The following is a 209,599-nucleotide window of genomic DNA, read 5'->3' as shown; positions in this document are numbered from 1 at the left end:
GCGGGTGTAGCTCAGTTGGTTAGAGTGCCGGCCTGTCACGCCGGAGGTCGCGGGTTCGAGCCCCGTCACTCGCGCCACTTACGAAACTTGATAAAGCCCCCTTGCGGGTTTTTTTTCATGTCTGCTAAAAATTTCCACGTTTATGAAATTCTTGCCCGGCTGGGCAGGCGGGCAGCGGCCGGTGCGGCGGTTGGCCGCGGTGTATGGTTTTGGGGAGGCCTTTTCCTGTGGGGTTTCCGCACTAGGTGCCCATTAACAGGATATGCGGGTTGCGGTGCTGCCGCAGGGGTGACGGGCCTTTCCGGAGCTGTTTATGCTTTCTGGCTTGCGCAAGCCATTGCGCCTTCTGCTTTCGGCACTTGCGTTGGTCATGCGCGTGAGCTAAGCGTGCGCTCGCATGTTGGTAAAATCGGGGCGTTTGACAGGCTCGAGTCGTACTCCTATGAGTGGGGCACGTGCCGGAAGCACCGGATCTCCTCCCGATCCGGCCCGCCAAGTGCAAGGACGCGAAAGACATGGAAGATCTGTTGCGGGACTATCTCCCGATTGCCGTCTTCATCGGTATTGCGCTGGTCATTGGCCTGGCGCTGCTGGTGTCGCCGTTTTTGCTGGCCTATTCCAAGCCGGATCCTGAAAAACTGTCGGCCTACGAGTGCGGATTCAACGCCTTTGACGATGCGCGCATGAAGTTTGATGTGCGCTTCTATCTGGTGTCGATCCTGTTCATCATCTTTGATCTGGAAGTGGCTTTCCTCTTCCCCTGGGCCGTTGTGTTCGGGGATCTGGGCTGGCTCGGCTTCTGGTCGATGATGACCTTCCTCGGTGTGCTGACCATCGGCTTTATTTATGAGTGGAAGAAGGGGGCTCTGGAATGGGACTGACCACGTCTTCGGGCACGCTGGTCGCACCCGCTCCGAAGGGTGTGATCGATCCGGCCACCGGCAAGCCCGTCGGGGCTTCCGATGCCTTCTTCATGCAGGTCAATGACGAGCTGGCCGACAAGGGCTTTCTGGTCACCTCGACCGAGAGCCTCATTCAGTGGGCCCGTACCGGGTCTCTGATGTGGATGACTTTCGGCCTGGCCTGCTGCGCCGTGGAAATGATGCAGATGTCGATGCCGCGTTATGACGCGGAGCGGTTCGGCTTTGCACCGCGTGCCAGCCCGCGCCAGTCGGACGTGATGATCGTTGCCGGCACGCTGACCAACAAGATGGCGCCTGCGCTTCGCAAGGTCTACGACCAGATGCCGGAGCCGCGCTATGTCATCTCCATGGGCTCCTGTGCCAATGGTGGCGGCTATTATCACTATTCCTATTCGGTGGTGCGCGGTTGCGACCGTATCGTTCCGGTTGACATTTATGTTCCGGGCTGCCCGCCGACGGCAGAGGCGCTGCTTTACGGCGTGCTGATGCTGCAGAAAAAGATCCGCCGTACAGGCACGATCGAACGCTAAGGCCGTCCGGGCGCAAGGCCCGGGCAGCACTTTGTAGAATGCAAGGGCGCGGGTTGAGGGATCCGCGCCGTCAGGTCCGGAAGGGTCGGGAACAAAACGATGGACGAGACGCTGAAGGAACTCGGCGAGCATATCGGGCTGGCGCTGAAGGACCGGTTGTTGTCGTGGCAGGTTGCCTATGGTGAGCTGACGCTGACCGTTCCGGCCCAGGACATTATCGATGTGGTGCGTTTCCTGCGCGATGACGCGAGCTGCAAGTTCGTCAATCTGACGGACATTTGCGGTGTGGATTATCCCTTCCGCGACAAGCGCTTCGACGTTGTCTACCACTTCCTGTCCCCGGTGCAGAACCAGCGCATCCGCGTGAAGGTGGCGACCGACGAGGATACGCCGGTTCCGTCGCTGACGCCCGTGTTCCCCGGTGCCGAGTGGTTCGAGCGTGAAGCCTACGACATGTATGGCATCCTGTTCTCCGGCCACCCGGATCTGCGCCGCATCCTCACGGACTACGGTTTTGACGGCCATCCGCTGCGCAAGGACTTCCCTGTAACCGGTTACGTGGAAGTGCGTTATGACGACGACAAGAAGCGCGTCGTCTATGAGCCGGTCCGGCTGACACAGGAATTCCGCAACTTCGACTTTCTCTCGCCCTGGGAGGGCACGGACTACGTGCTTCCCGGCGATGAGAAGGCAACGACGAATTAAGGGCGGGCGGCATGGCTGAGGCTCAGGTTCGCAATTTCAATATCAACTTCGGTCCGCAGCATCCGGCGGCGCACGGCGTGTTGCGCCTTGTGCTGGAACTGGACGGCGAAGTGGTGACGCGCGTTGATCCGCATATCGGACTGCTGCACCGCGGCACCGAGAAGCTGATCGAGCAGAAGACCTATCTGCAGGCAGTTCCCTATTTCGACCGCCTCGACTACGTGGCGCCGATGAACCAGGAGCATGCCTTTGCCCTGGCGGTGGAGCGTCTGCTTGGCATCACCGTGCCGATGCGCGGGCAGCTGATCCGTGTGCTCTACTCGGAAATCGGCCGCATCCTGTCGCATCTGCTCAACGTGACGACGCAGGCCATGGACGTTGGCGCACTGACGCCGCCGCTCTGGGGCTTCGAGCCGCGTGAAGAGCTGATGGTGTTCTATGAGCGGGCCTGCGGCGCGCGCATGCACGCTGCCTTCGTCCGGCCGGGCGGAATCCATCAGGATCTGCCGCGCCAGTTGCTCGATGATATCTGGGATTTCTGCGATCCGTTCCTGCAGACGCTGGACGATATTGAAGGTCTTCTCACCGACAACCGCATCTTCAAGCAGCGTAACGTCGATATCGGCGTTGTGACGCTGGAAGAGGCCTGGGCCTGGGGCTTCTCGGGTGTCATGGTGCGCGGTTCGGGCGCCGCCTGGGATCTGCGCAAGTCGCAGCCCTATGAGTGCTACGGCGACCTCGATTTCGACATTCCGATCGGCAAGAACGGCGATTGCTACGACCGCTATCTCATCCGCATGGAAGAGATGCGCCAGTCGATCCGCATCATGAAGCAGTGCCTTGAGCGGCTGACCAAGGAGACCGGTCCGGTCTCGTCTACCGATGGCAAGATCGTGCCGCCGAAGCGCGGCGAGATGAAGCGGTCGATGGAAGCGCTCATCCACCACTTCAAGCTCTACACGGAAGGCTACCACGTGCCGGCTGGCGAAGTTTACGCCGCCGTGGAAGCGCCGAAGGGTGAGTTTGGCGTCTACCTCGTGGCGGATGGCACCAACAAGCCGTACCGCTGCAAGATCAAGGCGCCGGGTTACAGCCATCTCCAGGCGATGGATTTCCTCTGCCGCGGGCATCAGCTTGCCGATATTTCCGCAGTGCTCGGCTCGCTCGATATCGTGTTCGGGGAGGTCGACCGCTAGGGCATGGACCTGACCGGAGCCCCGATCGGCGTGGACAAGGCCAGCGGCGCCATTTCGGATGCGACGCTGGTGGAGCACGCAGGTCTGGTGCTGACGCGGATGGCAGCCAAGGCGCTGCGGCCGCTGGACGATCTGGGGTTCTCGCATGCGGCGCGGCTGATCCGCTGCCTGCTGCCAAGCCGCCGCAAGGTGGCTGTCAGGTTCACGCAGGACATGACGTTCTGCTTTCCCTATGGCGACGGCTATTGGGGGCTTCTGCTGGATCCTCGCGATACCTACGAGGAAGAGGTAGAGGCGGTGCTGCTGGCGGTGAAGGATTGTGATTACACCTTCATCGATTGTGGTGCCAATTACGGGTACTGGTCACTAAAAGTGGCCAGTGAGCGGTTTGGCCGGCACAAGGCGGCCGCAATCGAGCTGGATCCCGCCAGTTTCGCCCTGCTTGAGGCGAATGTGGCGGCGAACGGCAACAAGGTCACCTGCCTCAACCGGGCGGTGGCCGGACGGGATGACGATGTGCTCCGTTTCTACGGAGCAAAGCATGAGGCGCGATCCGTTGTGCCTCAGGCCGGTGTGGAGCCGAAGGGCGAAGTTCTTTCGGTCACTCTGGACCGCCTCGTGGACGATGGACACATTCCGCAGGATGGGCCGCTGGTCCTGAAGCTGGATGTGGAGGGCGTTGAGATCGAGGCGCTGCGCGGTGGTGTGGCGCTTCTGATGCGCGATGTCCTTGTGATCTACGAGGAGCATGGAAGCGACCGCAGCCATGCCGTTTCGCGCTACCTGCGCGAGGAATGCGGAATGCGGTTGTTCGGTCATGCCGGACGCGACTTTTTTGAACTCGGCCCGCTCGGTGAGCTGGACCGTATCAAGACCAACCGGCGCAGAGGTTACGACTTCTTCGCCACACGCAGCCGCTTCTGGCTCGACCGTCTCGAAACCCTCGCAAGAGGGTAGGGGACGGCGGGCAGGACCGGAGTGGCAGCGGCCCACAGGGCACGGAACGGGGAAAAGGACCATGGCGGTTCGCAGACTTGCCGCTGAACAACCTGAAAGCTTTGCTTTCACAGCGGAAAATCTCGCTTGGGCGAAGAAGGTGATCGACCGTTACCCGGCTGGCCGTCAGGCCTCGGCCGTGATCCCGCTTTTGTGGCGCGCACAGGAACAGAACGAAGGCTGGGTGAGCGAGCCGGCGATCCGCTACATCGCGGAAATGCTCGGTATGCCGCACATCCGCGTGCTGGAAGTGGCGACGTTCTACACCATGTTCCAGCTGCAGCCGGTGGGCAAGAAGGCGCACATCCAGGTGTGCGGCACCACGCCCTGCCAGCTGCGCGGCGCGGAAGATCTGATCCGCGTGTGCAAATCGAAGATCGCTGCTCATGCCCACGAGCTGTCCACGGACGGCAATTTCTCCTGGGAAGAGGTCGAGTGCCTTGGTGCCTGCGTCAACGCGCCCATGGTGCAGATCTTCAAGGACACCTACGAGGATCTGACGCCCGAGAGCCTTGAAAAGCTCATCGACGACATTTCCGCTGGCCGCGAAGTGACGCCGGGTCCGCAGATCGACCGCCGTTTCGGCGCTCCGGAAGGCGGCCCGACGTCGCTGACCGACATTGCCGATGACACGCAGGGCGTTCTGCCTGTTCCGCATGTGGTGGATGGGGCGGAGAAGGCCTCGCATGCCTTCGCTGGTCCTTCGATCAACGGCGGCGGCAAGGATTTCAACGGCGTGCCGGATTCGGCTGAAGTATCAGTTGCACGTGTGAAGGCCGAAGTGGCCGCCCGCAAGGCTGCTGAAGCCGCAGCCAAGAACGAGGGGTGAGAGAGGCAAGATGCTGAAGGATCAGGATCGGATCTTCACCAATATCTACGGCTTGCACGACTGGGGCCTTGAGGGCGCCCGCAAGCGTGGCCATTGGGACAACACCAAGGGGCTGATCGAAAAGGGCCGCGACTGGATCATCGAAGAGATGAAGAGTTCGGGTCTGCGCGGGCGCGGTGGCGCCGGCTTCCCGACCGGTCTCAAGTGGTCCTTCATGCCCAAGGCCAGCGACGGCCGCCCGTCTTATCTGGTGGTCAATGCGGACGAGTCCGAGCCGGGCACCTGCAAGGACCGTGAGATCCTGCGCCATGACCCGCATACGCTGGTCGAGGGTTGCCTCGTTGCCGGTTTCGCCATGGGCGCCATCGCCGCCTACATCTATGTGCGCGGCGAGTTCATCCGTGAACGCGAGCGCCTGCAGGCTGCCATCGACCAGGCCTATGAGGCCGGGCTGATCGGCAAGAACAACAAGAACGGCTACGATTTCGACATCTACGTCCATCACGGCGCAGGTGCCTATATCTGCGGTGAAGAGACCGCGCTGCTCGAAAGCCTTGAAGGCAAGAAGGGCCAGCCGCGCCTGAAACCGCCGTTCCCGGCGAACGTCGGCCTCTATGGCTGCCCGACCACCGTGAACAATGTGGAATCGATCGCCGTATCGCCGACGATCCTGCGCCGCGGTGCTTCCTGGTTCTCCGGTCTCGGCAAGCCGAACAATGCAGGCACGAAGCTGTTCTGCGTCTCCGGCCACGTCAACCGTCCCTGCACGGTCGAGGAGGAGCTGGGCATTCCGTTCAGCGAACTCATCGAGAAGCACTGCGGCGGCATTCGCGGCGGCTGGGACAATCTGCTGGCGGTGATCCCGGGCGGCTCGTCCGTTCCCTGCCTCACCGGCGAGCAGATCAAGGACACGGCCATGGACTTCGACACCCTGCGCGGCCTCGGCTCCGGCCTCGGCACGGCGGCGGTGATCGTCATGGACAAGTCCACCGACATCATCAAGGCGATTGCGCGCCTGAGCTACTTCTACAAGCACGAGAGCTGCGGCCAGTGCACGCCGTGCCGCGAAGGCACCGGCTGGATGTGGCGCGTCATGGAGCGCATGGTCAAGGGCCAGTCCTCGCGTGAGGAAATCGACATGCTGTTCAACGTCACCAAGCAGGTGGAAGGTCACACGATCTGCGCCCTTGGCGATGCGGCTGCATGGCCGATCCAGGGCCTGATCAAGAACTTCAGGCCCGTGATCGAGGCCCGCATTGACGACTACGTGGCCAAGACCAAGGCTCCCAAGGCCTTGGCTGCGGCAGAGTAACCGGGAACGGAATTCGGAGACAGGCGATGACAAAGCTGATCATCGACGGCAAGGAAGTTGACGTCCCGGCGGATTACACGCTGCTGCAGGCCTGCGAGGAAGCAGGCGCGGAAGTGCCGCGTTTCTGCTACCATGACCGGCTGTCGATTGCCGGCAACTGCCGCATGTGCCTTGTGGAAGTGAAGGGCGGGCCCCCGAAGCCGACCGCCTCCTGCGCCATGGGCGTGCGTGACCTGCGGCCCGGCCCGAACGGCGAGCCGCCGGTGGTGCTGACCAAGAGCCCGATGGTCAAGAAGGCCCGCGAGGGGGTGATGGAGTTCCTGCTCATCAACCACCCGCTGGACTGCCCGATCTGTGACCAGGGCGGCGAGTGCGACCTGCAAGACCAGGCCATGGCCTATGGTGTGGACAGCTCGCGCTTTGCCGAAAACAAGCGCGCAGTCGAGAACAAGCACCTCGGCCCGCTGGTCAAGACCATCATGACCCGCTGCATTCACTGCACGCGCTGTGTCCGGTTCACCACGGAAGTGTGCGGCGTTGCCGACATGGGCCTCATTGGCCGCGGCGAGGATGCAGAGATCACCACCTATCTGGAAGCCGCGCTGTCCTCCGAAATGCAGGGCAACGTTGCTGACCTGTGCCCGGTCGGCGCGCTGACGCACAAGCCCTACGAGTTCAATGCCCGTCCCTGGGAACTGGTGAAGACGGAGAGCATCGACGTCATGGACGCGCTCGGCTCTGCCATCCGCGTCGACACCCGTGGCCGCGAAGTGATGCGCATCATGCCGCGCCTCAATGACGAGGTGAACGAGGAGTGGCTCTCGGACAAGTCCCGTTACATCTGGGACGGCCTGAAGACGCAGCGGCTCGACCGGCCCTACGCCCGCAAGGACGGCAAGCTGGTTCCGGTGAGCTGGAGCGAAGCCTTCCAGATCATCGCGGACAAGGTGAAGGCCACCACTGCTGACAAGATTGGCGCGCTCGCCGGCCAGCTGTCCAGCGTGGAAGAGCTGTTTGCGCTGAAGAGCCTGATGGACAGCCTCGGTGTGAAGAACATCGACAGCCGCTTCCCTGGCTCGCCGCTGCATCCCAAGCATGGCCGCGCCAGCTATCTGTTCAATGCCACGGTGGCCGGGATCGACGAGGCCGATGCCATCGTTTTGATCGGCACCAACCCGCGCCTCGAAGCTCCGGTGCTCAATGCCCGGTTGCGCAAGCGCTGGGTCAAGGGCAATGTCGAGATTTCCGTGATCGGCCAGAACGCCGATCTCACCTATCCGGTTACCTACAAGGGTGCAGGTCCCGACACGCTGGCATCGCTCATCGACGATGCGTCCTTCCTCGCTGGCGCGAAGAAGCCGCTCATCATCGTGGGTCAGGGCGCGCTCAACCGTCCGGACGGAGCTGCGGTTCTGTCGCTGGCGGCCAAGCTCGCCCAGTCGCGCGGCGCGGTCCGGGAAGACTGGAACGGCTTCAGCGTTCTGCACACGGAAGCCGCTCAGGTTGGCGCGCTCGACATCGGCTTCGTGCCGGGTGAGGGCGGTCTGTCAACCGGCCAGATCCTGGCCGAGAACAGCCTCGACGTGCTGTTCCTGCTGGGCGTCGACGAGATCGAGATCCCGGCTGGTGCCTTCGTGGTCTATCAGGGCACCCATGGTGACAAGGGCGCACACCGCGCCGACGTCATCCTGCCGGGCGCAGCCTACACCGAGAAGTCCGGCCTTTACGTGAACCTTGAAGGCCGCGTCCAGCTGGGCGACCGTGCCGGCTTCCCTCCGGGTGAAGCGCGTGAAGACTGGGCCATCCTGCGTGCCCTGTCTGCTGTTCTCGGCAAGGCTCTGCCGTTCGACAGCCTGGCGCAGCTGCGCGCCAAGCTCTTCGAGGCATTCCCGCACATGGCGGCCATCGACACCATCGCAGCCGGTAACCCGGCTGACGTGGAGGCTCTGGCCGGCCTTGGCGGCAAGACCAACTCCGTCGCCTTCACCAATGTGATCAGCGACTTCTATCTGACGAACCCGATCGCCCGCGCGTCGAAGGTCATGGCGGAATGTTCCGCACTGGCCAAGTCGCGCCTGGCGGCGGCTGCGGAATAAGGGGCAGGGGACAACGATGTCGGAGTTTATGACGACCTACGGCTGGCCGTTCCTCTGGATGGCGTTCCAGAGCGTGCTGCTGATGGTGGTGCTCCTCGTGATCATCGCCTACATCCTCTATGCCGACCGCAAGATCTGGGCTGCCGTGCAGATCCGCCGTGGCCCGAACGTGGTCGGCCCCTGGGGGCTTTTCCAGTCCTTTGCCGACCTTCTGAAGTTCGTGCTGAAGGAGCCGGTCATTCCGTCGGGCTCCAACAAGGGCCTGTTCCTGCTGGCGCCGCTCCTCACCGTGCTTCTGGCGCTCAGCGCCTGGGCGGTGGTGCCGGTGGCCGATGGCTGGGTGATTGCCGACATCAACGTGGGCATTCTCTACATCTTCGCCATCTCGTCGCTGGGGGTTTACGGCGTCATCATCGGTGGCTGGGCGTCCAACTCGAAGTACCCCTTCCTGTCGGCCCTGCGCTCTGCGGCTCAGATGGTGTCCTATGAAGTCTCCATCGGCCTCGTGATCGTCACCGTCCTGCTTTGTGCCGGTTCGCTGAACCTGACCGAGATCGTCAACTCCCAGAAGACGGGTCTGGCGACCGCGGTCGGTCTGCCCTGGCTGTCGATCCTGAACTGGTACTGGCTGCCGCTTCTGCCGATGTTCGTGGTGTTCTTCATTTCGGCCCTGGCCGAAACGAACCGCCCGCCCTTCGATCTGGCGGAAGCTGAATCGGAACTCGTCGCCGGTTTCATGGTGGAATATGGCTCCACCCCGTACATGATGTTCATGCTCGGCGAGTATGTGTCGATTGCGCTGATGTGCGCGATGATGACCATCCTGTTCATGGGCGGCTGGCTCCCGCCGGTGGATGCGGTTCCCTTCACCTGGGTGCCGGGCATCGTCTGGTTCCTGCTGAAGTCGCTGCTCGTCTTCTTCATGTTCGCCATGGTGAAGGCAATGGTCCCGCGCTACCGCTACGACCAGCTGATGCGTCTGGGCTGGAAGATCTTCCTGCCGCTGTCGCTGATCATGGTTGTGGTCGTCGCCGGCGTTCTGCAGGTGATGGGCTGGGCCCCGTAAGGCCATGGATATTTCCGTCGCCGGGTTGATTGGCGCAGCCATAGGGTTGTACATCGGCTGGCTCGACTACGGCATCCTGAACGGGCTGCTGTCGGCGATGGTCGAAAAGAACAAGCGCAAGGGCGGCGGATGGGCCGTGCGGTTCGAGCCAGTCCTGCGCAAACTGGTTTTCATCCTTCCGGTCACCCTCTTTCCGGTGATCGGGTATCTGGCCGCGTTTCAGCTTGTAGGCTGAGCGGCAGGAAGGCAAAGAGGCTCTGGCGATGGGACTTGATCAGGCCATAAAGTCGCTGTTCTTGAAGGAGTTCGTATCGGCGTTCTTTCTCGCCATGCGGTATTTCTTCAAGCCGAAGCCGACTGTGAACTACCCCTTCGAGAAGGGGCCGGTGAGCCCGCGTTTCCGCGGCGAGCACGCCCTGCGGCGCTATCCCAACGGGGAAGAGCGCTGCATCGCCTGCAAGCTGTGTGAAGCCATCTGCCCGGCGCAGGCAATTACCATCGAAGCCGGCCCGCGCCGCAATGATGGCACCCGCCGCACCACCCGTTATGACATTGACATGGTCAAGTGCATTTACTGCGGCTTCTGCCAGGAAGCCTGCCCGGTGGACGCCATCGTCGAGGGCCCGAACTTCGAGTTCGCCACCGAGACGCGTGAAGAGCTCTACTACTCCAAGGAAAAGCTGCTCGCGAACGGCGACCGTTGGGAGCGGGAAATCGCCCGTAACATTGCAATGGATGCGCCCTACCGCTGAGGCGGCAGGCACAAGAAACAAGACCCCTGGCCGGCGCATGAGGCGGGCAGGGGATGCGCGGAACCGGCCGGCCGGCGGGGGACGCAAGAATGAGCCAAAGGCAAGAGCCCGAGACAGGCAGGTCCTGACATGATCCTGAAAGCCCTTTTCTTCTATCTGTTTGCCGGAGTGACCGTGGCATCTGCCTTCATGGTCATCTCGTCGCGCAATCCGGTGCACTCGGTGCTGTTCCTCATTCTGGCCTTCGTCAATTCGGCTGGTCTGTTCATCCTTCTGGGGGCCGAGTATCTCGCCATGCTGCTGATCGTCGTCTACGTCGGCGCGGTGGCGGTGCTGTTCCTCTTCGTTGTGATGATGCTGGACGTCGACTTCGTCGAGCTGCGGCAGGGCTTCCTCCAGTACATGCCGGTGGGTGCGCTGGTCGGGCTGATCCTGCTGGTTGAGCTGCTGATGGGCGTTGGCGCCTGGGTGATTGCACCGGAGCTGCTGGGCCATGGCTCGCAGCCGATCCCGGCGCTGGATCAAGTGTCCAACATCGAGGCCATCGGCCAGGTGCTCTACACCAAGTACATATTCTTCTTCCAGGTTGCCGGGCTTGTGCTGCTGGTGGCGATGATCGGGGCCATCGTCCTGACGCTGCGTCACCGTGAGGGCATCAAGCGCCAGAGCGTTCCGGCTCAGGTTGCGCGCAACAAGGCCTCGGCCATCGAGATCCGCAAGGTCGAGCCGGGCAAGGGCATTTGACGCGGGAAACCGCAGTATTAAACCCGGGCAGGGGCATCTGATGCTGTCCTGCCCGGATCGGGGTAAACGAGGGAGCACTGCGAGGCGCCCATGGAAATCGGTCTGTCGCACTATCTGTCGGTCGCGGCCATCCTGTTCACGATCGGGATCTTCGGGATCTTCCTGAACAGGAAAAACGTGATTGTCATCCTGATGTCGGTGGAGCTGCTGCTCCTCGCCGTCAACATCAACTTTGTCGCCTTCTCCACACATCTGGGCGACCTCATGGGCCAGATTTTCACCATGCTGGTTCTGACCGTGGCGGCCGCCGAGGCTGCCATCGGCCTCGCCATTCTGGTCGTGTTCCACCGCAACCGCGGCTCCATTGCCGTGGAAGACATCAATGCGATGAAGGGGTAACGGACGGATGTTGTATTCAGCGATCGTCTTCCTGCCCCTGATTGGCTTCCTGATTGCCGGTCTCTTCGGGCGTGTGATCGGGCATACGGCCAGCGAGTACATCACCAGCGGTCTGGTGATCATCTCGGCCGTGCTGTCCTGGGTTGCCTTCTTCACCATCGGCTATGGCGAAACGGCGCTTGTCGAGGTCGAGGTCCTGCGCTGGATTTCTTCCGGCGCGCTCAATGTCGCCTGGTCGCTGCGCATCGACACGCTCACCGTGGTGATGCTGGTGGTGGTGAACACGGTGTCGGCTCTCGTGCATGTCTATTCCATCGGCTACATGCACCACGACCCGCACCGCTCGCGCTTCTTTGCCTATCTGTCGCTCTTCACCTTCGCCATGCTGTCGCTGGTGACGTCGAACAACCTGCTGCAGATGTTCTTCGGCTGGGAAGGCGTGGGCGTGGCGTCCTACCTGCTCATCGGCTTCTGGTACAAGAAGCCGTCGGCCAATGCGGCGGCCATGAAGGCCTTCGTCGTCAACCGCGTCGGTGACTTCGGCTTTGCTCTCGGCATCTTTGGCGTCTTCATGATGTTCGGCACCATCAACCTGCCGGAAATTTTCGCCAATGCGCAGGCTGTCGCCGGCGGCCACGGGGCAGAGGGCGCTGACCACGGTGCGGCCGTGCTGAACTTCCTCGGCCATCCGCTCGATGCCCATACGGCTATGACGGTTGTCTGCCTGCTGCTGTTCATGGGCGCCATGGGCAAGTCGGCGCAGTTCCTGCTGCACACCTGGCTGCCGGACGCGATGGAAGGCCCGACCCCGGTGTCGGCTCTCATTCACGCCGCCACGATGGTGACCGCGGGCGTCTTCATGGTTGCCCGCCTGTCGCCCCTGTTCGAGCTGTCCCATACGGCGCTGACGGTTGTCACTTTCTTTGGTGCCACAACCGCCTTCTTCGCGGCAACGGTCGGTCTCGTGCAGAATGACATCAAGCGAGTGATTGCCTACTCGACCTGTTCGCAGCTCGGCTACATGTTCGTGGCGCTCGGCGTCGGAGCCTATTCGATTGCCGTGTTCCACCTGTTCACGCATGCCTTCTTCAAGGCGCTCCTGTTCCTCTGCGCCGGTTCGGTCATCCATGCCGTGTCGGACGAGCAGGACATGCGGAAGATGGGCGGCCTGCGCAAGCACATCCCGTTCACCTACTGGACCATGTTCATCGGCACGCTCGCCCTCACGGGTGTCGGCATTCCGCTCACGCACATTGGTCTTGCCGGCTTCCTGTCCAAGGATCTGGTGATCGAAGCCGCTTATGCCGCTTCGTCGGGTGAGCATGCCAATGCCTTCGCGCTCTACGGCTTCTGGATGACGGTTGTGGCCGCTGGCCTGACCTCCTTCTACTCCTGGCGCCTGACCTTCATGACCTTCCACGGCAAGCCGCGTGCTCCGGTGGATGTGATGAAGCACGTCCACGAGTCGCCGATGGTGATGCTGGCTCCGCTCTTCATCCTGTCCATCGGTGCTGTTCTGGCGGGCATGGTGTTCTACAGCCAGTTCGCTGGTGAAGCTTACGACGCCTTCTGGAAGGGCGCGCTGTTTACCGGCGCCGAGAACCACATCCTGCACGCCATCCATGACGTGCCGAAGTGGGTCAAGGTTTCGCCCTTCGTCATGATGGTGCTTGGCCTCACGGGCGCCTGGTACTTCTACATCCGCTCGCCCGAGACGCCCAAGCGCCTGGCTGCCGAGCATGAGGGGCTCTACAAGTTCCTGCTGAACAAGTGGTACTTCGACGAGCTCTACAATTTCATCTTCGTGCGTCCGGCCATGTGGATCGGCCGCCAGCTCTGGAAGAAGGGTGATGGCAAGATCATCGATGGCTACGGTCCCGATGGCGTTGCCGCCCGCGTTCAGAATGTCACCTCCTGGGTCGTGCGCCTGCAGACCGGGTATCTCTACCACTATGCTTTTGCGATGCTGATCGGTGTGGCGGCGCTCGTCACCTGGTCGATGTTCACCGGCGTTTCGACCGGCGGGGGAGCGCACTGATGATCGATTGGCCGATCCTGACACTGACCACATTCCTGCCGCTGGCAGGTGTGCTGGCCATTCTCCTGGTGCCGGGAGATGATGACGGGGCAAAGCGCAACATCCGCATGGTTGCGCTGGTCACCACCATCTTCACCTTCATCCTGTCGCTGTTCATCTGGGGCGCCTTCGACTATGCCAACCCGGGCTTCCAGCTTGTCGAAAGCTCGGAATGGCTGGGCGGCAACATCGGCTACCGCATGGGCGTCGATGGCATCTCGATGCTCTTTGTCATCCTGACGACGTTCCTCATGCCCTTCTGCATCCTCGCCTCCTGGGAGAGCGTTCAGAAGCGCGTGAAGGAGTACATGATCGCGTTCCTCATTCTGGAAACGATGATGATCGGCGTGTTCTGCGCGCTGGATCTCGTGCTCTTCTACGTCTTCTTCGAGGCGAGCCTGCTGCCGATGTTCCTCATCATCGGCGTGTGGGGGGGCAAGCGCCGTGTCTATGCGAGCTACAAGTTCTTCCTCTACACGCTCCTCGGCTCCGTGCTGATGCTGGTGGCCATCATGTCCATGTACTGGACGGCCGGCACCACCGACATTGCAGCCCTGATGCGCCATCCCTTCGCGGAGAATGCGCAGACATGGCTATGGCTTGCCTTCTTCGCCAGCTTCGCGGTGAAGATGCCGATGTGGCCGGTGCACACCTGGCTGCCGGACGCCCACGTGGAAGCGCCGACGGCCGGTTCCGTGATCCTGGCGGGCGTGCTGCTGAAGATGGGCGGCTACGGTTTCCTGCGCTTCTCGCTGCCGATGTTCCCGCTGGCGAGCGAAATGTTCGCGCCGCTTGTGTTCACCCTCTCCGTCGTCGCCATCATCTACACCTCGCTGGTGGCGCTGGCGCAGGAAGACATCAAGAAGCTGATCGCCTATTCGTCCGTCGCCCACATGGGCTACGTCACCATGGGCATCTTCGCGATGAACATGCAGGGCCTGCAGGGCGCGATCTTCCAGATGCTGTCGCATGGTATCGTCTCCGGCGCGCTCTTCCTCTGCGTCGGCGTGATCTATGACCGGATGCACACCCGCGAGATTTCGGCCTATGGCGGCCTCGTCAACCGGATGCCGGTCTATGCGGTGATCTTCCTGATCCTGACCATGGCCAACGTCGGCCTGCCGGGCACCAGCGGTTTCGTCGGTGAAATCCTGACGCTGATGGGGGCCTTCGAAGCCAACACCTGGGTTGCCTTCTTCGCGACCACCGGCGTGATCCTCTCGGCCGCCTATGCCCTCTACCTCTACCGCCGCGTCGTCTTCGGCGCGCTGGACAAGGAGAGCCTGAAGTCGATCCTCGATCTCGACCTTCGCGAGAAGGTGCTTCTGGTGCCGCTCGTCGTTCTGACCATCTTCTTCGGCTTCTATCCGTCGCCGATACTGGATGTGACGACGGCTTCGGTCGAGGCCCTGATCACCAATTACAACGCAGCCATTGAGGCGGCTGGTCCGGCGCAGCAGGCACATGTTCCCGCTGCTGCCCATGCCAGCCACTGATCCCGACTGGACGAAAGACGCGCGCAATGTCTGAAACCACTCAATTGCCCGACCTTCTGCCCGTACTGCCGGAGATCTTCCTCTCTGCGGGTGCCCTCGTGCTGCTGATGATTGGCGCCTTTGGCGGCAAGAAGATCAGCTTCCTCGTCAATGGTATGGCCATGGGCCTCGTCGCGGCGGCAGCGCTCTTCGTGCTGCCCTACGGGGCACAGCTCGGGACGACCTTCCACGGTGCCTTCATTCTGGACGGCTTTGCCTTCTACATGAAGCAGCTGGTGCTGATCGGCTCGTTCTTCGCCATCGCCATGTCATGGGCCTATGCAAAGAGCCAGTCCTTTGACCGGTTCGAGTATCCGGTGCTTATCCTGCTGGCCACCGTCGGCATGATGCTGATGCTCTCGGCCAATGACATGATCGCCCTCTACCTCGGCCTCGAACTGCAGAGCCTTGCGCTCTACGTGGTCGCCGCGATTAACCGGGACTCCGTGCGCTCCACGGAAGCTGGCCTCAAGTACTTCGTGCTGGGTGCCCTGTCCTCGGGCATGCTGCTTTACGGCATCTCGCTGGTCTATGGCTTCACCGGCCATGTCGGCTTCCCGGAGATTGCAGCCGTGCTGACGAAGGAGGGGGCGTCCATCGGTCTCGTCTTCGGCCTCGTCTTCATGCTTGCAGGTCTTGCCTTCAAGATTTCAGCCGTGCCGTTCCACATGTGGACGCCTGATGTCTATGAAGGCGCGCCGACGCCGGTGACCGCCTTCTTTGCGGCTGCCCCGAAGGTTGCGGCCATGGGCCTTCTGGTTCGCGTCGTCATCGACGTGTTCCAGCCGGTTGCCCATGACTGGCAGCAGGTTGTGGTCTTTGTCTCCATCGCTTCCATGGTGCTGGGTGCCTTTGCTGCTATCGGCCAGACCAACATCAAGCGCCTGATGGCTTATTCTTCCATCGGCCACATGGGCTATGCGCTCGTTGGCCTTGCTTCCGGCACGGAGCAGGGTGTGATGGGTGTCATCGTCTACATGACCGCCTATCTGGTCATGACCCTCGGCGCCTTCGCATGCATCCTTTCCATGCGCCGCAAGTCGGGCATGGTGGAAGAGATCAGCGAGCTGTCCGGTCTGTGGAAGTCCAACCTGCCGATGGCCATCCTGCTGGCCTGCATCATGTGGTCGCTGGCCGGCCTGCCGCCCTTCATCGGGTTCTTCGCCAAGTGGTACGTGTTCTCGGCCGCTGTCGAGGCGGGGCTCTATCCGCTGGCAATCATCGGTGTCGTCGCTTCGGTGGTGGGTGCCTACTACTACCTGCGGATCATCAAGGTGATGTTCTTTGATGAGCCGGCCGAGAAGTTCGAGCCGATGCCGGTGGAACTGCGGGTCGTGCTGGGTCTGTCCAGCATCGGCGTGCTGTTCTTCTTCGCCGGTGCGTCCAACTTCATTCCGATCGCCACGGCGGCGGCCAAGAGCCTGTTCTGAGCCTTATGAGCGGGACATTGCAAGAATTTGGCCCGGTGCCTTGCGCACCGGGCTTCCGTTTTGAAAGGCACTCCGCGCTGGAGTCGACCAACACCCGTGCCATGGAACTGGGCCGGGCAGGTGAGACGGGCGGCCTGTGGGTGCTGGCAGATGTGCAGACCGGGGGACGCGGCCGGCGCGGCCGGGCCTGGGTGTCGCCAAAGGGCAACCTCTTTGCCTCGGTGCTGCTGATCGATCCGGGCCCGCGTGACCGGCTGGGCGAGCTGCCCATGGTGGCCGCCGTTGCGCTGGCCGAGGCGGTGGACCGGGCGGTCGGCTCCATCGGCCTTGCACGGCTGAAGTGGCCGAACGACCTTCTGGTGGATGGCGGCAAGCTGTCCGGTATCCTGCTGGAGGCGCAGGCACTGAGCGGCGGCCGCACCGGGGTCGTCTGCGGCTTCGGCGTCAACGTGGCCGCCCATCCGCAGATCGAGGCTTATGCCACGACGGATCTGACCGCGCTTGGCTTCCGCGTTTCGGCGCAAGTGATGTTCGAGCGGCTTGCGGAACAGTTCGCCCTCTGGCTCGGCCACTGGCAGCGCGATGGTTTTGATCCAGTGCGGGACGCCTGGATGAAGCGGGCGTTGCGGCTGGGCGAGAAGATTGCCGTGCGCATGGGGGAAGAGCTGATAGAAGGCCGATTTGCCGAAATCGATACGCGCGGGCAGATGGTGCTGGTGCTTGACAACGGCAGCAAGAAGACAATTTCGGCCGGAGATGTTTTCTTCGGAACCAATGGTTGACCGCACCGCTGAGACGGGCGGACATGAACATGCAAGGAGCACACCGTATGGCGGATGCCAACGAAATCGTCTTCCTGCCGCTTGGCGGCGTTGGCGAAATCGGAATGAACCTGGGCCTCTATGGCTATGGCCCGGACGGCGACCGTACGTGGCTGATCGTGGATTGCGGCGTCACTTTTGCAGGCCCCGACCTGCCGGGCATCGATTTGGTGCTGCCGGACATCCGCTTTCTGGAAAGCGAACGCAACCGCATTGCCGGCATGGTGATCACCCATGCGCATGAAGATCACTACGGCGGCATCATGCACCTGTGGCCCTATCTGCGGGTACCGGTCTATGCCACTGCCTTCACCGCTGGTCTGCTGGAAGCAAAGATCGAGAGCGAGCCGGGTGCCGAAGAGGTTCCTGTCACGCTTGTGAAGCAGGGCGACCGGCTGAAGATCGGCGCCTTCGATGTCGAGTTCATCGCCATGTCCCACTCCATCCCAGAGCCCTGCGCCCTGGCGCTGCGCTTTCCGGAGGGCATGGTGGTCCATACGGGCGACTGGAAGATCGACCGCACGCCCGGCATCGGCAAGCCGATCGACCTTGACCGGTTGGCCGAGCTTGGCCGGGAAGGGGTGACAGCCCTCGTGTGCGACAGCACCAACGCCTACCGGGAAGGCTTCAGCCCCTCCGAGGGTGATGTGGCCGGTGAACTGACCAAGATCATGAAGCGGGCGAAGCATCGCGTCGCCGTGACCACCTTCTCGTCCAACGTCGCCCGCATTCGCGCCATTGCGGAAGCCGCTGCCGCTTCGGACCGCAACCTTGTCGTCGTCGGCCGCTCCATGCGCCGGGTGATCGAGGTTGCCGGGGAGCTTGGTTATCTCGATGATCTGCCGCCGTTCCTTGACGAGGACAGTTACGGCTTCCTGCCGCGCGAGAAGACGGTGCTGCTTTGCACCGGCTCGCAGGGCGAAGTCCGCGCCGCCCTGGCCCGTATCGCTGCGGGCGAGCACCGCAACATTGCCCTTTCGAAGGGCGATGTGGTGATCTTCTCCGCCCGTACCATTCCGGGCAATGAGAAGGAAGTGGGCGCCATCGTCAACAATCTGGCCAAGTCCGGCGTCGAGATCGTGACGGACCGGGACGGGCTCGTGCATGTGTCTGGCCATCCCCGGCAGGGGGAACTGGCTGAGCTTTACAAGCTGCTTCAGCCAAAGGTGGTGGTTCCCGTCCACGGCGAACCGTTCCATCTTGCAGCTCATGGCGAGTTTGCCCGCTCGCAGAAGATCAAGTCGGTGGTCGTGGCCGGAAACGGCGACATCATCCGCCTGGCGCCGGGGCGTGCCGAGGTCATTGACGAGGCACCTTTCGGCATCACGGTGGTGGATGGCAGGATCATGGGCGACCCGGAGGAGACCGGCGTGAAGGAGCGGCGCAAGCTGGCCTTTGCCGGGGCTCTGGTGGTGTCTCTGGTGATCAACAAGACCGGCGATCTTATGGATGATCCCGCCGTTGCGCTTTTCGGCATCCCGGAAGTGGATGATGAAGGCGACGAGATGGAGGAGATCGTCATCAAGGCCGTGCATGGTGCTTTCGGCAGCATTCCGAAGGCCCGCCGCAAGGACCCTGATCTGGTGAGCGAGGCGGTACGCCGTTCCGTGCGCTCCAGCGTCAACGACGTATGGGGCAAGAAGACGCTCTGCAAGGTGCTTGTCTCCCGGGTATGATGGCCCGGTACGGCCCCTTGGGAGAGGGGCCGCAGGCACGCGCTGGCGCGTGGCGGGCCATGTGACAACAGGCCCGCCGGGCGAAGGAGGAAAGATGATCGGACGACTGAACCACGTGGCCATTGCCGTCAGCGACATTGACGCGGCCGCCGCCGTCTACCGCGACACGCTGGGGGCTGATGTCTCCGCCAAGGTGCCGCAGCCGGACCATGGGGTGTCGACGGTTTTCATCAACCTGCCCAACACCAAGATCGAGCTGCTGGAGCCGCTCGGCGAAAACTCTCCCATCCTGAAGTTCCTTGAGAAGAACCCATCCGGCGGCATTCATCATGTCTGCTACGAGGTGGATGACATTCTGGCCGCGCGTGACCAGCTTCTGGCCAGAGGTGCGCGCGTGCTCGGCGATGGCGAGCCGAAGATCGGCGCCCATGGCAAACCGGTGCTGTTCCTCCACCCGAAGGATTTTCTCGGCACCCTGACCGAACTCGAACAAGCCTGAAGGATCTGCAATGTCGATTGCCTACGGCCTGGCTGTCTATTTCATGATGTGGTGGATCCTCCTCTTCGCCGCGCTGCCCTTCGGTGTGCGCACGCAGGAGGAGGAGGGCAAGGTCGTCCCCGGCTCGGTGGAAAGCGCCCCGGCGCGCCACCGTATGTGGCGGGTGGCCATGTGGAACACGGTGGTGACGACCATTGTCTTCGCCGGCTTTATCTGGCTGCGCCAGTCCGGCCTCACGCTGGACGACATTCCGCTGCCGGGGCCGCGGTGAGGACGCTTGTCATGCCGGGATGCGAAATCTGACGCAGCGTCTGGAATCCCTTGGAATGGAGTCCTGAACTTCTTGTGAAGCAGGATGATATCCCGCTTGAAGTGGCTGCCGCTAAGTCAATTATGCGGTGCGGCTATGCGTCGTGTGGTTGGAGTGGGAGCAGGCTGAACCGCCTGGTTCTGTCTTGTTTGGTCCGGAAGACTATTCCTGCCTCGTCGATCGAGATGGCGGCGGATATAGTGTACCGACTCTTCCGTATTCGTCATGCCATGACGGAGCGGGGTTTTGTTTGGCTGTGTGCGGGGTCCCTGCTCGAGAAGTTGCAGGTGTTTGGCGTCTTCTGTTTGTGCCGGGCTTTGCGATGATCAGTCATGACGCCGTGCGAGTTTTTGTATGCGGGAGCAAAAAAGCCGCAGCTGCTCACATCCAGAAACCCCGCCAAAATCCGGACGAAAAAAAAGCAGGACTTGCGTCCTGCCTCTTTAAGTTCCGCGTCTAAACTCCCCCGTTTTACACCAGTGCTCTTTTAAGCTTCTGGTGCCGGCTGCGAACCCGAAGGTGCGCCTGGGGGATCTTCCTCCCAAGACTCAGACCGCGATGCCTCTTTTCAGTGGCTCCGAACGTTGAAATTCAACGTCCTGTTCTTATGAAAGTGGAAACTAGCGCATCGACACAAACTTGTCACTATTTTGAGCGCATAAGCACAAACTTTTTGCATGCCGCTTTCTGATGCGGTTTGCCGGCTTCGGAAAATGGCTGCCGTCAGGCCGCCGGAGTGCGGGAAACGGCGGATAACCGCGCATTTGGTGGCAAGGGGCTTGAGTTTTTGCCGCACCTGCGGTTTCTCTCAGGCCGTCCCGCATATGGGCCCGGCTTGCGGGCCAAGCAAGACCAGAGAGAGACCATGCGCCTGTCCCGCTTTTTTCTGCCGATCCTGAAGGAAACCCCCAAGGAAGCGGAAATCGTTTCGCACCGCCTGATGTTGCGCGCCGGCATGATCCGCCAGCAGTCCGCAGGCATCTATTCCTGGCTGCCACTTGGTTTCCGCGTGCTGCGCAAGATTGAGAAGATCGTCGAGGAAGAGCAGAATCGCGCTGGCGCCATCCAGCTCCTGATGCCGACGATCCAGTCGGCCGACCTGTGGCGCGAAAGCGGCCGCTATGACGCCTATGGCAAGGAGATGCTGCGCATCGAGGACCGCCACGAGCGTGAAATGCTGTTCGGCCCGACCAACGAGGAGATGATCACCGACATCTTCCGCGGCTATGTGCGCTCCTACAAGGATCTGCCGCTGAACCTCTACCACATCCAGTGGAAGTTCCGCGACGAAGTGCGCCCGCGCTTCGGCATCATGCGCGGCCGTGAGTTCCTGATGAAGGATGCCTATTCCTTCGACATCGACAAGGAATCTGCGCGCCACGCCTATAACCGCATGTTCGTGGCCTATCTGCGCACCTTCGCCCGCATGGGCCTGAAAGCCATTCCGATGCGTGCTGACACCGGTCCGATCGGCGGCGACATGAGCCACGAGTTCATCATCCTGGCATCGACAGGTGAAAGCGCTGTGTTCTGCGACAAGAGCCTGCTGGACATGCCCGCTCCCGCCGCCGATACCGACTTTGCCTCTGATCTCACGCCGCTGGTCGACCAGTGGACGACGCCTTATGCGGCAACGGAAGAGATGCATGACGAAGCAGCCTTTGGCGCGCTGCCTGCTGATGCGCAGGTGTCCGCCCGAGGCATCGAAGTGGGTCACATCTTCTATTTCGGCACCAAGTATTCCGAAGCCATGGGCGCAAAAGTCATGACCAAGGAAGGCACGGAAGTGCCGGTGCACATGGGCTCCTACGGTGTCGGTGTGTCGCGCCTGATGGGTGCGCTGATCGAGGCGAGCCACGACGAGGAAGGCATCATCTGGCCTGCTTCCGTCGCGCCGTTCCATGTGGGTCTTGTCAACCTGAAGCCGGGCGACGCGGACACGGATGCAGCCTGTGAGGCACTCTACCAGCGTCTTGAAAATGCCGGGATCGAAGTCCTGTATGATGATGTTGACACCCGCGCCGGTGCCAAGTTCGCCACCATGGATCTGATCGGTCTGCCGTTCCAGCTCATCGCTGGGCCGCGCGGCCTCAAGGATGGTGTCATCGAGGTGAAGGAGCGGGCCACGGGAGCCCGCGAAACACTGACAATCGACGCGGCCTTCAACAAGGTCCGGGAAGCACTGGCTGTCTGAGCCAGCTTTCCGGCTCCCGCATCTGGGGGATAAGGGACCGGGCGCACAGGATTTCCTCCGCCCGGTCTTGTACTATCCGCAGTGACCACCGATCTGCCGCTTGTGGCCTTAGGGCCAGCGGCTCCGGACGCAAGGCAGAGCATGAGCGGACCCAAGGACGTTTCCGGCAAGGGCAAGAACACCAAGGCAGCGCAGGATTCCCGTGCGCCGGGCAAGGCCTTTGCTCCTTTCGAGTGGATGCTGGCCGGGCGCTATCTGCGCTCGCGGCGGCGTGATTCCTTCATTTCCGTCATCGCCGGCTTTTCCTTTGCCGGAATCACCCTTGGCGTTGCCACGCTGGTGATCGTCATGGCCGTGATGAACGGCTTCCGCTCCGAGCTTCTGTCCAAGATCCTTGGTATCAATGGCCACATGCTGGTGCAGCCCATCGATCAGCCGCTGACGGATTTCGATGCCGTCGCTTCACGTCTGCAGGGGGTGGAGGGCGTGGTTGCGGCCGTGCCTTTCGTGGAAGGCCAGGCGCTGGTCACCGGGCCCGCCAACAGCCTCGGCGCGCTGGTGCGCGGCCTTTATGAGCAGGACCTGAAGCGCCTGCCGCTGGTTGCCAGCAACATTCGCATGGGTACGCTGGAGGGCTTTGACACGGGCGGCGGCGTTGCGATCGGCACACGGCTCGCAGCGCAGCTGGGCCTCACCATCGGCGATACGCTGTCCATCATTTCCCCTCGCGGTACGGTCACACCCATGGGCGTGACGCCGCGGCGCAAGTCCTACCCGATCACGGCGATCTTCGAGATCGGCATGTCGGAGTATGACAGCACCATCGTCTTCATGCCGCTGAAGGAGGCGCAGAGCTACTTCAACATGGATGACAAGGCGACGGGTGTTGAAGTCTATGTGACCGATCCAGACAGCGTCGGCTCCATGCGTGCAGCCGTCGAGGACGGGGCAGGGAGGCCTGCCTTCGTCACCGACTGGCGCCAGCGCAACATCACCTTCTTCTCGGCGCTGGAGGTGGAGCGGAACGTGATGTTCCTGATCCTGACGCTGATTGTCGTCGTGGCCGCGCTCAACATCATTTCCGGCCTCACCATGCTGGTGAAGGACAAGGGCAAGGATATTGCCATCCTGCGCACCATGGGCGCGACGCGCGGCTCGATCCTGCGCATCTTCGTCATCACGGGGGCCAGCATCGGCGTGGTCGGCACCGTCTCCGGCTTCCTGCTGGGTCTGCTCGTATGCCTCAACATCGAGAGCATCCGGCAGGGGATTTCCTGGCTGACCCAGACCCAGCTGTTTGATCCGACGCTCTATTTCCTGTCGAAGATGCCGGCAGAAATGGATACGGGCGAGACCATCATGATCCTCATCATGGCGCTGGTGCTGTCGCTGCTGGCAACGCTTTATCCCGCCTGGCGGGCAGCGCGGCTCGACCCTGTGGAGGCGCTGCGTTACGAATGAGCAGCACGACCGGCACTGCCTCCGCACCCTCCGCAAGTCCAGCCAAGAGCCCGCCCATGTCCGTTCCGGCGCTCCGCCTTTCCGGTGTCTCCCGTGTGTTCCACGAAGCCGACCGCAAGCTTGAAATCCTGAAAGGGGCCGACCTGACGCTGGACGGTGGCCAGATGGTTGCGCTTGTCGCCCCCTCCGGCACCGGTAAGTCCACATTGCTGCATCTGGCCGGGCTGCTGGAGCGCCCCGATGAGGGCGAGGTCTATGTGGGCGGCAAGGCCTGCAGCGCCATGAGCGACGATGAGCGCACGGCGATCCGGCGCAATGACATTGGCTTCGTCTACCAGTTCCACCATCTCCTGCCCGAATTTACGGCGCTGGAGAACGTGATGATGCCGCAGATGATCCGCACGCTGCCGAAGAAGGTCGCAGCGGAGCGGGCGGCGCAGCTGCTCGACTACATGCGCCTTGGCGAGCGCGGCAGCCATCACCCCTCGGAGCTTTCCGGTGGTGAGCAGCAGCGTGTCGCTATCGCCCGTGCGGTTGCCAATGCGCCGCGCCTGCTGCTGCTGGACGAGCCGACCGGCAATCTCGACCCGGAAACGGCGGCCTATGTGTTCGATGCGCTCTATGCGCTGGTCCGTGCCTCCGGCGTGGCCGCTCTCTTCGCCACCCACAACATGGAGCTGGCCGGGCGCATGGACCGGGTGATCACCCTGCGCGACGGCAAGGTGGTAGATTTCTGACGCCTTCCTCCGGGGCAGTTCATGCGCTGACCGCTGTTCCGGGGTGCTGTCAACAGGCTTTGCCGGAAGCCGTGCCGGAGACTTTCGTTCACAGTCTGTTCACTATGGCTGATGCTTTTCGCCCGCTCCTTCCGGAGCGGGCTTTTTTGGTCTTGAAAGGTGAACGAGAAGAGAACAAAATGGATACATATTGAGCTTCCAGCTCAGATGACTTGATCCAAGAGGAGGTATCCATGACCTTTTTCGCAAGAGACGTCGCAGCCTTCGGTTCGCTGGTCATTTTTGTTGCCACTATCGCCGTCTGGGGCGAGGTTCTGTTCGCGGTGCACTGATCCTGCCATCTGATGCTGGCTGATGCAGCTCCGGCATTGAGCCGGAGAGAAAGGTATGGCCGCGGCCGTCTGCGGTCATCCAAAGAAAACAGGCGCTGCCATGGTGCATTTGCCGCTTCCTGCAGCCCGCAGGTCTCGACAGGGCTAGGGCGGAGCGTCCATGGTAGGGGATACAGTTTCAAGGGCTGGCGCTTGTGGGTGCCGGCTGCCGGCGGGCCGGTTTCCGGCCGCCTGAAAGTGAAGTCCCATGTCTGCAAATCCCGGTTACGTTCACCTGCGCGTTCATTCGGCCCTGTCGCTGCTGGAAGGCGCGCTGCCGATCAAGAAGCTGCTCGACCTTGCCAAGGCCGACGCGCAGCCTGCTCTGGCGATCACCGACACGGGCAACCTGTTCGGTGCGCAGGAGTTCGCCGGCAAGGCCTGGGGTTCGGGCATTCAGCCCATCATCGGCTGTCAGCTCTCCGTCGCCTTTGATGAGGACGGCGGGGATGACCGCCGGAGCGATCCGGCGCTGTTTGATGTCGTTCTGCTTGCCATGAGCGAGCGCGGCTACGGCAACCTGATGGAGCTGACGAGCCGCGCCTTCCTCGACACGCCCACCGGGCAGCTGCCGCATGTGCCGCAGGCCTATCTCGAATCGCATGCGGAAGGGATCATTCTCCTGACCGGCGGCGCGAGAGGCCCCATCGGCAAGGCGCTGCTGACCGGCAACCGCACGCTGGCGCAGGCGCGGCTTTCCCGGCTGGCAAAATGCTTCGACGGCCGCTGCTATGTCGAGCTGCAGCGCCATGGCATGGCGGACGAGCGGCGCACGGAGGCCGGTTTCATCGATCTGGCCTATGACATGGGCCTGCCGCTGGTCGCCACCAACGAGGCCTTCTTCCCCAAGCGCGAGGACTATGAGGCCCATGACGCGCTGATTGCCATTTCCGAAGGCCGGGTGATTTCCGACGAGGACCGCCGCCGCCTGACGCCGGAGCACTATTTCAAGTCCCGCCAGGAAATGATCGAGCTTTTTGCGGATATTCCGGAAGCCGTTGAGAACACCGTCGAGATTGCACTGCGCTGCCATTACCGGCCGCTGAAGCGCAATCCTATCCTGCCGCGCTTCGCAGGCGCTGACGCGGATCCGGAAGAAGCCGAGCAGGCTGAGTCGGCCGAGCTGAAGCGCCAGTCCCGTGAAGGCCTTGCCGAGCGCCTGCGCGTCCACGGCCTTGCCGATGGGCTGACGGAAAAGGACTACTGGGACCGGCTCGAATTCGAGCTGTCGATCATCGAGCGGATGAAGTTCCCCGGCTACTTCCTCATCGTGGCCGACTTCATCAAATGGGCCAAGGCGCATGACATTCCGGTGGGGCCGGGCCGTGGTTCGGGCGCAGGCTCGCTTGTCGCCTGGGCGCTAACCATCACCGACCTCGACCCCATGCGCTTCTCGCTGCTGTTCGAGCGCTTCCTCAACCCGGAACGTGTGTCGATGCCAGACTTCGACATCGACTTCTGCCAGAACCGGCGTGAAGAAGTGATCCGCTATGTGCAGGAGAAATATGGCCGCAGCCAGGTGGCGCAGATCATCACCTTCGGATCGTTGCAGGCCCGGGCCGTACTGCGTGACGTGGGCCGCGTGCTGCAGATGCCCTATGGCCAGGTGGACAGGCTCTGCAAGCTGGTGCCTGCCAACCCGGCGAACCCTGTAACGCTGGCGCAGGCCATCGCTGAGGAGCCGCGCCTGCGTGAGGCGGCGCGCGAGGAAGAGGTGGTCGAGCGCCTTCTGGAGATGGCGCAGAAGCTGGAAGGGCTGTACCGCCATGCCTCCACCCACGCCGCCGGTGTGGTGATTGGCGACCGCCCGCTGGAACAGCTTGTACCGCTCTACCGCGATCCGCGCTCCGACATGCCGGTGGCGCAGTTCAACATGAAGATGGTGGAAGAGGCCGGACTGGTGAAGTTCGACTTCCTCGGCCTCAAGACCCTGACCGTCATCGATACGGCGGTGAAGCTGATTGCGCGCAAGGGCGTCCAGATCAAGATCGAGGAAGTGCCGCTGGATGACGAGAAGACCTACCGTCTTCTGGCAGCCGGTGAGACAGTGGGCGTGTTCCAGCTGGAAAGCCAGGGCATGCGCCGCGCCATTGCAGGCATGAAGCCGGACCGGTTCGAGGACATCATTGCGCTGGTGGCCCTCTACCGCCCGGGCCCGATGGAGAACATCCCGGTCTATAACTCGGTCAAGCATGGCGAGCTGGAGCCAGATTACCTGCATCCGCTGCTGGAACCGATCCTGAAAGAGACGAACGGCATCATCGTCTATCAGGAGCAGGTGATGCAGATCGCGCAGGTGCTCTCCGGCTACTCGCTCGGAGAAGCTGACCTTCTGCGCCGCGCCATGGGCAAGAAGATCGCCGCCGAGATGGAGGTGCAGCGCGCCCGTTTCGTTGATGGAGCGGTTGAGCGCGGCGTCGACAAGGATCAGGCCGGCACGATCTTCGACCTCGTGGCCAAGTTCGCCAACTACGGCTTCAACAAGTCGCATGCTGCCGCCTATGCGCTCGTCTCCTATCATACGGCCTGGCTCAAGGCGAACCACCCGGTGGAGTTCATGGCCGCGTCCATGACGCTTGACCTGGGCAACACGGACAAGCTGGGTGACTTCCGCCAGGAAGCCCGGCGGATGCGGATCGAAGTGATGCCACCTTCGATCAACCGGTCCATGGTGCATTTCGACGTGGATGAGGGCCGTATCGTCTATGCCATGGGCGCCATCAAGGGCGTGGGCGAGCAGGCGGTGCAGCATATCGTCGATGTGCGCGGGGATAAGCCATTCCGCAGTCTTGGCGATTTCGCCAGCCGGATCTCGCCGAAGTTCCTTAACAAGAGAACGCTGGAAAGCCTTGTCAATGCAGGTGCATTTGACTGTATCGAGCCGAACCGTGCCCGCGTGTTCGAGGGGCTGGACCGCATCATGGGACTGGCGCAGCGCACCGAATCCAACGCAACACTCGGCCAGAACGACATGTTTGGTGGGGCAGGGGCGGAGGAGGAGTTACAGCTGCCGGAGGTGAGCGGCTGGCTTCCGGCCGAGCGGCTGCAGCGCGAACATGCGGCCATCGGCTTTTATCTGTCGTCTCACCCGCTCGATGAATATGCCCCGCTGCTGGAGCGCATGCGGGTGCAAATGTGGGCGCAATTCTCCGAGGCCGTGAAGCGCGGTGCGTCGGCGGGGCGCCTTGCCGGAACCGTGATCTCCAAGCAGGAGCGCAAGACCAAGTCCGGCAACCGCATGGGCATCGTGCGCTTCTCCGATCCCACCGGCCAGTTCGAGGCGCTGCTCTTTTCCGAGAAGCTCGCCCAGTTCCGCGACGTGCTGGAAGTTGGCAAGTCCATGGTGGTGCTGGTCAACGCTGACATGCGTGACGACGAGCCGTCGATCCGCATCGAGCAGGTGGACCCGGTGGAGGTGATGGCAGCCCGCGTGCAGAAGAGCCTGCGCGTCTTCCTGCGCGACCCGCGCCCGCTCAAGAGCCTGTCACGCCATCTTGGCGTCAAGGGCGAGGGGGAGGTGAACGTGGTCGTGCTGCTGGACGAGGGCAAGCGCGAGGTGGAAGTCCGTCTTCCGGGCCGCTACCGTCTGTCGCCGGAAATCGCCGGTGCGCTGAAGGCCGTGCCGGGCGTCACGGACGTGCAACTCGCCTGATCTGCCGCTGCCAAAAGGGCGGGCGAGGCTGTGAAAACCTGTCATTTGCGCTTGTCATGGCGCGGATGCGCGCATATAAGGCGCCCATTCCACACACGGGGGAAGGCTTTGGCTTGTCCATTTGCCGTTCCGGTGTCTGCTTCGGCCTCAGGCTGAGGCGCCACGCTCCCCGTGGAGGTTCAACCGGAAAAATATGGAGTTCAGGGCCATGGCATTGCCCGATTTTACCATGCGTCAGCTGCTTGAAGCTGGTGTGCACTTTGGTCACCAGAAGCACCGCTGGAACCCGCGCATGGCGCCGTATATCTTCGGCGTTCGCAACGACATCCACATCATGGATCTCGGCCAGACCGTTCCGCTGCTGCACCAGGCTCTCAAGGCTGTCAGCGACACCGTCGCCAAGGGTGGCCGCGTGCTGATCGTTGGCACCAAGCGTCAGGCTCAGGAAGCTGTTGCTGAATCTGCCCGCAACTGCGCTCAGTACTTCGTCAACGCCCGCTGGCTCGGCGGCATGCTGACCAACTGGAAGACCATTTCCGGTTCGATCCAGCGCCTGCGCAAGCTCGAAGAGACCCTGTCCACGGACACCTCGGGCCTGACCAAGAAGGAAAAGCTGTTCATGGACCGCGAGCGCGAGAAGCTCGAGCGGAACCTGGGCGGCATCAAGGACATGGGTGGCCTTCCGGATCTGATCTTCGTGATCGATACCAACCGTGAAGCCATCGCCATCCAGGAAGCCCGCCGTCTGGGCATCCCGGTCGCCGCGATCCTCGACTCGAACTGCTCGCCGGAAGGCATCACCTATCCGGTTCCGGGCAACGACGACGCCGGCCGTGCGATTGCGCTTTACTGCGATCTTATCGCCCGCGCTGCCCTCGACGGCATCTCCCGCGCTCAGGGTGGCATGGGTATCGACGTTGGTGCGTCCGAAGCTGCTCCGGTCGAGCCGGCTCTGGATGCTGAAGAATCGGCTGAAGCCTGATTCTGTTGCAGGTGCGGCGCCCGGCGCCGCACCTGTTCTGACCCTGGCAGCGGCCTGAAGGCTGCGCCGTTTCAAGGTCAGGCGCGGCATAGCCGCTGACGGTGGCCCCTCTTGCGGGAACCGTCATAAAGGCGCGGTTGCCTATGGGCTAAACCGTGCGAAGCTTTAACTCCGATTCACGAGGCTACCATGAGCATTACCGCAGGAATGGTGAAGGATCTGCGCGAGAAGACAGGCGCAGGCATGATGGACTGCAAGGCTGCTCTGACCGAAACCAACGGTGACATGGAAGCAGCGATCGACTGGCTGCGTGCCAAGGGTCTCGCCAAGGCAGCCAAGAAGGCTGGCCGCGTGGCTGCTGAAGGCCTGGTTGGCGTTGCATCCAAGGGCACGACCGCTGCCGTCATCGAGCTGAACTCCGAAACCGACTTCGTGGCCCGTAACGACGGCTTCCAGGCTCTGGTGCGTGACGTTGCTTCCGTGGCCCTGTCCGCTGGCGGCGATGTTGAGGCGATTTCCGCTGCCGGCTACCCGGGTTCCGACAAGTCCGTTGACGCTTCCATCAAGGATGCCATCGCCACCATTGGCGAGAACATGACCCTGCGCCGCGCAGCCGTCCTGTCCGTCAACGACGGCGTTGTCTCCACCTATGTCCACAGCGCCATCTCCGATGGCCTCGGCAAGATTGGCGTGCTCGTCGCGCTTGAATCCGCTGGTGACAAGGACAAGCTGAACGCTCTGGGCCGCCAGATCGCCATGCACATTGCCGCCACCAGCCCGCTGTCGCTGAACGTCGACCAGCTGGACCCGGCCGTTGTGGAGCGTGAGCGCGCCGTGTTCATCGAGCAGGCTCGTGAATCCGGCAAGCCGGACAACATCATCGAGAAGATGGTCGAAGGCCGCATCCGCAAGTTCTACGAGGAAGTCACCCTCGTGAAGCAGGCTTTCGTCATCGACCCGGACAAGACCGTCGAGCAGGCTGTTGAAGCCCTCGGCAAGGAACTCGGCACCGCAGTCACGCTTTCCGGCTTCGTCCGCTTCGCTCTCGGCGAGGGGATCGAGAAGGAAGAGACGGACTTCGCGGCAGAGGTCGCCGCGGCGGCCGGCCACTAAGCCCAGAGGGCGCCGGATCAAACCGGCGCCTTTTTTTTGACAGCCCTTTTTTCGCGATCATTGAACCGGAAGGTATGCCATGACCAAACCCCTGCGCTGGCGCCGTGTGCTTCTGAAACTCTCGGGCGAGGCCCTGATGGGCAGCCAGTCCTTCGGCATCGATCCGGCCGTGGTCGAGCGGATTGCGCTTGAGATTGCCAGTGCGGTGAAGCTTGGTGCGCAGGTGGGTGTAGTGATCGGCGGCGGCAACATCTTCCGTGGCGTCGCTGTGGCCGCCAAGGGCGGAAACCGCGTCACCGGCGACCACATGGGCATGCTCGCAACGATCATGAACAGCCTGACGGTGGCCGACGCCCTGCGCCGCCACAACATCCCGGCCCGCGTGCTTTCGGCCGTGCCGGTGCCGTCCATCTGCGAGACCTTCACCCAGCGCGGTGCCGAGCGCTACATGGAAGACGGCGATGTAATCGTCTTTGCTGGCGGTACGGGCAACCCGTTCTTCACCACCGATTCCGGCGCGGCCCTGCGTGCTGCCGAAATGAAATGCGATGCCTTCCTGAAGGGCACGCAGGTGAACGGCATCTATTCGGAAGATCCGAAGATCAATCCGGATGCCGAGCGCTACACCGAACTGTCCTATGAGGACGTGATCACCCGCAACCTCAAGGTCATGGACACGACGGCCATTGCGCTGGCCCGTGACAACAAGATCCCCGTGATCGTCTTCTCGATCCATACCCCCGGCGCTCTGGTGAGCGTTCTGGAAGAGCGCGGCCTCTATACGGTCGTCAGCTGATTTTCCGAAGGGCGGGGCGCTTTTCCGGCCTTCCCGGCCTCAGCAAAAGCAGAGTGGCGGAATGCGGCTTGCGCATCCGCCTCTCTCCTGCTTATTCAGGGGTTCTGCCTGAGTTTTTCTTGTCTTTCGACGAGACTGTGCCATGTTTGCGCCGCGCCGCCAAAGCGTGAGCCAACGAACAACAAAGCGAGGAAGTTATGCCGGTTGAAGGTGTCGATCTCAAAGATCTCGAGCGTCGTATGCAGGGCGCACTTGGTGTTCTGAAGACCGAACTTGCGGGCCTTCGCACCGGCCGTGCCTCCTCCAGCATGCTGGATGCGATCGTTGTCAACGCCTATGGCCAGTCCATGCCGATCAACCAGGTTGGCACCGTGTCCGTGCCGGAGCCGCGCATGGTCGCGATCCAGGTCTGGGACAAGGGCATGGTCAGCGCCGTCGAGAAGGCGATTCGCGAGTCGAGCCTTGGCCTCAACCCGGTGATCGATGGCCAGCTGCTGCGTTTGCCCATTCCGGAGCTGAACGCCGAGCGCCGTCAGGAGCTGATCAAGGTGGCGCATAAATATGCCGAGGCCGCCAAGGTTGCTATCCGTCACGTGCGCCGTGATGGCATGGACATGATCAAGAAACTGGAGAAGGACGGCGGCATCAGCCAGGATGACGCTCGCGTTGCTTCCGATGACGTGCAGAAGCTGACCGACGCCCAGATTGCTGAGGCTGACAGCATGCTGGAAAAGAAGCAGCAGGAAATCTCCCAGGTCTGAGGATCTGAAAGGGGGACGGGCCAGGCCTGCCCCCGCCAGCTGGCAGCGCGCCCCGGGGGACTTGATGAGCAGCCGACCTGAAACTGGCTCCAGCGTGACGGACGCTGCCACTGGTAGCGCCGTGACCCCGCGCCACGTCGCCATCATCATGGATGGCAATGGCCGCTGGGCTCAGGCGCGTGGTCTTCCCCGCACCGAGGGCCACCGCCATGGGCTGGAAGCTCTGCGCAAGATCATCCGGCATGCGTCTTCCCGCGGCGTCGATTTCATCACGCTCTACAGTTTCTCGTCCGAAAACTGGCGCCGTCCGCCCACCGAGGTCAGCTTTCTCATGTCGCTGCTGCGCCGTTTCGTGCAGCGCGATCTGAGCGAACTGCACAAGGCCAATTGCCGTGTGCGGATCATTGGCGAGAGGGAGGGGCTGGATCCCGGCATCCGCAGCCTTCTGGAGGAAAGCGAGCGGGTGACGGCCGCCAACACCGGCATGACCGTGGTCATCGCCTTCAATTACGGCTCGCGCGATGAAATCACCCGCGCGGTGCGCAAGCTCACGCAGCAATATATTGCGCAGGGTCGCGACCCTTCCGCCATTTCGGATGCAGAGATTTCGGCAAATCTTGATACCGCCGGTATCCCCGACCCGGATCTCATCATCCGGACCAGTGGCGAACTGCGCCTGTCCAACTTCCTGATGTGGCAGGCGGCCTACTCCGAATTCTACTTCACGCCGGTTCTGTGGCCTGATTTCGGTCCGCAAGAATTTGATGCTGCGCTTGCCTCTTTCTGTGAGCGTGAGCGGCGTTTCGGCGGTGTCACCGCAACGGGTTCCTGATCATGTCCGGGGGCGCAAACGGCAACAGCGGGACCGGCGGTCCGGCCGGGCCAATGGCGGACCTGAAGCTGCGCTTCATTTCCGCGCTGATTCTGGGGCCGCTCGTGCTCCTCATTGCCTGGCGGGGCGGTGAGGCATTCGTCGCGCTGGCGCTGCTTGGCTGCGCGCTGTTCCTGAAAGAATGGCTGGCGATTGTCGGAGCGCAGGCTGCCGGTCTGCCTGCTCTGGCGGGCTTTGCAACGCTTCTGGCGGTGGCAGGGCTGATCTATGCAGGGTTCGAACCCTGGGCTCTTGCCGCGCTCGCAGCTGGTGCAGGGCTCAGCATTTTGTCTGCCCGTGGCGGGAAGACAGGCTTCTGGGCCGCGGAAGGCATCCTCTACTCCAGCCTTGCCCTCGGTGCTCTGATGCTGCTGCGCCGGGGCAGTGACGGTGAGCTGCACATCTTTTTCCTGCTCGCAGTCGTCTGGGTGACAGACGTTGCCGCCTATTTCACAGGGCGCAAGCTGGGTGGGCCGAAGCTCTGGCCCCGCGTTTCGCCGAAGAAGACCTGGTCGGGTGCCATCGGCGGCCTGATTTTCGGCGCGCTTGGCGGTCTTGGTGTCGTTTCGGTTCTGGGACAGGGCGGCACGTTCGCCTGGTTTGTCTTTGGTCTCGCCGTTTCGGCGGTTTCACAGGGCGGCGACCTTCTGGAATCGGCAATCAAGCGGCGCTTTGGTGTCAAGGATTCCGGACGTCTCATTCCCGGTCACGGCGGCATCATGGACCGGATTGACGGGCTGGTGGCTGCTGCGATCTTTGCGGTTCTGTTCGGGCTTCTCTTCGGCGGCAGTCTTGCCGATCCGATGTCCGGCATCGGTTTTCAGTAAGTTCAAGGGCCTGGGTGGTTGGCTGTGGTGAGTGAGGCAGAGCAGGGCGGCGGCGTGGCCGGTCTTGAGACAATGCTTGCAGGGCGCAGTGCTCCATTGCGGCTGGTCATCCTCGGAGCAACCGGTTCCATTGGCCGCAACACGCTCGACCTGGTGCAGCGCTATCCGCAGCATTTCGAAGTGGCAGCGCTTGTGGCTGGTCAGGACGCGGCCGGGCTTGCTGCTCTGGCGCGTGAGACAAAGGCAGGTTTTGCCGCGCTCGCCGATGCCTCGAAGGGCGGCGAACTGGCTGCGCATCTGCAGGGGAGCGGGATTGCCTGCGGCGCAGGTGATGCTGCGGTCTTGGAGGCTGCGCTTCAGCCTGCGGATATGGTGATGGCAGCCATTGTCGGCGCAGCCGGCCTGCGGCCAACCTTTGCCGCACTTGAGGCCGGGCGCACCATCGCACTTGCCAACAAGGAATGCCTCGTCTGCGCAGGGGACCTGTTCATGGCCGCCGCAAGCCGGGCCGGGGCAACGGTGCTGCCGGTTGATTCGGAGCACAATGCCATCTTCCAGGTGCTGGAAAGCCGCAATCTGGCGGAAGTGGAAAAGATCATCCTGACCGCCTCGGGTGGCCCGTTCCGCACGCTGTCTCTCTCTGAAATGGCGCATGTTTCGCCTCAACAGGCGTTGAAACATCCCAACTGGAGCATGGGCAGCCGCATCACCATCGACAGCGCCACCTTGATGAACAAGGGGCTGGAGGTGATCGAGGCCTCGCATCTCTTCCCGCTGCGCCACGATCAGATTGAGGTTCTGGTGCATCCGCAATCGGCCATCCATGGCATGGTGCAATACACGGATGGCTCGCTGCTGGCGCAGCTCGGGCCGGCCGACATGCGTACGCCCATCGCTCATTGCCTTGCGTATCCCGCCCGCATGCCGGTGCCGGGGGCACGGCTCGACCTTGCAAAGCTCGGCTCGCTGACCTTTGAAGCTCCGGATATCAAACGGTTTCCGGCGCTCGGCCTCGCACTGGATGCCATGCGGGCAGGGGGCTGCGCACCGGCTGCACTGAATGCTGCCGATGAAGTTGCGGTTGCCGCATTCCTGTCCGGGCAGATCGGCTTTACGGGTATTGCCGGTCTTGTGGGGGCGGTGCTCGACAGACTTGCAGCCGGGCATGATCTGGCTCCGGCTGCAGACATCGATTCCATCCTGGCGCTTGATATGCAGGCGCGGGCCATGGCTCACGAATTGCTGAACCGCTTTGCATTGACCTGACCGCCGCCAGGAGGGAGGTTTTCCCCGCCGCATTTGGCGCTTGCGACTAATTTCCGCCATACATCTGGCATCACCTTGGCCGGATGGATATGTTCCGGGCAGGAATGGGGCGTTCATATCCGCCCCTCCACCCGCGTGTTGCGCAAGTTCAGGATAGGTGAATGGATCTTCTCGCAGCCCTGTCGTCCCAGCCGGTGCTCACCCTGCCAGCCTTCCTGTTCGTGCTGACGGTTGTCGTTTTCTTCCATGAGCTTGGCCATTTTGCCGTGGCCCGCTGGTGCGGTGTGAATGTGGAGGCCTTCTCCATCGGCTTTGGCCGTGAGCTGATCGGGTTCAATGACCGCAAAGGCACCCGCTGGAAGCTCTGCCTCATTCCGCTCGGTGGCTATGTGAAGTTCTCCGGTGATGAGAACGCAGCGAGCGTGCCGGATCATGAAAAGGTTGCGGCCATGAGCGAGGCGCAGCGGGCCGGGGCCTTCGCGGCCAAGCCCGTCTGGCAGCGCGCGGCCGTGGTTGCTGCTGGCCCGGTCGCCAATTTCATCCTCGCCATCGTCATTTTTGCCTTCATTTTCGGCGCTTTTGGCCGTGTCGTTTCGACGCCTCTGGTCGGAGAAGTCCAGCCGGAGAGTGCCGCTGCCGAGGCCGGGCTTCAGCCGGGGGACCTGATTACTGCGGTCAATGGTACTCCCATCGAGACCTTTGCCGAGTTGCAGCGTATCGTCAGTGTCAGCGCCGGTGTGGCGCTGCGGCTGGAGATCGAGCGGCAGGGGCAATTGACGGACCTGACAGTGACGCCGCAGCTGCGGGAGCTGAGGGACGATTTCGGCAACGTCCAGCGCATTGGGCTTCTGGGTGTGTCACGGACTGTGCAGGAAGGTGACAGAATCCAGAAAACCTACGGTCCAGTCGAAGCTGTGAAAGAGGGTGTTAACGAAACATGGTTCGTTATGGTGCGGACCGTGGAGTACATCGGAAAGGTGATCCGGGGGCATGAGCCCGCAGATCAGCTCGGTGGCCCGATCCGTATCGCGGAAGTGGCCGGTCAGGTGGCGACGCTCGGGTTCATCCCGCTGCTTCAGCTGGCTGCCGTGCTTTCGGTCAGCATTGGCCTGCTCAATCTGATGCCGGTGCCGATGCTGGATGGGGGACATCTGGTATACTATGCTGCAGAAGCCGTCAGAGGGCGGCCTCTCAGTGAAAAAGCGCAGGAATTCGGCTTCCGTATCGGGCTCACCCTGGTGCTGATGCTCATGGTTTTTGCGACCTGGAATGATCTGTCGCGTCTTGTCAGCCGCTGGCTGCCTGCGTGACATGCCCGCAACGCATTCAAATGAAATCTGTTTCGTGTGAATCGTGCGGTTGCGTATTCGGCAAAAGGATGTAAAACCAAGGCCGGATGCTGAGAATCTGATTATGATCCTTCGGGGTCAGTTTTGTGAAAAAGGCATAGCTCGAATATGCAGCGACTGCGGAAAATCTCCCGCGCCGTGATTTTGTCGGCGCCGCTCCTTGTCACCGGCGGGGTGCTGCCTGACCCGTTCGGGTCGTTTGTATCCACTGCGGAGGCAGCCGTTGCGGGTTCCATCGTCGTGCGTGGCAACACGCGCATCGAGGCCGAAACCGTCGCGAGCTACATGACCATCAAGCGGGGGCAGCAGTATTCTGCGGCCGATATCGACGAATCGCTCAAGGCGCTGTTTGCGACGGGGCTGTTTGAAGATGTGCGCATCACGCAGCAGGGCGGCACTGTGGTCGTCACTGTTGTCGAAAATCCGGTCATTTCGCGGGTGTCTTTCGAGGGTAACAAGCGCCTGAGCGCCGAAACCCTCAAGGGCGTCGTTCGCACCACCGAGCGCTCCATGCTGAGCCGCAGCAGGGTGCAGAGCGATGTTCAGAACATCCTGGAGGCTTACCGCCGCTCCGGCCGCTACCGCGCTTCGGTTGATCCCAAGACCATTGACCGTGGCAATGGCCGCGTTGATCTGGTGTTCGAGATCAACGAAGGTGAAAAGACCGGTGTCGAGCGCATCAGCTTCGTTGGAAACACGAACTTCAGTGACCGCCGTCTGCGCGATGTGATCCGCACCCGCGAGAGCGGTCTTCTGAGCTGGCTGCGCAGCTCCGACACTTATGATCCGGACCGTCTGGCTGCTGACCAGGAACTGCTGCGTCAGTACTACTATCAGCACGGCTACGCCGACTTCCGCATCATCTCGGCCAGTGCCGATCTTGATCGTGAGCAGAACGTCTTCTTCGTCACCTTTACGGTTGATGAGGGAGAGAAGTACGAAATCGGCAACGTTGAGGTCCAGAGCTCTCTGTCGTCCATCGATCCCGAGAGCCTGAAGTCCTACGTTCGTACAGAGAGCGGCGACACCTACAACTCCAAGCGGGTTGAGCAGTCGCTGGAAGATCTGACGCTTCAGGTTTCCAAGGAAGGCTATGCCTTTGCCGAGGTGCGTCCGCGCGCCCTGCGCAACTATGAAACCAAGACGATCGATCTGGTCTATAACATTGAGGAAGGCCCGCGCGCTTATGTCGAGCGGATCAACATCCGTGGTAACGACCGGACGCGTGAATATGTCATCCGCCGTGAGTTCGATCTGGCTGAGGGCGATGCCTTCAATCGCGTCCTCATGGACAAGGCTGAGCGCCGTCTGAAGAATCTTGGGTTCTTCAAGGAAGTTCGCATCACCACCGAGCGTGGCAGCTCACCTGACCGCGTTGTCATCAACGTGGATGTGGAAGAGCAGGCGACGGGTGAAGTGTCGTTCGGTATCGGTTACTCGACCACGGACGGCGTGATCGGTGATATTTCCATCAGCGAAAAGAACTTCCTGGGCCGTGGCCAGTATGTGAAGCTCGGCGTTGGTGGTGGTGAGAGCACCCAGTCCTACGAGTTCGCTTTCCAGGAGCCCTTCTTCCTGGGCCGCCGCATTGCGCTGGATCTGGAAGCCTACCGCCGGGTGTCTGATTCCAACGACTACCGCAGCTATGACGAAGAGATCACTGGTGGTGGTTTCGGGTTCACTCTGCCGCTGCGTGAAGACGAGCTGTCTCTGAAGCTGTTCTACAACATCTATGAGACCAAGATTAAGGATCCGAAGAACCTCGCTACCAATCTGGCGACCTGTTCTCAGAACGCTAATCTGTCTCCGGCTGTCTGTGATTCTCTGGGTACCTACCTGACGTCGCTGGCTGGTTACGCTCTGGTCTACAACACGCTCGACAACAACCTGAATCCGTCGAATGGCCTTTACGGCAAGTTCCAGCAGGAATTCGCCGGTATCGGTGGCGATACTCAGTTCATGCGCTCGACTGTTGAGGGCCGCGCTTACCGGGAGATCTTCCCGGATGCAGGTATCGTCGGCAACGTCACGCTGCGTGCCGGCCATATCCAGGGCTTTGGCAGCAAGCGTCTGCGTATCTCTGACCAGTTCATGATGGGTGGCGAGCTGGTTCGCGGCTTTGAAAGCCAGGGTATCGGTCCGCGCGACGCCAAGACCGGTGATGCTCTCGGTGGCCGCTTCTATGTGGCTGGTACCGTTGAAGCGACTTTCCCGTTCCCGGTCATTCCCGAAGAATTCGGTCTGAGCGGTGCAGTCTTCGCCGATGCCGGTTCCCTCTGGGATGCCGACGACAAGCTGATCAAGGCTGTGGGCACCAACGGTGTGAACAGCAACAGCTTCAAGGTGCGTGCTTCGGTGGGTGCGGGCATCCGCTGGCAGTCGCCCTTCGGTCCGCTGCGCATGGACTTTGCCGTACCGGTGGTCAAGGAAGATGGCGACAAGACCCAGGTGTTCCGTCTCGGCGGCGGCACCCGGTTCTAAGCCGGAGAAGCTGGAATTCAACGGCCGCCGCATCAAACGGCGGCCGTTTTCTTTTGTAATGCAAAATGTTGCGGGAGACAGTTCATGTCCGATCCCATCTTCTTCCCGCCGATGGCCGAGCTGCCGCTTGAGCAGATCGTGGCCTTGTCCGGTGGCGAGCTTCAGCGCGGTGATCCCGCGTTTGTCATACGCAAGGTGGCACCGCTTGAAGACGCTGGCCCCGGTTCACTCGTCTTTTTCGATAACGTGAAATATCTCGACAAGCTTGGAACGACACAGGCCAGTGCCTGCATTGTCGCACCGAAGCATGTGGCCAAGGTTCCCGAGGGCATTGCCGTCATCGTCTGCAAGGATCCCTACAGGGCCTGGGCGCTTGTGCTGGCCGGTCTGTTCCCGGCGGCGATGAAGCCTGAGCCTTTCTACGGCGAGAAGCGAGTTTCGGAGCGGGCAACCGTGCATCCGGCCGCCGTCATTGAAGATGGCGCTGTCATCGAGCCGGGCGCGGTGATCGGAGAGGGCGCTGAAATTGGTGCCGGCTCCCATATCGGCCCCAATGCCGTCATTGGCTGCAATGTGCGGGTCGGCCGGGATTGCCGCATCGGTGCCAACGCCGTTCTGCAGCACGCCCTGCTTGGCAACCGGGTCATTCTCCATCCTGGCGTCTGCGTTGGGCAGGATGGTTTCGGCTATGCCATGGGGCTGGGCGGGCATCTGAAGGTTCCCCAGATCGGCCGCGTCATCATTCAGGATGATGTGGAGATCGGCGCCAACACCACCATCGACCGCGGCGCCAACCGCGATACCGTCATTGGTGAAGGGACGAAGATCGACAATCAGGTGCAGGTTGGCCACAACGTGGTGATTGGCCGCCATTGCGTGATTGTTTCGCAAGTTGGCCTGTCTGGCAGCTCCACGCTGGCAGATTATGTGGCAATCGGCGGGCAGGCTGGTGTTGCCGGGCATGTCGAAGTCGGGATGGGGGCACAGATCGCGGCCGTGAGTGCGGTCAATGATTCCGTGCCTGCCGGCGGCCGCTATGGCGGTGTGCCTGCCAAGCCGGTGAAACAGTGGTTCCGTGAGGTCACGGCGCTGAAAAAACTGGCAGAACGCGGATCTGATGCCTGACAGCCGCTTTATACTGCGATAAACAGCAGAAAATTACAGTTTCCCCGCAAGAGGGCGATGGATATGGAAGAACAGAAGACGACGCTCAACACTGCCGACATCATGCGTGTCATGGAGCTCTTGCCGCACCGCTATCCGTTCCTGATGATCGACAGGATCATCGAGATGAACGGTGACGAGTCCTGCATCGGCATCAAGAATGTCACGATCAACGAGCCCCACTTCCAGGGGCATTTTCCGGCTCATCCGGTGATGCCGGGTGTTCTGCTGATCGAGGCCATGGCGCAGACGGCCGGCGCTCTGTGCGTCAACTCCCTGAGCACAGACGACACGCCGCAGCTTGTCTATCTGATGACCGTCGACAAGGCCAAGTTCCGCAAGCCGGTGATGCCGGGCGACCAGGTCGAATTCCATGTGAAGAAGATCCGTAACCGGCTCAACATCTGGAAATTTGAGGCGATTGCCAAGGTGGATGGCGCTAAGGTCGCTGAAGCTGAAATCAGCGCCATGATCGTAGACGCCTGAGGAAATCATGTCCCACATTCATCCCTCCGCAATCATTGAAGACGGTGCGTCTCTCGGTGACGGGGTTCGTATCGGGCCTTTCTGCCACGTGGGCAAGGATGTGGTGCTGGGCGATGGTGTTGAGCTGAAGTCGCATGTGACCGTTGCCGGTACCACCAGGATCGGCGCGCGCACGGTCATCTTCCCCTTTGCGTCCATCGGCCATCAGGCTCAGGATCTCAAGTTCAAGGGCGAACACGCTACGCTGAGCGTGGGCGAGGATTGCATCATCCGGGAAGGTGTGACGATGAACGCCGGAACGGAAGGGGGCGGTTCTTCCACCACCATAGGCAACCGCTGCGCCTTCCTTGCAAACTCTCACGTCGGCCATGACAGCCATCTGGGTGATGGTGTCGTTCTGTCCAACAATGTGATGATTGCCGGTCACGTCGAAGTGGGCAGTCACGTCATTTTTGGCGGCGGATCGGCGGTCATTCAGTTCACCCGCATTGGCGATCACGCCTTTGTCGGCGGGCTTGCGGGTCTTGAGAATGATCTCATTCCCTATGGCATGGTCACCGGCAACCGGGCGCGGCTTGGCGGTCTCAATCTCGTCGGCCTCAAGCGGCGCAACTTCCCGCGCGAGCAGATCCATGCCCTGCGCGCAGCCTACCGCGAGCTGTTCGAGAGCGAGGAAGGCACGCTGCGTGACCGCGCGCAGAAGATCGCTGACAGTGTGACGGACCAGCCGCTGGTGAAGCAGGTGACGGATTTCATCCTCGTCGAGGGTGAGCGCCGGTTCTGCACGCCGCGTAGTCCCGCGGGCGACGCCTGACATGACCTCCGCCAGCGATGCCGCAGAGAACGGGGCTCCGAAGGGTTGCCTTGGCATCATCGCAGGCGGTGGCCGTCTGCCAGGTCTGATCCTGGCGGACCTCAAGGCGCGGGGCGAACCGGTGCATCTGGTCGCCATCAAGGGCGAGGCTGAGCCCGAACTGGCTGCAAGCGCGGATATCGAGCTCGGCTGGGGGCAGATCGGACAGCTGTTCAAGAGCCTCAAACAGGCGCAATGCGACCGGGTGCTGCTGATTGGCGGTATCACGAAGCGGCCGGATTTTACCTCCGTCATGGGGGATCTGGGCACCATGCGCCGCCTGCCTGCCATACTGAAGGCGATGATTGGCGGTGATGACAGCCTGCTGACACGTGTTATCGGCATTTTCGAAGCTGAAGGCCTCAAGGCCGTTGGCGTGCGCGATGTTGCGCCTGCTCTTCTGGCGCGGGAAGGCCTGCTGGCGGGCAAGGGGCCTGACGGCGACGCTCAGGCCGACATGGCACTGGCCTACAAGGCGGTGCAAAGGCTCGGGGAGCTGGATATCGGGCAGGCCGCTGTCGCCATCGGCGGGCGTGTGATTGCGCTGGAAGGGGCTGAAGGCACCGATGCCATGCTGGCGCGCTGTGCGGAACTGCGGCGCATTGGCCGGGTGAAGACCAAGGGCGCGGCGGGCGTTCTGGTAAAGGCGGCAAAGCCCGGACAGGATCTGCGCGTGGATCTTCCCACCATTGGCCCGCGCACGGTGGAGCTTGCCAAGGCAGCTGGTCTTGCGGGCATCGCGGTGGAAGCAGGCTATGCGCTGGTGGCTGACGAGGCTGAAACGGCTGCTGCGGCCAAAGCTGGCGGCTTGTTTGTTTTCGGCCTGACACGAGACGGGAGCGATGCAGCATGAGCACTGAGGTGATGGCCGGCAATCCGGTGCGTCCGCTGAAGGTGTTTCTGGTGTCTGGTGAGGAATCGGGCGATTCTCTTGGCGCCAATCTCATGGGCTCGCTGAAGCTGCTGCATGATGGCCCTATTGTCTTTGAAGGCGTCGGCGGGGAGCGGATGGCGCGTCAGGGGCTGGAGAGCATCTTTCCGCTGTCCGACATTGCGGTCATGGGCCTGACGGCGGTGCTGAAACGTTTGCCCACCATCGTGCGGCGTGTCTATCAGGCCGTCGACGCCGCGATCGCCGCCAATCCGGATGTGCTGATCATCATCGACAGTCCGGATTTCACCCATAATGTCGCCAAGCGGGTGCGCAAGCGCGCGCCGCATATTCCCATTGTCGATTATGTGTCGCCCTCCGTCTGGGCCTGGCGTCCGGGCCGGGCGAAGAAGATGAGCGTCTATGTGGACCGTCTTCTGGCGCTGCTGCCGTTTGAACCGGCGGCGCACAAGCGTCTTGGGGGACCGCCTACCTTCTATGTCGGTCATCCGCTGATCGAAAAGGCGGCTCTGCTGCGTCCGGCTGCAGGTGAGCGCAAGCCGGTGGGTGAGGGCGCGCCTGTGCTGCTGCTGCTTCCGGGCAGCCGCCGCAGCGAGGTGGATGCCCTGCTGGATGATTTCGGACAGATCCTGTTGCAGCTTGCCCCGCTTCATCCGGGGCTGGAGGTGCTGCTGCCGGCGGTGCCGCATCTGGCGGACCGTATCACGGAGCGGGTTGCCGGCTGGCCACTGCCGCCGCAGATCATCCGGGGCGAGGCGGAGAAGTTTGCGGCTTTCCGGCGTGCGCATGCTGCGCTGGCAGCCTCCGGCACCGTTTCGCTGGAGCTGGCAGCTTCCGGCGTGCCCATGGCGATCTGCTACCGGCTCGACTGGTTCTACCGGCGCCTGAAACAGCTGCACAAGATCATGCCGATTGCCAGCGTCTCTTCCATGGTGCTCCCCAACATCATTCTGGAACGCAACGTGGTGCCGGAGTTCCTTGATGAGGAAGTGAACCCGGAAAGCCTTGTTCCGGTGATATCAAGGCTGTTGACTGATACGCCCGAGAGGCGCACGCAGGTGGATGCTTTCACTGCGCTCGACAGCATGATGCGCCTGCCGGATGGCCGCTCCCAGAGTGAGGCTGCCGCGCGGATCGTGCTGGATCTCCTCAAGCAGTAATCCCGCCTTTTCCCAGTCTGCATGCACATAGCAAAAAGGGCGCCGTCTGGCGCCCTTTCCGTGTCTGTCAGATCGGAAGATCTCAGTTGCGGTCGCCCAGCGGCACGTAGTCGCGCTGCGGTGCACCGGTGTAGAGCTGGCGCGGACGGCCGATGCGCTGCGACGGATCTTCGATCATTTCGTTCCACTGCGCGATCCAGCCCACGGTACGGGCGAGGGCGAAGAGCACGGTGAACATGGTGGTCGGGAAGCCGAGCGCACGCAGTGTGATGCCCGAGTAGAAGTCGACGTTCGGATAGAGCTTCTTCTCGATGAAGTACGGATCGTTGAGGGCGATCTTTTCCAGCTCCAGGGCAACCTGCATCAGCGGGTCATCTGCATGGCCGGTGGCCTCGAGGACCTCGTACATGGTCTTCTGCATGATCTTGGCGCGCGGGTCGTAGTTCTTGTAGACCCGGTGGCCGAAGCCCATCAGACGGAACGGATCGTTCTTGTCCTTGGCGCGCTCGATATATTCGGGGATGCGGTCAACCGTGCCGATTTCCATCAGCATGTTGAGCGCAGCCTCGTTGGCGCCGCCGTGTGCCGGGCCCCAGAGGCAGGCGATGCCGGCCGCGATGCAGGCGAACGGGTTGGCGCCCGACGAACCGGCAAGTCGCACGGTCGAGGTCGAGGCGTTCTGCTCGTGGTCGGCGTGCAGGATGAAGATGCGGTCCATGGCGCGGGACAGGACCGGATTGACCTTGTACTCCTCGCAGGGCACGGCAAAGCACATGCGCAGGAAGTTGGAGGCGTAGTCGAGGTCGTTCTTCGGGTAAACGAAGGGCTGGCCCACGTGGTACTTGTAGGCCATCGCGGCAATCGTCGGCATCTTGGCGATCATGCGCAGCGAAGCGACCATGCGCTGGTGCGGATCGGTGATGTCGGTCGAGTCGTGATAGAAGGCGGAGAGGGCACCCACGGTGCCAACCATGACGGCCATCGGGTGGGCGTCGCGGCGGTAGCCGGTGAAGAAGCGGCTCATCTGCTCATGCACCATGGTGTGGTGCGTGACGCGGTAGTCGAAGTCTTTCTTCTGGGCGGCTGTCGGCAGTTCGCCGTAGAGAAGCAGATAGCAGACTTCCAGGAAGTCACCCTTCTCGGCGAGTTGCTCGATCGGGTAACCGCGGTGCAGAAGCACGCCTTCGTCGCCATCGATGTAAGTAATCTTGGATTCACACGATGCGGTCGAAGTGAAGCCCGGATCGTAGGTGAACATGCCCGTCTCTTTGTAGAGAGTGGAGATGTCCACGACCGACGGTCCGATGGAGCCATCGAGAATCTTGAAATCGCTGGCCTTGCCGTCAACAGTCAGGTTGGCTTTCGTGTCGCCCATTCAGGTAACCCCTTCGTCTGGAACTGCCGGTGCATTCTGGCGTTGGGAGCGCCGCAGACCTTGACCGGTCTGCCTGATGCTTGCACGGCGGTTGAAATAGCCCCGGATTGCGTAGCCCATTTGAGCGGGGGCTGCAAGCTGCATGCTGCACTGCCCATGGCGCGAAAACGTCTGCGCCATGGGCCTGGTTCCAACAAATAACGCTGAACGTTATTCTGAAAATACCTGTTTGATCAGGCGTCAAGCCGCCTGATCGGCAATGCGGCCAAGGGATTCGTCCTTGCCCAGAACCACCAGCACATCATAGATGCCGGGCGAGGTGCCACGGCCCGTCAGAGCGGCGCGCAGAGGCTGCGCCACCTTGCCAAGCTTGAGGTTTTCGGTTTCCGCGAAGGCCTTGACGATGGCCTCAGTGCTCTCCAGCGACCAGACGTCATCGGCCTGCAGCAGCGGCAGAAGGCGGGCGAGGATCGACTTGCCGTCTGCGTCCAGAATGGTGCCTGCCTTCTCGTCGAGGTCAATTGGCCGCACCCGCCAAAGGTATGATGCACTTTCGGTGAGTTCCACCAGCGTCTTGGCGCGCTCCTTGAGACCGGGCAGGGCTGCCAGGACCTTGGCTTCATTGCCGGGGGCGGCCATCCAGTCGAGAATGGCAGCGCCGCCCTCGTTATGGGCAATGCAGGCCTTCCAGTGCACCAGCAGATCCGCATCAGCGGTGGCGCGCATGTAATGACCGTTCAGGTTCTCCAGTTTCTTGAAATCGAAGCGGGCCGGCGAACGGCCGATGGACTCAAGGCCGAACCAGGAAATCATGTCTTCGGTAGACATGATCTCGTCGTCGCCATGGCTCCAGCCGAGGCGGGCGAGATAGTTGCGCATGGCGGCCGGCAGATAGCCCATGGCACGGTAGGCTTCGGCCCCCAGCGCGCCGTGGCGCTTGGAGAGCTTGGCACCATCCGGGCCGTGAATCAGCGGGATATGCGACATGCTGGGCACATCCCAGCCCATCGCCTGATAGATCAGTGTCTGGCGGGCGGCGTTGGTCAGATGGTCATCGCCACGGATGATGTGGGTGACGCCCATGTCGTGGTCGTCCACCACCACGGCCAGCATGTAGGTTGGCACGCCGTCAGAGCGCATCAGGACGAGGTCGTCCAGATCCTTGTTCGGGAAGGTGATGCGGCCCTGCACCTGATCATCAACGATGGTCTCGCCCTCCAGCGGCGCGCGCAGGCGTATGGCGGGGGCGACACCAGCCGGGGCTTCCGAAGCATCACGGTCACGCCAGGTGCCGTCATAGCGCGGCGGGCGGCCTTCGGCGCGGGCTTTTTCGCGCATTTCTTCCAGTTCTTTCGGCGTGCAATAGCAGCGGTAGGCAGTGCCGCGCGCCAGCATCTCTTCCACCACTTCCTGATGGCGCTTGACGCGGCCAAACTGGGACACGGGCTCTCCATCCCAGTCGAGGCCGAGCCAGGTCAGGCCGTCCAGCAGCGCGTCCACGGCTTCCTTGGTGGAGCGGGCACGGTCGGTGTCTTCGATGCGCAGCAGCATCTTGCCGCCGTGGCGCTTGGCAAAAAGCCAGTTGAAGAGGGCCGTGCGGGCGCCGCCAATATGAAGGTAGCCGGTCGGGGAAGGCGCAAAGCGCGTGACGATCTGGTCAGCCATGGTCAGGATGTTGTTTCTCTGTCAGAGTGAGGTGATGCCGGTCAGAACCGGAATCCGGTTGCTGGCTCTTTAGCACAGGCGCGCGGCCCGGCAAATGTCCGGGGTGCAGCGAATGGACAAAGGGTATGGGCAAGGCTGGTGAGGCGCACCGGCAGTGTGGGGCGGGTTTGCGTTTGGCGTATGAAGCAGGGGCCACAGGGCCATGGCCGATGCAGGGCTGACGGGCTCTGCAACAGATGACAGGGCGCAGCCACCGCGCCGCCGCCTTTCCATTCCTGACTGGTTTTACCGCCATGGGGGGCGCCTTTGGCGCAAGACCAGCGTTACACCGGATGATGCGTGGCTGAAACCGGTTGAAACGGCCAGCCGTAAGGCGCCGCGTGATCTTGCGCCGGTTTTACAGGCCTTCGCCTTCTGCGGTGGCATCGCGCTTTATTTTTCCCTCCCTCGTGAGCCCAATGCCTGGGTGTTGATGGCGCTTGCGATTGCGGCGCTTGTCTTTGCCCTGTGGGCGCATTGGCGCGGGCGGCTCAATCCGGTGGTACTGGTTCTGGCTCTGGTGCTGGCCGGAGCAGCGGCAGGGGCCATCCGCACAGTCAGCATTGCCGCGCCCGTGCTGAAGGAGCCGGTTTCCGCAGAGATTTCCGGTCATGTCTCCGGCATCACCGGTGCGGGCGCATCCCGGCAGGTGACGGTGGATGTGGAGCGCTGGTCGCGCCGGGGTGAACCGCCTGCGCGGGTCCGGCTGGTGCTGCGGCAGGCGCAGAAGCTTGCCATTGGCGATGCGATCAAGGTGAAGGCCCGGCTGGTGCCGCCTTCCGGCCCGGTACGGCCGGGCGGCTATGACTTTGCCTTCCGCGCTTATTATGACCGGATCGGCGCCACGGGCTTCGTGTTTGGCGCGCCGGAGGTGATCGGCCTTCCGCCGCCGGGATACCGGCTGAAAGCGCTCCGCCAGATCGAGGCGGTACGGGCAAGCCTGGTCGAAGGTATTCGCGCCGCCCTTGGCGAGGGAGACCGGGCAGCGCTGGCGGCCGCCTTGCTCGTCGGGGACAGAAGTCTCATTTCAGATGAAGCGGTGGAAGACTTGCGGGAATCCGGGCTTGCGCATGTGCTGTCGATCTCCGGCCTGCATATGGCGCTGTTCGCAGGCGGGGTCTATGCGGCGGCACTGGCGCTGCTTGCGGCCTTTCCGTTGCTGGCCCTACGGCTGCCCATTCACAAGATTGCCGCCTGCGTGGCGCTGGTCACGGCCACGGCCTATCTGCTGCTGTCCGGGGGCAGCGTGCCGACGCAGCGCTCCTATCTGATGATTGCGCTGGTGTTTCTGGGGCTTTTGACCGGGCGGCGCGGCCTCAGTCTGCGCAGCCTGTCGCTGGTGGCGGTGGCGCTGCTGATCGTGGCGCCTGAGGATCTCTATGACCCCGGATTCCAGATGTCCTTTGCCGCCGTTCTCTGTCTGGTGGCGGTCTATGACGACTGGGCCCGGCGTCCGGCCACGAAGATGAATGCGGCGAGGCGGTCAAGTCTTGGCCTTACGCACCGTATACTTTCATCTGTCATGTTATGGGCTGGCGGGCTTGCCATGACATCGCTTGTGGCCGGTGTGGCGACGGGTGTGATCGGTGCCTATCACTTCGACCGGGTATCGCCCTATGGGCTGCTCGGCAATCTGCTGGCCATGCCTGCCGTCTCCTTCATCGTCATGCCCGCCGGTGTGCTGGCCTTTCTGCTGCTGCCTTTCGGCCTTGCAGACTTGCCGCTGGCGTTGATGGCCTGGGGTATCGACCTGATGCTGGCATCTGCCAGCTTCACCGCGTCGCTCAGCGATACGGACGGGGTGACCGGACAGATGCCAGCCCTGGCGGCGGTGATGCTCACGGCATCGGTGTTCATGCTGCTGCTGGCGAACGGGCGCTGGCGGGCCATTGCGGCGGTGCCGCTCGGCATTGGTCTTGTCTCGCTGATGCTCTTCCGCCCGCCGGATATCATGGTGGCGGACAGGGGCGCGCTGGTGGCGGTGCGCGATGCATCAGGCAATTTGCGCGTCACTGCCTCGAAGGTTGGCTTTGCGGCGGAAACCTGGCTTCGGGGTGATGGGGTGGCGCCGATGGAATTTGAGGCTCGCCGCCTGCTCAAGCGTCATATGGCCTGTGATCCGTCCGGCTGCGTCGTTGAGGCCTATCCGCTGCTTGCGGAAAAAGGGGCTGCCGCCGCTCCATTTCGCGTGGCTCTCAGCCGCAGCCTGGAAGCGCTGGAGGAGGATTGCCGCCATGCGGATATCGCCGTCAGCAGCTTCACCTTGCCGCATTCTTGCGCAAAGGCGCTGGCCATCGGTGGGCCGGAGCGCGTTCAGAAGGGCGCGCTGGCGCTCTGGCTGGAGGTGGTGGGGGGCAAAGCCGTGATCACGCACCTGCAATGGGCCCGCCCCATCCGCACCCGCCCCTGGCACGGGGCACAGTGAGGGGCGCGCCTCTCTTGCATAAAAGCCTTTCAATCGTCACCCCGGACGCAGCGAAGCTGAGATCCGGGGCCGGTGAGCCGGGGTGCCGATTGGGCTTCTGAGATGTAAGCGACAGCCCTTGGCTCACCGGTCCCGGGTCCTCTCTTCGTTCGGCCCGGGATGACGATGGAGAGGAAGCAAGTGGGTTGGCCTCACTGCTGCCGTGGCAACGCAGGAGTGTCCGGATGCGGGGCGAAGATGGCGGAGGCGGTCCAGTGGGGCTGCTCGCCGCTGAAAAGCTCCAGGAAGCTGATTGCAAGGTCCGGGTCTTCTAGGATGTTTTCCCGGAAGGACCACCAGGTCCGCAGGTCCGAAAGCTCTGGCACTTCATGCGGCTCGGTGTGGAATTCCTGCGCCAGAACGGCAGCCCGCACGGCAAGGCAATAGGTCACATAGGCATGGCCTTCCGGCCAGAAGGCCGCCGGGGCGCCGCCGCCTGCCGGGGCAGGCACGTCCGCTGCCGTTTCGCTGCGCTTTGCCGTCAGCGGACCGAAATGCAGAAGTTCGCGCAGCATCAGGCCTGCGGCGAAGGTGACATAGCCGCGCCGGTCTGCATCTGCCTTGTGCTTCTGCGCCTCAAAGGCGCGGTACCAGCTCATGAAGGCGGCGGTCAGCTTGCCGTCATCCACGGTGAAGGGCTGTCCGGTTTCGCTCTTCAGGCCGTTTGCATGTTCGTGGAAGGAGGCGATGAACCAGCGCAGACGGCGGATCGCCTTGCGTACCGGCAAGCGGGATTGGTCGAAACTGGCAAGCGGGCCGCTCATGTCAGATCCTTTCGGCCAGCTGTTGCAACAGGCTGCCCAGCGCCTCCCGGTCCCGGAAGGCGCCGGCAATTTCGTCCTTGCTGCTGTCGCAGAGCAGCAGGGCGATGCGGAGCAGTTCATGCTCGCCGGAGAGGCTGTCCGGTGTGCCGGAACGTTCCGCCAGCAGCCAGACCACAAGCGCTGCCATGGTCTGGCGAAGGCGTGCCGGTTCCATGCCGCTGTCAGGGATGGCGGCAGAGACGATGCCGGGGGCCGGACTGATGAAGCTGTGCCGGTCCAGCCCTTGCACCAGCGCCGCCGCACGGGCCGGGCTGTCAAAGCTTTCATCCAGCGCCTCATGCCAGCAGAGCGCGGCCACCGTCTCGCTGACGAGGAGGGTGGAAAGGCCTGCCTCGGCCAGGAACAGCGCGCCGCCCCAAGCAAGGGCGCCAGCCACATCCGCCGGGGCAGCGGGGCCGCCCTTCAAGGCAAGGCTGGCCCGTTGCAGCGAGGCAGCATCAGGGGCGCGCACCCGCAGGCGGCCGATCTTTTCACCGGCAACATCCTCGACAATGCGGCTCAGCGAGGCACGGATGTCCCGCGGCAGCAGGTTGAGGGCCGGTTCGATCAGCGATTTTGGCAAGGGGGCCTTCTGGCGCAGGCCGCGCAGAATGTCCCTGAGCGGCAGGGCAAGTTCCTCAGGCCCCGGAACGGGCGGGTGCTTCATGGCGCAACTCCTGATCTTCCGCCCAAGTATAGGGGCGCAGCGCCGTGTTGGCCATAAACCTCCGCGTCGTATCGAGATCTTTCACAACAGCCTGCGAGCCGAGGCCCATGGCATTCTGGGCAGAGCTTGCCTGCCCCATGCGCACACAGTCCTCAATCGGCAGGCCGAGATGCAAGCCAGTGGCAAAGCCTGCATTGAAGCAGTCGCCGCAGCCGCAGGTGCAGACCACATCAATGGCATAGGCCGGGAGATCGAAGGCGAGGCCCTTGTTGTCCCGGTACATGGCGCCCAGCGCGCCTAGGGTCAGGATGACAGCCCCGGTGCCCTGATCGAGCAGGAATTTGGCAATGTCCTCGAAATCCTCAAGCCCGGAAAGGGCGCGGGCTTCTTCCTCGGAGGGCATGAAATAGTCGGTATGGGCCAGCAGCGGCCTGACCAGCGGCAGGTCATCGCGGGTTGAGGCGAAAACATCGAGCGTGGTGGTGACGCCGCGCCGCCTCGCTTCCGCCATCAGCTCCGCATTGCGGCCCTTGTCCATCCGGTCCATCAGCCCGACGCCGCCCACATGCAGGATCTTCGTGTCGAGCACGGTTTCCGCCTGCGTATCGTCCACGTAGAAGCCCGCCGTGGCGCCGCGCTTGTGCAGGGCGGGACGGGCGCCATCTGGCCTCGTGGTGACAATGGATGAGGAGGTGGCAAAGCCCTCGCAGCGCTGCATCAGGCTGGTGTCAACGCCGAAGCGGCCGAGTTTCATCAGCACCCAGTCGCCCATGTCATCAGGGCCGACGCCGCCCACGGCCCGCACCTTCAGCCCGTGCTTGGCCGCGACGATGGCGGCGCTGCCGGCCGCGCCGGAGACGGCCAGCGTGAAGTCCTCGACAAACAGGGTGCCGCCGCCCGCCGGTAGCTCGTTCACCGGGCGGCAGAGGGCGTCAAACGTGTAGAAGCCCATGGATGTGTAATCTGCCCGCATGGCACACCTCACCGGAGCCGCTGGCCGCTGACTGTGTCAAAGAAATACAGCCGCGATAGATCAAAAGCGATAGCTTGCGTGCGCCCCAGATCGGAGCGGTAGCTGCGGTCGGCCTTCACCTCGAACAGCAGGTTGCCGGGCTTCAGCGTCAGATAGGTGAGGTCGCCGGTCGGCTCCACGCCATAGACCGGAGCGCTCATGTGCCCGCCGCTGTCGGTGACGTGGCAGTCTTCCGGTCGCACGCCGAGGGTCACGTCCCCGCTGTGGGCAAGGCGCACGTCCGGGATGGAGATGCCGGGGGCGGAGAACGTTCCGTTCTCCAGCCGCCCCGGCACCAGGTTCATCGGGGGAGAGCCGATGAACCCTGCAACGAAGGTGTTGGCCGGATCGTTGTAGATCTCGTCCGGCGTGCCGGTCTGCTGGATGGCGCCAGATTGCATGATGACGATCCGGTCCGCCAGCGTCATGGCCTCGATCTGGTCATGGGTAACGTAGACGGTGGTGATGGCCAGCTGGCGCTGGATGTGCTTGATCTGCACGCGCATCGCCTGCCGCAGCTTGGCATCGAGGTTCGAGAGCGGCTCATCCATCAGGAAAACCTGTGGCTGGCGCACGATGGCACGGGCGAGGGCGGCACGCTGGCGCTGGCCGCCGGAGAGCGCGCCTGGCTTGCGGTCGAGATAGTCCGAAAGCTCCACGAGGGCGGCGGCTTCGCGCACGCGCCGGTCATGTTCGGCCTTCGGCACGCCGCGCATGCGCAAGGGGAAGCGGATGTTCTCGTAGATGCTCATGTTGGGGTAGAGCGCATAGCCCTGGAACACCATGGCCACATCCCGGTCGCGGGCGTCCACGGCATTCATGACCTCGCCATCCATGCGGATCTCGCCTTCGCTGGGGTCTTCCAGTCCGGCGATCATGCGCATGGTGGTGGTCTTGCCGCAGCCCGAGGGGCCGAGGAAGACGATGAATTCCTTGTCGGCGATGTCGATGTTCACATCGCGCACGCCCCACAGGCTGCCCCAGGACTTCTGGATGCCGGAGAGTTCGATACGTGCCATGGTGCTTATCCCTTGACCGCGCCCATCGTCAGCCCGCGCGAGAGATGCTTCTGGATGGCTGCCACCACCAGGAACACCGGAACGAACGCGAGGAAGGCGACGAGGGCAATTGCGTTGTAGATGACCCCGTCTGATCCGCCGGTGAAGTTGGCGAGCGCCACCGAGAGCGTATAGGCATCCTTGGTGGAGGCGATCAGAAGGGTGAAGAGGAACTCATTGATCGCGAAAATGGCCGCGATGACGCCTGCGGTGATGATGCCCGGCAGGATGGCCGGGATGATGATCTCCCACAGGATGCGCAGGTCAGAGGCTCCGTCCGTGCGTGCTGCATCCTCCAGTTCCTTCGGGATGTCGAGCATGTAGGAGCGGATGATCCAGGTGACGACTGACAGGTTGATCGCCGCATAGATCAGCATCAGCGCCCAGACCGTGTTGAGCAGGCCCATCGTCTTGAACAGGAAGAAGATCGGGATCGCCACGATGGCCGGGGCCATCATGCGGGTGGACAGGATATAGAAGCCGATGTCCTCCCGCCCCTTGTAGCGGTAGCGGGCGAGGGAGAAGGCGGCCGGCACGGCCAGCACCAGATCGATGACGACGGACCCTGCAATCGCCAGCAGCGAGTTGCGCAGGTAATGGCCCATCGGCCAGTCGGACCAGATCATGTGCCAGGCATCGAGGCTGAAGCTCGGCAGGTAGATCGGCTGGCGGGTGATGATTTCCGTCCGCGGGCGGAAGCCGATGGACAGGAACCAGAGCACGGGGGCGAGGCAGAACAGCGCCCAGGCCCCGAGGATGAGATAGCGCAGGTAGAGCCTTTCGCCCTTGTTGCGGCGCTGCGAGGCCATGGCCTAGTCCCTCCCTGAGCGGAAGGCGCGCTTGACGGCAAGCTGCGCGATGATGACGGTGAGAACCAGCATGACCACCGAGGCCGCCGAGGCGTAGCCGAAGTTGAAGGTCTTGAAGCCGATCCGGTAGATGAAATAGCTGATCGTCTCCGTCGCGCCGCCGGGAGTGCCTTGCGTCATGATGAAGACGTTGGCGAACATCGTGGTGATGTCGATGCCGCGCAGGATCACTGCCACGGCGATAACAGGCCGCATCATTGGCAGTGAAATGTTCCAGAAGATTGCGCCCCAGCTTGCGCCATCGAGGCGGGCAGCCTCTTCCACTTCCTCGTCCTGCCCCTGAAGGGCGGCGACAAAGATGATGAAGAGGAACGGCGTCCACTGCCAGATATCTGCGACGATCAGCGTCAGGCGGGACAGCCAGATGGAGGATGTCCAGGCAACGTTCCCGTCGATGAGGCCAACGCGCATCAGCAGGTCGGAGATGACGCGGCCATCCATGAAGGCAAGCTTCCAGATGAAGGCCACCGCCGAGGGCATGAACAGCATCGGCACCAGGAAGATGATGCGCCAGCCCTTGATCCACGGGTCACGGTAGGCGTGGAAGGCAAGCAGGAGCGCCAGCAGGCATTCCGCAATCAGCGCGATGCCGCCGATCATGACGGTGTTGCCGAGCGCGGCCCAGAACTCCCGGTCGTTCAGGAGCTGCTGATAGTTCTCCGTGCCGACAAAGGTCCAGGTGTTGAATTTCACATAGAAGAGAGACTGATAGATCGCATAGGCGCCCGGATAGAGCGTGATCGTCAGCAGGAAGCAGACGGCCGGAGCCACCAGCAGGTAGGGGAAAAGCTGGCGCATGCGCGGATTGCGGCGCCTGAAGGTACGGCCGGGCATGGCCGGAGCGGCAGAAGCCGCTCCGGCTGCCGGCAGGTGGGTGCCGGTCATTGCAGGTCCTCAGAAGGGCAGAGCCTTGTCCTTGCCCACCCAGAGCCCAGGTGCGGCGGCGGCGTAGTCAACCGGCGGCTTGCTGCCATAGAAGCCGTTGCGGTCCATGATCTTGCGGACGGCAGCCGCCGCATTGTCGAGAGCTTCCTTGCCGGAGATCTGGCCGGTCAGGGCGCGGTTGATCTCGTTGCCCATGGCCTGTTCCATCTCGAACATGCCGGGCAGGCGCGGAGCGCACCAGGCGTAGTCGAGCGACTTGCTCCACACTTCCGCCGGCTGCGAGGCCACCTGAAGGTTCGGGTTGGTCAGAACCGAGCGGTAGCCCGGAGCCACGCCATTGGCATTGGCCTCGTTCATGGCCATGATCGAGGAGGTGGTGAGGAAGGCGAGCATCAGGAATGCACCTTCCGCATTCTGGCTGCTTGCGGCGACGCAGGAGGTCGAGCCTGCGATGTTGGGCGGGGCGAAGTGGCCACCGGCAATGCGCGGCTCGTAGATGGTGACGAAGTCGTCCACGATCTTCGACTGGTCCGGGCGCATGGCCTGCGTGCCCGAATCCTGCCAGCTGATGTTGGTTGCGACCTGTCCGCCGAGCCATGCGGCGCGGTTTTCGCCCCAGCCTGCACCGGCAAAGCCCTCGATGGCGTTCTTGGACAGCGCAAGGATGATATCCATGCCCTTGTTGCCCGCGTCGCCGTTGAAGATCGGCTCCCACTTGTCGTCGAAGAGCATCATGCCGGCCTGTGCCGCCACATGCTCCCAAGTGTAGGTGGACCAGAAACCGCGTGCGCCCAGCATGCCGACACCGGCAACGCCCTTGGTCTTGTTGTTCAGCTCTGCCGACAGGCGGATCAGCTCGTCATAGGTAGGAACAGAATTCCACTTGTCGATCGGGCCACCCAGAACATCCTCGACCATCTTCTTGCGCAGATGCACCATCTGGATGTCGCAGTCGAACGGGATGCCATACATGGTCCCGTTGAAATAGCCGTAGTTCAGGCGGTAGGTGTCATAGAAGTCATCAAGCGGCAGCTTCCACTTCTCGGCAAAGTCGCCAAGCGGGGCGAGGAAGCCGGGGGCTGCAAAATCGCCCAGCCAGGGCGAGAAGAACTGCAGCGCATCGAAGGACGCATTGCCGGAGATGAACTCGGCGACGGCCTTGTCATAGAAGCTGTCGTCCGGGATCGGCACCAGTTCCACCTTGATGCCGGACAGGGCCTCGAACGGGGCGAGGCCCTCGGCGGCGGATTCCTGGTCGGCAGCACCAATGGCAAAGCGCACGGTCGTGCCGGCGAATTCCTTGCGCACAGCTTCCCAGTCAACGTTGCGAATCCAGTCCTTCTTCGGGTCCCACAGCGGCTTGCTGTCAGTCAGGCCATAGAGCTTCTGGTAGTCGGCGCGGACGTATTTCGAGATGGAAATATCGTCCAGCACGCTCTGCGGATCGGGCAGGGCGCCCTGCGCCAGAAGTCGTCCGCTCCATGTGGTGCCGATCAGTGATGCGCCGGCGGCAGCAGTGCCTGCCTTCAGGAACGAACGGCGCGAAAGTTTTCCGGTGATACCCATCAAGTCTCCTCCCAGATGACGATGGCCATGATTGCCAAGGGCATTTCCTCGGCCCGGGTTGCGCAGAGGTTGCGCTGGGCAGGCGGTTCATTTGCCTGCGGAGGTGGGCCGGAACATTTGAATGTTCTATAAAACAATTGTTCGTCTTTCGCCGCTTGTCAATCGGATTTGATGCAAAGTGTGGCCTGATCCGTTGTGCGGTGCGGTGAAGGTTGTGAGCGATTGCAGCGACGAATGAGTGAACAAGTGCGTTGACACAAGAACGAAAGTTCACAATGCTTGCGGCAACTCAACCCCACCAAGGCATATGAAATGGCTTCAAACGTCGCGCTTACAGGTCTTGCCCGCGATCTGGCTGCAAGGGCGCAGGCTGGCCGCCCGGTCCGCATCGGACTGATCGGCTCCGGTGAAATGGGCACGGATATCGTCACCCGCGCATCCATGATGGATGGCGTGGAAGTGGCTGCGATTGCGGACATCAATCCGGCGGCCGCGCACAAGGCCGTGGAGATTGCCCGTCAGGAGCAGGGGCACAGCCAGGACGCCGGCACGGTGGACAAGCTGAATGCCGCCATCGAATCCGGCCGTACGGCCATTGCCTCGTCCTCCGACATCATTCTCGAATCGGGTCTTATTGACGTGGTGATCGACGCCACGGGCGTTCCGGCTGTCGGCGCGGAAATCGGCCTCAACGCCATGGAGCGCGGCAAGCATCTGGTCATGATGAACGTCGAGGCAGACGTGACCATCGGCGCCTATCTGCGGCGCGAGGCGGACCGGCTGGGCGTTGTCTACAGTCTTGGTGCAGGCGACGAGCCGTCTTCCTGCATGGAGCTGATCGAGTTTGTCTCCGCCATGGGGCACCGCATCGTCTGTGCGGGCAAGGGCAAGAACAACCCGCTCAACATTGACGCAACGCCGGATGCCTATGCGGCGGAAGCCAAGGCGCGCCATATGAACGCGCGCATGCTGGTGGAGTTCGTTGATGGCTCCAAGACCATGGTGGAGATGGCCGCCATCGCCAATGCCACGGGTCTCGTTCCGGATTGTGACGGCATGCATGGGCCCGCTGCCGGGCCGAAGGAACTGGCAACCACACTCATTCCGCAGAAGGATGGCGGCGTGCTGTCCGGCATTGGCCGTGTGGACTTTTCAGTCGGCAAGGGGCTGGCGCCGGGCGTTTTCGTTGTCGCCGAGGCAGAGCATCCGCGCGTCTGGGAGCGGATGAAGGATCTGAAGATGGGCGATGGCCCGTATTTCAGCTTCATCCGGCCCTATCACCTGACCTCGCTGGAAGTGCCGCTGACTTGCGCCCGCGCCGTTCTCTACGGCAAGGCCGACATGATCCCGCTCGACAAGCCGGTGGCCGAAGTTTGCGCGGTGGCGAAGCGCGACCTGCAGCCGGGCGAGACGCTGGACCAGATCGGCGAATACACCTACCGCGCCTGGGTCATGGAAGTCTCCCGCGCCCGTGCCGCAAAGGGCATTCCTGCCGGTCTGCTGACGGGGGCCAAGGTCACCCAGCCGATCCGCAAGGGTGAGCTGATCACCACCGAGAATACCGCGCTTCCTGCCAATTCCCGCATTGCCGAACTGCGCCGCCGCCAGGATGCGATGGTGTACGGGCAAGAGCCGGCGCATGCCTGAGGACAGAGCCATGGCCAACACCGATGAAAAGGCAAAGGGCGCTGTGCCCGCAGCCGATGCCAATCTTCCCTATGCGCTGCGCACCTACTCGCCCGAGGCGCTGACGGAAGCGCTGCGCAAGATGATGCTGATCCGCAAGTTCGAGGAAGGCGCGGAAGACAGCTACATGCGCGGCCTCATTCACGGCACGATGCACCTGTCGATCGGTCAGGAAGCTTCCGCCGTGGGTTCGTCCATGTCGCTGACGGATGAGGACAAGATCACCTCCAACCACCGCGGCCACGGCCACTGCGTTGCCAAGGGCGCTGATCTGGGGCGGATGTTTGCCGAGTTCTTCGGCAAGGAAACCGGCTATTGCCGGGGCCGGGGCGGCTCCATGCACATCGCCGATGTGGCCAAGGGCAATCTCGGCGCCAATGGCATTGTCGGCGGCGGTCTGCCGATTGCTGTGGGTGCCGCGCTCGCCGCCAAGCGGCTTGGCACGGGCGCCGTGACGGTCTGTTTCTTCGGCGATGGCGCCAACAATGAGGGCGCTTTCCACGAGGCGCTGAACATGGCCGCCGTCTGGAAACTGCCGGTGATTTTCGTCTGCGAGAACAACAAATACGGCATGTCCACTTCGGTGGAGCGCTCCACGGCGGTGAAGCACATTTCCGAGCGTGCCGCTGCCTACAGCATGCCGGGCGTGACCGTGGACGGGAATGACTTCTCCGCCGTTGCCGAAGCCGTGGATGCGGCGGTGGCAAGGGCGCGGGCAGGCGAGGGGCCGAGCCTGGTCGAGAACGTCACCTACCGCTGGCGCGGCCATTCCAAGTCCGACCGTAACCGCTACCGCACCAAGGAAGAAATCGCCGAGTGGATGGACCGCGACCCGATCAAGCGCATGGCCGCCATGCTGGTTGATCACGGCATCCTGAACCAGGAAGGCATCGAGGCGCTGGAGGCCAGTGTGGCGCAGCAGATTGCCGATGCCATCGCCTTTGCCGCCGCGAGCCCTTCGCCAAAGGCCTCCGAGGCCACCCGTTTCGTTTACACTGAAGAGACCGCAGCATGAACGCGCATCCGGCGAGCCCCCTCCGCGAACTCTCCTATGCCGAGGCCATCCGCGAAGCCATGGATCTGGCGCTGGGCTCAGATCCCCGCGTCGTTCTCATGGGCGAGGACATCGGCGTCTACGGCGGTGCCTTTCAGGTGACCGGCGACCTTGTGCACAAATACGGCACAGACCGGGTGATGGATACGCCCATCTCGGAATTGGGCGGTGCCGGTGTCGCCGTTGGCGCGGCGCTGACCGGTCTGCGGCCCATCTTCGAGTTCCAGTTCTCCGACTTTGCCGCACTTGCCATGGAACAGATCGTCAATCAGGCGGCCAAGTTGCGTTACATGCTGGGTGGCGCCGTTTCCGTGCCGCTGGTCATGCGCTTTCCGGCTGGCTCCGGCACGGGCGCAGCGGCGCAGCACTCCCAGAGCCTTGAGGCCTGGCTGGGCCATGTGCCGGGCCTGAAAGTCGTGCAACCCTCGACGCCGGAAGATGCCAAGGGTCTGTTGCTGGCAGCACTGGAAGATCCGGACCCGGTGATGATCTTCGAGCACAAGATCCTTTACAAGATGAAGGGGCATGTGCCGGAGGGGCATTACACGACGCCGATCGGCAAGGCTGCGATCCGCCGTCCGGGCAAGGACCTCACCATCGTCGCCACCGCCATCATGGTGCATAAGGCGCTGGAGGCAGCCGCCACGCTGGAAGCTGAAGGCATCAGCGCTGAAGTGATCGACCTGCGCACCGTGCGGCCGATGGACCGGGAGACGGTTCTGGCTTCCGTACGCAAGACGGGCCGGCTTGTCTGCGTCTATGAAGGGGTGAAGACTCTGGGCGTCGGTGCTGAGGTCAGCGCCATGGTGGCCGAAAGCGATGCGTTCGACTTCCTCGACGCGCCGATTATCCGCCTGGGCGGGGCCGAGAGCCCGATCCCCTATAATCCCGAGCTGGAAAAGGCTGTTGTGCCGCAGGTGCCGGACATTCTGGATGCGGCCCGCAAGCTGGCGAAGGGGCGTGTGTGATGCCCAATGAAGTGATCATGCCGAAGGTGGACATGGATATGGCGAGCGGCAAGCTCGCCACCTGGCATGTCGCACCCGGTGAGTGGGTGGAGAAGGGCGCGCCGCTTTTCGACATTGAAACCGACAAGGCCGCCATGGAAGTGGAGGCGCCTGCCTCCGGCTTCCTGCATCATGTCATTGCAGAAGGAACGGATGTGCCGATTGGCGCAACGGTCGCCTGGCTCTATGGCAAGGATGAAGCTGTTGGTGAGCCGCCTAACCAATCCGCCGCGCCTGCTGTTGAAACGCCTGCCGCTTCGCCGGAACCTGTAGCGGTTGCTCCCGCCGCTGCATCCGTTGCCGCGCCTGCAGGCGAAACAGCAGGCGGGGGGCAGGGCCTGCGCGCCACGCCACTCGCCCGAAGCCTTGCCCGTGAGGGCGGCGTTGATCTTGCCTCTCTCTCCGGCTCCGGTCCGCAGGGCCGCGTGCAGGGGGAGGATGTGCGCAAGGCGCTTGAGGCGGGCAGGGCGGATGTGACAGCGGAAGCGGTCCTGCTGGCTTCTGCATTGCCGTCGTCTCCCGAATGGCAGACCGGCCCACTCTCCATCACCCGCAGCAAGGGCGGCACCGGGATTCCCGTTGTGCTTATCCATGGCTTTGCCAGCGACGGAGCAAGCTGGGCGCCGCTTGAGGCCTATCTCAAGCACCGTCCGCTGATCCGGATCGAACTGCCCTCACATGGCAAATCGCCGCGCCTGCGCATTCCGGACTTTGCTTCGCTCGCTGCCGAACTGCGCCGGGCGCTGGAGCAGACGGGCGAGGAGAAGGTGCATCTGATCGGCCACAGCCTTGGCGGCGCGCTGGCGCTGGCGCTGGCCGACACGAGGCCCCGGCAGGTGGAGAGCCTGACGCTGATCGCGCCTGCTGGCCTTGGGGCGGAAATCAACGGGCAGGTTCTCTCCGGCATCTGCCGGGCGCAGCGGGCCGAGAGCCTTGCGCCCTGGCTGCGCTGCCTCGTTGCCAATCCGGACATGATCACCGATGGCTACGCCAAGGCCGCCATGGCCGGGCGCAGGGATGCGGCCCTCAGGGCTGCGCAAATGGCGCTGGCCGATGTGCTGTTCCCCGATGGCACGCAGGGCTTTGATCTGCGCGCGGCGCTGGGCCGTCTCGATGTTCCGGCGCGGATCATCTGGGGCCGGCAGGATGAGATCATCCCCTGGCAGCATGCCTTGCGCGCCGGTGGCCAGGTGGCCTTGCACCTCATCGAGGGTGCCGGGCATATGCCGCAGGTGGAAGTCCCGGATCAGATTGGCAAAATCCTGCGGCAGCACCTATGATGGGGTGATGAAGATTCCTCATCGATAGCGGGAAATGCCCATGTCCGACAGTCAGAGCAGCCAGACGAACGGAGCGCGGGAGCGCGGCCCTGCCGACCAGCACGGCCAGCTTCGCATCCGCGCTGCCTGGCTCTATTATGTCGAGGGGCTGACCCAGTCGGAAGTTGCCAAGAAGCTGGACGTGAACCGCATTCTCATCACGCGGCTCCTGTCCGATGCCCGCAAGCGGGGCGAGGTGATCATCCGCATCAAGTCGGATATCGCCCCGCTGGTGGAGCTGCAGCGCCAGCTGGAAGAGCGCTTCGGCCTGCGGCAGGCCATCGTCGCGCCTTTCTCCGATCCTGACGGCGACCCGACCCGGGCAATTGCATCTGCGGCTGGCACCTATGTCTCCGGCATCATGGCCAATCGCATGACTGTTGGCGTTGGCTGGGGCCGCACGCTGCATCAGATGCTGCCTTTCATTGAGGGGCGGCAGCTGGAAGGCGTGCGCGTCATCTCGCTGCTGGGCGGTATCTCGCAGGCCAAGCGCTTCAACCCGGCGGAATTCGCCTGGCAGTTTGCTGAACTCTTCGATGCCGAAGGTTTCCTCGTGCCCGCTCCGGCGCTGGTGGATTCCGTCCAGACCCGCCACGCGCTGCTGGAGCATTGCGGCCTTGATCAGGTGTTGCAGATGGCCGAGACCTGCGATGTGGCGCTGCTTTCCTGCGGCGGAATCTCGACGCTCACCACCTCCTACAGGCTGGGGCAGGTGTCGGAAGCCGAGCGCCAGTCCCTTGTGGCGGCGGGGGCTGTGGGTGACGTGCTTTATCATTTTCTCGATGCGGAAGGGCGAACCGTGCCTCATCCGGTGAACGAGCGCTCCATCTCCATCCCGCTGGACCGGCTCGACCGGGTGAAGTCCAAGGTGCTGATTTCCGGCGGGCGCGAGAAGACGCAGATGATGCGTGCCACCCTCAAGGCGCTGGACATGGATGTTGTCATTACAGATGAATTGACAGCGCAGCGGCTGCTGGGCCAGCTTGAAGCATGAGCATGTTCACTGCCTTGTCTGCCTCCTGGACATTTCCGGCTGCCTGTTGCCTTGACAGGCTCTGGTGCCTCTGGGACTGATAGCGCTCCTTCCCTTGTTGCCTCAGGGCATCTCAATCAGACGGGTCCGGCCATGACACAGGCGAAACGCGCAGCGCTGCTGCTTTCCTCTTCCGTTTTACTGTCCTTTGCAGCGGCGGCGCAGGCGGCGGAGCTTCGCTTTGCCTCGCAGGGCGATCTGGTGTCCATGGACCCCTATGCGGTGGAAGAGGTGTTCACCTCCGGCTTCCTGGGCAACGTCTATGAAGGCCTCGTGCGCCGCACGCCTGACCTGAAGCTTGAACCGGCGCTGGCCGAAAGCTGGGAAATGCTGTCGCCCACCCAGTGGCGCTTCCATCTGCGCAAGGGCGTGACCTTCCATGACGGCAGCCCCTTTACCGCAGATGACGTGATCTACTCCGCCGAGCGCGTGCGCTCCGGCTCGTCCGACTTCAAGAACCGCCTTCCGGCTGGTGTCGAGATCGTCAAGGTGGATGATCACACGGTCGATTTCATTACAAAGGAACCGAACCCGATCCTGAACTTCACCTGGGCCAACTGGTACATCATGTCCAAGTCCTGGTCCGAGGCGAACAAGGTGGCGCCGCCGCAGAAGGGCGGGGACACTGAGAATTACGCGACCCTGCATGAGAACGGCACCGGCCCCTACAAGCTGGTGGCGCGTGAGCCGGGCGTGCGCACCGTGCTTGAGGCTTATCCGCAGTGGTGGGGTGCCGCCGCAAAGACAGGCAACGTGGACAAGGTGACCTACACCCCGGTACCGAACCCGGCGACCCGCGTTGCAGGGCTTCTGGCCGGTCAGCTGGATGTGGTGTTCCCCATTCCGGTGCAGGACATTCCGCGCCTCGAGGCTGCTCCCAATACGCAGGTTGCAGCTGGCCCGGAAGTGCGCACCATGTATCTGTCCATGAACCAGTGGAAGGAGACGCTGCCGGGCTCTGGCCTTGAGGGTGTCAATCCGCTGAAGGACGTGCGCGTGCGTGAGGCCATCTACCGGGCCATCGACATCAACACCATCCGTGACAAGATCATGCGCGGCCAGACCACCCCTGCCGCCCTGATGGTGGCGCCGGGCGTCAACGGTTACACGGACGAGATCAAGCGGCTGGACTATGATCCGGAGAAGGCCAAGGCGCTGCTGGCGGAAGCTGGTTATCCAGATGGCTTCACCATGACCTATCAGTGCTCCAACGACATGTATGTGAATGACGAGGCGACCTGCCTTGCCATTTCCTCCATGCTGGCGAAAGTGGGCATCAAGGCCAAGCCGAACGTGCAGCCGCGTGCCAAGTATCTGGAATCCATCACTGCGCCAAACATGGACTTCGGTCTTGCGATGCTGGGTACAACACCGGCCAGCCTCGACAGCCACATCGCGCTCTACTCCTTGCACATGTGCCCGCGCGTTTCGCCGGACCGGCCCCTGTGGGACAAGGACGACCTGACGAAGATCGTCGCTGGCAAGTCCAACTTCGCCGGTTACTGCAATCCGGAAGTGGACCGGCTGGCAGGCGAGATCCTGAAGGAAGCCGATCAGGACAAGCGCAATGCGCTGATCCGCGAGGCCTGGACCATCACCACGAAGGATGTGGCCTATGTGCCGCTGCACCAGACCTGGGCTGCATGGGGTGCGGGCAAGAACGTCAAGCTGGAGCGCCGCGCCGACAACGTCTTCGACTGGCGCCACGTGACCATCGGGCAGTAAGCTTGCTGCCAAAAGCTGCGGCATCCGGCTACCGGATGCCGTGGCGCAACCGGGATTCTCGGCGCAATGATCTTCTACATGCTCCGCCGCCTGTTTCAGGCAGGTATCGTGCTGCTGGTGGTGGCGCTGGTGGCCTTCTTCATGTTCCGCTATCTGGGCGATCCTGTGTCGCAGCTTGTCAGCGAGGAAACGAGCCTTGCCGACCGGGCAGCGCTGCGCGAGGCACTGGGCTTGAATGATCCGGTGCTGGTCCAGTTCGGCCATTTCATTGGCCGGGTCGTGCAGGGCGAATTCGGACTGTCCTATCAGATGGGGCAACCGGTCAGCCACCTCATTGCCGACCGGCTTCCGGCCTCCATCGAGCTCAGCGTCATTGCCTTCTCGCTGGCGCTGGCGCTGGGCATTCCGCTCGGCGTTCTGGCGGGGCTGAAGCCGGACAGCTGGCTTGCGCGGGTGATCATGATCTTTTCGCTCGCCGGTATTTCGATGCCCACCTTCTTTGTCGGACTGATGCTGATGGTCTATTTCGGCGTGGAGCTGAACCTCTTGCCGACCTTTGGCCGCGGCGAGACGTTGGATCTCGGTTTCTGGACCACCGGGCTTCTGACCCGTTCGGGCTGGCTCTCCATCATCCTTCCGGCCTTCACTCTGGGCCTGTTCCAGCTCACGTTCATCATGCGCCTCGTGCGGGCAGAAATGCTAGAGGTGATGCGCATGGACTTCATCCGCTTTGCCAAGGCACGCGGCCTTCCTGCACGGCGCATCCACTTCCGCCATGCGCTGAAGAACACGCTGGTGCCGGTGATGACCATTGCCGGGCTGCAGTTCGGCTCGATCATCGCTTTCGGCATCATCACCGAGAGCGTGTTCCAGTGGCCGGGCATCGGCCTTCTGTTTCTGCAAGCTATTTCGACGGTCGATATCCCTGTCATCTCCACCTACCTGCTGCTGGTGGCGGTGATCTTCGTGACGGTCAACCTGGTGGTGGACCTGCTTTACTATGCGGTTGATCCGCGCCTGCGCGCCAGCGCCAGCTGAGGGGAAACGGATGCCTGATTCTGCCACACCCTCCGGTCTGCGCCTTTGGGTCGCCCGGCGCCCGGTGCTCTACCGCTTTCTGGCTTCACCGCTGACGGTTCTGGCTGCTCTGATCGGCGGGGTCATGATCCTTGCTGCCATCGCAGCGCCCCTGATTGCCCCGCATGATCCGTTCGACATTGCCTCGCTCGACCTTCTCAACTCGCTTCTGCCGCCGGTCTGGCACGAGGGCGGCAGCCCCGAGTTTCTGCTGGGAACTGACGATCAGGGCCGCGATCTCTTCTCCGCACTGCTTTACGGCACCCGCACGTCGCTGATGGTCGGCGGTGTTTCGGTGGCAACTGCTGTCTTTTTCGGCCTCCTGTTCGGGCTGCTCGCCGGTTATTTCGGCGGGCTGACGGATGCCATCGTGATGCGCGTTGTCGATATCCAGATGACCTTTCCGGCCATCATGGTGGCGCTGCTGGTGGATGGCGTCAGCCGGGGCATCCTGCCGCCGGAGCAGCACGATCAGCTTGCCGTCTTCGTCATCATCTTTGCGCTCAGCCTGTCGATCTGGCCGCAGGTGGCCCGCACGGTGCGTGCCTCGACGCTGGTTCAGCGCAACAAGGACTATGTGCTGGCGGCGCAGGTGACAGGCATTTCCGCGCCGCTGATCCTCGTGCGCCACATCCTGCCCAACGTCATGGGCCCGGTGCTGGTGATTGCCACCATCAATCTCGGTGTTGCCGTGCTGGGTGAGGCGACGCTGAGCTTCCTCGGCGTCGGCATTCCGGCCTCCGAGCCCTCGCTCGGCACCCTGATCCGCATCGGCAACAACTTCCTGTTCTCCGGCGAGCGCTGGCTGGTGGTGTTTCCGGGCATGACGCTGGCGCTGCTGGTGCTGTCGGTCAACCTCGTGGGGGACTGGCTGCGCGACGTCCTCGACCCCAAGCTGCGCTGACCGGAGGCCTTCCATGTCCTTGCTCTCCATTTCCGGCATGAGGGTGGAATACCCGCAGCCCCTCGGCACCTTTGTGGCCGTGCAGAATGTCAGCCTCGAGGTTGGGCGCGGCGAGATCGTTGGCATCGTCGGCGAGTCCGGTGCGGGCAAGTCCACCATCGGCAGCGCCGTGATGGGTCTTCTGGAAGCGCCGGGCCGGGTGACGGCTGGCGAAATCCGCTTTGACGGTGAGGCGATCGATCCGGCCAGCGAAAAGATCATGCGCCGCCTTCGCGGCAAGCGCATCTCGATGATCTTTCAGGACCCGCTCACCAGTCTTAATCCTCTGATGACGGTGGGCGCCCAACTGATCGAGACAATCCGCATTCACCAGCCCATGAGCGAGGGGGACGCGCGGGAGAAGGCCATCGGCCTGCTGGAGCAAGTGGGCATTGCCAGTCCGGCAGAGCGGATCATGGCCTATCCGCATCAGTTCTCCGGCGGCATGCGGCAGCGTGTTGTGATTGCGCTGGCGCTGTGTTCAGACCCTGATCTGATCATCGCTGATGAACCGACGACGGCGCTGGATGTGTCCGTACAGGCGCAAATCCTTGATCTCATCCGCAAGCTGGTGAAGGAGCGGGGCATCGGCGTCATTCTCGTCACCCACGACATGGGGGTCATCTCCGGCACGGCAGACCGGGTGGTGGTGATGTACCGGGGCGAGGTGGTGGAGAGCGGTCCGGTGCGGCAGATCATTGATGCGCCTGCCCATCCCTACACCCGCAGCCTCATCGGCGCGGTGCCGCGCGGCGACCGCAAGCTGGACCGTTTCCCGCGCCTGACCTATCCGCCGCAGGCGGAGGACGCGCCGCTCAGCACAGACCGCAGCCCGGCGCTGCAATGGCTGACGGAAGGGCGGGAGGCCGGCAGCAGGGCTGTTGATGCAAAGCCCCTCATCGAGGTTCGGGATGTGCGCCTGCGCTTCCAGACCAAGGCGGCGCTGCTGCCCTCCAACCGGCGCTATTTCGAGGCGGTGCGCGGCGTCAGCCTTGATATCCGGCAAGGGGAGGTGCTGGGGCTGGTGGGCGAATCCGGCTGTGGCAAGTCTTCGCTCGCCCGTATGCTTGTGCAGATCTACCGGCCTACCTCCGGGAGCATCACCTTTGATGGCAAGACCGTGGGCGGGGCGGCGAGCCGGGCGGAAGACAGGGCGCTGCGTCAGCAGGTGCAGATGATCTTCCAGGACCCGTATTCCTCGCTCAATCCGCGCATGAGCACAGGGCGCATCATTGCCGAGCCGCTGACCCATCATGGCCTTGCCACGTCATCTGCCGAGCGGCGCAGGATCGTGGCGGATCTGCTGGAAGCGGTTGGGCTTGGGGCGGCTGCGGCGGACAAGTATCCGCATGAGTTTTCCGGTGGCCAGCGCCAGCGGATCGCCATTGCCCGTGCGCTCGCTACGCGGCCCCGGTTTCTCATCTGCGACGAGCCGACCTCGGCGCTTGATGTGTCGATCCAGGCGCAGATCCTGAACCTGTTGAAGGACCTGCGTGATGCGCTGGATCTCACGGTGCTTTTCATCAGCCATGACCTGCCGGTGGTGCGCCAGATGTGCGACCGGGTGATCGTGATGAAGGAGGGGCTGATTGTCGAAGAAGCGGAGACCGAACAGCTCTTCACCGCTCCTGCCAGCCCCTATGCCCGGCACCTGCTGGACCTGATGCCCAGCCTTTGAACCCTGGCAGGTTCAGCCCAAAGCCGCAGCCTTGAGGCTGAGGCGGATCTGCTTTTCGATCTCGATGAGTATGAAGAACAGAACGCCCGCTACCACCACCAGCAGTCCGTCTGCAAAGGGGATGGCCACCGTGCCGAAGGCCCTCTGCATCGGCGGCAGGTAGGTGATGGCAAACTGCGCCGTGGTGGCTATGGCAACGCAGATCCAGACCGCAGGCGTGCCCATGGCTGCCTTCCAGGTAAAGGATGTGCCATGGATATTGCGGATGAAGAACAGGTGGAAGATCTCCAGCACCACGAGCATGTTGAGCGCCAGCGTACGCGCCAGTTCCGGCGGGTGTCCCTTGTCCGTTGCATAGGCATAGATGCCGAAGACGGCGCAGAGGAACAGGAGTGACACCATGGCAATGTGCCAGAGCAGCTCCAGGCCCATCAGCGGCTCGCTGCGCCGCCGGGGCGGGCGGCGCATCGTGTTGTCTTCGGCCAGCTCAAAGGCCAGCGCCAGTCCCAGCGTGGTGGCCGTAATGAGGTTGACCCAGAGGATCTGTACCGCCGTGACCGGCAGCGCCATGCCGAAGAGCAGGGCGCAGATGATGGTCAGCCCTTCGCCGGCATTGGTCGGCAGCGTCCAGCTGATGACCTTTCGAATGTTGTCATAGACCGTCCGTCCCTCGCTGACAGCGGCGGCGATGGAAGCGAAGTTGTCGTCGGTGAGCACGAGGGCCGCAGCCTCCCGTGCAGCTTCGCTGCCCTTGTTGCCCATGGCAATGCCCACATCTGCACGTTTCAGTGCCGGGGCATCATTGACGCCATCCCCGGTCATGGCGACAGTGTGGCCCATGCTCTGCAAGGCGGTCACAAGGCGCAGCTTGTGTTCGGGGCTGGTGCGGGCAAAGACGTTGGTATGGACGAGGCTTCCCGCCAGTTCAGCGTCGCTCAGTGCGTCGATCTCCGCGCCTGTCAGGACATTCTGCGGCTCACGCAGACCGATTTCACGGGCGATGGCGGAAGCGGTTCCTGCGTGATCGCCGGTGATCATCTTCACCGCGATACCGGCCTGATGGCATTGGGCGACGGCAGCGATGGCTTCCGGGCGGGGCGGATCGATCAGGCCGAGAAGCCCGATGAAGACGAGACCCTCGCGCAGATGGTGATGCTGGAGCGAAGATAGCCCGTCAGCGGTGGCGCCGGCTGCAAAGCCGAGAACCCTCTGGCCTTCCGCCGACAGGCTGGCAATGCGCCTGTGCCAGGCAGCGCGGTCAAGCGGGCGCGCCGTGCCATCTGGCCCTCTTTCCAGGGTGCACATGGCCAGCAGTTCTTCAGGTGCACCCTTGACGTGGATGACAGTGTCGCCGGTTCCGCTGCGGTTCAGCACGGCCATGTAGCGGTGGGCCGCGTCGAACGGAATGCAACCAGTGCGGCGCCAGCCCTGACGGCTGTCTTCCGGCCGGGCCTGCACCTTGCCGGCAAAGGCCTTTAGTGCAGCTTCCATCGGATCGCCTTCGGCATGCCATGCACCATCGCCGTACCGCAGGGCTGCGTCATTACAGAGACTGGCTGCCAGCGCCAGTTCGGCCAGGGCATTGCCGCCATGTGTTTGCAATGCAGGCTCACGCGAGCGCACCTCTCCATTCGGGGCGTAGCCGGACCCCGAAACCTCATAGGCATTGCAGGCAGTTATGGCCCTGACAACCATCATTTCATTGCAAGTGAGTGTACCTGTCTTGTCCGTGCAGATGACGGAAACGGCGCCCATTGTTTCAATGGCCGGGAGATGGCGGACGATGGCGTGCCGGTTGGCCATGGCCTTTGCCCCGGCAGCCAGCGTGATGGTGAGTACCGCCGGAAGGCCTTCTGGAATGGCGGAGACGGAAAGCCCAACGACGACCATGAACAGCTCGCTGAAGGGCAGGCCGCCCAGCAGCATGCCGTGCAGCAGCAAGAGTGTTGCGGCAGCCAGAATGACCAGCGTCAGGCCGCGCGCGAACCGGTCCATCTGCTCGGTCAATGGCGTCTTGAGTTCCCTGACACGGGACATGAGCCGGTTGATATGGCCGATCTCCGTGGCCTGTCCGGTTGCCACCACCACTCCCGTGCCGCTTCCCGCCGTTACAAGCGTGCCGCTGAAAGCCATGGAGCTGCGCTCGGCCAGCGGCGCGGCGGGGGCGACGGCATCCGGCAGCTTGTCTGCAGGAACAGCCTCACCCGTGAGAAGCGCTTCGTCTGTCCTCAGGCCATGGGCCGACAGGATGCGAAGGTCTGCAGGCACCCGCTCTCCTGCTTCCAGCAGCACGATGTCGCCCGGTACCAGAAGGGCGCTGGCGATCATCTGGCGGCTGCCGTCGCGCAGTACGGGTGTGTGCGAGGCCAGCATCTTGCGCAAGGCTTCGAGTGCCGCCTCTGCCTTACCCTCCTGAACGAAGCCGATCACCGCGTTGATGACGACGACAAGCAGGATCACCAAGGCATCCACATGATGCCCGAGCCCGGCTGAAACGGCGCCAGCTGCCAGAAGCACATAGATGAGCACATTGTGGAACTGCCGCAGGAAGCGTACGGCCGGGTGCCTGCGCGGTGGTGGCGGCAGTTCGTTGCGGCCGTGCTGGGCAAGACGCTCCGCCGCTTCCGGGCTGCTCAGTCCCTCCGGTGAACTGGCGAACCACGCAAGTGCGTTACCTGGCGGCTGGTCGTGGAAGGTCGCCTCTTGCGTAGACATGGTGGGGCTGCCGCTCGGATGGAGAGAGATGACCGGGATTGGCTGATGTCGTGAAGAGTTCCGGCCGGATGCGCACTCCGGGCACTGGCCGTTGATACTAGTGTTTTTGCATGTGCTGTCAGTCAAGGAAACTACGGACCTCAAGCACCAGGGCCCGGCCTGCAGCAGCCTGGCACAAGTGCCTCAGATCAGGCCATGCTTGCGCAGGCGGTATTCCAGCCGTGCCCGTGTCAGGCCAAGGCGGCGGGCGGCGGCGGAGATGTTGCCTTTTTCCTGCGTCAGCGCATCGCTATAGAGAGCCCGCTCCTGTGCCTCGATATGTTCAAGGCCGTCCATGGGGGCGGAAGGAGGAAGTTTGCCAGGCGCCGTGTGCAGCACCGGGACTGGCCCTGTTGGCCGCCCGCTTCCCTGAAACACGTGGTGCAGGCCGATCAGGCCGTTGTCATCGGCAAAGACCACGCCGCGCTCCACAAGGTTCTGCAATTCTCGGATGTTGCCGGGAAAGTCATAGGCGAGCAGCGCGTCCATGGTGCTGCGGCTGAAGCCAGTGACGGCCTTGCCGTGTTTTTCCCGGAACTGGGCCAGAAAATGGGCGCAGAGCAGGGGGATGTCATCGCGCCGCTCCCGCAGAGGAGGAATGTGGATCGGGCAGACGTTGAGGCGGTAATAGAGGTCACGCCGGAAACGCCCGGCAGAGACCTCCTGTGCCAGATCCACATTGCTGGCCGCAACGATGCGCACATTCACCGTAATGGAACGGGTGCCGCCCAGCCGCTCGATGGTGCGCTCCTGAATGGCGCGCAGCAGCTTGCCCTGTGCGGAGAAGGTGAGAGAGGCGATCTCGTCCAGAAACAGCGTGCCGCCTTCTGCGCGCTCGAAATAACCGGGACGGGCGGCAACAGCCCCGGTGTAGGCGCCTTTTTCGACGCCGAAGAGTTCGGATTCTACCAGATTGTCCGGAATGGCGGCGCAGTTGATGGCGATGAAGGGGGCCTTGCTGCGTCGGCCTAGCTGGTGCAACTGGCTGGAAAACAGCTCCTTGCCCACACCGGATTCGCCGATGAACAGCACGGTCGCATCGGTTGCGGCGACCTTCTCCAGCAGATGACAGGCACGCTGAAAGCTGGCCGAGACGCCGACCATGCCGCTCGCGCCCTGGGCAGCAGGCTCTGCTGCGGCCCTTTCCGTTGACGGACTTTTGGCGCTTGCAGTGGCGCTGCGCCCGCGCCAGGACAAGCCGAAATATTCCTGCTCCGGCGCATCCTTGCCCCAAGCCGCAGCATCGCGCCCCACGACGAGGCAGTGCGGCGCGCCCATGCCGGCGCATTCGATCTCGCGGAAAAACACCGGATGGCCGAGAATGCGGCTGGTGTAGCCGGAGGGCACGCCGGTCTGCATCCAGCACACGGGCTCCTGCGCAAGGCCGTGACTGGCGTGATGCTCTGCCGCCTCCGAAGAGTCCTCCCAGACGAATTCGCCGTGATAGGTCCCTTTGTCCGCGTCGAACTCGAAGTGGCGGGTCGTTACCTTGACGAAGCCCTCCAGCGTGTGGACACGCGGACCTGCGGCCAGAAGCTGGGTGATGCTGGCTCCGGCAAAGCGGTCCAGCACCAGCTCCGCCGCCCGCACACCCTGCAGATAGCCAATGCGCATCAGCAGCGCCTTGGCCCGCTCCATGCCCAGCGTGTCGATCAACTCCGCGCGAAGCGCGCCCAGCACCTGCGACTGGATTAGCACCATGCGCTGGTCGTTGAGCCAGATGCGTCCGTCGCCGAGGGCAAAGAGCAGCGAATGCGCCAGGTCATCCAGCGTTGGCGGGGCGGCGGTGGGCAGCTCGCTGAAGGCCCCGCGCCGGATCATCCGGCCCGTGCGGGCTGAGGCTTCGGCCAGGGAAATCAGATGATCAGGGGTGCCGTGCGTGCTCATGAGCTTCATGTTTTCATGAAACTCATGAGCTGTTCAATAAAATTCTGAAACCTTGCGGAATGCGGCATGGCTGCCCGCCCGTTCGTTCATCCGAAAAGATCTCTTCTTTTCAGAGGTTTGCCCCACAGGTCCGGCGCAGGCCCGTCATGGCACGGCGCTTGCCTAAGGGAAACTACGGCCAACTGAGGAGATGGTCTGGCGGCGGAGGCTGCCAAGAGGAGGACGGCACGGGCGGTGCGGCAGGGTAAACTGCGGCGCCTCCGGCCAATGGGAGGACCTGATCATGAACATGCTGCATGCCGGATTTTTGAAGCCGGGTAGCTGGAATGGGCGCATCTTTGACGGCAGCTGGTCTGCATCTGCCGCCGGTACGCTGACCGTGCGCGAGCCTGCGACCGGAGACGTGCTTGCCGAAACCGGCCTTGCCGGGCCGCAGGAGGTTGCCGCTGCAGCCAGGGCCGCCGCTGCTGCGCAGAAGGCCTGGGCTGCCGTGCTGCCGCAGGCGCGTGCTGCCATCCTGAACCGGGCGGCAGATCTTCTGGAGCAGAACGGGCAGGAGCTGATCCCCTGGATCATGCGCGAAAGCGGATCGATCGAGGCCAAGGCGGGCATCGAGATCGAGCACGGCACCCAGTTCCTGCGTCATGCGGCCTCGCTGGCTACCATGCCCATGGGGCTGGTTCTGCCCACGATGGATGGCCGCAGCAGCCACGCCCGGCGCCTGCCGCATGGGGTGGTCGGTGTCATCTCGCCCTATAATTTCCCGCTGGTCCTGTCGGTGCGCGCCATCGCTGCGGCGCTGGCGGTGGGCAATGCGGTGGTGCACAAGCCCGATCCGCGCACGCCCATTTCCGGCGGTATCATCATTGCGCGGCTGTTCGAGGAAGCAGGCCTTCCCGCCGGTGTCCTGCATGTGCTGCCCGGCGGTGCGGATGCGGGTGAGGCCATGTGCAAGGACCCGCACATTGCCATGATTTCCTTCACCGGTTCGGCGGCAGGTGGTTCTAAGGTCGGCGAAGTTTGCGGCCGCCACCTCAAGAAGGTGCAGCTGGAACTCGGCGGCAAGAACGTGCTGATCGTCCTGGACGATGCGGATGTGGATGTTGCTGCCTCCAACTGCGCCTGGGGTGCTTTCCTGCATCAGGGGCAGATCTGTATGGCGACAGGTCTTGTCCTTGCACATGAAAGCATTGTGGAGGCGCTGGCGGAAAAGATCGCGGCCAAGGCTCAGCATCTGCCTGCGGGGGATCCTGCCTCCGGCCGTGTGGCGCTGGGGCCAATCATTTCCCCCAATCAGGTGGAGACGATCCAGCACATCGTCGATGATGCTGTTGCCAAGGGAGCACGCCTTCTGGCAGGCGGCAAGCCGGATGGCCTGTTCTATCCGGCCACCGTTCTGGCGGGCATCACGCCGGACATGCTGGCCTTCCGCGAGGAGCTGTTCGGGCCTGTGGCCTGCATCATGAGCTTTGCCAGCGATGCGGAAGCCGTCCGCATTGCGCAGGACAATGACTACGGTCTGTCTGCCGGCATTCTCTCGGCCAGCACGTCGCGCGCCATGGCGATCGGCAATCAACTCCGGACCGGCATGCTGCACATCAATGATCAGACGGTGAATGGCGGGCCTTTCGCGCCCTTCGGCGGCTTCGGCAAGTCGGGCAATGGCACCCGCATCGGCGGGCCTGCCGACATCGAGGAATTCACCCAGTGGCAATGGGTGACGGTCCGCGATCAGGCCCAGCCTTACCCGTTCTGACAAGCTTTCTGCCGGGTGCTGGCTCACCTTGTGCTGGCCGCGTCCGGCCTTTCCCGTTGATGGAGGCGATCATGAAAATCAAGGCAGCCGTTGCGCGCGAGACGCGGGCGGATCTCGTTCTCGAAACACTGGATCTGGAAGAGCCGAGAGCAGATGAAATTCTGGTAGAGGTAGTGGCCACGGGCGTGTGCCACACCGACATCGTTGTGCGGGACGGCATGCTGCCCACGCCGCTTCCCGTGGTTCTCGGGCATGAGGGGGCAGGCATCGTGCGCAGCACCGGCAGTGCCGTTTCCAAGGTAAAGCCTGGCGACCGGGTGGTCATGACGTTCAACTCCTGCGGCTATTGCGAAACCTGCAAGGAGCATCAGCCAGCCTATTGCTATGAGTTCTTCCCGCGCAATTTCTTTGCAACGCGGGCCGATGGCACAACGGCACTGTCGAAGGACGGTGAGCGGGTGCATGGGAATTTCTTCGGCCAGTCCTCCTTTGCAAGCCATGCCATCTGCAATGAAAGGAATGTGGTGAAGGTGCCGGAGGGCGCGCCGCTGGAGCTTCTGGGCCCGCTTGCCTGCGGCATCCAGACCGGCGCAGGGGCGGTGCTCAATGCACTGAAGGTGCGCGAGGGCAAGAGCTTTGCCGTCTTCGGTGCCGGGTCTGTTGGCCTGTCTGCCGTCATGGCGGCCAAGGTGGCTGGCGCTGGTACCATCATCGCGGTGGATCTCAATCCGGACAGGCTGGAACTGGCGAAGGAGCTGGGCGCAACCCACGTGATCAATCCCAAGGCGGAAGATGCCACGGCGGCGATCCTCGCCCTCACGGGCACGGGCGTGCATTATGCGCTCGACACCACGGGCCTGCCGCCGGTCATCCGCTCGGCCGTGATGGCGCTGGCCAATGCCGGGACCTGCGGCATTCTCGGCGCGTCCGGGCCGGAGGTGGAGCTGCAGATCAACGAGATGCATTTCATGAGCGGCGGGCGGCGGCTGATGGGCATCGTGGAAGGCGAGAGCGATCCGGATGAGTTCATCCCGCATCTGGTCGAACTCTACAAGAGGGGGCTGTTCCCCTTCGACAAGCTGATCACCTTCTACGAGTTCGACGAGATCAACGAGGCCATCCATGCCTCCGAAGCGGGTTCAGCCATCAAGCCTGTTCTGCGGATGATGTGAGAGGAAATCTGTTTCGTTTGATGTGAGAAGTCATGCCGGGGCCGTCTTCACGCGCGTGAAGGCGGCCTTCTGCATCTGGCTTGGGCGTGCGGTTCGGCCGTCCGGCTTGTCTTTGCGGGCGGGATGCGGTGCAGGCGCTGCTTTCTTGCGCTGGCTGCAACAGAGTTTTCCGGAATGCGCGATTTATTCCGGAAGATCAAAGTGCAAGCCTGACCCTGCAGCATGTTTCACCGGCAGGTGATCCCATCGATAAACAACAAGATCCACGCGGGAAAAAAGTAATTTTCTCCCGATGCTGGCCCATGCCCAGAGGTTCATCATGACATTCACCCGTTCTCTGCCGCGTCTGGCGGCCCTCGCATTGACAACGGCACTTGTGGCAGCCGCGCCGGCGCAGGCGGATTCCGTTTCTCTGGATCTGCAGAGCGCCTGGCCTCTGACCATGCCGGCCAGTGGCCAGAATGCCGAATATCTGGCGGAGAAGCTGAATGCCCTGTCGGGTGGCAGCCTCAAGGTGAAGGTCTACTCGGCAGGCAAGCTGGTGCCGCCGCTGCAGATTTTCGATGCCGTGCAGCAGGGCTCGCTGGATGCGGGCTACACCTCGCCGCTTTATGTGGCCGGGCGCTTTCCCGCCGTGCAGCTCTTCGGCGGCATCCCCTTCGGTCCGGATGTGCTGACCCACGCGGCCTGGATCTATAACGGCGGCGGCCGGGAAATCTGGTCGGAGATCTACGCCAAGCAGGGCGTCGTCACCATTCCCTGCGGCCTGATGGAGCGCGAAGCGGGCGGCTGGTATTCTTTCGAGATCAATTCTGTCGCTGATTTCAGCGGCAAGAAGCTGCGCTTTGCCGGGCTTGCGGGCGAGACCATGGTCAAGCTCGGCGCCTCCATCGTGCTGCTGCCAACCGGGGAGATCTATCCGGGCATGGAGAAAGGCGTGATTGATGGCGCGGAGCTGTCCATGCCCGCCATCGACGTTACCGTCGGGCTCGATAACGTGGCCAAGAACTACTACCTGCCGGGCTGGCACCAGCCTGCGGCCATGAACGAGCTGATCATCAATCAGGCCAAGTGGGACAGCATGGACGAGGCCCAGAAGACGGCCATCGAGGAGGCTTGCAAGGCGACGAACCTGCGCTCCGTCATGTCCACCCAGACCGCCAATGCGGAAGCGGTGAAGGGATTTGAGGCCAAGGGCGTGCAGGTGCGCCAGTTCCCGCCGGAGGTGCTGGAGGCCATCAAGGCCAAGGTGGATGAGGTGATGAAGGAGCAGAGCGAAAAGGACGCGGACTTCAAGCGCGTCTGGGACTCCGTGTCTGCTTACCGTGCCTCGACCGAAGCCTGGGCTGCCCGTCAGTAACAAGAGGATTGTGCGGTCGGCGGGCTAGAGACGGCCTGCCGCCCGTCCGTCTTCACTGCAACGGGGCTATCCTCATGCATTTCGTCGAAGTGGTGGACCGGCTCAGCCGGTCGGTGGGACTTGCAGGTGCGCTGGTGCAGCCGCTGCTGATGCTCACCATTCTGGGCAATGTGCTGCTGCGTTACGTGTTCAATCTCGGCATGATCGAGCTTGAGGAGCTGCAGTGGCACATGAATGCCGTCGTGGTCATGTGCTGTCTTGCCTGGGCCTACCAGCGCGACATGCATGTGCGGGTCGATGCCCTGCACGGGCGCATGGGAGAGCGGGGCAGGGCGCTGGCCGAAGTGCTTGGTGTTCTCTTCCTGCTGCTGCCCTTCGCCGGGTTCCTCACCCTGAACTCCTGGAAAATCTTTGAATATTCCTGGCGCCTTAAGGAAGGCTCGCCCATGCCTTCCGGCCTGCCGGCCCGCTACATCATCAAGGGCGTCATGGCTGCCGGCTTTGCCCTTCTCTTCCTGCAGGGGCTTTCCGTGCTCCTGAAATCCCTTGCCGTTCTGATCCGCCCCGGGAGGTCCGCCGATGGGCGTTGATGCGGTTTTCGTCTTCCTGCTTTTCTCCACCTTCATGGTGGTGATGTTCTCCGGCTATCCGGTGGCTTTCGTGCTGGGCGGGACCGGTGTTCTCTTTGCCGTGCTCGGCAGCGTGCTGGATGCCTTTGCCTTTGATGCGGACATGGCCTCCATCCGCATGCTGGGCTTTGTCGCCAACCGGACCTTCGACACGCTGTCCAGCTATTCGCTCATACCCATGAGCATGTTTATCTTCATGGGCCTGATGCTTGACCGCTCGGGCATTGCCGAAAAACTGCTCACCTCCATGCACGGGTTGTTGCGGCAGGTGCCGGGCGGGCTGGCGGTGTCGGTGGTGCTGATCGGCGTCGTGCTGGCTGCCTCCACCGGCATCATCGGTGCTTCGGTGGTGCTTCTCGCTACCATCGCCATGCCGGCAATGCGGGCGGCGGGCTATGATGACCGGCTGAGCCTTGGCACCATTGGCGCGACAGGATGCCTCGGCATTCTCATTCCGCCCTCGATCATGCTGGTGGTCATGGGCGACCAGCTGCAGATCCCGGTGGGGGACCTGTTCAAGGGGGCCATCGTCCCGGGCCTGCTGCTCGCCGCTGCCTATGTGGTCTATATCGTCATCGTTGCCCTGATCTGGCCGGACAGGGCTCCCAAGGGTCAGACTGGTGAAGCGGCAAAGGTTACCTTTGGCGAGCTAGGCCGGGTTCTGGTGGCTCCGTTGCTGCTGGTTGTGGCCGTGCTTGGGTCCATCGTCTTCGGCATTGCCTCGCCGACGGAAGCCTCCGGCATCGGTGCGGCGGGGGCAACGCTGCTGGCCATCGCTTCCGGACGGCTGGGCTGGAAGGGGTTCGTCGAAGTCTGCGAGGCTAGCGGCCTGACGACGGCCTTTCTCTTCGCACTGATCTTCGGTGCCTCCTGCTTTTCGGTGGTGCTGCGCGGTTATGGCGGGGACGAGGTGATTGCCGATGCCCTTCATGCCATTCCGCTGCCGCCGGAAGGCACGCTGCTGCTGATCCTTTTCATCCTGTTCCTGCTGGGTTTCTTCCTCGACTGGATGGAGATCATCCTCATCATCGCGCCGCTGGTGATGCCGGTGCTGACGGCCATGGGCCACAATCCGGCCTGGGTGGCGGTCCTGATGGCTGTCTGCCTGCAGACGTCCTTCCTGACGCCGCCTGTGGGCATGGCACTGTTCTATCTCAAGAACACGGTTCCGGATGCGGCCATCGGCACCATCTACCGGGCGGCGGTGCCTTTCGTGCTGCTGCAGATGGCGGTGCTTGCCGCCTGCCTCATCTGGCCGCAACTGGTGCTGGGGCTTGCGGGCATGAAGTGACATCTCGGGGGGCTGAGTTTACGCGCCGCCGGTGATCCACTCCTCCCCCTCATCCCCGCTTGCGTCCTGTGCCGCCCGGCGCTGCCCCTTGGCCGCGCTGGGCGGTTCGCCTTTCCAGCCCCGGTAAGCGCGCCAGAAGACGGTGCCGTCGGCATAGCCCAGACTATGGGCGATCTGGGTGACGCGGGCATCCTTCTGGGTCAGCTGATTGGCTGCCAGCTGGATGCGGTGCTGCCTGACCAGATCGCGCAGTGAGGTGCCTTCCTCTGCCAGGCGCCGCTGCAGGCTGCGGGCCGACATGTTGAGTTCGGCCGCAAGTGCAGTCAGCGTCACCGGCTTCTGGCCAAGATAGAGGCTGATCCGGTTGCGGATGCGGTCGGTCATCGTCTGGCTTTCATCGCTCTCGTCGCCGATCAGGTCGGCAAGGTGATGCTCCAGAATGGTGACAAGCTCCCGGTCCTCGCTGCGGTAGATCCGCGTCGCATCATCGCGCCCCATGATGATCCGGTTGCTGGCCTGCCGGTAGAGCACGGGCGCGCGGAAAATCCGCTGAAGCAGCTGTGGATTGGCACTTTCGGCATGCTCGAAATGCACTTCCAGCGGCTTCCACTCCGGCGAGAAGCAGGAGCGCACCAGCTGGGCGCAGGCGGCCAGCGTGTATTCCGCATCCTGCCGCCGCGGCCACATGACCGGATCCTGCAGGCGGTAGGTCCAGACCAGATCGCCATTGACCTCGAACATGTTGGACTGGGTGCCGCTCTGCAGGGCCATCACGTGGCTCGCCAGCCGCTGGAAGCCAGCCGCAATGCTGGGGGACAGGGAAAACAGGACGCCCATCGGCCCCATGTCCGCCGGCTGCACCCGCATGGCCAGCTTCAACCCCAGATCCGGATCCTTCAGATGGACGGCAGCCGCCTCGAACAGGGTCACATAGCGGCCCAGCGGCAGCACCGAATAGGGGTCGGAAAGCTGCGTCCGGGTGATGCCATATTTTGCGATGAACTCCTGTATATTGCTGCCCTGATCTGCGATGTGCTTCAGCAGCGGGGTCAAGACAGAGGCACGCACTGACTTTATTTTAGGCGCTCTTGCCATGCCGGAATTTCCCTTACGCAGATTTACGGGAATGTGGCGCATATTATCGGAAGTTTGACGCATAGTGCAATGGGACTGGCGCGGCGCGCAGTCATACTTGAAGAATAAAAATGAACTTCCAGGGGTAAAAACATGACGATCGACGCGAATACTCGCGCCGGCGGAGAGGTGCGGCTTGCCCGCAACTCGGTCGGGCTGGCGCATATTGTCTTCTTTGTGGTTGCTGCAGCCGCGCCTTTGACGGCTGTAGCGGGGGCCTCGCCGGTGGCTTTCGCCTTCGGCAACGGGGCCGGAGTTCCCGGTGCCTTCGTGCTGGCGGGCCTTCTCTACATCATCTTCTCGGCCGGGTTCACGGCCATGAGCCGCCATGTCGGCGGTGCCGGTGCCTTCTACACCTACATTTCCCAGGGACTTGGCAAGCCGATGGGCGTCGCCGGAGCCGTCATGGCGCTGGTGACCTATAGTTCGGTACAGATTGCCGTCTACGCGCTCTTCGGCGTCTTCACGGCAGGCGCCATGGCCGGGCTCGGGCTGGAAGCGCCCTGGTGGGCATGGTCGCTGGCGGCCCTTGCGGTGGTTCATCTTTGCGGCCAGCGCAACATTTCCTTCTCCGGCAAGATCCTTGGCGTCGCCATGGTGCTGGAAATCGCCATCCTCCTGATGCTGGATGCCGGCATCCTGCTGCGCGGCGGCGGCCCGGAAGGCCTCAGCCTTGAGAATTTCGCGCCGTCCGTCGTGTTTTCGCCGGGTCTGGGCGTGGCGCTGGTCTTCGTGATCGGTTCTTTCATTGGATTTGAATCGACTGCAATCTTCGGCGAGGAAGCCCGTGATCCGGACAGGACCATTCCGCGTGCAACCTATGCGGCGGTGCTGCTGATCACCGGTTTCTATGCCTTCTCCACCTGGGCCATCGCGCAGCATTACGGTTCGTCCGTGATCCAGCAGACGGCAGAAGCCGGCCTCGAGACGCTGTATTTCAATGCCGCTGCCGATGTGCTGGGCCCATGGTCGGTCACGGCCATGGAAATCCTGCTCATCGTCTCGCTGTTAGCCTGCGTCCTGTCCTTCCACAACACGCTGAACCGCTATTTCTTCGCCCTCGGCCGTGAGGGGCTGATCGCGAAAATTTTCGGCAAGGTCAGTGCCGCACATGGCTCTCCGGCGGCGGCCGGCTGGCTTCAGTCGGCGATTGCCGCCAGCATTCTCATCGCCTTCATCATCGGCGGGGCCGATGCCTATGCGGTGGTGTTCTCCTGGATGTCGGCCCTTGCCGTGCTTGGCATCCTTATGGTGCAGTTTCTGGTGTCGCTGGCCATCATTGCCTACTTCCGCCGCCAGCACGGCCACGAGCACAGCATCCTTGTGACGCTCATCCTGCCGGCCCTGTCGGTCGTGGGTCTTGGCGGCGCCATCCTGCTGGTCAGCAGCAATCTGGAACTTCTGTCGGGCAGTGACAGTGCGCTGGTGCAATCCTTCCCGGTTCTCATCGCCCTTTGCGGCCTGGCCGGGTTCCTCTTTGCCATGCGGATCAAGACCCGCCAGCCGGATCTCTACAAGAACCTCGGTGCTGTCTTCGAGTGATCCCTTTCTGCCGGGCGCTTCTGCCACAGAGCCTGTCCGCCCGGCAGCATCATCCCCAAAAGCAAGAAAACGGAATCCATCCAAAGGAGGAGCAGAAGATGCTCGACAAAACGTCCAACTTCATCCGCGAGAACAACACGCGGCATCAGTTCCACCCGATGATCCATCCCTTGATCTCGCAGGCCAATCCGCCGCAGATCATCGTTTCGGGCGAAGGCTGCTATGTCACCGACATTGACGGCAAGCGCTATGTGGACGGCTTCGGCGGCCTGTGGAACGTCAATGTCGGTCACAACCGGCGTGAGGTGAAGGAAGCGATCATCGCCCAGATGGACCGCATTTCCTATTACTCGTCCTTCGCCGGCACCACCACACCGCCCTCCATCGAACTCTCGGCCAAGGTCTGCGACATGGCCGCCGAAGAGGACATGGACAAGGTGTTCTTCAGTGCCAACGGGTCGGACGCAGTGGAGACCGCGCTGAAGCTCGCGCGCCAGTATTGGCAGCTTGCCGGAGAGCCGGGCCGCTACAAGTTCATCTCCATGAAGAACGGCTATCACGGCGTGCATTTCGGCGGTGTTTCCGTCAATGGCTCGCCCTATTACCGTGGCGCTTACGAGCCACTGCTGCCGGGCTGCACCCAGATCGACACGCCGTGGACCTACCGCAATCCCTATACGGAAGACCCCGAAGAGCTTTCGGAAATCATCGCGCGCCTGCTCGAGCGCGAGATCTATCATCAGGGGCCGCAGACGGTGGCTGCCTTCATCGCCGAGCCTGTACAGGGCGCGGGCGGGGTGATTGTGCCGCCGGCCTCCTTTTGGCCGAAGGTGCGCGAGATCTGCGACCGCTACGGCGTGCTGCTGATCGCCGACGAGGTCGTCACCGGCTTTGGCCGGTCCGGCTCCATGTTCGGCTCGCGCGGCTGGGGCGTGAAGCCGGATATCATGTGCCTCGCCAAGGGCATTTCGGCCGGTTATGTGCCGCTGGGCGCCACCGTGCTGAACCGCCGCGTGGCCTCGGCCTGGTACAAGGACGTGACACCGGGCGGCTTCCTGATGCACGGCTACACCTCCACCGGCCATCCGCTCGCCTGTGCCGCGGCTCTGGCAGCGCTCGATATCGTGGAACGGGAAGACCTGCCGGGCAATGCTGCCCGCATGGGCAAGGTGCTGCTCGATGGCCTGAAGCCGCTGGAAGGTGTCTCCTCGATCATTGGTGAAGTGCGCGGCAAGGGCCTGATGGTCGGCATCGATCTCGTTGGCGACAAGAAGACCCGTGCACCGCTTGATCCGTCAAACGGCATCGCCGAGAAGGTGGCCTTCTACGCCCGTCAGGAAGGTGCGATTGTCCGGCCGGCCGGTTCCACGATCATCCTCTCGCCCCCGCTTGTCATCGGCGAGGAGGAAATCTCCATCCTTGTCGCAGCGCTCGGCAAGGCCTTTGCCAAGGTCGAGAAGGAACTCTGATACTGCAAATGGAAAGGCCCCGCCGGAGCAGTCCGGCGGGGCTTCTTTCCAGTCATCCGGTCTTTCATACCAAGGCTTACGATGCTGACGCATCACGCCTTGAAACGGCTCAGGCGCCGCACGGGCTTAACCAACTCCCGATGAGTAAGTCTCATCGGGAGTTGGTCTCACATCATCCGCGGCACGAAGAGGACGATGGCCGGGAAGGCGAGGATCAGGGCGATGCGGCCCACGTCCACCGCAACGAAGACGCCAAGCCCCCGGAAGATGGTGCCAAGGCTGACATCGCGCACCACGGACCGCAGCACGAAGGCATTGAGGCCGACGGGCGGGGTGATGTAGCTGACCTCGGTCACGATCACCACATAGATGCCGAACCAGATGAGATCGAAGCCGGAGGCCGCGACAATCGGGTAGAACACCGGAATGGTCAGCGTGATCATGGACAGGCCTTCCAGAACGCAGCCAAGCAGCAGGTAGATGGCCGTGATCATCAGGATGATCAGCATCGGATGGTTGCCCACCGAATTGAGCAGAGCCTGAATGTCCTGCGTCATGCCGGAGAGGTTGACATAGTTGGTGAAGGTCAGGGCGCCGAACAGGATGAAGAACATCACGGCCGTAGTCTTGGCGGTTTCGTAAAGCGTCAGGACCGTCTGGCGCAGGTTGAGCCGCCGCTGGATGATGACGAGCAGAAAGGCACCTGCCGCGCCCATGCCGGCGCTTTCGGTGGGGGTGAAGACGCCCAGATAGATGCCGCCCATGACGAAGACGAACAGCAGCATGGCACCGCTGATGCCCTTCAGCGCCCGGATGCGGTCCATCAGCGGCAGCTTCGGTTCCACCGGCAGATCCAGCTTGCCGAGACGGACGGATATCACCACCGCAAGCGCATAGCCGAGGATGCCGATGATGCCCGGGACGATGCCGGCGAGGAACAGCTTGCCGATGTCCTGCTGGGTCATGATGCCGTAGAAGACGAGGATCACCGACGGCGGGATGAGGATGCCCAGCGTGCCACCCGCCGCGATGGAGGCGGTGGAGAGCCCGTCCGGATAGCCATACTTGCGCATGGAGGGCAGGGCGATCTTGGCCATGGTCGAGGCTGTCGCAAGGGACGAGCCGCAGACGGACGAGAAGCCGCCACAGGCAAAGACGGTCGCCACCGCCAGCCCGCCGCGCCGGTGCCTCAGCCAGGCATAGGCGGCGTTATAGAGATCCTGTGCGATGCCCGACTGCACGACGAAGTTGCCCATCATCAGGAAGAGGGGAAGGATCGACAGGGAGTAGCTGCGGCTGTTGTCAAAGAAGGTCTGGCCCAGCAGGGAGAGGGCCGGGTTGAGGCCGATGATGGCGACCGTTCCGGCGGTGCCGACGGCGGCCAGCGCAAAGCTGATCGGGATTCCGGCGGCCAGAAGGGCGAAGAGAATGAGGATGCCGACTTCCCAATGGTTCATTCGGGCCTCCCAGCCCGCTCCGGAAGGAGGCAGGCAATGGCTTTGGCGACAAGGATGAGGGCGGCAAGCCCGGTGAAGAGCGAAACGAGATAACCGAGCGGGGCCAGCGGGATCTGCAGGCTGATCGTGGTGCCGCCATAGGAGCCGACCTGTGCCGCTGCCGCCCAAAGACGCCAGCCGATGACGCACAGGATGGCGGCAGAGACGAGCGCGGCAACGGGCCTGCGCAGCTTTTCGACTGCCCAGGGCAGACGGGCGGTCAGCATGTCCACGGTTACATGGTCATCATCCAGCGTTGCGGCAGGAAGGCCGATGAAGATCACCGCCGCAAGCAGCATTTCGGTCAGTTCGGTGGCGCCCTGAACGGGGGACGCGAGAAAATAGCGGCCGACCACATCGGCCACGGTGAGCAGCATCATGGCGGTCAGCATGACGGCACAGATGACTGCAAGGCCCATCCGGAACCAGGTCAGGCCTGCGCTGCGCGCAGGCCTTTCCCCGATGACGGGCGTCTTCTGGACGCAGGTGCTCATTCAGCGGCGGCCTTGGCGATTTCCGCCTTCAGCATCTCGTAGGCAGCAGCACCATCGACACCGCTGGTGGAGACTTCCGCGATGCGCTTTTCGATCACCGGCTGGAACTTGACCTTGAGGGCCTCGACTTCTTCCGCCGTTGCCTTGTGCAGGGTGATCTTGCCTTCCATGGCACTGCGGCCGGCTGCGTCCACCGTGTCCCACATCTTGCCGGCGCGGCGGACCAGCGGCTCGCCGATGACGGTTTCGATGGCCTCACGGTCCTTCGGGTCCAGGCTGTCGAACTTCGCCTGGTTCATGACGATGAACATGGTGGTGTTGTAGAGCCCGCCGGGGAACTCCAGACCCTGATCCAGCAGCGGGATCAGGTTGAAGAAGCTGACGGATTCGAAGGGGAAGAGAATACCGTCTGCAATGCCCTGGGACAGCAGCTCATAAGCCTTGGAGGAGGGGCCTTCCACGGGCACGGCGCCAAGGCCGGTGGCAAGGTCATGGGCCAGCGTGCTGCCGACGCGCACCTTCTTGCCTGCAATGGCTTCCGGCGTGGTGAGTTCACCGCCCTTCATGAAGATGGCGCCGGGACCGTGCGTGAACAAAGCAAGAACTTTGACGCCCTCGTATTCGTTGGCGTCCTTCAGCATCTTCTCATAGGTGCGCCAGTAGCCGACTGACACGGCTTCCGCGCTGTCGCCCAGGAAAGGCATCTCGCCCAGAACGGCGGTCTTGAAGCGGCCCGGTGTGTAGCCGTTGACGCTGTAGGTGATGTCGGCCACGCCATTCTTGGCAAGGTCGAAGGATGCCGGCGGCGGGGCCAGGGGAGCAGGCAGGATCTGAACCTTGACGCGGCCTTCCGTGACGCGCTCGATGTCTTCTGCCATCGGCTGCATCAGCTGGGTGACCTGCGGGTGACTGGGCGGCAGCCAGCTGTTCAGGGTCAGCACGGTCTGGGCAGAGGCCACGCCCGTCATCAGGCCGAGTGCCGTAGCGCCGGCAAGAGCAAAGCTTGTGATCACGTTTATTTTCATCTAATTCCCCTCTGGTATATTGTTGTGCATGCAACCGGCAATCGGCTCATTGCGACCGCCATTGTTCGGAGGCTTTGCGCCCCTCGAAACCTTGGAAAGACTGGCCATGACTGCATCCGACACTGCTCACGTCTCTCTGGCCGCAGAGGCCGCTCTCAACGAGGGCGAGCAGGCTGTGAAGCGGATGAAGCGGAACTGGCCGTTTTACTGGATTTCCCGGGTGAACGGGCGTTACGTTCAGGTGCTGGAGCGCCGCCTGAAGCCCATCGATCTCGACATGCCGCGCTGGCGCGTGCTGATGTCGCTGCACGAGGACGGCTACCTCAGTGTGTCCGAGATCGCCGACTACAGCGTGCTCAAGCTCAACACCGCCACGAAGATCGTGCAGCGCATGCTGGCCGATGGTCTGGTCACAACCCGTGTCCGCCCGACGGATGGCCGTGTCACCGAAGTGACCCTGACGCCCAAGGGCGACGAGATGCGCCGCCGCGCCCTGATGGAAGCAGACAAGATCCTCGCGGCTTCCTTCATCAATATCTCGGGCGAGGAGCTGGCCGCGCTCAATGGCCTTCTGGAGAAGGTCTTCGACCGTCTGGGAGAGATCTGAGCGCGCTGCCGGTTCTGCCATCGCTCACCCCGCCGCAGCTTCAAGCTGATGGAAGGCACGGCTGAACCAGATCAGCCCTTCCGGTGTACCGGACCACAGCCGGGTTGCGGCCACCTCACAGAAGAGCACGGAATGGGTGCCCTTCTGCTGACGGTCGATGATCCGGCAGTCGAAGGCGGCCGCTGCACCCTGAAGAACGGGTGCGCCTGTCTCCAGCGTGTCCCATCCGGCCTGCGAGAAGCGGTCTTCGCCCGTCCATTTGGTAAAGGCACGTGACAGATCCCGGTGCCCGGGGCGCAGCACATTCACGCAGAGCGTGCCATTGGCCAGAAAGGCGTCATGGGCATAGGCGTTCTGGTTGATGCAGGCCAGCAGCATCGGCGGGCTGTCGGTCACCGAACAGACAGCCGAGACGATCATGCCATGGCGTCCGGCAGGGCCATCGGTCGTCACCAGATTGACGGCGGCTCCCAGACGGCTCATGCCTTCACGGAAGGCTGTGATCTCCGGGGGGATTGGGGTCTGGGTCATGGCTCTCCTCCTCAGATGTCCAGCACGAGGCGGGACGTGCAGGCGCGTGAACAGCAGGCGCAGATCATCGAGCCTTCTTCCTTTTCGCTGTCCGTCAGGAACTGGTCGCGGTGATCGGGCGTGCCCTCCAGCACATCCGTCACGCAGGTGCCGCAGACGCCTTCCTCGCACTTCACCTCGATCTTCACGCCCGCGCGGGCGAGAGCCTTGGCAATCGTGTCTTCGGGGCCAACCGTCACGGTGATGCCGGACAGGCGCGCTTCCACCTCGAAACTCTCGCCCGTGGTGTCCACATCGGCGGAGAAATACTCACGGTGCACATGCGACGCGGCATGTCCCATCGCTTCGGCACTGGAGATCACCCAGTCCATGAAGCCCTGCGGTCCGCAGACATAAAGGTGCGTGCCTGCATCCGGCTGCGGCAGGTCACGCGGCAGCTGCAGGCGCTGGGCCTCGTCTTCATCGTCATGATGGAAGACCACCCGGTCTGCCCAAGGGCTCGCTGCAATCATGCTGCGGAACGCCGTGATACCGGCCGAACGGGTGCAGTAATGCAGGGTGAAGTCGCGGCCGAGGGCATGGAGGCGCTGGGCCATGGCCAGCATCGGCGTGATGCCGATGCCGCCGCCGAAAAGAACCGTACGGGTGGCGCTTTCCTCCAGCGGAAAATGATTGCGCGGGCCCTCGATCCGGAAGCGCGCGCCGGGCGTTGCCAGCCGGTGCACAGCTTCCGAGCCGCCACGGCTTTTCGGGTCCTTCAGCACGCCGATTTCGTAAGCCGTATTCGTGGCAGGGTCCGAGCAGAGCGAGTACTGCCGCCACAGGTCGAGGCCGCCGTCCTGAAGGTGGATGTCGAGATGGGCACCGGCGGTGAAAGGGGGCAGGGGCTCCCCGCCGGGGCTTGCCAGCCGCAGGCGGATGATGTTGCCCGGTTCCTCGATCCGCTCGGTGACGGTCAGCTCAAGCGTCTGTTTCGGACTGATCGCATTCATCGCATGTAGATCCCGCCGTTGACGTCCCAGCAGGCGCCGGTGACGAATGCTGCCTCTGGGCCGGCCAGGAGGGCGACCAGCCCGGCCACGAACTCCGGGTCCCCCAGTTTCCCCACCGGGATATTGGCCAGCGCACCGGCCATCTTTTCCGGCGTGATGACCGAGCGCACCATCGGCGTGTCCATGGGACCGGGGGCGATGGCGTTGCAGGTGACGCCGAAGGGGGCGAGATCACGGGCGAAGATCTTCGTCAGCGTCAGGATCGCGCCCTTGGAGGCAGCATAATGCGCGCCGGTGGCCGTGCCGCCGTTCTGGCCTGCGAGCGAGGCCATGTTGATGATCCGGCCATAGCCGCGGTCGCGGAAATGGCGGCCGAAGATCTGGCAGCCGGTGAAGGTGCCGCCTGCATTCACCGCCATGATGGCATTGAAGTCGGCCGGATCGATCTCCAGCACGGGCTGGACGGCGGTGCGGGCGGCGTTGTTGACCAGCACCTCGACCGAGCCCCAGCGCTCGACGCTGCGGTCGAGGATGGTCTGGAAGTCATCCGGCTTCGTCACGTCCAGCGTGCCGATGACAGCCGTCTCTCCGGCAAGGTCAAGCTCCTGCGCCAGTGCCTCGGCAGGGCCGGGGTCCACGTCGGTGATGACGACGCGGAAACCGGCCTTGTGCAGGGCCCGGACGGCCAGGGCACCGAAACCGGTGGCCCCGCCCGTCACAACGGCTGTCTGGATCTTTTCAGGGAGCGGCGCTGCCATCAGAACAGATAGCTGAGCGCAGTCAGCTCCCCGTCAGAGTTGAGCAGCGTTGCCACCTTGTCACGGATGCGCAAGCCGTTATCCGTTCGCAGCAGCACATAGCGCAGGTTCGCGCCAAAGATACGCTGGCGGCCGAACTTGTCCTCGATCAGGTGCTGGGCGCAGCGCAGCGTCACCGTCTCCCCGTCCTGTGCCTCGATGACGAAGCGCGAGACGGTGCGGATGGTCTGGGCCGGGGGCGCGGACGAGATGGAGAAACCGGCCTGAAAACGCTCGATCCGCATCTTGCGCATCTTGGCGTCGTCGTAGCACAGGTTCAGCTCGTCCTCGTAATTGCCATCCGGATTGATCGGCATGATGTAATGGCCTTCGCCAGCCCACAGGGCGAGCCAGGCGTCATAGTCCTTGCGGTCCAGCAGCTCGGCCTCGTTCCAGACGAATTCGGCGATTTCCTGCAGGGTCACTGCGGATGTGATGGTGCTCATCGAGTTCATTGGTCCATCATCCTCTTCCACATTTTGTAGGCGGCGCGCATGCCGGTTTCCGCGCTCACGTGGCCGCGCGGGCCGTGCTCGCCGGGCACTTCGTCAACAAGGCCGCGATTGACGAGGATCGGCAGATCCTCACCGCCCAGCGTGCCGCGCTGGACGCGTTCCCAAACTTCCGCATCATCGGGCGAGCCGAAGCCGAGCGGGCCCTGGAAATGCTCGTGCAGGCGCAGGCGCATGCGGTTGGCCGCCACCGGGCCACCATCCATGCCGAGCGCGATGTGGCGGATGCCGGTCTCGCGCACGTTGATCGGGCGCAGCACGCGGAAGAAGGACAGGGAGAAGGAGACATTCGGGAAGAGGTTCAGGTTGAAGCCTGCCCCGCCCACCGCACGCACGATCTTGCGCACCTGATCTTCCGGATAGCCTTCATCCCGCAGTTCCTGCGCCAGCGCTTCAAAGCGCTGCGGAATGGCGGCGTCGAGGTTGTCGTCGAGATCGACGAGCTCGGGCATCATCACCATCACCGAATGGCCGTTGCCAAGGTCTTCGACGAAGCCTTCGCCCTCAAGGAAGGTGAAGGTGGCTTCCGCCTCCTTGTCCAGCGACTGCAGGAAGGACTTGTGCACCACGGGGAAGTGGTAGGCGTCTGTGGTGTTCTCCAGCTGGATCTTCCAGTTGCCCGGGAAGGTGAACTGATGTTCGCCCAGCACCTTGATGGGGAAGCCGCCGCCCTGCTTCATGAACAGGTCGATCCACTTCTTCGCACCGGCAAGGAAGCTTTCCAGCGGCTCGATCTCCTCGTTGAAAGTGGCGAAGATCATGCCCTGATAGCTTTCCACCCGCAGCTTCTTCAGGCCGTGAGCTTCCTTGTCGAAGTCCTCGCCATACTGCTCCGGATAGGGCAACCCGCGCAGGGAGCCGTCGAGGCCGTAGCCCCAGCCGTGATAGGGGCACTGGAATGAGGATGTCTTGCCCTTCTTCACCTCGCACACCGTTGCGGCCCGGTGGCGGCAGCGGTTGACCATCACGTGGATCTCGTTCTTGCGGTCCCGCACCACGATGACCGGCTGGCGGCCAACCCAGGAGCGGACGAAGGAGCCCTTGTCCGGGATTTCGGAGGTGTGGGCGACCCACACCCAGGTGCGGCCGAAGATGCGCTCCAGCTCTTCCTCGAAAAGTGCCTCGTCTTCGTACATCGGCGTCTTGACCCGGTCGAATTCGACCAGCTCACCAGGTTGCAGTTTTGTTGCGGCGATCGTCATCTGAGCTCTTTCCTCTGGTTTGTTGCTTTGACCCTGTTGTCGGCGTCTCACAGATCCGGGATCTGCAGCGCACGGCCCATGCGCGCCTCGATGCGCATGTAGCGCCACAGGCGGTGGTTCTCGTCGCCGACCTGAATGGTCCGGAACAGGTTGCAGGCCGCGACCACGGCATCCCTGTCGGGGAAGTCGCAGAGCATGTAGCAGGTCCACGGGAAGCCCGTGGGCGAGGTGCCGACCATGGTCTCGTCGTCATCGATGGTGCCCAGCACGGTCACGCCTTCCATCTTGGCAACGCTCGACATGAACGTGGCAAAGCCCGTCCAGACGCTGCCGATCTTGTCGAAGGGCAGATCGAAGAAGTTCTGGTGCACGGCGATGCAGAGCAGGGTGCGGATTTGTTTGGCTTCAGCCATTTATTTATCCTTTCAGTGGAAATGAGAGTGAATGTCTCACGGATATCCGGGGGGCACGGGCTGGCCGAGCAGGGCAGCGCCCGCTGCCTGCCAGCTGCCTGCGCCGATGAAGGCGTGCTGGGCAACGCAGGCCGCATCGATCATGCAGCGGCCAAGGGGATGGCCGCTCATCATCGCGTCGGAGCCGCCCATGACGAAGGCAAGGCGGGCGGCTTCCGCACCGTCTTCAGCGGCCTTGGAGGCGGCGTGGCGCAGACGGATGTGCGTGGCGCGGTCAACCCCGCCCTTCTCGAGCATCTGCTGCCAGCCTTCCTCGATGGCATCGTAGAAGCCGGCCCTCGCGCCGGACAGAAGGCCTTCCGCACGGGCAAAGCCGGTCTGGATATAGCCGCGTGCCGCAGGGCTCGGAGCGCCGGTGATGGAGGCGCGCTTGGTGGCGTCCTCACTCAGCCAGTCGAGAGCCGCACGTGCGGTGCCAAGGGCGACGACGGCCAGCACCTGTGCTGCGAGCGCCATCGCCGGATAGTGGAAGATCGGGTCATCCATTTCCGGCTTGCCACCCCGGATGAAGGTCCATTCTTCCGGCACCACGACCTTGTTTGCGACGATGTCGTGGCTGCCGGTGGCACGCAGGCCGACCGTGTCCCAGGTCTCGTCCACTGTAACGGCATGACGGGGCATGACAGCGGTGCGGGGCAGCGGGCTGTCCTCGCCCTCGATCTTGATGCCGGCACCGACCAGAGAGGCGCCCATGACGCCGGAGCCCCAGGGCCAGCGGCCGGTGACTTCCAGCCCGCCGGGTACACGCTTGGCAAGTTGGGGCGGGAACAAGCCGCCTGCAAAGACCGTGTTGGGGTCCTTGCTGTAGATGGAGGCATAGGTTTCCTTTGGCAGGGCCGCCAGATAGGTGGCGGAGACGCCGAAGCTGGCGACCCAGCCGGCCGAGGCATCGGCGCTGGCGATTTCCTCGATCAGCCGGCAGAAGGCTGCCGGAGACAGGGCGTCGCCGCCAAAGCGCTCCGGCACGAAGGCCCGGTAGATGCCGATGGCCTGAAACTGGCGCACGATGTCGATCGGGATATGGCGCAGCTGGTGAAATTCATGCCTGCGGGACCGGATTTCCGCCTTCAGGCTTTCGAGTGTCACGTCCGCAGGGGACTGGGAAAGGGCATCCATGGTCATTCCTCCACCTGGAAGTCTTTGAAGGTCTCGCAAAGCCAGCGGGCGATGGCGCAGACCTGCTCATCTCCCTGCTTGCGGCCAATGATCTGAAGTCCGGCGGGCAGCCCGTCCGGCGTGAGGAGCGGCAGAACCAGTGCCGGATGACCCGACAGGTTGAACGGCCGCAGATAGCGTGTGAGGGGGAGAACCCGCTGCGGATCATCCGCTTGCGAAAGGCGCGGCGGCACCACCGGCAGGGCCGGGGTCAGGATCGCGTCATGGCTGCCAAGGGCGGCATCCACTTCGGCCGTGAACCGGGCGCGCACCTCTTCGGCAGCGGCCAGATCCTCATCCGTGATCGCCATGGCTGCAGCGATGCGCGCCCTGACATCTGCGCCCAGCGGCGCGCCTTCCGTGACCAGGTGGCCGAAGGCCGCTGCTGTTTCGCGGCCGATCACCGTCATGCCCGCCTTGAAGGCGGCTTCCAGTGAGGGCAGGTTCACGGCGGTCAGCGCTCCTGCCTGGGGTGTGACCACCGGGGCGAGTGCTGCCAGGATGGCGGGCTCGGCATCCATGCCGGTGATGGCAAGTCTCGGCGCCACCCTCAGGCGTGCCGGGGTAAAGCTGCCATCAAGTGCGGCCATCGCCTGCTCGATCCGGTCCATGCTTCTGGCAAAGGGGCCGATGCAGTCGAGCGAGCTTTGCGCCGGGCTTGCGCCCTTGCGGCTGATCCGCCCGAAGGTGGGCTTGAAGCCGATCACGCTGCAGCAGACCGCAGGCTGGCGGATGGAGCCGCCGGTGTCGGTGCCGATGGCAAAGTCGACAAGCCCGCCAGCCACAGCGGCAGCAGAGCCGGAGGACGAGCCGCCGGGAATGATGTCCGGCCAGCGCGGGTTGACCGGCGTGCCGAAGCGGGCGTTCACGCCCGTCATGCCATAGGCAAGCTCGTGCATGTTGGTCTTGGCGGTGATGCGGCATCCGGCCTTGAGAAGAGCCTCCACCACATCGGCATGCACTGTGGCGGCAGGGGCCGCGTCGAAGGCTGCCGAGCCACAGCGCGTCACGGTGCCCGCGATGTCGATGCAGTCCTTGACTGCAACACGCGGACCCGTCTGGCCAAGCGCAAGCATGGCCGTGAAGACCGGCGAGCCGCCGGTCAGGGCTGAAGAGTCATTTGTCATTTTTCTATGCGGAGCGCTTGCGGCTCCGTTCCCTCTGGATACGGTAAAATTACCGCAAATCGGAAAGCCGTCAACGTAAAATCGTTGATGAAGATCAAAAAAATTATTTGAAATCAATGAGATAAACGAGAAATGCGGCGCCAGCCCTATCGGCTGTGCCGTTCCCTTCAGGCGCGGAATGAACACTCGGCGCAATTTCAACGAAATACAGACAGCCGAAGCGTAACATGTAAAATCACGTGAATTGTTGCGTATTCTGAAAGTCTGTTTTGCGCAGCTGATGTCTGCTGCACCGCTTGCCCTTGCGGCCTTTGCAAGGGTTCTTGGTTTTGAAGGTGTTTTGCACACGGCGGTGAGTAATCCTGTATTGGAAACTCATCTTTTTCGCCACATTACGTGAATATTACCGCTTGACCCTGAGAGCCGACGGCGCAAGCCTTGCGCCAGGGCGCAGGCGTGTGCCGGTTCATCTGACGGCTCATGCCTGTTCATCTGCAACGAAAAGAGGGGAAGTCATGACTGAGACCACAAGGCTGGACGCACTGGTGCGGCGGATCGAGGTGCTGGAAGCGGAAGCCGATATCCGGCGCCTTCAGGCCCGTTACATGTTCCTGTGCGACACACCCATGCCGGAGTTCGGCGTGACAAGTGACGCAGAGCGCATCGACCTGATCATGGCGCTCTACACGGAAGATGCGGTGTGGGAAGGCGTCGGCGAATATTACGACAACCAGTTCGGCCGTGCTGTGGGGGCGGCGGCCATCCGCAAGCATTTCGAGGGCTTCTGGGGCGGCAAGACCGATCCGGCCCTGATCCTGAACTGCCACTATCTCACCTCCGAGCAGATCCATGTGCATGAGGGCGGGACAACGGCAGACGGGCAGTGGGTGCATATGCAGCCGTGGCTGTTTTCCGACGGCAAGGCGCTCCTGCGCTCCTCGCGCCTCAACAACACCTTCCGCAAGGAGCCAGACGGGGTGTGGAAGATCACCCGCACCTGCACGGAGAACGTCTTCGTTGCCCCGCTTCCGTCCACCTGGGCCTCGGACTATCCGTCAAAATCCGTGCTGATGCGGCCTTGAGCGGGCTGCACCTTCCGGCACATGCAGTGCGTGTCAAAGCCCCGGTCACCGCCGGGGCTTCAGTTTTTTAGCTAGGATGCTCTTCAGCGTCTCACTCCGCCTGCAGTACGAAGTCATAGGCCGCGCGCCATGTCTCGCTGTCCCGGTCTACCCGTTCGAAAGGCGTGATGAGCGAGGCCTTGACGCCGAACACGGCATCGCTTTCCAGATATGGATCACCTGAAACGAAAAGATGGGTGATCACGCGCCGGTATCCCGGTGCGGTGACCATGAAGTGCATGTGGGCGGGCCGCCAGGGGTGGCGGCCAAGAGCCTTGAGCAGCTGGCCGGCCGGGCCGTCGTGGGGGATCGGATAGGAGACGGGCCGGATGCCCCGGAAGGCATAGCGCCCGTCTGCGCCCGTGCGGAAGATGCCACGGTTGTTGAAGGGCGGCTGCACGCCGGGCTGCTGCACGTCATAGAAGCCGTCTTCATTGTCCGACCACACGTCAATCAGCGCGCCCTCGACGGGATTACCATCCAGATCCAGCACCCGGCCCTCGAAGAGGCAGGTTTCGCCCTTGCCATCAAGGCTGATGCTGTCGCCCATCTGCCGCTCCGGCGCCCCGTCCACATGGAAGGGGCCGAAGACTGTCGTCTCCGTCGCGCCTTCCGGCTGGCGGTGATTGATGGCGTCCACCAGCATCGACACGCCCAGAATGTCCGACAGCAGGATGAACTCCTGCCGCGTGTCCGAGCAGATCTGGCCGCTGCGCGTGAGGAAGCTGATGGCTGCGGCCCATTCCTCTTCGGTCAGTTCCACGTCCTTGATGAAGGCATGCAGGTGGTTGACGAGTGAAGTCATGACATGTGCAAGGCGCGGGCTGGTGGCAGGTCCAATGCGGCCGTTCACCTGCTCGGCAGACCGGTCTTCTGTGAAATAGTCGATCATGGCGGTCTCCTTCGCTGTCAGCTGTCCATCTGGGGCAGGGACCCGTCATGGGCGCGCCGGAGCAGGGCCAGAATGGCCTCCCGCTCCAGCGGCCGCGGATTCCAGTAGGGATTGGAAAGGGCGATGTCTGCTGCCCGCTGAAGGCCGCTTTCCGGCATGCCGATTTCGGCCAGGCTGACCGGTGCACCGGTGGCGCGGGCAAGGTCCTGCAGGCGGCGGGCCGGATCGCTGCCTAGAACTCCTGCGAGCTGATGCATCACTTCCGGAATGGCGGGGGCATTATAGGCCAGCGCGTGGGGCAGAAGCACCGTATGCGTCTCGGCATGGGGCAGTGCGAAACTGCCGCCCAGCGTGTGGCAGAGCTTGTGATGCAGCGCCATGCCGACGGAGCCAAGGCACAGGCCGCAGAGCCATGCGCCGTAAAGCGCCTTGCGCCGTGCCTCGCCATCATCGGGGGTGTGGTGGATGGCGGGCAGTGCTGCGGCCATGGCGCCGATGGCCTCGAGCGCCAGCAGGCTGATGACCGGATTGCGGTCACGGGCATAAAGCGCTTCCACCGCATGGGCGATGGCATTCATGCCGCTGGTCATGCTGACATGGACCGGCAGGGCAAGGCTGAGGCTGACGTCATAGAGCACGGTCTGCGGCAGTACCTTGGCCGAAACCTGCGTCTGCTTTTGGCCGTTGCGGGTCTCGCCCAGAATGGGCGTCATCTCCGAGCCGGAGTAGGTGGTGGGGATGACGAGTTGCGGCAGGCCGGTGCGCAGTGCCACCGCCTTGGACAGGCCGATGGCGGAGCCGCCGCCTGCGGCCACCACCAGATCGGCCTTGCGGGTGCGGGCGGTGTCGGCAGCCAGATCGCTGATATCGACGGGCGTGTGCATGGCAGCGCCGGCGAAGGTGCCGCAGACCCTGTCCCCCAGTGCTGCCGTAAGGGTGTCCATCAGTCCGGTCTGGCGCGGGGTGGTGATGACAAGCATCCGCCTTGCCCCCAGCCGCCCGGCCTCCGCTTCCAGCTGATCAAGAGCGGTATCGGCGAAAATGACCCGCGCCGGATGGGCCGTATAGGTAAAGCCTGCCATCACCGGTCCGTCTCCCCGTTCACTGGATAATCCACCTGATGACGTGCGATACGCAGGCCTTCCAGTGCATCACGAATGCGCAGATGGGCCGGGTGAACTGCATAAGCCTTGAGCGCTTCGGCGCTTTCAAATTCGCTGAACAGCACCACGTCACAGGCGTAATCGATGCGGCTCACATCGATGCCGATCTCCAGGCAGGTCATTCCGGGGATCAGCCCGCGCAGGCTTTCAAAGGCCGTCTTGATTTGTGCCTTGGCCTTATCCCGGTCCTCCGGTGTCTCTCCGGCCACATTCCACATCACAATATGCCGCACCGCTGCGGTGCTTCTAGTGCTCGCGTCCATTGCGGGCGCTCCCTCTGGCTTGGTGCGGGCTGCTTCTCTTTGCGGCGGCCCTGCTCACGTGGCATCAGAGTTGCATTGGCTGATTAGGTGATAAATCCCGTAATCTGGGAATGTTTCTTGCCCGGCGCGCAAAAATGAACGCGCTCGCCGGGCATGTGACAGAACAATTGCAAGATATGTATTTATACGGTAATAATACCGTAACAATCTTGCAGGAGGGGCAAGAATGGACCGGTTGGCAGAGCTTGAGGTATTCACCCAGATCGCCGATGCAGGCAGCCTGACGCGGGCTGCCGATGCGCTCGGCCTGTCTGTCTCCGGGGTCAGCCGGCATCTGACCAGCCTGGAAAACCGGCTGGGCGTGAGGCTGGTGCAGCGGACGACGCGCCAGCTGTTCCTGACCGGGGAGGGGGAGCGGTTTGCAGCGAGCGCCCGGGAAATCCTTTCCAGCCTCAACGAGGCGGAGACCAGCGTCAGTGCGGTTTCAGCCGAACCGCGCGGCACGATCCGTGTCGGTGCCTCGCTTGCCTTTGCCAAATTGCATCTGATGCCGGTGATCCGCGAATTCCGCGCGCGCTATCCGTTGGTCAACATCGAGCTGCAGGCATCCAACCGCTATTACGACATGATCGAGAACGGCCTCGACCTTGCCATCCGCACCCGGCGGGGCGAGGCGGACAGCTCGATCACCATCCGCAAGCTTGCAGAGACCCAGCGCACGCTCGCCGCCTCGCCGGACTACATCGCCGCGCGGGGAGAGCCTGTCCATCCGCATGATCTGGCAGATCACGACCTTCTGCTTTACAGCCTTGCCGATGACTGGGAGAACCTGACCTTCACCCGCGGCAATGAAAGCATGCGGATCCCGGTCAGCGGCACCATGGTGTGCAATGACGGGCTGCTGCTGCGCCAGGCCGCAAGGGACGGGCTCGGCATTGTCGTGCAGCCGTCCTATGTGCTGCATGACGATCTTCAGTCCGGCCGTCTCGTCAAGGTTTTGGAAGGCTGGCATCTGCCGCGCCTCAGCATGAACCTTGCCTTCCCCTCCCGCGCACACATGCCCGCCCGCACCCGGCTCTTCATTGATGCGCTGGTCGAATATTTCCGGCGGAACAATTTCGAGGCGTTCTGGTAGGCAGATGCTGAACTGATCTATCCCTGTCCCTGGGTGCGGCTGCGCAGGCGTTCCATATTGGCCACAAGGTCCGAGAACCGGTCTCCCTGCACGGCGATATGGTCGCGCAGCAGGCGGCGGGCGCTATCCTCATTGCCGTCAAGGATTGCCGAGACGATGCCGGCATGTTCCTGCAGGGACACTTTCATCCGGTTGCGCACTCTGAGCTGCAGGCGGCGGTAAGGCCTGAGGCGCCGGTGCAGGGCTATGCACTGTTCCTTCAGGAAGGCGCTCTGGCTGGCGGCATAGATCGCGTGGTGGAACTGCTCGTTCTCGTAATAATAGGCGTCGGTGTCATCGCGCGCGGCCGCTGCCTCGCAGGCGCCATGCGCGGCTTCCAGCGCGGTTCTGTCATCAGTGGTGTGGCGGCGGGCGGCGAGCGCTCCGGCCATGCCTTCCAGCTCCGCCATCACGTCAAACATTTCCAGCACATATTGAGGTCCCGGATCGACGATCACGGCGCCGCGGCGGGGGCGTATTTCGACAAGGCCGATGGCACTCAACTGCATCAGGGCTTCGCGGATCGGGGTGCGCGATACGCCGTAGCGGGTAGCAAGCTGGGTCTCGTCCAGCCGCTGGCCAGGCTCAAACTCGCCCGTGACGATGCCGTTCTCGATTTCATCCCGAAGCTTCTGGAATGTGTTTTCTGACATCGCTCCACCCTTCGCGTACGTTGCTAATTTTCTTGTATACAAGATTGTTGACATAGCGTGCAAGGCAAACGCATCATTCGCTCTCGTCCGGCAGGGAGGCCGGACTTCTGGGAGGAAGAACGATGAAGAAACTCACTCGCATGTTGAAGACAGGCGTATTGCTTGCTGGCATGGCTGCGGCGGCAGGGTCCGCCAGCGCTCAGACTGTGCTCAAGGCCTCGCATCAGTTTCCCGGCGGCAAGGGCGATATCCGCGACGAGATGGTTCAGGTCATCGCGCGGGAAGTTGAAGCAGCGAATGTGGGGCTGACCGTGCAGGTCTATCCCGGATCGTCGTTGTTCAAGCCGAATGAGCAGTGGAACGCCCTGACGCGCGGCCTGCTGGAGATGACGTCCTTTCCGCTCGACTATGCCTCCGGCCGCCATCCGGAGTTTTCCGCGACGCTGATGCCGGGGCTTGTCGGCAACTTTGACCGCGCCAACCGGCTCAACCAGTCCGATTTCATGAAGGACATCAAGAAGATCATTGAAGACAATGGCGCCATCGTGATTGCCGATGCCTGGCTGTCCGGTGCCTTTGCGTCCAAAAAGGGCTGCATCACGTCCCCCGATACGATGAAGGGGCAGGTGATCCGCGCCGCGGGCCCGGCATTTGAGGAAATGCTGGCCGCCGCAGGTGCCTCGATTGCCTCCATGCCGTCGTCGGAAATCTACACCGGCATGCAGACCGGCGTGCTGGACGCGGCCAACACCTCGTCGGCCAGCTTCGTGTCCTACCGACTGTTCGAACAGGCCAAATGCCTGACTGCGCCGGGCGAGAACGCGCTGTGGTTCATGTATGAGCCGGTCCTCTTCTCCAAGCAGGTGTTCGACCGCCTGACGCCCGAGCAGCAGGCGGCAGTCCTTGCGGCCGGCAAGAAGGCTGAAGCCTATTTCGACACCGAGGTGCGCAAGGGCGATCAATTGATGATCGACACCTACAAGAAGGCTGGCGTGGAGGTCGTAGAAATGTCCAAGGCCGACTATGACGCCTGGCTCGCGGTGGCGAAGGAGTCTGCCTACAAGAACTTTGCAGCCAAGGTGCCGAACGGTGGCGCCCTGATCGAAAAGGCCCTCGCGGTCGAGTGATGCCGGCTTTCACCCGGCCCGGACCTGCCGGACGGACAGGTTCGGGCCGTAAGTGGACGGTCAAACTGAGAGGTTTGAAATGATCGGGGCCTATATCCGGGCAGTCGGGCATCTTTCGCGGGCTCTGGCCGTGACTGCCACGCTGCTCATCATCGCGGCGATGCTGGTCGTCTGCCAGATGATCCTGATGCGCTATGTCTTTACATATCCAACGATCTGGCAGACGGACTTTGTGGTTTTCTCCGCGACTGCGGCCATGTTCCTCGGCGCGCCTTACGTACTTATGAAGGGCGGGCACGTGGGTGTCGATGTGGTGGAGATGATGGTAGGTCCGCGCGCGCGCCATGGCCTGAAGATTCTTGGCAGCCTGCTGGGGCTTGCCTTCTGCATCATCATGCTCTGGGCAGTCTGGATCCAGTTTCATGAGGCCTGGGCCGGCAACTGGAAACATGCCAGCATGTGGGCGCCCCCCCTCTGGATCCCGCTGTCGGCTCTGCCGCTCAGCTTTGCAATGCTGTGCCTGCAATATGTTGCGCAGATCCTGCTGCTCCTGACCGGTTCCACTCCAACGGACACTGGCCATGCGGTGCTTGCCGGGGAGGGACGCTGATGAGCCCTATGCTGTCTGGTCTTCTCCTCATCGGTGCGCTTTTCGTGCTTCTGGGCACGGGCATGCCGATTGCCTTTGCCCTCGGCCTTGCTGCCGTCGCCGCCTTGTTCCTGCAGATCGGCCCCGGCATCGTCTATGTGCTCGGCGAGACCATGTTCGCCGGGATTGCCAACCTTGCCTATGTGTCGATCCCCATGTTCGTCCTGATGGGCGCGGCGGTGGCGTCCTCGCCTGCGGGCTCGGATCTCTACACGGCGCTGGACCGCTGGCTCAACCGGGTGCCGGGCGGGCTGGTGCTGTCCAACATCGGCGCTTGTGCCATCTTTTCCGGCATGACCGGCTCGTCGCCTGCCACCTGTGCGGCTATCGGCAAGATGGGCATTCCGGAAATGCAGAGCCGGGGTTACCCCAACTCCGTTGCCGCCGGCTCCATCGCAGCGGGCGGCACGCTCGGCATCCTGATCCCGCCCTCGGTGACGCTGATCGTCTATGGCATCGCTACAGAGACATCAATCGGCCGCCTGTTCATGGCCGGAGTGTTTCCGGGCATCATGCTGACGGTCATGTTCATGATCTGGGCGCTGATCGACTGCCGCCGCAAGGGCTATGACCTCAGCGGCCGGGGCATCACCTTTACCCTGAAGCAGAAGCTGGAGCAGCTGCCGCGCATCCTGCCGTTTCTGCTGATCATCGCGGGAACGCTCTACGTGCTCTACGGCGGTGTGGCAACGCCGTCCGAAGCGGCCGGGGCAGGGGCGTTTCTGACATTGGCTGTCGTGGTGATTGCCTACCGGCTGTTCCGCTTCAAGCCCGTGTCGCAGATCTTCGGATCGGCCATGCGCGAGAGCGTGATGATCATGATGATCATGGCAGCGGCGGAACTCTTCGCCTTTGCCCTGTCGTCGCTGTTCATCACGCAGACGGTGGCAATGGCGATTGCCGGGATGGATCTGAACCCCTGGGTTCTGATGCTGGTCATCAACGTCTTCCTGCTCGTCTGCGGCATGTTCCTGCCGCCGGTGGCGGTGATCGTGATGACGGCGCCGATGCTGTTCCCCATCGTCACCCAGGCTGGCTTTGATCCCTACTGGTTCGCAATCGTGCTGACGATCAACATGGAAGTGGGGCTGATCACGCCGCCCATCGGGCTCAATCTCTTCGTCATCAACGCCATTGCGCCGAAGATACCGACGAAGGATATCCTGTGGGGGGCGTTGCCCTATGTGCTGGTGATGTTCCTTGCGATCTTCATCCTGTGCCTCTTCCCGGGGATCGCAACCTGGTTGCCCAACCAAATGCTCGGAGCGGTCTGATGAACACCACATCCTTCTTCAGTGAAATGCTGCAGGCCATCACGGAACGGGGGCGCCGCCTCCTGTCCATCTCGCCCCAGACCGGAGATGACGACCCGCTCGTCATCCTCGAGCAGCGCTGCGACACGCTGCTGTCCAGTCAGGGCGAGGCCTCCGGCATGGCGCTGGCCAAGGATGTGCTGACCCGCTGGGATCAGCTGGACGAGGCTGGGAAGACCGGCTTCGCCCGGCTGCTGCTGGACCGCTTCGGCCCCAACACCGGACGGCTGGAAAAGGCCATCAAGGCCTATCAGGAAGATCCGTCGCCGGTGTCGCTGGCTGCCTTGCACATGGCCAGTGAGCCGCGTCGTCAGGAGCTGATCCGCCGGCTCAATCTGGCGCCCGATGCCATCGCCACGCTTGTGCGCATGCGTGAGGCGCTGCTGAAGATGAAAGCCGCTGACAAGGCGCTGGAGACGGTCGACCAGGACTTCGCCCATCTGTTTGCGTCGTGGTTCAACCGGGGCTTTCTCACCCTGCGCTCGATCAGCTGGTCGACGCCCGCAGACATTCTGGAAAAGATCATCCGGTATGAAGCGGTTCATCATATCGGCGGCTGGGAAGAGCTGCGCCTGCGGCTTGCTCCGGAAGACCGGCGCTGCTTCGCCTTCTTCCATCCCCGGCTTGCCGATGATCCGCTGATTTTCGTGGAAGTGGCGCTGACCACGGAAACGCCAGACACGATTGCCGAGGTGCTGCGGGAGGAGCGCGCGCCGATCCGCGCCAGCGAGGCAACGACGGCGGTGTTCTATTCCATCTCCAATTGTCAGGATGGCTTGCGTGGCATTTCCTTCGGCAATTTCCTGATCAAGCAGGTGGTGGAGGACCTGCGGCGCGAGCTGCCGAAGCTCGAAACCTTCGTCACCTTGTCGCCAGTGCCGGGCTTTGCCGCATGGCTGGCGCGCGAGCGGCGGGCGGAGGTCTCCGATGTACTGAACGCGCAGGACCGCGAGGTGCTGCAGGGGCTCGACACGGAGGGCTGGCACAGTGATGAGGAACTGGCTGGCCGTATCCGTCCGGTCCTCACCGCCGCCGCAGCCTGGTATTTCCTCAAGGCCCGCACGCCACAGGGCAAGGTGGTTGATCCGGTCGCCCGGTTTCACCTGGGCAATGGCGCGCGCCTGGAGCGGCTGAATTTCCTCGGCGATCTTTCGCCCCGTGCGCTCGAACAGTCACACGGGCTGATGGTCAACTATCTCTATAAGCTCGACGATATCGAAACCAATCACGAGGCCTTTGCCGTGCGCGGCGAAGTGGCGGCTTCTTCCCAGGTCCGCAAGCAATTGCCGGCGGACCGGCAGCCCCGCCAGCTCGTTCCCCTCGCCTCCAGTCCGTCCGAGGACGGCAAAAAGACAAAATCCACCAAGGAGTTCACCGCATGAGCAATCACCTTTTCGATGCAATCCGGGCAGCCGCCAATCCTGCTGCGCCCTTCATCGAAACCCTCGATGGCCGGTCCTGGACCTATCAGGACATGCTGGACCAGTCGGGGAAGCTTGCGGGCGTGCTGATCGAACTTGGCGTCGAGCCGGGCGACCGGGTGGCTGTGCAGGTGGAAAAGAGTGCCGAGGCGCTGATGCTCTATCTGGCCTGCGTGCGGGCAGGAGCTGTCTATCTGCCGCTGAACACGGCCTATACGCTGGCCGAGCTCGACTATTTCATCTCCGATGCCGAGCCGCGCCTTGTCGTCTGTGCGCCGAAGGCGCGAGGCGGGCTTGAGCCGGTGGCTGCGAAATATGGCGCCCGTGTCGAGACGCTGGATGATGCCGGTGGTGGCAGCCTGATGGACAAGACTGCCGGCAGGCCCGCAGACTTTGCCAATGTCCAGCGCGGCCCGGATGATCTGGCAGCCATTCTCTACACCTCCGGCACCACCGGCCGGTCGAAGGGGGCGATGCTCTCGCACGACAACCTTCTGTCCAACGCCGCGACCTTGCGCGAATACTGGCGTTTCACCAGCCAGGACCGGCTGATCCATGCGCTGCCAATCTTCCATACGCACGGCCTTTTCGTTGCCTCCAACGTGATCATGCTGTCGGGCGCTTCCATGTATTTCCTCAGCAAGTTCGATCCTGAGGAGGTGCTGCGGCTGATGCAGTCGGCCAGCGTGCTGATGGGCGTGCCGACATTCTATGTCCGGCTGCTGCAGAGCGAGGGCCTGACGAAGGAGGCAACGGCGCACATGCGTCTGTTCATCTCCGGCTCGGCGCCGCTGCTGGCCGATACGCACCGCCAGTTCGAGGAAGCAACCGGCCACCGTATCCTTGAGCGCTACGGCATGACCGAGACGAACATGAACACCTCGAACCCATATGAGGGCGAGCGCGTGGCTGGCACCGTCGGCTTCCCGCTGCCCGGCGTGTCGCTTCGCGTCACCGATCCGGAGACGGGCGTGCCAGTGGCTGATGGCGAGACGGGCATGATCGAGGTGAAGGGGCCGAACGTGTTCCAGGGCTACTGGCGTATGCCCGAGAAGACAAAGGCCGAGTTCCGCGAAGATGGCTTCTTCATCACCGGTGATCTCGGCAAGGTGGACGAGCGCGGCTATGTCCACATCGTCGGGCGCGGCAAGGATCTCGTGATTTCCGGTGGTTACAATATCTATCCCAAGGAAGTCGAAACCGAGATCGACCAGTTGGCCGGTGTCGTGGAGAGCGCCGTCATCGGCGTGGCGCATCCCGATTTCGGCGAGGGCGTCACCGCCATCGTCGTGCGACAGAAGGGGGCAAACCTTGCTGAAGCCGATGTACTGGCGAGCCTCAAGGACCGGCTGGCCCGCTACAAGCAGCCCAAACGGGTGATCTTTGTGGAGGAACTGCCGCGCAACACCATGGGCAAGGTTCAGAAGAACGTGCTGCGCGACACCTATGCCGGACTGTACCAGTCCTGACACACAGACATGAGATTGTCCCCGGCCTCAAGATGATTTGCCTGAGGCCGGGACCGGCGTGGTATTGCAGTCCGGTGTCAATGGATGGACGTAGATGGGCCGGACCAGTCATTCGCTTCTTGCTGCCGCCATGGCAGCTTGTTTCGCATTTCCTCTCGCAGCAGAACAGGCGCAGGCCCGTGTGACGGGCTTCACCATTGTCTCCCAGCGTCCGGTCTTTGAAGGCCGGACATTTGGCACCGTGGGCCCCTATGAGCGCATCGACGCCATCGCCGAATTCGCCGTCGATCCGGACGAACCGCGTCTTGATGCCATCGTTGGTGTCGATGATGCGCCGGTGAATGCGGAAGGCGATGTGGAGTTTTCTGCGAATGTCACCATTCTGAAACCAGTTGATCCGGCGCGTGCATCCGGGCTGCTGTTCTACGAGATCGCCAATCGTGGCCGCAGCATCAGCCCGATTCTCCTGAATCTTGCACCGGGCGCCTCCGTGCCGGACAAGGCGGCGGATGCTGGCGATGGCTTCCAGATGCTGCGCGGTGACACCATTGTCTGGTCAGGCTGGCAAAACGATGTCGCGCCCGGTCTGTTCCGCCTCAGTCTGCCGGTTCTGGAAGGCAAGACCGGGCTGGCACGCGACCAGTTCATCTTCGACCGCCTCGAAGACACGAACACGCTCAAGCTGAGCTATCCGCTGCAAAACCTTGATCCATCGAACGTTCGTGTCACTGTGCAGGCAGGGCCCGATGCACCGGCCGTGCCGCTGCCCTTCGTGATCGACAACGAGAGCCAGATCACCATCACCCGCAGCAAGGACCATGATGCAGGCGCCATCCATGAGGTGGTTTACACGGCGAAGAATCCGGTCCCTGCCGGGCTCGGTTTTGCCGCCGTCAGCGACCTCAATTCCTTCCTGCGCGGCCTGCCGGGGCATGAGGCGATGCCGCCTTTGACGAACATCCGCCATACGGTCGCCATGGGCATTTCCCAGTCCGGCCGGTTTCTGCGGGATTTCCTCTACCACGGCTTCAACGCCGATGGCCTCGGGAGAAAGGTATTCGACGGGGCGATGGTGCATGTGGCCGGATCACGCAAGCTCTTCCTGAACTATCCCTTCTCGCAGCCGGGCCGCTACTCCCGTCAGCATGAGGAGCATGATTATCCGGGCGACCAGTTCCCCTTCAGCTATGCGATGAGCACGGACCCGCTGACGAGCCGCTCCGATTCGGTTCTTGCGCGCTGCGAGGCCAGCAACACTTGCCCCAAGCTGATGCATTCCGACAGTTCCACGGAATTCTGGCAGGCGCGTTCGGCGCTGATTAGTCTTGGGCCGGATGGCTCGCCCCTGACCATGCCGGAGAATGTCCGGCTCTACGGCCTTGCCAGTGTGCCGCATCTCAACACCTGGACGGCCCGGCCAACGGAAAACGCAAGCTGCCTGTTTGCCTTCAATCCTTTGAGTCCTGCACCAGTGATGCGGGCGCTCTATGATGCCATGGCAAAGTGGGTCGAGGGCAGCGGGATGCCGCCGGAAAGCCGGTTCCCGGGCCTCGCGGACGGCACGCTTGTGCCCCATGACGGGTTCACCATGCCGCTGATTGCCGGTGTGCATCTGAAGCCGCCCTATAATGTGGTCCGGGTGGAAAACCACACGGCCGTTCCCCCGCTGCATGGGGCGGCCTATCCGGCCTTTGTTCCGGCGGTGGATCAGGATGGCCTGGAAACGGGTGGCATCCGCCTGCCGGCTGCCGCCGCACCGGCAGCCACCTATCTGGGCTGGAACCTGCGCCGCGAGGGTTATGCGGAAGGCGCACTTTGCGGTCTTGCAGGGGCCTACATTCCTTTTCCGCGCAACGCCCTCGCCGAAGACGGACGAAAGCCTTTCGCTCAACGCTACGAAAGCAGGCAGGCCTATCTGGCGGCCGTCGAAGGGGCCGCGAAGGACCTGATCAAGGCCGGTTACATGCTGGAGGCCGACATGCGGCTGGTGGTTGAAAGAGCTGCCGAAGACGCCGCCGCTCTGCCTTGAGCCGTCCCCGGCACTCTGCCGCCTATCCCATATGCCGTTCCAGCACCATGTGGGTGGTGAGGCCTGAAACGAGAGGAAGTGCGTCGATGGTGGCGCGGATGGCTTCGATCCCGGCCATATCCGGTGCCTGCGCAAAGATGATGAGATCTATGGGACCGGCAAGCGCGTGGATTTTGCGGATGCCGGGGATCTTTTCCAGATACGGCATCAGCTTGGCGCAGCTGCCGCCCGGCGCATGGGTGACGAGGAAATGGGCTGCTACCTTGCCCGTATTCTCAGCCGGTTCGACCGTTGTAAAGCCGGTTATGACGCCGCTGCGCAGCAGCCGGTTCAGCCGTTCCTGCGTGGCGCTGCGGGACAGGCCTATGTCTCGCGCCAGCGCGACGAGCGGGCGCCGGGCATCGCGGCGGAGTGTGGTCAGAAGCAGCTGATCCTTCTCATCCATGGCCTTCATGATCCTCCACGCCCAGACCGGCATAATGCCGGTCATATCCGGCGTCTTGCCGGGGTGCAACCGGCAGCGCTCCGCGCGATAGAAGCGGCAACACTTCTGAGGTTCCTGACGGAGATCCCCCGGCCATGCTGCCACTCACCGAAAAGACCGTGCTTCTGCCTGTCGATATGCAGGCCGCCTTCGATAGCGCGCCCTGGCCGCCGCGCTGGAATGTGAATGCCGGCAGCAACGGGCTGGCGTTACTGGACCTGTGGCGCAGGCTAGGCCTGCCCATCATCCACGTGCGGCATGATTCCGCCGAGCCGGGCTCGACGCTGCGCCCCGGCCTGCCCGGAAACCAGTTCCGGCCTGGCTTCGCGCCTAAGGACGGCGAGCAGCTTGTGGTGAAGAGCGTGAACTCGGCCTTCATCGGCACGGATCTGGATCTGCGCCTGCGCCGTCTTGGAGCTGAGGATGTGGTGGTCTTCGGCATTTCCACCGACATGTGCGTCTCAACAACGATCCGCACAGGTGCGAATTTCGGATGGCGCATGACGCTGGTCGAAGATGCCTGCGACTGTTTTGATCTGCCAGGAGGGGACGGGACGGTCATTCCCGCACGAACTGTTCATGACGTCCACAGAGCCACGCTCGGCTTCGAGTTCTGCAAGGTCGTGAAGACGGCGGAACTGGTTGGTTCGGCGAGCTGAAGCTGGGGCGCTTCGAATTGCGGATCAGGGGCTGAAAGCCCACCCATAGTCCCTGTCTGCAAGCGCATCACCGGTTCGCCAACGTGATCCGGTGATGCGCAGTCCTTCGGGCGGCGAGCCCCCTGGGGGCTTGCCGCCTTTGCGTTCACTTCACCTCGGTCACGAACTGATCACGCGGGCGGCGCACTTTCTTCAGGTTTGCCAGCCAGTCATTGGCCGCATCCCGGTAGCCCAGCGGCAGAATGGTGACAGACCGCAGGCCCTTGGCGCGCAGGCCAAGAATCTCATCAAGCTTGTCTGCGTCAAAGCCCTCCATCGGCGTGGAATCAACGCCTTCGAAGGCCGCTGCGGCCAGGGCGATGCCGAAGGCGATATAGGCCTGACGGGCAGCGTGCTGATAGTTGGTCTCGGCATCGCGCGGTACATAGGTGTTGAGCAGCATCTGCCGGTAGTTTTCCCAGCCTTCGTTTGTGAAGCCGCGCTCCTCGTTGACGAGGTCGAACATCATGTTGATGCGGTCTGCGGTGTAGTTGTCCCAGGCCGCAAACACGAGCAGGTGCGAGCCTTCGGTCACTTGAGCCTGATTCCAGGCGATCTCCTGGATCCGGGCGCGGACTTCCGGATTCGTCACGACGATGACCTCAAACGGCTGCAGGCCGCTGGAGGTGGGCGCAAGGCGGGCTGCTTCCAGAATGCGCTCAACCTTGTCTTCGGAAACCGTCTTCGACGGGTCCATCTTCTTGGTCGCATAGCGCCAGTTCAGCTTTTCAATCAGCATGGTATGGCCTTTCAGGCAGGAAATTCGCGGCCAGGGGAGGGGGAAGAAGCAGGCCGCGCAAGATAGCTGTCTGCGCCTAGATAAACCTTCCTGGCCCCGCTTCAAGACACCGGCCGGTCACTATCTATTCTGGTTCAGCGTTTGGTAAGCGGCTCTGGCGGGCCGGAGAATTCCAGCCCGAGTTCCGTGTCTGTGCGCCAGACTACGCGTGCGGGGCGCCTGATATGTTCGCTGTCGATGTAAAGCAGCAGCTCGTCCGGAATGAGGTGGGTGTTATCGACCTTCACCATCACGCCACCCTCTGACTGATTACGGATCGTGCAGTCGAAAACCCGGTCAAGATTGCCGAAGACCAATCTGGCCGATTTGAGCGCCCGCCGCCGCGGGCCGCTGCGCCTTTCCTCGTTCATAAAGGTACTCCCAGCCAATGCCGTTTGTTGGATGCTTGTATCTACTTGTTATATTTCAAGAATATTTCATTCGTTTCGCATTGGAAAGGACAGTCTGCGATTTTGATGAATGACGTAAGGTGAGATAAGAACTTGCGAATGTCTGATTGGTGCTCGTATGCGTGTTTCCCGGTAGGTTTTGCTCCCGCCATTTAAGCTGCCGGACGGGGTGTGATTCCAGATCCGGCGCACTTCAAAAAGCCGTCTTGGCCTGATCTCGCCTCACTTGCGCCATCAAACCATTGAAAAGAGCCGGAGACAGGCGTTTGCCACGGCGCCGGTGACACTGTAATGTGGCGCCGCCTTGCGCGGGGTGTAAGGCTTCACATACAAGTCCAGAAGTTTGCAGGAAGCTCGAACGCATGTCCGACATTTTCCGGGAAGTCGACGAAGATATCCGTCACGAAAAATTCCGTCGCCTTTGGGACCGTCTCGGCGTTTGGGTGATTATCCTGGCAGTCGCAATTGTGGCCGGAACGGCCGGATACCGCGGCTGGCTGTACTGGCAGGGTCAGCAGTCGATGAAGGCCGGTGATGCCTATATCGAGGCCGTGCGGCTGGCGCAGGACGGCAAGGCTGAGGAGGCGGAAGCCGCCTTTGCCGCCATGGGGTCTGCCACCGGCGGATATCCGGTGCTTGCGAAGTTCCGCCTTGCGGAAAGCCTTGCAGCCTCCGGCAAGGCGGAGGAGGCAGTCGCTGCCTACGACTCGCTGGCAGCCGATTCGTCCGTTGATCCCGTTCTGCAGGGGCTCGCCGCTGTGCGCTCAGGCTACATCGCCCTGGATACCGCTGATTTTGCCGCGTTGAAGGCGCGGCTGGAGCCTCTGACTGCCGAAAACAACTCCTGGCGCTTCGCGGCCCGTGAAATCCTTGCCTTTGCGGCCTGGAGCGCAGGCGACATGGCGGCTGCCACCGAATATGCCAGCCAGATTACGGACGATGCCGCTGCACCGCGCGAAATCGGGGCGCGTGTTTCCATTCTGACCAAAGTTATCCGCGGCACTCAGCCCAGCATTGCCGACAAGGGAGAGACGAACTGATGTTGCGTATGACAAAGCCCTCCCGGCAGCTTGCCAGCGCTTTCCTGGCCGCCACACTTCTCGCGGGCTGCTCTTCGGTGTCTGAATACACCGATGCCATCAATCCGTTTGCCACCAAGCAGAAGATTCTCCCTGGTGACCGTCAGCCGCTGTTCGAGGGCGCGGACCCGCTGGAACAGACCACAAACCGCTCCGCCAGCATTGGATCGGCTACAGGTGGTCAGGACTGGCCGCAGGCAGGCGGCAATGAAAGCAATGACCCGGGCAATGTTGCCGTGTCCATCAGCGGCCAGCAGGCCTGGCGCGCTTCGATCGGCAGTTCCGGAGGTGGTCTGACGTCTTCAGGCATGCGTACGGCAGCAAGGCCGGTGGCCTCTGGCGGGCGTCTGTTCGTCTACAAGCCCACAGGTGAGGTGATCGCCATGAGCACGGGCGGCGCCCGGGCCTGGACGAAGAGCCTTCGCCCCGAGGATGAAAGCGATGTGGCTGCAGGCGGCGGCGTCGCCGTCGCTGGCGGACGCGTTTTCGCCGCAACCGGCTACCGCAAGCTGGCCGCCCTTGATGCTGGCTCGGGTCAGGAACTGTGGTCGGTTGATCTCAGCGCTCCGGCACGCGGTGCGCCGGCTGCAGGTAGCGGCTATGTCTTTGTCGTGACCCAGACCAACGAGGTCTATGCAGTCAAGCAGGACGATGGCACTGTGGCCTGGACCTATTCGGGCGTGCAGGAAAATGCCGGATTGCTGACTGCTGCCTCTCCGGCTGTGTCCGGCGGAACTGTGGTGGTGCCGTTCTCCTCCGGCGAAATCATGGCCTTTGATATCAAGAAGGGTGAGCCGATCTGGGCCGAGGGCGTGTCGCGCGCCTTCCGCACGCTGGCGGTGTCCACGCTGACAGACGTTGCCGCGAGCCCGGTCGTCTCCGGCGGCACTGTCTATGCCACGGGCGTCGGCGGCAAGATCGTTGCAGCCTCTCTCAAGACGGGCGAGCGCCTGTGGGAGCAGAATGCCGGATCGGTGCACACGCCGGTCGTCTCCGGTAATGCCATTTTCATGGTAACGCTGGATGATAAGATGGTTGCTCTTGACCGCAAGACCGGTGACCCCTTATGGCGGGCAGATCTGCCGCAGCTAGATAACAAGAAGAAGCGGCGCAACTGGGCGGGCCCGGTGCTGGCCAACGGCACATTGGTGGCCTTCTCCAACGATGGCCGCATTGCCCTTGTGGACGCTGCCAGCGGCCAGATCCAGAGCGTGCGTGACATTTCGGCCAAGGTCTTCGTGACCCCGATTGTTGCCGGCGGCCGGATCGTGGTGCTGGAAGGTGACAGCGGCATCGCCGGATTCAACTGATAGATGGGCCGCAGGGATTGCGGCCTGAGGAGTAAGGGGCTTGGGCGCTACCGTAGCCATCATTGGCCGTCCGAATGTGGGCAAATCGACGCTGTTCAACCGGCTGGTCGGCAAGCGCCTGGCGCTTGTCGATGATACGCCGGGCGTCACCCGCGACCGGCGGCCGGGCGAGGCGCGCCTGGGCGACCTGCGCTTCACCATCATCGACACCGCAGGCCTCGAGGACGCGGACGCAACGAGCCTGGAAGGCCGTATGCGCGCCCAGACCGAGGAAGCCATCGCGGAAGCTGATGTCGTTCTGTTCGTCATCGATGCCCGGGCAGGCGTAACGCCGCTCGATGCGCATTTTGCCGCCGTTGCCCGCAAGAGCGAGACGCCGGTGATCCTGCTGGCCAACAAGGCAGAGGGCCGGGCAGGCGAGGGCGGTCTCTATGAGGCGTTCTCGCTGGGTCTTGGCGAGCCTGTGGCCATCTCTGCCGAGCATGGCGAAGGTCTTGCCGGTCTCTACGAGGCACTGCTTCCCTATGTGGAGCAGGTCGAGGAAGAAGAGCAAGCGGCCAAGGACGAGGCAGACTTTTCCGTCGAGCTGGACGAGGATGGCAATCCGCTTCTGCCGGAAGCTGCCCCTGCGGGCACCAGCGAGCGCCCGCTGCGGGTGGCCATCGTCGGGCGTCCGAATGCGGGCAAGTCGACGCTGATCAACCGGATGCTGGGCGAAGAGCGCATGCTGACCGGGCCGGAAGCCGGCATCACGCGCGATTCCATCTCCGTCGACTGGCTGTGGCGCGAACGCCATCTGAAGCTGTTCGACACCGCTGGTATCCGCCGCAAGGCGCGTGTGCAGGAGAAGCTGGAGAAGCTCTCCGTTGCCGATGCTCTGCGCGCCATCAAGTTTGCCGAAGTGGTTGTTGTGGCCCTGGACGCGACCAATTCCTTCGAGAAGCAGGATCTGCAGATCATCGATCTGGTGGCCCGTGAAGGCCGCGCGCTGGTGATTGCCGTCAACAAGTGGGACCTGATCGAGGACCGGGAAGCGGCCTGGGCTGCCATCAAGGACGCGCAGGACCGCTATCTCAACCAGATCCGCAACGTCCAGATCGTCACCATGTCTGGCCTGCAGGGGCAGGGCATCGACCGGCTGATGGAAGCTGTGTTCAACGCCTATGAGGTCTGGAACACCCGCGTCTCGACTTCGCGCCTCAACCGCTGGCTTTTGAAGATCCTCACTCACCATCCGCCCCCGGCCGTGCAGGGGCGCCGCGTCAAGCTGCGCTACATGACGCAGGCCAAGACCCGTCCGCCGCATTTTGTCGTGTTCTGCTCGCGCCCCGAAGAGCTGCCGGAAAGCTACACCCGGTATCTCGTAAACGGCCTGCGCCAGACATTCGACATGCCGGGGACGCCGATCCGTCTCAGCTACCGCAAGGGCGAAAATCCCTATGCGGGCAAGAAAAAGAAAACCCGCTAGGCCGTGGCAAGGGCCCTTGCGAGGCCGGGGCATCCGCTCCGGCCTTTTCTGTGAGCTTTCCTTTCCCGCCGGGGCGCCTCAGCCCCGCACACCATCTGCAACCGAATGACATGGGGACCGCGATGACAACGACGCAACGCATGGAGTTTGCCGTTGGCCTCGCCCGCCGCGCAGGCGCGCTTGGCCTTGACTATTTCCGCAAGCTGGAAACGCTGACCATCATCAACAAGGGCCATCAGGACCTCGTGACGGAAGCCGACCGCAATGTGGAGACGCTGGTGCGCGACGAGATCGCGGCCGTCTTTCCGGACGATGGTATTGTCGGTGAGGAGCATGGCCGTGTGGAAGGCTCGTCCGGCTACACCTGGGTGATTGATCCGATCGATGGCACGGCGAATTTCGTCGCCGGCATCCCGCAGTGGTGTGTCATCATTGCCTGCGTTCACAACGGTGAGACCGTTATCGGCGTCATTCATGATCCGGTATCGGGCGATATGTTTGCCGCTGAGCGCGGCAAGGGGCTGACGGTCAATGGCCGGCCGGCCCGGGTGTCTGCCAGCACCAGCCTCAAGACCGGCTCGGCCGGTGTCGGTTTCAGCGGCCGCAACAAGGTCTGCGGCGCGGTGCAGCTGATCGATGCGCTGGTTGACCGGGGCGGCGTCTTTTTCCGCAATGCTTCCGGCGGGCTGATGCTGGCCTATGTGGCCGCTGGCCGCCTCATTGCCTATGGCGAGTCCAAGATGAACGTCTGGGACTGCCTCGCCGGTCTCCTGATGATCGAGGAAGGCGGCGGCAAGGTCACCGGCTTTGATGTGGATGCGTCCATCAGCACAGGCGTGCGCGTCATCACCGCTTGCCCGGGTGTCTACGACGAATGGTCTGGCATGTGTGAAGCGGTCTTCCCGCCGCTGGCAGCCCACTGAGAAGCCTGAATGCAAAAAGGCCGGAGCGATGCTCCGGCCTTTTCACTTTATTCCAATCTCTTACGACGCGACCTGTACAAAGTCCTTGAAGCTGCGCGAGGGATGGTCGTAGAGGCGGCCGCCGTCCGTGAAGCTGGGCAGCGTCATTGGGATGATCGCCTTGGCCACGTCTTCGGGATGCGGCAGGGTCGCGGGATCTTCGCCGGGCATGGCCTGCGCGCGCATGGACGTGCGCACAGGGCCCGGATTGACGAGGCTGATCTGCAGCGGCGTCTGGCGCGTCTCGGCGATGTAGGTGCGCACCAGAGCTTCCAGCGCGGCCTTGGAGACCGAGTAGGGGCCCCAATAAGCCTTGCACTTGTGGGCAGCGCCTGAGGACAGGAACACGGCGCGTCCGGCATCGGACTGGCGCAGCAGCGGGTCCAGCGAGCGGATCAGGCGCCAGTTGGCGGTGACATTTGCCGCCATCACCTTGTCCCAGGTCTTGATGTCCACATGGCCGAGCGGCGACAGGGTGCCAAGCACGCCCGCATTGCCCACCAGAATGTCCAGCTTCTTCCACCGCTCGAAAATGGCGGCGCCCAGACGGTCCAGCGCGTCATAGTCGGTGACGTCGAGGGGCACGAGGGTCGTCTGGCCGCCTGCGGCCTTGATCTCGTCGTCCAGCTCTTCGAGGCCGCCCACGGTGCGGGCAACGGCGACGACATGGGCACCAAGGCGTCCCAGCTCACGTGCGATGAAATAGCCGATGCCGCGCGAGGCGCCGGTGACGACCGCAATGCGGCCGTCGAGGATCTTGTCAGTCATTGTGCCTTATCCAACTTCCACCAGACGCGGCGGCTTACGGAATTCCACGTCATCCGACAGGTCCGTCAGCGGCGTCGGATAGTCGCCAGTGAAGCAGTGGTCGGTGAACTGCGGGTTCTCGTTGTCACGGCCCTCAAGCCCCATGGCCTTGTAGATGCCTTCAATCGAGAGGAAGGCGAGGCTGTCGGCGCCGATAAAGGCGCGCATCTCTTCCAGGTTGTAGCGGGCGGCCAGCAGCTTTTCGCGCACCGGCGTGTCGATGCCGTAATAGTCGGAGTAGCGGATCGGCGGGCTGGCTAGGCGGAAATGCACTTCGCGCGCACCTGCATCGCGGATCATCTGCACGATCTTCAGCGAGGTGGTGCCGCGCACGAGGCTGTCATCGATAAGGATGACACGCTTGCCCTCGATCTGCGCCCGGTTGGCCGAATGCTTCAGCTTGACGCCGAGGGTGCGGATCGACTGGGTAGGTTCGATGAAGGTGCGGCCCACATAGTGGTTGCGGATGATGCCCAGCTCGAAGGGAACGCCCGATTCCTGGCTGTAGCCGATGGCGGCGGGAACGCCGCTGTCCGGCACCGGAACCACCACATCGGCATCCACATGGCTCTCGCGGGCCAGCTGCGCGCCCATCTGGCGGCGCACGTCATAGACCGAGCGGCCGCCGACAACGGAGTCGGGCCGGGCAAAATAGACGTACTCGAAGATGCAGGGGCGGGCCGGGCGGCGGCCGAAGGGGAAATAGCTTTCGATGCCGCCGGAGGTGCAGACGATCACCTCGCCGTTCTCGATCTCGCGGATGAACTTGGCGCCGATGATGTCGAGCGCGCAGGTCTCTGAGGCGAGGATCGGGGCACCGTTGAGGTCACCCAGCACCAGCGGGCGGATGCCCAGCGGGTCGCGGGCGCCGATCAGCTTCTTGCGGGTGAGGGCGACCAGCGAATAGGCGCCTTCCATCTGCTTGATCGCCTCGATGAAGCGGTCTACGATCTTCGGCTGGCGGCTGCGGGCGACGAGCTGCAGCACCACTTCGGAATCCGACGTGGACTGGCAGATGGCCCCGTCGCGGATCAGCTGGCGGCGCAGCGTCAGGCCATTGGTGAAGTTACCGTTGTGGCAGATGGCAAAGCCGCCGCCGTCCAGCTCGGCAAACAGCGGCTGCACGTTGCGCAGCGCCGGTTCGCCGGTGGTGGAGTAGCGCACGTGGCCAACGGCGGCAGAGCCTGCGAGGCGCTTGATCGTCTCGGCGCTGGAGAAGTGATCGCCGACGAGGCCGAGGTGGCGCTCGGAACGGAACTGTTCGTTATCGTCATAGGTGACGATGCCGGCTGCTTCCTGTCCGCGATGCTGCAGGGCATGCAGGCCAAGGGCGGTCAGCGCGGCCGCATCCTCATGCCCCAAAACGCCGAACACGCCGCATTCTTCACGCAGCGTGTCCCCGTAGATGTCGTCCGTATCATCGGAACGGAACTGTTTCCCTGCGCCCTGGAAGTCGGTCAGACCGGACATGGCGAAGCTCCTTGAGAGGTTGTGCGGCCAGCGTGCTGGCAAAAAGATCAGTTTCCGGTGCCGCTGGTCGTCAGCTGGTCGATGCCCTGACGTTCTGCGGCGCTATAGCCGGTGTTTTCGTTCGAGCCCTGTGTCCCGGCCTGTGCTGGGGGCTCATCGGCATTGCTGCGGCTGGAGCGCTTGAGCTCCTGAAGCTTCTTTTCCGGGTCCTCCGGCAGCGCTGCCTGCAGCTGAAGGCCGATGGATGTCAGCAGGTCACGGGACTTGGCCTGAACCACCCACTGGGGCTGGCGCTCCGCCGGCACAAACCAATTGAAGAAGGCAAGGCCAACGACAACAAGCAGCATACCGCGTGCAGCGCCGAAAACGAAGCCGAGCGTGCGGTCCAGCGCGCCGATGCGGCTGTCCAGCACGAAGTCGGAAATGCGCATGGTGATGTAGCTGACGATGATCAGCGTCAGCAGGAACACACCCGCAATGGAAGCGCCGAGGGCGACATATTCATTGCTGATATACTGCTTGGCATATGGAAGCACGGATTCAAAAAGCAAGTAGGCTGCCGCTGCAGCCGCCACCCATGAGCCGATGGAGAGAACTTCACGGACAAAGCCGCGCACCATCGCCAGAACGGCGGAAATCAGCATGATGACGAGTAGAATTCCGTCGAGGAGCGTGATTGGCATCGTCCGGTTTTACCCTTGTAGCCCGCAGTCCCGGCTGCCGTTTGCGGCGCCATGCTGCTGTCAGTCGTTCCGCACATCCCGGGCCCCGCCGCCGGCCCGCCCGCTGCCCTTGGCAGCAATCTTGGCGATGAAGGCGCTCAGGTCCTGTATTCCTTCCGCGCTCAGTTCCGGTCCGGCCCCATCCTTGATGTTTCCAGCCGGGCAGATGGCGCGGTCAAAGCCGAGTTTCTGCGCTTCCTTAAGCCTTGCCTGTCCCTGGGCCACCGGTCTGACGGCGCCCGAGAGGCTGACCTCGCCGAAATAGACGCAATTCACCGGCAGGGCAAGCCCGCTGAGTGAAGAGACCAGTGCAGCAGCTACCGCAAGGTCTGCACCCGGCTCATTGATCCTGAGGCCGCCGGCCACATTCAGATAGACATCGTGCTGCGAAAAGCGTACCCCGCAGCGCGCTTCCAGCACCGCCAGGATCATCGACAGGCGGGCGCTGTCCCAGCCGATCACGGCACGGCGGGGCGTGCCAAGCGGCGAGGGGGCGACGAGCGCCTGAATTTCAATGAGCAGCGGGCGGGAGCCCTCCAGCCCGGCAAAGACCACTGACCCCGGTGCATTGGACGAGCGTTCTCCAAGGAAAAGCGCTGACGGATTGGCCACTTCCTGCAGGCCCGCGCCTGTCATCTCGAACACGCCGATTTCGTCCGTAGCGCCAAAGCGGTTCTTTACCGAGCGCAGGATGCGGTACTGATGCGCGCCGTCACCTTCGAAATAGAGCACTGCGTCGACCATGTGCTCCACCACACGCGGGCCTGCGATCTGGCCATCCTTGGTGACATGGCCGACAAGCACCATGGCGGTGCCGGATTTCTTGGCATAGCGGACCATGGCCTGCGCCGAGGCGCGCACCTGGGTGACCGTGCCGGGAGGCGAATCCGCCAGCTCCGTCCACAGCGTCTGGACGGAATCGAGGATGAGCAGGGCAGGGGGAGGGCCAGCTTCCAGCGTTGCGAGAATGTCCTCGACACTGGTTTCCGAGGCAAGCGCCACGGGCGCATTGGCAAGGCCGAGGCGTTCGGCACGCAACCGCACCTGATCAATCGCCTCTTCGCCTGAAATATAGACCGAGCGCAGGCCCTTGTTGGCGAGCGCTGCCGAAGCCTGAATGAGCAGTGTGGATTTGCCGATGCCCGGATCACCGCCAACGAGCAGGGCGGAGCCCTTGACGAAGCCGCCGCCGGTGACCCGGTCCAGTTCCTTGATGCCGCTCTGGAAGCGCGGGGCTTCCTTGGCCTCGCCCGAAAGACCGACCAGCGGCACGACGCGGCCACGGGTGATCTTGCCCTTGGACGGGCCGCCGCCGACGCCGCTGCCTTCGGCCTCCTCGACGATGGTGTTCCACTCGCCGCAGGATTCGCAGCGGCCGGTCCATTTGCCTGTGATCGCGCCACAGGCCTGGCACACAAAGGATGAGCTGCGGCGGGCCATGTCAGTCTCCGGTCGTCCCGCTGTCCAGCGGGCCATAAACACGCTCGTGGCGCCGGCCAAGGCCTGTCAGCAGTTCATAATCAATGGTTCCGGCCGCCGATGCCGCCGCCTGAAGGCTGGCGTTAGGGCCCAGAAGTTCCACATAGGCGCCCCGGCGCAGCTTGTCTGCCGGAACATCGGTGGCATCCACAGCCAGCATGTCCATGGAGATCCGGCCAAACAGAGGCAAGGGGTGCCCATCAACCCAGGCCGATGCGCCTGGTTTTCCGTCTGCACTGCCTGCGCCCCTGAGAAATCCGTCGCCATAGCCGCAGGAAATCATGGCAATGCGGCTGTCACGCTCTGCTGTTCGCGCAAGGCCATAGCCGACGCCTTCACCAGCCGGAACCTTGCGGACCTGCAGCACACGGGCCTCAAGGCGGACCACTGTCTCCAGCTTCATGGGCGGATGGTCGATGATCTGGCCGCCGTAGAGCGCAATACCTGGGCGCACCAGATCGAAATGGAACTCCGGCCCCAGAAACACGCCCGCCGAATTGGCCAGCGAGCGCGGCACGCCGGGGAAATACGCGCTCATCGCCTCGAAGGCGGCAAGTTGCGCCTTGTTCATCGGATGTGCAGGCTCGGCTGCGCAGGCAAGGTGGCTCATCAGCAGGGACGGGGTGAAAGCTTCAAGCAGCAGCTGGTCCGCCGCCAGCCGTTCGCATTCGGGAGCGTTGAGGCCGAGCCGGTTCATGCCGGTGTTGATGTGGATGGCCGCTTCCAGCTTCACCTTGCGCTCACGGCAGAACAGCGCCCATTCCTCGATCTCCGGCAGCGATCCAAGGACTGGCCGAAGCCTTGCCTCGGTCAGAAGGGGAGCAGCACCGGGGAACAGGCCGTTGAGGATGTATATGACGGCACCGGGCGCTGCCTGACGGGCAGTGACGCCTTCCTGCGGCGTTGCCACGAAAAAGGCGGAGCAGCCCGCTTCTGCAAGGTGCTTCACTGTTACGGCAAGGCCGCAGCCATAGGCATCGGCCTTCACGGCGGCAGCACACTGGGTGCCGGGCATGAGCTGGTCCTTCACACGGCGCCAGTTGCGCGCGATGGCGAGCGGATCGATCGTCAGACGGCTGCCGGCCGGGATTACGGTTTGCCCGTGGCTGGAGCTTGTCATGCTCTGCGGGTCCTGTGTCATGAAGCCAAAAGCAAGGCAGAGCCCGCACGCAGAGGCTTCCGTGCGGGCCACCGAATCGGCACCTTGCCCAAATCTTCGGGCATCATAGACTGGTCTGGACGGGTTACTCCATCCGCTCGGGCATATAGTCTTCCTGCGCCAGATCCGAGAAGCGAGTGAACTCGCCCTGGAAGTGCAGCTGGGCCGTGCCGGTGGGGCCGTGACGCTGCTTGGCGATGATGACTTCCGCCTTGCCCTTGACGCGCTCGAACTTGTCCACCCAGGCCTCATATTCGGGCGTGCCTTCCTCAGGCATGGTCTTGGACAGGTAATATTCCTCGCGGAACACAAAGAGCACCACGTCGGCGTCCTGCTCGATGGAGCCCGATTCGCGCAGATCTGACAGCTGCGGGCGCTTGTCTTCGCGCGATTCCACCTGACGGGAGAGCTGTGACAGCGCGATGATGGGAACGTTCAGCTCCTTCGCCAGCGCCTTCAGGCCCGTGGTGATTTCGGTGATTTCCTGCACGCGGTTGCCGCTGTTCTTGGACGAGCCGGAGAGCAGCTGAATATAGTCGACGATGAGCAGGTCGAGGCCGCGCTGGCGCTTGAGGCGGCGGGCGCGGGCCACCAGCGAGGCGATGGAGATGCCACCGGTCTGGTCCACGTAAAGCGGCACGGTCTGCATATGCTGGGCAGCGGCGGCTAGTTTCTCGAAATCGGCCTCGGAAATGTCACCGCGGCGGATTTTCGAGGAGGAAATCTCGGTCTGCTCGGAAATGATACGGGTGGCCAGCTGCTCGGCCGACATTTCCAGCGAGAAGAAGCCGACGACACCGCCATTCACCGTCTTCAGCGAGCCATCCGGCTGCTCTTCGGCCTGATAGGCCTGGGCAACGTTATAAGCGATATTGGTGACGAGCGAGGTCTTGCCCATGGCGGGACGGCCGGCGAGCACAATCAGATCCGAGTGCTGCAGGCCACCCATCAGCCGGTCAAGGTCAGTCAGCCCTGAGGAAATGCCCGACAGGGCGCCTTCGCGGTTATAGGCCGCATGGGCCATATGGATGGTTTCGGTCAGGGCATCGCCGAAGGTGATGAAGCCGCCTTCGCTGCGGCCGGTCTCCGCCAGTTCGAACAGGCGCCGTTCGGCGTCGTCGATCTGCTGGTTGGGCGGCATGTCGATGGGCGCGTCATAGGCGATGTTGACCATGTCCTCGCCAATGCGGATCAGGTTCCGCCGGACAGCGAGGTCATAGATGATGCGGCCATAGTCTTCCGCGTTGATGATCGAGGCGGCGTCGGCGGCAAGGCGCAGCAGATACTGCGTCGCGCTCAGATCAGCGATCTTGATGTCCGCAGGATAGAAGGTCTTGAGCGTGATGGGTGAGGCTGTCTTGCCAGCCCGGATCAGCTGGCCGATCTTCTCGTAAATGTCCTTGTGCGGCGGCAGAAAGAAGTGGTGCGGTTCCAGGAAGTCGGAGACACGGTAATAGGTCTCGTTGTTGACCAGAATCGCTCCCAGCAGCTGGCGCTCAGCCTCCGCGTTATGCGGAGCGACGCGCACGGTCTCGCTCGCCGTTTCGATCTTCTGGATAGTGCCCTTCATGTGGTCCCCCGGTCGCGGTCATATTTCGTTTACCGGGGTTAAGGGCGCAGGAAAAGGCCGCAGTTCAGGGGAGGCAATTATCCTCAGCCCGAGCAAGATCAACGGGGACAAGTCATCTCGCGCCTTGACTGGTGCATGTGGACAAGGGCTGGGGGCGGGTTGTGGATATCCTGCGGACATACCTGCCCGGAACAGCGCTCGTGCGTCTATAAAACAGGCAAAGAAAAAGGCGGCGCCCGGTAGGGCACCGCCTGATCTTGAGCCGGGCAAGCCGGGCCGGAGAGGATTACTCCTCGTCTTCGGCCTCGACTTCGCCTTCTTCGGCTTCGTCTTCTTCGAACTCGAAGCTGTCCTGCTCGCGCTGGCTCAGATCTTCACCGGCTGCCTGGCGCTCGGCTTCGTCAGCGGAACGGGCAACGTTGATGGTGATCGAGACTTCGACTTCCGGGTGCAGGGCGATGGCGACCGTGTGCAGGCCGATCGTCTTGATCGGCTCGGACAGGTGAACCTGGCTGCGGGAAACGCTGAAGCCGCCAGCGGTCGCCACGGAGGCGATGTCGCGGGTGGAGACGGAGCCGTAGAGCTGGCCGGTTTCGGCAGCCGAACGGATCACGATGAAGCTCTGGCCAGCCAGCTTTTCGCCAACGGCCTCGGCATCCTTGCGGCGCTCCAGGTTGCGGGCTTCCAGCTGAGCGCGCTCAGCTTCGAACTTTGCAAGGTTCGCCTTGTTGGCGCGCAGCGCCTTGCCCTGCGGCAGCAGGAAGTTACGGGCGTAACCGTCGCGCACGCGCACCTTGTCGCCCATCTGGCCAAGCTTGGCCACGCGTTCCAGAAGAATGACTTCCATAGGATTTCTCCAGTCGGTCTGTCCCGCCTCTCGGGCGGTTAGAAGCCGGTCTACAAACCCGCCGGCCCCAATCCGGGATGCCGGACCCTCAAGAGTCCGGCGCGGCCCGCAGCATGAAGCCGGCGGGCCGCGTCTTGATCAGATCAGGCGTGAGCCGTGATCTTAGCTGATGACGAAGGGCAGCAGCGACAGGATGCGGGCGCGCTTGATGGCGCGGGCCAGCTCACGCTGCTTCTTCGCGGAGACCGCGGTGATGCGGCTCGGAACGATCTTGCCACGCTCGGAAATGTAGCGCTGCAGCAGACGGATGTCCTTGTAGTCGATGACCGGAGCACCCTCGCCCGAGAACGGGCAGGTCTTGCGGCGGCGGAAGAACGGGCGGCGGGCCGGGATCTGTGCGATTTCAGGCATGTTCAATTACTCCGCATCTGCACGGCGGGGAGCGCGTTCGCTCCGCTCACCACGGGGCTCACGGGCCGGACGGTCGCTGCCGAACTTGTCGTCGCGGCGGCGGCGGTCATCACGGTCGCGCTTCTGCATCATGGCAGACGGCTCGTCATCGTGAGATTCGACCTTGAGCGTCATGAAACGCAGGATGTCTTCGTTGATGCCCATCTGACGCTCCATTTCCGCAACAGCTGCGTGCGGAGCTTCGATGTTCATCAGGGTGTAGTGGGCCTTGCGGTTCTTCTTGACCCGGTAAGCCAGCGCGCGCAGGCCCCAGTTCTCGATCTTGCCGACCTTGCCACCGTTGGCTTCGATCAGACCCTTGTACTGTTCAACGAGTTGCTCGACCTGCTGGGTCGAGATGTCCTGGCGCGCCAGGAACACGTGCTCATAAAGCGGCATGTGTGTCTTGCCTTTCTCTAGCGTCTATCCGGGAAAACCTGGCGCAAAGCCTCAACGTGCCTACGGAAAGGTACGTAAAGTCCTACGAGAGCGGAGACACGGGAAGACGGGAGTTTGACGCCCCTGATGCTTGCGCATCCTTCCGTTCAGCCACCAGCCAAGGTTCCGGATAGTGGCGCTGTATATAGAAGGCGCCCGCAAATGCAAGCGCAGACTGCATCAAATCACAGCCGGCGAATGGAGCGGAGCAGGGTGCCTGTTGGCCTCCCGTCAGCGTTTCAGCCTCATGCTGCGGGCAGTTTCCCACGGACTTTGGCCGCTTTCGCTGCGGTGCAGGGGGCATATGCTCTTGACACAGCCCTGTCTGCCAGACCATAGCGGCGGATCATTTTGCCGCAAGAGGGCGGCCGGAAGATATCGAATGGCAGGTTTCGCCGCCCTGATGTCCGGTCAGTCCCTTGCATCATGAGTTGAGGACAGCCGGCCGCTTGAGAGCCGGTGCCAAGCGACGGAGGCCGCGCGTTATGGGCGTTGCATTCATTTTCCCAGGTCAGGGCAGCCAGGCCGTGGGTATGGGCAAGGAACTGGCGGAAGGCTCCGCCGAGGCACGTGCCGTCTTTGCAGAAGTGGATGAGGCGCTCGGCGAAAAGCTCTCCGAGCTCATGTGGAATGGCCCCGAGGATCAGCTGACCCTCACGGCCAACGCTCAACCCGCGCTGATGGCCGTCAGCCTTGCTGCGCTGCGCGTGATGGAAGCACGCGGCATCGATCTCAAGGCCTCTGCGTCTTATGTCGCTGGTCATTCGCTCGGCGAATATTCTGCCCTTGCGGCTGCCGGGAGCCTGTCCATCGGTGATGCCGCCCGTCTGCTGCGCCTGCGTGGCCAGTCCATGCAGGCCGCCGTGCCGGTGGGTGTTGGTGCTATGGCGGCGCTCCTCGGGCTGGATTTCGACGTTGCCCGTGAAGTTGCGGCGGAAGCCAGCGCTCCGGGTGAGGTCTGCGAAGCTGCAAATGACAATGCGCCGGGGCAGGTTGTGGTCTCCGGCCACAAGGCCGCCGTTGAGCGGGCGCTTGAAATTGCCAAGACCAAGGGCGGGCGCCGCGCTGTGCTGCTGCCGGTGTCCGCGCCCTTCCATTGCTCTTTGATGCAGCCTGCAGCTGACGCCATGGCCGAAGCGCTGGCGGGTGTTACGATCCACGCGCCGAAGGTGCCGCTGGTTGCCAACGTGCTGGCGCGCCCGGTGACGGATCCGGCCGAAATCCGCAACCGTCTCGTAGAGCAGGTCACCGGCACTGTGCGCTGGCGCGAATCCATCGAGTGGCTGGCAGGCGAGGGGATTGACACTTTTGTCGAGATCGGCGCAGGCAAGGTTCTGACCGGCATGATCAAGCGCATTGCCAAGGATGCGGCCGGCCTTGCCGTCAATGCTCCGGGCGATGTGGATGCCGTGCTGGAGCGCCTGAACGGCTGAGGGGCGTTTAATGCTGGTGCCGCGCCTGAGTTAAGGTGCAGCGCCGCTGACGGGAAACTGAAAGGAAACCTAAGATGTTCAGCTTGACCAACAGGACGGCTCTCGTCACCGGAGCCACCGGCGGCATTGGTGAAGCCATTGCCCGTGCGCTGCATGCGCAGGGCGCGACCGTTACGCTGTCCGGTACCCGTGCCGAAAAGCTTGAAGCGCTGGCTGCCGATCTCAAGGAGCGGGTGCACGTTGTCCCCGCCAATCTGTCCGACCGCGCCGCTGTTGAGGCGCTGGTTCCGGCAGCGGAAGCTGCCATGGGCCAGATCGACATCCTGGTGAACAACGCCGGCATCACCCGCGACAACATCTTCATGCGCATGAAGGATGAAGAATGGGATCAGGTGCTGGAAGTGAATCTCACGTCCAACTTCCATATCTGCCGTTCGGCCATCAAGGGCATGATGAAGCGCCGCCACGGCCGCATCATCGGCATTGCCTCCGTGGTCGGCGTCACCGGCAATCCGGGCCAGGCCAACTATGCAGCGGCCAAGGCCGGCATGATCGGCATGTACAAGTCCATCGCCCGCGAGATCGCCAGCCGCAATGTCACGGTCAACACGATCGCGCCCGGTTTCATCGAAACCGCGATGACGGACGTGCTGAACGACAAGCAGAAGGAATCGATTCTCGGTTCCGTTCCGGCTGGCCGTCTGGGCACGGCTGCGGAAATTGCTGGTGCAGCTGTGTATCTTGCCAGCGACGAGGCAGCCTACATGACTGGCCAGACGCTGCATGTGAACGGCGGCATGGCCATGATTTGACTTTGGAATCCGTGTTTTGCGCCATTGGCGGAAAACGCGGGTCCACTCCAGGGGCGGCGGCTGGTCAAGCCTGATAAAGTGTGATACCTAGCCGCCGATTATTCTGGAAAGACTGATGGAATGGCTTGATTTCATAGGCCTTCCGTTGCTCTTGTCCGGGTAGCGCCCGCAAGCAGGCTGTGCAAAGACTGAGGTCCGGTTCATCCTGCAGCGTGTGTCCGGTTCGTAAAAACCACCGAGGTAAATAAAATGAGCGATATCGCGGAACGAGTTAAGAAGATCGTTATCGAGCACCTGGGCGTCGACGCCGAGAAGGTCGTTGTTGGTGCAAGCTTCATCGATGACCTCGGTGCGGACAGCCTCGACACCGTCGAGCTGGTGATGGCTTTCGAAGAAGAATTCGGCGTCGAGATCCCCGACGATGCAGCCGAGACGATCCTGACTGTCGGCGACGCAGTCAGCTTCCTCGAAAAGAACGCCGGTTAATCCCCGGTTATTCGTGACCTGTGGGGGGGAGCGGTGACGCTTCCGCCCGGAACATGTGCGGGCTGATGAGACGAGTAGTTATTACCGGTATGGGCATGGTGACGCCGCATGGTAGCGGCGTTGACGTGACGTGGAAGAAGATCCTCGAGGGCAAGAGTGCTGCGCAGCGCGTCAGCAGCTTCGAAGTCGAGGACCTCGCCTGTAAGATTGCCTGTCAGATCCCGCGCGATCCGTCAGTCGAAGGGGCGTTCAATCCCGACGACTGGATGGACCCGAAGGAGCAGCGCAAGGTTGACGATTTCATCGTCTACGCAATGGCTGCTGCCGATCAGGCGCTCGCCGATGCAAACTGGAAGCCTGTGACGTACGAGGAGCAGATCCGCTCGGGCGTACTCATTGGCTCCGGCATCGGCGGCCTGCAGGGTATCGAGGAAGCAGCCCACGTGCTGCGGGACAAGGGGCCGCGCCGCCTCAGCCCGTTCTTCATTCCCGGCCGCCTGATCAACCTGGCCGGCGGTCAGGTTTCCATCCGCCACGGCCTCAAGGGGCCGAACCATGCCGTTGTGACGGCTTGCTCCACCGGCGCTCACGCCATTGGTGATGCAGCCCGTCTCATCGCGCTTGACGATGCCGACGTTATGGTTGCCGGCGGCACGGAATCTCCCGTCTGCCGTCTCGCGCTGGCCGGCTTTGCCGCCTGCCGCGCCCTGTCGACCATCTATAACGATACGCCTGAAAAGGCCTCGCGTCCCTATGACAAGGACCGTGATGGCTTCGTGATGGGTGAAGGTGCCGGTGTTGTCGTGCTTGAGGAATACGAGCACGCCAAGCGCCGTGGCGCCACCATCTATGCCGAAGTCATCGGTTACGGCCTGTCTGGTGATGCCTATCACATCACGGCGCCGTCGGAAGATGGCGATGGTGCCTACCGCTGCATGAGCGCGGCGCTCAAGCGTGCTGGTATTCAGGTCAGCGACATTGACTACATCAATGCCCATGGCACGTCGACAATGGCCGACACCATTGAGCTTGGTGCGGTCGAGCGGCTCGTTGGCGATGCGGCGGACAAGATCTCCATGTCCTCGACCAAGTCCTCCATCGGCCACCTGCTGGGTGCGGCCGGTGCGGTCGAGGCAATCTTCTCCGTTCTTGCCATCCGCGACAACATTGCGCCGCCGACGATCAATCTCGACAATCCGTCTGTCGAGAGCCGGATCGATCTGGTGCCGCATCAGCCGCGCAAGAAGCAGATCAATGTCGCCCTGTCGAATTCCTTCGGCTTCGGCGGCACCAACGCTTCGCTTATCCTGCGCCGCGTCGAGGGCTGACAGCCCTCCCGTCACGATTTCCTCGTTTCGCCGCATTGACAAGGTTAATCCCTTGAAGCTGCGGCGAAGCCGGGCGGTGTCACAGAACCGGGCCGGAATGCTTCCGGCCAACTGGCCGCAGTTGAACGAGAGGGGAGGGACTGACGGCCGTGCCGTACGGGTCTCCCTCATACCCTTGACAATCTGCTGCGGGCCCTCTTTGCGGGGTGCCGGGGGCGGCAGGATCCGAAGGAGCGAGCGACCATGCGTGTCAAGCCAAAGAGCCCACGCGAGGCCATCCAGCCCGACCGGGCGCCAGAACCGCCCCAGCGGTCGCGCCATGCGCGCAATCCCGTTGTCATCCTGATCAATCTTGTGCTTTCCAGCGCTGTTATCCTGTTTCTTGCCATTGGTGCGGGCATCTACTGGGGCAAGCAGGAATTCGACGCTTCAGGTCCTCTGACCGAGGACAAGACCGTCATCATTTCGTCCGGCCAGGGCCTTGGCGGCATTGCCGACACCCTTGAGCGCAATGGCGTGATCTCGGATGGCCTCGTATTCAATCTGGGTGTGCGGGCCTACAAGAATGCGGCCCGGCTGAAGGCCGGTGAATACGAGTTCAAGGCCGGCTCCAGCATGCGCGACGTTATGACGGACCTGGTGGAAGGCAAGGCGGTGGTCTATTCCGTCACCATCCCCGAAGGCTGGTCGACGGCGCAGGTGATCCGGCGCTTGCGGGAGAACGAGGTTCTCACCGGGGAGATTACGGATATCCCGCCGGAAGGCGCACTGCTGCCTGAGACCTACACCTTCACGCGCGGCGCGTCGCGCCAGCAGATCCTGAACCAGATGCGTGCAGCTCAGACCAAGCTTTTGGCAGAGATCTGGGAGCGCAGGGTTGAGGGGCTGCCCGTGCAGACACCCGAGGAGCTGGTCATTCTGGCTTCGATTGTCGAGAAGGAAACCGCCCGGGCTGATGAGCGCCCGCGCGTTGCCGGTGTCTTCGTCAACCGGCTGAACAAGTCGATGCCGCTGCAGTCTGATCCGACCATTCTCTACGGGCTTTATGGGGGAGAGGCGTGGACCACTGACCGCAGCGCGATCACCCGTGCCGATCTCGACAAGAAGACCGAATACAACACCTATCAGATCCGTGCGCTGCCGCCGGGGCCGATCGGCAATCCGGGCCGTGCGGCCATGGAAGCAGTCTCCAACCCGTCGCGGACGAAGGATCTCTATTTCGTTGCCGATGGTACGGGCGGTCATATCTTTGCCGAGACCTACGAGCAGCATCAGGCCAATGTACGCAAGTGGCGCGAAATTGAGCGCACCCGCCGTACACAGCAGTCTGGTGGCAGCGGCGCTGCCACCAGCGAGGACGCCCCTGAGGCCGCTGCGCAGGAGGGGGCCGCTCCGGCCACACAAAACTGAACCGGCAGGAGACAGACGCCGGGCCAGCACCATGCGCAGGCCCGGCGTCTGTCTCCTGAACCGGTTCCGGGGGGAAGGATCAGGACATGGCTTTGTCCAGCATGACCGGCTTTGCCCGGGTTGAAGGATCTCATGGCGCTGTGCGCTGGCACTGGGAGCTGCGCTCCGTCAATGGCAAGAGCCTTGACCTGCGCTTCCGTCTGCCTCCCGGCATGGAAGACCTGGAAGCGCAGCTGCGCGAGCGCTGCGGCAAGGCGCTTGCCCGCGGCAATGTTTCCATTTCCCTGTCGCTGCAGCGGGATCAGGGCGATGCGGTTCTCACCATCAACGAGGCGGCGCTTGAGGCCGTTCTGCATGCGGTGCAGCTGCTGAAGCGGCGCCTGCCCGAAGCCGTACCGCCGAGCCTTGATGGCATTCTCGCACACAAGGGCGTGCTGGAGTTGCGCGAGCCGGTTGAAGACGAAGAGGCGCGCGCTGCACTTTCTGCCGCGCTGGCCGCTTCCTTCGATAAGGCGCTGAAGGCTCTCATCGGCATGCGCAAGGCGGAAGGCACGGCCATCGGCAGCGTTCTGGAAGGGCAGCTTGCCGCCATTGCTGTAGCGGCTGATGCGGCTGAGCGGCATCCGGCCCGTACGGCAGAGGCGATCCGCGACAGGCTTGCCGCACAGGTGGCGGCTCTGCTGGAGGCTGCGCCCGCGCTCGATCCGCAGCGGCTGCATCAGGAAGCCGTGCTGCTTGCCACCCGCGCCGACATCCGGGAAGAGCTGGACCGGCTGGCCGCCCATGTGGCTGCTGCCCGCAAGCTTCTGGCCGACGGCGGGCCTGTGGGCCGCAAACTCGATTTCCTCGCACAGGAATTTAACCGGGAAGCGAATACGCTCTGCTCCAAGTCCAACGACGTGGCGCTGACGGCCATCGGCCTTGAGCTGAAATCCGTCATCGATCAGATGCGTGAGCAGATCCAGAATCTGGAGTGATCAATGGCAGGCAGCAAGTCCGCCCGTCCCGCCGGGACATCCGTTACCGCCGATGAGGCCGAGGCGCACCGCCGCGGCCTCATGCTCGTTCTGTCTTCGCCTTCGGGCGCGGGCAAATCGACGATTGCCCGCAATCTGCTGGGGCAGGAGACAAGCCTGTCCCTGTCCATTTCGGTGACGACGCGCCCGCGCCGCACCAGCGAGATCGATGGCGTGCACTACCATTTCATTTCCCGTGAAAAGTTCGAGCTGATGCGCGACCGGGAAGAGCTGCTGGAATGGGCCGAAGTGCACGGCAACTACTACGGCACACCGCGCGATCCGGTGGAGCAGGCGCTGCGCAGCGGCCGGGACGTGCTGTTCGACATCGACATCCAGGGCACCTTCCAGCTTTACGAGCGGATGCGTGAGGATGTGGTGTCGATCTTCATTCTGCCGCCCTCCATTGCCGAGATGAAATCCCGCCTGCACCGGCGTGCGGAAGATGCCGATGACGTGATTCTGAGGCGGCTAAAGACTGCCGTTGGCGAGATGCGCCACTGGAGCGAATATGACTATGTGGTCGTCAATGACGACCTCAGCCGCGCTTTTCTGGCGGTGCAGTCCATCCTGCGCGCCGAGCGCCACCGCCGCTCCCGCTCCGCGGCCATCGGGCCCTTCATCGACGGCATGGTGGATGACCTGCGCCGCGAGCTGGGTGAAGCCGGCGTAAGCGATGCCGAAGGCTGATCTCACTTCCTTCATTTGAAACGAAACAGGGCTCCGCATGCGGAGCCCTGTTGGTTTTGCAAGCAATGAAATGACGCTTCTTCCGCGCCGTCCCGGCCTTGTGCCGGGACCTGTCAGCGGCGCAAGGAGCCCGCCCTGCCAGAAGCGTCTTCAACCTGCCACTCTCAGCCTGCCATCTGTGGCAGGCCGATTTCCTGCACCCAGCTGCCGAAATCGCTGCGGGCACGCTGTGTCATGGCGAGCTTGCGGGCCTTGGCCTTTTCCGCTCCGCGCAGGCGCTTGCCGTCTTCACCCTTGTTGGGGGCTTCCACTGGCGGGAACAGGCCGAAATTGACATTCATTGGCTGGAATGAACGCGGTGCGCCTTCTTCCTCATGCACAAGGTGCCCGCCGGTGATATGCGCCAGCAGCGCACCCATCGCCGTGGTGGCAGGCGGTGGCGTCAGGTCACGTCCCTGTGCGGCAGCGGCGGCAAACAGCCCGGCCATGCAGCCGACTGAGGCCGATTCCACATAGCCTTCGCAGCCGGTGATCTGGCCGGCAAAGCGCAGGCGCGGATCGGCCTTCAGCCGCAGCGTGCCGTCCAGCAGCTTCGGCGAATTGAGGAAGGTGTTGCGGTGCAGCCCGCCGAGACGCGCGAAGACGGCGTCTTCCAGCCCCGGGATCATGCGGAAGATCTCGGCCTGTGCGCCATATTTCAGCTTCGTCTGGAAGCCAACCATGTTGTAGAGCGTGCCGAGGGCATTGTCCTGGCGCAGCTGCACCACGCCATAGGCCTTGACGGTCGGGTTATGGGCGTTGGTGAGGCCCATCGGCTTCATCGGCCCGTGGCGCAGGGTTTCGCGGCCGCGCTCCGCCATCACTTCGATGGGCAGGCAGCCGTCGAAATAGGGGGTGTTGGCCTCCCATTCCTTGAATTCTGTCTTCTCGCCCGCGATCAGCGCATCGATGAAGGCCTCGTACTGTGCCTTGTCCAGAGGGCAGTTGATGTAATCCTTGCCCGTGCCGCCCGGGCCCACCTTGTCATAGCGGGACTGGAACCAGGCCACATCCATGTTGATGGAATCAAAATGCACGATCGGCGCGATGGCGTCGAAGAAGGCAAGCGAGTCCTCGCCCGTCCGTGCCAGAATTGCCTCCGACAGGGCCGGAGAAGTGAGGGGCCCGGTGGCAATGATCACATTATCCCAGTCCTCCGGCGGCAGGCTGGTCAGTTCGCCGCGCTCGATGGTGATCAGCGGATGAGAGGTGAGCATCTGCGTCACCGCTTCGGAAAAGCCGTCCCGGTCCACCGCCAACGCGCTGCCGGCGGGCACCTGATGGGCGTCGGCCGCCTGCATGATCAGCGAGCCAGCCTGGCGCAGCTCCCAGTGCAGCAATCCGACGGCGTTGTAGTCCGCATCATCGGAGCGGAAGGAGTTGGAACAGACCAGCTCGGCCAGCCCGTCCGTCTTGTGCGCATCCGTTGCCCGCACCGGGCGCATTTCGTGGAGAATGACCGGAACACCGGCGCGGGCGATTTGCCAGCTTGCTTCCGAACCGGCGAGACCGCCGCCGATCACATGAATGGGTTTCGTCACGTGGCTCTGCCTGTGCTTGTGCTGAAAAGGATTGGACCGGACATATGGCCCGGCTGCCGGTCTTGCGGCGCCAGTCCGCGCTGCGGTCCTGCATCTCAAGCCCCTGATACCCGCATGACAGGGGCGATGCAACGGAAAGCCGCCACTAAACCTGAGCCGGTAAGGTCTGCCGTATGGCTGGAGGGGAGTGTTTGACGTAGGCTGGGCGGAGAGCAGTTTGTCGATGGACGCGGACGGGCGTCGCTCCGGCTGAGAAGGAAGGCGGCACATGCGCACCAAGGCAACACGACTGCACGCAGGCAAGACAGGGATCGCCCTTCAGATACTGCTTGTGGCTGCAATGCTTGCAGGCTGCGCAGTGCAAGCGGAACTTGGGCCGGATACCTGGTACCGCGACCGCAATGCGCTGCTGCCCCGGGAGGACAGACTCTACATCTGTCACGGCTTCGGCTGCACCTACAAGACACCGGTGGATTTCTCCAGGGCGGACAGGCGGAAGCTCGCACTGATTCTCGCCTCTGGCAAGAAGTCGCCGGCCGCAGAGCGCAAGGCCGTGGCGAAGGCGGTGCAGTGGCAGGAGGCGCGCGTAACGGCAGCGCTTGGAACCGCGCCGGATATTGGCGGCCTCGACATGCGCAATGCCAGTGTACCGGGACAGATGGATTGTATCGACGAGGCCAGCAACACCACCAGCCTGCTTCTCTATGCAGAACGTGAGGGTTTGTTGCGCCATCACCGTGTTGCATCGCCTGTAGCGCGCGGCTTTCTGCTCGATGGACGCTATCCGCATGCCACGGCGGTTCTGCGGGAGCGTGCGCGCGGCCAGGCCTATGCGATCGACAGCTGGGTGCTTGCCAGCGCAGAGCCGCCTGTAGTGCAGCCGCTCGAGAGCTGGTTTGCTGCGGCAGGCGCTTGGTGATTGAGTTTTCAAGGGGAACTTAAAACGAGAAAAGCGCTCGCCGATGGGAGGAGGAGTTCGGCGAGCGCTCTTTCCAGAGCCGGTTCGGGAGGAGGAGAACCGGCTTGTTCCGGACCGCAGGTGGGAGGAGGAGTCCTTTGGTCCGGGAGAACTGAGGCACCGCTTGGCGCCCCGTTGTTGAGTATCTTGTACCGCGGGTCTGGCGGTACCGCCATGCACAATTCTGCATGGCTGGCCTGCCTATGCTGCAGAGCAGCGAAAGCAGGCTGGGGCTGCGTCTTAGCGCATGGCCCCACGGGCGACGGCGGCGATATCCGCGCGGGAGATGCCGATGTCGCTCAGCTCACGCGAGGACATGCGGGCAAGCTCTTCATAAGTCGCGCGGTACTTCTTCCAGGAGCGATACTTGGAGACGATGTCGTGCAGCATGATTTTATCCGTTCTTTGCTTTGTTCTTGAAGCTGTGGCAGCGCGCTTGTTGGCGTTGCATCTTGTGACGCTTATCTAGGCCTGTTCGCAGGTTTCAGCTATGGGGGCTGCTACATGCCTGCCCTGCAGGCAATGCAATGCATGATTAATGTGCATCTGCACAGGTGAAGGGCATGTGGCCGGATTGTGGCAGATCCGGAGCAAGGCTGGCCGCGGCAGGGTGGGGAGCGGCTCTGTACCTGCTGTAGAGTTGGTTTTCTGGAAGTGAGCGTTGTGCGCGGAGAGCAGGGGCGATCGGACAGCAAAAAGGCCGCCGGCAAATCTGCGGCAGCCTGACACGTGGTCTAGCGGTTTGATTAGAAAGGACTATTAAACTTCAGACAAACGAACGCCCGCCAGTGGGAGGAGGTACTGGCGGGCGCTGTTTCAGCTGGCAGGGTTTGGGAGGAGAAGAACCCCGCCGGCACACAGTCACAAGGCTTGGGAGGAGGAGAGCCCGTGACCGCGATCTCGATTACATGCTGGCGCGGCGTGCGATGAAACGGATATCGCCGCGGCCAATGCCCAGGTCGCTGAGTTCGCGATTGGACAGACGGGACAGCTCGCCCACCGTGCGGCGGTAGTTGACCCAGGAATTGTACTTGCGAACAACAGTGTCGATCATTTTCGTGTTCCTTGAACCATCCGGAGCGTCAGCTGTCGGCCCGCAGCCTGTTTGGCTATTGTGCGGTGCAGCGCCGTTCCGATGTCCAAGAGATAGTTCGTTTTCGCATTTGCGAGAAGTGGAAGTTTGGCATGTCAGTCATGCGAATTATGCAAGGCGGAAAAACAAACGATGATGGGCGGACATCAGGCACCCTGATAGGCATTTAAACCGATCAAAATGCGGAAATTTGCGCTGCAACACGAGATGCACTTGAAGTTTCTGGTTGTATCTTGGTCTCTCACTGTCGAAAAGATTGTGCTGCAATGCAGCGATAGCCGGATTCGTGGCTGCCGCATGCGCCGGGCACATGGCGCAAGCCACAAGCCACAAGCCACTGTGAAGAGGTTGTCGGAAGGAACCTTGCTTTGCCTTGCCCGGGATCAAGGTTGTTGAGGGACAGGACACCTTTGCTCCAGGAAGAGACTGCTGCATGAATGCCGCATGTGGCCTTTCAGACAGGAGGCCGAGGAGAAATGCGCCTGCGTTGTCTCCTGCGCGCTCAGCTTGAAGGCGCGTTCCGGGGCCTCCGTAGCGGCAGATTGCCTCTCCTGCTTGGCTGAAGGTGTCCATGACCGGAGGGCGCGCAGGCGCCGCCATCCAGTTTCAAAGGCTGCAGCAGATCGGGAAGCTTTCTGCATTTACAAGATTCGCCCGCCAGAAATCCGCCAAAGATCTCCAGGCATACCGGGCCGTCCAGTCCTGTCAGGCCGCCGCTTCGCCCCGGAAACCAGAGTTATGTTTGCGGCGAGGTGCTTAAATCTGCCGGAAAACGGGGCTCTGTAAGCCGTAAACGTCGTTTGTGCGGTTCTTGCGGCTGAACCGGAGCGCTTCTGAGGCGAGTTATCTGCAGGGCTCCGCGTTTTTGCTCCCGGCGCTGTGCAGAAGATCTATTGCTCTGTCTCCCGTCCGTTCCGGGGAGGGGCCTCCAGTCAGAGGCCCCGTCTTCTGCGTCATTCGGCTGCGGCTGTCCGCTTCTGCGGGCGGCGTTCCAGCAGTTCCTTGAGGAACTGCCCGGTATGGCTTGCGGGATTTGCGGCCACATCCTCCGGACGGCCTTCGGCTACCACCGTGCCGCCGCCATCGCCGCCTTCAGGCCCGAAGTCGATCAGCCAGTCCGCCGTCTTGATGACCTCGAGATTATGCTCGATCACCAGCACAGAGTTGCCTTGTTCGACCAGTTCGTGAAGCACTTCCAGCAGCTTGGCCACATCATGGAAATGCAGGCCGGTTGTGGGCTCATCCAGAATATAGAGAGTGCGGCCGGTGGAGCGGCGCGACAGTTCCTTGGCCAGTTTCACACGCTGTGCCTCACCGCCGGAGAGCGTTGTCGCCTGCTGGCCGACCTTGATATAGCCAAGGCCCACTCGTGCCAGGGTTTCCATCTTTTCCCGCACCGCCGGAACGGCCGAGAAGAAGCCTGCAGCCTCCTCAACGGTCATGTCGAGCACGTCGGCAATCGACTTGCCCTTGAACTGCACTTCAAGCGTTTCGCGGTTGTAGCGCTGGCCCTTGCAGACATCGCAGGTGACATAGATGTCGGGCAGGAAGTGCATCTCGATCTTGATGACGCCATCGCCCTGGCAGGCTTCGCAGCGGCCGCCCTTGACATTGAAGGAGAAGCGGCCAGGCTGATAGCCGCGCGCCTTGGCCTCCGGCATGCTGGCAAACCATTCACGAATCGGCGTGAAGGCCCCCGTGTAGGTCGCAGGATTCGAGCGCGGTGTCCGGCCGATAGGCGACTGATCGATGTCGATCACCTTGTCGAGATGCTCCAGTCCCTCGATCCGGTCATGCGGGGCTGGATTCTCCCGCGCGCCGTTGAGGCGCCGTGCGGCCGAGCGGAACAGAGTGTCAATGAGGAAGGTTGACTTGCCGCCGCCCGAAACACCGGTGATGCAGGTGAAGGTGCCAAGCGGAATCTCTGCCGTGACATTCTTCAGATTGTTGCCGCGTGCGCCAATAACCTTGATCTGGCGCTTCTTGTTGATCTTGCGCCGTTCTGCGGGCAAGGCGATGCCGCGTGCGCCGCTCAGATACTGCCCGGTAAGCGAATTCGGGTCCGCCATGATCTGCGCTGGCGTGCCTTTCGCAACGATCTGGCCGCCGTGGACACCCGCGCCCGGCCCCACATCCACTACATAGTCAGCCGTCAGCACCGCATCCTCGTCATGCTCCACGACGATCACGGTGTTGCCGAGGTCGCGCAGGTGACGCAGTGTATCGAGCAGCCTTGCATTGTCGCGCTGATGCAGGCCGATCGACGGCTCGTCCAGAACATAAAGAACGCCCGTCAGACCGGAGCCGATCTGTGAGGCGAGACGGATCCGCTGGCTCTCGCCGCCCGACAGCGTGCCGGAGTTGCGTGACAGTGACAGGTACTCGAGCCCCACATCATTGAGGAATTTGAGCCGCTCTCGGATTTCCTTGAGAATTCTTGCGGCAATTTCCTGCTGCTTGCCGTTCAGCGACTCATCCAGCCCGTTGAACCAGGCCCCGGCATCGCGGATCGACATGTCCGCGGCATGGCCGATGTGCTTGCCGCCAATCTTGACGGCGAGCGCTTCAGGCTTCAGGCGGTACCCGTTACAGGCAGGGCAGGGGTGATTGGACTGGAAACGCTCCAGCTCTTCACGGACCCAGGCCGAATCCGTTTCGCGCCAGCGCCGCTCGATATTGCCCAGAACGCCTTCGAAGGTCTTCTTTGCGCGGTAGCTGCGCACACCGTCGTCGTAGACAAACTCAAGCTCGGTCTTGCCGGTGCCATACAGCACCGCATGGCGCACGTCATCGGGCAGTTCGCGCCAGGGCGTTGCCATGGATACCTTGAAGTGCCGGCAGATGGCTTCCAGCGTCTGGGCATAATAGGGCGACGTCGAACCGGTCTTGGCCCAGGGCAGCACCGCGCCCTCGCGCAGCGACAGGCTCTGATCGGGTACCACCAGGTCCGCTTCGAAGGCCAGCGTCGTGCCGAGACCATCACAGGACGGGCAGGCGCCGAAGGGATTGTTGAAGGAAAAGAGCCGGGGTTCGATCTCGGGGATGGTGAAGCCGGACACCGGGCAGGCGAATTTCTCCGAAAAGATGATCCGCTCATGGGTTTCATTGCGGTTCTGCAACACCGCATCCTTGCCGGTGGCGATTTCCAGCGGCTTGTCCGCAAATTCGGCAATGGCAATGCCATCGGCCAGCTTCAGCGCCGTTTCGAAGGAATCGGCTAGACGGCCAGCAATGTCTTCGCGCACGACGATGCGGTCCACCACCACGTCAATGTCATGCTTGAACTTCTTGTCGAGGGCTGGCGCCTCGGAAATCTCATGAAACTCGCCGTTGATCTTGACCCGCTGGAAGCCTTTCTTCATCAGCTCGGCCAGTTCCTTGCGGTATTCGCCCTTGCGGCCGCGCACCACCGGAGCCAGCAGGTAAAGCCGCGTGCCTTCCTCCAGCGACATGACCCTGTCGACCATCTGGCTCACGGTCTGGCTCTCGATCGGCAAGCCCGTTGCCGGCGAGTAGGGCGTTCCCACGCGCGCAAACAGCAAGCGCATGTAGTCATAGATCTCGGTGACCGTGCCCACCGTCGAGCGCGGGTTGCGCGAGGTGGTTTTCTGTTCGATCGAGATGGCGGGAGACAGGCCGTCGATCTGATCCACATCCGGCTTCTGCATCATCTCCAGAAACTGGCGGGCATAGGCCGAAAGGCTCTCCACGTAGCGCCGCTGGCCTTCCGCATAGATGGTATCGAATGCGAGCGATGACTTGCCCGAACCGGACAGCCCCGTCATCACGATCAGCTTGTCGCGCGGCAGATCCAGATCAACGTTCTTGAGATTGTGCTCGCGCGCGCCGCGAATGGAAATCATCTTGTCACGGCTGAGGCCCGTCAGGGCAGATCCCTGATCCTTGCTCTGTGGTTCGGCGGCGGCATCCTTGGCCATCGGTATCGTCCTGAACTTGCCCGGCGCGGGCATGAAAACTGGCGCCAGTTATAAGCGCCGCACAGCGGGCCTCAACCGGCAAAATGCTGTGCGGGTAAGAATGTCCTGACCCGTTCCGGTCAGGCACGGTTGAATGCTCTTGAGAGATCAGGCTGAAGAGAGCCTGTATGGCAGTAATTGCTTACGTATGGCCGGCGGGAATGGATCCGTCTTCCCGGACTGTTCCGTTCGTCTCATCTGCGGTCCTTCCTTCGCATCCCCCGCGGCAAGCTTTCAAAGTCTAAGACCTGCCCTACGTTCCACGCGGTGCTTACGGATCACATTTTGGATAGGAACATAACAGGAACAAGCGGCTGTGGCAAGCCGTATCTCTTTTGAAGAGGGCTGTTGCAGATCCGGCTGGGCTCAGCTGGGTTTTTGCGGATATGCGAGAAAATGCGCCTTGACGGCGTGAACAAAAAATGAACATTCTGCTCCCGCAGTTGTAAGGCGGCGGCCAGTTTGTGGACAACGCCGGGAGGCCGGGCAGAATGGTTCGCATGAGGGGCGGAGAGGCGTTAGGGTCGCCCGATCAACCGGTTTCTGCTGCCGTCCAGAAGGGCGCCTGATCTGGCTTTTGGGCCGGAAGGGTGTGTCTCCAGGCTGTTCTTGTGAACAGGGGGCAGGCGCAGGGGCGGCAGCCTCCGGCTGCACGTATGCCGGGCCGGACGACAGACAACAGACAAAGCAGGAGCCACTGGTATGGCGGGTAGCGTGAACAAGGTCATTCTGGTTGGCAATCTGGGGGCGGATCCCGAGATCCGCCGCACGCAGGATGGCCGTCCCATCGCCAATTTGCGCATTGCCACCTCCGAGACATGGCGGGACCGCGGGTCGGGCGAGCGGCGCGAGCGCACCGAATGGCACAGGGTGGTGATCTTCAATGAAGGCCTTTGCAAGATTGCCGAGCAGTACCTGCGCAAGGGCGCGAAGGTTTACATCGAGGGCCAGCTGCAGACCCGCAAGTGGCAGGATCAGAGCGGGCAGGAGCGCTTCTCGACCGAAGTGGTGCTGCAGGGCTTCAACTCTGCTTTGACCATGCTGGACGGACGTGGCGAAGGCGGCGGTGGCGGCGGTGGCGGCGCACTGCCGGATTACGGCTCAGGCGGCGGCTATGAGGGCGGCTCCGGCGGTGGCGGCGGCTATGGCGGTGGTTCCGGCGGCGGCGGTTACGGTGGCGGCTCCAGTGGCGGCGGCGGTTATGGCGGTGGCTCTGGCGGCTCTGGTGGTGCAGGCGGCGGCTATGGCGGCGGCATGGACGACGAGATCCCGTTCTGACGTCTTGGCTCCGGCAGCCGGATGATGAGGCCGCGTCATGAGGGCTCTTGCAAAACTGTGCAGGGGCAACTCCTGCGGCCTGTGCTTCAAACTGCCGTGAGTTCTGATTTTGTTAACCATCTGGTTTCTGCTGGCAGCGTAGACTTGCAGTCTGCCAGCGGGACTGTCCGCAGGGCCTGACTGTTCGAAACCTGGGCTCACTTTGCCGGTCCATCGCTGCTGTGACACCGGTCACAGCAGCAAGATCTCGAACCTGCGAGGCTTTGCTGACTGCCCCGGCATCATTGAGCGGATTGGCCCCGGGGGCGAGTGGCCGGTCCTCATTCGATTTCGAGCTTGAGGCCTTTTGAGACCATGCGTCATACGCTGCAGCCCGCACGTTTCCTCTCCACGCTTCTGGCAAGCGCTGCCGTCGCTTCCCTGACGCTGACCGCCAGCGTTCAGCCTGCGGATGCTTTTCTGGACCGGATTTTCGGCGGGCGTCCCGTGGAAGAGCCGCAGCCGGTTCAGCCAGCACCGGCGCCCGTGCTGGACAAGGCCGTGATCGCTGCCAACAAGGTCTCTGCGCCGAAGTATTACACCTACAAAGCGGATCAGCTGGCGGCCTTCTCTTTGAAGGCGCTTGCGGTGCCCCCTGAGCCCGCAGCTGTTCAATCTTCCGCAAACGCAGCTTCTGAGGGAACGGGCGCTGCTCAGACAGCACCCGGTCAGGCGGGTACACCTCAGACTGCGGCTGACCGGACCGGAACCATTGCACCGCCGGCCGTGGATCCGGCTCTGCAGGCCTTTGACGCGGCACGCCCGGCCTTTGCCGCGCTCAGTTTCAAGGCCTTGCCGGAAGTGGCCAAGGCGGTCGAGGCGTTCTATGCGCAGGAGCCGCGTTTCATCTGGGTTGAGAATGGCGCGCCCGGTTCCCGGTTTGCTGCGCTGAAGGCAGAACTGGAGCGGGCAGGGGATTTCGGGCTGGATCCGGCCGATTACCGGGTCGAGGCGCCTGCGCTCACCGGCCTTGAGCCAGCGGCCCGTGATGCGGCGCTGGTGGATTTTGAGGTCAAGGCGTCCATCGCGGCGCTGACCTATGTGCTGGATGCGCGCCGTGGCCGGGTCGATCCGAACCGTATTTCCGGCTATCACGACCTGCCGCGCCACAAGGTGGACCTGACGGCCGAGGCGAAAGGGCTGGCGGCTGCTGGCGATGCGGGGCAGTATCTGCGCTCGCGCCAGCTGGCATCGCCCCAGTTCACTGCGCTGGTGGAAGAGCTGGCGCGGCTGAAGCGCGAGACCTCCGACACCCCGCAGGTGGTGATCGCGCCGGGCACGCTGCTTAAAGCCGGCAAGTCCAGCCCCGAGGTGAAGAATGTAGTCGCCGCCATCCGCCTGCGCGGCTCGGCGGCGCTGCTGGAGGCGCATAAGCCGCTGCTCGATACCTATATGGGCGAGGAGCTTTACAGCGACGCCATCGCGGATCTGGTCAAGGCCTATCAGGCCGAGGCTGGCCTTCATGCCGATGGCATTGTGGGGGCTGGCACTATTCAGGCGCTGACCGGCGAGAGCAACGCCTCGAAGATTGCCAAGGTGGAACTGGCGCTGGAGCGGCTGCGCTGGCTGCCTGAAGATCTGGGCGAGCGCCGCGTCTTCATCAACCAGCCGGCCTTCACGGTGGCCTATTTCGAGCCGGGCAAGGCCCCGCTGGAAATGCGCGTGGTCATCGGCAAGAAGTCGAACCAGACCAGCTTCTTCTACGACACCATCGAGACGGTGGAATACAATCCCTATTGGGGCGTCCCTTATTCGATCATCGTCAATGAGAAGCTGTCGAAGCTGGCGCAGGATCCGGCCTGGCTCGACAAGGCGGGTTATGAGGTGACAACCGCTTCCGGCAAGCCGGTTTCCTCGGCCAGTGTCGACTGGCATGCGGTTGCGACCGGCAAGATGGCAGTCAACGTGCGCCAGCGCCCGGGCGATGACAACGCGCTTGGCGAGCTGAAGATCCTCTTCCCCAACAAGCACGCCATCTACATGCATGACACGCCCTCCCGCTCGCTATTCAAGAAGGACATGCGCGCCTTCAGCCACGGCTGCGTGCGCCTTGCTGACCCGCGCGCCATGGCTGCCGCCGTGCTGGGCACCACCGAGGCGCATGTGGCCAGCCGCATCGCCACGGGCAAGAACAACTCGGAAGATGTGGGCGGCAACATCCCGGTCTATGTCGCCTATTTCACCGCCTGGCCGCAGACGGATGGCAGCATCGGCTATTTCGGCGATGTCTATGACCGCGACGCCTACCTGCAGAAAGCCCTCGAGGCCACCCGCAAGGCGCGGGGAACGGCGGAAAGCTGAGGTCTGAACGCATAAACCTGATGAAGGCGGCCCAACCGGGGCCGCCTTTTTTCTTGCGGGGCAGGGAAGGGGCGCAATTTGCCTAATGGACAGCGTCCATGCGACCCCCAGGTGCCGTATCCGGGAGCGTTTGAGCCGCTGGCTTAGCGGGCCTTGGGCAGAGGTCCGCCGTGCGGTGCGAGAATGGTGTCCGCAAGGGTGGCACTCATAGCCATTCTTTCCATGCAATGCCGCAAGTGTTCAGGGTCGCGGATCAATTCGACGGCCTGCGCATAGGCTTGCCCGGCCGTGTCGCCGTAGGCCTCGCGGGCGCGTGTCCATGCCGCAGCCGGAATCTCGCCCCAGCTGGATATCATCATCGAAAGGTCAATGATGTCCCGGCTGAGTACGGCCCTGTCTGCCCAGCGGTCGGCATTGGCCAGCAGTTTCTCCAGATACAAGTCGGTGCGGGCAAGAACCGGCACTCTCAGGTCCGGATCGAAAGCACCGTTCAGGGTGACACGCGCTTCCCGGATGATCTCGAACTTTATCTGCGCGCCGCCGCATTCAAATGCTGTGCGGATGCCATATTGATCCGTCTTCACGTCCCGCAGGGGGGTAATCTCAGCCTCCGGCCGGATCAGACCCGCAAGCCCTGCGCCAAAGACGGCTTGCCGGATCAGGCGGTAACCTTCCTGCGAGGCGCAGAGAAAATCGATGTCAACGCTTTCCCGGTACTCGTCGAGTTGCAGCACGATTGCGGTGCCGCCGCCAAAAAAGCATTGCGCACGGTGCATCAGTTCGCCGTTCAGCCCATGCAGGGCAGTCAGAATGGCCTGATGGTGCGGGCGCTTGAAGAGCCTTGCCATGCCAGCCTCAGGCAGCCAGCATGATGCCGTTGCCATAGCGTGCCGTCAGCAGCGCAATCAGGCTGCGTTCGCCGTCCTCGAGAGCTTCCGTATCGACAAAACGCCAGTTGCGCTCGTAAAGATCAAAAGCCTCCTGTCCGTCCAGCACCGGATTTCCGGGACGGCTCCAGCAGAGCAGCCTGAGCTGCGGATAGTGGCTTGTCTCAATCTTCATGTCTGCCTCGCAGCGTCAAATATAGAGCTCTTTCCCGGAAATATCCAGTGTGGGGCATTTGTTCAGCCGGACCGGCGGCGTGCTTCGCCCATATGAGCCCTGCCGGCGCTGCCGCCTCCGTTCCATGCCCCGGCTCGCTGTCATTCCACCGCTGCGGACACCTCCCGCTGCGCCGTCCCGGCCCGGAAGACTGGAGCATACGCCGGGGCCAGTCTTGGTTCTCACCCCCTCTCAACGCGTCATCCCGGCCCCCGAGCCGGGATCGGAGAGCCGGGCTGCTGATGGAGCGTGACGGGGGGGCGGCTCACCGGTCCCGGATCTCCGCTGCGCTTCGTCCGGATTGATGGGGGGGTGGGTGGGAGGAGGAGGAGGGAGCTGTCGGGGGGGCATATTCCGGACAGTTCTCCGCCAATTGCGTCCCTGACAGATTCCGGCACAGGACCGGGACGTCGCGGAGTGTAGGGGAACTACGGAAAGCTGAGATTTGAAAGCTGAAACCTCATGAAGTCGGCCCAACCGGGGCCGCCTCTTTTTTGTGGGGCAGGGAAGGGGCGCTGCAGGAGTGTTCTGCGTGAACCACCCGTCCGTGGTGCTGCGCCACCGCCCTCCATTTCATCGGTCTATCAGGACAACAACAATGCCGGAAACGAACGCGAAACTGGATAGAGCTTAGGGTTAAGGTTATCCAGAATGGCGTCTTTACTGGAAGCGTTCGAAGAGCGTCCCCAACCGGTCAGGGGAAACATCTTTTACCTGTGCTCCTTGGCGCTCTGGCCATCTCCCGCCGACGTGCGAAGGACCATTTTGCCCAAGAACTTCGAAAACGAAAATAGTTTTGTCGAAGTATTGGACACACTTTAGGTGGGAGTTGATATAGGAGCGTAGGGGCTCCGAAAGCTCGGACCTGATAATCCGATCTGTTATTTCTTGGAACATCTGGTCCAAATTTTTGCCGGAGTGCTGTGCCTCGTGCTCAACACCAGTCACATAGAAGCCACCATACGTCAGCGGATGAACCCCGAACACATCCTGAACCCTCGCTGCCGTAGCGGCATTCTCAGCAATGCCCACAAGGATATACCCTTTATGTCCTTTACCAATATTTGCGATTGCAGCACAGGTTTCGATGATCTTGGCGAAGGAACCATCGTCGAACAGGGGGTGGGCACCAAGTGTATAAAAACCCTGTTTAAAATCGTAGGCGGCCTGCTCCGTCTTTGAGTTTGTTAGAAGATTTTGGAGCTTGGTTACCCAGTGAACTTTTGCTGGATCTGGATTCTTATCGTCTTCGAAATAGCCTTGTATCCAGCCGACTACGGAATTGACCGTCTTGCCACGATTTTCAGCACCCCATCTGCCACCATCTTGGATATTAATGCTTTTACCGCAGGCGGTAAGGCAGTCTATAAGGCCACTTCTGTCTGAAACGACCATGCTGCGCCTTACGATCAAATCGTAGAACGCGAGAAACACAGCTTGGAAATAGCGTGGTACTGGATTGCCGCCGTTCCCATTCGGAAAGATCAGGCCTGTGAATGTGGTTCGCGCTTGGTCAAGCAGCAAGATGAGAGCGTCATGTACACGCTGATAGTCGAGATCAACAAGTTCTGAGCCTCGTTTCCTAATAGCTTGATCGATGGCATCAAACCGGGCCTTGCTTGCCGCAGTCAACGGGAATGTCGCGCCATAGTAGTCATCTAACAACTCTGTCCGGGATGGCACTGGTTCGTCCGAGACCATGTATGCAACTAGATCAGCCACCATCTCTTCGTCGCGGCTCTGCCGAAGTTGGTCCTTCGTTAGAATCCCATTCATGACCCAGAACACTTCGTCGGCGCTGATGCCATAATCAAGTTCGCGATTGGTTATGCTAATCTTGCGCATCTCTGCGAGTTGCAGCAGGTCCGAGTTTGAAGTGTCGCCCCGGACACGGGCTGAAATTTTGCGCACGCAGTCAGCAAAAGCGTCAGTAGCACCTGCCGCACGAAGCTCTTGCCGAGAGAGTTGACGACCACCGGAATTGATGCGCCGGAAAACCTCTTCAACGGATTCTCCACGTGCGGCCTCGTAAATCGAGAGCGGGACCGGGTAGGAAGCAATCGCGAGGCATTTCTCGCGATCAAGAATAGGCATTTTCTGTTGGAGCACGCCGCGATCAAGGAGATCTTTCGTCGTTGCGAATGTATTGAGATCAAAATACCCGCCGTCGATCTCATAGTCATTCCCAATAAAGGAGGTAATAGCGTTCATCCGTTGCATCCCGTCGATAATTTCGAGGGTGCCGTCGTTCCGTCCAAGTGGTTCCGCGAGTAGAATGATTGGAACTGGGAAGCCCTGGATGATGGAATCGATGAAGCTTTGCTTTTCCTCGATCGTCCAAATGAGCTTTCGCTGATAACGCCGGTTCACGACATACCTGCCGTCGCGATAGTTGATGAATACCCGTTCTACCTGTTCGCCGCGAACGACAAGTTCCTGCTGTGCTCCCGCCAATTTCTTTCGTCCTTAACTGCTTTTCGTGGGCCTCAAGATATGAGGCATGAGCAAAGATTCCAACGCTTTTGTGGGGGCGCTTTTCCCTTGGTACAAGATCTCTTCTGATATTCGCTGCTCGCAATCTGCTTGCCCGTAAGGGGCCGTGAGCGCCAACCCATTCAGCACCGGCGAATGTCATCTAACGGCCCGCTGTCTGCTCCTCAGATGTTACATAAACACGCTTCAAAAAACCCGCCCACCGTCTCCGGCAAGCGGGTTTTTCCGTTTTCATCACTCCCCCAAACCGCCCGCTGGCTCAATCAGCCGGGGCGGTTCGGGACAAAACTCCACTGCCCCCTCAGCTGCACCCGCTCGTGGAACCACAGGTGTCGCATTTCAGGCAGGTGCCGTTGCGGACCATGGTGAAGTTGCCGCATTCGGAGCAGCTTTCGCCTTCGTAGCCTTTCATCCGGGCCTGAGCGATGCGCTCGGCGGCGGAAGAAGGAGCGGCCTGCGGGGCAGGGGCGGTTTCGAGTTTGACGGCCAGTTCCGTGTTGCCCGAGCGGGCAAAGGCGGTGGCGACGGCGGAGGTCTGGGCCACAGGTGCCGTTGCGGTGCCCTTCACGGCCGGAGCTGTGCCATGCGCTGCGCTTTGACCGGCGAGCGAGCCGGCCGGTTCGCCGCTGGCGGATACGAGGCGGAAGCGCTCGGTCTGGCCGCGCACGAGGCCGTGGGAGACGACGCCCTGTTCGCCGCGCCCTTCGCTGGCGCCCGCGCTGATGCCGGTGTTGCCGATGGCTTCCGGCGGCACATGTGCAAGGTCATGACGGCCCAGGTAGGAGACGGCGAGCTCGCGGAAGATGTAGTCGAGGATCGACGTGGCGTTCTTGATCGCCTCGTTGCCCTGCACCATGCCCGCCGGTTCGAAGCGGGTGAAGGTGAAGGCGTCGACATATTCCTCCAGCGGCACGCCATATTGCAGGCCGAGCGAGATGGCGATGGCGAAGTTGTTCATCAGGGAGCGGAAGGCGGCGCCTTCCTTGTGCATGTCGATGAAGATCTCGCCGAGGCGGCCATCCTGATATTCGCCGGTGGTCAGATACACCTTGTGGCCGCCGACGCGGGCCTTCTGGGTATAGCCCTTGCGGCGGTCCGGCATCTTCTCGCGGGCACGGACGGTGCGCTCGATGATCCGCTCGACGATGCGCTCGGCGATGACTTCGGCCTTGGCGGCGGCGGGCTTGGCGGCAATCGCCTCGGCGGCCTCTTCCGCGTCCTCGTCCTCATCGGCGATGAGCTGGGAGTTCAGCGGCTGGGACAGCTTGGAGCCGTCGCGGTAGAGCGCATTGGCCTTCAGCGCCAGCCGCCAGGACAGCATGTAGGCTTCCTTGCAGTCGTCGACGGTTGCCTCGTTCGGCATGTTGATCGTCTTGGAAATGGCGCCGGAAATGAAGGGCTGGGCCGCAGCCATCATGCGGATGTGGCTTTCGACCGAAAGGTAGCGCTTGCCGGTCTTGCCGCAGGGGTTGGCGCAGTCGAAGACCGGGTAATGCTCCTTCTTCAGGAAGGGCGCGCCTTCCAGCGTCATGGCGCCGCAGACGTGGATGTTGGCAGCCTCGATCTCGGCCCTGGAGAAGCCGAGGAACGGCAGCAGCTCGAAGGCCGGGTCGTTCATCTGCTCAGCCGTGACGCCAAGGGCGGCCATCTGCTCGTCGCCCAGCGTCCAGCGGTTGAAGACGAACTTGATGTCGAAGGCGGACTTCAGCGAGCCCTTGAGCTTGGCAAGGCTGTCCTCGGTGAAGCCCTTGGCCTTGAGGCTGGACGGGTTGACGCCGGGCGCCTGATCCAGCGAGCCATGGCCGACGGCATAGGCCTCGATCTCGGCGATCTCGCTCGGCTTGTAGCCCAGCACCTCGAGGGCCTCGGGCACGGCGCGGTTGATGATCTTGAAATAGCCGCCGCCAGCCAGCTTCTTGAACTTCACCAGCGCAAAGTCAGGCTCGATGCCGGTGGTGTCGCAGTCCATCACCAGGCCGATGGTGCCGGTGGGAGCAATGACGGAGACCTGCGCATTGCGGTAGCCGTGCTTTTCGCCCAGCTCCAGCGCCCGGTCCCAGGCCAGCTTCGACCGCTCGATCAGCACCTGATCCGGGCAGGAGGCATGGTCCAGCGGCACCGGGTTGGTGGACAGCGCCTCGTAGCCCGCTGCCTCGCCATGGGCGGCGCGGCGGTGGTTGCGGATGACGCGCAGCATGTGGGCGGCGTTGTCGCCATAGCCGGGGAAGGCGCCCAGCTCACCGGCCATTTCGGCGGAGGTGGCATAGGATACGCCGGTCATGATGGCCGACAGGGCACCGCAAAGGGCGCGGCCCGCATCGCTGTCATAGGGAATGCCGGAGGTCATCAGCAGGCCGCCGATGTTGGCATAGCCAAGGCCAAGGGTGCGGAAGCGGTAGGACAGCTCGGCGATTTCCTTGGACGGGAACTGCGCCATCAGCACGGAGATTTCCAGCACCACCGTCCACAGGCGCACCGCATGCTCATAAGCGTCCACGTCGAAGGAGCGGTCCTCGCGGCGGAACTGCATCAGGTTCAGGGACGCCAGATTGCAGGCCGTGTCGTCCAGGAACATGTATTCCGAGCAGGGGTTGGAGGCGCGGATCTCGCCCGAAGCCGGGCAGGTGTGCCAGTCGTTGATGGTGGTGTGATACTGGATGCCGGGATCAGCCGAGGCCCAGGCGGCATAGCCGATCTGCTCCCACAGCTCGCGCGCCTTCAGCGTCTTCATCACCTTGCCGTCCTTGCGGGCGGTCAGGTCCCAGGTGCCGTCATCCGTCACGGCCTTCAGGAAGCCGTCGGTCACACGCACGGAGTTGTTGGAGTTCTGGCCGGCAACGGTCAGATAGGCTTCCGAATCCCAGTCGGTGTTGTAGGCGGGGAATTCGATGGAGGTGTAGCCCTGACGGGCAAACTGGATGACCCGGCGGATGTAGTTTTCCGGCACCATCATCTTCTTGGCAGCGCGGATTTCGCGCTTCAGCGCCGGGTTCTTGGCCGGGTCGAAGCAGTCGCCATTGTCTGCCTCGCAGTTGACGCAGGCCTTCATGATGGCGGTCAGGTGCTTCTGGCAGATCTTCGAGCCGGTGACGAGGGCGGCCACCTTCTGCTCTTCCTTGACCTTCCAGTTGATGTAATCCTCGATATCCGGATGGTCCACATCCACAACCACCATCTTGGCGGCGCGGCGGGTGGTGCCGCCGGACTTGATGGCGCCCGCTGCCCGGTCACCGATCTTGAGGAAGCTCATCAGGCCGGAGGAGCGGCCGCCGCCGGACAGCTTCTCGCCTTCACCGCGCAGGCGCGAGAAGTTGGAGCCGGTGCCCGAGCCATATTTGAACAGGCGCGCCTCACGCACCCACAGGTCCATGATGCCATTCTCGTTGACGAGATCGTCTTCCACGGACTGGATGAAACAGGCGTGCGGCTGCGGGTGCTCATAGGCGGTGGCGGATTTCACCAGCTCGCCGGTCTGGAAATCGACATAGAAGTGGCCCTGGCTGGGGCCGTCGATGCCATAGGCCCAGTGCAGGCCGGTGTTGAACCACTGCGGGCTGTTCGGCGCCACCTTCTGGGTCGCCAGCATGAAGCGCAGCTCGTCGTAGAAGGCCTGGGCATCGGCTTCGCCGTCGAAATAGCCGCCCTTCCAGCCCCAGTAGGTCCAGGTTCCGGCCAAACGGTCAAAGACCTGGCGTGCGTCGGTCTCGGAGCCGAAGCGCTCGCCTTCGGGCAGGGCTTCGAGAGCGGCCAGGTCGGCCTCGCGGCGCCACAGCCATGAGGGAACGGTGTTCTCTTCCACCGGCTTCAGGCGGGCAGGGACGCCGGCCTTGCGGAAATACTTCTGGGCGAGAATGTCGGAGGCGACCTGCGAGAACTGGGCCGGAACCTGAATGTCCGCGAGACGGAACACAACCGAGCCATCCGGATTGCGGATCTCGCTCGTCGTCGTGGTGAACTCGATCTCAGCGTAAGGGGACTGCCCATCCTTGGTGTAACGCCGTTCAATCCGCATTCCCATGCCCCCTTCATCGTGCCGGCCCGGCAGGCGATCCGCCTTGCGTCAGGCCGCAAAAATCCGTTGCCCAGGCGCCAAGCGTCCCGGACGTTCAGTGTGCCGCTACCCTGTCAGTCGAGGCCCGGTACTTCGCCGGGCTCACTCTTCAGTGAGGAATTCCCTGGTCTGCCATTCGCGTGGTGTGCCACTTGAGTGGTTTGCCGCTGGTGTATCCGCAAGCGGACGGCCAGAGACCGGATGTCACGGTGTCCAAGCTGCCGGCGGCCCGAAAACGGCGCGCGGGAGGCCGCTGCCGCTGATCCGTAACTCTGCCTGAAGCCGGTTCTACTGGGCGGAAACAGGCGTCAGCCTGTCCGCCGGAACACTCACCGTGACGTTCCGGACATTAGTGTGAATCATCGGTTACCGTCAAGTTTGGGGAACTATCGCTTGTGTGTAAAAGTTGCCCGGCAATCTAAATCTAGTAGCCCTTGTGGAAATCGGGGAGAGCGGGGGAAAGCCGTGATTTGATGCAGGTCATTGCAATTCTGCATCAAGCCGGGGGCTGCGTATGCCCCATGCCAGCAACGCCTGTCATGTTGCTGATTGATGATGACAATTTGACGAAAAGGCCGCGACCTCACTTCAAGTGGACTTAAGCGGGGCATGCGAGAAGAAGGGCGGTTCATCTCCGGCAGGGGCCCCGATTTCATGTCCAACCATCATGCGGCCTACGGGCTGACCTTCGGCGAACTCGATGTGGTTGTCGTCGAGGATTCAAGGCAGATGCAGACCATTCTTCGCTCGATACTTTTAAGTTTCAAGGTCGAGCGGGTGCGGGTGTTCGACACGGTGGATGCGGCGCTGGAGTCCATGCTTACCGAGCCTCCCAATCTCATCATCTCCGACTGGCGTATGGAGCCGGCGACCGGCTACCAGATGTTGCGGCTGATCCGGCACAAGAACATGGCGCCGCTCTGTTTCGTGCCTCTGCTGTTCGTCACCGCCCATGGCACGCGAGCCTTTGTGGAGAAGGCTTTCCGGGCCGGTGCGCATCATCTTCTGGCCAAGCCCGTCTCACCCTCCATGATCCATGCCCGGCTGAACTGGCTGCTCAGCGATGCCAGGGAGATGATCCCGGACAAGAACGGCTTTTATTCCATTGAAGGCGTTGGCCTTTTGCTGGAGCAGCAAGCGGGCAAGATGAAGACGCTGGATGGTGCACGCGCCTATCATCAACGTGCGACGCGCCGCTATCAGGAAGTCAAGGAGACGGTGGAGCACGTCTTCAACGAGGATGGGTCGATCGCTGCCGCAGCTCTTGATTCGCAGGCTGGACGCATGGCTGCCGTTGCCCGGACTGCCCCGAAGCCGGTACAGAAGCCCAAGACGGAAGAGCAAAAGCCTCCGGTTCCGGGGCCGAGATTTGCTGCCCTGCGCAAGGCGCTGAGCTAGACTGGACGCCGGTCCGCCGGTTTCCTGGTCCCGCTGTGCGGCGAAGCGGCGCAAAATGCCGCAGCCGTGTGGACGGGCCGGAGAATTCCGGCTACATGTTGCCGCAACATCGGGCTGCGTTGGCAGCCAGTCCTTTTCGAGGGCGGCGTTTGGTCCGCCCGATTCGGAGCAGACAGCGGATGAAGACCCTTCTCCTGCAAATCTTCACCTGGTGGAACGGCCAGACCATGGGCACCCGGTTCTTCACCTGGCGCAAGGGCGAACTCGTTGGCAAGGATGAGTTCGGCAACACCTATTACAAGGAGCGGGGCGGCAAGAAGCGCTGGGTCATTTACAATGGCCTCGCCGAAGCCTCGATGATTCCGCCGGGCTGGCATGGCTGGATGCACCACCGGGTCGACACGCCGCCGGTGGAAGAGAACTACCACGCCAAATCCTGGCAGGCGCCGCACCACGGTAACCGCACTGGAACGCCCGAGGCCTACCGCCCGAAGGGCTCGATCCTGACCCCCGAAAAGCGTCCGGAAGTGACCGGCGACTACGAGGCCTGGACGCCGGGCCAGTAAGCGGCGTAGAGCTGTTTGAGTTTGAAGAACCCGCTGGAGCAATCCAGTGGGTTTTTTGTTGTGCGCGGTGCGTAGAGGGGGCTGTAAGGGGCTCCGTGCCTTCTATCTCGCCTGGGCCGTCACCCCGGCCATCGAGCCGGCAAGGGCCTCGCCCCCCGCACAACAAAAAACCCGCCGGATCAAACCGGCGGGCTCTGTATCCTGAACGGCTTTCGCCGGATCAGTAACGGGAATCATTCCTCGTCGTCATCCAGATCCTCAGCGAAGTCTTCGCCGGTATCCGCCGGAGGCGGCGGCAGGACGGGCAGGGCGTCAACGCCGAGGCGCTTGTCGAGATAGGTGCCGCAGCGCAGCATCAGTTCCTCGACGCTGTTCTCGAAGAAGTGGTTCGCACCGGGGATCGTCTCGTGATCGATGACGATGCCCTTCTGCGTCTTCAGCTTGTCAACGAGGTTCTGCACGTCCTTCTGCGGCACGACCTTGTCGTTGTCGCCATGGATGAGCAGGCCGGACGAGGGGCAGGGGGCGAGGAAGGAGAAGTCGAACAGGTTCGCCGGAGGGGCAACCGAGATGAAGCCTTCCACTTCCGGGCGGCGCATCAGAAGCTGCATGCCGATCCAGGCGCCGAAGGAGAAGCCGGCAATCCAGCAGCCGCGTGCGTCGGGATGAACCGTCTGCACCCAGTCGAGGGCAGCGGCGGCATCCGAGAGCTCACCCTGGCCATGATCGAAGGAGCCCTGCGACCGGCCGACGCCGCGGAAGTTGAAGCGCAGCACGGCAAAGCCACGCTGGGCGAACATATAATACAGCTGGTAGACGACCTGATTGTTCATCGTCCCGCCGAACTGCGGATGCGGATGCAGCACCAGTGCGATGGGCGCGTTCCGCTTTTTGGCGGGATGGAAACGGCCTTCCAGACGTCCGGCAGGGCCGTTGAAAATCACCTCGGGCATGAAGCGCGATGTCCTTTTCTCGCTTTCCGGGCCTTCTGGTCCGGAAAAAATGAGGAATTTGTACGTGGAATCCCTGAGCAGGAAACTTGACTCTGAGGTTCCGAGTTTCTAAAAGCTTCTTTAGAATGCTTCAAATTCGAATGCAGCCGCGCGTGGCGTGCCGGTTCGAATTCGGGCGCTTGGCGCACTTATCATCATGTGGGCGGGGAATTTCAAGTTTTCCGTTGACTTGACTTGAAAAAGAGGCGCTACCGGCCTTGTCCGAAAGCCAGCTGGCGATGAGGGCACACCAGGCTGAATGGAGTTGGAACCGGGCCATGAACGGCGGAACCGAGCGGCTTTATCTGGATCACAATGCGAGCGCGCCGCTGCGCCCGCAGGCGCTCGCGCGCATGGTCGAGGTGCTGGGCGTCACGGGCAACCCGTCTTCGGTGCATGGCGAAGGGCGCAAGCTGCGCGGCATCGTCGAGGATGCACGCGAGGCGCTGGCAGCCATGTGCGGGGTCAAGGCCCGGTCGGTCATCTTCACCAGCGGTGCGACGGAAGCCAACGTACTGGCTCTCAGCCCGCGCTGGCAGGGCAATGACGGCCCGGTCTATCTGGACCGGCTGCTGATGTCCGCCGTTGAGCACCCGAGCGTGCGCGCGGGCGGACGCTTTGCCGCACGTGAAATTGCCCACATCGGCACCGGTGAAAACGGCGTCCTGCGGCTTGATCATCTGGACGAGCTGCTGGCCGCCGGAGGTCCTGCGCTGGTGTCTGTGATGGCGGCGAACAATGAAACGGGCGTCATCCAGCCGCTGGCCGAAATCGGTGCCCGTGTGAAGGCCGCCGGCGGCATCTTCCATGTGGATGCCGTGCAGTTTGGCGGCCGCCTGCCGGTGGACATTGCCGGATGGCAGGCGGATGCGGTGAGCCTTTCGGCCCACAAGATGGGCGGCCCGCAGGGCATTGGCGCGCTTGTGCTGCGCACATCTGCGCTGGCGCCCGCGCCGCTGCTGATTGGTGGCGGCCAGGAGCAGCACCGGCGTGCGGGCACGGAAAATGCCGCAGCCATCGCCGCTTTCGGTGCCATTGCGCGCGATGGCTCCACAATGCTTGAGGAATTTGCAAGTCTCGCGAGGCTTCAGGGCCTTCTCGAAGAGGGTTTGCGCCTTATATCTGGATCAACGGTGGTGTTTGGCGCAGATGCCCCCCGCCTTGCGAACACAACGTGTTTTGCCGTTCCGGGCGTTCCGTCCGAAATGGCGCTTATGGCTCTGGACCTCAACGGCATCGCCCTTTCCTCCGGCTCGGCCTGCTCCTCGGGCAAGGTCGGTGCGTCGCACGTGCTCACCGCCATGGGCGTTGACGAGGATCTGGGACGCTGTGCGCTGCGGGTCAGTCTTGGCTGGACGACGCAGGAAGCGGATATCACCCGCTTCCTGGAGGTCTGGTCGAAGGTGGCAGCCACGCTCAACCCTTCGGCAACCGGCAAGGCAGCCTGAAGATACGGCTTTGAAATTGCCCCGAATGGGGCCTGAAACCGCCCTCCAGCTTATTTCGTGCCGGTGGGCTGAACCTGAGACGACCTCGCCGCCGTAGAACGGGGGCAGGGATGACGGTCCGCCCCGGATGTGAGGGCGGCGGAATGGAGACAAAGACATGCCCGCTGTGCAGGAAACGATCGACCGGGTCAAAGCGATTGACGTCGACCAGTACAAATATGGCTTCGTCACCGACATCGAGTCGGAAACGGCGGCAAAGGGCCTTTCCGAGGAAACCGTGCGCTTCCTTTCGGCCAAGAAGAACGAGCCGGAGTGGATGACCGAGTGGCGCCTCGATGCGCTGCGCCGCTTCCAGACCATGGAAGAGCCCACCTGGGCCCGCGTCAGCTATCCGCCGATTGACCTGCAGGAGCTGTACTACTGGTCCGCGCCGAAGTCCGTCGAAGGGCCGAAGAGCCTTGACGAGGTGGATCCGGAGCTGCTGCGGACCTACGAGAAGCTGGGCATTCCGCTGCGCGAGCAGGAGATCCTTGCCGGCGTCGAGCCGAAGAACCGGGTCGCCGTGGACGCCGTGTTCGACAGCGTGTCCGTGGTCACCACCTTCAAGGACGAGCTGAAGAAGGCGGGCGTCATCTTCTGTTCCATCTCCGAGGCCCTGCGCGAGTACCCGGACCTCGTCCGCAAGTATCTCGGCTCCGTGGTTCCGGTGACGGACAACTACTATGCGACGCTGAACTCTGCGGTCTTCTCCGACGGCTCCTTCGTTTATGTGCCGGAGGGCGTGCGCTGCCCGATGGAACTGTCCACTTACTTCCGCATCAACGAGAAAAACACCGGCCAGTTCGAGCGTACGCTGATCATCGCCGACAAGGGCGCTTACGTGTCCTATCTTGAAGGCTGCACCGCGCCGCAGCGCGACGAGAACCAGCTGCATGCGGCTGTCGTCGAGCTGATCGCGCTGGATGATGCGGAGATCAAATATTCCACCGTCCAGAACTGGTTCCCCGGTGACAAGGACGGCAAGGGCGGCATCTACAACTTCGTCACCAAGCGTGGCGACTGCCGTGGCAAGAACTCCAAGATCTCCTGGACGCAGGTGGAAACCGGCTCGGCCATCACCTGGAAGTACCCGTCCTGCATTCTGCGCGGTGACAATTCGCGCGGCGAGTTCTACTCGATCGCCGTGTCCAACGGCTATCAGCAGGTGGACAGCGGCACCAAGATGATCCATCTCGGCAAGAACACGTCGAGCCGCATCATCTCCAAGGGCATTTCCGCCGGCAAGTCGCAGAACACCTACCGTGGCCTCGTCTCGGCGCACCGCAAGGCTTCGAACGCCCGCAACTTCACCCAGTGCGACAGCCTGCTGATCGGGCAGGACTGCGGCGCGCATACGGTGCCCTATATCGAAAGCAAGAACGCATCGGCCGTCTTCGAGCATGAGGCCACCACCTCAAAGATCTCCGACGACCAGATGTTCTACTGCCTCGCCCGTGGCCTGTCGGAAGAGCAGGCCGTGGCGCTGATCGTGAACGGCTTCGTCAAGGACGTGATCCAGCAGCTGCCGATGGAATTCGCCGTCGAAGCCCAGAAACTGATCTCGATCAGCCTGGAAGGCAGCGTGGGATAACGTAGGCGAGACGTTGAACACCCACTCCGTCATCGTCGGGACGAGCCCAAGAACGACGGAGAGTGGTGCGTAGGCAAACGCAATTGAATGCGCTGGGAAACCGGCTCCTGAGACTGATGACACACACCGGACCTTGAATCCGGACCGAAATGAGGACCATCTCAATGCTTGAGATCAAGAACCTGCACGCCCGCATCGCCGAAGACGGCACCGAGATCCTGCGCGGCATCGACCTGACCGTGAAGGCAGGCGAAATCCATGCCATCATGGGCCCGAACGGCTCCGGCAAGTCGACCCTGTCCTACATTCTGGCAGGCAAGGAAGACTATGAGGTCACCGAGGGCGAGATCCTGTTCAATGGTGAGAACCTCCTGGAGATGGAAGCCGACGAGCGTGCAGCTGCCGGTGTGTTCCTTGCCTTCCAGTATCCGATCGAGATCCCCGGCGTTGCCACGATGGAGTTTCTGAAGACCGCCCTCAACGCACAGCGCAAGGCGCGCGGCGAGGCCGAGCTCTCGGTTCCGGACTTCCTGAAGCTGGTCAAGTCCAAGGCGGCTGACCTCAACGTCACCATGGACATGCTGAAGCGCCCGCTCAACGTCGGCTTCTCCGGCGGCGAGAAGAAGCGCTCGGAAATCCTGCAGATGGCCCTTCTGGAGCCGAGCCTCTGCGTGCTGGACGAGACGGACTCCGGCCTCGACATCGACGCCCTGCGCATCGTGTCGGAAGGCGTCAACAAGCTGCGCTCGCCGGAGCGCTCGATGATCGTCATCACCCACTACCAGCGCCTGCTCGACCATATCGTGCCGGATGTCGTCCACGTTCTGTCCAAGGGCAAGATCGTCAAGACCGGCGGCAAGGAACTGGCGCTTGAGCTGGAGAAGAACGGCTACGCTGATTACGTCGGCGCGGCGGCCTGAGCCACGGGGAGTGACCATGACTGCGAACCTGCGTGTCGTCTCGACACAGGCCGAAACCGATCTTGAGGCGCATTTCGCTGCGCTCAAGGACGGTGGCGCCGACTTGATCAGCCTGCGGGAAGCCGCCTTCGCCCGCTTCCGGGCGACCGGCCTGCCGCACCGGCGGATCGAGGAATGGAAGTACACGGACCTGCGCGCCTTCCTGAAGAGCTACGCTGCCCCGGCAGCCGCAGCTTCCCTGGACGCGGTCAAGGCTGCCCTTGCGGGTGCCGAGACCTATGCAGAGCTGGAGCGCCTGCGCATCGTGCTCGCCAACGGGCGTCTTGTGGCCGAAGTGTCTGATCTTGCGAAGCTGGAAGCGGCTGGCATTGAGGTTTCAAACTTCAATGACGCTGTGAGAAATTCTTCGCAAGCCCTTCTTTCAAATCCGGAAATTGCCGGAGTTAATCCAGCACTTGAACTCAACACGGCGCTGCTGCAGGGCGGCGTTGTTCTGAAGGTTAAGGCAGGCACGGCCGTGGATTTGCCGGTCGAGATCGTGCATCTGGCGCTTGGCGGCGCGGTTTATACCCGCGTGCGGACCGAGCTGGGCAAGGGCGCGAGCCTGACCCTGCTGGAGAGCTTCGTCACCGCTGGTGAGGATGCCGTCGTCAACGCTGTGTCCGACCAGGTGCTGGCCGATGAAGCTGCTCTGACCGCGACCCGCCTGATCGTCGGCTCGGGCCGTGCGCCGCATATCTCCACGGCCTTCTCGCATCTTGGTGCAAAGGCAGAGCTGAAGACGCTCGGCTTCATCGCCGGGACCGACTTTGCCCGCAACCAGTCCTACGTCACCTTTGCCGGTGAGCACTCCACGGCGAAGCTTTATGGCGTGACCATGGTGCGCGGCCAGCAGCTGGGCGACCAGACGCTGGTGGTTGACCATGCGGTGCCGAACTGCGAGAGCCGGGAATTCTTCAAGACGGTGATCGACGCCGGTGCGAAGGGTGTTTATCAGGGCAAGATCATCGTGCGGCCGCACGCCCAGAAGACGGACGGCCAGATGATGACGCAGGCGCTGCTGCTGTCCGAAGATGCTGAGATGGCCAACAAGCCGGAACTGGAAATCTTCGCTGATGACGTGCAGTGCGCCCACGGCGCGACGAGCGGCCAGATCGATGAGGATCTGCTGTTCTATCTGCGCGCCCGTGGCATTCCGGAAGCGGAAGCCCGCACGCTGCTGGTCCTCGCCTTCCTGTCGGAAGCCATCGAGGAATTCGGCAGCGAGAGCGTGACCGAGCTGCTGGAGACCCGCGTGCGGGAGTGGCTGGCTATCGCCGGCTAATCCCGAGCTGCTTGTTGATTGGAGAGAATGATGACCGCCAGCCAGACTGCTGCTGCCCCTGCCACCGGCTATGACGTTGCCGCCGTGCGCCGTGATTTCCCGATCCTGTCGCGGGACGTCTACGGCAAGCCGCTCGTCTATCTGGACAATGGCGCCTCGGCGCAAAAGCCGCAGGCGGTCATCGATGCCATGGTGAAGGCCTATTCGCAGGAATATGCCAACGTGCACCGCGGCCTGCATTTCCTCTCCAACACGGCGACCGAGAATTACGAAGCCGCGCGCGAGACCGTGCGCCGCTTCCTCAATGCGGGGTCGGTGGACGAGATCGTCTTCACCCGCTCCACGACCGAGGCCATCAATCTCGTGTCCTACGGTCTTGGCCCGGACACGTTCGGCCCGGGCGATGAGATCGTGCTGTCGATCATGGAGCATCACTCCAACATCGTGCCCTGGCATTTCCACCGCGAGCGCAACGGTGCGGTGCTGAAGTGGGTCTATGTGCGCGAGGATGGCTCCTTCGATCTGGAAGCTTTCGAGGCGGCCCTGACGGAACGTACCAAACTCGTCGCCATCACGCAGATGTCCAACGTACTGGGCACCGTGGTGCCGGTGAAGGATGTCTGCCGCATCGCCCATGCGCGCGGCATCAAGGTGCTGGTGGATGGCAGCCAGGCTGCCGTGCATATGCCTGTCGATGTGCGCGACATGGACTGCGACTACTATGTGCTGACCGGCCACAAAGTCTATGGCCCGACCGGCATCGGCGTGCTCTATGGCAAGCCGGAGGCGCTGGACCGTCTGCGTCCCTTCTGCGGCGGCGGCGAGATGATTGCGGACGTGACCGAGGATATCGTCACCTACGCCAAGCCGCCGCACCGGTTCGAGGCGGGCACCCCTCCCATCGTGCAGGCGATCGGTCTTGCTGCTGCGCTCGACTACATGGACAGCCTCGGCCGCGAAAACATCGCCCGGCACGAGGCATCGCTGCTGGCCTATGCCACCGAAAAGCTCGCCGGTTTCAACTCCCTGCGCATCTTCGGCTCGGCGCCGGGCAAGGGCGCGATCATCTCCTTCGAGATGAAGGGGGCTCATGCCCATGACGTGGCCACCGTGCTGGACCGGGCTGGCGTTGCGGTGCGTGCCGGCACCCATTGCGCCCAGCCGCTGCTGGCCCGCTATGGCGTCACCTCCACTTGCCGTGCCAGCTTCGGCCTTTATAACACCTTCGAGGAAGTTGACGCCCTTGCGGCGGCCCTGCAGAAGGCGCAGGACTTCTTTGCCTGAGGATCGATCCATGAACGACAGTCCCGCTCACGTTTCCGCTGAGCCGGAAACCGCCGCTGAAACCACTGCTTCGGCCATTGCGCCCGAGGAACTGGCGCGGATGACCGATGACATCATCGCGGCGCTGAAGACCGTCTATGATCCGGAAATTCCCTGCGACATCTACGAGCTTGGCCTCATCTACAAGGTCGATATCGAGGATGACCGCTCGGTGAAGGTGGACATGACGCTGACTGCACCGGGCTGCCCGGTGGCCGGGGAAATGCCGGGCTGGGTGGAAAACGCCATCAGTGCGGTTCCCGGAATTGGCGCTGTGGACGTCAGCATGGTGTTTGATCCGCCGTGGACGCCGGACCGCATGTCCGAAGAAGCCCGCGTTGCGCTCAACTGGTACTGAGCGAGCGCCGGGGAGGCTGCCGGTTGGAAAGCTGAGCGGAATCCCCATATAATGCATACGAGCTGATTTGAAGGGGATTCCCCCGCAAAGGAACAAGCCTATGGCACTGGCCCGCAAGATGCAGATCATGAAGGTGAGCCCGGCAGCCGCAGAGCGCGTGCGCGAACTGGTGGAAGGCGCCGATGAACCCAAGGCCGGCCTGCGCATCAGCATCAAGAAGGGCGGCTGCGCAGGCATGGAATATGCCATGTCCCTCGTGGATGGCGTCCAGCCAGGCGATGACGTGATCGAGGCGGATGGCGCGAAGGTTTTCATTGATCCGTCCGCAGTGCTGTATCTGATCGGCAGCGAGATGGATTTCGAGACGACGAAGTTCCGCTCCGGTTTTGTCTTCCGCAATCCGAATGAAGTGTCCTCCTGCGGCTGCGGCGAATCCGTGTCGCTGAAGGCCGCCGATCCGGCCGCGCTTTCCGCCTGATTTCTCCCGCCAGAATCTTCAGAAGGCAGATCGATGAGTTTCTTTGCCCGCCTGCGTGAGGCCGCCGGTCCGGACTGGACCGCCTATGTCGAGCACCCCTTTGTCCGGCAGATGCAGGACGGTACGCTGCCTCAAGCCGCCTTCCGGCATTATCTGGTGCAGGACTATCTGTTCCTCATCCAGTTTGCGCGGGCCTATGCACTGGCCATCTACAAGAGCCCGACGCTTGGTGACATGCGCCACGCGCTTTCCGGGGTGAGAGCCATTCTCGACATGGAGATGGATCTTCACGTCGAGCTGTGTGCTGGCTGGGGGCTCTCGCGCGAGGATCTGGAAAAGGCACGGGAAGAGCGCCAGACCATGGCCTACACCCGCTTCGTGCTGGATGCCGGCGGGCAGGGGGATTTGCTGGATCTCCTCGTAGCGCTTGCCCCTTGCGTTCTGGGCTATGCCGAGATTGGTGCAAGGCTCGCAAAGACACCGTCCGGCTCAGACCCGCAGAACCCTTATGCCCGCTGGATCAGCGAATATGCCAGCGATGCCTATCAGGATGTCGCCGCCAGCTTTGCCGCCTGGATGGACAAGCTTGCGGCAGACTATGAGACACCGGCCCGCAGAATGCGGCTGGAGCATCTGTTCCGGCAGGCTAGCATTCTTGAGGCTGATTTCTGGCAGATGGGGCTGGAACGCGCCTGAGAGCAAGCGTTGGCTGAGCAGTGTCAGGCGACACGGCTTCCATTCTGATTGGCTGCAAGCTCGTTGCTCTGCAGGCTACGAACCGCATTGCGGCCGCTGTGCTTGGCGGCATAAAGGGCTGCATCGGCGCGGCCGATGATCATCTGGCTCGTGTCGCCGCCTTCGTAAAGGCTTACGCCGATTGAGAGGGTCAGACGGCCCAGGTTTTCGCCTGTCGAGCGCTTGACCAGCTCCTTGCCCATGACGGCCCTGCGGATCTGTTCTGCCACGTCCATGGCATCGTCGATCTGCGCCTCGGGCAGGATGATCGCGAACTCCTCTCCGCCGTAGCGGCAGGCAACGTCCTGCGCCTTGATGCTCTGCTTTACGGCGAGGGCAACAAGGCGCAGGACCTGATCACCTGTCTGATGGCCAAACCGGTCATTGAAGCTCTTGAAGTGATCGATGTCCGTCAGCAGGAGGGCGAAGCCTTCGCCGGTGCGCTTGGCGAGGTCGATGGCACGATCAATCGCAAGGTCGAAGTGCCGCCGGTTGCTGAGCGTGGTTAGCTCGTCGGTGAGGGACTCGTAGCGGATTGCTTCGAGGTTCTCCTTGAGCGTCCGGATCTGCCTGTTGGACTCAAGCAGCTGGCTTTCGAGATTTCGGTTGGCTGCAATAGCTGCGTGGGTTGCCTTGACCATGGCAGAGGTCAGGTCCCGCAGCTTTTCGTCATTCAGTGTCTCGTGCAGCCTTCCCAGAACATTATCGAGGGCTTTGCCAAAGTCAGATGTGGCGTCTGTGCTGATGCGGATTGCATCGACCAGGTCCTGCACCTCTTCGGCAACGCGCGTTCCGACTTCATCAACCCGGTCACCAAGCCGGTTGGGAGACAGAAACCGCGCGTAGATCCGCTGCAGATCGTCGGCAGATATCGAGCCCTTCGTCGCGATCAAATCGTTGATTGCGCGGTTAAGGGCCTGATTGAAACCCGCCGCATAGGTATACCAGGTCTCGTAATTGCGCGGATGGGCCGGAATCACGTTGCGCCGGATATATGAGAGCGCCGCTTCACCATAAGTGATGGTTCTCTTGAAATCCTCCGCATCTGCCATTCTGGCCCCCACCACAAAAGAGTGCCGCTTGCAAAGGGGCACTTCGATATACTGTAACACTAGTATTATGTAATTTAACGCTAGGTTAAATTGCGGATAAGTCCGGCGCAGAAGCAGGCCAGCGTGCTGTATACAATGCTCACTCTGCTGTCATTTACCGTAGCGCGTCAACACCAGAAATACTTGGTGAAGGCAGGTTTTTCTCAGCAAAACGCCGCCGCTCTGTTCAGATCCGGCGGCGCCTCTATTCTCTGCTCAGTTTCCTGGTCAGGATGCCTTCTTGGCGCGTGGGTCGCGAAGCAGGAAGGCGGGAATGTGATCGCCGAGACCGATAACCGGCTGGTCGTCATCCTGATGGCGGCCGCGGCGGTTGTTACCGTTGTTGCGGTCTCGCTGCGGTTGGTTGCGGTTTCCATCACGGCTGTGCCGGTCGTTGCGTTCGCGGCCGGCGTCCTGCGGCTGTGCCTGCTGCGGCGCAATGCGTGGCTGCGGGGCATCTTCCGCCATTACGGCCGGTGCCGTATCCTGCACCTCGGCCGTCTCGCTCTTGCGCGGGCGGCGCGTCCGGGTGCGGGCCGGTGCCTTGGCCTCCGCAACTTCGGCTGTTTCCTCGCGCGGGCTCTCGTCCGGCGCTGCCTCCTGGGTGCGGCTGCCACCGCGGGGGCGGCGGGCAGGGCGCTCGGCCTTGGCGCCGCCGGAACGGGCGGCCTTGCGGCGCTCCTTGCGCTCGGCAATCGCAGCTTCGAAGTCCAGCGGCTCGCCCAGCCAGTCGATGCTCTTGCCGATCACCTTCTCAATGGCGCCCAGATACTTCTGGTCGTCGCCGTCAACCAGTGTATAGGCAACGCCGAGGCGTCCGGCGCGGCCGGTGCGGCCAATGCGGTGAACGTAGTCTTCCGCATGGATCGGCACGTCGAAATTGAACACGTGGCTCACATCCGGAATGTCGAGACCGCGTGCGGCGACGTCGCTGGCCACGAGCAGCTTGAGGTTCCCCTTGCGGAAATTGTCCAGCATGGTCATGCGGGTGCGCTGGTCCATGTCGCCATGCAGCGCGCCAACGTTGAAGCCGTGGCGCTCCAGCGAGCGGAACAGTGTAGCCACATCAACCTTGCGGTTGCAGAAGACGATGGCGTTCTGCAGGTCTTCGGCCTGGGCCAGAAGGTCCCGGAGGGTCTGACGCTTCTCGTAATCCTCACTGCCGGTTCCCACCAGATACTGGGTGATCGTCGAGGATGTGGAGGAGCGGGTCGAAACCTCAACCTTCGCCGGGTTCTGAAGGAAGGTTTCTGTCAGGCGCTGGATTTCCGGCGGCATTGTGGCCGAGAAGAACAGGGTCTGGCGGGTGAAGGGGATCAGCTTGCAGATCCGCTCGATATCCGGGATGAAGCCCATGTCAAGCATGCGGTCGGCTTCGTCGATCACGAGGATCTCGACGCCCTGCAGCAGCAGCTTGCCGCGCTCGACGTGATCCAGCAGACGGCCCGGGGTCGCAATCAGAACGTCGGCGCCACGGTCGATCTTCTTGTCCTGCTCACCAAAAGAAACACCGCCGATCAGCAGGGCGACGTTCAGCTTGTGGTTGACGCCATACCGCTCGAAGTTCTCCTGAACCTGCGCTGCGAGCTCACGCGTCGGTTCCAGGATCAGGGTGCGGGGCATACGTGCGCGGGCGCGGCCCTTTTCAAGAAGGGTGAGCATCGGCAGCGTGAAGGAAGCCGTCTTGCCGGTGCCGGTCTGGGCGATGCCCAGAACATCGCGCCGTTCCAGCACATGGGGAATGGCGCCCTTCTGGATGGCGGTCGGTTCGTTGTAACCGGCAGCGGTAACTGCCTGGAGGACTTTCTCGCTGAGGCCGAGAGTGTCAAATGACATTGAGAACGGGATCCGATTCTGGGTCGCTGTAGCTGGACGGACCCAAGCCTTGCCTAGGTCCGGAATTGGCGCCACCCTACAGTTAAAGGCCCCCTTGTCAATGTTTTCCTGAGGTTTTGACCCTGAAACGGCCCTGTTAATGCTAACAGGCCGCCAGTTGGGAGCAAATCAGCAGGCACATGGGCGCCTGCCTCTCATCGCAAATGCAGCACCTTGACTTTGCCGTCAGCTTGAAGCGGGCGCTTCACGCTCAGATATCGAGGTCATGCGCGAATTCGGCACGGTCCTGGATGAAGCGGAAGCGGGCTTCCGGCTTGTTGCCCATCAGCTGTTCGACGGTATCACTGGTGTCCGCCTCGTCGCCTTCCACCACCTGCACCTTCAGCAAGGTGCGCTTGGAGGGATCCATGGTGGTTTCCTTGAGCTGTCCTGGCAGCATTTCGCCAAGGCCCTTGAAGCGGCCGATCTCGACCTTGCTCTTGCCCTTGAAGACCGTGGCCATCAGCTCGTCCTTATGCTCGTCCGTGCGGGCATAGATGGTCTTGCCGCCCTGCGTCAGGCGGTAGAGCGGCGGCACGGCGAGATAGAGGTGGCCGTTGTGGATCAGCTCCGGCATTTCGCGGTAGAAGAAGGTGATCAGCAGCGAGGCGATATGCGCGCCGTCCACGTCGGCGTCGGTCATGATGATGACCTTCTCATAGCGCAGGTCCGCATCCTTGTAGTGGGTGCGGGTGCCGCAGCCAAGTGCCTGGATCAGGTCCGCCAGCTGCTGGTTGGCCACCAATTTGTCGCGCCCGGCATTGGCAACGTTGAGGATCTTGCCGCGCAGGGGCAGTACGGCCTGATTGTTGCGGTTACGGGCCTGTTTGGCGGAGCCACCGGCCGAGTCACCCTCGACGATGAAGAGCTCCGTGCCTTCCGACTGGTTTGCCGAACAATCCGCCAGCTTGCCCGGCAGGCGCAGCTTGCGCACGGCGGTCTTGCGGGCAACGTCCTTTTCCTGGCGGCGGCGCAGGCGTTCTTCCGCCCGGTCGATCACCCATTCCAGAAGCTTGTTGGCCTGAGTGGGAGATGCGGTCAGCCAGTGGTCAAAGGCATCGCGCAGGGCATTCTCGGTGATGCGCGTTGCCTCGTTGGTGGCCAGCTTGTCCTTGGTCTGGCCGACAAACTCCGGTTCGCGGATGAAGACGGACAGCATGCCGGCAGCCGAGGTCATGATGTCTTCGGAGGTAAGGATTGCGGCCTTCTTGTTGCCGACGAGATCCGCATAGGCCTTGAGGCCGCGCAGCAGTGCATAGCGCAGGCCCGCTTCATGCGTGCCGCCTTCCGGAGTGGTCACTGTGTTGCAGTAGGAGGACAGGAAACCGTCACCTGCGAACCAGGTGACCGCCCATTCCACTGCGCCATGCTTGCCGGGCTGGCCCAGCTTGCCGGCAAAGATGTCGTCGATGACCTTGCGCTCCTTGCCGAGCTTTTCGGCAAGAAAGTCCTTCAGGCCGCCGGGGAAATGGAACACGGCCTCTGCCGGTGTCTTGTCTTTTTCGTCCAGCAGAGCCGGGTCGCAGTGCCAGCGGATCTCGACGCCGCCGAACAGATAGGCTTTGGAACGGGCCATGCGCAGCAGGCGCGCAGGCTCGAACTTTGCTTCCTTGCCGAAGATCTGCCAGTCGGGCTTGAAGCGGACCAGCGTGCCGCGCCGGTTCTGCACATCGCCGACGAGTTCCAGCTGTCCTACCGGCTTGCCGCGCTGGAAGACCTGACGGTAGAGCTTACGCGCCCGCGCCACCTCGACCACCATTTCTTCCGACAGGGCGTTCACCACGGATGAGCCCACGCCGTGCAGGCCGCCGGAAGCCTCATAGACCTTGCTGTCGAACTTGCCGCCCGCATGCAGCGTCGTCATGATGATTTCGAGCGCCGACTTGTCCTTGAACTTCGGATGCGGATCGACCGGAATGCCGCGGCCATTGTCCGTGATGGTGATATAGCCATCGGCGCCAACGGCAACGTCGATCCAGGTGGCATGGCCTGCGACGGCCTCGTCCATCGAGTTGTCGATGATTTCGGCGAAGAGGTGATGCAGCGCCTTTTCATCGGTGCCGCCGATATACATGCCCGGACGGCGGCGCACCGGCTCAAGGCCTTCCAGCACTTCGATGTCGGCTGCCGTATAGTCCTCACCGCCTCCGGAGCTGCGCTGCGGTGTCTGGCTAGCAGTTTCAGCCTGCGAGTTTCCGGCCGCAAGGACGGCGGGAGCGGGCGCAAGGGCTGCTTTGCTGGCCGCCTTGGGGGCTGCCTTTGCAGGCGCACTCCCTGCCGCTGCTGCTGATCCTGCGAAGAGATCCTCGTCTGCGCTCATGCCGTTTCCATGTTCCATAGTCTGTGGGGCAGGCCCTTGCGTGTGACGCAAATGGCCGTGCCGTGTGTCCGGTCCCCGTTGCCGGAGTCCGATTCGCTGCTGCCCGATTCGGCGCGATTGTCTCAGCCGCCAGCCTGCGGCGAAAGGGGAAAGCCCCGGAACCGCGCGGATTTCCAACGAAACGGGGTTTTTGAACGGTCTGGACAACCGAATGTCAACCGCTTTCGTCGAGTGTGTGTGCAAGGGCCGTCCGGCTCCGTGCCAGTCCCTGCCGGGAAGCAGCCAGAGGAACTGGCAGCCGCCAGTGGTTGCCCGGCTTGTTTTCGGCGAGACAAACTGGGCGCGGGAACTGGCGGAAACTCTGAGCTTTGTGGAGCCAGGCATGACAGGAACAGGCAAAAACAGGCGCGAGTCTGTGGCGCCGCCGCAACAGTCAGGCGCGATGTGATGCGCTATGACTTGTGGCGCCGGAATTGCCGCCGTTCAGCCACGATTGGGCTTCAACCCTCTCTGGCATGGAAGGGCAGGGCGATCTTCAGCAAATTGCCGCCGCCGTCTCTGGGGGCGTGAGCGGCAGGCATGAAGATTTAGGCAGTCAGGCAGGTATGCGCATCAGTGTGCATGCGATTTGGATCAGGGGTTTGGTGTGCGCGTTATCTTTGCGTTGAACAGGACAGGGAATGACGGGATAACATCCCAAGTCTGTCTTTGCAGCGTCAAAACGCATTCCTCTTCCTTTGGTTCCATCTCCCGCAGATTTTTTTCGCATGGTGCCGCAACTGCCAGCTCAAATACTGACGGCCCAAATGCTGCCGGCCCAATTGCTGCCGGAATGCCGGGGTATCTCTCTCTCCATCGAATTCACACAGGGCCAGCGCCGTACGGCGTCACGGGCATGGCGGCCGGGCAGGCTGCCTGCCGTGCTGCCGCCTTGGCCGGAAAAGGTGCGCCAGCCGGCACCAAGGTGAGATCCAGAGTCATGCGTATCTTGCGGAATCTCGTCCAGATCGCCAGCCTGCAGCTTATGCTGCTGGCGCCCGCTCATGCCTTCGACGGAACACCGGCCAGCAACGAGCAGATCACGCCCGAGCGCATGACCGCGAGCGAGGCTTTGCGTCTTGGCGCCAGGAAATACTATTCCGGTGACAAGCAGGCTGCGCTTGATTCCCTGCGCTACGCGGCCGAAAACGGCCAGCCGGTCGCTGCCTGGAAGCTTGGCCAGATGTATGCGGCCGGAGACGGGGTTGCCGAGGACGACTACAAGGCTTTCGAATATTACAATCAGGTTGTCAGCCTTTACGGCGACGAAAGCCCGACCTCTCCGCAGGCACCTTTCGTGTCCAGCGCCTTCGTGGCGCTTGGCAAGTACTACATGACCGGTATCAAGAACACGCAGGTCAAGGCCAATCCGGCCCGTGCCCGCCAGATCTTCACGCATGCCGCGTCGTATTTCGGCGATGCGGAAGCTCAGTATGAACTGGGTCAGCTCTACCGCGAGAATAATGATCTCATGGCAGTGCGCTGGTTCAACCTTGCGGCGCTCAAGGGCCATATCGGGGCGCAAGCGCTGCTGGGCGAGACCCTTTTCAATCTGGCCGATTCCCTGGAAAACCGCGAACGCGGCTTGATGTGGATGACCATTGCCCGCGCCCATGCGGCTGAAGAAGGCGTGGGCGATCTGGGTTGGGTCGTTGATATGCAGGAACGGTATTTCTCGCTGGCAAGCGAAGACATCCGCCGCTCAGCCGCCCGCCGTGCCGATGCCTGGATGGCCAAGCACGAGCCGATGCGTGCGCCTTCGGCGGAGGCACTCAGCGCTGCGACCTTGCGGTAAAAACGATCTGTAACAGTTTGAAAGCTGGCGTCTGTGGCCCGCGCCACAGGCGTTTTTATTCCGCTGCCGGACGGGCCTCCCACGCATAGGCCAGATCCGTCACGCGTCCTTCGGGCTCACTCAAGGGGGCCTGCGCCGAAGGGCAGGGGGACTTGCCGATCTCCCAGGAGGTCACGTTCTGTGACATCACGCATTGGGCGATGACACCGCGCAGGCAGATTACATCGCCGACATGATAGTCTTGGCTGTTTGCCTTGCAAATGCAGTTGACCTTCGGCATCTCTCCGGCGCCTGCGGGCAGCGGAGCGGCGGCAGCAATCAGGAGGGCACTCAAGGCCCCGAGGATTGAAGGGCGTGTCATCATCCAGCAAGCGTAACACGTGCTTGACGTGCATCAAGCAGGCTGACTGCTCCTTACGGTAATCAAGTCATGCGTCAGGCGCATGGCTGTAGCTACTTTTCTCTCACCAACCGTTCACCCGCGGCCACCAGCCCGTCACGGCACCGTTCCCGATCATATGGTAGCCATCATAGGCTGCTGCCGTCATGCAGGCATGATTGGGCAGCACCCGGAGCCGTGAGCCGACCGGGTAGGCCTTCAGATCCACGGGCGATCCGTCAAGGCTTGTCACATAGCCGTGCTCCTGGCTGACGCCTTTCACATGCAGTCCTTCTGCCAGCGTGCCGTCTTCGTGCCAGAGCAGACCGTAGCCGCAATCGTTGGCCTGAATGGCACAGGAACGGTCCTTTGAGAGAGCTAGACCGCCTGCATCAATAATCAGCCGGTTGAGATGCGGCGCATGGCTGACGACGGTGGTCAGCACGGTCATGGCGATGTCGTCCAGCCGGCAGACGCCCAGATTGGCCTGGAACACGTCCTGGAACATGTAGACACCGGCACGCACTTCACTGACGCCGTCCAGCGTCAGCCCCTCGCGGGCCGTGGGGCTCGAGCCGACGGAAACAATGGGGCAGGGGATGCCTTCGGCCCGGATGGCCTCTGCCGCCGCAACAGTGATGCGGCGTTCCTGTTCGGCCATGGCGACGATGCCGGCCATGTCCTTCGCGCTGTAGCTGTCGCCGCCATGGGCCATGACGCCTGCCAGAATCAGGTGCGGGGCTGCGGCAACGCTGCGGGCGACGTCCAGAATCCGTCCGTCACCTGGCTGAAGGCCGGTGCGGTGGTGGTCGACGTCAATTTCAAGGAACACCCGCAGCCCCGGGCCTTCCAGGTTCATCTCCGCCAGCGCCTTAGCGCCGTCCAGCGTGTCGAGGCAAACGGCGATATCCGCCCCGGCCCGGTTCAGCCGCATGATCCGTTCCACCTTCTGCGGCACGATTGATAGGGTGTAGAGCATGTCGGTGAGGCCATGTCCGGCGAAATACTCCGCCTCCTTCAGCGTCGAGACCGTCCAGCGGTCCGCGCCAAGGGCAGCGGCTGCGCGGGCCACGTCAATCGACTTGGCCGTTTTCAGGTGTGGCCGGAATTTTGCCCCTTTTGCCGCGATGCGCCCCGCCATTTCCACGAGGTTTGCCTGAAGGATCGAACGGTCAAGCAGCAGGCAGGGTGTTTCAAGGTCTGCAAACATGGAAGAGCCTCCAGCAGAGGGCGGGGAGGAAATGAAGGCGGTCTGGATCAGGCTGCAAGCTCGACCCAGACAGGGACGTGGTCAGACGGCTTTTCCCAGCCGCGCACATGGGCGTCGATGCCACAGCCGCGCATCAGGTCGCTTGCCTGCGGCGACAGCAAGATGTGGTCGATGCGGATGCCGTTGTTCCGCTGCCAGGCACCTGCCTGATAGTCCCAGAACGTGTAGGTCTCGGCGGCGTCCGTCGAGGCGCGCACCGCCTCGGTGAAACCGAGATTGAGAAGGCTGCGGAAGCGGTTGCGGCTCTCGGGCTGGAACAGGGCATCCCCCAGCCAGTCCTTCGGATTGCGCGCATCCTTCGGCTCCGGGATGACGTTGTAGTCGCCCAGCAGCAGGAACGGCGTTTCCTCGGCAAGGCGCGTGCGGGCATGGGCAATCAGCCGGTCCATCCAGCGCAGCTTGTAAGGGAATTTTTCCGTGCCCAGCGGGTTGCCGTTGGGCAGGTAGAGGCAGCCGACGCGCAGCGCCCCGCCGTCTGTCGAAACGGTTGCCTCAATGTAGCGGGCCTGCTCGTCCGTATCATCGCCCGGCAGGCCGCGCTGAATATCCTCCAGCGGCTGGCGGGAGAGCAGAGCAACGCCGTTGAAGCCTTTCTGCCCGTGGGTGGCCACGTGATAGCCGAGCTCTTCGAAGGGAGCGGCAGGAAAGGCTTCGTCCACCGACTTGATTTCCTGGAAGCAGGCAATGTCCGGCTTTGCCTCGGCAAGCCACTGCAGCGCCGTATCGATGCGGGCCTTGACCCCGTTGATGTTCCAGGTGGCGATCTTCATGCCCGCTGCCGTCCTTCCGCCGTTCTCATGATTTCCGGCTCACAGTGTTAGCAGGGGTGCGGGGGGATGGCCAGAGAGGGGGGATTGAGGCCACCCGGGAAAACGTGCTCGGGTAGCCATTGCGGGGCGGGGCTGTATCTTCGGAGCCGCCAGCGTGTTTTCAGGCAGTGCGTTCGTAACAGGTCCCGGCACACGGCCGGGACGGCGCGGTGGAATTGCTTTCGCAGGGTACAATCACTGAGGACAGAGCGTGTTCAGCGGGCTCCCAAAGGAGACACATTCTCCACGCTGTCCCGGCCTTGTGCCGGGACCCGTCAGGGATTTGCTGTCTGCAAGTCTGGCCAGTTTTGCCTTCGATGCAGACCACACGATGGCAATCTCCTAGAGGCAATACGATGCGAAAGGGTAATGTGCCTTCAGATCGTAAAACTCGTCCCGCAGCCGCAGCCAGCGACCGCGTTGGGGTTACGGATCTGGAACGACTGGCCCATCAGGTCGTCGATGAAGTCGATTTCCGAGCCTTCCATGTACTGGAGCGACACCGAATCGACCAGAACCGTGGCGCCGTCGCGCTCGATCACGAGATCATCATCCTCGCGGGCAGTGACCACGTCATACTTGTACTGAAGGCCCGAGCAGCCGCCGCCTTCGACGCTGACGCGCAGCATTGCGCCGGGCGCTTCACCGGAGAGAATCTTCGCAACACGGCGGGCGGCGCGGGCGCTCAGGGTGACCGGAGTGGCGGCTTCCAGGGTGTCTGTGCTCATGATTTCGGCTTCCTGTCGGGGGCGGCGCTGGATTTCTGCAGGAAAATGGCCATATCCAGCCATTCACAGGGTGTCATCACAGTTGCGCCTTGTCTTGACTAATAGGTATGTACGCATTGGGCCTGCGTCAATTGCAGAAGCGCAAGGTCAGGAATGCCGTCCGGTACGGTCAGCTTGCAGGCGGGGTGATTTGAATGACAGTAGCGAGCCTTGGGTATGGGGCGCAGGCACGGGCCGTCTATGCACAGGACCCGGCGCATACGCTGGGGCGCCTTTACCCCGAGCCGGAGAGCCCGACACGCACGCCTTTCCAGCGCGACCGGGACCGCATCATCCATTCCACCGCATTCCGCCGCCTGAAGCACAAGACGCAGGTTTTCGTCTACCACGAGGGCGATCACTACCGGACCCGGCTGACCCACACCATCGAGGTGTCGCAGATCGCCCGTGCGCTGGCACGAGCCCTGCGGCTCGACGAGGATCTGGCGGAATGTCTGGCGCTGGCCCATGACCTCGGCCACACCCCCTTCGGGCATGAGGGCGAGGATGTCATGCATGAGTGCATGGCCCCCTACGGCGGCTTTGATCACAATGCTCAGTCGCTGCGCGTCGTCACGTCGCTCGAACACCGCTACGCAGAATGGGACGGGCTGAACCTCAGCTGGGAAACGCTGGAAGGCCTTGTGAAGCACAATGGCCCGCTGGTGGATGCCTCGGGCGCGCCCCTTGGCAAGTTCAAGGACAGCGTGCTGCCTTTCGCCATCCGCAGCTATGCGGACAAGCAGGATCTGCGCCTCGACAGCTGGCCGAGCGCAGAAGCGCAGGCCGCCGCCATCGCCGATGACATTGCCTATGATGCCCATGATCTTGATGACGGACTGAGGGCGCGGCTGTTCAACATTCAGGATATCGCAGAAGTACCGTTCCTGGCGGATATCCTGCAGGAAGTCGACAGCCGTTACCCGGGGCTGGACGAGCCGCGGCGTATCCATGAAATCGTCCGCCGCCAGATCACACGCATGGTTGAGGACGTCATTAGCGAGGGCATCCGCCGCCTGCGTGAGCTGCAGCCGAAAAGCGCCGACGACATCCGCAAGGCTGGGCACGCGGTGGTGGACTTCTCCGCCGAAATGAGCAGGGCCGAAAAGGAAGTGAAGCGCTTCCTCTTTGCCCGCATGTACCGGCACCCGGACGTGCTGTCGGTGCGCAAGCTGGTGGCGCGGATCACGCGCGAGCTTTTTGCCCATTACATGGCCACGCCGTCCGACATGCCTCGGGAATGGGCTGCAGGAGCTGCAGACCTTGCACCAGAGGCGCGGGCGCGGCGCGTGTGTGACTTCATCGCCGGCATGACAGACCGCTATGCCATCGAGGAACACCGCCGCCTGTTTGACGATACACCGGATTTGGGCTAGGCCCGCCGCCAGACATGCCCCAGGGTGAAACCGGGGCGCTCAAGCCATTCCTTTTCAAGACAAGCCAGATTGGCCAAACGATGAACATCTTTGCTGAATTCACCACCCGGGTGCAGGCTGCCGTCAAGGCGCTCGATCTTCCCAGGCCCTTGAGCGATCAGGAACTTGACCGCATCACTGTGGAAAGCCCGCGTGATCCGGCCCATGGCGACCTTGCCACCAATGCGGCCATGGTCCTGTCCAAGCCGCTCGGCATGAAGCCGCGCGACCTGGCTGACCAGATCGCCGCTGCCCTTGCAACGGATGCGGAAGTTGCCGAAGTCAGTGTCGCCGGTCCCGGCTTCATCAACCTGCGCGTCAAGCAAGTGGTCTGGCAGAGGGTTCTGGGCGCTGTCGTCAACGGCGGCCTGGACTTCGGCCGTTCCGCGCTTGGCGGTGGTGCAAAGGTGAACGTTGAGTATGTTTCGGCCAACCCGACGGGGCCGATGCATGTGGGCCATACGCGCGGTGCGGTCTTCGGCGATGCGCTGGCCAATCTTCTGGCCTTCGCCGGATACGAGGTGACCCGCGAGTATTACATCAACGACGCAGGCTCGCAGATCGACACGCTCGCCCGCAGCGCCTTCCTGCGCTACCGCGAGGCTCTGGGCGAGGACATCGGCGAAATTCCGGCAGGCCTCTATCCGGGCGACTATCTGAAGCCGGTGGGTGAAGAGCTGGCAAAGGCCCATGGCAAGGCTCTGCTGGAGATGGGGGAGGATGCTGCTCTGCCCATCGTCAAGGAAGCGGCGATTTCGGGTATGATGGAGCTGATCCGCGGCGATCTGAAGCTCCTCAACGTGCATCACGATGTGTTCTTCTCCGAGCGCACCCTGCATCAGCGCAACGAAGGCGGAGAATCGCCCATCGACCGGATGCTGGACGTGCTGCGCGGCCGTGATCTCGTCTATGAGGGCACCCTGCCGCCGCCGAAGGGCCAGCTGCCGGAGGACTGGGAAGACCGCGAGCAGACCCTGTTCCGCGCCACCGGCTTTGGTGACGATATCGACCGCCCGCTGAAGAAGTCAGACGGCTCCTACACCTACTTCGCTGCAGACGTCGCCTATTTCCTGTCGAAATACGAGCGTGGCTTCAAGGAGATGGTTTATGTGCTGGGCGCCGACCACGGCGGTTATGTGAAGCGTCTGGAAGCGGTCGGCAAGGCCATTTCCGGCGGTTCGTCCGAGGTGATCGTGCGCCTGTGCCAGCTGGTGAAGCTGTTCCGGGCGGGCGAGCCTGTGCGCATGTCCAAACGTGCTGGCGATTTCGTCACCCTGCGCGATGTAGTGGAAGAAGTGGGCCGGGATCCGGTGCGCTTCATGATGCTGTTCCGCAAGAATGACGCACCGCTCGACTTCGATTTCCAGAAGGTGACGGAGCAGTCGAAGGACAATCCCGTCTTCTACGTGCAATATGGCCATGCCCGCTGCTGCTCTGTGCTGCGTCAGGCTGCGGAAGAACTGAACGGGCAGGATCTGTCGGATGCGGCCCTGTCTGCAGCGGACTATGCAGCTCTGAGTGATTCTGGCGAGCTGGAGCTGATCGGCAAGCTGGCGATGTGGCCGAAGATGGTTGACGCCGCTGCGGAGGCGCATGAGCCGCACAGAATCGCGTTTTTCCTGCATGATCTGGCAAGTTCCTTGCATGCGCACTGGAACCGTGGCAAGGAAATGCCGCAATTACGTTTTATTAACCCTGAAAATACAGAGTTGACTCTCGCGCGTCTTGCTCTTGTGAGGGCGGTATCTTTGGTTCTTGCTTCTGGGCTTGCAATTCTTGGAGTCGACGCCCCCCAGGAAATGCGCTGAGGCAGGAGAGCGTGTCCGGCCGGGTGATCCCGGATAGCCAGTTGGCCTGGCCGGATGCCATCGGTGGAACGCAACACGAATATGTCTCAACGCTCTGACTTTCCCAGATCCGATTCCCTCCGTGAGGCAGATTCTGCCGCGCGGCACACGGACGATCAGCTGGGCGCTGAGGATCCGCTGGTTCAGCTGGCGCGCATCGTCAACCGCAACCGTCCTGCGTCTCCGGAGGCCGGCGGCGATTATTTCGCAGCGCTTGATCAGGATGAGCTGCTGCGGGAGCCGGTGGAACAGGCCCCGGTCTCTCCGCCTGCCAGCTACAGCGGCGGCGAGAGCCTGGACGCTTACAGTCCGCAGCAGGGCTATGCCGGCGAAGAGGTTTATTCTGACGCTGCATCCTATGCGGACGAGCCGTACGAAGCCTATCCGGCCCAGCCGGACTTTGACGAGCCGTCTCGTGCCTTGCCTGAAGGTTTCCAGCTGCAAGACCCCTACGGCACGCCGCGCAGTGAGGAAAGCGGCTATCCGGAGACTGTGTCCCAGCCTTTTGTGACACCGGATGTCCGCAGCAGCGGCGAATCCTTGCGCTATGAAGAGGCAGAGCCTGAGCAGTATGAACCTGCCCTTGACAGCTATGCGCTGCGTGGTTCGTCTGGTCTCCAGCTGAATGAAGATGCCTTTGTTTCGTCTCTGGCTGCCGGCCCGGGTGATGACTACCCCACGCAGGACGATTCTGCGGCTGGAGCGCCTCAGGGCCTGAATCTGTCTCTCGATCCGGAAGAGCTTGCTGGCTTTGCGGCCGATGATGCTTCCATGGACGGCGACGAGGTCTACCGCAGCCAGTCTTATGGCTCCGCTGTCTATTCCGGCGAAGGCTATGCAGAGAGCGGCGCTTACCCGGCAGATGACACTTACTTCGGTGAGACCGGCAACGGAAATCCGGCGCCCGGTGGAAACCGCTATGACGATGAGGCTCAGAGCGAATTGCGCGGGTCCCTGGATCAGGGAAGCGGCTTTGATTTTGCTGCCAGCCTGGAGAAAGGGCTTGAAGGAGAGCTGCAGGAGGCCTTTGAAGCTGGGCTTCAAGGCCAGAACCGCGCACAGCCGGCTTTTCCCTCTGCCGGATACGGTGAGGAGGAGCCTGTTCCTTCCGCGCGTGATGCAGGGACAGGGTCCATGGCGGCAGAGCTTTCGGCTGCTCTTGCCGGATCGCTGGTGTCTGCGCTGAGCGAGGAGACCCCGGCTGCAGGGTCAAAGTCTGCAGAACGGGCCTTCAAGCCGCGCGCAACACCTCAGATGCCTCAGGCCAGGGCCGAGCATTCGGACAAGCCCGCCAGTGCGCCGTCCTACGGAGGCTATGACCCCGAAGCGCTGGCGGCCGCGCCCCAGCCCAGCAAGGCAGCTACCGCTGCAGTTCCCTTTGTGCCGGATGCGACGCAGCCCTGGCCGTCGCTGGCCTCCGATGCAGCTGTGCGCAGTGCAAAGGAAGCTTCCGCCAGTTTTGCGGAGCTTGATGATCTGGTTGGCTCCCTGTTCAAGGACGAAAGACTGCAGAAGGGCACTGAGCCCGAGCGAATGCCGTCCAGCCTTGATGCTGCCGATATTGACGACATGGCTTGGCCGGATGCTTTGCGCAATCTTCCGCGTGATGCAGGTCCTGTCGAAGATAATCTGTCTGAAGGCGACATTGCGGATATTTTTGCCCAGAGCCGCCCGCAGGCGCAGCAGCTGCCGTTGTTGTATGACGAGGACGAAGCGCCGCCGCCTCCGGGGGGCTACGATCTCGATGCGGTCGCCCGTGCCATGCAGGAAAGCGACCCGACGCTTGCGGGCGCCGGTATCCTTCCGCCCCACTCCTCATATGAAGAGAAGGCAGCTCCGCATGCTGGCAACAGCCGCCGCGGGCTGAAAATCGCTGCCGCTGTGCTTGGTGTGGCGGTTGTGGGAGGCGCGGTCTTTGCATTGTTCGGAACTGGCGGCTCATCTGTGCCTGATGGCCCGCCTCAGGTGATTGCAGGGCTCGAAGAGCCGCTGAAGACCTATCCCGAACCGGCTGAAAGTGGCGTGAGCCAGCCCGCCAAGCTCATCTACGACCGTGTTGGCGGGGAGCCTGCGGATGGTGAGCGCATGGTCGTGCAGGACAGCCCCGAGCCGGCGGAACTTCCCCCGGCACCGGTTGACGGTTCTGCATCGGACCTGACGCCAGGGGCGCCGAAGCGGGTGCGAACGCTTGTAGTGCGGCCTGACGGAACGATTATCAACGGCACCTCGGGCTCTGATACGGCCGGGGCGGGGACCGTCCGCACCGTTTCGCCGGCGCCCGTTGCGCAGGCTCCGGCGCTTGAAACGCCAGGCATGCCCGGCGCTGCTGGTGCGCTTGCTCCAATTACTTCCTTGCCGCCAGCACCGGGCGCTGAGGGGGCGGCCGGTGCTTTGACACCGGTAACACCGGAAGAGCAGCAGGCTGCGGACGCAATCTTCAAGGGGGCGTCGCCACGCGTGAAGCCTGCGCCGGGTGCTCAGGTTGCTGCTGTTCAGCCACAGCCGGTCCCGGCTCAGCCCTCGACCCCGCAGCCGGTCCGGTCCGGGCCGCTTAATCTGACGCAGCCTGCTGCACCCCAGCCCGTTGCGGCGCAGCCCGTGCAGCAGGCGCAGGCCGCCGCTCCGGCCGCTTCGTCGATCGCACCGGGCACCTATGTGGTGCAGGTAACGTCTCAACGCAGTCAGGAACAGGCGCAAACCGCCTACGCAGCCCTTCAACGCCGCTATCCGTCGGTGCTCGGCGGGCAGACGCCGGTGATCGAGCCTATCGAGATCGAGGGCCGGGGGACGTTCTACCGTGTGCGCATTCCGGCCGGGTCCAAGGATGCTGCCGATGCGCTCTGCGGCAGCCTTCAGTCTGCTGGCGGCGACTGCTTCGTCCGCCGCAACTGAGACGGATAGCCCGAACATAAAAAAAACGCCGGTCGCATGACCGGCGTTTTTTATTTGAATACAGCCTGTTACAGCAATGCCTTCACAAGATGCGGCAAGCTGCGCTCCAGCCGGTAGTCGATGGAGGAATGGTTGTCCGGAAACTCCTCATAGACATGCGTGACGCCCCTTGCGGTCAGCGTCTGGTGCAGGCGGCGGGCGCCGTAGAGAAGATTGTACTGGTCCACATCACCGCAATCGATCCACAGCGCCTTGAGGCTGGCAAGCGCGTCCAGGTGCTGTGTGACAATCTGCGCCGGGTCATGTGCCAGCCAGTTGGCCCAACGCTCGGGGATGAGTTCGCATGTGCCGGAAGTGACGGGCAGGCGGATGCCGCAGAAACTGTCCGGGTCCGGATCATAGCTGGCGGCCATGGCGAGGGACATCAGCACATGCATGTCGGCGCCGGAGAATTTCGGTCCTGCCTCGAAGTCGGTGATGAAACGCTCCACCGAGCCGCCCTTGCGCGCCAGTGTCCGCAACACGTTGGGCATGTCAGGCAGGTAGCACAGCTCGAAAGCCATGTCGCCGGAATGGCAGGCGGCGGCGGACCAGATGTCCGCATGCCGCATGGCGTGGATGATGGCGCCATAGCCGCCGGAAGACTTGCCGAAAAGCCCGCGCCGGCCCGCACCGCCGCACCCGAACCGGCCCTCGACTGCCTCCAGCATTGGCCCGGTGAGATATTGCGCCCACAGACCCATGGCGGCCGAATCGACATACTGGTTGCCGCCCAGTCTGGTGAAGCAGTCCGGCATGGCGATGACAACGGGAGGCAGGGTGCCGTCCTCGATCATCCGGTCAAGCCGCTCGGGCAGGTTCTCGCCGAAATTCTTCCAGGCGGCATGGCCAGGGCCCGAACCGGTAAAGCCCGCCAGATCGACAAGAAGCGGAAGTCCCTTGCCATCATGGCCATGGGGCACGTAGACGATGACCTCGCGCTCTGCCGGATCGCCCAGGAGATTGGCTGCCAGCAGGGGGCTTGCGACCGTGAGGCTGTGAAGACTTCCCTTGGGTGTGTCGTGGCGCTTGCGCATGATGGCATCCTGTGATTGGCACATGGGTCTCAGGGCATGTTTATGGGCCAGGCGCGCAGAGGGTGCAAATCAGCCCTTTGTGCAGCCTGACAGATCCGGGTTGTTCCTGTGGAAGGACGCCCGCGAAGGTGTTTGATGACGAAGGCATTCATCACGGGCTGTGCGGGGCTGGAACTTTCGCAGGATGAGCGCGCCTTTCTGGCTGCCGAAGACCCTTGGGGGCTCATTCTCTTCCGCCGTAACTGCGAGAGCCGCGAGCAGATCGGGGCGTTGACAGCCGCCTTCCGTGACGCGGTTGGACGCGACGATGCACCGGTGCTGATCGATCAGGAAGGCGGGCGGGTGCAGCGCCTGCGCCCGCCGCTCGCTCCGTCCTATCCGCCTGCGCGCCGCTTCGGGCAGCTTTACAAGCTGGACCGTGAAAAAGGCCTGCGCGCCGCCTTTCTGGGGGCGCGGCTGATTGCCTGTGACCTTGCCGGGCTTGGTATCACCGTCGATTGCATGCCCGTGCTGGATGTGCTGTTCCCGCAGACTGTGGACGCCATCGGCGACCGGGCCTATGCCGGGGAGCCGGAGACGGTGGCAGCGCTTGCCCGGGCCGCTTGTGAGGGGCTGCTGGCGGGCGGCGTTCTGCCGGTGATCAAGCATCTGCCGGGCCACGGGCGTGCGGAAGTGGACAGCCATCTGGAACTGCCGCGGGTGCGTGCCTCGCGAGCCGAGATGGAAGCAGTGGACATGCTGCCGTTCCGCAAGCTCGCAGATCTGCCGCTGGGCATGACCTGTCATCTGCTGTTCGAGGATATCGATCCGGAGCATCCGGCCACCCAGTCGAAGATCATCATTGAAGAAGTCATCCGCCGCCAGATCGGCTTTGACGGCGTGTTGATGAGTGATGATCTTTCCATGGAGGCTCTGGGCGGCGATATTGGCAGCCGGGCGGCGAAATCCTTTGTTGCGGGCTGTGATCTTGCGCTTCACTGCAACGGGGATCTCAAAGAGATGCGCCAGGTGGCGGCAGTTGCTCCGGTGCTGCAGGGCGCCAGCCTTGCCCGCTGCGCGCGCGCCCTCGCCATGTGCAAGGCGCAGGAAACGGACTTCGATGCGCTCGCAGCGCGGGCGGAACTGGATGAACTTTTGACCGGTGCAGGGCTGGCGTGAAACCGCACCAGACTGAAATCCGCGCGTGAAGGAAACGGCAGATGGTGACACAGCCGGACTTTCTGGAAGGCCCGCCCATCGACAGCGAGCGGGCGGTGTCCGATCCGCAGCTTGTCGTGGATGTGGACGGCTTTGAAGGCCCGCTCGACCTGCTGCTGACGCTGGCGCGCGGACAGAAGGTGGACTTGACCCGCATTTCCATTCTGGCGCTGGTGGAACAGTATCTGACGTTCGTCTCTGAGGCCCAGAAGATGCGGCTGGAGCTTGCCGCCGACTATCTGGTGATGGCGGCCTGGCTCGCCTATCTGAAGTCCCGCCTGCTGATTCCCGAACAGAAGAACGAGGAGGAGCCGACGGGTGAGGAGCTTGCTGCAGCGCTTGCCTTCCGCCTGCAGCGCCTGGAGGCGATGCGCAATGCCGCCGCTGCGCTGATGGCCCGAAACCGGCTCGGCCGGGATATATTTGCCCGCGGCGCGCCCCAGCAGCTGGCCGTTCAGCGCAAGAGTGTCTGGACGGCGACCATCTACGAGCTTCTTACTGCCTATGCGGCGCAGCGCCAGCGCCAGTCGGTCACCCATGTTCGGGTGCGGCTCAGGACGGTGTGGTCACTGCAGGAGGCCCGTGACATCCTGACGCGTCTTGTTGGCAGCATGGCAGAGTGGGCGCCGATCAATTCCTATCTGATGGATTATCTGATGGACGATCAGGAACGGGCGACGGTGCTGGCCAGCACCTTCTCCGCCAGCCTTGAGATGGTGCGCGAAGGGCATATCGAATTGCGCCAGTCCGGCCCGTTTGAGCCGGTTTACATCAGAAAACGGCAGGAGGGTGCCCGCGATGGCGGATGAGATCGACCGGGATGGCCTGCGCATGGTGGAGGCGCTGCTCTTCGCCTCTGCCGAGCCGTTGGCGCGGGACGACATTGCCGCCCGCCTGCCGCAGGGCATGGATGTGGATGGCCTTCTCTCGGAGCTGAAGCGCCATTATGCGATGCGCGGCGTCAATCTGGTGCGGGTGGCCGGCAAGTGGGCCTTCCGCACGGCGGAGGATCTGGCCTATCTGCTGCAACGCGAGGCCGTGGAACAGCGCAAGCTCTCGCGCGCAGCGCTGGAAACCCTTGCCATTATCGCCTATCACCAGCCGGTGACCCGCGCTGAGGTTGAGGAAATCCGGGGCGTTTCGACCAACAAGGGCACGCTGGACGTGCTGATGGAAACCGGCTGGATCCGAATGCGCGGCCGCCGCAGGACGCCGGGGCGCCCGGTGACCTACGGTACCACGGATTCTTTTCTCGACCATTTCGGGCTGGAAGTCATTGGCGATCTGCCCGGCCTTGAGGAGCTGAAGGGGGCAGGGCTGCTCGACAGTGCCATCCCTGCCAGCTTCCATGTGCCGATGCCGGACGATTCGGATACCCTTGCTGCGGACGAAGATCCGCTGGAGACCGGGGAGCTGTTTGATTTCGAGGAGCTTGAGGAAGAGGAACCGCAGCAATGAGCGCAACCGTCCTGAAGGAACAGCCCGAAAGCGGCGATGCCCCCGGCTGGGGGGCGCGCGGCACGGCAGGGGCGGCTTTTGCTGCTGGTCTGGCCTTTGAGAAGGTTTTTCATTCCTACGATGGCGTGCCGACACTCCATGATGTGAGCCTCAGTATAGAGCCTGGAGAAATCCTCTGCCTTCTGGGCCATTCGGGCTGCGGCAAGACAACGCTGATGCGCATTGCGGCCGGCGTCGAGCCGCAGACGTCCGGACGCGTGCTGATCAATGGCGAGGAAGTTGCGGGTCCGGCCTGCTTCCTGCCGCCAGAGAAACGCGGTGTCGGCCTGATGTTTCAGGACTATGCGCTGTTTCCGCATCTGACCAATCGCGAGAACGTGATGTTCGGCCTGACGCAGTTGAGCCGGGATGCGGCCCGATCAGTTGCCGGGCAGATGCTGGCGCGGGTGGGACTGGCGGGTTATGCGGATGATTATCCCCATTCGCTCTCCGGCGGCGAGCAGCAGCGCGTTGCGCTGGCCCGCGCGATTGCGCCGCGTCCGGGCATCCTGCTGATGGATGAGCCGTTCTCCGGCCTTGACCGGCGCCTGCGCGATGATGTGCGCGAAGAAACCCTGATGATCCTGCGCGAGACGCGGGCGACCTGCATCATGGTGACCCACGATCCGGAAGAAGCCATGCGCATGGGTGACCGGATCGCCCTCATGCGGCGCGGGCGGCTGGTGCAGTTTGGTACGGCGCGGGAGCTCTATCTCAATCCCACAAGCCGGTTTGCGGCCCGGTTCTTCTCCGAGGTCAATGAACTGGAGGGTGTGGCCACGGCCGACGGGCTTGAATGTGCCTTGGGCCGTCTGGCTCTGGAGCCGGAGCGCTGCATGGCGGCTGGCACGAAACTGGACATCTGCGTTCGCCCGGAAGGCGTGATTCTCTCAGGCCTGGAGGGCAAGGGGCGCAAGGGACGCATTCTCAGCCGCCGCTTCATCGGCATGGCGGATCTGGTGCTCGTGGACGTCGAAGGATTGTCCCATCCCCTGAAAGCAAGGTTGCGTGGCGATGAGGGCCTTACCGCAGGTTCTGATGTGAGTGTGGAGCTTGATCCACGGGACGTACTTGCCTTTGCCAAAGAGGCTGTAACCGACTAGAAGGAGCTTGTGGGGCCACCTTCCGGGTCCCACATCTCCTGAGTCTGGCGCTTGGTGGACAAGCGTCCTGCGCCAGGGGCAAGGGTGCATGAGGGCAGGGCATTTCGTATCTGACCCGTAATGGGAGTTCTGGGAATGAGTATTGGTATCTGGCAGCTGCTGATCATCGCAGTGATCGTTATCCTGCTCTTCGGGCGCGGCAAGATCTCCGACCTGATGGGCGACGTCGCCAAGGGCATCAAGAGTTTCAAGAAGGGCATGGCTGAGGACGACACAGCCGAGAAGGCTCCCGAAGCGTCCAAGACCATCGAACACAAGCCGGCTGATCCGGTTGCTGCCGACAAGGTACAGGACCAGTCCAAGGCTGGCTGATACGTCAGCCGCTTTGTCGCTAGGGATGGCGGTTATTCATGTTCGATATCGGATGGGCTGAACTTATGGTGATTGCCTGTGTGGCAATCATTGTCGTTGGCCCGAAAGACCTGCCGCGGATGCTGCGGACCTTCGGTCAGATCGTCGGCAAGATGCGGCGGATGGCGAACGAGTTTCAGTCGACCTTCAATGATGCCGTCCGCGAGGCTGAGCGTCAGGCCGACATTGATGACATGCGCAAGGCTGCTGATGCCGCCGCCAACTTCAATCCTCTGGGCGATCTGAAGAGGTCGATCGAAGGGGACCGTGTGGCCGGTAAGAACTCTGCACCTCAGGCTCCAGCGCCTGAAGCAGCTGAACCACCGGCACCTGTTTCTGCCGCAAGTTCCACCGGGGATCAGCCGCCAGCTGTTCCCGTGGCGGGACCTCAGGTTCCAGAATCCAAGTCTGCGCCGAAGCCTGAGCCTGCTCCGGTCACTCCGGCCGCCTCCACCGAAGTGCAGGCTGCACCTGCTTCCCAGGACAAGACAGCATGAGCCAGGACGACATCGACGCCTCCAGGGCGCCGCTCATCGAGCACCTGATCGAGCTGCGCTCCCGCCTGCTGAAGTCGGTCATCGCCTTCATCATCATGTTTGCCGTGTGTTTCTACTTCGCGACAGACATCTACAACATTCTGACGGTGCCCTATCTCAAGGCCGTTGGCACCGCCAAGCCTGTCGAGATGATCTTCACCGCGCCGCAGGAGTGGTTCTTCACCCAGATGAAGCTGGCGCTGTTCGGCGCGCTGTTTCTGGCGTTTCCGGTGATTGCCTCGCAGATCTACATGTTCGTGGCGCCGGGGCTATACAAGAACGAGCGGAGTGCCTTCCTGCCTTTTCTCGTGGCAACGCCGGTGCTGTTCCTTATGGGCGCATGTCTCGTCTATTTCTTCGTCATGCCGATGGCGATGGGCTTCTTCCTGTCGATGGAGCAGACGGGCGGCGAGGGCAGGGTGGCCATCCAGCATCTGGCCAAGGTGAGTGAATATCTCGGTCTCATCATGACCCTGATCTTCGCCTTCGGCCTCGTGTTCCAGCTGCCGGTGGTTCTGACGCTGCTCGGCCGGGCCGGGCTGCTCTCTTCGCAGACGCTCAAGGAAAAGCGCAAGTACGCAATGGTGATCGCCTTCATCGTTGCGGCCATCCTGACGCCGCCGGACCCGATCAGTCAGATCGGCCTTGCGATCCCGACCTTGCTTCTCTACGAAGTGTCCATTCTTTCGGTGCGGATGATCGAGCGCAAGCGGGCCGAGCAGGAAGAGAGCGAAGCGGCGGACTGAACCGCTTCCTGGCTTCCTTGCCTTTGCCCCTTCCGCCGGTCTGTCCGGACCGCTTTTCCTGTCTTTCAGCGGAAGCCTGACATGTTCGACATCAAGTGGATCCGGGACAATCCCGACGCCTTCGACGCAGCCCTCGCACGCCGTGGTCTCGACAAGGCATCCGCCCGTCTCATCGCGCTCGACGATGCGCGCCGCAGCCACATTGCCCGCCTGCAGGAAGCCCAGGAGCGCCGCAATGCAGCCTCCAAGGAAATCGGCAAGGCCAAGGCTGCGAAGGATGAAACAGCGGCCCAGGCGCTGATTGACGAAGTCGCCAAGATCAAGACCTTCATTCAGGAGGGCGAGGAAGAAGAGCGCCGCCTGAACGAGGCGCTCGAACAGGCGCTCTGCGTCATTCCGAACCTGCCGCTGGACGATGTGCCGGACGGTGAGGATGAGAGCGGCAACGTTGTCTACCGCACCTGGGGCGAGAAGCCGGAGCTGAAGCCCGGCTTTGCGCCCAAAGAGCACTACGAGCTGGGCGAGGCCAATGGCGGCATGGACTTTGCCGTTGCGGCCAAACTGTCGGGCTCGCGCTTTGTTGTGCTCAAGGGCCAGCTTGCCCGGCTTGAACGCGCGCTCGGTCAGTTCATGATCGACCTTCACACGGGCCAGAATGGCTATACGGAAGTGTCGCCGCCGCTGCTCGTCAACTCCGAAACCCTCTATGGCACCGGCCAGCTGCCGAAGTTCGAGGAAGATCTCTTCAAGGCGGGGGATGGCCACTATCTGGTGCCGACCGCCGAGGTGCCGCTGACGAATCTTGTCGCGGGCGAGATTCTCACCGAGGACATGCTGCCCCTGCGCGTCACGGCGCTCACCTACTGCTTCCGTTCCGAGGCCGGGTCGGCCGGCCGCGACACGCGCGGCATGCTGCGTCAGCATCAGTTCCAGAAATGCGAGCTGGTGTCGGTGACGGCGCCTGAAACCTCGCTGGACGAGCTGGAGCGCATGCTCGGCTGTGCCGAGATGGTGCTGCAGAAGCTCGGCCTGCATTACCGCGTCATGACCCTTTGCACCGGCGACATGGGTTTCGGCTCGCAGAAGACCTACGACATCGAGGTCTGGCTGCCCGGGCAGAACACCTACCGCGAGATCTCGTCCTGCTCGGTCTGCGGCGATTTCCAGGCCCGCCGCATGGGCGCACGCCTGCGTCCCTCTGATCCGGCGGCCAAGGGCCTGCGCTACGTGCACACGCTCAATGGCTCGGGTCTTGCCGTTGGCCGCACGATGATCGCGGTGATGGAGAACTACCAGAACGCCGATGGCAGCATCACGGTGCCGGAGGTTCTGCGGCCCTATATGGGCGGCCTCGAAAAGATCGGGTGAGCCATGCGCATTCTCATCATCAATGATGACGGCATCCATTCTCCGGGGCTCTATGCTCTGGAGCGGATTGCGAAGACCCTGTCCGATGATGTCTGGATCGTCGCGCCGGAGACGGACCAGAGCGGCGTTGCCCATTCGCTGACGCTCTCTGAGCCGCTGCGCCTGCGTCAGGTGAACGAGCGGCACTTTGCCCTGCGCGGCACGCCGACCGACTGTGTCATCATGGGGGCCCGCAAGGTGCTTCCCGGACTGCCGGATCTTATTCTCTCCGGGATCAACCGGGGTGAGAATGTCGCCGATGACGTGACCTACTCGGGCACCGTTGCAGGCGCCATGGAAGGGGCAATCCTTGGCATCCCCTCGATTGCCGTGTCGCAGGCCTATGGCTACGGTCAGGGGCGCAACCCGGATTATTCTACGGCGGAAGCTCATGGTCCGGCGCTGTTCCGCAAGCTTCTGGACTTCAAACTGCCGCGGTATACGCTTTTGAACGTCAATTTTCCGGCCTGCCCGGCGGATCAGGTGGCGGGCGTGCGGGTGACGGTGCAGGGCCATCACGAGCAGACGGGCCTGATGGTGGATGAGCGCGTCGATGCACGCGGCTTCCCGTATTTCTGGCTCGGCTTTACCGCCCGCACGCATGATCCTGTCGGCAACAGCGATCTCAACGCACTCAATGCCAATTGCATCTCCGTGACGCCGTTGCGTCTGGATCTGACTGCGCATGATCTTGTCGGGCTTGTGGCAGAGCATCTGGGCTGATTTCTGGGTGCAACAAGGGCGTGAAAGAGGTGGAGCATGCCGCAGGTGTTCGACACCGGACCGGAAACGGTCACACAGGACGAATCGGAAGCCCGTGCGGCACTGGTTCTGTCCCTGCGCCGCCGCGGGCTGAATGACAGGCGTGTGCTGTCTGCGATCGAGCGGGTGCCGCGCCGGCTGTTCCTCTCTGCCCGCCACCACCGCTTTGCCTACGAGGATTCGCTGCTGCCGATCGAATGCGGACAGGTGGTCAGTGCACCGTCGATGGTGGCCAGAATGGTGCAGCTTCTGGAAATCGCGCCTAACCACCGGGTCCTGGAAATCGGCACCGGATCGGGCTACCAGACGGCGATTCTGTCCCACCTGAGCCAGCATGTCTTTACCGCCGACCGCTATCAGACGCTGATCAATCTGGCGCGCCAGCGCATTGCTGCGCTCAAGATCCAGAATGTCGAGTTTCATCACGCCGATGGACTGACGGGTCTGCGCGAAAGAGCGCCTTATGACCGGATCATTCTGACAGGTTCGGTTCCAGCCATCCCCGATTCCGTGCGGCTTCAGCTTGCGCCGGACGGAATTCTCCTCGCTCCTGTCGGTCCTGCCGGGCAGCAGCAGGATCTGATGTGCATGCGCAAGAAGGATGGTGAGTATCTCAGCACCAAAGTTGGCGAAGTCCGGCTTGTTTCCTTGCGTGATGGGATCGCGCAGGTGCTCTAAAGGCCCGAAAACCAAAGGGTTTACCTTTTGTTGATCTGGCGTTTAGGCTTTGTCAACCTTACTCGCTTCTAATGATTGCCAGTGGTTTTCAACTGTGGATCAGAGTAGGGCGATGGCAAATCCGATGCGTGAGTATCGCAGCTCCCTGCGTTTGCGGGTCGCAGCAATCTGTGTGCTGGCTTCAGTAGGTGCGGGCTGCAGCGGGAGCATGGAGCGGTTTGCAGACGGCCCTATTTACACGGGCAGCACTCCCAATCAGCGTGCGATTCTCGGGCAGCCGGGCGGTGCCGGTCAGCCGTCTTATCAGGATGTGGTTGCTGGGCGCGGCGCGTATAACGGCAGCCTGCCTGCATCGGGCGGTTCGCCCCGGGCAACCAGCTCGGTGTCCGGTTCGGCACTTCCGCCGCTGACGCAGACGTCCAGCAATCCTGCTCCCGTTGCAGCAGCACCTGTTCCTGCGCAGCTGCAGGCTGCCGGGCAGGGTGAAAAATCCTGGCGCGGCTGGTCGAGCGCAGGCGGAACCCGCGTGAGTGCACGCCAGAACGAATCTGTAGCTTCCATGGGGCAGCGCTTCGGTGTTCCCGCCGACGCAATTGCTGCCGTCAATGGGATCGACAAGAATGCGCCGCTGCGGGCGGGGCAGACCGTGTTGATTCCCACCTACTCAACGGCTGGCGCTTCCGCTCCGCAGACAGCATTGCCTCCAGCCGGAGATTCGCCGGCCACGACGGGCACCGTGGCACCTGCTGCGCAGCAGCTTGCCGCTGTATCGGCGCCTGACCGCAAGCCGGCTGGCGTGCGCGAGGCTACGAATGCTCCGGCTCAGGTGAAAACACCGGTGGCACGTGCAAACGAGCCGAAACCTGCCGCCCCGATCGCGGCGCTGCGTGAGGTGCCTGCGTCCAGCCTGCCTGCCAATGACAAGCCGGCCATAGATGCACTCAATTCTGCGGCTGGTGAAAGCAAGCCGATGCAGACGGCTTCCATCGATCCCGAGGAAACCGTTGGCGGGCCGATGTTCCGCTGGCCAGTGCGCGGCCGGGTTATCTCCGAGTTTGGCTCCAAGCCCGGCGGTGCCCGTAATGACGGTATCAATCTGGCTGTTCCGGAAGGCACGCCGGTCAAGGCCGCAGGCGATGGCTCCGTCATCTATGCCGGCAACGAGTTGCAGGGCTTCGGCAATCTGGTGCTGATCCGCCATGCTGATGGCTGGGTTTCCGCCTATGCCCACAACAGCGAAATCATGGTCAAGCGCGGCGACGAAGTGCAGCGCGGTCAGGTAATCAGCAAGGCTGGCGCAACCGGCAACGTCACACAGCCGCAGGTTCACTTCGAGCTGCGTCAGGGCAACCGTCCGGTCGATCCTACGCGCTACCTGCCGAAAGGCTGATCTGAGGACGCAGGGACTTCTCATGACGAAACTGCCCGGAGTGCTTCAGCGCTCCGGGCAGTTTTGATTCCTGCAATGAGTTATTCAGGTGAGCGGCTTGCCGAGGCGTCCGGCCAGATCCTGGATATACTGGAACGCGACGCGCCCCGAGCGTCCGCCGCGTGTGGTGGACCATTCCAGCGCCTCTGCGCGCAAGGCGGCGGGATCGATCTCCAGTCCGAAGTGCCGGACATAGCCGCCAACCATTTCAAGATAGTCATCCTGGCTGCAGTTGTGGAAGCCAAGCCAGAGGCCGAAGCGGTCGGACAGCGAGACCTTTTCCTCCACTGCTTCCGCCGGATTGATGGCTGTCGAGCGCTCGTTCTCGATCATGTCGCGCGGCAGCAGGTGGCGGCGGTTCGAGGTGGCGTAGAAGATGACATTCTCCGGCCGCCCTTCGATTCCGCCCTCCAGAACCGCCTTCAGTGACTTGTAGGAGGTGTCATCGTGATCGAAGCTCAGGTCATCGCAGAAGATGATGAAGCGGTGTGGTGCGGCCTTTATGATCTTCATCAGGGAGGGCAGGGTGTCGATGTCTTCCCGGTGGATCTCGATCAGCTTCAGGGCCGGGATCGAGCCGGATGCGTTGATGTGTCCGTGAACGGCCTTCACCAGCGACGATTTGCCCATGCCTCTGGCGCCCCACAGCAGGGCATTGTTGGCGGGCAGTCCCTTGGCAAAGCGCATGGTGTTTTCAAAAAGGAGATCCCGGACGCGCGACACTGCGCACAGGAGTTCCAGTTCGACCCGGTTGACCTTTGGCACGGGAGACAGCTCGCCCGGCTGGGGCTGCCAGACAAAGGCATCTGCCGAGGTAAAGTCCGGGGCAGATGGTTGTGCAGGAACAGCGCGGGCGATCAGGCTGATCAGCGTGTCGAGCTTTGCCGACAGCAGCTGGAAATCTGGGCCGGTTTGCGGAAAATCTTTGGCGCCTTGGGTCATCTTGCAGGTGTAACTCGCGGTCTGAGTGCCTATATGGCGCGAGGAAACGCGTCTTCATCAGGCTTAGCACGCGGGGGAGAGCGCCGAAATGCCGGTTTTGGCTGGATCGGTACGCTCAATATTGCAGCATGGCTTGAATTGCGGGGCTCCCTCGGTATAGTCCGCGCAATCTGATGAAGGCGAAACCAGAAATAAACGGATGGTGCCGTCCGCCACTGGCGAGAATCGCCCTTCTGCGAGGAGAGCTTGATGTTGATTACCCCTGCCTATGCCCAGACTGCCGGAGTTGGCGGCCCGGACTTCCTGATCCAGATGCTGCCGTTCGTAGCCATCTTCGCAATCATGTATTTCCTCATCATCCGTCCGCAGCGTCAGCGGATGAAGAAGCATCAGGAAATGATCGCGAACCTGCGCCGCGGCGATACGGTGGTCACGGCTGGTGGCCTCATCGCCAAGGTGGTCAAGGTAGTTGACGATTCGGAAGTGCAGGTCGAACTGTCTGAAGGCGTGCGCGTGCGTCTGGTGCGCTCCATGGTGCAGGAAGTGCGTTCCAAGTCCGAGCCGGTCAAGGACGGCGAATAATCCAATCCCTGCGGATCCCATTGGCCCGGCCTTTTGTGCCGGGCCTTAATACAGGCGTTTCGTCATGCTCTATTTCGCACGCTGGAAGATCGCACTGATCATTGGTGTGGTCCTTGCGGGCATTGTGTCCGTTCTGCCGAACTTTCTGCCGGCTTCGACACTTGCATCCTGGCCCAAGTGGCTTCCCCAGCGCCAGATTGTGCTTGGTCTCGATCTTCAGGGCGGTGCCTATCTGCTCTATGAAATCGACCGGCAGGACTATATCCAGAAGAGCCTGACGACGCTGACAGGTGAGATCCGCAGCGAACTGCGCAAGGAGCCGCGCATCGGCTACACCGGTCTTGGCATCCAGGGTGAGAGCGTTCAGCTCCGCATCCGGGATATGGACCGGCTGGCTGATGTACGCGAACGTCTGCAGCCGCTGGTCAATCCGCTGGTAAACTCCCTTTTCGGCGGCGGCTCGGTCAACGAATTCTCCCTCTCGGTGGAAGATGACGGCCTGGTCCGCTTCACCTTCACCGAAGAGGGTCTCAATCAGCGTATGGCATCGATCGTGCAGCAGTCGATCGAGGTCATCCGCCGCCGTGTGGATGAGCTTGGCACGACTGAGCCGAACATCCAGCGCCAGGGAACGGACCGCATTCTTGTGGAAGCGCCCGGCGAGCAGAATCCCGAGCGGCTCAAGTCGCTGATCGGGCAGACGGCGCAGCTGACCTTCCACCTTGTCGACACCACCATGTCTGCCGAGCAGGCTATGCAGGGCCGTCCGCCAGCCGGCACGATGGTGCTGAGCTCGGTGGATGATCCTCCTGTGCCTTACCTTGTGGAGGAAGCCCCGCTGATGACCGGCGAGGATCTGTCCGATGCGCAGGTTTCGATCAACCAGCAGACCAACGAGCCTGTTGTCAGTTTCCGCCTGAACACGGCGGGGGCGCGCAAGTTTGCCACGGTCACCACCCAGAACGTCGGCCGTCCTTTTGCGATCGTGCTCGACAATGAGGTGATTTCGGCGCCGCGCATCAATGAACCGATTACGCAGGGATCGGGTCAGATTTCGGGCAATTTCACCGTACAGACCGCAAACGATCTGGCCGTGTTGCTGCGTGCCGGTGCTCTGCCGGCCAAGCTGACCGTGATTGAGGAACGCGCCATCGGACCCGGTCTTGGCCAGGACTCGATTGATGCGGGCCGTCTGGCTTCGGTGATCGGTGCGGCCTCTGTCGTCATCTTCATGATCCTTGCCTATGGCCGCTTCGGGCTGTTCGCCGACATTGCGCTGGCCGTCAACGTGATCCTGATCTTTGCAATGCTGACGCTGTTGCAGGCGACGCTGACACTGCCGGGCATCGCAGGCATCGTGCTGACCATCGGCATGGCGGTGGACGCCAACGTGCTCATCTACGAGCGCATCCGCGAAGAGTACCGTGCCGGACGCTCGGCCATTTCGGCGATCGATGCCGGGTTCTCCCGCGCCTTCGGCACTATCGTGGACGCCAACGTGACGACGCTGATTGCAGCACTCGTGCTGTTCCAGCTTGGTTCCGGACCGGTGCGCGGCTTTGCCGTGACGCTTGCCATCGGCATTCTCACGACCGTGTTCACGGCCTTCACATTTACTCGGCTTCTCGTCGCTATCTGGGTCCGCAGGGCCCGGCCGACGAAGCTTGCGCTCTGATCCGGGAGAAACACGTCATGGCTTTGCTCCGTCTTTTTCCGGACAACACCAAGTACCGCTTCATGTGGTTCAGGAAGGTCAGCTTCCCGCTGTCCATCCTGATCGCCCTCGCTTCCCTTGGCCTGTTCTTCTCGGTCGGCCTCAATTACGGCATCGACTTCAAGGGCGGCAGCCTGATCGAGCTTAAGACGCAAGGGCCAGCCGACCTGGCAGCCATTCGTGGTGAGCTGTCGGGTCTGAACCTTGGCGACGTCCAGGTGCAGCAGTTTGGCGATCCTGACGAGGTGCTGATCCGCATCGAGCAGCAGGATGGCGGTGAGCTGACCCAGCAGGCGGCCATCAACAACATCCGCGAAGCTTTCGAAGGGCAGGTGGAGTTCCGCCGCGTGGAGATCGTCGGTCCGCGCGTTTCGGGTGAACTGGCCTTCGCCGGCACTATGGGCGTCACGGTGGCTCTGGTCTGTATCCTGTTCTACGTCTGGTTCCGCTTCGAGTGGCAGTTTGCCGCCGGAGCCATTCTCACGACGCTGAACGATGTGATCGTGACCATCGGTCTCTTCGTGATTCTGCAGCTGGACTTCACTCTGTCGAGCATTGCGGCCATTCTGACAATCATCGGTTATTCGCTGAACGACACGGTCGTGGTCTATGACCGGATCCGCGAGAACCTGCGGCGCTACAAGAAGATGCCGCTTCCCGAGCTTCTGGACCTGTCGATCAACGAGACGCTGGCCCGCACGACAATGACGTCGGTAACGACGCTGATCGCCCTGTTGGCTCTCTATATCTTCGGCGGTGAGGTCATCCAGTCCTTTACGCTTGCGATGATCATCGGCGTGGTGATCGGCACCTATTCGTCTATCTTCCTCGCGGCGCCCATGCTCATCCTGTTCAACCTGCGCGGCACAGGCGGCGGGGAGGAAGAGGATGGTGCCAAGGACGGCAAGTCAGCGGCCAAGACGGCCTGAAGGCGGTTTCATGGAAATCCGCAAGGCTCATTTTCCCGGACGCGCACCCGTCGACTCCTATGGAGGCGGCGGGTTCCGCTTTGCGGGCATGTCTCATCATGGGTCCATCCTGTGCCTGCCAAGCGGCATTCACGGTTGGGATGTGACAAGCATTGCAGACCTCACACCCGGGGCGTTCGCCAGGGTGCTGGAGCAGGCTGGGGATATCGAGGTGCTGCTGATTGGCACTGGCGTGGAGCTCAAACCTCTCGGCAGCGAGTTGAGAACCCTGTTCCGCGAGGCCGGGATCAAGGCCGAACCCATGTCCACAGGCGCTGCTGTGCGCACGCTCAACGTCCTTCTCTCGGAAGACCGTGCCGCTGCTGCCGCGCTGATTGCGGTGGATTGATCTGAAGGTCAGTCTGATGCCAAACACTGAACTCTTGAGGTATCCGCAGTTCACCGCTCTGGTGCGCGCTGGAAAGAGGCCTATTTAGGCAAGAATGCAGACGAATTTTGACCACGCACAAGCGCTGGTGCGCCAGCTCGATCCTGACCGCTATCTGACGGCATTGCTTGCTCCGGAAGAACACCGCGGCGGATTGATGGCCCTTTATGCCTTCAACATGGAAGTTGCGCGGGTGCGTGAACTGGTGCGGGACCCTCTGCCCGGCGAAGTCCGCCTGCAGTGGTGGCGGGATTTTCTCGCAGGCAGCGCTCATGGTGACGCCAATGCCAACCCGGTGGCTGCGGCCCTTGCCACGACCATCGACCGTTACCGGCTTCCTGTCGCGGCCTTGCAGGGGCTGATCGATGCACGGGTCTTTGATCTTTACGACGATCCCATGCCAACCCTTCATGATCTGGAGGGCTATACGGGGGAGACGTCTTCGGCGCTCATGCAACTCGCCTCGATCATTCTGGCTGGCGGGGATGAGGCTGGTACCTGTGACCTGGCCGGTCATGCAGGCGTTGCCTACGGTCTCACGGGGCTGCTCCGGGCTCTGCCCTGGCACGCTTCCCGCCGTCAGCTCTACTTGCCTGCCGATGTGCTTGACCGGCACGGTGTGGACCGGGAAACCCTGTTCCGGGGGGAAGCGACGCAGGAACTCGGGGCTGCGCTGGCTGAGATGCGTGAGCATGTCCGCCATCACCTCGGCCGCGTAAAGGGCCTGAAAACAGTCTGCACGCCTGCCATTGTTCCGGCATTCCTGCCGGTTACGCTCGTCGAGGCGTTTCTGGGGAAGATGGAGCAGAAGGGATATGACCCGCTGCGCTCCGAGGTTTCCCTGTCGCAGTTGCGGCGCCAGTGGCTGATCTGGCGCGGGGCCCGGCGCCTGCTGACTTGACACCGGCTTGCTTCGATGCCGCAGCTGAGATCAAGCCTGCGCAAACCGGCTTGCGAGCGCAACAAATCCGGCGATGTCGATCTCTTCGGCCCGTGCTGTCGGCGCAAGTCCGCAATCGCTGATCCGCGCTTCGGCATCGGACTTCAAGCTCTTGAGTGATGCACGCAACATCTTGCGGCGCTGACCGAAGGCCGCTGCCGTCACCCGCTCCAGATCCTTCAGATCACAGGGCAGGGGCGAGGGATTCGGCGTGAGCTGGACCACCGACGATGTAACCTTCGGCGGCGGTGTGAAGGCCTGCGGATTCAGGTCAAACAGGATCTTCGCCCGCGTCCGCCATCCCGCCAGCACGCCAAGCCGGCCATAGGCATCATCCTCAACTGTGGCCACGATGCGCTCGGCCACTTCCTTCTGGAACATCAGCGTCAGCGAGTCCCAGAACGGCGGCCACGTGGGAGAGGTTATCCAGTTGAGCAGGAGCTGGGTGCCGACATTATAGGGCAGGTTGGCGACGATCTTGACCGGATAGCCTTCACTCAACGTGGCCGGATCAATCGTCAGCGCGTCGGCTTCAAGCACCTCCAGGCGGCCCGGGTAATGCGCCGAGACTTCCGCAAGAGCTGGAAGGCAGCGGCTGTCCTTTTCGATGGCCACCACCTTGCGCGCGCCATTTGCAAGCAGCGCCCGGGTTAGGCCGCCAGGACCGGGACCGACCTCGACCACGGTGCAGGCCGAGAGGTCACCGGCCGAGCGCGCGATGCGGGATGTGAGATTGAGGTCCAGCAGGAAATTCTGGCCAAGCGACTTCTTCGCGTCGAGGCCGTGCATGCGGATGACCTCGCGCAGCGGGGGCAGATCGTCGATCTGGCTCATTCAAGGTTCTCCGGCAATATGCTCCGGCTCAGCCAGGACGGCGGCCATGCGCAAGGCGGCTGCAAGGCTCTGCGGCCTTGCCTTGCCTGTGCCTGCAATATCGAAAGCGGTGCCATGATCGGGCGAGGTACGCACGAACGGCAGGCCGAGGGTTACGTTAACGGTGTCGTCAAAGGCAATGGTTTTCACCGGGATCAGCACCTGGTCGTGATACATGCCGAGCACGCAGTCATAGGTCTTGCGCGCCTCCGGATGGAATAGGGTATCGGCCGGCCAGGGGCCGCTGACATCCAGGCCCTCATTGCGCAGCTGCTCAAGGGCTGGCGCTATGACATCGATATCTTCCCGTCCCATGCTGCCGCCTTCACCGGCGTGCGGATTGAGGCCTGCAACGGCGATGCGTGGTTTGGATAGGCCAAACCGCTTGCGGAAGTCCCTGTCCACAATGCGCGCGGCCTCAAGGATGAGGTCAGCCGTCAGCGTGGCGGGAACGGCACTGAGCGGAATATGGACGGTGACGGGCACCACCATCAGTTCAGGCCCCGCCAGCAGCATCACGGGTGTATGGGGCCCGGCCCCAAACTGTGCGGCCAGCACTCCCAGATACTCGGTATGGCCAGGATGGCGGAAACCGGCGTCATAGAGCGTTTTCTTGGCGATAGGATTGGTGACGACGGCAGCAGCCCGGCCTTTGCGCACATCGGTCACACAGGCGTCAATCGAGGCGATGACGGCGCCGGCGGTTGATGAATCCGGCTCTCCCGGCAGATCAGCCACGCTTTGACCGGCCGAAACCACCGGAAGCGCGCCGGAGAATGCTTCGCAGGCATCTTCCGGGGCCACTTCGATGATGGGCACGTCGAGGCCTAGCCGCGCGGCTCTGCTGCGCAAGAGATCAGGATCTGTCCGGACATAGAAGGGCGGCAGCGCCATTAGGCCCCGCTCTGCCCAGCATTGCAGGGTGACATCCGGTCCGATGCCTGCGGGTTCGCCGCTTGTCACGGCAAGCGGAAGACGGATGTCAGCCATCAGCGGAACCTTGCCCGGTTTGTTACCTGTAGGAAATTACAGATTGGCGGCGCAGGTCCTGGATGTAGCGCCGGGTCAGCTGCTCGCCTTCCTTCTGGCGCAGCTCGTCCTCGATCTCGGTACGGGCCGCAACATCCGAAGCAAGCTCCCGTTTGCCGCAAACGGCGATCATTTCAAGTCCGCGCGGCGTCACCTGCGGAGGTGTCAGCTGGCCCACGGCCGTCTTCGCGATCACATCCTTCATGTCCGCGGGAAGCTCTGTTTCCAGGCGGAAGCCAACAGTCTTGACCACAACTTCGCTGAACGCCCGGACCTGCTCGGAACTCTGTTCACAGGTCGTGAAGCTCTTGCGCAGCTGTTCGGCTTCTCTTTTCCGCTGAGCCTTGAAACCGCCGGAAGCCTTTTCAGGCACCACGAAGATCACCTGCTCAAGCCGGTACTCGATGCTTTTAAGCGGCTCTTCCTTACCGTCTTTCAGCTTCTGAAGCTGCGCAGCAATGTCGGATTCGCTGACAGACACCCGGCCTTGAAAGCGCTGGCGCAAGATCTGCGACCATGCGATTTCCGTGCGCAGCCGGTCACGGAGTGTATCCGGATCAACACCGCTCTGGCGCAGAGCTGTCGACAGATTGGCGGGGCTGAGCTTGACCCGGGACGCGATCGTGGCGAAGGCATCGTCGATCTGCTTTTTTGACACGGTGATGCCGTAGCGCTTTGCTTCCTTCAGCTTAAGCACCTCGTCGATGAGCTCATCCTGCGCAGCCCTGGTGGCGGCTGCGCCGCTCTTGCGCTCGGTCAGGGAAATGAGGCGGGCACGCTGACCGATCTGGAACGAGGTGATGGCCTGGTCATCCACAACCACCTTGATTGCGGACTGAGCTTGAGTGCCGACAGGTGTTGCCGCCACAAGGCAAAGAGCGGCGCAGGCGATCATCAGTGATTTTTTCATCTCATCCCAGCCGGCACGTAATCCCGGCGTCTCCCTTATGACGTCGTGGACATGATCTTGACCTGTAACGAGGTTCACACCGGTTGCGGTCAGTACTTTGGTTCACGCAATGCCCTGAAACAATGGCCAAATTGAGCCGTTTACGCAAGTGCTGGCCATCATTTCACGAACGCTGGGCAGCAAACTCTCCCGGTCAGTCCGGATGCACGAAAGGCAGCATGACGCTGCCTTTCGTTCCGTCACTGGTTGGCAGAGCTGGAAACCTGCGTATCACCAATGGTCCGCAGACCGAAGCGGAAGAAGACCGTCCGGTTGACCGGCTCACCATTGTTGCGGCTGCGATCCTGCTGATACGACAGGGACATGGAGAAGCCCTCGTCGTCATAGCCAACGCCGCCTGAGTCCTGAACGATATTCTCGTTCTTGAGGTCATAGCGCACGCCGCCAAACAGACGCCAGTTCTCGGCGATACGCAGGCTGCTCGAGGCCAGAACTTCTTCCCGGTCATTGTTGATGCCAAGCTGGGGCTGCTTGTCCATGAAGGCATAGGCGAAGGTGCTCACGACAGGACCATAGCTGCCGGTCGCCTGAACCTGAAGGCGCCGCACGGAAAGGTCCTGCTCGTCGAACCGGGCCTGTGAACCGAGGGTGACACCCCGCCGCGTGTCAAGCGCGAAACCTGCCACATAGTCGGATTCACCGGTCTCAAGACCTGACTCAAGCGACGAGCCGAACAGGTCGGGCTTTTCGAAAGAGTTGCGGCCAGACAGGTGGAACGACCTGCCGAATAAGGTGCTCAGATATTCGCCGCTATCAAGCTGGAACTTGTAGCTCAAGCCGAGGTTGGCGCGGGTACCGCCTTCCACGCGGTCGTAGCCGGAGAACTTGTCATAGGCAAACAGGGTCGTTGTATCGAAGACCAGGCTCTGGGCATCTTCGTTCGGCAGTTCCCCGATGCGCTGCTCGTCAGGCCGTACAATGATCTGCGCAATGGGCTCGATGATCTGGTTGCCGCCGTTGAAGCTCGCGATGAAGGGATAGCGGTACTCCAGACCCACAGCCGGCATAACACGGCCAACAAAGGCCTCATCCGTCAGCGTGGTGACGTTCTTGTCCTGTGAGCCAAGGAAGAACAGATCGCCGCGCACATAGGCAAAGGGGGTGAACATCTGACCGATCGGATCGATCAGAGTGCGCCGCCATTGAGTGTTAACGCTCCAGCGGGAGAATGTACCGTCCACGCCCCGATAACGGTTCTCGCCATTGACAGAATATGCGTCCGTTTCGGCGCGCGTCAGGCTGGTGAAGTTGCTCTTGAACGAGAGCTCTCCGCCCGCGATCGGCTGATCGAAGACGTAATTGACATCAGCAACGGGGAAGACGTAGGGCTGCTTGTCCTGCAGCTTCGCTCCGACACGCTCGAACGGACCAATTGGAGCGTTCGATGTGGTGTTGTAGTCTTCCTGGGAAATCGAGAAGGCGTAGCCATAGACGCTGACGGCGTTCCTTTGCCAGATGCGGGAGAGGGAGACTTGCGAAACATCGCTGGCTCCGCCGATGTTCAGACGCTGATAATCTGAGAGGAATGACCGGTCTGACTTGTAGGTCAGGTTCCAGGCAAGCGACCAGCTGTTGAACAGCACGTAGTCACCTTCCGTGTGCAGCACACCGCGCCAGCGTCTGTTACCGCTTTTGGTCAGGAACGCTGAGGGCTCTTTCTGCGAGATGAGCGCGCCCGAAATCAGGTACTTGCCCTGTTCCAGCTCCTGGCGCCACACGGCGGTTCCCAATGCGCCCTGCTTGGTAAAGCCGGTGGCGGCGACGGTCAGGTCATAGTGAGGGTCAAGAGCCAAGTAATAGGGTACGGTCAAGCCGTAGCCCAGATTGGACGAGATAGATGCCGTTGGTGTCAGGAAGCCGGACTTGCGCTTGACGGACGGGTCCGGCATCGACAGGTACGGGATATAAGCCACGGGCATTCCAAAGAATTCCAGCCGTGTGTCCTCGAACCGGACAACCTTCTCTTCCTGATTGTGGATGATCTTCTGGGCACGCAGACGCCACAGCGGCGGCTTCTCTGCGGGTTGCCGCGTGTAAACCGTGTAGAGACCATTGTTGAAGGTCGTTACATTGCTGCCTTCGCGATTGGCGCTCTCCGCGATGAACCTGGTGCGCTGGGGCGAATCGACCTGCAGCGAACGGGCGAAGCCTTCGGCAAAATTGTCCGTAAGCTCCATCTCCTGCGTCGTGATGATGTTGCCATCCGGCTCCGCCATTTTGACGTTACCCTTGGCGAACATGCGCGCAGACCCACGGTCGAAGATCACTTCGTCCGCTTCCAGCGTGTAGCCGTCGTAGAAAATCTGCACCTTGCCGCGCGCCAGAATCTTGTCCCGGTCGTAGTCGTAGGTGAGATCATCGGCCTCCAGCAGCATCTCTGCGTTTGGGTTGACGTTGGTCGAAACCGCTGCAGACGTGGGAGACTGCGCAAGAGCAACAGGCGCGGCCCAGGGGGCAGTGATCAGTGAACAGGCAATAACAGTACCAAGCCCGCGAATCATAAGACCGCGTGCCTGTGTACATCCACCTTTCTTCGGGAAGCGCGACTTGCGACGCATCGTAACCGCCATCTAGCCGTCTTCCTGATTGAGCAGGATCGTCAAACCCATGAGAACTCCAAACACACCTGGGGCCCAGGCAGCTACCACCGGCGGGACGATACCAGCCCCTCCGAGATCGCGTGCGAGCTCAGAGAGAACGTAAAGCACGAACCCGGCGGCGATTCCACCCAGAATCATCTTGCCGAGCCCACCAAAGCGCGAAACCTTTAAAGAAACTGCTGCTGCGATGAGAACCATCGCTAATAAAAGCAGGGGACGGGCCAGAAGCGTTTGATATTGCAGTGTATAGCGATAGGCAGGCAGGCCTGCGCGGCTGGCCAATTCGATAAAGCGTGGCAGGTTCCAGAAAGAGATTGATTCGGGAGAGCCGATGCTCTCGCGCACTTCCGTTGGCGTCAGGAAGGTGCTGACCCGATAGGTGTTATGGTGCTGGGGATCGGCATTGATGCGGTAGACAACTGCATCCTTGAGCACCCAGTAGCCTTCGTTCAGTTCTGCCTCACGCGCTTCGATCCGCTCATCAAAACGTCCCTTGCGATTGAAGGTGAAGATGGTCACGCCGCGCAGGACAGTGCCTTGCGCGAGAAGCTGTTCGGCATTGAGAACGGATTCTCCGTCCAGCCCATCCTGCCGCATCCAGACGGCATTGGTTGTCTGCAGCAGAAAGCTCTCCTCACCGCCAAAGAGCCCGGCAGCCACCTGATCAGACTGCTGCTGCATCCAGACCGCAACAGGATTGTAAACAACAACTGACAGCACACCGAGGATGAGCGCAACCATGGCTGCTGGTGCGCCAAACTGCCAGACGGAAATGCCGGCGGCACGGGTGACGACCAGTTCCAGGCCGCGGCTCAAGGTGACGAAGGCCGAAATGGCACCGAAGAGCACAGCAAAGGGTATGACCTGTTCGAGCAGCAGCGGCACGCGCAGGAGCGAAATGACGCTGACCCGCAGGACAGACAGGTCTCCCTGCTCACCGGCCCGGCGAAGGAGTTCGAGCACGTCGAATAGAAAAATCAGGATCGCTGCGAGCAGGAACAGCCCCAGAATGGAGCGCAGAAACCGCCGCGAGAAATAGAAGGAGAGGGTGGCTCCCAGCATGAGGTTCAGGCTCCCTTCGACATGCGGCGGCCAGCGAGCCTCGCCTGGGTGCGTTCGCTCAAGTCTGTGATCCGGTCGATAAGCCTGGCGAGCCAGTGCGGAGCAGCGCCAGTGTCGGACTGAAGGATGAACCATGCCGGCAGGATGATCCCGATCACAGGCACAGCATAATAGGCGGCGATGAGGGCTGCCTCACTGCCTGCAAGTGAGGTTGCGCCGAAGCCTGCGGTGCGCAGCAGGATGCAGCCGGCAAGCGCGCCAAGCAAGGCAAGACCTCTGTCCTGCCGGGTCGTTCGTGCCTGTCCCAGAAAGGCGAACACAATCAGGCCGAAGGCGATGGCATAAAGTGGCTGGCTGAACCTGTTATGCAGTTCCGCCTTTATGCGAAGCGGATAAAGGCGGGCAAATTCGTCTGGCTCAGGATCGTTGATCAAGGCCCAGGTCGGGCGTTCACTCGCCTTGTAGACTGGCTCTGCCGCATTGGGGATAAGGCTCGACAGATCGAAGGCGTAGGACTGGAACCTGACGATCGAGATGTCGCCGCTCGTCTTCGGACGGCGCTGAATCGTGCCATTCTGCATCACCAGCAGAGTAAGGCCTTCCATCTCCACAATGTGTCCGACCTCTGATTCATAGGTGAAGATCGTTGCCGGATCACGGGTGTCATGCAGCAGGAGGCCGTCCAGCGCACCATCACCGGAGCGGTTGCGGATGTGGAAGGTCAGGCCATCTGCCATGGAAATGAAGCGGCCGGGCTTCACGATGTTGGCCACAAGATCTACCCGCACCCGCGTGATTTCATCGCGCAGCCGCGCCAGCCCCTCCGGCGCAACATAAAGCGACATCACCCCGGTGAGCAGGCAGATACCAAGAGAGAAAATGAGCACAGGCCGCAGCACGAGATAGCGGGAGCCGCCTGTGGCATTGATGACGATCAGCTCGCTGTCGCTGGACAGGGCATTCAGCACCAGAATGAGGGCAATCATCAGCGCAAAGGGCGCAACGATGACCACCAGAAACGGCATAGCCAGCATCGTGATGGAGATGAACTGGACGATGGTCTGCCCTTTGGACGTGACCAGATCCAGCTGGCGCAGCGCCTGCGTCGCCCATACCACACCGGTCATGGCAGCGAGGGTCATCGTGAAGACGAAAACGGACCGGCGGATGATGTAACGTTCGAGTGTCTTCATGCTCTCTGCCGGACTTCAATTCGGTTGGGCCGCAGACCTGTTTCATCCGGAAACGGCATTTGAATGCTGCCGGAGGCTCGCCTGCAGCTGCCTGCCTGACAGCAGATTTATTCGGCAAAGGCTTGCTGCACAAGGCGTATCAGGCCACATTGATGGAATTTGCAGCCTCCTTGCCCGCCTTTGACGGACAAGTGAACCCAAGATGGAAAAATGAACAAGCTTACGAAAATCCAATTCGGCAAGGCCTCTGCTGCGCCGGCTCCTGCCGCTGTCGTTCTGGCCGATGATTCTCTGACCGCCGGTCCGCTGGCCGCCGGACTGCTGGATGCGCTGCCGGGGGGGCTTGCGCGTGCGGCCAGCGCTGGTGGCTTCAAGGGCAAACGCGGCTCGAAGCTGGATCTCGTCGCGCCCGGAGGGCTCGATCTCGATCGTCTTTTCGTCTTCGGCCTTGGCAAGGCGCAGGACATGCAGGACACCGACTGGCTCAAGCTGGGTGGTTCCGTGCAGGCGGCGCTCGCCGGCGCCCGTGCCGCCGATGCCATCGTCTATCTGGAGCTCCCCGGCGGTGGTGAGGTGAGCGCAAATGCGGCTGCCCAGTTCGCGCTCGGGGCAAAGCTGCGCTCCTACAGCTTTGACGCCTACAAGACAAAGAAAGATGAGGATGGCCAGCCAGTCGAGCTGACGCTCAATATCATTGGCCCGGAATCCAAGGCTGCCAAGAAGGCCTTCGCAGATGCAGATGCCGTCGGCGAGGGTGTCCTGCTTGCGCGCGATCTGGTCAATGAGCCGGCCAACGTGCTCGGGCCCGTTGAATTCGCGGACCGCGCTGCGAAGCTCGAAAAACTCGGTGTGGAGATTGAGATCCTCACCGAAAAGGAAATGAAGAAGCTGAAGATGGCAGCGCTTCTTGGCGTGGCGCAGGGCTCTGTCCGTCCGCCGCGGCTTGTCATCATGCGCTGGAACGGCGGCAAGAAGGATGAGCCTCCGGTCGCTTTCGTTGGCAAGGGCGTCGTGTTCGACACCGGTGGCATCTCCATCAAGCCTGCGGCAGGCATGGAAGACATGAAGGGCGACATGGGCGGGGCCGCGGCCGTCACCGGTCTCATGCATGCTTTGGCTGCGCGCAAGGCAAAGGTCAATGCCATCGGCATCATCGGTCTCGTCGAGAACATGCCGGATGGAAACGCCCAGCGTCCCGGTGACATCGTGCGTGCCATGTCCGGCACGACGATCGAGATCCTGAACACGGATGCCGAAGGCCGCCTCGTGCTGGCCGATGCGCTCTGGTACACGCAGGAGCGTTTCAAGCCGAAGTTCATGATTGATCTGGCCACGCTGACCGGCGCCGTGATCATTGCGCTTGGCAACCAGAACGCGGGTCTTTTCTCCAACAACGACGAACTGGCGCAGCGCCTGTTTGCCGCTGGCGAGACGACTGGCGAAAGCGTCTGGCGCCTGCCGCTGTCCAAGGCCTATGACAAGCTGATCGACACCCCGAATGCGGATGTGAAGAACACCGGCGGGCGCACCGCAGGCTCCATCACGGCGGCGCAGTTCCTGCAGCGCTTCGTCAATGATGTGCCGTGGGCGCATCTGGATGTGGCCGGCACGGCCATGGGCTCCGTCAAGGACGAGATCAGCCAGGGCTGGGCGTCAGGCTTCGGTGTGCGTCTTCTCGACCAGCTGGTGCGCGATCACTACGAAGGCTGAGATTGCTCTTAGCTGTTTTGGGGCGGCGGCCTGTCTGCTGCCGCCCCGGCTCCACTTCTGCCGGGGAACGCGATGTATACGCCCGCGCATTTTTCTGAGGCCGATCCGGATGAAATCGAGCGCCTGATCAGCGCCCACCCGCTGGCGGCGGTGGTGGCTGACACGCCGGGCGGACTTTGCGCCAATCATTTGCCGCTGCTGCGGTCCGGTGACAAACTTACCGGACATGTGGCGCTGGCCAATGACATGCACACCGAAGTGCAGGACGGAGCGCCGGTGCTCGCCATTTTTCAGGGCGGAGATGCCTATGTCAGCCCGAACTGGTATCCCAGCAAATCCGAGACGCACCGGGCGGTACCGACCTGGAACTATCAGGTGGTGCATATCCACGGACATATCCGCTGGCTGCGGGAGGCCGCTGCCAAGCGCCGGATCGTCAGCCTCCTGACCAGCCGCCACGAAAAGGCGCTGAACGGGGAGGGGGCCTGGAAGATGGGGGATGCCCCTGCGGATTATCTTGAAGACATGACCGGCAAGATCGTTGCGCTGGAAATCTCCATCGAACGCGTTGAGGCTAAATCCAAGCTGAACCAGAACCATCCCGGGGAGAACCGCAGGGCGGTTGCGGATGAATTTGCGGCGCGCGGCCATGACGAGCTTGCAGCTGCGATGCGCCGCAAGAACGGTAATTGAGGCGCAGCAGGTCAGATCCAGCGTCTGCTATCCACAGGATTTCAACAAAAAACCCGCCGGTTTTCCAGCGGGTTTTCCATATGCTTCTTCACAGGATGGCTGCAGAGTGTGCGGCGCAGAAGCCGCAGATCTCAACAGGCCTTGTAGGTCTGGCACTGCGTGGTGTTTTCCGTCACCACCAGGCCGAGTGCGGCAGTCGCTCCGGCCAGACCCATGACCATCGTAAAGAACAACGCAACGCGAACGAGCATTCAAACCCCCGGAAAATCGGGCCTGAAAGGCCCAGAAACTTCTGCGCCGGTTCATTCAGAATCGACCTGAATGTTTTCCGGTTTGTTCACCGTACCAGCCGCGCATTTGCGAGCGGTTAATGCTGGATGCGGGTTGGCTTGTCTATCCGGTTACGTCACACTCTGCCGGATTGGCCCTGCATGTTGCGCGGCGGCATCACCTTTGTGGCGCTGGTGTGGCTGACGCGGGCAATCGGGGGGCAGGCTGCCCGTAGGGTGAGCCCTTTCCCGGTGTCCGTCAGCATCGAAAGAGCGGGTACAACTTCAGGCACAGATGTGCGAAACCGTGGCAAATGCCGGGAAACACGTGAGGAATCAGCCGTGAGCACGGAAGTCCTGTTCTACCATCTGACAAGACAGCCTCTGGAAGAGGTGCTGCCGGGGCTTCTCCTGAAATGTCTGGAGCGGGACTGGAAGGTGGTGGTGCAATGCGGATCTGAGGAGCGTTGCGCGGCACTGGATGCACACCTGTGGAGCTTTTCCGATCACGAGTTCCTTCCGCATGGCACCATTGCCGATGGCTTTCCCGAGCATCAGCCGGTGTTCCTCACCGTAGGACAGGACAATCCAAACAGCGCGGAAGTACGCTTTCTGGTGGACCGGGCCGTGCCGCCACCCATCGATGGCTATGGCCGGGTCGTCGTCATGTTTGACGGAAATGATCAGGAAGCTCTGGCGGACGCGCGTCAGCACTGGAAGCTGTTCAAGGGGCAGGGGGCGGAAGTCACCTATTGGCAGCAGCGCGATGGTGGCGGCTGGGAGCGCAAGGCCTGAGGCCGCTGCCGTCTTCACGAATACTTTTTATGGATTGCTTGGCTGGCTCAAGATTAGCGCATAAGCCGTTTCGTAACCTGGTAGCAGCGGGTCGTCTAGCGTTCTTGCTTCTCACTGCAAGCGTCTAACGTGCCATGTCTTGAAAATGCGCGAGTGAATTTTTCTTGCGCAGCCTTGGTAAGGAACTTGCATTTTATACCACGGCAGCAGTCATGAGGCCTTTGGCTTGCGTCCGTGCTATTTGCCATCTGGTGAGGAAAAGGCACGTAAATCATCCCTGGGCGCCGATTTTCATTGAGTGTTGCGGCCAAAGGGGGTACAGCCCCCGCAACAGGTTTTGTCCCTGTCCTCAGGACCGGATCCGCAAAGGGCACGAGATGATTTCCACCCCCTATTATCTGATCGACAAGTCGAAGCTTCTGCCGAACATGGAGAAGATCGCATGGCTGCGTGAGGCGTCTGGCGCAAAGTCGCTGCTGGCGCTGAAGTGCTTTGCGTCCTGGTCCGTGTTCGATTTCATGTCGAACTACATGGACGGCACCACCTCGTCGTCGCTCTATGAGGTGAAGCTCGGCCGGGAAAAGTTCCCAGGCGAGACACACGCCTATTCGGTGGCCTATGCGCCGGATGAGATCGACGAGGTGATTGCCTCGTCCGACAAGATCATCTTCAACACCATTGGCCAGCTCGAGCGTTTCGAGAGCCAGTCGGCGAACCATGTGCGCGGCCTGCGCGTCAATCCGGGCGTCTCGACCTCGGATTTCGATCTGGCTGATCCGGCCCGCCCGTTCTCGCGTCTTGGTGAGCACGATCCGGAGACGATCGCAAAGGCTGCGGACAAGATTACCGGCTTCATGTTCCACAACAACTGTGAGAACGCCGATTTCGACCGGTTCGACGGCATGCTTGGCCATATCGAGCAGCGTTTCGGATTCCTCATCCGTCAGATGGAATGGATAAGCCTCGGCGGCGGCATTCATTTCACCGGCGAGGGCTATCCGCTGGAGAAGTTCGCCGAGCGGCTGAAGCGCTTTGCGGGCGAAAACGAAGTGCAGGTCTATCTGGAGCCCGGCGAAGCGGCGATCACCAAATCCACCACGCTGGAAGTGACCGTGCTGGACACGCTGCACAACGGCAAGAACCTTGCCATCGTCGACAGCTCCATCGAGGCGCATATGCTGGATCTGCTGATCTACCGGCAGAGTGCCAAGGTCGAGCCCAATGCGGGTGATCACGAGTGGATGGTCTGCGGCAAGTCCTGCCTTGCGGGCGACATCTTCGGCGAGTTCCGCTTTGAAAAGCCTCTGGCTGCCGGTGACCGGCTCTCCATCCAGGATGCGGCCGGCTACACCATGGTCAAGAAGAACTGGTTCAATGGCGTGAAGATGCCGGCAATCGCGGTGAAGGAGCTGGACGGCTCCGTGCGCCTTGCCCGGGATTTCACCTATGACGATTTCACGGCGGCCCTGTCGTGACTTCAGCCTCACCTTGAGGCTGTACAACCCTTAGAGACCCAAGGAGGACTATGGGCGAAATGAAGCGCAACGTACTCATCATCGGCGCCGGTGGCGTAGCGCAGGTTGTCGCGCATAAATGTGCGCAGAACAACGACCTGCTCGGCGACATTCATATTGCTTCGCGCACCGTTGCGAAGTGTGAGCGGATTCTGGACAGCGTCCGCGAAAAAGGCAGCCTGAAGGTCGAGGGTGTTCTTCAAGCCCATGCCCTCAATGCGATGGACAGTGCCGCCGTTGCGGACCTGATCCGCAAGACTGGCGTGCAGATCGTCATCAACGTCGGTTCCGCCTTCGTCAACATGACCGTGCTGGAAGCCTGCATCGAGACCGGTGCCGCCTACATGGATACGGCCATCCACGAAGACCCGAAGAAGATCTGCGAGACGCCGCCCTGGTACGGCAATTACGAGTGGAAGCGCCGCGAGCGCTGCGCCGAGAAGGGCATCACCGCCATTCTGGGTGTCGGCTTTGATCCGGGCGTGGTCAATGCCTACGCGCGCCTCGCCATCGATGAATATGTGACCGAGCCGGAGTCGATCGATATCATCGACATCAACGCCGGTTCGCATGGCCGCTGGTTCTCCACGAACTTCGATCCGGAGATCAACTTCCGCGAGTTCACCGGCACGGTCTATTCCTGGCAGCAGGGCGCCTGGCAGTCGAACAAGATGTTCGAGGTCGGCAAGGTGTGGGACATGCCGGTCGTCGGCGAGCAGCAGACATACATGACCGGTCATGACGAGGTACACTCGCTTTCTGCCAACTATCCGCAGGCGGACGTGCGCTTCTGGATGGGCTTCTCCGATCACTACATCAACGTCTTCACCGTGCTGAAGAACCTCGGCCTCCTGTCCGAGCAGCCGGTCAAGACGGCGGAAGGCGTGGAAGTCGTGCCGCTGAAGGTGGTCAAGGCCGTGCTGCCGGACCCGTCCTCGCTTGCGCCCGACTACACCGGCAAGACCTGCATTGGCACGCTGGTGAAGGGCAAGAAGGACGGCAAGCCAGCCGAAGTGCTCGTCTTCAATGTGGCCGACCACAAGGAAGCCTACAACGAAGTCGGTTCGCAGGGCATCAGCTACACCGCCGGCGTGCCGCCGGTCGCTGCCGCCATGCTTATCGCTGATGGCACCTGGGACGTTGGCGCGATGAAGAATGTCGAGGAGCTGGACCCCAAACCCTTCCTCGCCATCCTCAACCGCATCGGCCTGCCGACCGAAATCAAGGACGCCTCCGGCACCCGGCCCTTCACGGCCTGACCCGGACTGCCGCCAAGAACTTCTCAGGCCTCCGGGAAACCGGGGGCCTGATTTGTATTTGGGGGATATGGCCGGGGCGCTCAACCCATCCCCGTCATGCCACGGCTCGACGGAGGCGGGGAGAGGCCGGTTTGGTGATCCTTCTTCGCAGGCCTTTGACTGCCTGAAGAACGGCAGCGTGCCGTAAACCCGTCGCGCATCAGCGCGCGTGATCATCCGGTCTACTGGCTGCAGACCTGCTCCGCCATCCTGTTCAGCAGGAGAAGAACATCGGAAAGCGGCATAGGCTGGCCGAGAAGATAGCCCTGCACCTGTGGACAGCCTATGCTGCGCAAAAGCTCCATCTGGTCTTCTCTTTCGACACCCTCGGCAATCACCAGCATGCCGAGAGATTTTCCAAGGTCTATGATGCTGTGCATGATCTCCCTGACACGCAGGTTCGGGTCATCGGGATCAAAACGGGCAATGAAACTCCGGTCAATCTTGAGAATGTCGACCGGCACCCAGCTGAGATACTCAAATGACGAGTAACCTTTGCCGAAGTCGTCCAGCGCCACCCGCACGCCAAGAGCCCGCCATTCGTTGAGCCGTTCCACCGCAGCCTTTTCGTTGTCCAGAAACACCGATTCCGTGATTTCCAGCTCCAGCCGCTGTGCCGGTAGACCGGTCCGGGCAAGGATGTCCGCGACTTTCTGCGCAAAGCGTGCATTGCCGACCTGAACCGGAGAGACGTTGACGGCAACGCTGAGATGGCCGGGCCATGTGCTGGCCTGTTCGCAGGCTGTCGCAAGCACCCATTCGCCCACCTGATCGATCAGGCCTGTTTCCTCCAGAATGGGAATGAACCGGCTTGGGGGAACGGGACGGTTGTGCTGGTTGCGCCAGCGCAGCAGCGCTTCGAAGCCAATCAGCCGGCGCGTCATGGTGCAAAAGCGGGGCTGGTAATGCAGTTCAAACTTCTGCTCTGAAACGGCTGCCCGCAATGCGGCAACCAGATTCCGGCGGCTGTTGAGTTCATCCAGCATGATCGGCCGGAAGAAGGCGTAATCGCTGCGTTTCGACTTGCGGCTCTTGGCGTGGTACATCGCAACGTCAGCATCAACCAGAATATCACGTCGGATGGCGCGTTCTCCGGTGGCGATGGCAATGCCGATACTGCATCCCATCCGGAAGACCCGCGTGTTGGACTCCAATGGGCTGCCAATGCAGGTAATCAGCTGGCGGGCCAGTGACCGCAGAGCCATTCTGGAGGTCTGGTTCTCCAGGACGATGACGAACTCGTCACCGCCAAGCCGGGCGATGGTGCTCTGTTCACCTCCGCCGGCAGATGCGATCCGCTCTGCCAGGGCCTTGAGCACCTGATCTCCGGTGTCATGCCCATAGGCATCATTCACAGCCTTGAAATCATTGAGATCGATCAGCAGCACGGCGAAACCGCTGATCTCACCGGCCTCAAGTCTGGCTGAAACGTCCGTGATGTGCTGGCGCAGGAAGGCACGGTTGTGCAGCCCCGTCAGTACATCGCGGAAGACAAGTTCCTTCAGTTCACGCTCCCGCTCGCGCAGCTGTGCCGTGATCTGCCACTGTTCCGTGATATCGATGCGGCGCGACATGGTGGCGCCTGTTCTGGACTTCATGCGGAAGTAGATATAGGTCCTGCCGCCAAGGGTCTGGATTTCCCTATGGTGATCAACGAGCGTGCTGGCGAGCTGGGCACGCCCGGCGAGATAGGCATCGGGATTCGTGCGGGCGAGGGGATCATCGATGATGCCAGCCTCAAGATCGAGCTTGTAGAGATCTAGGTGCCGTGCCCCAAGCAGCCCTTGCCGCCCGGGATAATGCGGAAAGACCCGGTGGTATGCCGGATTGGAAAACACCACACCATCTTCCTCATCGTAAAAGGAGATGGCCTCCTCGCTTTGCTCCAGTGCCTCCAGCACCATCTGCGTGAGCTTCTGGCGCTGCAGCGTGCGCAGGCTGCTGGCTGTCAGGCGGATGAGATGCTGACGCACCGCCTGCTTTCCGGCATCAAGCGGCGGGCAGCGCATGATGGCTCCGCCGATTACCTGCCCGTCACTGTGAAGCCGGTAAAATGCCGGTGGTTCAAGGTCTGAGGTTCCGCCCGGCTCAGGCTCCCGGTTTTGCGCACCCGCAAGCCAAGCGCCTACTGCTTCCATTGGCAAGTCAGCTAAGCCTTTGCAGAAAACCTGGCGGATGGAGCGTCTGTTCAGGGCCGTTACGAAGCCGGCGAGCTGGGTTGGCCCCAGTATCCGCTCACAGGCGGTGTGGAGCGCCGCGAAAATTCCGGTTTCATCCGCTGCCTGTTCCATGCCGATAACGGCATCTGTAAAATCACCGGAAAGGGCAACGGCCTGGGTCATAGTGTCTTTCAAAGAATCATTTAAGGGGATTCGGTGCGCATCCCACCTCGAACTTGAGGATAAACGACATTATTGACATGACAGTTTGATGTCATTCTGGTTCAGCGTTCTCGTTGAGATGTTTGACGAGCCATCTTCTGGATTGGGTTGCGAAAGACGCAAAATGTATCTTTGGTTGATTTTGTGCGGTGCCGTCTGAGTCCTGCTGACGGCTGAAACTACTACAGGACATGGCGTGAAACCTGGGCGTCGACGCGGAGGTGTTGCAGCTAGCCGTGGCATGCAGGTGTCCATCCGCGCCTGTCCCCGTGCGGTGATTTCAGGGAATGAATGCCACGATCAAGCCGTGGCATGAAGAAAGCGGGGAAGGGCGTCCCTTAGAACGGCAGCAGCCGCGTTGCCTTGGGCGTGATCCCCTCGCGCATAAGGAACTTGCGCAAGGGGGGGAAGCGGCCAGCGGCGTAGAGGCCGAGGGAGCGCAGGGCCTGGACGGGGAGCATGTCCGTCAGCAGCGAGCGGTTGAGGAGGTCCACCGCCGTGGTGCGGCTGGTGATGTCCGGCTTGCGGGCGCTGTCATAGCGGGCGAGCGTCAAGGCGCTGCCCACATCCTCGCCGCGGGCCTTCGCCTCGCCTACGATACGGGCGAGATCGGCCACATCGCGCAGGCCCAGATTGAGTCCCTGCGCACCGATGGGCGGAAACACATGGGCGGCCTCGCCGATGAGGGCACAGCGGTTGGCGGCGGCTTTCTTCGCAATCATTCCGCTCAGCGGATAGACCTGACGCGGGCTGGCGATGCGGAAGGCGCCGAGCACCGAATGGGCGCGCCGTTCCAGCTCCAGGGCCAGCGCGCCATCTTCATACGCCTTGAGATGGGTGGCTGTTTCCGGCGTGACGACGCAGACGAGCGATGACATGCGCCCCGGCAGCGGCACCAGCGTGAAGGGGCCGGTGGCCGTGTGGAATTCGGTGGAGACCGAGCCATGCGGCCGGTCATGCTCCAGGTTCATCACCAGCGCCATTTGCGGGTAGGACCATTCCCTGACATCTATTCCGGCAGCCTGCCGCACCATGGACTTGCGTCCATCGGCGCCCACGGCAAGGGCCGCAG

The 209,599-nt window shown here is 62.4% G+C and carries 179 protein-coding genes and 1 tRNA gene (1 of these 180 only partly in view); 115 read left to right on the top strand and 65 right to left on the bottom strand.

Annotated elements, in window-relative coordinates; genetic code table 11:
- From V6L75_RS02470 to lpxB, 39 genes are all read left to right on the top strand, one after another.
- Positions 1-77: transfer RNA gene (locus tag V6L75_RS02470), tRNA-Asp, on the top strand.
- Positions 78-515: 438 nt separating this feature from the next.
- Positions 516-881 (top strand): NADH-quinone oxidoreductase subunit A, encoded by a 366-nt coding sequence (locus V6L75_RS02465; protein ID WP_026355734.1) that lies wholly within the window; start codon positions 516-518, stop codon positions 879-881.
- On the top strand, positions 872-1,453 hold the full coding sequence (locus V6L75_RS02460) for a NuoB/complex I 20 kDa subunit family protein (RefSeq protein WP_334249929.1): 582 nt from the start codon (positions 872-874) through the stop codon (positions 1,451-1,453). The genes V6L75_RS02465 and V6L75_RS02460 overlap by 10 nt, the downstream gene beginning before the upstream one ends.
- 99 nt (positions 1,454-1,552) lie before the next feature.
- Positions 1,553-2,158, top strand: coding sequence for an NADH-quinone oxidoreductase subunit C (locus V6L75_RS02455; RefSeq protein ID WP_050473200.1), 606 nt, complete (start codon positions 1,553-1,555; stop codon positions 2,156-2,158).
- 11 nt (positions 2,159-2,169) lie between these two features.
- Positions 2,170-3,354, top strand: coding sequence for an NADH-quinone oxidoreductase subunit D (locus V6L75_RS02450; protein ID WP_334249928.1), 1,185 nt, complete (start codon positions 2,170-2,172; stop codon positions 3,352-3,354).
- Between the two features lie 3 nt (positions 3,355-3,357).
- On the top strand, positions 3,358-4,311 hold the full coding sequence (locus tag V6L75_RS02445) for an FkbM family methyltransferase (protein WP_334249927.1): 954 nt from the start codon (positions 3,358-3,360) through the stop codon (positions 4,309-4,311).
- A gap of 61 nt (positions 4,312-4,372) precedes the next feature.
- Positions 4,373-5,179 carry an NADH-quinone oxidoreductase subunit NuoE gene (gene nuoE, locus V6L75_RS02440; protein WP_334249926.1) on the top strand — a complete coding sequence of 269 codons (807 nt, stop codon included), beginning with the start codon at positions 4,373-4,375 and terminating at the stop codon, positions 5,177-5,179.
- Between the two features lie 10 nt (positions 5,180-5,189).
- On the top strand, positions 5,190-6,491 hold the full coding sequence (gene nuoF, locus V6L75_RS02435; protein ID WP_334249925.1) for an NADH-quinone oxidoreductase subunit NuoF: 1,302 nt from the start codon (positions 5,190-5,192) through the stop codon (positions 6,489-6,491).
- 26 nt (positions 6,492-6,517) lie between these two features.
- Entirely contained in the window at positions 6,518-8,587 is a 2,070-nt protein-coding gene (gene nuoG / locus V6L75_RS02430; protein ID WP_334249924.1) for an NADH-quinone oxidoreductase subunit NuoG, read from the top strand.
- Between the two features lie 16 nt (positions 8,588-8,603).
- A complete protein-coding gene (gene nuoH, locus V6L75_RS02425) occupies positions 8,604-9,653 on the top strand; it encodes an NADH-quinone oxidoreductase subunit NuoH (RefSeq protein WP_334249923.1) in 1,050 nt (349 codons plus the stop codon).
- Between the two features lie 4 nt (positions 9,654-9,657).
- Entirely contained in the window at positions 9,658-9,888 is a 231-nt protein-coding gene (locus V6L75_RS02420; protein WP_019964671.1) for a hypothetical protein, read from the top strand.
- 28 nt (positions 9,889-9,916) lie between these two features.
- The gene (gene nuoI / locus V6L75_RS02415) at positions 9,917-10,405 is read left to right on the top strand and encodes an NADH-quinone oxidoreductase subunit NuoI (protein WP_019964670.1); all 489 of its coding nucleotides are present in this window, start codon (positions 9,917-9,919) and stop codon (positions 10,403-10,405) included.
- A gap of 129 nt (positions 10,406-10,534) precedes the next feature.
- Positions 10,535-11,149 carry an NADH-quinone oxidoreductase subunit J gene (locus V6L75_RS02410; protein WP_334249922.1) on the top strand — a complete coding sequence of 205 codons (615 nt, stop codon included), beginning with the start codon at positions 10,535-10,537 and terminating at the stop codon, positions 11,147-11,149.
- Between the two features lie 90 nt (positions 11,150-11,239).
- Complete coding sequence (gene nuoK / locus V6L75_RS02405) at positions 11,240-11,548, top strand: NADH-quinone oxidoreductase subunit NuoK (protein WP_019964668.1); 309 nt, start codon at positions 11,240-11,242, stop codon at positions 11,546-11,548.
- A 10-nt stretch (positions 11,549-11,558) separates the two neighbouring features.
- Positions 11,559-13,586 carry an NADH-quinone oxidoreductase subunit L gene (gene nuoL, locus V6L75_RS02400; protein ID WP_334250015.1) on the top strand — a complete coding sequence of 676 codons (2,028 nt, stop codon included), beginning with the start codon at positions 11,559-11,561 and terminating at the stop codon, positions 13,584-13,586.
- A complete protein-coding gene (locus V6L75_RS02395) occupies positions 13,586-15,121 on the top strand; it encodes an NADH-quinone oxidoreductase subunit M (RefSeq protein WP_334249921.1) in 1,536 nt (511 codons plus the stop codon). The genes nuoL and V6L75_RS02395 overlap by 1 nt, the downstream gene beginning before the upstream one ends.
- A 26-nt stretch (positions 15,122-15,147) precedes the next feature.
- Positions 15,148-16,590 (top strand): NADH-quinone oxidoreductase subunit NuoN, encoded by a 1,443-nt coding sequence (gene nuoN / locus V6L75_RS02390; RefSeq protein ID WP_334249920.1) that lies wholly within the window; start codon positions 15,148-15,150, stop codon positions 16,588-16,590.
- Between the two features lie 17 nt (positions 16,591-16,607).
- On the top strand, positions 16,608-17,372 hold the full coding sequence (locus tag V6L75_RS02385) for a biotin--[acetyl-CoA-carboxylase] ligase (protein WP_334249919.1): 765 nt from the start codon (positions 16,608-16,610) through the stop codon (positions 17,370-17,372).
- A gap of 47 nt (positions 17,373-17,419) precedes the next feature.
- Positions 17,420-19,087, top strand: a complete 1,668-nt coding sequence (locus V6L75_RS02380; protein WP_334249918.1) for a ribonuclease J — start codon at positions 17,420-17,422, stop codon at positions 19,085-19,087.
- A gap of 94 nt (positions 19,088-19,181) precedes the next feature.
- The gene (mce, locus tag V6L75_RS02375) at positions 19,182-19,586 is read left to right on the top strand and encodes a methylmalonyl-CoA epimerase (RefSeq protein WP_058900795.1); all 405 of its coding nucleotides are present in this window, start codon (positions 19,182-19,184) and stop codon (positions 19,584-19,586) included.
- A 10-nt stretch (positions 19,587-19,596) separates the two neighbouring features.
- Complete coding sequence (locus tag V6L75_RS02370; RefSeq protein ID WP_334249917.1) at positions 19,597-19,857, top strand: DUF1467 family protein; 261 nt, start codon at positions 19,597-19,599, stop codon at positions 19,855-19,857.
- A gap of 904 nt (positions 19,858-20,761) precedes the next feature.
- Positions 20,762-22,090 carry a proline--tRNA ligase gene (gene proS, locus V6L75_RS02365; RefSeq protein WP_334249916.1) on the top strand — a complete coding sequence of 443 codons (1,329 nt, stop codon included), beginning with the start codon at positions 20,762-20,764 and terminating at the stop codon, positions 22,088-22,090.
- 237 nt (positions 22,091-22,327) lie between these two features.
- Positions 22,328-23,551: a lipoprotein-releasing ABC transporter permease subunit gene (locus V6L75_RS02360; protein WP_334250014.1), complete on the top strand. Its 1,224-nt coding sequence runs from the start codon at positions 22,328-22,330 to the stop codon at positions 23,549-23,551.
- Positions 23,552-23,607: 56 nt separating this feature from the next.
- Positions 23,608-24,288 (top strand): ABC transporter ATP-binding protein, encoded by a 681-nt coding sequence (locus V6L75_RS02355; RefSeq protein WP_334250013.1) that lies wholly within the window; start codon positions 23,608-23,610, stop codon positions 24,286-24,288.
- Between the two features lie 579 nt (positions 24,289-24,867).
- Positions 24,868-28,311: a DNA polymerase III subunit alpha gene (gene dnaE / locus V6L75_RS02350; RefSeq protein WP_334249915.1), complete on the top strand. Its 3,444-nt coding sequence runs from the start codon at positions 24,868-24,870 to the stop codon at positions 28,309-28,311.
- 208 nt (positions 28,312-28,519) lie between these two features.
- Positions 28,520-29,293, top strand: a complete 774-nt coding sequence (gene rpsB, locus V6L75_RS02345; RefSeq protein WP_334249914.1) for a 30S ribosomal protein S2 — start codon at positions 28,520-28,522, stop codon at positions 29,291-29,293.
- A gap of 189 nt (positions 29,294-29,482) precedes the next feature.
- On the top strand, positions 29,483-30,406 hold the full coding sequence (tsf, locus tag V6L75_RS02340) for a translation elongation factor Ts (protein ID WP_334249913.1): 924 nt from the start codon (positions 29,483-29,485) through the stop codon (positions 30,404-30,406).
- 79 nt (positions 30,407-30,485) lie between these two features.
- Positions 30,486-31,202 carry a UMP kinase gene (gene pyrH / locus V6L75_RS02335; protein WP_334249912.1) on the top strand — a complete coding sequence of 239 codons (717 nt, stop codon included), beginning with the start codon at positions 30,486-30,488 and terminating at the stop codon, positions 31,200-31,202.
- A gap of 197 nt (positions 31,203-31,399) precedes the next feature.
- The gene (gene frr / locus V6L75_RS02330) at positions 31,400-31,963 is read left to right on the top strand and encodes a ribosome recycling factor (RefSeq protein WP_334249911.1); all 564 of its coding nucleotides are present in this window, start codon (positions 31,400-31,402) and stop codon (positions 31,961-31,963) included.
- Between the two features lie 64 nt (positions 31,964-32,027).
- The gene (locus V6L75_RS02325) at positions 32,028-32,795 is read left to right on the top strand and encodes an isoprenyl transferase (RefSeq protein ID WP_334249910.1); all 768 of its coding nucleotides are present in this window, start codon (positions 32,028-32,030) and stop codon (positions 32,793-32,795) included.
- Positions 32,796-32,848: 53 nt separating this feature from the next.
- Positions 32,849-33,661, top strand: a complete 813-nt coding sequence (locus V6L75_RS02320; RefSeq protein WP_334249909.1) for a phosphatidate cytidylyltransferase — start codon at positions 32,849-32,851, stop codon at positions 33,659-33,661.
- A gap of 72 nt (positions 33,662-33,733) precedes the next feature.
- A complete protein-coding gene (gene dxr / locus V6L75_RS02315; protein ID WP_334250012.1) occupies positions 33,734-34,927 on the top strand; it encodes a 1-deoxy-D-xylulose-5-phosphate reductoisomerase in 1,194 nt (397 codons plus the stop codon).
- 161 nt (positions 34,928-35,088) lie between these two features.
- Positions 35,089-36,237, top strand: a complete 1,149-nt coding sequence (rseP, locus tag V6L75_RS02310) for an RIP metalloprotease RseP (RefSeq protein WP_334249908.1) — start codon at positions 35,089-35,091, stop codon at positions 36,235-36,237.
- A 147-nt stretch (positions 36,238-36,384) separates the two neighbouring features.
- Positions 36,385-38,757 (top strand): outer membrane protein assembly factor BamA, encoded by a 2,373-nt coding sequence (gene bamA / locus V6L75_RS02305; protein WP_334249907.1) that lies wholly within the window; start codon positions 36,385-36,387, stop codon positions 38,755-38,757.
- Positions 38,758-38,841: 84 nt separating this feature from the next.
- Positions 38,842-39,882: a UDP-3-O-(3-hydroxymyristoyl)glucosamine N-acyltransferase gene (gene lpxD / locus V6L75_RS02300; protein ID WP_334249906.1), complete on the top strand. Its 1,041-nt coding sequence runs from the start codon at positions 38,842-38,844 to the stop codon at positions 39,880-39,882.
- Between the two features lie 57 nt (positions 39,883-39,939).
- Positions 39,940-40,407, top strand: coding sequence for a 3-hydroxyacyl-ACP dehydratase FabZ (fabZ, locus tag V6L75_RS02295; protein ID WP_425498647.1), 468 nt, complete (start codon positions 39,940-39,942; stop codon positions 40,405-40,407).
- 7 nt (positions 40,408-40,414) lie between these two features.
- A complete protein-coding gene (lpxA, locus tag V6L75_RS02290) occupies positions 40,415-41,221 on the top strand; it encodes an acyl-ACP--UDP-N-acetylglucosamine O-acyltransferase (protein WP_334249904.1) in 807 nt (268 codons plus the stop codon).
- A gap of 1 nt (position 41,222) precedes the next feature.
- On the top strand, positions 41,223-42,113 hold the full coding sequence (locus V6L75_RS02285) for an LpxI family protein (RefSeq protein ID WP_334249903.1): 891 nt from the start codon (positions 41,223-41,225) through the stop codon (positions 42,111-42,113).
- Positions 42,110-43,312, top strand: coding sequence for a lipid-A-disaccharide synthase (gene lpxB, locus V6L75_RS02280; RefSeq protein ID WP_334249902.1), 1,203 nt, complete (start codon positions 42,110-42,112; stop codon positions 43,310-43,312). Before V6L75_RS02285 ends, lpxB begins: the two co-directional genes overlap by 4 nt.
- An 82-nt stretch (positions 43,313-43,394) precedes the next feature.
- On the opposite strand, the gene gltA is transcribed toward lpxB, so the two are convergent.
- A complete protein-coding gene (gene gltA, locus V6L75_RS02275) occupies positions 43,395-44,687 on the bottom strand; it encodes a citrate synthase (RefSeq protein WP_334249901.1) in 1,293 nt (430 codons plus the stop codon).
- Between the two features lie 240 nt (positions 44,688-44,927).
- Positions 44,928-46,352, bottom strand: coding sequence for a glutamate--tRNA ligase (gltX, locus tag V6L75_RS02270; RefSeq protein WP_334249900.1), 1,425 nt, complete (start codon positions 46,350-46,352; stop codon positions 44,928-44,930).
- A gap of 202 nt (positions 46,353-46,554) precedes the next feature.
- Between gltX and V6L75_RS02265 the strand changes: the two genes are divergently transcribed.
- Complete coding sequence (locus V6L75_RS02265) at positions 46,555-48,816, top strand: ComEC/Rec2 family competence protein (RefSeq protein WP_334249899.1); 2,262 nt, start codon at positions 46,555-46,557, stop codon at positions 48,814-48,816.
- A gap of 191 nt (positions 48,817-49,007) precedes the next feature.
- Here V6L75_RS02265 and V6L75_RS02260 read toward each other — a convergent pair whose 3' ends face one another.
- The 7 genes from V6L75_RS02260 to V6L75_RS02230 are packed head-to-tail and all read right to left on the bottom strand — an operon-like array spanning position 49,008 to position 55,715.
- Entirely contained in the window at positions 49,008-49,619 is a 612-nt protein-coding gene (locus tag V6L75_RS02260) for a hypothetical protein (RefSeq protein WP_334249898.1), read from the bottom strand.
- Between the two features lies 1 nt (position 49,620).
- Positions 49,621-50,325, bottom strand: a complete 705-nt coding sequence (locus tag V6L75_RS02255) for a hypothetical protein (protein ID WP_334249897.1) — start codon at positions 50,323-50,325, stop codon at positions 49,621-49,623.
- A complete protein-coding gene (locus V6L75_RS02250; RefSeq protein WP_334249896.1) occupies positions 50,297-51,298 on the bottom strand; it encodes a carbohydrate kinase family protein in 1,002 nt (333 codons plus the stop codon). The genes V6L75_RS02255 and V6L75_RS02250 overlap by 29 nt, the downstream gene beginning before the upstream one ends.
- Before the next feature lie 8 nt (positions 51,299-51,306).
- The gene (locus V6L75_RS02245; protein WP_334249895.1) at positions 51,307-52,356 is read right to left on the bottom strand and encodes an ABC transporter ATP-binding protein; all 1,050 of its coding nucleotides are present in this window, start codon (positions 52,354-52,356) and stop codon (positions 51,307-51,309) included.
- A 5-nt stretch (positions 52,357-52,361) separates the two neighbouring features.
- The gene (locus tag V6L75_RS02240) at positions 52,362-53,204 is read right to left on the bottom strand and encodes a carbohydrate ABC transporter permease (protein ID WP_334249894.1); all 843 of its coding nucleotides are present in this window, start codon (positions 53,202-53,204) and stop codon (positions 52,362-52,364) included.
- A 3-nt stretch (positions 53,205-53,207) separates the two neighbouring features.
- Positions 53,208-54,149 carry a carbohydrate ABC transporter permease gene (locus V6L75_RS02235; RefSeq protein WP_334249893.1) on the bottom strand — a complete coding sequence of 314 codons (942 nt, stop codon included), beginning with the start codon at positions 54,147-54,149 and terminating at the stop codon, positions 53,208-53,210.
- A 9-nt stretch (positions 54,150-54,158) separates the two neighbouring features.
- Entirely contained in the window at positions 54,159-55,715 is a 1,557-nt protein-coding gene (locus V6L75_RS02230; protein ID WP_334249892.1) for an extracellular solute-binding protein, read from the bottom strand.
- Between the two features lie 312 nt (positions 55,716-56,027).
- Between V6L75_RS02230 and V6L75_RS02225 the strand changes: the two genes are divergently transcribed.
- The 9 genes from V6L75_RS02225 (at position 56,028) to V6L75_RS02185 (ending at position 67,237) form a co-directional block, all read left to right on the top strand.
- The gene (locus V6L75_RS02225; RefSeq protein WP_334249891.1) at positions 56,028-57,362 is read left to right on the top strand and encodes an NAD(P)H-dependent oxidoreductase; all 1,335 of its coding nucleotides are present in this window, start codon (positions 56,028-56,030) and stop codon (positions 57,360-57,362) included.
- A 10-nt stretch (positions 57,363-57,372) separates the two neighbouring features.
- Positions 57,373-58,416, top strand: a complete 1,044-nt coding sequence (locus V6L75_RS02220) for a thiamine pyrophosphate-dependent dehydrogenase E1 component subunit alpha (RefSeq protein WP_334250011.1) — start codon at positions 57,373-57,375, stop codon at positions 58,414-58,416.
- Positions 58,413-59,423, top strand: coding sequence for an alpha-ketoacid dehydrogenase subunit beta (locus V6L75_RS02215; RefSeq protein ID WP_019966160.1), 1,011 nt, complete (start codon positions 58,413-58,415; stop codon positions 59,421-59,423). Before V6L75_RS02220 ends, V6L75_RS02215 begins: the two co-directional genes overlap by 4 nt.
- Positions 59,423-60,742, top strand: a complete 1,320-nt coding sequence (locus tag V6L75_RS02210; RefSeq protein ID WP_334249890.1) for an acetoin dehydrogenase dihydrolipoyllysine-residue acetyltransferase subunit — start codon at positions 59,423-59,425, stop codon at positions 60,740-60,742. The genes V6L75_RS02215 and V6L75_RS02210 overlap by 1 nt, the downstream gene beginning before the upstream one ends.
- Positions 60,743-60,782: 40 nt before the next feature.
- Positions 60,783-61,775, top strand: coding sequence for a sugar-binding transcriptional regulator (locus V6L75_RS02205; RefSeq protein WP_208975621.1), 993 nt, complete (start codon positions 60,783-60,785; stop codon positions 61,773-61,775).
- Between the two features lie 132 nt (positions 61,776-61,907).
- On the top strand, positions 61,908-63,539 hold the full coding sequence (locus V6L75_RS02200) for an ABC transporter substrate-binding protein (protein WP_334249889.1): 1,632 nt from the start codon (positions 61,908-61,910) through the stop codon (positions 63,537-63,539).
- Positions 63,540-63,605: 66 nt separating this feature from the next.
- A complete protein-coding gene (locus V6L75_RS02195) occupies positions 63,606-64,577 on the top strand; it encodes an ABC transporter permease (RefSeq protein ID WP_334249888.1) in 972 nt (323 codons plus the stop codon).
- A gap of 10 nt (positions 64,578-64,587) precedes the next feature.
- Positions 64,588-65,520 (top strand): ABC transporter permease, encoded by a 933-nt coding sequence (locus tag V6L75_RS02190; RefSeq protein ID WP_334249887.1) that lies wholly within the window; start codon positions 64,588-64,590, stop codon positions 65,518-65,520.
- Between the two features lie 13 nt (positions 65,521-65,533).
- Positions 65,534-67,237, top strand: a complete 1,704-nt coding sequence (locus V6L75_RS02185) for an ABC transporter ATP-binding protein (protein ID WP_334249886.1) — start codon at positions 65,534-65,536, stop codon at positions 67,235-67,237.
- A 12-nt stretch (positions 67,238-67,249) separates the two neighbouring features.
- On the opposite strand, the gene V6L75_RS02180 is transcribed toward V6L75_RS02185, so the two are convergent.
- A complete protein-coding gene (locus V6L75_RS02180; protein WP_334249885.1) occupies positions 67,250-69,952 on the bottom strand; it encodes an HAD-IC family P-type ATPase in 2,703 nt (900 codons plus the stop codon).
- Between the two features lie 183 nt (positions 69,953-70,135).
- Positions 70,136-71,878, bottom strand: a complete 1,743-nt coding sequence (locus V6L75_RS02175; protein WP_334249884.1) for a sigma 54-interacting transcriptional regulator — start codon at positions 71,876-71,878, stop codon at positions 70,136-70,138.
- A 283-nt stretch (positions 71,879-72,161) separates the two neighbouring features.
- On the opposite strand from V6L75_RS02175, the gene V6L75_RS02170 reads away from it, so the two are divergent.
- From V6L75_RS02170 to V6L75_RS02150, 5 genes are all read left to right on the top strand, one after another.
- Positions 72,162-73,634, top strand: coding sequence for a benzaldehyde dehydrogenase (locus V6L75_RS02170; RefSeq protein WP_334249883.1), 1,473 nt, complete (start codon positions 72,162-72,164; stop codon positions 73,632-73,634).
- A 71-nt stretch (positions 73,635-73,705) separates the two neighbouring features.
- Positions 73,706-74,806 (top strand): NAD(P)-dependent alcohol dehydrogenase, encoded by a 1,101-nt coding sequence (locus V6L75_RS02165; RefSeq protein ID WP_334249882.1) that lies wholly within the window; start codon positions 73,706-73,708, stop codon positions 74,804-74,806.
- A gap of 319 nt (positions 74,807-75,125) precedes the next feature.
- Positions 75,126-76,166: a TRAP transporter substrate-binding protein gene (locus V6L75_RS02160; RefSeq protein ID WP_334249881.1), complete on the top strand. Its 1,041-nt coding sequence runs from the start codon at positions 75,126-75,128 to the stop codon at positions 76,164-76,166.
- 74 nt (positions 76,167-76,240) lie between these two features.
- Positions 76,241-76,756 (top strand): TRAP transporter small permease subunit, encoded by a 516-nt coding sequence (locus V6L75_RS02155; protein WP_334249880.1) that lies wholly within the window; start codon positions 76,241-76,243, stop codon positions 76,754-76,756.
- Positions 76,746-78,086, top strand: coding sequence for a TRAP transporter large permease (locus V6L75_RS02150; protein ID WP_334249879.1), 1,341 nt, complete (start codon positions 76,746-76,748; stop codon positions 78,084-78,086). The genes V6L75_RS02155 and V6L75_RS02150 overlap by 11 nt, the downstream gene beginning before the upstream one ends.
- Before the next feature lie 18 nt (positions 78,087-78,104).
- Here the strand turns inward: V6L75_RS02150 and V6L75_RS02145 are convergent, their stop codons facing one another.
- A complete protein-coding gene (locus tag V6L75_RS02145) occupies positions 78,105-79,154 on the bottom strand; it encodes an AraC family transcriptional regulator (protein WP_334249878.1) in 1,050 nt (349 codons plus the stop codon).
- Positions 79,155-79,313: 159 nt separating this feature from the next.
- Here V6L75_RS02145 and V6L75_RS02140 point away from each other — a divergent pair, with 159 nt between their 5' ends.
- Positions 79,314-80,762, top strand: coding sequence for an APC family permease (locus tag V6L75_RS02140; protein ID WP_334249877.1), 1,449 nt, complete (start codon positions 79,314-79,316; stop codon positions 80,760-80,762).
- A gap of 98 nt (positions 80,763-80,860) precedes the next feature.
- Positions 80,861-82,231, top strand: a complete 1,371-nt coding sequence (locus V6L75_RS02135; RefSeq protein WP_334249876.1) for an aminotransferase class III-fold pyridoxal phosphate-dependent enzyme — start codon at positions 80,861-80,863, stop codon at positions 82,229-82,231.
- 167 nt (positions 82,232-82,398) lie between these two features.
- On the opposite strand, the gene V6L75_RS02130 is transcribed toward V6L75_RS02135, so the two are convergent.
- The 3 genes from V6L75_RS02130 to V6L75_RS02120 are packed head-to-tail and all read right to left on the bottom strand — an operon-like array spanning position 82,399 to position 85,246.
- Positions 82,399-83,688 (bottom strand): TRAP transporter large permease, encoded by a 1,290-nt coding sequence (locus tag V6L75_RS02130; protein ID WP_334249875.1) that lies wholly within the window; start codon positions 83,686-83,688, stop codon positions 82,399-82,401.
- On the bottom strand, positions 83,685-84,221 hold the full coding sequence (locus tag V6L75_RS02125) for a TRAP transporter small permease (RefSeq protein WP_334249874.1): 537 nt from the start codon (positions 84,219-84,221) through the stop codon (positions 83,685-83,687). The genes V6L75_RS02130 and V6L75_RS02125 overlap by 4 nt, the downstream gene beginning before the upstream one ends.
- Positions 84,218-85,246 (bottom strand): TRAP transporter substrate-binding protein, encoded by a 1,029-nt coding sequence (locus tag V6L75_RS02120; protein ID WP_334249873.1) that lies wholly within the window; start codon positions 85,244-85,246, stop codon positions 84,218-84,220. Before V6L75_RS02120 ends, V6L75_RS02125 begins: the two co-directional genes overlap by 4 nt.
- A 106-nt stretch (positions 85,247-85,352) precedes the next feature.
- On the opposite strand from V6L75_RS02120, the gene V6L75_RS02115 reads away from it, so the two are divergent.
- Positions 85,353-85,853: a MarR family winged helix-turn-helix transcriptional regulator gene (locus tag V6L75_RS02115; protein WP_334249872.1), complete on the top strand. Its 501-nt coding sequence runs from the start codon at positions 85,353-85,355 to the stop codon at positions 85,851-85,853.
- 24 nt (positions 85,854-85,877) lie between these two features.
- Here V6L75_RS02115 and V6L75_RS02110 read toward each other — a convergent pair whose 3' ends face one another.
- Genes V6L75_RS02110 through V6L75_RS02075 form a run of 8 tightly spaced genes read right to left on the bottom strand, consistent with a single transcriptional unit; the run spans position 85,878 to position 92,642 of the window.
- Positions 85,878-86,384 (bottom strand): flavin reductase, encoded by a 507-nt coding sequence (locus V6L75_RS02110; RefSeq protein WP_334249871.1) that lies wholly within the window; start codon positions 86,382-86,384, stop codon positions 85,878-85,880.
- Between the two features lie 11 nt (positions 86,385-86,395).
- Complete coding sequence (locus V6L75_RS02105) at positions 86,396-87,376, bottom strand: PDR/VanB family oxidoreductase (RefSeq protein WP_334249870.1); 981 nt, start codon at positions 87,374-87,376, stop codon at positions 86,396-86,398.
- Complete coding sequence (locus V6L75_RS02100; protein ID WP_334249869.1) at positions 87,373-88,134, bottom strand: SDR family NAD(P)-dependent oxidoreductase; 762 nt, start codon at positions 88,132-88,134, stop codon at positions 87,373-87,375. The genes V6L75_RS02105 and V6L75_RS02100 overlap by 4 nt, the downstream gene beginning before the upstream one ends.
- Positions 88,134-88,628 (bottom strand): aromatic-ring-hydroxylating dioxygenase subunit beta, encoded by a 495-nt coding sequence (locus V6L75_RS02095; RefSeq protein ID WP_334249868.1) that lies wholly within the window; start codon positions 88,626-88,628, stop codon positions 88,134-88,136. Before V6L75_RS02095 ends, V6L75_RS02100 begins: the two co-directional genes overlap by 1 nt.
- Positions 88,625-89,887 (bottom strand): aromatic ring-hydroxylating oxygenase subunit alpha, encoded by a 1,263-nt coding sequence (locus tag V6L75_RS02090; protein ID WP_334249867.1) that lies wholly within the window; start codon positions 89,885-89,887, stop codon positions 88,625-88,627. Before V6L75_RS02090 ends, V6L75_RS02095 begins: the two co-directional genes overlap by 4 nt.
- Before the next feature lie 47 nt (positions 89,888-89,934).
- Positions 89,935-90,300: a hypothetical protein gene (locus V6L75_RS02085; RefSeq protein ID WP_122520206.1), complete on the bottom strand. Its 366-nt coding sequence runs from the start codon at positions 90,298-90,300 to the stop codon at positions 89,935-89,937.
- A 36-nt stretch (positions 90,301-90,336) separates the two neighbouring features.
- On the bottom strand, positions 90,337-91,476 hold the full coding sequence (locus tag V6L75_RS02080; protein WP_334249866.1) for an acyl-CoA dehydrogenase family protein: 1,140 nt from the start codon (positions 91,474-91,476) through the stop codon (positions 90,337-90,339).
- A 2-nt stretch (positions 91,477-91,478) separates the two neighbouring features.
- Positions 91,479-92,642 (bottom strand): amidase, encoded by a 1,164-nt coding sequence (locus V6L75_RS02075; RefSeq protein WP_334249865.1) that lies wholly within the window; start codon positions 92,640-92,642, stop codon positions 91,479-91,481.
- A 515-nt stretch (positions 92,643-93,157) separates the two neighbouring features.
- On the opposite strand from V6L75_RS02075, the gene V6L75_RS02070 reads away from it, so the two are divergent.
- A complete protein-coding gene (locus tag V6L75_RS02070) occupies positions 93,158-93,724 on the top strand; it encodes a nuclear transport factor 2 family protein (protein WP_334249864.1) in 567 nt (188 codons plus the stop codon).
- A gap of 91 nt (positions 93,725-93,815) precedes the next feature.
- Here the strand turns inward: V6L75_RS02070 and V6L75_RS02065 are convergent, their stop codons facing one another.
- From V6L75_RS02065 to V6L75_RS02055, 3 genes are read right to left on the bottom strand one after another with little or no spacing between them, the layout of a single operon-like run.
- Entirely contained in the window at positions 93,816-94,655 is an 840-nt protein-coding gene (locus tag V6L75_RS02065) for an intradiol ring-cleavage dioxygenase (protein WP_334249863.1), read from the bottom strand.
- Positions 94,656-94,672: 17 nt separating this feature from the next.
- On the bottom strand, positions 94,673-95,737 hold the full coding sequence (locus V6L75_RS02060; protein ID WP_425498646.1) for a maleylacetate reductase: 1,065 nt from the start codon (positions 95,735-95,737) through the stop codon (positions 94,673-94,675).
- Positions 95,737-96,081, bottom strand: a complete 345-nt coding sequence (locus tag V6L75_RS02055; protein ID WP_334249861.1) for a Dabb family protein — start codon at positions 96,079-96,081, stop codon at positions 95,737-95,739. The genes V6L75_RS02060 and V6L75_RS02055 overlap by 1 nt, the downstream gene beginning before the upstream one ends.
- 226 nt (positions 96,082-96,307) lie before the next feature.
- Between V6L75_RS02055 and V6L75_RS02050 the strand changes: the two genes are divergently transcribed.
- A complete protein-coding gene (locus V6L75_RS02050; protein ID WP_334249860.1) occupies positions 96,308-97,216 on the top strand; it encodes a LysR family transcriptional regulator in 909 nt (302 codons plus the stop codon).
- Positions 97,217-97,233: 17 nt separating this feature from the next.
- Here the strand turns inward: V6L75_RS02050 and V6L75_RS02045 are convergent, their stop codons facing one another.
- Positions 97,234-97,908, bottom strand: coding sequence for a GntR family transcriptional regulator (locus tag V6L75_RS02045; protein WP_334249859.1), 675 nt, complete (start codon positions 97,906-97,908; stop codon positions 97,234-97,236).
- Positions 97,909-98,048: 140 nt separating this feature from the next.
- Here V6L75_RS02045 and V6L75_RS02040 point away from each other — a divergent pair, with 140 nt between their 5' ends.
- From V6L75_RS02040 to V6L75_RS02015, 6 genes are all read left to right on the top strand, one after another.
- Complete coding sequence (locus V6L75_RS02040; protein WP_334250010.1) at positions 98,049-99,035, top strand: TRAP transporter substrate-binding protein; 987 nt, start codon at positions 98,049-98,051, stop codon at positions 99,033-99,035.
- A gap of 79 nt (positions 99,036-99,114) precedes the next feature.
- Positions 99,115-99,645, top strand: a complete 531-nt coding sequence (locus V6L75_RS02035) for a TRAP transporter small permease subunit (RefSeq protein ID WP_334249858.1) — start codon at positions 99,115-99,117, stop codon at positions 99,643-99,645.
- Complete coding sequence (locus V6L75_RS02030) at positions 99,645-100,958, top strand: TRAP transporter large permease (protein ID WP_334249857.1); 1,314 nt, start codon at positions 99,645-99,647, stop codon at positions 100,956-100,958. The genes V6L75_RS02035 and V6L75_RS02030 overlap by 1 nt, the downstream gene beginning before the upstream one ends.
- On the top strand, positions 100,958-102,379 hold the full coding sequence (locus V6L75_RS02025) for a malonyl-CoA decarboxylase (RefSeq protein WP_334249856.1): 1,422 nt from the start codon (positions 100,958-100,960) through the stop codon (positions 102,377-102,379). Before V6L75_RS02030 ends, V6L75_RS02025 begins: the two co-directional genes overlap by 1 nt.
- A complete protein-coding gene (locus tag V6L75_RS02020; protein ID WP_334249855.1) occupies positions 102,376-103,887 on the top strand; it encodes a malonate--CoA ligase in 1,512 nt (503 codons plus the stop codon). Before V6L75_RS02025 ends, V6L75_RS02020 begins: the two co-directional genes overlap by 4 nt.
- Before the next feature lie 94 nt (positions 103,888-103,981).
- Complete coding sequence (locus V6L75_RS02015; protein ID WP_334249854.1) at positions 103,982-105,916, top strand: alpha/beta hydrolase domain-containing protein; 1,935 nt, start codon at positions 103,982-103,984, stop codon at positions 105,914-105,916.
- Positions 105,917-105,938: 22 nt separating this feature from the next.
- Here the strand turns inward: V6L75_RS02015 and V6L75_RS02010 are convergent, their stop codons facing one another.
- The gene (locus tag V6L75_RS02010) at positions 105,939-106,406 is read right to left on the bottom strand and encodes an Lrp/AsnC family transcriptional regulator (RefSeq protein ID WP_334249853.1); all 468 of its coding nucleotides are present in this window, start codon (positions 106,404-106,406) and stop codon (positions 105,939-105,941) included.
- An 89-nt stretch (positions 106,407-106,495) separates the two neighbouring features.
- On the opposite strand from V6L75_RS02010, the gene V6L75_RS02005 reads away from it, so the two are divergent.
- The gene (locus V6L75_RS02005; RefSeq protein WP_334249852.1) at positions 106,496-107,059 is read left to right on the top strand and encodes a cysteine hydrolase family protein; all 564 of its coding nucleotides are present in this window, start codon (positions 106,496-106,498) and stop codon (positions 107,057-107,059) included.
- A gap of 145 nt (positions 107,060-107,204) precedes the next feature.
- Here V6L75_RS02005 and V6L75_RS02000 read toward each other — a convergent pair whose 3' ends face one another.
- Both V6L75_RS02000 and V6L75_RS01995 read right to left on the bottom strand, forming a co-directional pair.
- Positions 107,205-107,837 (bottom strand): NAD(P)H-dependent oxidoreductase, encoded by a 633-nt coding sequence (locus V6L75_RS02000; protein WP_334249851.1) that lies wholly within the window; start codon positions 107,835-107,837, stop codon positions 107,205-107,207.
- Between the two features lie 134 nt (positions 107,838-107,971).
- Positions 107,972-108,247 carry a PilZ domain-containing protein gene (locus tag V6L75_RS01995; protein WP_334249850.1) on the bottom strand — a complete coding sequence of 92 codons (276 nt, stop codon included), beginning with the start codon at positions 108,245-108,247 and terminating at the stop codon, positions 107,972-107,974.
- 401 nt (positions 108,248-108,648) lie between these two features.
- On the opposite strand from V6L75_RS01995, the gene V6L75_RS01990 reads away from it, so the two are divergent.
- The 4 genes from V6L75_RS01990 (at position 108,649) to V6L75_RS01975 (ending at position 113,066) form a co-directional block, all read left to right on the top strand.
- Positions 108,649-109,326: a tetratricopeptide repeat protein gene (locus V6L75_RS01990; protein ID WP_334249849.1), complete on the top strand. Its 678-nt coding sequence runs from the start codon at positions 108,649-108,651 to the stop codon at positions 109,324-109,326.
- Positions 109,326-110,675, top strand: coding sequence for an outer membrane protein assembly factor BamB family protein (locus tag V6L75_RS01985; protein WP_334249848.1), 1,350 nt, complete (start codon positions 109,326-109,328; stop codon positions 110,673-110,675). The genes V6L75_RS01990 and V6L75_RS01985 overlap by 1 nt, the downstream gene beginning before the upstream one ends.
- Positions 110,676-110,715: 40 nt before the next feature.
- Positions 110,716-112,143 (top strand): ribosome biogenesis GTPase Der, encoded by a 1,428-nt coding sequence (gene der, locus V6L75_RS01980; RefSeq protein WP_123194391.1) that lies wholly within the window; start codon positions 110,716-110,718, stop codon positions 112,141-112,143.
- A 122-nt stretch (positions 112,144-112,265) separates the two neighbouring features.
- Positions 112,266-113,066, top strand: a complete 801-nt coding sequence (locus tag V6L75_RS01975; RefSeq protein WP_334249847.1) for an inositol monophosphatase family protein — start codon at positions 112,266-112,268, stop codon at positions 113,064-113,066.
- 60 nt (positions 113,067-113,126) lie between these two features.
- On the opposite strand, the gene V6L75_RS01970 is transcribed toward V6L75_RS01975, so the two are convergent.
- The 9 genes from V6L75_RS01970 to rpsF all read right to left on the bottom strand — a co-directional run bounded on the left by V6L75_RS01970 (position 113,127) and on the right by rpsF (position 122,008).
- Positions 113,127-113,873, bottom strand: a complete 747-nt coding sequence (locus V6L75_RS01970) for an SDR family NAD(P)-dependent oxidoreductase (protein ID WP_334249846.1) — start codon at positions 113,871-113,873, stop codon at positions 113,127-113,129.
- Between the two features lie 6 nt (positions 113,874-113,879).
- On the bottom strand, positions 113,880-115,382 hold the full coding sequence (gene purF, locus V6L75_RS01965; RefSeq protein WP_019966107.1) for an amidophosphoribosyltransferase: 1,503 nt from the start codon (positions 115,380-115,382) through the stop codon (positions 113,880-113,882).
- Between the two features lie 47 nt (positions 115,383-115,429).
- On the bottom strand, positions 115,430-116,065 hold the full coding sequence (locus V6L75_RS01960; protein ID WP_334249845.1) for a CvpA family protein: 636 nt from the start codon (positions 116,063-116,065) through the stop codon (positions 115,430-115,432).
- Between the two features lie 60 nt (positions 116,066-116,125).
- On the bottom strand, positions 116,126-117,544 hold the full coding sequence (gene radA / locus V6L75_RS01955) for a DNA repair protein RadA (protein WP_334249844.1): 1,419 nt from the start codon (positions 117,542-117,544) through the stop codon (positions 116,126-116,128).
- Position 117,545: 1 nt separating this feature from the next.
- Positions 117,546-118,703, bottom strand: coding sequence for an alanine racemase (gene alr, locus V6L75_RS01950; protein WP_334249843.1), 1,158 nt, complete (start codon positions 118,701-118,703; stop codon positions 117,546-117,548).
- Positions 118,704-118,827: 124 nt separating this feature from the next.
- Entirely contained in the window at positions 118,828-120,312 is a 1,485-nt protein-coding gene (locus tag V6L75_RS01945; RefSeq protein WP_334249842.1) for a replicative DNA helicase, read from the bottom strand.
- Between the two features lie 286 nt (positions 120,313-120,598).
- Positions 120,599-121,159: a 50S ribosomal protein L9 gene (rplI, locus tag V6L75_RS01940; protein ID WP_334249841.1), complete on the bottom strand. Its 561-nt coding sequence runs from the start codon at positions 121,157-121,159 to the stop codon at positions 120,599-120,601.
- Positions 121,160-121,321: 162 nt separating this feature from the next.
- Positions 121,322-121,570 carry a 30S ribosomal protein S18 gene (gene rpsR / locus V6L75_RS01935; RefSeq protein WP_019966101.1) on the bottom strand — a complete coding sequence of 83 codons (249 nt, stop codon included), beginning with the start codon at positions 121,568-121,570 and terminating at the stop codon, positions 121,322-121,324.
- Between the two features lie 6 nt (positions 121,571-121,576).
- Positions 121,577-122,008 (bottom strand): 30S ribosomal protein S6, encoded by a 432-nt coding sequence (gene rpsF / locus V6L75_RS01930; RefSeq protein ID WP_334249840.1) that lies wholly within the window; start codon positions 122,006-122,008, stop codon positions 121,577-121,579.
- 524 nt (positions 122,009-122,532) lie between these two features.
- Between rpsF and fabD the strand changes: the two genes are divergently transcribed.
- The 7 genes from fabD (at position 122,533) to gmk (ending at position 129,222) form a co-directional block, all read left to right on the top strand.
- Positions 122,533-123,480, top strand: a complete 948-nt coding sequence (fabD, locus tag V6L75_RS01925) for an ACP S-malonyltransferase (protein WP_334249839.1) — start codon at positions 122,533-122,535, stop codon at positions 123,478-123,480.
- 74 nt (positions 123,481-123,554) lie between these two features.
- Complete coding sequence (fabG, locus tag V6L75_RS01920) at positions 123,555-124,292, top strand: 3-oxoacyl-[acyl-carrier-protein] reductase (RefSeq protein WP_058899881.1); 738 nt, start codon at positions 123,555-123,557, stop codon at positions 124,290-124,292.
- Positions 124,293-124,541: 249 nt separating this feature from the next.
- Positions 124,542-124,778 carry an acyl carrier protein gene (locus V6L75_RS01915; protein WP_019966097.1) on the top strand — a complete coding sequence of 79 codons (237 nt, stop codon included), beginning with the start codon at positions 124,542-124,544 and terminating at the stop codon, positions 124,776-124,778.
- Positions 124,779-124,843: 65 nt separating this feature from the next.
- Positions 124,844-126,106 carry a beta-ketoacyl-ACP synthase II gene (gene fabF / locus V6L75_RS01910; RefSeq protein WP_334249838.1) on the top strand — a complete coding sequence of 421 codons (1,263 nt, stop codon included), beginning with the start codon at positions 124,844-124,846 and terminating at the stop codon, positions 126,104-126,106.
- Between the two features lie 243 nt (positions 126,107-126,349).
- Positions 126,350-127,516 carry an endolytic transglycosylase MltG gene (gene mltG, locus V6L75_RS01905; RefSeq protein ID WP_334249837.1) on the top strand — a complete coding sequence of 389 codons (1,167 nt, stop codon included), beginning with the start codon at positions 126,350-126,352 and terminating at the stop codon, positions 127,514-127,516.
- A gap of 86 nt (positions 127,517-127,602) precedes the next feature.
- Positions 127,603-128,493 (top strand): YicC/YloC family endoribonuclease, encoded by an 891-nt coding sequence (locus tag V6L75_RS01900; protein ID WP_334249836.1) that lies wholly within the window; start codon positions 127,603-127,605, stop codon positions 128,491-128,493.
- Positions 128,494-128,496: 3 nt separating this feature from the next.
- Positions 128,497-129,222, top strand: a complete 726-nt coding sequence (gmk, locus tag V6L75_RS01895; RefSeq protein WP_082440050.1) for a guanylate kinase — start codon at positions 128,497-128,499, stop codon at positions 129,220-129,222.
- 164 nt (positions 129,223-129,386) lie between these two features.
- On the opposite strand, the gene trmFO is transcribed toward gmk, so the two are convergent.
- The gene (gene trmFO, locus V6L75_RS01890; RefSeq protein ID WP_334249835.1) at positions 129,387-130,802 is read right to left on the bottom strand and encodes a methylenetetrahydrofolate--tRNA-(uracil(54)-C(5))-methyltransferase (FADH(2)-oxidizing) TrmFO; all 1,416 of its coding nucleotides are present in this window, start codon (positions 130,800-130,802) and stop codon (positions 129,387-129,389) included.
- Between the two features lie 268 nt (positions 130,803-131,070).
- On the opposite strand from trmFO, the gene V6L75_RS01885 reads away from it, so the two are divergent.
- On the top strand, positions 131,071-131,721 hold the full coding sequence (locus V6L75_RS01885; protein ID WP_334249834.1) for a hypothetical protein: 651 nt from the start codon (positions 131,071-131,073) through the stop codon (positions 131,719-131,721).
- 279 nt (positions 131,722-132,000) lie between these two features.
- Here the strand turns inward: V6L75_RS01885 and V6L75_RS01880 are convergent, their stop codons facing one another.
- The 3 genes from V6L75_RS01880 to uvrA form a co-directional block, all read right to left on the bottom strand.
- A complete protein-coding gene (locus V6L75_RS01880) occupies positions 132,001-132,150 on the bottom strand; it encodes a DUF1127 domain-containing protein (RefSeq protein ID WP_334249833.1) in 150 nt (49 codons plus the stop codon).
- Positions 132,151-132,664: 514 nt separating this feature from the next.
- Positions 132,665-132,814: a DUF1127 domain-containing protein gene (locus tag V6L75_RS01875; protein ID WP_334249832.1), complete on the bottom strand. Its 150-nt coding sequence runs from the start codon at positions 132,812-132,814 to the stop codon at positions 132,665-132,667.
- Between the two features lie 992 nt (positions 132,815-133,806).
- The gene (gene uvrA / locus V6L75_RS01870) at positions 133,807-136,791 is read right to left on the bottom strand and encodes an excinuclease ABC subunit UvrA (RefSeq protein ID WP_425498644.1); all 2,985 of its coding nucleotides are present in this window, start codon (positions 136,789-136,791) and stop codon (positions 133,807-133,809) included.
- A gap of 741 nt (positions 136,792-137,532) precedes the next feature.
- On the opposite strand from uvrA, the gene V6L75_RS01865 reads away from it, so the two are divergent.
- On the top strand, positions 137,533-138,108 hold the full coding sequence (locus tag V6L75_RS01865; protein ID WP_334249831.1) for a single-stranded DNA-binding protein: 576 nt from the start codon (positions 137,533-137,535) through the stop codon (positions 138,106-138,108).
- A 354-nt stretch (positions 138,109-138,462) separates the two neighbouring features.
- Positions 138,463-140,448, top strand: a complete 1,986-nt coding sequence (locus tag V6L75_RS01860; protein ID WP_334249830.1) for a L,D-transpeptidase family protein — start codon at positions 138,463-138,465, stop codon at positions 140,446-140,448.
- A 143-nt stretch (positions 140,449-140,591) separates the two neighbouring features.
- Here V6L75_RS01860 and V6L75_RS01855 read toward each other — a convergent pair whose 3' ends face one another.
- The 4 genes from V6L75_RS01855 to V6L75_RS01840 form a co-directional block, all read right to left on the bottom strand.
- Positions 140,592-141,296 (bottom strand): nucleotidyl transferase AbiEii/AbiGii toxin family protein, encoded by a 705-nt coding sequence (locus tag V6L75_RS01855; RefSeq protein WP_334249829.1) that lies wholly within the window; start codon positions 141,294-141,296, stop codon positions 140,592-140,594.
- 7 nt (positions 141,297-141,303) lie between these two features.
- On the bottom strand, positions 141,304-141,510 hold the full coding sequence (locus V6L75_RS01850) for a hypothetical protein (RefSeq protein ID WP_055455395.1): 207 nt from the start codon (positions 141,508-141,510) through the stop codon (positions 141,304-141,306).
- A gap of 699 nt (positions 141,511-142,209) precedes the next feature.
- The gene (locus V6L75_RS01845) at positions 142,210-144,003 is read right to left on the bottom strand and encodes a DUF262 domain-containing protein (protein WP_334249828.1); all 1,794 of its coding nucleotides are present in this window, start codon (positions 144,001-144,003) and stop codon (positions 142,210-142,212) included.
- A 340-nt stretch (positions 144,004-144,343) separates the two neighbouring features.
- Positions 144,344-148,054 carry a vitamin B12-dependent ribonucleotide reductase gene (locus tag V6L75_RS01840; RefSeq protein ID WP_334249827.1) on the bottom strand — a complete coding sequence of 1,237 codons (3,711 nt, stop codon included), beginning with the start codon at positions 148,052-148,054 and terminating at the stop codon, positions 144,344-144,346.
- Between the two features lie 693 nt (positions 148,055-148,747).
- Between V6L75_RS01840 and V6L75_RS01835 the strand changes: the two genes are divergently transcribed.
- Positions 148,748-149,491 (top strand): response regulator, encoded by a 744-nt coding sequence (locus V6L75_RS01835; protein WP_334249826.1) that lies wholly within the window; start codon positions 148,748-148,750, stop codon positions 149,489-149,491.
- 179 nt (positions 149,492-149,670) lie between these two features.
- On the top strand, positions 149,671-150,057 hold the full coding sequence (locus tag V6L75_RS01830) for an NADH:ubiquinone oxidoreductase subunit NDUFA12 (protein WP_334249825.1): 387 nt from the start codon (positions 149,671-149,673) through the stop codon (positions 150,055-150,057).
- A gap of 233 nt (positions 150,058-150,290) precedes the next feature.
- On the opposite strand, the gene V6L75_RS01825 is transcribed toward V6L75_RS01830, so the two are convergent.
- On the bottom strand, positions 150,291-151,010 hold the full coding sequence (locus V6L75_RS01825; protein WP_334249824.1) for an alpha/beta hydrolase: 720 nt from the start codon (positions 151,008-151,010) through the stop codon (positions 150,291-150,293).
- A 317-nt stretch (positions 151,011-151,327) separates the two neighbouring features.
- Here V6L75_RS01825 and V6L75_RS01820 point away from each other — a divergent pair, with 317 nt between their 5' ends.
- The 8 genes from V6L75_RS01820 (at position 151,328) to tenA (ending at position 159,226) form a co-directional block, all read left to right on the top strand.
- Positions 151,328-152,497, top strand: a complete 1,170-nt coding sequence (locus V6L75_RS01820; RefSeq protein ID WP_334249823.1) for a cysteine desulfurase family protein — start codon at positions 151,328-151,330, stop codon at positions 152,495-152,497.
- Between the two features lie 157 nt (positions 152,498-152,654).
- Positions 152,655-154,127 carry a Fe-S cluster assembly protein SufB gene (gene sufB, locus V6L75_RS01815; protein ID WP_334249822.1) on the top strand — a complete coding sequence of 491 codons (1,473 nt, stop codon included), beginning with the start codon at positions 152,655-152,657 and terminating at the stop codon, positions 154,125-154,127.
- A gap of 164 nt (positions 154,128-154,291) precedes the next feature.
- The gene (gene sufC / locus V6L75_RS01810) at positions 154,292-155,047 is read left to right on the top strand and encodes a Fe-S cluster assembly ATPase SufC (RefSeq protein WP_019965739.1); all 756 of its coding nucleotides are present in this window, start codon (positions 154,292-154,294) and stop codon (positions 155,045-155,047) included.
- A gap of 16 nt (positions 155,048-155,063) precedes the next feature.
- Positions 155,064-156,371, top strand: coding sequence for a Fe-S cluster assembly protein SufD (gene sufD / locus V6L75_RS01805; RefSeq protein ID WP_334249821.1), 1,308 nt, complete (start codon positions 155,064-155,066; stop codon positions 156,369-156,371).
- 27 nt (positions 156,372-156,398) lie between these two features.
- The gene (locus V6L75_RS01800; protein ID WP_334249820.1) at positions 156,399-157,655 is read left to right on the top strand and encodes a cysteine desulfurase; all 1,257 of its coding nucleotides are present in this window, start codon (positions 156,399-156,401) and stop codon (positions 157,653-157,655) included.
- 10 nt (positions 157,656-157,665) lie between these two features.
- Positions 157,666-158,052, top strand: a complete 387-nt coding sequence (locus V6L75_RS01795) for an SUF system Fe-S cluster assembly protein (RefSeq protein WP_334249819.1) — start codon at positions 157,666-157,668, stop codon at positions 158,050-158,052.
- Between the two features lie 100 nt (positions 158,053-158,152).
- On the top strand, positions 158,153-158,530 hold the full coding sequence (locus tag V6L75_RS01790; protein WP_334249818.1) for a HesB/IscA family protein: 378 nt from the start codon (positions 158,153-158,155) through the stop codon (positions 158,528-158,530).
- A 33-nt stretch (positions 158,531-158,563) separates the two neighbouring features.
- Complete coding sequence (gene tenA, locus V6L75_RS01785) at positions 158,564-159,226, top strand: thiaminase II (protein WP_334249817.1); 663 nt, start codon at positions 158,564-158,566, stop codon at positions 159,224-159,226.
- A 23-nt stretch (positions 159,227-159,249) separates the two neighbouring features.
- Here the strand turns inward: tenA and V6L75_RS01780 are convergent, their stop codons facing one another.
- The 3 genes from V6L75_RS01780 to parE form a co-directional block, all read right to left on the bottom strand.
- The gene (locus tag V6L75_RS01780) at positions 159,250-160,317 is read right to left on the bottom strand and encodes a GGDEF domain-containing protein (RefSeq protein WP_334249816.1); all 1,068 of its coding nucleotides are present in this window, start codon (positions 160,315-160,317) and stop codon (positions 159,250-159,252) included.
- 267 nt (positions 160,318-160,584) lie between these two features.
- Entirely contained in the window at positions 160,585-162,192 is a 1,608-nt protein-coding gene (locus V6L75_RS01775; protein WP_334249815.1) for a DEAD/DEAH box helicase, read from the bottom strand.
- A 250-nt stretch (positions 162,193-162,442) separates the two neighbouring features.
- Positions 162,443-164,551, bottom strand: coding sequence for a DNA topoisomerase IV subunit B (parE, locus tag V6L75_RS01770; RefSeq protein ID WP_334249814.1), 2,109 nt, complete (start codon positions 164,549-164,551; stop codon positions 162,443-162,445).
- A 979-nt stretch (positions 164,552-165,530) separates the two neighbouring features.
- Here parE and V6L75_RS01765 point away from each other — a divergent pair.
- Positions 165,531-166,385 carry a tetratricopeptide repeat protein gene (locus tag V6L75_RS01765; protein ID WP_334249813.1) on the top strand — a complete coding sequence of 285 codons (855 nt, stop codon included), beginning with the start codon at positions 165,531-165,533 and terminating at the stop codon, positions 166,383-166,385.
- Between the two features lie 55 nt (positions 166,386-166,440).
- Here the strand turns inward: V6L75_RS01765 and V6L75_RS01760 are convergent, their stop codons facing one another.
- The 4 genes from V6L75_RS01760 to erpA all read right to left on the bottom strand — a co-directional run bounded on the left by V6L75_RS01760 (position 166,441) and on the right by erpA (position 169,571).
- On the bottom strand, positions 166,441-166,746 hold the full coding sequence (locus tag V6L75_RS01760; protein ID WP_334249812.1) for a hypothetical protein: 306 nt from the start codon (positions 166,744-166,746) through the stop codon (positions 166,441-166,443).
- Between the two features lie 103 nt (positions 166,747-166,849).
- Positions 166,850-167,974 (bottom strand): alanine racemase, encoded by a 1,125-nt coding sequence (locus tag V6L75_RS01755; protein WP_334249811.1) that lies wholly within the window; start codon positions 167,972-167,974, stop codon positions 166,850-166,852.
- 47 nt (positions 167,975-168,021) lie between these two features.
- Positions 168,022-168,804, bottom strand: a complete 783-nt coding sequence (gene xth / locus V6L75_RS01750) for an exodeoxyribonuclease III (protein WP_334249810.1) — start codon at positions 168,802-168,804, stop codon at positions 168,022-168,024.
- Positions 168,805-169,220: 416 nt separating this feature from the next.
- A complete protein-coding gene (erpA, locus tag V6L75_RS01745; RefSeq protein ID WP_334249809.1) occupies positions 169,221-169,571 on the bottom strand; it encodes an iron-sulfur cluster insertion protein ErpA in 351 nt (116 codons plus the stop codon).
- 194 nt (positions 169,572-169,765) lie between these two features.
- On the opposite strand from erpA, the gene V6L75_RS01740 reads away from it, so the two are divergent.
- The 3 genes from V6L75_RS01740 to V6L75_RS01730 all read left to right on the top strand — a co-directional run bounded on the left by V6L75_RS01740 (position 169,766) and on the right by V6L75_RS01730 (position 175,764).
- Positions 169,766-170,986: a deoxyguanosinetriphosphate triphosphohydrolase gene (locus V6L75_RS01740; protein ID WP_334249808.1), complete on the top strand. Its 1,221-nt coding sequence runs from the start codon at positions 169,766-169,768 to the stop codon at positions 170,984-170,986.
- A gap of 80 nt (positions 170,987-171,066) precedes the next feature.
- On the top strand, positions 171,067-172,833 hold the full coding sequence (gene argS / locus V6L75_RS01735; protein WP_334249807.1) for an arginine--tRNA ligase: 1,767 nt from the start codon (positions 171,067-171,069) through the stop codon (positions 172,831-172,833).
- A gap of 81 nt (positions 172,834-172,914) precedes the next feature.
- Positions 172,915-175,764: an SPOR domain-containing protein gene (locus V6L75_RS01730; protein ID WP_334249806.1), complete on the top strand. Its 2,850-nt coding sequence runs from the start codon at positions 172,915-172,917 to the stop codon at positions 175,762-175,764.
- 68 nt (positions 175,765-175,832) lie between these two features.
- Here V6L75_RS01730 and V6L75_RS01725 read toward each other — a convergent pair whose 3' ends face one another.
- Positions 175,833-176,840, bottom strand: coding sequence for an alpha/beta hydrolase (locus V6L75_RS01725; protein WP_334249805.1), 1,008 nt, complete (start codon positions 176,838-176,840; stop codon positions 175,833-175,835).
- Between the two features lie 135 nt (positions 176,841-176,975).
- On the opposite strand from V6L75_RS01725, the gene nagZ reads away from it, so the two are divergent.
- From nagZ to V6L75_RS01670, 11 genes are all read left to right on the top strand, one after another.
- Positions 176,976-177,998: a beta-N-acetylhexosaminidase gene (nagZ, locus tag V6L75_RS01720; RefSeq protein ID WP_334249804.1), complete on the top strand. Its 1,023-nt coding sequence runs from the start codon at positions 176,976-176,978 to the stop codon at positions 177,996-177,998.
- Between the two features lie 41 nt (positions 177,999-178,039).
- Positions 178,040-178,846: a segregation and condensation protein A gene (locus tag V6L75_RS01715; RefSeq protein ID WP_334249803.1), complete on the top strand. Its 807-nt coding sequence runs from the start codon at positions 178,040-178,042 to the stop codon at positions 178,844-178,846.
- The gene (scpB, locus tag V6L75_RS01710; protein WP_334249802.1) at positions 178,836-179,495 is read left to right on the top strand and encodes an SMC-Scp complex subunit ScpB; all 660 of its coding nucleotides are present in this window, start codon (positions 178,836-178,838) and stop codon (positions 179,493-179,495) included. Before V6L75_RS01715 ends, scpB begins: the two co-directional genes overlap by 11 nt.
- Positions 179,492-180,637, top strand: coding sequence for an ABC transporter ATP-binding protein (locus V6L75_RS01705; RefSeq protein ID WP_334249801.1), 1,146 nt, complete (start codon positions 179,492-179,494; stop codon positions 180,635-180,637). The genes scpB and V6L75_RS01705 overlap by 4 nt, the downstream gene beginning before the upstream one ends.
- Positions 180,638-180,772: 135 nt before the next feature.
- Positions 180,773-181,009, top strand: coding sequence for a twin-arginine translocase TatA/TatE family subunit (locus V6L75_RS01700; protein ID WP_050475185.1), 237 nt, complete (start codon positions 180,773-180,775; stop codon positions 181,007-181,009).
- Positions 181,010-181,047: 38 nt separating this feature from the next.
- Complete coding sequence (tatB, locus tag V6L75_RS01695; RefSeq protein WP_334249800.1) at positions 181,048-181,545, top strand: Sec-independent protein translocase protein TatB; 498 nt, start codon at positions 181,048-181,050, stop codon at positions 181,543-181,545.
- Positions 181,542-182,330 (top strand): twin-arginine translocase subunit TatC, encoded by a 789-nt coding sequence (gene tatC, locus V6L75_RS01690; protein WP_334249799.1) that lies wholly within the window; start codon positions 181,542-181,544, stop codon positions 182,328-182,330. Before tatB ends, tatC begins: the two co-directional genes overlap by 4 nt.
- A gap of 81 nt (positions 182,331-182,411) precedes the next feature.
- Positions 182,412-183,698 (top strand): serine--tRNA ligase, encoded by a 1,287-nt coding sequence (gene serS, locus V6L75_RS01685; protein WP_334249798.1) that lies wholly within the window; start codon positions 182,412-182,414, stop codon positions 183,696-183,698.
- 3 nt (positions 183,699-183,701) lie between these two features.
- Positions 183,702-184,460, top strand: a complete 759-nt coding sequence (gene surE / locus V6L75_RS01680; protein ID WP_334249797.1) for a 5'/3'-nucleotidase SurE — start codon at positions 183,702-183,704, stop codon at positions 184,458-184,460.
- Positions 184,461-184,496: 36 nt separating this feature from the next.
- The gene (locus tag V6L75_RS01675) at positions 184,497-185,177 is read left to right on the top strand and encodes a protein-L-isoaspartate(D-aspartate) O-methyltransferase (RefSeq protein ID WP_334249796.1); all 681 of its coding nucleotides are present in this window, start codon (positions 184,497-184,499) and stop codon (positions 185,175-185,177) included.
- A 208-nt stretch (positions 185,178-185,385) separates the two neighbouring features.
- Positions 185,386-186,567 carry a M23 family metallopeptidase gene (locus V6L75_RS01670; RefSeq protein WP_334249795.1) on the top strand — a complete coding sequence of 394 codons (1,182 nt, stop codon included), beginning with the start codon at positions 185,386-185,388 and terminating at the stop codon, positions 186,565-186,567.
- An 84-nt stretch (positions 186,568-186,651) separates the two neighbouring features.
- Here V6L75_RS01670 and V6L75_RS01665 read toward each other — a convergent pair whose 3' ends face one another.
- Positions 186,652-187,548: an ATP-binding protein gene (locus V6L75_RS01665; RefSeq protein WP_334249794.1), complete on the bottom strand. Its 897-nt coding sequence runs from the start codon at positions 187,546-187,548 to the stop codon at positions 186,652-186,654.
- A gap of 249 nt (positions 187,549-187,797) precedes the next feature.
- On the opposite strand from V6L75_RS01665, the gene yajC reads away from it, so the two are divergent.
- The 5 genes from yajC to V6L75_RS01640 all read left to right on the top strand — a co-directional run bounded on the left by yajC (position 187,798) and on the right by V6L75_RS01640 (position 192,101).
- The gene (gene yajC, locus V6L75_RS01660) at positions 187,798-188,130 is read left to right on the top strand and encodes a preprotein translocase subunit YajC (protein WP_334249793.1); all 333 of its coding nucleotides are present in this window, start codon (positions 187,798-187,800) and stop codon (positions 188,128-188,130) included.
- Between the two features lie 64 nt (positions 188,131-188,194).
- Positions 188,195-189,805 (top strand): protein translocase subunit SecD, encoded by a 1,611-nt coding sequence (gene secD / locus V6L75_RS01655; protein ID WP_334249792.1) that lies wholly within the window; start codon positions 188,195-188,197, stop codon positions 189,803-189,805.
- Positions 189,806-189,822: 17 nt separating this feature from the next.
- Entirely contained in the window at positions 189,823-190,773 is a 951-nt protein-coding gene (gene secF / locus V6L75_RS01650; RefSeq protein WP_334249791.1) for a protein translocase subunit SecF, read from the top strand.
- Between the two features lie 10 nt (positions 190,774-190,783).
- Positions 190,784-191,161 carry an Mth938-like domain-containing protein gene (locus tag V6L75_RS01645; RefSeq protein ID WP_334249790.1) on the top strand — a complete coding sequence of 126 codons (378 nt, stop codon included), beginning with the start codon at positions 190,784-190,786 and terminating at the stop codon, positions 191,159-191,161.
- 94 nt (positions 191,162-191,255) lie between these two features.
- Complete coding sequence (locus V6L75_RS01640; protein WP_334249789.1) at positions 191,256-192,101, top strand: phytoene/squalene synthase family protein; 846 nt, start codon at positions 191,256-191,258, stop codon at positions 192,099-192,101.
- Positions 192,102-192,131: 30 nt separating this feature from the next.
- Here V6L75_RS01640 and rsmA read toward each other — a convergent pair whose 3' ends face one another.
- The 6 genes from rsmA to lptF form a co-directional block, all read right to left on the bottom strand.
- Positions 192,132-192,974 carry a 16S rRNA (adenine(1518)-N(6)/adenine(1519)-N(6))-dimethyltransferase RsmA gene (rsmA, locus tag V6L75_RS01635; protein ID WP_334249788.1) on the bottom strand — a complete coding sequence of 281 codons (843 nt, stop codon included), beginning with the start codon at positions 192,972-192,974 and terminating at the stop codon, positions 192,132-192,134.
- Positions 192,975-194,003, bottom strand: a complete 1,029-nt coding sequence (gene pdxA, locus V6L75_RS01630; protein ID WP_334249787.1) for a 4-hydroxythreonine-4-phosphate dehydrogenase PdxA — start codon at positions 194,001-194,003, stop codon at positions 192,975-192,977.
- A gap of 22 nt (positions 194,004-194,025) precedes the next feature.
- Positions 194,026-194,952 (bottom strand): peptidylprolyl isomerase, encoded by a 927-nt coding sequence (locus V6L75_RS01625; RefSeq protein WP_334249786.1) that lies wholly within the window; start codon positions 194,950-194,952, stop codon positions 194,026-194,028.
- Positions 194,953-195,191: 239 nt separating this feature from the next.
- Positions 195,192-197,582, bottom strand: coding sequence for an LPS-assembly protein LptD (locus V6L75_RS01620; protein ID WP_334249785.1), 2,391 nt, complete (start codon positions 197,580-197,582; stop codon positions 195,192-195,194).
- Positions 197,583-198,674 carry an LPS export ABC transporter permease LptG gene (gene lptG, locus V6L75_RS01615; RefSeq protein WP_334250008.1) on the bottom strand — a complete coding sequence of 364 codons (1,092 nt, stop codon included), beginning with the start codon at positions 198,672-198,674 and terminating at the stop codon, positions 197,583-197,585. It abuts the gene before it with no gap.
- 5 nt (positions 198,675-198,679) lie between these two features.
- A complete protein-coding gene (gene lptF / locus V6L75_RS01610) occupies positions 198,680-199,867 on the bottom strand; it encodes an LPS export ABC transporter permease LptF (protein WP_334249784.1) in 1,188 nt (395 codons plus the stop codon).
- 210 nt (positions 199,868-200,077) lie between these two features.
- Here lptF and V6L75_RS01605 point away from each other — a divergent pair, with 210 nt between their 5' ends.
- The 5 genes from V6L75_RS01605 to V6L75_RS01585 all read left to right on the top strand — a co-directional run bounded on the left by V6L75_RS01605 (position 200,078) and on the right by V6L75_RS01585 (position 206,107).
- Positions 200,078-201,577, top strand: coding sequence for a leucyl aminopeptidase (locus tag V6L75_RS01605; protein WP_334249783.1), 1,500 nt, complete (start codon positions 200,078-200,080; stop codon positions 201,575-201,577).
- Positions 201,578-201,649: 72 nt separating this feature from the next.
- Positions 201,650-202,270 carry an FMN-binding negative transcriptional regulator gene (locus tag V6L75_RS01600; protein ID WP_334249782.1) on the top strand — a complete coding sequence of 207 codons (621 nt, stop codon included), beginning with the start codon at positions 201,650-201,652 and terminating at the stop codon, positions 202,268-202,270.
- 611 nt (positions 202,271-202,881) lie between these two features.
- Positions 202,882-203,334: a DNA polymerase III subunit chi gene (locus V6L75_RS01595; protein ID WP_334249781.1), complete on the top strand. Its 453-nt coding sequence runs from the start codon at positions 202,882-202,884 to the stop codon at positions 203,332-203,334.
- Positions 203,335-203,711: 377 nt separating this feature from the next.
- Positions 203,712-204,809 (top strand): carboxynorspermidine decarboxylase, encoded by a 1,098-nt coding sequence (locus tag V6L75_RS01590; RefSeq protein ID WP_334249780.1) that lies wholly within the window; start codon positions 203,712-203,714, stop codon positions 204,807-204,809.
- Positions 204,810-204,868: 59 nt separating this feature from the next.
- Positions 204,869-206,107 (top strand): saccharopine dehydrogenase family protein, encoded by a 1,239-nt coding sequence (locus V6L75_RS01585; RefSeq protein ID WP_334249779.1) that lies wholly within the window; start codon positions 204,869-204,871, stop codon positions 206,105-206,107.
- A 221-nt stretch (positions 206,108-206,328) separates the two neighbouring features.
- Here V6L75_RS01585 and V6L75_RS01580 read toward each other — a convergent pair whose 3' ends face one another.
- Complete coding sequence (locus tag V6L75_RS01580) at positions 206,329-208,155, bottom strand: putative bifunctional diguanylate cyclase/phosphodiesterase (RefSeq protein WP_334249778.1); 1,827 nt, start codon at positions 208,153-208,155, stop codon at positions 206,329-206,331.
- A gap of 710 nt (positions 208,156-208,865) precedes the next feature.
- A protein-coding gene (locus V6L75_RS01575) for a UbiH/UbiF family hydroxylase (protein ID WP_334249777.1) crosses the window boundary here: on the bottom strand, positions 208,866-209,599 show its 3' portion. Its footprint extends 505 nt past the window's final position; only the last 734 of its 1,239 coding nucleotides appear in the window; its start codon lies beyond the right edge, outside the window; its stop codon occupies positions 208,866-208,868.

Origin of the sequence: Pannonibacter anstelovis, from assembly GCF_036881715.1 — a bacterium.
In the GTDB taxonomy this organism is placed as follows: domain Bacteria; phylum Pseudomonadota; class Alphaproteobacteria; order Rhizobiales; family Stappiaceae; genus Pannonibacter; species Pannonibacter anstelovis.
The sequence above is the reverse complement of the archived record's forward strand: the minus strand, read 5'-3'. Positions and strand labels throughout refer to the sequence as shown.

Bases quoted from the DNA above. Each gene is read 5' to 3' on its own strand.
- V6L75_RS02465 (WP_026355734.1), top strand. From the start codon at position 516: ATGGAAGATCTGTTGCGGGACTATCTCCCGATTGCCGTCTTCATCGGT.
- V6L75_RS02460 (WP_334249929.1), top strand. From the start codon at position 872: ATGGGACTGACCACGTCTTCGGGCACGCTGGTCGCACCCGCTCCGAAG.
- V6L75_RS02455 (WP_050473200.1), top strand. From the start codon at position 1,553: ATGGACGAGACGCTGAAGGAACTCGGCGAGCATATCGGGCTGGCGCTG.
- V6L75_RS02450 (WP_334249928.1), top strand. From the start codon at position 2,170: ATGGCTGAGGCTCAGGTTCGCAATTTCAATATCAACTTCGGTCCGCAG.
- V6L75_RS02445 (WP_334249927.1), top strand. From the start codon at position 3,358: ATGGACCTGACCGGAGCCCCGATCGGCGTGGACAAGGCCAGCGGCGCC.
- nuoE (WP_334249926.1), top strand. From the start codon at position 4,373: ATGGCGGTTCGCAGACTTGCCGCTGAACAACCTGAAAGCTTTGCTTTC.
- nuoF (WP_334249925.1), top strand. From the start codon at position 5,190: ATGCTGAAGGATCAGGATCGGATCTTCACCAATATCTACGGCTTGCAC.
- nuoG (WP_334249924.1), top strand. From the start codon at position 6,518: ATGACAAAGCTGATCATCGACGGCAAGGAAGTTGACGTCCCGGCGGAT.
- nuoH (WP_334249923.1), top strand. From the start codon at position 8,604: ATGTCGGAGTTTATGACGACCTACGGCTGGCCGTTCCTCTGGATGGCG.
- V6L75_RS02420 (WP_019964671.1), top strand. From the start codon at position 9,658: ATGGATATTTCCGTCGCCGGGTTGATTGGCGCAGCCATAGGGTTGTAC.
- nuoI (WP_019964670.1), top strand. From the start codon at position 9,917: ATGGGACTTGATCAGGCCATAAAGTCGCTGTTCTTGAAGGAGTTCGTA.
- V6L75_RS02410 (WP_334249922.1), top strand. From the start codon at position 10,535: ATGATCCTGAAAGCCCTTTTCTTCTATCTGTTTGCCGGAGTGACCGTG.
- nuoK (WP_019964668.1), top strand. From the start codon at position 11,240: ATGGAAATCGGTCTGTCGCACTATCTGTCGGTCGCGGCCATCCTGTTC.
- V6L75_RS02395 (WP_334249921.1), top strand. From the start codon at position 13,586: ATGATCGATTGGCCGATCCTGACACTGACCACATTCCTGCCGCTGGCA.
- nuoN (WP_334249920.1), top strand. From the start codon at position 15,148: ATGTCTGAAACCACTCAATTGCCCGACCTTCTGCCCGTACTGCCGGAG.
- V6L75_RS02380 (WP_334249918.1), top strand. From the start codon at position 17,420: ATGGCGGATGCCAACGAAATCGTCTTCCTGCCGCTTGGCGGCGTTGGC.
- mce (WP_058900795.1), top strand. From the start codon at position 19,182: ATGATCGGACGACTGAACCACGTGGCCATTGCCGTCAGCGACATTGAC.
- V6L75_RS02370 (WP_334249917.1), top strand. From the start codon at position 19,597: ATGTCGATTGCCTACGGCCTGGCTGTCTATTTCATGATGTGGTGGATC.
- proS (WP_334249916.1), top strand. From the start codon at position 20,762: ATGCGCCTGTCCCGCTTTTTTCTGCCGATCCTGAAGGAAACCCCCAAG.
- V6L75_RS02360 (WP_334250014.1), top strand. From the start codon at position 22,328: ATGCTGGCCGGGCGCTATCTGCGCTCGCGGCGGCGTGATTCCTTCATT.
- V6L75_RS02355 (WP_334250013.1), top strand. From the start codon at position 23,608: ATGTCCGTTCCGGCGCTCCGCCTTTCCGGTGTCTCCCGTGTGTTCCAC.
- dnaE (WP_334249915.1), top strand. From the start codon at position 24,868: ATGTCTGCAAATCCCGGTTACGTTCACCTGCGCGTTCATTCGGCCCTG.
- rpsB (WP_334249914.1), top strand. From the start codon at position 28,520: ATGGCATTGCCCGATTTTACCATGCGTCAGCTGCTTGAAGCTGGTGTG.
- tsf (WP_334249913.1), top strand. From the start codon at position 29,483: ATGAGCATTACCGCAGGAATGGTGAAGGATCTGCGCGAGAAGACAGGC.
- pyrH (WP_334249912.1), top strand. From the start codon at position 30,486: ATGACCAAACCCCTGCGCTGGCGCCGTGTGCTTCTGAAACTCTCGGGC.
- frr (WP_334249911.1), top strand. From the start codon at position 31,400: ATGCCGGTTGAAGGTGTCGATCTCAAAGATCTCGAGCGTCGTATGCAG.
- V6L75_RS02325 (WP_334249910.1), top strand. From the start codon at position 32,028: ATGAGCAGCCGACCTGAAACTGGCTCCAGCGTGACGGACGCTGCCACT.
- V6L75_RS02320 (WP_334249909.1), top strand. From the start codon at position 32,849: ATGGCGGACCTGAAGCTGCGCTTCATTTCCGCGCTGATTCTGGGGCCG.
- dxr (WP_334250012.1), top strand. From the start codon at position 33,734: ATGCTTGCAGGGCGCAGTGCTCCATTGCGGCTGGTCATCCTCGGAGCA.
- rseP (WP_334249908.1), top strand. From the start codon at position 35,089: ATGGATCTTCTCGCAGCCCTGTCGTCCCAGCCGGTGCTCACCCTGCCA.
- bamA (WP_334249907.1), top strand. From the start codon at position 36,385: ATGCAGCGACTGCGGAAAATCTCCCGCGCCGTGATTTTGTCGGCGCCG.
- lpxD (WP_334249906.1), top strand. From the start codon at position 38,842: ATGTCCGATCCCATCTTCTTCCCGCCGATGGCCGAGCTGCCGCTTGAG.
- fabZ (WP_425498647.1), top strand. From the start codon at position 39,940: ATGGATATGGAAGAACAGAAGACGACGCTCAACACTGCCGACATCATG.
- lpxA (WP_334249904.1), top strand. From the start codon at position 40,415: ATGTCCCACATTCATCCCTCCGCAATCATTGAAGACGGTGCGTCTCTC.
- V6L75_RS02285 (WP_334249903.1), top strand. From the start codon at position 41,223: ATGACCTCCGCCAGCGATGCCGCAGAGAACGGGGCTCCGAAGGGTTGC.
- lpxB (WP_334249902.1), top strand. From the start codon at position 42,110: ATGAGCACTGAGGTGATGGCCGGCAATCCGGTGCGTCCGCTGAAGGTG.
- gltA (WP_334249901.1), bottom strand. From the start codon at position 44,687: ATGGGCGACACGAAAGCCAACCTGACTGTTGACGGCAAGGCCAGCGAT.
- gltX (WP_334249900.1), bottom strand. From the start codon at position 46,352: ATGGCTGACCAGATCGTCACGCGCTTTGCGCCTTCCCCGACCGGCTAC.
- V6L75_RS02265 (WP_334249899.1), top strand. From the start codon at position 46,555: ATGGCCGATGCAGGGCTGACGGGCTCTGCAACAGATGACAGGGCGCAG.
- V6L75_RS02260 (WP_334249898.1), bottom strand. From the start codon at position 49,619: ATGAGCGGCCCGCTTGCCAGTTTCGACCAATCCCGCTTGCCGGTACGC.
- V6L75_RS02255 (WP_334249897.1), bottom strand. From the start codon at position 50,325: ATGAAGCACCCGCCCGTTCCGGGGCCTGAGGAACTTGCCCTGCCGCTC.
- V6L75_RS02250 (WP_334249896.1), bottom strand. From the start codon at position 51,298: ATGCGGGCAGATTACACATCCATGGGCTTCTACACGTTTGACGCCCTC.
- V6L75_RS02245 (WP_334249895.1), bottom strand. From the start codon at position 52,356: ATGGCACGTATCGAACTCTCCGGCATCCAGAAGTCCTGGGGCAGCCTG.
- V6L75_RS02240 (WP_334249894.1), bottom strand. From the start codon at position 53,204: ATGGCCTCGCAGCGCCGCAACAAGGGCGAAAGGCTCTACCTGCGCTAT.
- V6L75_RS02235 (WP_334249893.1), bottom strand. From the start codon at position 54,149: ATGACCGGCACCCACCTGCCGGCAGCCGGAGCGGCTTCTGCCGCTCCG.
- V6L75_RS02230 (WP_334249892.1), bottom strand. From the start codon at position 55,715: ATGGGTATCACCGGAAAACTTTCGCGCCGTTCGTTCCTGAAGGCAGGC.
- V6L75_RS02225 (WP_334249891.1), top strand. From the start codon at position 56,028: ATGGCTTCAAACGTCGCGCTTACAGGTCTTGCCCGCGATCTGGCTGCA.
- V6L75_RS02220 (WP_334250011.1), top strand. From the start codon at position 57,373: ATGGCCAACACCGATGAAAAGGCAAAGGGCGCTGTGCCCGCAGCCGAT.
- V6L75_RS02215 (WP_019966160.1), top strand. From the start codon at position 58,413: ATGAACGCGCATCCGGCGAGCCCCCTCCGCGAACTCTCCTATGCCGAG.
- V6L75_RS02210 (WP_334249890.1), top strand. From the start codon at position 59,423: ATGCCCAATGAAGTGATCATGCCGAAGGTGGACATGGATATGGCGAGC.
- V6L75_RS02205 (WP_208975621.1), top strand. From the start codon at position 60,783: ATGTCCGACAGTCAGAGCAGCCAGACGAACGGAGCGCGGGAGCGCGGC.
- V6L75_RS02200 (WP_334249889.1), top strand. From the start codon at position 61,908: ATGACACAGGCGAAACGCGCAGCGCTGCTGCTTTCCTCTTCCGTTTTA.
- V6L75_RS02195 (WP_334249888.1), top strand. From the start codon at position 63,606: ATGATCTTCTACATGCTCCGCCGCCTGTTTCAGGCAGGTATCGTGCTG.
- V6L75_RS02190 (WP_334249887.1), top strand. From the start codon at position 64,588: ATGCCTGATTCTGCCACACCCTCCGGTCTGCGCCTTTGGGTCGCCCGG.
- V6L75_RS02185 (WP_334249886.1), top strand. From the start codon at position 65,534: ATGTCCTTGCTCTCCATTTCCGGCATGAGGGTGGAATACCCGCAGCCC.
- V6L75_RS02180 (WP_334249885.1), bottom strand. From the start codon at position 69,952: ATGTCTACGCAAGAGGCGACCTTCCACGACCAGCCGCCAGGTAACGCA.
- V6L75_RS02175 (WP_334249884.1), bottom strand. From the start codon at position 71,878: ATGAGCACGCACGGCACCCCTGATCATCTGATTTCCCTGGCCGAAGCC.
- V6L75_RS02170 (WP_334249883.1), top strand. From the start codon at position 72,162: ATGAACATGCTGCATGCCGGATTTTTGAAGCCGGGTAGCTGGAATGGG.
- V6L75_RS02165 (WP_334249882.1), top strand. From the start codon at position 73,706: ATGAAAATCAAGGCAGCCGTTGCGCGCGAGACGCGGGCGGATCTCGTT.
- V6L75_RS02160 (WP_334249881.1), top strand. From the start codon at position 75,126: ATGACATTCACCCGTTCTCTGCCGCGTCTGGCGGCCCTCGCATTGACA.
- V6L75_RS02155 (WP_334249880.1), top strand. From the start codon at position 76,241: ATGCATTTCGTCGAAGTGGTGGACCGGCTCAGCCGGTCGGTGGGACTT.
- V6L75_RS02150 (WP_334249879.1), top strand. From the start codon at position 76,746: ATGGGCGTTGATGCGGTTTTCGTCTTCCTGCTTTTCTCCACCTTCATG.
- V6L75_RS02140 (WP_334249877.1), top strand. From the start codon at position 79,314: ATGACGATCGACGCGAATACTCGCGCCGGCGGAGAGGTGCGGCTTGCC.
- V6L75_RS02135 (WP_334249876.1), top strand. From the start codon at position 80,861: ATGCTCGACAAAACGTCCAACTTCATCCGCGAGAACAACACGCGGCAT.
- V6L75_RS02130 (WP_334249875.1), bottom strand. From the start codon at position 83,688: ATGAACCATTGGGAAGTCGGCATCCTCATTCTCTTCGCCCTTCTGGCC.
- V6L75_RS02125 (WP_334249874.1), bottom strand. From the start codon at position 84,221: ATGAGCACCTGCGTCCAGAAGACGCCCGTCATCGGGGAAAGGCCTGCG.
- V6L75_RS02120 (WP_334249873.1), bottom strand. From the start codon at position 85,246: ATGAAAATAAACGTGATCACAAGCTTTGCTCTTGCCGGCGCTACGGCA.
- V6L75_RS02115 (WP_334249872.1), top strand. From the start codon at position 85,353: ATGACTGCATCCGACACTGCTCACGTCTCTCTGGCCGCAGAGGCCGCT.
- V6L75_RS02110 (WP_334249871.1), bottom strand. From the start codon at position 86,384: ATGACCCAGACCCCAATCCCCCCGGAGATCACAGCCTTCCGTGAAGGC.
- V6L75_RS02105 (WP_334249870.1), bottom strand. From the start codon at position 87,376: ATGAATGCGATCAGTCCGAAACAGACGCTTGAGCTGACCGTCACCGAG.
- V6L75_RS02100 (WP_334249869.1), bottom strand. From the start codon at position 88,134: ATGGCAGCGCCGCTCCCTGAAAAGATCCAGACAGCCGTTGTGACGGGC.
- V6L75_RS02095 (WP_334249868.1), bottom strand. From the start codon at position 88,628: ATGAACTCGATGAGCACCATCACATCCGCAGTGACCCTGCAGGAAATC.
- V6L75_RS02090 (WP_334249867.1), bottom strand. From the start codon at position 89,887: ATGACGATCGCCGCAACAAAACTGCAACCTGGTGAGCTGGTCGAATTC.
- V6L75_RS02085 (WP_122520206.1), bottom strand. From the start codon at position 90,300: ATGGCTGAAGCCAAACAAATCCGCACCCTGCTCTGCATCGCCGTGCAC.
- V6L75_RS02080 (WP_334249866.1), bottom strand. From the start codon at position 91,476: ATGGATGCCCTTTCCCAGTCCCCTGCGGACGTGACACTCGAAAGCCTG.
- V6L75_RS02075 (WP_334249865.1), bottom strand. From the start codon at position 92,642: ATGACAAATGACTCTTCAGCCCTGACCGGCGGCTCGCCGGTCTTCACG.
- V6L75_RS02070 (WP_334249864.1), top strand. From the start codon at position 93,158: ATGACTGAGACCACAAGGCTGGACGCACTGGTGCGGCGGATCGAGGTG.
- V6L75_RS02065 (WP_334249863.1), bottom strand. From the start codon at position 94,655: ATGATCGACTATTTCACAGAAGACCGGTCTGCCGAGCAGGTGAACGGC.
- V6L75_RS02060 (WP_425498646.1), bottom strand. From the start codon at position 95,737: ATGGCAGGCTTTACCTATACGGCCCATCCGGCGCGGGTCATTTTCGCC.
- V6L75_RS02055 (WP_334249861.1), bottom strand. From the start codon at position 96,081: ATGGACGCGAGCACTAGAAGCACCGCAGCGGTGCGGCATATTGTGATG.
- V6L75_RS02050 (WP_334249860.1), top strand. From the start codon at position 96,308: ATGGACCGGTTGGCAGAGCTTGAGGTATTCACCCAGATCGCCGATGCA.
- V6L75_RS02045 (WP_334249859.1), bottom strand. From the start codon at position 97,908: ATGTCAGAAAACACATTCCAGAAGCTTCGGGATGAAATCGAGAACGGC.
- V6L75_RS02040 (WP_334250010.1), top strand. From the start codon at position 98,049: ATGTTGAAGACAGGCGTATTGCTTGCTGGCATGGCTGCGGCGGCAGGG.
- V6L75_RS02035 (WP_334249858.1), top strand. From the start codon at position 99,115: ATGATCGGGGCCTATATCCGGGCAGTCGGGCATCTTTCGCGGGCTCTG.
- V6L75_RS02030 (WP_334249857.1), top strand. From the start codon at position 99,645: ATGAGCCCTATGCTGTCTGGTCTTCTCCTCATCGGTGCGCTTTTCGTG.
- V6L75_RS02025 (WP_334249856.1), top strand. From the start codon at position 100,958: ATGAACACCACATCCTTCTTCAGTGAAATGCTGCAGGCCATCACGGAA.
- V6L75_RS02020 (WP_334249855.1), top strand. From the start codon at position 102,376: ATGAGCAATCACCTTTTCGATGCAATCCGGGCAGCCGCCAATCCTGCT.
- V6L75_RS02015 (WP_334249854.1), top strand. From the start codon at position 103,982: ATGGGCCGGACCAGTCATTCGCTTCTTGCTGCCGCCATGGCAGCTTGT.
- V6L75_RS02010 (WP_334249853.1), bottom strand. From the start codon at position 106,406: ATGACCGGCATTATGCCGGTCTGGGCGTGGAGGATCATGAAGGCCATG.
- V6L75_RS02005 (WP_334249852.1), top strand. From the start codon at position 106,496: ATGCTGCCACTCACCGAAAAGACCGTGCTTCTGCCTGTCGATATGCAG.
- V6L75_RS02000 (WP_334249851.1), bottom strand. From the start codon at position 107,837: ATGCTGATTGAAAAGCTGAACTGGCGCTATGCGACCAAGAAGATGGAC.
- V6L75_RS01995 (WP_334249850.1), bottom strand. From the start codon at position 108,247: ATGAACGAGGAAAGGCGCAGCGGCCCGCGGCGGCGGGCGCTCAAATCG.
- V6L75_RS01990 (WP_334249849.1), top strand. From the start codon at position 108,649: ATGTCCGACATTTTCCGGGAAGTCGACGAAGATATCCGTCACGAAAAA.
- V6L75_RS01985 (WP_334249848.1), top strand. From the start codon at position 109,326: ATGTTGCGTATGACAAAGCCCTCCCGGCAGCTTGCCAGCGCTTTCCTG.
- V6L75_RS01975 (WP_334249847.1), top strand. From the start codon at position 112,266: ATGACAACGACGCAACGCATGGAGTTTGCCGTTGGCCTCGCCCGCCGC.
- V6L75_RS01970 (WP_334249846.1), bottom strand. From the start codon at position 113,873: ATGACTGACAAGATCCTCGACGGCCGCATTGCGGTCGTCACCGGCGCC.
- purF (WP_019966107.1), bottom strand. From the start codon at position 115,382: ATGTCCGGTCTGACCGACTTCCAGGGCGCAGGGAAACAGTTCCGTTCC.
- V6L75_RS01960 (WP_334249845.1), bottom strand. From the start codon at position 116,065: ATGCCAATCACGCTCCTCGACGGAATTCTACTCGTCATCATGCTGATT.
- radA (WP_334249844.1), bottom strand. From the start codon at position 117,544: ATGGCCCGCCGCAGCTCATCCTTTGTGTGCCAGGCCTGTGGCGCGATC.
- alr (WP_334249843.1), bottom strand. From the start codon at position 118,703: ATGACAAGCTCCAGCCACGGGCAAACCGTAATCCCGGCCGGCAGCCGT.
- V6L75_RS01945 (WP_334249842.1), bottom strand. From the start codon at position 120,312: ATGAAGGGCACTATCCAGAAGATCGAAACGGCGAGCGAGACCGTGCGC.
- rplI (WP_334249841.1), bottom strand. From the start codon at position 121,159: ATGGAAGTCATTCTTCTGGAACGCGTGGCCAAGCTTGGCCAGATGGGC.
- rpsR (WP_019966101.1), bottom strand. From the start codon at position 121,570: ATGCCTGAAATCGCACAGATCCCGGCCCGCCGCCCGTTCTTCCGCCGC.
- rpsF (WP_334249840.1), bottom strand. From the start codon at position 122,008: ATGCCGCTTTATGAGCACGTGTTCCTGGCGCGCCAGGACATCTCGACC.
- fabD (WP_334249839.1), top strand. From the start codon at position 122,533: ATGGGCGTTGCATTCATTTTCCCAGGTCAGGGCAGCCAGGCCGTGGGT.
- fabG (WP_058899881.1), top strand. From the start codon at position 123,555: ATGTTCAGCTTGACCAACAGGACGGCTCTCGTCACCGGAGCCACCGGC.
- V6L75_RS01915 (WP_019966097.1), top strand. From the start codon at position 124,542: ATGAGCGATATCGCGGAACGAGTTAAGAAGATCGTTATCGAGCACCTG.
- fabF (WP_334249838.1), top strand. From the start codon at position 124,844: ATGAGACGAGTAGTTATTACCGGTATGGGCATGGTGACGCCGCATGGT.
- mltG (WP_334249837.1), top strand. From the start codon at position 126,350: ATGCGTGTCAAGCCAAAGAGCCCACGCGAGGCCATCCAGCCCGACCGG.
- V6L75_RS01900 (WP_334249836.1), top strand. From the start codon at position 127,603: ATGGCTTTGTCCAGCATGACCGGCTTTGCCCGGGTTGAAGGATCTCAT.
- gmk (WP_082440050.1), top strand. From the start codon at position 128,497: ATGGCAGGCAGCAAGTCCGCCCGTCCCGCCGGGACATCCGTTACCGCC.
- V6L75_RS01885 (WP_334249834.1), top strand. From the start codon at position 131,071: ATGCGCACCAAGGCAACACGACTGCACGCAGGCAAGACAGGGATCGCC.
- V6L75_RS01880 (WP_334249833.1), bottom strand. From the start codon at position 132,150: ATGCTGCACGACATCGTCTCCAAGTATCGCTCCTGGAAGAAGTACCGC.
- V6L75_RS01875 (WP_334249832.1), bottom strand. From the start codon at position 132,814: ATGATCGACACTGTTGTTCGCAAGTACAATTCCTGGGTCAACTACCGC.
- uvrA (WP_425498644.1), bottom strand. From the start codon at position 136,791: ATGGCCAAGGATGCCGCCGCCGAACCACAGAGCAAGGATCAGGGATCT.
- V6L75_RS01865 (WP_334249831.1), top strand. From the start codon at position 137,533: ATGGCGGGTAGCGTGAACAAGGTCATTCTGGTTGGCAATCTGGGGGCG.
- V6L75_RS01860 (WP_334249830.1), top strand. From the start codon at position 138,463: ATGCGTCATACGCTGCAGCCCGCACGTTTCCTCTCCACGCTTCTGGCA.
- V6L75_RS01855 (WP_334249829.1), bottom strand. From the start codon at position 141,296: ATGGCAAGGCTCTTCAAGCGCCCGCACCATCAGGCCATTCTGACTGCC.
- V6L75_RS01850 (WP_055455395.1), bottom strand. From the start codon at position 141,510: ATGAAGATTGAGACAAGCCACTATCCGCAGCTCAGGCTGCTCTGCTGG.
- V6L75_RS01840 (WP_334249827.1), bottom strand. From the start codon at position 148,054: ATGCGGATTGAACGGCGTTACACCAAGGATGGGCAGTCCCCTTACGCT.
- V6L75_RS01835 (WP_334249826.1), top strand. From the start codon at position 148,748: ATGTCCAACCATCATGCGGCCTACGGGCTGACCTTCGGCGAACTCGAT.
- V6L75_RS01830 (WP_334249825.1), top strand. From the start codon at position 149,671: ATGAAGACCCTTCTCCTGCAAATCTTCACCTGGTGGAACGGCCAGACC.
- V6L75_RS01825 (WP_334249824.1), bottom strand. From the start codon at position 151,010: ATGCCCGAGGTGATTTTCAACGGCCCTGCCGGACGTCTGGAAGGCCGT.
- V6L75_RS01820 (WP_334249823.1), top strand. From the start codon at position 151,328: ATGAACGGCGGAACCGAGCGGCTTTATCTGGATCACAATGCGAGCGCG.
- sufB (WP_334249822.1), top strand. From the start codon at position 152,655: ATGCCCGCTGTGCAGGAAACGATCGACCGGGTCAAAGCGATTGACGTC.
- sufC (WP_019965739.1), top strand. From the start codon at position 154,292: ATGCTTGAGATCAAGAACCTGCACGCCCGCATCGCCGAAGACGGCACC.
- sufD (WP_334249821.1), top strand. From the start codon at position 155,064: ATGACTGCGAACCTGCGTGTCGTCTCGACACAGGCCGAAACCGATCTT.
- V6L75_RS01800 (WP_334249820.1), top strand. From the start codon at position 156,399: ATGATGACCGCCAGCCAGACTGCTGCTGCCCCTGCCACCGGCTATGAC.
- V6L75_RS01795 (WP_334249819.1), top strand. From the start codon at position 157,666: ATGAACGACAGTCCCGCTCACGTTTCCGCTGAGCCGGAAACCGCCGCT.
- V6L75_RS01790 (WP_334249818.1), top strand. From the start codon at position 158,153: ATGGCACTGGCCCGCAAGATGCAGATCATGAAGGTGAGCCCGGCAGCC.
- tenA (WP_334249817.1), top strand. From the start codon at position 158,564: ATGAGTTTCTTTGCCCGCCTGCGTGAGGCCGCCGGTCCGGACTGGACC.
- V6L75_RS01780 (WP_334249816.1), bottom strand. From the start codon at position 160,317: ATGGCAGATGCGGAGGATTTCAAGAGAACCATCACTTATGGTGAAGCG.
- V6L75_RS01775 (WP_334249815.1), bottom strand. From the start codon at position 162,192: ATGTCATTTGACACTCTCGGCCTCAGCGAGAAAGTCCTCCAGGCAGTT.
- parE (WP_334249814.1), bottom strand. From the start codon at position 164,551: ATGAGCGCAGACGAGGATCTCTTCGCAGGATCAGCAGCAGCGGCAGGG.
- V6L75_RS01765 (WP_334249813.1), top strand. From the start codon at position 165,531: ATGCGTATCTTGCGGAATCTCGTCCAGATCGCCAGCCTGCAGCTTATG.
- V6L75_RS01760 (WP_334249812.1), bottom strand. From the start codon at position 166,746: ATGACACGCCCTTCAATCCTCGGGGCCTTGAGTGCCCTCCTGATTGCT.
- V6L75_RS01755 (WP_334249811.1), bottom strand. From the start codon at position 167,974: ATGTTTGCAGACCTTGAAACACCCTGCCTGCTGCTTGACCGTTCGATC.
- xth (WP_334249810.1), bottom strand. From the start codon at position 168,804: ATGAAGATCGCCACCTGGAACATCAACGGGGTCAAGGCCCGCATCGAT.
- erpA (WP_334249809.1), bottom strand. From the start codon at position 169,571: ATGAGCACAGACACCCTGGAAGCCGCCACTCCGGTCACCCTGAGCGCC.
- V6L75_RS01740 (WP_334249808.1), top strand. From the start codon at position 169,766: ATGACAGTAGCGAGCCTTGGGTATGGGGCGCAGGCACGGGCCGTCTAT.
- argS (WP_334249807.1), top strand. From the start codon at position 171,067: ATGAACATCTTTGCTGAATTCACCACCCGGGTGCAGGCTGCCGTCAAG.
- V6L75_RS01730 (WP_334249806.1), top strand. From the start codon at position 172,915: ATGTCTCAACGCTCTGACTTTCCCAGATCCGATTCCCTCCGTGAGGCA.
- V6L75_RS01725 (WP_334249805.1), bottom strand. From the start codon at position 176,840: ATGCGCAAGCGCCACGACACACCCAAGGGAAGTCTTCACAGCCTCACG.
- nagZ (WP_334249804.1), top strand. From the start codon at position 176,976: ATGACGAAGGCATTCATCACGGGCTGTGCGGGGCTGGAACTTTCGCAG.
- V6L75_RS01715 (WP_334249803.1), top strand. From the start codon at position 178,040: ATGGTGACACAGCCGGACTTTCTGGAAGGCCCGCCCATCGACAGCGAG.
- scpB (WP_334249802.1), top strand. From the start codon at position 178,836: ATGGCGGATGAGATCGACCGGGATGGCCTGCGCATGGTGGAGGCGCTG.
- V6L75_RS01705 (WP_334249801.1), top strand. From the start codon at position 179,492: ATGAGCGCAACCGTCCTGAAGGAACAGCCCGAAAGCGGCGATGCCCCC.
- V6L75_RS01700 (WP_050475185.1), top strand. From the start codon at position 180,773: ATGAGTATTGGTATCTGGCAGCTGCTGATCATCGCAGTGATCGTTATC.
- tatB (WP_334249800.1), top strand. From the start codon at position 181,048: ATGTTCGATATCGGATGGGCTGAACTTATGGTGATTGCCTGTGTGGCA.
- tatC (WP_334249799.1), top strand. From the start codon at position 181,542: ATGAGCCAGGACGACATCGACGCCTCCAGGGCGCCGCTCATCGAGCAC.
- serS (WP_334249798.1), top strand. From the start codon at position 182,412: ATGTTCGACATCAAGTGGATCCGGGACAATCCCGACGCCTTCGACGCA.
- surE (WP_334249797.1), top strand. From the start codon at position 183,702: ATGCGCATTCTCATCATCAATGATGACGGCATCCATTCTCCGGGGCTC.
- V6L75_RS01675 (WP_334249796.1), top strand. From the start codon at position 184,497: ATGCCGCAGGTGTTCGACACCGGACCGGAAACGGTCACACAGGACGAA.
- V6L75_RS01670 (WP_334249795.1), top strand. From the start codon at position 185,386: ATGGAGCGGTTTGCAGACGGCCCTATTTACACGGGCAGCACTCCCAAT.
- V6L75_RS01665 (WP_334249794.1), bottom strand. From the start codon at position 187,548: ATGACCCAAGGCGCCAAAGATTTTCCGCAAACCGGCCCAGATTTCCAG.
- yajC (WP_334249793.1), top strand. From the start codon at position 187,798: ATGTTGATTACCCCTGCCTATGCCCAGACTGCCGGAGTTGGCGGCCCG.
- secD (WP_334249792.1), top strand. From the start codon at position 188,195: ATGCTCTATTTCGCACGCTGGAAGATCGCACTGATCATTGGTGTGGTC.
- secF (WP_334249791.1), top strand. From the start codon at position 189,823: ATGGCTTTGCTCCGTCTTTTTCCGGACAACACCAAGTACCGCTTCATG.
- V6L75_RS01645 (WP_334249790.1), top strand. From the start codon at position 190,784: ATGGAAATCCGCAAGGCTCATTTTCCCGGACGCGCACCCGTCGACTCC.
- V6L75_RS01640 (WP_334249789.1), top strand. From the start codon at position 191,256: ATGCAGACGAATTTTGACCACGCACAAGCGCTGGTGCGCCAGCTCGAT.
- rsmA (WP_334249788.1), bottom strand. From the start codon at position 192,974: ATGAGCCAGATCGACGATCTGCCCCCGCTGCGCGAGGTCATCCGCATG.
- pdxA (WP_334249787.1), bottom strand. From the start codon at position 194,003: ATGGCTGACATCCGTCTTCCGCTTGCCGTGACAAGCGGCGAACCCGCA.
- V6L75_RS01625 (WP_334249786.1), bottom strand. From the start codon at position 194,952: ATGAAAAAATCACTGATGATCGCCTGCGCCGCTCTTTGCCTTGTGGCG.
- V6L75_RS01620 (WP_334249785.1), bottom strand. From the start codon at position 197,582: ATGGCGGTTACGATGCGTCGCAAGTCGCGCTTCCCGAAGAAAGGTGGA.
- lptG (WP_334250008.1), bottom strand. From the start codon at position 198,674: ATGCTGGGAGCCACCCTCTCCTTCTATTTCTCGCGGCGGTTTCTGCGC.
- lptF (WP_334249784.1), bottom strand. From the start codon at position 199,867: ATGAAGACACTCGAACGTTACATCATCCGCCGGTCCGTTTTCGTCTTC.
- V6L75_RS01605 (WP_334249783.1), top strand. From the start codon at position 200,078: ATGAACAAGCTTACGAAAATCCAATTCGGCAAGGCCTCTGCTGCGCCG.
- V6L75_RS01600 (WP_334249782.1), top strand. From the start codon at position 201,650: ATGTATACGCCCGCGCATTTTTCTGAGGCCGATCCGGATGAAATCGAG.
- V6L75_RS01590 (WP_334249780.1), top strand. From the start codon at position 203,712: ATGATTTCCACCCCCTATTATCTGATCGACAAGTCGAAGCTTCTGCCG.
- V6L75_RS01585 (WP_334249779.1), top strand. From the start codon at position 204,869: ATGAAGCGCAACGTACTCATCATCGGCGCCGGTGGCGTAGCGCAGGTT.
- V6L75_RS01580 (WP_334249778.1), bottom strand. From the start codon at position 208,155: ATGCGCTGCCCGCCGCTTGATGCCGGAAAGCAGGCGGTGCGTCAGCAT.